Origin of the sequence: Microbacterium sp. MYb62, assembly GCF_002979475.1 — a bacterium.
Classification (GTDB): Bacteria; Actinomycetota; Actinomycetes; order Actinomycetales; family Microbacteriaceae; genus Microbacterium.
On sequence record NZ_PCOY01000003.1, the window covers coordinates 1 to 230,686 of the forward strand.

Annotated in this window: 201 protein-coding genes, 6 tRNA genes and 2 pseudogenes (1 of these 209 cut by a window edge); 67 read left to right on the top strand and 142 right to left on the bottom strand. The window is 68.5% G+C overall.

Translation table 11 applies throughout. The annotated features are described in order from the left end of the window. Nucleotides 1-238 precede the first annotated feature (238 nt). Nucleotides 239-2,794 (top strand): ATP-dependent helicase HrpB, encoded by a 2,556-nt coding sequence (hrpB, locus tag CQ042_RS04860; RefSeq protein WP_105669305.1) that lies wholly within the window; start codon nt 239-241, stop codon nt 2,792-2,794. Nucleotides 2,795-2,814: 20 nt separating this feature from the next. Here the strand turns inward: hrpB and CQ042_RS04865 are convergent, their stop codons facing one another. From CQ042_RS04865 to CQ042_RS04885, 5 genes are all read right to left on the bottom strand, one after another. Continuing rightward, the gene (locus CQ042_RS04865) at nt 2,815-3,549 is read right to left on the bottom strand and encodes an ABC transporter permease (RefSeq protein ID WP_105669307.1); all 735 of its coding nucleotides are present in this window, start codon (nt 3,547-3,549) and stop codon (nt 2,815-2,817) included. After that, nucleotides 3,546-4,331: an ABC transporter ATP-binding protein gene (locus CQ042_RS04870; protein WP_219844811.1), complete on the bottom strand. Its 786-nt coding sequence runs from the start codon at nt 4,329-4,331 to the stop codon at nt 3,546-3,548. The genes CQ042_RS04865 and CQ042_RS04870 overlap by 4 nt, the downstream gene beginning before the upstream one ends. A gap of 70 nt (nt 4,332-4,401) precedes the next feature. Next, nucleotides 4,402-4,998: a TetR family transcriptional regulator gene (locus CQ042_RS04875; RefSeq protein WP_105669309.1), complete on the bottom strand. Its 597-nt coding sequence runs from the start codon at nt 4,996-4,998 to the stop codon at nt 4,402-4,404. A 42-nt stretch (nt 4,999-5,040) separates the two neighbouring features. After that, nucleotides 5,041-5,796 carry an AAA family ATPase gene (locus tag CQ042_RS04880; protein ID WP_105669310.1) on the bottom strand — a complete coding sequence of 252 codons (756 nt, stop codon included), beginning with the start codon at nt 5,794-5,796 and terminating at the stop codon, nt 5,041-5,043. Between the two features lie 101 nt (nt 5,797-5,897). Next, nucleotides 5,898-7,394 carry an L-serine ammonia-lyase, iron-sulfur-dependent, subunit alpha gene (locus CQ042_RS04885; protein ID WP_105669312.1) on the bottom strand — a complete coding sequence of 499 codons (1,497 nt, stop codon included), beginning with the start codon at nt 7,392-7,394 and terminating at the stop codon, nt 5,898-5,900. 125 nt (nt 7,395-7,519) lie between these two features. Between CQ042_RS04885 and CQ042_RS04890 the strand changes: the two genes are divergently transcribed. After that, nucleotides 7,520-7,816: a hypothetical protein gene (locus CQ042_RS04890; protein ID WP_105669314.1), complete on the top strand. Its 297-nt coding sequence runs from the start codon at nt 7,520-7,522 to the stop codon at nt 7,814-7,816. 96 nt (nt 7,817-7,912) lie between these two features. On the opposite strand, the gene CQ042_RS04895 is transcribed toward CQ042_RS04890, so the two are convergent. Beyond that, the gene (locus tag CQ042_RS04895; protein ID WP_105669316.1) at nt 7,913-9,643 is read right to left on the bottom strand and encodes an L-aspartate oxidase; all 1,731 of its coding nucleotides are present in this window, start codon (nt 9,641-9,643) and stop codon (nt 7,913-7,915) included. A 71-nt stretch (nt 9,644-9,714) separates the two neighbouring features. Here CQ042_RS04895 and CQ042_RS04900 point away from each other — a divergent pair, with 71 nt between their 5' ends. Then, nucleotides 9,715-10,653: a LysR family transcriptional regulator gene (locus tag CQ042_RS04900; RefSeq protein ID WP_181157452.1), complete on the top strand. Its 939-nt coding sequence runs from the start codon at nt 9,715-9,717 to the stop codon at nt 10,651-10,653. A gap of 14 nt (nt 10,654-10,667) precedes the next feature. On the opposite strand, the gene CQ042_RS04905 is transcribed toward CQ042_RS04900, so the two are convergent. Beyond that, a complete protein-coding gene (locus CQ042_RS04905) occupies nt 10,668-11,705 on the bottom strand; it encodes a methionine synthase (protein ID WP_105669317.1) in 1,038 nt (345 codons plus the stop codon). A gap of 19 nt (nt 11,706-11,724) precedes the next feature. Beyond that, nucleotides 11,725-12,717 (bottom strand): DUF1852 domain-containing protein, encoded by a 993-nt coding sequence (locus tag CQ042_RS04910; protein WP_105669319.1) that lies wholly within the window; start codon nt 12,715-12,717, stop codon nt 11,725-11,727. Between the two features lie 127 nt (nt 12,718-12,844). On the opposite strand from CQ042_RS04910, the gene CQ042_RS04915 reads away from it, so the two are divergent. Beyond that, complete coding sequence (locus CQ042_RS04915; protein ID WP_105669321.1) at nt 12,845-13,786, top strand: LysR family transcriptional regulator; 942 nt, start codon at nt 12,845-12,847, stop codon at nt 13,784-13,786. Between the two features lie 83 nt (nt 13,787-13,869). Here CQ042_RS04915 and CQ042_RS04920 read toward each other — a convergent pair. After that, a tRNA-Arg gene (locus CQ042_RS04920) sits at nt 13,870-13,942 on the bottom strand. A gap of 64 nt (nt 13,943-14,006) precedes the next feature. Further along, a complete protein-coding gene (locus CQ042_RS04925) occupies nt 14,007-14,591 on the bottom strand; it encodes an asparagine synthase (protein WP_105669322.1) in 585 nt (194 codons plus the stop codon). Between the two features lie 130 nt (nt 14,592-14,721). Between CQ042_RS04925 and CQ042_RS04930 the strand changes: the two genes are divergently transcribed. Continuing rightward, complete coding sequence (locus CQ042_RS04930; RefSeq protein ID WP_105669324.1) at nt 14,722-15,561, top strand: SDR family oxidoreductase; 840 nt, start codon at nt 14,722-14,724, stop codon at nt 15,559-15,561. A 21-nt stretch (nt 15,562-15,582) separates the two neighbouring features. Here CQ042_RS04930 and CQ042_RS04935 read toward each other — a convergent pair whose 3' ends face one another. From CQ042_RS04935 to CQ042_RS04965, 7 genes and pseudogenes are all read right to left on the bottom strand, one after another. After that, complete coding sequence (locus tag CQ042_RS04935) at nt 15,583-16,443, bottom strand: hypothetical protein (protein ID WP_105669326.1); 861 nt, start codon at nt 16,441-16,443, stop codon at nt 15,583-15,585. Beyond that, complete coding sequence (locus CQ042_RS04940) at nt 16,443-16,688, bottom strand: hypothetical protein (RefSeq protein WP_105669328.1); 246 nt, start codon at nt 16,686-16,688, stop codon at nt 16,443-16,445. The genes CQ042_RS04935 and CQ042_RS04940 overlap by 1 nt, the downstream gene beginning before the upstream one ends. A 109-nt stretch (nt 16,689-16,797) precedes the next feature. Beyond that, on the bottom strand, nt 16,798-17,463 hold the full coding sequence (locus tag CQ042_RS04945) for a GntR family transcriptional regulator (RefSeq protein WP_105669329.1): 666 nt from the start codon (nt 17,461-17,463) through the stop codon (nt 16,798-16,800). 125 nt (nt 17,464-17,588) lie between these two features. Then, nucleotides 17,589-18,229 (bottom strand): annotated as a pseudogene (locus CQ042_RS04950) (NADPH-dependent F420 reductase). Between the two features lie 71 nt (nt 18,230-18,300). Next, complete coding sequence (gene sufU, locus CQ042_RS04955; protein ID WP_105669330.1) at nt 18,301-18,735, bottom strand: Fe-S cluster assembly sulfur transfer protein SufU; 435 nt, start codon at nt 18,733-18,735, stop codon at nt 18,301-18,303. Next, on the bottom strand, nt 18,732-20,039 hold the full coding sequence (locus tag CQ042_RS04960; protein WP_105669332.1) for an aminotransferase class V-fold PLP-dependent enzyme: 1,308 nt from the start codon (nt 20,037-20,039) through the stop codon (nt 18,732-18,734). The genes sufU and CQ042_RS04960 overlap by 4 nt, the downstream gene beginning before the upstream one ends. 44 nt (nt 20,040-20,083) lie before the next feature. Continuing rightward, nucleotides 20,084-20,464, bottom strand: a complete 381-nt coding sequence (locus tag CQ042_RS04965) for a helix-turn-helix domain-containing protein (RefSeq protein ID WP_105669333.1) — start codon at nt 20,462-20,464, stop codon at nt 20,084-20,086. 88 nt (nt 20,465-20,552) lie between these two features. Here CQ042_RS04965 and CQ042_RS04970 point away from each other — a divergent pair, with 88 nt between their 5' ends. Both CQ042_RS04970 and CQ042_RS04975 read left to right on the top strand, forming a co-directional pair. After that, nucleotides 20,553-20,945, top strand: coding sequence for a nuclear transport factor 2 family protein (locus CQ042_RS04970; protein WP_105669335.1), 393 nt, complete (start codon nt 20,553-20,555; stop codon nt 20,943-20,945). A gap of 61 nt (nt 20,946-21,006) precedes the next feature. Further along, nucleotides 21,007-21,654 (top strand): LysE family translocator, encoded by a 648-nt coding sequence (locus tag CQ042_RS04975; protein ID WP_105669337.1) that lies wholly within the window; start codon nt 21,007-21,009, stop codon nt 21,652-21,654. A gap of 19 nt (nt 21,655-21,673) precedes the next feature. Here the strand turns inward: CQ042_RS04975 and CQ042_RS04980 are convergent, their stop codons facing one another. The 6 genes from CQ042_RS04980 to CQ042_RS05005 form a co-directional block, all read right to left on the bottom strand. After that, the gene (locus CQ042_RS04980) at nt 21,674-22,474 is read right to left on the bottom strand and encodes a DUF1206 domain-containing protein (RefSeq protein WP_105669339.1); all 801 of its coding nucleotides are present in this window, start codon (nt 22,472-22,474) and stop codon (nt 21,674-21,676) included. A 62-nt stretch (nt 22,475-22,536) separates the two neighbouring features. After that, nucleotides 22,537-23,172, bottom strand: coding sequence for a GyrI-like domain-containing protein (locus CQ042_RS04985; protein ID WP_105669340.1), 636 nt, complete (start codon nt 23,170-23,172; stop codon nt 22,537-22,539). A 104-nt stretch (nt 23,173-23,276) separates the two neighbouring features. Next, nucleotides 23,277-24,143 (bottom strand): GyrI-like domain-containing protein, encoded by an 867-nt coding sequence (locus CQ042_RS04990; RefSeq protein ID WP_105669342.1) that lies wholly within the window; start codon nt 24,141-24,143, stop codon nt 23,277-23,279. A gap of 94 nt (nt 24,144-24,237) precedes the next feature. Further along, a complete protein-coding gene (locus CQ042_RS04995) occupies nt 24,238-24,372 on the bottom strand; it encodes a methionine/alanine import family NSS transporter small subunit (RefSeq protein ID WP_105669343.1) in 135 nt (44 codons plus the stop codon). Beyond that, a complete protein-coding gene (locus CQ042_RS05000) occupies nt 24,369-25,991 on the bottom strand; it encodes a sodium-dependent transporter (RefSeq protein WP_105669345.1) in 1,623 nt (540 codons plus the stop codon). Before CQ042_RS05000 ends, CQ042_RS04995 begins: the two co-directional genes overlap by 4 nt. Before the next feature lie 65 nt (nt 25,992-26,056). Then, nucleotides 26,057-26,407 carry a helix-turn-helix domain-containing protein gene (locus CQ042_RS05005; RefSeq protein ID WP_258132035.1) on the bottom strand — a complete coding sequence of 117 codons (351 nt, stop codon included), beginning with the start codon at nt 26,405-26,407 and terminating at the stop codon, nt 26,057-26,059. On the opposite strand from CQ042_RS05005, the gene CQ042_RS05010 reads away from it, so the two are divergent. Together CQ042_RS05010 and CQ042_RS05015 are read left to right on the top strand one after the other, a co-directional pair. Continuing rightward, nucleotides 26,390-27,187, top strand: a complete 798-nt coding sequence (locus CQ042_RS05010) for an NADPH-dependent F420 reductase (RefSeq protein ID WP_258132036.1) — start codon at nt 26,390-26,392, stop codon at nt 27,185-27,187. The genes CQ042_RS05005 and CQ042_RS05010 overlap by 18 nt on opposite strands. A gap of 25 nt (nt 27,188-27,212) precedes the next feature. After that, entirely contained in the window at nt 27,213-28,253 is a 1,041-nt protein-coding gene (locus CQ042_RS05015; RefSeq protein WP_105669350.1) for an LLM class flavin-dependent oxidoreductase, read from the top strand. A 53-nt stretch (nt 28,254-28,306) separates the two neighbouring features. On the opposite strand, the gene CQ042_RS05020 is transcribed toward CQ042_RS05015, so the two are convergent. The 6 genes from CQ042_RS05020 to CQ042_RS05045 are packed head-to-tail and all read right to left on the bottom strand — an operon-like array spanning nt 28,307 to nt 34,050. Further along, nucleotides 28,307-29,536 carry an alpha/beta fold hydrolase gene (locus CQ042_RS05020; RefSeq protein ID WP_105669351.1) on the bottom strand — a complete coding sequence of 410 codons (1,230 nt, stop codon included), beginning with the start codon at nt 29,534-29,536 and terminating at the stop codon, nt 28,307-28,309. Further along, entirely contained in the window at nt 29,533-30,342 is an 810-nt protein-coding gene (locus CQ042_RS05025; protein WP_105669353.1) for an N-acyl homoserine lactonase family protein, read from the bottom strand. Before CQ042_RS05025 ends, CQ042_RS05020 begins: the two co-directional genes overlap by 4 nt. Before the next feature lie 33 nt (nt 30,343-30,375). Then, on the bottom strand, nt 30,376-30,801 hold the full coding sequence (locus CQ042_RS05030) for a carboxymuconolactone decarboxylase family protein (RefSeq protein WP_258132037.1): 426 nt from the start codon (nt 30,799-30,801) through the stop codon (nt 30,376-30,378). Beyond that, nucleotides 30,798-31,700: an NAD(P)-dependent oxidoreductase gene (locus CQ042_RS05035; RefSeq protein WP_105669354.1), complete on the bottom strand. Its 903-nt coding sequence runs from the start codon at nt 31,698-31,700 to the stop codon at nt 30,798-30,800. The genes CQ042_RS05030 and CQ042_RS05035 overlap by 4 nt, the downstream gene beginning before the upstream one ends. Before the next feature lie 33 nt (nt 31,701-31,733). Then, entirely contained in the window at nt 31,734-32,663 is a 930-nt protein-coding gene (locus CQ042_RS05040) for a carbon-nitrogen hydrolase family protein (protein WP_258132038.1), read from the bottom strand. A gap of 43 nt (nt 32,664-32,706) precedes the next feature. Continuing rightward, nucleotides 32,707-34,050 (bottom strand): MFS transporter, encoded by a 1,344-nt coding sequence (locus tag CQ042_RS05045; protein ID WP_219844812.1) that lies wholly within the window; start codon nt 34,048-34,050, stop codon nt 32,707-32,709. A gap of 82 nt (nt 34,051-34,132) precedes the next feature. Between CQ042_RS05045 and CQ042_RS05050 the strand changes: the two genes are divergently transcribed. After that, on the top strand, nt 34,133-35,062 hold the full coding sequence (locus tag CQ042_RS05050) for a LysR family transcriptional regulator (RefSeq protein WP_181157453.1): 930 nt from the start codon (nt 34,133-34,135) through the stop codon (nt 35,060-35,062). 30 nt (nt 35,063-35,092) lie between these two features. On the opposite strand, the gene CQ042_RS05055 is transcribed toward CQ042_RS05050, so the two are convergent. Together CQ042_RS05055 and CQ042_RS05060 are read right to left on the bottom strand one after the other, a co-directional pair. Then, the gene (locus CQ042_RS05055) at nt 35,093-35,767 is read right to left on the bottom strand and encodes a haloacid dehalogenase type II (RefSeq protein WP_105669357.1); all 675 of its coding nucleotides are present in this window, start codon (nt 35,765-35,767) and stop codon (nt 35,093-35,095) included. Nucleotides 35,768-35,822: 55 nt separating this feature from the next. Then, nucleotides 35,823-35,911, bottom strand: a tRNA-Ser gene (locus CQ042_RS05060). Between the two features lie 189 nt (nt 35,912-36,100). On the opposite strand from CQ042_RS05060, the gene CQ042_RS05065 reads away from it, so the two are divergent. The 4 genes from CQ042_RS05065 (at nt 36,101) to CQ042_RS05075 (ending at nt 41,368) form a co-directional block, all read left to right on the top strand. After that, nucleotides 36,101-36,805: a potassium channel family protein gene (locus tag CQ042_RS05065; protein ID WP_258132039.1), complete on the top strand. Its 705-nt coding sequence runs from the start codon at nt 36,101-36,103 to the stop codon at nt 36,803-36,805. A 189-nt stretch (nt 36,806-36,994) separates the two neighbouring features. Next, nucleotides 36,995-37,135 (top strand): DUF2252 family protein, encoded by a 141-nt coding sequence (locus CQ042_RS20275; RefSeq protein ID WP_146115346.1) that lies wholly within the window; start codon nt 36,995-36,997, stop codon nt 37,133-37,135. Next, on the top strand, nt 37,132-38,748 hold the full coding sequence (locus CQ042_RS05070) for an MFS transporter (protein ID WP_105669359.1): 1,617 nt from the start codon (nt 37,132-37,134) through the stop codon (nt 38,746-38,748). The genes CQ042_RS20275 and CQ042_RS05070 overlap by 4 nt, the downstream gene beginning before the upstream one ends. Before the next feature lie 25 nt (nt 38,749-38,773). Next, nucleotides 38,774-41,368, top strand: coding sequence for an alpha-L-rhamnosidase (locus tag CQ042_RS05075; RefSeq protein ID WP_105669361.1), 2,595 nt, complete (start codon nt 38,774-38,776; stop codon nt 41,366-41,368). A 34-nt stretch (nt 41,369-41,402) separates the two neighbouring features. On the opposite strand, the gene CQ042_RS05080 is transcribed toward CQ042_RS05075, so the two are convergent. Then, nucleotides 41,403-42,410: a LacI family DNA-binding transcriptional regulator gene (locus CQ042_RS05080; RefSeq protein WP_105669364.1), complete on the bottom strand. Its 1,008-nt coding sequence runs from the start codon at nt 42,408-42,410 to the stop codon at nt 41,403-41,405. A gap of 187 nt (nt 42,411-42,597) precedes the next feature. Between CQ042_RS05080 and rhaI the strand changes: the two genes are divergently transcribed. Next, nucleotides 42,598-43,764: an L-rhamnose isomerase gene (gene rhaI / locus CQ042_RS05085; RefSeq protein WP_105669366.1), complete on the top strand. Its 1,167-nt coding sequence runs from the start codon at nt 42,598-42,600 to the stop codon at nt 43,762-43,764. A gap of 35 nt (nt 43,765-43,799) precedes the next feature. Here rhaI and CQ042_RS05090 read toward each other — a convergent pair whose 3' ends face one another. The 5 genes from CQ042_RS05090 to CQ042_RS05110 all read right to left on the bottom strand — a co-directional run bounded on the left by CQ042_RS05090 (nt 43,800) and on the right by CQ042_RS05110 (nt 50,061). Beyond that, entirely contained in the window at nt 43,800-45,200 is a 1,401-nt protein-coding gene (locus CQ042_RS05090) for a xylulokinase (protein ID WP_105669368.1), read from the bottom strand. A 71-nt stretch (nt 45,201-45,271) separates the two neighbouring features. Further along, nucleotides 45,272-46,288, bottom strand: coding sequence for a substrate-binding domain-containing protein (locus CQ042_RS05095; RefSeq protein ID WP_181157472.1), 1,017 nt, complete (start codon nt 46,286-46,288; stop codon nt 45,272-45,274). Between the two features lie 121 nt (nt 46,289-46,409). Beyond that, a complete protein-coding gene (locus CQ042_RS05100) occupies nt 46,410-47,417 on the bottom strand; it encodes an ABC transporter permease (protein WP_219844813.1) in 1,008 nt (335 codons plus the stop codon). Continuing rightward, nucleotides 47,414-49,018, bottom strand: a complete 1,605-nt coding sequence (locus CQ042_RS05105) for a sugar ABC transporter ATP-binding protein (RefSeq protein WP_105669371.1) — start codon at nt 49,016-49,018, stop codon at nt 47,414-47,416. The genes CQ042_RS05100 and CQ042_RS05105 overlap by 4 nt, the downstream gene beginning before the upstream one ends. Continuing rightward, entirely contained in the window at nt 49,015-50,061 is a 1,047-nt protein-coding gene (locus tag CQ042_RS05110) for an NAD(P)-dependent alcohol dehydrogenase (RefSeq protein ID WP_105669373.1), read from the bottom strand. Before CQ042_RS05110 ends, CQ042_RS05105 begins: the two co-directional genes overlap by 4 nt. A gap of 159 nt (nt 50,062-50,220) precedes the next feature. Here CQ042_RS05110 and CQ042_RS05115 point away from each other — a divergent pair, with 159 nt between their 5' ends. Continuing rightward, nucleotides 50,221-51,153 carry a sugar-binding transcriptional regulator gene (locus CQ042_RS05115; protein WP_105669375.1) on the top strand — a complete coding sequence of 311 codons (933 nt, stop codon included), beginning with the start codon at nt 50,221-50,223 and terminating at the stop codon, nt 51,151-51,153. A gap of 22 nt (nt 51,154-51,175) precedes the next feature. On the opposite strand, the gene CQ042_RS05120 is transcribed toward CQ042_RS05115, so the two are convergent. Both CQ042_RS05120 and CQ042_RS05125 read right to left on the bottom strand, forming a co-directional pair. Further along, nucleotides 51,176-52,624, bottom strand: a complete 1,449-nt coding sequence (locus CQ042_RS05120) for a rhamnulokinase family protein (protein WP_105669377.1) — start codon at nt 52,622-52,624, stop codon at nt 51,176-51,178. Nucleotides 52,625-52,653: 29 nt separating this feature from the next. After that, nucleotides 52,654-53,439: an SDR family NAD(P)-dependent oxidoreductase gene (locus CQ042_RS05125; protein WP_105669379.1), complete on the bottom strand. Its 786-nt coding sequence runs from the start codon at nt 53,437-53,439 to the stop codon at nt 52,654-52,656. Between the two features lie 154 nt (nt 53,440-53,593). Here CQ042_RS05125 and CQ042_RS05130 point away from each other — a divergent pair, with 154 nt between their 5' ends. Then, entirely contained in the window at nt 53,594-55,045 is a 1,452-nt protein-coding gene (locus CQ042_RS05130) for a hypothetical protein (RefSeq protein ID WP_146115347.1), read from the top strand. Between the two features lie 31 nt (nt 55,046-55,076). Here CQ042_RS05130 and CQ042_RS05135 read toward each other — a convergent pair whose 3' ends face one another. From CQ042_RS05135 to CQ042_RS05160, 6 genes are all read right to left on the bottom strand, one after another. Further along, on the bottom strand, nt 55,077-56,507 hold the full coding sequence (locus CQ042_RS05135; protein ID WP_181157454.1) for an FGGY-family carbohydrate kinase: 1,431 nt from the start codon (nt 56,505-56,507) through the stop codon (nt 55,077-55,079). 13 nt (nt 56,508-56,520) lie between these two features. Further along, nucleotides 56,521-57,576: a 2-hydroxyacid dehydrogenase gene (locus tag CQ042_RS05140; RefSeq protein ID WP_219844814.1), complete on the bottom strand. Its 1,056-nt coding sequence runs from the start codon at nt 57,574-57,576 to the stop codon at nt 56,521-56,523. A gap of 97 nt (nt 57,577-57,673) precedes the next feature. Further along, nucleotides 57,674-58,663, bottom strand: coding sequence for a sugar ABC transporter substrate-binding protein (locus CQ042_RS05145; protein ID WP_181157455.1), 990 nt, complete (start codon nt 58,661-58,663; stop codon nt 57,674-57,676). Nucleotides 58,664-58,708: 45 nt separating this feature from the next. Then, the gene (locus CQ042_RS05150; RefSeq protein ID WP_219844815.1) at nt 58,709-59,704 is read right to left on the bottom strand and encodes an ABC transporter permease; all 996 of its coding nucleotides are present in this window, start codon (nt 59,702-59,704) and stop codon (nt 58,709-58,711) included. Further along, nucleotides 59,701-61,227, bottom strand: a complete 1,527-nt coding sequence (locus CQ042_RS05155) for a sugar ABC transporter ATP-binding protein (protein WP_105669387.1) — start codon at nt 61,225-61,227, stop codon at nt 59,701-59,703. Before CQ042_RS05155 ends, CQ042_RS05150 begins: the two co-directional genes overlap by 4 nt. A 179-nt stretch (nt 61,228-61,406) precedes the next feature. Next, nucleotides 61,407-62,156, bottom strand: a complete 750-nt coding sequence (locus CQ042_RS05160) for a DeoR/GlpR family DNA-binding transcription regulator (RefSeq protein WP_181157456.1) — start codon at nt 62,154-62,156, stop codon at nt 61,407-61,409. A 104-nt stretch (nt 62,157-62,260) separates the two neighbouring features. Here CQ042_RS05160 and CQ042_RS05165 point away from each other — a divergent pair, with 104 nt between their 5' ends. From CQ042_RS05165 to CQ042_RS05175, 3 genes are all read left to right on the top strand, one after another. Beyond that, nucleotides 62,261-63,022 (top strand): DeoR/GlpR family DNA-binding transcription regulator, encoded by a 762-nt coding sequence (locus CQ042_RS05165; RefSeq protein ID WP_105669391.1) that lies wholly within the window; start codon nt 62,261-62,263, stop codon nt 63,020-63,022. Between the two features lie 105 nt (nt 63,023-63,127). After that, nucleotides 63,128-65,164 carry a bifunctional aldolase/short-chain dehydrogenase gene (locus CQ042_RS05170; protein ID WP_105669393.1) on the top strand — a complete coding sequence of 679 codons (2,037 nt, stop codon included), beginning with the start codon at nt 63,128-63,130 and terminating at the stop codon, nt 65,162-65,164. A 106-nt stretch (nt 65,165-65,270) separates the two neighbouring features. Beyond that, a complete protein-coding gene (locus CQ042_RS05175) occupies nt 65,271-66,671 on the top strand; it encodes a rhamnulokinase family protein (RefSeq protein WP_105669607.1) in 1,401 nt (466 codons plus the stop codon). Between the two features lie 80 nt (nt 66,672-66,751). Here CQ042_RS05175 and CQ042_RS05180 read toward each other — a convergent pair whose 3' ends face one another. Continuing rightward, nucleotides 66,752-69,037, bottom strand: coding sequence for a glycoside hydrolase family 3 C-terminal domain-containing protein (locus CQ042_RS05180; RefSeq protein ID WP_105669395.1), 2,286 nt, complete (start codon nt 69,035-69,037; stop codon nt 66,752-66,754). 94 nt (nt 69,038-69,131) lie between these two features. Between CQ042_RS05180 and CQ042_RS05185 the strand changes: the two genes are divergently transcribed. Next, complete coding sequence (locus CQ042_RS05185) at nt 69,132-69,710, top strand: TetR/AcrR family transcriptional regulator (RefSeq protein ID WP_105669398.1); 579 nt, start codon at nt 69,132-69,134, stop codon at nt 69,708-69,710. A gap of 15 nt (nt 69,711-69,725) precedes the next feature. Here CQ042_RS05185 and CQ042_RS05190 read toward each other — a convergent pair whose 3' ends face one another. The 9 genes from CQ042_RS05190 to serS form a co-directional block, all read right to left on the bottom strand. Beyond that, nucleotides 69,726-70,673, bottom strand: a complete 948-nt coding sequence (locus CQ042_RS05190) for a carbohydrate ABC transporter permease (RefSeq protein WP_105669400.1) — start codon at nt 70,671-70,673, stop codon at nt 69,726-69,728. Next, nucleotides 70,670-71,635: a carbohydrate ABC transporter permease gene (locus tag CQ042_RS05195; protein ID WP_181157457.1), complete on the bottom strand. Its 966-nt coding sequence runs from the start codon at nt 71,633-71,635 to the stop codon at nt 70,670-70,672. The genes CQ042_RS05190 and CQ042_RS05195 overlap by 4 nt, the downstream gene beginning before the upstream one ends. Nucleotides 71,636-71,641: 6 nt before the next feature. Beyond that, nucleotides 71,642-73,009 carry an ABC transporter substrate-binding protein gene (locus CQ042_RS05200; RefSeq protein ID WP_105669402.1) on the bottom strand — a complete coding sequence of 456 codons (1,368 nt, stop codon included), beginning with the start codon at nt 73,007-73,009 and terminating at the stop codon, nt 71,642-71,644. A gap of 40 nt (nt 73,010-73,049) precedes the next feature. Continuing rightward, the gene (locus CQ042_RS05205; RefSeq protein ID WP_105669609.1) at nt 73,050-74,693 is read right to left on the bottom strand and encodes a glycoside hydrolase family 13 protein; all 1,644 of its coding nucleotides are present in this window, start codon (nt 74,691-74,693) and stop codon (nt 73,050-73,052) included. A 184-nt stretch (nt 74,694-74,877) separates the two neighbouring features. Continuing rightward, nucleotides 74,878-75,882, bottom strand: a complete 1,005-nt coding sequence (locus CQ042_RS05210) for a LacI family DNA-binding transcriptional regulator (RefSeq protein WP_105669405.1) — start codon at nt 75,880-75,882, stop codon at nt 74,878-74,880. Between the two features lie 63 nt (nt 75,883-75,945). Then, nucleotides 75,946-77,202, bottom strand: coding sequence for an LCP family protein (locus CQ042_RS05215; protein WP_105669407.1), 1,257 nt, complete (start codon nt 77,200-77,202; stop codon nt 75,946-75,948). A gap of 50 nt (nt 77,203-77,252) precedes the next feature. Further along, nucleotides 77,253-77,337 (bottom strand) — tRNA-Ser (locus CQ042_RS05220). Nucleotides 77,338-77,379: 42 nt separating this feature from the next. Next, a complete protein-coding gene (locus CQ042_RS05225) occupies nt 77,380-78,201 on the bottom strand; it encodes an HAD family hydrolase (protein ID WP_105669409.1) in 822 nt (273 codons plus the stop codon). Continuing rightward, complete coding sequence (gene serS, locus CQ042_RS05230) at nt 78,198-79,514, bottom strand: serine--tRNA ligase (protein ID WP_105669411.1); 1,317 nt, start codon at nt 79,512-79,514, stop codon at nt 78,198-78,200. Before serS ends, CQ042_RS05225 begins: the two co-directional genes overlap by 4 nt. 87 nt (nt 79,515-79,601) lie before the next feature. Here serS and CQ042_RS05235 point away from each other — a divergent pair, with 87 nt between their 5' ends. Continuing rightward, the gene (locus tag CQ042_RS05235) at nt 79,602-80,600 is read left to right on the top strand and encodes a diacylglycerol kinase family protein (RefSeq protein ID WP_105669413.1); all 999 of its coding nucleotides are present in this window, start codon (nt 79,602-79,604) and stop codon (nt 80,598-80,600) included. A 21-nt stretch (nt 80,601-80,621) separates the two neighbouring features. Here CQ042_RS05235 and CQ042_RS05240 read toward each other — a convergent pair whose 3' ends face one another. The 3 genes from CQ042_RS05240 to CQ042_RS20380 all read right to left on the bottom strand — a co-directional run bounded on the left by CQ042_RS05240 (nt 80,622) and on the right by CQ042_RS20380 (nt 83,115). Further along, a complete protein-coding gene (locus tag CQ042_RS05240; protein ID WP_105669414.1) occupies nt 80,622-81,347 on the bottom strand; it encodes a hypothetical protein in 726 nt (241 codons plus the stop codon). A 47-nt stretch (nt 81,348-81,394) separates the two neighbouring features. Beyond that, the gene (gene cls / locus CQ042_RS05245) at nt 81,395-82,855 is read right to left on the bottom strand and encodes a cardiolipin synthase (protein ID WP_105669416.1); all 1,461 of its coding nucleotides are present in this window, start codon (nt 82,853-82,855) and stop codon (nt 81,395-81,397) included. An 86-nt stretch (nt 82,856-82,941) separates the two neighbouring features. Then, nucleotides 82,942-83,115, bottom strand: coding sequence for a hypothetical protein (locus tag CQ042_RS20380; protein WP_017831493.1), 174 nt, complete (start codon nt 83,113-83,115; stop codon nt 82,942-82,944). Nucleotides 83,116-83,227: 112 nt separating this feature from the next. Here CQ042_RS20380 and CQ042_RS05250 point away from each other — a divergent pair, with 112 nt between their 5' ends. Next, nucleotides 83,228-84,346, top strand: coding sequence for a DUF4192 family protein (locus CQ042_RS05250; protein ID WP_105669418.1), 1,119 nt, complete (start codon nt 83,228-83,230; stop codon nt 84,344-84,346). A gap of 17 nt (nt 84,347-84,363) precedes the next feature. On the opposite strand, the gene lysS is transcribed toward CQ042_RS05250, so the two are convergent. Next, nucleotides 84,364-85,896, bottom strand: a complete 1,533-nt coding sequence (gene lysS, locus CQ042_RS05255) for a lysine--tRNA ligase (protein ID WP_105669420.1) — start codon at nt 85,894-85,896, stop codon at nt 84,364-84,366. Between the two features lie 80 nt (nt 85,897-85,976). Between lysS and CQ042_RS05260 the strand changes: the two genes are divergently transcribed. Further along, nucleotides 85,977-87,854: a DUF2207 domain-containing protein gene (locus CQ042_RS05260; RefSeq protein WP_105669422.1), complete on the top strand. Its 1,878-nt coding sequence runs from the start codon at nt 85,977-85,979 to the stop codon at nt 87,852-87,854. 44 nt (nt 87,855-87,898) lie between these two features. Here CQ042_RS05260 and CQ042_RS05265 read toward each other — a convergent pair whose 3' ends face one another. The 10 genes from CQ042_RS05265 to hpt all read right to left on the bottom strand — a co-directional run bounded on the left by CQ042_RS05265 (nt 87,899) and on the right by hpt (nt 96,688). Next, nucleotides 87,899-88,591, bottom strand: a complete 693-nt coding sequence (locus CQ042_RS05265) for a DUF2520 domain-containing protein (RefSeq protein WP_105669423.1) — start codon at nt 88,589-88,591, stop codon at nt 87,899-87,901. Continuing rightward, nucleotides 88,581-90,641: a PH domain-containing protein gene (locus CQ042_RS05270; protein WP_105669424.1), complete on the bottom strand. Its 2,061-nt coding sequence runs from the start codon at nt 90,639-90,641 to the stop codon at nt 88,581-88,583. Before CQ042_RS05270 ends, CQ042_RS05265 begins: the two co-directional genes overlap by 11 nt. Next, nucleotides 90,638-91,219, bottom strand: coding sequence for a PH domain-containing protein (locus CQ042_RS05275; protein ID WP_105669425.1), 582 nt, complete (start codon nt 91,217-91,219; stop codon nt 90,638-90,640). Before CQ042_RS05275 ends, CQ042_RS05270 begins: the two co-directional genes overlap by 4 nt. Then, nucleotides 91,170-91,652 (bottom strand): DUF3180 domain-containing protein, encoded by a 483-nt coding sequence (locus tag CQ042_RS05280; protein ID WP_105669426.1) that lies wholly within the window; start codon nt 91,650-91,652, stop codon nt 91,170-91,172. The genes CQ042_RS05275 and CQ042_RS05280 overlap by 50 nt, the downstream gene beginning before the upstream one ends. Further along, the gene (gene folK, locus CQ042_RS05285) at nt 91,649-92,188 is read right to left on the bottom strand and encodes a 2-amino-4-hydroxy-6-hydroxymethyldihydropteridine diphosphokinase (protein ID WP_105669427.1); all 540 of its coding nucleotides are present in this window, start codon (nt 92,186-92,188) and stop codon (nt 91,649-91,651) included. The genes CQ042_RS05280 and folK overlap by 4 nt, the downstream gene beginning before the upstream one ends. Next, the gene (folB, locus tag CQ042_RS05290; RefSeq protein ID WP_105669428.1) at nt 92,185-92,580 is read right to left on the bottom strand and encodes a dihydroneopterin aldolase; all 396 of its coding nucleotides are present in this window, start codon (nt 92,578-92,580) and stop codon (nt 92,185-92,187) included. Before folB ends, folK begins: the two co-directional genes overlap by 4 nt. A 33-nt stretch (nt 92,581-92,613) precedes the next feature. Continuing rightward, a complete protein-coding gene (gene folP / locus CQ042_RS05295) occupies nt 92,614-93,417 on the bottom strand; it encodes a dihydropteroate synthase (RefSeq protein WP_105669429.1) in 804 nt (267 codons plus the stop codon). Continuing rightward, nucleotides 93,414-94,043, bottom strand: coding sequence for a GTP cyclohydrolase I (gene folE, locus CQ042_RS05300; RefSeq protein ID WP_105669430.1), 630 nt, complete (start codon nt 94,041-94,043; stop codon nt 93,414-93,416). The genes folP and folE overlap by 4 nt, the downstream gene beginning before the upstream one ends. A gap of 1 nt (nt 94,044) precedes the next feature. Beyond that, complete coding sequence (ftsH, locus tag CQ042_RS05305) at nt 94,045-96,045, bottom strand: ATP-dependent zinc metalloprotease FtsH (protein WP_105669431.1); 2,001 nt, start codon at nt 96,043-96,045, stop codon at nt 94,045-94,047. 91 nt (nt 96,046-96,136) lie between these two features. Continuing rightward, the gene (hpt, locus tag CQ042_RS05310; RefSeq protein ID WP_105669432.1) at nt 96,137-96,688 is read right to left on the bottom strand and encodes a hypoxanthine phosphoribosyltransferase; all 552 of its coding nucleotides are present in this window, start codon (nt 96,686-96,688) and stop codon (nt 96,137-96,139) included. A 133-nt stretch (nt 96,689-96,821) separates the two neighbouring features. On the opposite strand from hpt, the gene CQ042_RS05315 reads away from it, so the two are divergent. Continuing rightward, a complete protein-coding gene (locus CQ042_RS05315; protein WP_105669433.1) occupies nt 96,822-97,418 on the top strand; it encodes a DUF937 domain-containing protein in 597 nt (198 codons plus the stop codon). 70 nt (nt 97,419-97,488) lie between these two features. Here CQ042_RS05315 and tilS read toward each other — a convergent pair whose 3' ends face one another. Then, the gene (gene tilS / locus CQ042_RS05320; RefSeq protein WP_105669434.1) at nt 97,489-98,490 is read right to left on the bottom strand and encodes a tRNA lysidine(34) synthetase TilS; all 1,002 of its coding nucleotides are present in this window, start codon (nt 98,488-98,490) and stop codon (nt 97,489-97,491) included. An 80-nt stretch (nt 98,491-98,570) separates the two neighbouring features. On the opposite strand from tilS, the gene CQ042_RS05325 reads away from it, so the two are divergent. After that, the gene (locus CQ042_RS05325) at nt 98,571-99,236 is read left to right on the top strand and encodes a TMEM175 family protein (protein WP_105669435.1); all 666 of its coding nucleotides are present in this window, start codon (nt 98,571-98,573) and stop codon (nt 99,234-99,236) included. A 94-nt stretch (nt 99,237-99,330) separates the two neighbouring features. Continuing rightward, nucleotides 99,331-99,822 carry an inorganic diphosphatase gene (locus CQ042_RS05330; protein ID WP_105669436.1) on the top strand — a complete coding sequence of 164 codons (492 nt, stop codon included), beginning with the start codon at nt 99,331-99,333 and terminating at the stop codon, nt 99,820-99,822. A gap of 79 nt (nt 99,823-99,901) precedes the next feature. Here the strand turns inward: CQ042_RS05330 and CQ042_RS05335 are convergent, their stop codons facing one another. Further along, nucleotides 99,902-101,287, bottom strand: a complete 1,386-nt coding sequence (locus tag CQ042_RS05335; protein ID WP_105669437.1) for a M23 family metallopeptidase — start codon at nt 101,285-101,287, stop codon at nt 99,902-99,904. Nucleotides 101,288-101,497: 210 nt separating this feature from the next. Between CQ042_RS05335 and CQ042_RS05340 the strand changes: the two genes are divergently transcribed. The 5 genes from CQ042_RS05340 (at nt 101,498) to CQ042_RS05360 (ending at nt 103,342) form a co-directional block, all read left to right on the top strand. Continuing rightward, a tRNA-Glu gene (locus tag CQ042_RS05340) sits at nt 101,498-101,570 on the top strand. A gap of 29 nt (nt 101,571-101,599) precedes the next feature. Beyond that, a tRNA-Asp gene (locus CQ042_RS05345) sits at nt 101,600-101,673 on the top strand. A gap of 69 nt (nt 101,674-101,742) precedes the next feature. After that, nucleotides 101,743-101,815: transfer RNA gene (locus tag CQ042_RS05350), tRNA-Phe, on the top strand. Nucleotides 101,816-102,094: 279 nt separating this feature from the next. Then, complete coding sequence (locus tag CQ042_RS05355) at nt 102,095-102,889, top strand: alpha/beta hydrolase (protein ID WP_105669438.1); 795 nt, start codon at nt 102,095-102,097, stop codon at nt 102,887-102,889. Between the two features lie 135 nt (nt 102,890-103,024). Then, nucleotides 103,025-103,342 carry a hypothetical protein gene (locus tag CQ042_RS05360; protein ID WP_105669439.1) on the top strand — a complete coding sequence of 106 codons (318 nt, stop codon included), beginning with the start codon at nt 103,025-103,027 and terminating at the stop codon, nt 103,340-103,342. A 5-nt stretch (nt 103,343-103,347) separates the two neighbouring features. Here CQ042_RS05360 and CQ042_RS05365 read toward each other — a convergent pair whose 3' ends face one another. Then, nucleotides 103,348-104,193, bottom strand: a complete 846-nt coding sequence (locus CQ042_RS05365; protein ID WP_105669440.1) for a transposase — start codon at nt 104,191-104,193, stop codon at nt 103,348-103,350. 61 nt (nt 104,194-104,254) lie between these two features. Continuing rightward, the gene (locus tag CQ042_RS05370; protein WP_105669610.1) at nt 104,255-104,533 is read right to left on the bottom strand and encodes a hypothetical protein; all 279 of its coding nucleotides are present in this window, start codon (nt 104,531-104,533) and stop codon (nt 104,255-104,257) included. 128 nt (nt 104,534-104,661) lie between these two features. Here CQ042_RS05370 and CQ042_RS05375 point away from each other — a divergent pair, with 128 nt between their 5' ends. The 3 genes from CQ042_RS05375 (at nt 104,662) to CQ042_RS05385 (ending at nt 107,158) form a co-directional block, all read left to right on the top strand. Further along, a complete protein-coding gene (locus CQ042_RS05375; protein ID WP_105669441.1) occupies nt 104,662-104,967 on the top strand; it encodes a hypothetical protein in 306 nt (101 codons plus the stop codon). Nucleotides 104,968-105,019: 52 nt separating this feature from the next. Next, entirely contained in the window at nt 105,020-105,544 is a 525-nt protein-coding gene (locus tag CQ042_RS05380) for a hypothetical protein (protein WP_258132044.1), read from the top strand. Nucleotides 105,545-105,766: 222 nt separating this feature from the next. Further along, the gene (locus CQ042_RS05385) at nt 105,767-107,158 is read left to right on the top strand and encodes a cell division initiation protein (protein ID WP_105669443.1); all 1,392 of its coding nucleotides are present in this window, start codon (nt 105,767-105,769) and stop codon (nt 107,156-107,158) included. An 88-nt stretch (nt 107,159-107,246) separates the two neighbouring features. Here the strand turns inward: CQ042_RS05385 and CQ042_RS05390 are convergent, their stop codons facing one another. The 4 genes from CQ042_RS05390 to CQ042_RS05405 all read right to left on the bottom strand — a co-directional run bounded on the left by CQ042_RS05390 (nt 107,247) and on the right by CQ042_RS05405 (nt 111,248). Further along, complete coding sequence (locus CQ042_RS05390; protein WP_181157474.1) at nt 107,247-108,365, bottom strand: acyl-CoA desaturase; 1,119 nt, start codon at nt 108,363-108,365, stop codon at nt 107,247-107,249. Nucleotides 108,366-108,576: 211 nt separating this feature from the next. Continuing rightward, entirely contained in the window at nt 108,577-108,861 is a 285-nt protein-coding gene (locus CQ042_RS05395) for a hypothetical protein (RefSeq protein WP_105669444.1), read from the bottom strand. A gap of 203 nt (nt 108,862-109,064) precedes the next feature. Beyond that, on the bottom strand, nt 109,065-110,030 hold the full coding sequence (locus CQ042_RS05400) for an intradiol ring-cleavage dioxygenase (protein ID WP_105669445.1): 966 nt from the start codon (nt 110,028-110,030) through the stop codon (nt 109,065-109,067). 75 nt (nt 110,031-110,105) lie between these two features. Then, on the bottom strand, nt 110,106-111,248 hold the full coding sequence (locus tag CQ042_RS05405; RefSeq protein ID WP_105669612.1) for a low temperature requirement protein A: 1,143 nt from the start codon (nt 111,246-111,248) through the stop codon (nt 110,106-110,108). A gap of 351 nt (nt 111,249-111,599) precedes the next feature. On the opposite strand from CQ042_RS05405, the gene CQ042_RS05415 reads away from it, so the two are divergent. Further along, on the top strand, nt 111,600-113,126 hold the full coding sequence (locus CQ042_RS05415) for a sugar transferase (RefSeq protein ID WP_105669447.1): 1,527 nt from the start codon (nt 111,600-111,602) through the stop codon (nt 113,124-113,126). 4 nt (nt 113,127-113,130) lie between these two features. Beyond that, nucleotides 113,131-114,066 (top strand): glycosyltransferase family 2 protein, encoded by a 936-nt coding sequence (locus CQ042_RS05420; protein ID WP_105669448.1) that lies wholly within the window; start codon nt 113,131-113,133, stop codon nt 114,064-114,066. Between the two features lie 60 nt (nt 114,067-114,126). Here CQ042_RS05420 and CQ042_RS20790 read toward each other — a convergent pair whose 3' ends face one another. Both CQ042_RS20790 and CQ042_RS05430 read right to left on the bottom strand, forming a co-directional pair. Then, nucleotides 114,127-119,508: a PKD domain-containing protein gene (locus CQ042_RS20790; RefSeq protein ID WP_308736976.1), complete on the bottom strand. Its 5,382-nt coding sequence runs from the start codon at nt 119,506-119,508 to the stop codon at nt 114,127-114,129. 210 nt (nt 119,509-119,718) lie between these two features. Next, complete coding sequence (locus tag CQ042_RS05430; RefSeq protein WP_258132047.1) at nt 119,719-120,738, bottom strand: glycosyltransferase family 4 protein; 1,020 nt, start codon at nt 120,736-120,738, stop codon at nt 119,719-119,721. 52 nt (nt 120,739-120,790) lie between these two features. On the opposite strand from CQ042_RS05430, the gene CQ042_RS05435 reads away from it, so the two are divergent. After that, nucleotides 120,791-121,978 carry a DUF1972 domain-containing protein gene (locus CQ042_RS05435; RefSeq protein WP_105669450.1) on the top strand — a complete coding sequence of 396 codons (1,188 nt, stop codon included), beginning with the start codon at nt 120,791-120,793 and terminating at the stop codon, nt 121,976-121,978. On the opposite strand, the gene CQ042_RS05440 is transcribed toward CQ042_RS05435, so the two are convergent. Together CQ042_RS05440 and CQ042_RS05445 are read right to left on the bottom strand one after the other, a co-directional pair. Next, complete coding sequence (locus CQ042_RS05440) at nt 121,975-123,309, bottom strand: lipopolysaccharide biosynthesis protein (protein WP_105669451.1); 1,335 nt, start codon at nt 123,307-123,309, stop codon at nt 121,975-121,977. The two genes, CQ042_RS05435 and CQ042_RS05440, sit on opposite strands and share 4 nt — an antisense overlap. Before the next feature lie 8 nt (nt 123,310-123,317). Then, nucleotides 123,318-124,703, bottom strand: coding sequence for a polysaccharide biosynthesis tyrosine autokinase (locus CQ042_RS05445; protein ID WP_181157458.1), 1,386 nt, complete (start codon nt 124,701-124,703; stop codon nt 123,318-123,320). 117 nt (nt 124,704-124,820) lie between these two features. Between CQ042_RS05445 and CQ042_RS05450 the strand changes: the two genes are divergently transcribed. Continuing rightward, the gene (locus tag CQ042_RS05450) at nt 124,821-125,474 is read left to right on the top strand and encodes a hypothetical protein (RefSeq protein ID WP_105669453.1); all 654 of its coding nucleotides are present in this window, start codon (nt 124,821-124,823) and stop codon (nt 125,472-125,474) included. Nucleotides 125,475-125,483: 9 nt separating this feature from the next. Here the strand turns inward: CQ042_RS05450 and CQ042_RS05455 are convergent, their stop codons facing one another. From CQ042_RS05455 to CQ042_RS05475, 5 genes are all read right to left on the bottom strand, one after another. Continuing rightward, nucleotides 125,484-126,632 (bottom strand): glycosyltransferase, encoded by a 1,149-nt coding sequence (locus tag CQ042_RS05455; protein ID WP_105669454.1) that lies wholly within the window; start codon nt 126,630-126,632, stop codon nt 125,484-125,486. A 60-nt stretch (nt 126,633-126,692) separates the two neighbouring features. After that, nucleotides 126,693-129,164, bottom strand: coding sequence for a right-handed parallel beta-helix repeat-containing protein (locus CQ042_RS05460; RefSeq protein ID WP_105669455.1), 2,472 nt, complete (start codon nt 129,162-129,164; stop codon nt 126,693-126,695). A gap of 228 nt (nt 129,165-129,392) precedes the next feature. Next, complete coding sequence (locus CQ042_RS05465) at nt 129,393-130,739, bottom strand: phenylacetate--CoA ligase family protein (RefSeq protein ID WP_105669456.1); 1,347 nt, start codon at nt 130,737-130,739, stop codon at nt 129,393-129,395. Further along, nucleotides 130,736-131,794 (bottom strand): glycosyl transferase, encoded by a 1,059-nt coding sequence (locus tag CQ042_RS05470; protein WP_105669457.1) that lies wholly within the window; start codon nt 131,792-131,794, stop codon nt 130,736-130,738. The genes CQ042_RS05465 and CQ042_RS05470 overlap by 4 nt, the downstream gene beginning before the upstream one ends. Beyond that, nucleotides 131,787-132,530 (bottom strand): CDP-alcohol phosphatidyltransferase family protein, encoded by a 744-nt coding sequence (locus CQ042_RS05475; RefSeq protein WP_105669458.1) that lies wholly within the window; start codon nt 132,528-132,530, stop codon nt 131,787-131,789. The genes CQ042_RS05470 and CQ042_RS05475 overlap by 8 nt, the downstream gene beginning before the upstream one ends. A gap of 95 nt (nt 132,531-132,625) precedes the next feature. On the opposite strand from CQ042_RS05475, the gene CQ042_RS05480 reads away from it, so the two are divergent. Genes CQ042_RS05480 through CQ042_RS05490 form a run of 3 tightly spaced genes read left to right on the top strand, consistent with a single transcriptional unit; the run spans nt 132,626 to nt 135,555 of the window. After that, a complete protein-coding gene (locus tag CQ042_RS05480; RefSeq protein ID WP_105669459.1) occupies nt 132,626-133,555 on the top strand; it encodes a glycosyltransferase in 930 nt (309 codons plus the stop codon). 55 nt (nt 133,556-133,610) lie between these two features. Further along, nucleotides 133,611-134,255 (top strand): hypothetical protein, encoded by a 645-nt coding sequence (locus CQ042_RS05485; protein WP_105669460.1) that lies wholly within the window; start codon nt 133,611-133,613, stop codon nt 134,253-134,255. A 13-nt stretch (nt 134,256-134,268) separates the two neighbouring features. Then, complete coding sequence (locus CQ042_RS05490) at nt 134,269-135,555, top strand: hypothetical protein (RefSeq protein WP_105669461.1); 1,287 nt, start codon at nt 134,269-134,271, stop codon at nt 135,553-135,555. On the opposite strand, the gene CQ042_RS05495 is transcribed toward CQ042_RS05490, so the two are convergent. Beyond that, on the bottom strand, nt 135,552-136,772 hold the full coding sequence (locus tag CQ042_RS05495) for a glycosyltransferase (protein WP_105669462.1): 1,221 nt from the start codon (nt 136,770-136,772) through the stop codon (nt 135,552-135,554). The two genes, CQ042_RS05490 and CQ042_RS05495, sit on opposite strands and share 4 nt — an antisense overlap. Nucleotides 136,773-136,891: 119 nt before the next feature. On the opposite strand from CQ042_RS05495, the gene CQ042_RS05500 reads away from it, so the two are divergent. Continuing rightward, a complete protein-coding gene (locus CQ042_RS05500; RefSeq protein ID WP_105669463.1) occupies nt 136,892-137,347 on the top strand; it encodes an adenylyltransferase/cytidyltransferase family protein in 456 nt (151 codons plus the stop codon). Nucleotides 137,348-137,375: 28 nt separating this feature from the next. On the opposite strand, the gene CQ042_RS05505 is transcribed toward CQ042_RS05500, so the two are convergent. Together CQ042_RS05505 and CQ042_RS05510 are read right to left on the bottom strand one after the other, a co-directional pair. After that, on the bottom strand, nt 137,376-137,768 hold the full coding sequence (locus CQ042_RS05505; protein WP_105669464.1) for an SIP domain-containing protein: 393 nt from the start codon (nt 137,766-137,768) through the stop codon (nt 137,376-137,378). Nucleotides 137,769-137,829: 61 nt separating this feature from the next. Further along, nucleotides 137,830-138,801, bottom strand: a pseudogene (locus CQ042_RS05510) (IS481 family transposase). A gap of 567 nt (nt 138,802-139,368) precedes the next feature. Between CQ042_RS05510 and CQ042_RS05515 the strand changes: the two are divergent. Next, on the top strand, nt 139,369-139,716 hold the full coding sequence (locus CQ042_RS05515) for an Lsr2 family protein (protein ID WP_105669465.1): 348 nt from the start codon (nt 139,369-139,371) through the stop codon (nt 139,714-139,716). Nucleotides 139,717-139,966: 250 nt separating this feature from the next. After that, entirely contained in the window at nt 139,967-140,254 is a 288-nt protein-coding gene (locus CQ042_RS20815; RefSeq protein WP_146115348.1) for a hypothetical protein, read from the top strand. A gap of 88 nt (nt 140,255-140,342) precedes the next feature. On the opposite strand, the gene CQ042_RS05525 is transcribed toward CQ042_RS20815, so the two are convergent. The 4 genes from CQ042_RS05525 to CQ042_RS20280 form a co-directional block, all read right to left on the bottom strand. After that, nucleotides 140,343-142,196, bottom strand: coding sequence for an ATP-binding cassette domain-containing protein (locus tag CQ042_RS05525; protein WP_146115349.1), 1,854 nt, complete (start codon nt 142,194-142,196; stop codon nt 140,343-140,345). Nucleotides 142,197-142,225: 29 nt separating this feature from the next. Then, complete coding sequence (locus CQ042_RS05530; RefSeq protein WP_146115350.1) at nt 142,226-143,368, bottom strand: peptidoglycan-binding protein; 1,143 nt, start codon at nt 143,366-143,368, stop codon at nt 142,226-142,228. A 74-nt stretch (nt 143,369-143,442) separates the two neighbouring features. Continuing rightward, complete coding sequence (locus tag CQ042_RS05535; RefSeq protein WP_146115351.1) at nt 143,443-144,363, bottom strand: hypothetical protein; 921 nt, start codon at nt 144,361-144,363, stop codon at nt 143,443-143,445. 13 nt (nt 144,364-144,376) lie between these two features. Continuing rightward, a complete protein-coding gene (locus CQ042_RS20280) occupies nt 144,377-144,844 on the bottom strand; it encodes a peptidase inhibitor family I36 protein (RefSeq protein ID WP_181157459.1) in 468 nt (155 codons plus the stop codon). Nucleotides 144,845-145,453: 609 nt separating this feature from the next. Here CQ042_RS20280 and CQ042_RS05545 point away from each other — a divergent pair. The 4 genes from CQ042_RS05545 (at nt 145,454) to CQ042_RS05560 (ending at nt 150,471) form a co-directional block, all read left to right on the top strand. Next, nucleotides 145,454-147,778, top strand: a complete 2,325-nt coding sequence (locus tag CQ042_RS05545; RefSeq protein ID WP_181157460.1) for a glycoside hydrolase domain-containing protein — start codon at nt 145,454-145,456, stop codon at nt 147,776-147,778. A gap of 14 nt (nt 147,779-147,792) precedes the next feature. After that, complete coding sequence (locus CQ042_RS20390) at nt 147,793-148,344, top strand: hypothetical protein (RefSeq protein WP_181157461.1); 552 nt, start codon at nt 147,793-147,795, stop codon at nt 148,342-148,344. 217 nt (nt 148,345-148,561) lie between these two features. Further along, on the top strand, nt 148,562-149,413 hold the full coding sequence (locus CQ042_RS05555; RefSeq protein WP_181157462.1) for a hypothetical protein: 852 nt from the start codon (nt 148,562-148,564) through the stop codon (nt 149,411-149,413). A 590-nt stretch (nt 149,414-150,003) separates the two neighbouring features. Next, nucleotides 150,004-150,471 carry a hypothetical protein gene (locus CQ042_RS05560; RefSeq protein ID WP_105669474.1) on the top strand — a complete coding sequence of 156 codons (468 nt, stop codon included), beginning with the start codon at nt 150,004-150,006 and terminating at the stop codon, nt 150,469-150,471. A 129-nt stretch (nt 150,472-150,600) separates the two neighbouring features. Here CQ042_RS05560 and CQ042_RS05565 read toward each other — a convergent pair whose 3' ends face one another. Continuing rightward, nucleotides 150,601-151,299, bottom strand: coding sequence for a hypothetical protein (locus tag CQ042_RS05565; protein ID WP_181157463.1), 699 nt, complete (start codon nt 151,297-151,299; stop codon nt 150,601-150,603). A 303-nt stretch (nt 151,300-151,602) separates the two neighbouring features. Then, complete coding sequence (locus tag CQ042_RS05570; protein ID WP_258132048.1) at nt 151,603-152,010, bottom strand: helix-turn-helix domain-containing protein; 408 nt, start codon at nt 152,008-152,010, stop codon at nt 151,603-151,605. A 207-nt stretch (nt 152,011-152,217) separates the two neighbouring features. On the opposite strand from CQ042_RS05570, the gene CQ042_RS05575 reads away from it, so the two are divergent. The 5 genes from CQ042_RS05575 to CQ042_RS05595 are packed head-to-tail and all read left to right on the top strand — an operon-like array spanning nt 152,218 to nt 157,217. Beyond that, nucleotides 152,218-152,673: a transporter substrate-binding domain-containing protein gene (locus tag CQ042_RS05575; protein WP_258132049.1), complete on the top strand. Its 456-nt coding sequence runs from the start codon at nt 152,218-152,220 to the stop codon at nt 152,671-152,673. Continuing rightward, nucleotides 152,670-153,647, top strand: a complete 978-nt coding sequence (locus CQ042_RS05580) for a cation transporter (RefSeq protein ID WP_105669476.1) — start codon at nt 152,670-152,672, stop codon at nt 153,645-153,647. The genes CQ042_RS05575 and CQ042_RS05580 overlap by 4 nt, the downstream gene beginning before the upstream one ends. A gap of 55 nt (nt 153,648-153,702) precedes the next feature. Next, nucleotides 153,703-153,966 carry a glutaredoxin domain-containing protein gene (locus tag CQ042_RS05585; protein ID WP_045264281.1) on the top strand — a complete coding sequence of 88 codons (264 nt, stop codon included), beginning with the start codon at nt 153,703-153,705 and terminating at the stop codon, nt 153,964-153,966. A gap of 31 nt (nt 153,967-153,997) precedes the next feature. Then, nucleotides 153,998-155,392, top strand: a complete 1,395-nt coding sequence (locus tag CQ042_RS05590) for an MFS transporter (protein ID WP_258132050.1) — start codon at nt 153,998-154,000, stop codon at nt 155,390-155,392. A gap of 28 nt (nt 155,393-155,420) precedes the next feature. Then, on the top strand, nt 155,421-157,217 hold the full coding sequence (locus CQ042_RS05595) for an aldehyde dehydrogenase family protein (protein WP_181157464.1): 1,797 nt from the start codon (nt 155,421-155,423) through the stop codon (nt 157,215-157,217). Between the two features lie 3 nt (nt 157,218-157,220). Here the strand turns inward: CQ042_RS05595 and pip are convergent, their stop codons facing one another. Together pip and CQ042_RS05605 are read right to left on the bottom strand one after the other, a co-directional pair. Then, on the bottom strand, nt 157,221-158,198 hold the full coding sequence (gene pip, locus CQ042_RS05600; protein ID WP_105669477.1) for a prolyl aminopeptidase: 978 nt from the start codon (nt 158,196-158,198) through the stop codon (nt 157,221-157,223). Nucleotides 158,199-158,263: 65 nt separating this feature from the next. Further along, nucleotides 158,264-159,148 (bottom strand): neutral zinc metallopeptidase, encoded by an 885-nt coding sequence (locus CQ042_RS05605; protein WP_105669616.1) that lies wholly within the window; start codon nt 159,146-159,148, stop codon nt 158,264-158,266. Between the two features lie 52 nt (nt 159,149-159,200). On the opposite strand from CQ042_RS05605, the gene CQ042_RS05610 reads away from it, so the two are divergent. From CQ042_RS05610 to CQ042_RS05630, 5 genes are all read left to right on the top strand, one after another. After that, on the top strand, nt 159,201-160,190 hold the full coding sequence (locus CQ042_RS05610; RefSeq protein ID WP_105669478.1) for a malate dehydrogenase: 990 nt from the start codon (nt 159,201-159,203) through the stop codon (nt 160,188-160,190). A gap of 51 nt (nt 160,191-160,241) precedes the next feature. Then, the gene (locus tag CQ042_RS05615; protein WP_105669479.1) at nt 160,242-160,718 is read left to right on the top strand and encodes a recombinase family protein; all 477 of its coding nucleotides are present in this window, start codon (nt 160,242-160,244) and stop codon (nt 160,716-160,718) included. 86 nt (nt 160,719-160,804) lie between these two features. Continuing rightward, a complete protein-coding gene (locus CQ042_RS05620) occupies nt 160,805-161,167 on the top strand; it encodes a hypothetical protein (RefSeq protein ID WP_105669480.1) in 363 nt (120 codons plus the stop codon). Next, complete coding sequence (locus CQ042_RS05625) at nt 161,164-161,571, top strand: hypothetical protein (RefSeq protein ID WP_105669481.1); 408 nt, start codon at nt 161,164-161,166, stop codon at nt 161,569-161,571. The genes CQ042_RS05620 and CQ042_RS05625 overlap by 4 nt, the downstream gene beginning before the upstream one ends. A 7-nt stretch (nt 161,572-161,578) precedes the next feature. Continuing rightward, complete coding sequence (locus tag CQ042_RS05630) at nt 161,579-162,001, top strand: hypothetical protein (RefSeq protein WP_105669482.1); 423 nt, start codon at nt 161,579-161,581, stop codon at nt 161,999-162,001. 39 nt (nt 162,002-162,040) lie between these two features. On the opposite strand, the gene CQ042_RS05635 is transcribed toward CQ042_RS05630, so the two are convergent. The 20 genes from CQ042_RS05635 to CQ042_RS05730 form a co-directional block, all read right to left on the bottom strand. Then, entirely contained in the window at nt 162,041-162,808 is a 768-nt protein-coding gene (locus tag CQ042_RS05635) for a hypothetical protein (RefSeq protein ID WP_146115355.1), read from the bottom strand. Between the two features lie 25 nt (nt 162,809-162,833). Continuing rightward, the gene (gene eccCa / locus CQ042_RS05640; protein WP_105669484.1) at nt 162,834-166,808 is read right to left on the bottom strand and encodes a type VII secretion protein EccCa; all 3,975 of its coding nucleotides are present in this window, start codon (nt 166,806-166,808) and stop codon (nt 162,834-162,836) included. Next, complete coding sequence (locus tag CQ042_RS05645) at nt 166,805-168,001, bottom strand: FHA domain-containing protein (protein ID WP_181157465.1); 1,197 nt, start codon at nt 167,999-168,001, stop codon at nt 166,805-166,807. The genes eccCa and CQ042_RS05645 overlap by 4 nt, the downstream gene beginning before the upstream one ends. A gap of 50 nt (nt 168,002-168,051) precedes the next feature. After that, on the bottom strand, nt 168,052-169,416 hold the full coding sequence (locus CQ042_RS05650) for a hypothetical protein (RefSeq protein ID WP_105669486.1): 1,365 nt from the start codon (nt 169,414-169,416) through the stop codon (nt 168,052-168,054). A 64-nt stretch (nt 169,417-169,480) separates the two neighbouring features. Then, nucleotides 169,481-169,867, bottom strand: a complete 387-nt coding sequence (locus CQ042_RS05655; protein WP_105669487.1) for a hypothetical protein — start codon at nt 169,865-169,867, stop codon at nt 169,481-169,483. Nucleotides 169,868-169,959: 92 nt separating this feature from the next. After that, the gene (locus tag CQ042_RS05660; RefSeq protein ID WP_105669488.1) at nt 169,960-170,439 is read right to left on the bottom strand and encodes a hypothetical protein; all 480 of its coding nucleotides are present in this window, start codon (nt 170,437-170,439) and stop codon (nt 169,960-169,962) included. Continuing rightward, complete coding sequence (locus CQ042_RS05665; protein WP_258132051.1) at nt 170,439-170,849, bottom strand: hypothetical protein; 411 nt, start codon at nt 170,847-170,849, stop codon at nt 170,439-170,441. The genes CQ042_RS05660 and CQ042_RS05665 overlap by 1 nt, the downstream gene beginning before the upstream one ends. Nucleotides 170,850-170,914: 65 nt before the next feature. After that, nucleotides 170,915-172,486 (bottom strand): hypothetical protein, encoded by a 1,572-nt coding sequence (locus tag CQ042_RS05670; protein WP_105669490.1) that lies wholly within the window; start codon nt 172,484-172,486, stop codon nt 170,915-170,917. After that, nucleotides 172,483-172,812 carry a hypothetical protein gene (locus CQ042_RS05675; RefSeq protein WP_105669491.1) on the bottom strand — a complete coding sequence of 110 codons (330 nt, stop codon included), beginning with the start codon at nt 172,810-172,812 and terminating at the stop codon, nt 172,483-172,485. Before CQ042_RS05675 ends, CQ042_RS05670 begins: the two co-directional genes overlap by 4 nt. Nucleotides 172,813-172,840: 28 nt before the next feature. Beyond that, nucleotides 172,841-173,131, bottom strand: a complete 291-nt coding sequence (locus CQ042_RS05680; protein ID WP_105669492.1) for a WXG100 family type VII secretion target — start codon at nt 173,129-173,131, stop codon at nt 172,841-172,843. Further along, entirely contained in the window at nt 173,131-173,538 is a 408-nt protein-coding gene (locus CQ042_RS05685; protein ID WP_105669493.1) for a YbaB/EbfC family nucleoid-associated protein, read from the bottom strand. The genes CQ042_RS05680 and CQ042_RS05685 overlap by 1 nt, the downstream gene beginning before the upstream one ends. A 73-nt stretch (nt 173,539-173,611) precedes the next feature. Further along, nucleotides 173,612-175,006, bottom strand: coding sequence for a WXG100 family type VII secretion target (locus CQ042_RS20395; RefSeq protein ID WP_181157466.1), 1,395 nt, complete (start codon nt 175,004-175,006; stop codon nt 173,612-173,614). After that, nucleotides 174,996-176,228 carry a S8 family serine peptidase gene (locus CQ042_RS05695; protein ID WP_258132052.1) on the bottom strand — a complete coding sequence of 411 codons (1,233 nt, stop codon included), beginning with the start codon at nt 176,226-176,228 and terminating at the stop codon, nt 174,996-174,998. The genes CQ042_RS20395 and CQ042_RS05695 overlap by 11 nt, the downstream gene beginning before the upstream one ends. A 104-nt stretch (nt 176,229-176,332) precedes the next feature. Continuing rightward, nucleotides 176,333-176,758, bottom strand: a complete 426-nt coding sequence (locus tag CQ042_RS05700; RefSeq protein ID WP_105669496.1) for a hypothetical protein — start codon at nt 176,756-176,758, stop codon at nt 176,333-176,335. A gap of 125 nt (nt 176,759-176,883) precedes the next feature. Beyond that, nucleotides 176,884-177,177, bottom strand: coding sequence for a WXG100 family type VII secretion target (locus tag CQ042_RS05705; RefSeq protein ID WP_031206455.1), 294 nt, complete (start codon nt 177,175-177,177; stop codon nt 176,884-176,886). Nucleotides 177,178-177,206: 29 nt separating this feature from the next. Beyond that, entirely contained in the window at nt 177,207-177,521 is a 315-nt protein-coding gene (locus tag CQ042_RS05710) for a WXG100 family type VII secretion target (RefSeq protein WP_105669497.1), read from the bottom strand. Between the two features lie 262 nt (nt 177,522-177,783). Next, nucleotides 177,784-178,263, bottom strand: a complete 480-nt coding sequence (locus CQ042_RS05715; protein WP_105669498.1) for a hypothetical protein — start codon at nt 178,261-178,263, stop codon at nt 177,784-177,786. After that, nucleotides 178,260-179,621 carry a S8/S53 family peptidase gene (locus tag CQ042_RS05720; RefSeq protein WP_258132054.1) on the bottom strand — a complete coding sequence of 454 codons (1,362 nt, stop codon included), beginning with the start codon at nt 179,619-179,621 and terminating at the stop codon, nt 178,260-178,262. Before CQ042_RS05720 ends, CQ042_RS05715 begins: the two co-directional genes overlap by 4 nt. 232 nt (nt 179,622-179,853) lie before the next feature. After that, nucleotides 179,854-180,249, bottom strand: coding sequence for a hypothetical protein (locus CQ042_RS05725; protein ID WP_105669500.1), 396 nt, complete (start codon nt 180,247-180,249; stop codon nt 179,854-179,856). Then, on the bottom strand, nt 180,243-180,950 hold the full coding sequence (locus CQ042_RS05730; protein ID WP_146115357.1) for a hypothetical protein: 708 nt from the start codon (nt 180,948-180,950) through the stop codon (nt 180,243-180,245). Before CQ042_RS05730 ends, CQ042_RS05725 begins: the two co-directional genes overlap by 7 nt. Nucleotides 180,951-181,488: 538 nt before the next feature. Between CQ042_RS05730 and eccD the strand changes: the two genes are divergently transcribed. The 3 genes from eccD to CQ042_RS05745 are packed head-to-tail and all read left to right on the top strand — an operon-like array spanning nt 181,489 to nt 185,507. Beyond that, complete coding sequence (gene eccD, locus CQ042_RS05735; protein ID WP_105669502.1) at nt 181,489-182,823, top strand: type VII secretion integral membrane protein EccD; 1,335 nt, start codon at nt 181,489-181,491, stop codon at nt 182,821-182,823. A 3-nt stretch (nt 182,824-182,826) separates the two neighbouring features. Continuing rightward, nucleotides 182,827-184,179 carry a type VII secretion protein EccB gene (gene eccB, locus CQ042_RS05740; protein ID WP_105669503.1) on the top strand — a complete coding sequence of 451 codons (1,353 nt, stop codon included), beginning with the start codon at nt 182,827-182,829 and terminating at the stop codon, nt 184,177-184,179. Beyond that, nucleotides 184,179-185,507 carry a S8 family serine peptidase gene (locus tag CQ042_RS05745; protein WP_181157467.1) on the top strand — a complete coding sequence of 443 codons (1,329 nt, stop codon included), beginning with the start codon at nt 184,179-184,181 and terminating at the stop codon, nt 185,505-185,507. The genes eccB and CQ042_RS05745 overlap by 1 nt, the downstream gene beginning before the upstream one ends. A 12-nt stretch (nt 185,508-185,519) precedes the next feature. Here CQ042_RS05745 and CQ042_RS05750 read toward each other — a convergent pair whose 3' ends face one another. From CQ042_RS05750 to CQ042_RS05795, 10 genes are all read right to left on the bottom strand, one after another. After that, complete coding sequence (locus CQ042_RS05750; protein ID WP_146115358.1) at nt 185,520-185,936, bottom strand: hypothetical protein; 417 nt, start codon at nt 185,934-185,936, stop codon at nt 185,520-185,522. A gap of 243 nt (nt 185,937-186,179) precedes the next feature. Then, a complete protein-coding gene (locus tag CQ042_RS05755) occupies nt 186,180-186,995 on the bottom strand; it encodes a hypothetical protein (protein ID WP_105669505.1) in 816 nt (271 codons plus the stop codon). Next, nucleotides 186,992-187,819: a PP2C family serine/threonine-protein phosphatase gene (locus CQ042_RS05760; RefSeq protein WP_105669506.1), complete on the bottom strand. Its 828-nt coding sequence runs from the start codon at nt 187,817-187,819 to the stop codon at nt 186,992-186,994. Before CQ042_RS05760 ends, CQ042_RS05755 begins: the two co-directional genes overlap by 4 nt. Next, nucleotides 187,816-189,657: a DUF5684 domain-containing protein gene (locus CQ042_RS05765; RefSeq protein ID WP_105669507.1), complete on the bottom strand. Its 1,842-nt coding sequence runs from the start codon at nt 189,655-189,657 to the stop codon at nt 187,816-187,818. The genes CQ042_RS05760 and CQ042_RS05765 overlap by 4 nt, the downstream gene beginning before the upstream one ends. Further along, a complete protein-coding gene (locus tag CQ042_RS05770) occupies nt 189,654-192,209 on the bottom strand; it encodes a transglutaminase domain-containing protein (protein ID WP_105669508.1) in 2,556 nt (851 codons plus the stop codon). Before CQ042_RS05770 ends, CQ042_RS05765 begins: the two co-directional genes overlap by 4 nt. After that, nucleotides 192,206-193,576 carry a DUF58 domain-containing protein gene (locus tag CQ042_RS05775; protein WP_105669509.1) on the bottom strand — a complete coding sequence of 457 codons (1,371 nt, stop codon included), beginning with the start codon at nt 193,574-193,576 and terminating at the stop codon, nt 192,206-192,208. Before CQ042_RS05775 ends, CQ042_RS05770 begins: the two co-directional genes overlap by 4 nt. Next, the gene (locus tag CQ042_RS05780) at nt 193,573-194,538 is read right to left on the bottom strand and encodes a MoxR family ATPase (protein ID WP_105669618.1); all 966 of its coding nucleotides are present in this window, start codon (nt 194,536-194,538) and stop codon (nt 193,573-193,575) included. Before CQ042_RS05780 ends, CQ042_RS05775 begins: the two co-directional genes overlap by 4 nt. A gap of 70 nt (nt 194,539-194,608) precedes the next feature. Beyond that, nucleotides 194,609-200,530 (bottom strand): Ig-like domain-containing protein, encoded by a 5,922-nt coding sequence (locus CQ042_RS05785; protein ID WP_105669510.1) that lies wholly within the window; start codon nt 200,528-200,530, stop codon nt 194,609-194,611. Beyond that, nucleotides 200,530-201,663 (bottom strand): serine/threonine-protein kinase, encoded by a 1,134-nt coding sequence (locus CQ042_RS05790; protein ID WP_258132057.1) that lies wholly within the window; start codon nt 201,661-201,663, stop codon nt 200,530-200,532. The genes CQ042_RS05785 and CQ042_RS05790 overlap by 1 nt, the downstream gene beginning before the upstream one ends. A 134-nt stretch (nt 201,664-201,797) precedes the next feature. After that, nucleotides 201,798-202,367 carry a DNA-3-methyladenine glycosylase I gene (locus CQ042_RS05795; protein WP_105669512.1) on the bottom strand — a complete coding sequence of 190 codons (570 nt, stop codon included), beginning with the start codon at nt 202,365-202,367 and terminating at the stop codon, nt 201,798-201,800. A 129-nt stretch (nt 202,368-202,496) separates the two neighbouring features. Between CQ042_RS05795 and CQ042_RS05800 the strand changes: the two genes are divergently transcribed. Then, nucleotides 202,497-203,963: a sodium:alanine symporter family protein gene (locus CQ042_RS05800; RefSeq protein WP_105669513.1), complete on the top strand. Its 1,467-nt coding sequence runs from the start codon at nt 202,497-202,499 to the stop codon at nt 203,961-203,963. A 23-nt stretch (nt 203,964-203,986) separates the two neighbouring features. Here CQ042_RS05800 and CQ042_RS05805 read toward each other — a convergent pair whose 3' ends face one another. Next, on the bottom strand, nt 203,987-205,033 hold the full coding sequence (locus CQ042_RS05805) for an NAD(P)-dependent alcohol dehydrogenase (RefSeq protein ID WP_105669514.1): 1,047 nt from the start codon (nt 205,031-205,033) through the stop codon (nt 203,987-203,989). Between the two features lie 126 nt (nt 205,034-205,159). On the opposite strand from CQ042_RS05805, the gene CQ042_RS05810 reads away from it, so the two are divergent. Beyond that, on the top strand, nt 205,160-205,603 hold the full coding sequence (locus CQ042_RS05810) for a hypothetical protein (RefSeq protein WP_105669515.1): 444 nt from the start codon (nt 205,160-205,162) through the stop codon (nt 205,601-205,603). Between the two features lie 99 nt (nt 205,604-205,702). Here the strand turns inward: CQ042_RS05810 and CQ042_RS05815 are convergent, their stop codons facing one another. The 6 genes from CQ042_RS05815 to CQ042_RS05840 all read right to left on the bottom strand — a co-directional run bounded on the left by CQ042_RS05815 (nt 205,703) and on the right by CQ042_RS05840 (nt 218,564). Beyond that, nucleotides 205,703-207,769 carry an acyl-CoA dehydrogenase gene (locus CQ042_RS05815; RefSeq protein ID WP_105669516.1) on the bottom strand — a complete coding sequence of 689 codons (2,067 nt, stop codon included), beginning with the start codon at nt 207,767-207,769 and terminating at the stop codon, nt 205,703-205,705. A gap of 116 nt (nt 207,770-207,885) precedes the next feature. After that, nucleotides 207,886-209,163, bottom strand: a complete 1,278-nt coding sequence (locus CQ042_RS05820; protein ID WP_105669517.1) for an HTTM domain-containing protein — start codon at nt 209,161-209,163, stop codon at nt 207,886-207,888. Next, nucleotides 209,160-209,978, bottom strand: coding sequence for a DUF5819 family protein (locus tag CQ042_RS05825; RefSeq protein WP_105669518.1), 819 nt, complete (start codon nt 209,976-209,978; stop codon nt 209,160-209,162). Before CQ042_RS05825 ends, CQ042_RS05820 begins: the two co-directional genes overlap by 4 nt. A gap of 78 nt (nt 209,979-210,056) precedes the next feature. Next, complete coding sequence (locus tag CQ042_RS05830) at nt 210,057-215,246, bottom strand: choice-of-anchor G family protein (protein ID WP_105669519.1); 5,190 nt, start codon at nt 215,244-215,246, stop codon at nt 210,057-210,059. 280 nt (nt 215,247-215,526) lie between these two features. Further along, complete coding sequence (locus tag CQ042_RS05835; RefSeq protein WP_105669520.1) at nt 215,527-217,263, bottom strand: glycoside hydrolase family 3 protein; 1,737 nt, start codon at nt 217,261-217,263, stop codon at nt 215,527-215,529. Nucleotides 217,264-217,265: 2 nt separating this feature from the next. Beyond that, complete coding sequence (locus tag CQ042_RS05840) at nt 217,266-218,564, bottom strand: MFS transporter (RefSeq protein ID WP_105669521.1); 1,299 nt, start codon at nt 218,562-218,564, stop codon at nt 217,266-217,268. A gap of 134 nt (nt 218,565-218,698) precedes the next feature. Here CQ042_RS05840 and CQ042_RS05845 point away from each other — a divergent pair, with 134 nt between their 5' ends. Beyond that, complete coding sequence (locus CQ042_RS05845) at nt 218,699-219,979, top strand: TetR/AcrR family transcriptional regulator (RefSeq protein WP_105669619.1); 1,281 nt, start codon at nt 218,699-218,701, stop codon at nt 219,977-219,979. 13 nt (nt 219,980-219,992) lie between these two features. Here CQ042_RS05845 and recQ read toward each other — a convergent pair whose 3' ends face one another. Then, nucleotides 219,993-222,041: a DNA helicase RecQ gene (gene recQ, locus CQ042_RS05850; protein WP_105669522.1), complete on the bottom strand. Its 2,049-nt coding sequence runs from the start codon at nt 222,039-222,041 to the stop codon at nt 219,993-219,995. Between the two features lie 216 nt (nt 222,042-222,257). Here recQ and CQ042_RS05855 point away from each other — a divergent pair, with 216 nt between their 5' ends. Beyond that, complete coding sequence (locus tag CQ042_RS05855) at nt 222,258-222,602, top strand: GNAT family N-acetyltransferase (RefSeq protein ID WP_105669523.1); 345 nt, start codon at nt 222,258-222,260, stop codon at nt 222,600-222,602. Next, nucleotides 222,599-223,534: a pirin family protein gene (locus CQ042_RS05860; protein ID WP_105669524.1), complete on the top strand. Its 936-nt coding sequence runs from the start codon at nt 222,599-222,601 to the stop codon at nt 223,532-223,534. The genes CQ042_RS05855 and CQ042_RS05860 overlap by 4 nt, the downstream gene beginning before the upstream one ends. A gap of 70 nt (nt 223,535-223,604) precedes the next feature. Here CQ042_RS05860 and CQ042_RS05865 read toward each other — a convergent pair whose 3' ends face one another. The 7 genes from CQ042_RS05865 to CQ042_RS05895 all read right to left on the bottom strand — a co-directional run. Then, nucleotides 223,605-225,062: a cation acetate symporter gene (locus CQ042_RS05865; protein WP_105669525.1), complete on the bottom strand. Its 1,458-nt coding sequence runs from the start codon at nt 225,060-225,062 to the stop codon at nt 223,605-223,607. Beyond that, nucleotides 225,059-225,433, bottom strand: coding sequence for a heavy metal transporter (locus CQ042_RS05870; protein WP_105669526.1), 375 nt, complete (start codon nt 225,431-225,433; stop codon nt 225,059-225,061). The genes CQ042_RS05865 and CQ042_RS05870 overlap by 4 nt, the downstream gene beginning before the upstream one ends. Beyond that, the gene (locus tag CQ042_RS05875) at nt 225,430-226,167 is read right to left on the bottom strand and encodes a LytTR family DNA-binding domain-containing protein (RefSeq protein ID WP_105669527.1); all 738 of its coding nucleotides are present in this window, start codon (nt 226,165-226,167) and stop codon (nt 225,430-225,432) included. The genes CQ042_RS05870 and CQ042_RS05875 overlap by 4 nt, the downstream gene beginning before the upstream one ends. A gap of 5 nt (nt 226,168-226,172) precedes the next feature. Beyond that, complete coding sequence (locus CQ042_RS05880; protein ID WP_105669528.1) at nt 226,173-227,354, bottom strand: sensor histidine kinase; 1,182 nt, start codon at nt 227,352-227,354, stop codon at nt 226,173-226,175. 31 nt (nt 227,355-227,385) lie between these two features. After that, nucleotides 227,386-227,631 carry a YbdD/YjiX family protein gene (locus tag CQ042_RS05885; protein ID WP_105669529.1) on the bottom strand — a complete coding sequence of 82 codons (246 nt, stop codon included), beginning with the start codon at nt 227,629-227,631 and terminating at the stop codon, nt 227,386-227,388. A 1-nt stretch (nt 227,632) separates the two neighbouring features. Further along, nucleotides 227,633-229,918, bottom strand: a complete 2,286-nt coding sequence (locus tag CQ042_RS05890; RefSeq protein ID WP_105669530.1) for a carbon starvation CstA family protein — start codon at nt 229,916-229,918, stop codon at nt 227,633-227,635. A gap of 257 nt (nt 229,919-230,175) precedes the next feature. Then, nucleotides 230,176-230,686, bottom strand: the 3' portion of a protein-coding gene (locus tag CQ042_RS05895; protein WP_181157468.1) for a S8 family serine peptidase. Its footprint extends 2,687 nt past the window's final position; the window shows 511 of its 3,198 coding nt (coding positions 2,688-3,198); its start codon lies off the right edge, out of view — the gene reads right to left on this strand; its stop codon occupies nt 230,176-230,178.

Here is a 230,686-nt window from a genome sequence, read left to right on the forward strand (position 1 = left end):
TGCCCGGGGGCCCTGCCCGGGGGCCCTGCCCGGGGGCCCTGCCCGGGGGCCCTGCCCGGGGGCCCTGCCCGGGGGCCCTGCCCGGGGGCCCTGCCCGGGGGCCCTGCCCGGGGGCCCTGCCCGGGGGCCCTGCCCGGGGGCCGACACGCCACATGTCGGACGGTTCCGGGCCGAACGTCCGACATGTGGCGTGTCGGCCCCCGGAGTGTCCACGCGTCCGACCAGGCAGACTGGACGGATGATGCCCGCCGACTTCGACCTCGCCACCATCGGCGCGGGGCTCTCGTTCGCGGCCTCTCTCGACGAACTCTCGGCGGCGCTCGACACGAGCGGATCGGTGGTCGTGACCGCGCCACCGGGCACGGGCAAGACCACACTCGTGCCGCCGCTCATCGCCTCGCGGCGCACCGGTCGCGTGATCGTCACCCAGCCTCGCCGGGTCGCCGCCCGCGCAGCCGCCCGACGGCTGGCCCACCTCGACCGCTCCCCGCTCGGCTCCCGCGTCGGCTTCACGGTCCGCGGCGAGCGCACCGCCGGGCCAGAGACGCAGGTCGAGTTCGTCACGGCCGGAGTGCTCCTGCGACGGATGCTCGACGACCCGGGGCTCGACGGCGTGGACGCCGTCATCATCGATGAGGTGCACGAACGCGCGCTCGAGACCGACCTCCTGATCGGCCTGCTCTCCGAAGTGCGCGAGCTGCGTGACGACCTCATCGTCGTCGCGATGTCCGCCACCCTCGATGCCGCGCGCATCGCCACAGTCATCGGCACGGAGGAGTTCCCCGCCCCGATCGTCGCCCATGACGTCCCGGCCTTCCCGCTCACCGAGCACTGGGCCCCGAGTCCCGTGCCGCGCCTCGACGAGCGCGGAGTCACCTGGGGGTTCCTCGATCACGTGGCGGGTGTCACGACATCCGCGGCCCTCGACTTGATCCACGGAGATCCCGATGCCGATGTGCTGGTCTTCGCGCCGGGCGCCCGCGAGGTGTCGGAGATCGCCCGCCGCGTCCGCGAGGCGAGCGACGTGTTCGATGTGCGCGAGCTGCATGGCCGGATCCCCCCTGCCGAGCAGGATGCCGTGATCCGCGGCCGTGCGCCCCAGGACCTTCCCCGCATCATCGTCACGACGTCGCTCGCGGAGTCCTCGCTCACGGTGCCCGGGGTGCGTCTGGTCGTGGACAGCTGCCTGTCACGGCATCCGCGGCGCGACGCCGCCCGCGGCATGACGGGTCTGGTCACCACCTCCGCATCCCGCTCCTCGTGCGTGCAGCGCGCGGGACGCGCGACCCGTCAAGGCCCCGGTGCCGTGATCCGCTGCATCGACGAGCGCTCTTACGCGGCGGCTCCCGCCCGTCCGGTACCCGAGATCGCGGTGATCGATCTCGCGGATGCCGCCCTGCTGCTCGCCTGCTGGGGCGCCCCGGGTGGGGCCGACCTGCGGATGATCGATCCGCTGCCCGCCGACAACCTCGCGGATGCCGTCTCCGTGCTTCGCGGTCTCGGCGCGATCGACGAGGACGGCCGCGCCACCGCGGAAGGCCGTGTGCTGGCCCGCATCCCGACCGATCCGCGGCTCGCCCGGGCTCTCCGTGACGGCAGCCCGGTGGTCGGCTCGCGGCTCGCGGCCGAGGTCGTCGCGCTGCTGGGCGGCGACCTGCGGATCCCCGAGGCCGACCTCGCGCCGGTGCTCGTCACGCTGCGGGGCGGACGGACTCCGGATGCCCGCCGCTGGCGTGACGACGCGAACCGCCTGGAGCGCATGGTCCGCGCGACCCCGGGCGCCCGCTCGGATCTCGACGGAGTCGGCCTGGTGATCGCGCTGGCCTTCCCCGAGCGGATCGCGCACCGCGTCGAGCGCTCCGGCGTCGGTGCGACCTTCCTGCTGGCGTCCGGGACCCGTGCGGGAGTGAGTGGTCCGCTCGCCGCGGTCGAGTGGCTCGCCGTCGCCGACGTCGCGCGCGCCTCAGCCCGCGCTGCGGCCGGGTCCGGCGCGATCATCCGATCTGCAGCGCTGCTCACCGAAGGACAGATGGAGCACGCGGCGAGCCACCTGATGACCGACCGCGTGGAGGCGGAGTTCGTCGGAGGTCGCGTGCACGCCCGTCGCGAGCGCCGGATCGGCGCGATCCTGCGCTCATCGGCACCTGTGCGGGCCTCGGCCGAGGAAGGGCGGGATGCCGTGCGCCGAGCGCTCCGACGCGACGGGCTCGGCATCTTCAGCTGGTCCGACGCCGCAGATGCGCTGCGCCGCCGACTGGCGCTGTTGCGACGCGAGCTCGGCGCCCCGTGGCCCGACGTCTCGGATGCCGGCCTGCTCGAGAGCCTCGACGTGTGGCTGGCTCCGGAACTCGACGCCCTCGCCTCCGGAGCCCCTGCCGGACGGCTGGAGCTGTCGTCCCCCCTTCGCCGTCTGCTGCCCTGGCCGGAGGCCGTGCGACTCGACGAGCTCGTGCCGGAGCGCCTCGAAGTGCCCAGCGGCTCCCGTATCCGCATCACCTACCCCGAACCCGACGGAGACCCGGCGTCACGACCTGTCGTCGCCGTGAAGCTGCAGGAGTGCTTCGGATGGGCGGAGACTCCCCGACTGATCGACGGGCGGGTGCCGGTCCTGTTCCACCTGCTGTCGCCCGCGGGGCGTCCGCTCGCGGTGACCGACGACCTCGCCTCGTTCTGGTCCGGTCCGTACGGCCAGGTGCGCGCCGAGATGCGCGGGCGCTACCCAAGGCATCCCTGGCCGGAGGATCCTTGGGCTGCCACGCCGACCAAGCACACCAAGAACCGCGCCGCGCGCTGAGCCGGGGATCGGGCGACGACTCAGCGCGTGCGCCGCCGCAGGGTGAGGGAGGCGAGCACCAGAGCGCCGACCGCGAAGGCGACGACGATCAGCAGCGGACCGAACACGTCCCACCCCTCATCCCCCGCCGCCACCGCGTTGATCGTATCGATCGCGTAGCTGAGCGGGAGCCAGTCGGAGATGGCGTACAGCACGTCGGGCATCTGGTCGCGGGGCATGAACAGGCCGCCGAGGATGATCTGCGGGAACACCAGCAGCGGCATGAACTGCACCGCCTGGAACTCGGTCTGGGCGAACGCGCTCGCGAGCAGTCCCAGAGCGGTGCCGAGCAGAGCGTCGACGACGGCGACCAGTCCGAGCTGCCAGAGCGGCCCGTCGACGTCGAGTCCGCACACCCAGACGGCGAACGACACCGTGATCACCGCCTGCAGCACCGCCATCAGCCCGAATGCGAGCGCGTAGCCGAGGATGAAGTCGGCCTTGTCGAGCGGAGTCGTCATGAGCCGCTCGAGCGTGCCGGAACGACGCTCGCGCAGGGTCGTGATCGAGGTGATGAGGAACATCACGATGAACGGGAAGAGTGCCAGGATCGCGCCGCCGAACTGGTCGAAGACGCCCTCCTGATCGCTGAACAGCCAGGCGAACAGCCCCACGAGCAGACTCGGTGCGACGAGCATCAGGGCGATCGAGCGCGGATCGTGCCGTAGTTGCGTGAGCACTCTCCCGGCGGTGGCGAGCATCCGGCGCCCGTTCATTCTGCGCCCTCCTCGTGCTGCGCGCGAGCTTCGCGGCGGGATCGTCTCGTGTCCTCGACGCCGGCGGCCCTGTCCCGCTCGATCAGGGCGAGGAACGCGGACTCGGCGTCCGTCGCGCCGGTGTCGGCGAGGAGCGACGAGGGCGTGGTGTCCGCGATGATCCGCCCCTCCCGCATCAGGAGCAGCCGATCGCAGCGCACCGCCTCGTCCATCACATGGCTCGACACGATGAGCGTCACGCCCCGATCCGCCAGACCGCGGAACAGCGTCCACAGCTCCGCACGCAGCACGGGGTCGAGACCGACCGTCGGCTCATCGAGCACGACGAGTTCGGGCGCGCCGATCAACGCCACCGCGAGCGACACCCGCGTCGCCTGCCCGCCGCTCAGGGAATCGACGAGCTGACCCGCCTGCGGACCGAGACCGACCTCGTCGATGACCCGGTCGACATCGCCCTTCGGCGCTTTCAGCAGCGAGGCGAAGTAGGTGAGATTCTGGCGCACGCTGAGGTCGCCGTAGATCGAGGCACCCTGCGTGCCGTACGCCACCCGGTGCCGCAGTTGCCGTGAGCCAGCGGGCTCCCCCAGCACCGTCACGTCGCCCGACACGATCCTCTGCACGCCGACGATCGACCGCATGAGCGTGGTCTTCCCGCACCCCGAAGGTCCGAGCAGGCCGGTGATCTGCCCGCGCGGAATCGTGAGGTCGATCCCGTCGAACACGTGCACGGCCCCGCGGCGCACGCGCAGCTGCGAGATCGCGACCGCGGAGTTATTCATCATGCGATGAATTATCCGCCTGCGGATCGACCGCGTCAACGGCCCCGGAAGTCCGGATGTCGTGCCATCGGACTCAGTCGAAGAGGTAGCGCTGCACGGTGGGCCCGACTCGGGCCACCAACTCATCCACCGGTGCCGCAGCCAGCGCCGGAAGCCGCAGCACATAGCGGGCGATCAGCAGGCCGGCGATCTGCGAAGCGACCAACGAGGCTCGGAGGTCGGCATCGTCGACCTCGAGGCGCCGGGCGACGCGGGAGAGGAGTTCACGGGACAGGAAGCCCGCCAGCAACGGGGTCGTCAACCGGCTTCCGATCGCGGTGCGGAGCAGCATGACTCCGCGCCTGCGGACCTCCGGCTGTTCGAACGCCTCGAGCACGTACCGGATCAGCCGCTCGCCGATCTCCGCGCGCGGCCCCGCGAGGATCTCGGGCACGTCGATGTCCGGTCGCAGCGGAATTCCGACGGCCTCCGCGAAGAGGTCGGCCTTGGTGCCGAAGTAGTGATGCACGAGCGCCGAGTCCACTCCGGCGCGGGCGGCGATCGAGCGGATCGTCGCCGCGTCGTACCCCTTCTCACCGAAGTCGTCGACCGCGGCCGCGATGATGCGCGCTCGCGAGTCGGAGACGCCCCGGGGACGGCCACGCCGCCGGGTCGGCTTCTGCTCGGTCATGACCGTCAGCCTAGGACGCCGGCCGATGACACGGGGCGCCCGTCAGTCGAGAAGGTGGCGCAGATAGCGCGTCGGCTGGTCGAGGAACGAGCGCCAGTGATTCACGATCTCGAGATCGCTCCATTCGGCAGGGCGCACGCCCCACTCCCCCACCTCGAGGATCTTCGCTCCGGGCAGAGCCGCCAGCACCGGCGAATGCGTCGCGCACAGCACCTGACCGCCTTCCTCGGCGATGCGGCGGAGCACGACGATGAGGGCGAGCGTCGAGTTGAACGACAGGGCCGCCTCCGGCTCGTCGAGACAGTAGAAGCCGGGCTCGTCGAAGCGGCTCTCCAGCAACGCGAGAAAGGACTCCCCGTGACTCATCTCGTGGAACGGCACGTCAGGCCCGCTGGTCGACGGGTTGGCCTCGAGATACGTGTAGAACGAGTGCATCGTCTCGGCGCGAAGGAAGAAGCCCCAGCGGCTCGCCCCCACACCGCGCTGCAGCCGCAGCCACTCCGACAAGGGCGACTCGGTCGCACGCGTCGTGTGCCGCGCCTGCCGGGAACCGCCCTCCGGCGAGAGCCCGTAGGCGATCGCGATGCCCTCGACCAGAGTGGACTTGCCGCTGCCGTTCTCGCCCACGAGGAATGTGACCCCGGGATCGAGATCCATCCCGTCCTGCAGCACCTGAGCGACCGCGGGGATGTTCGTCGGCCACTCGGCGCCGGGTGTCGGGGCGTCGTCGTTCGGGCGCACCGCGACGACCGGCTGCTGGCGTCGACGACGAGAGGTCGGCTCCCAGAAGGCGTCCATCCGTCCCTCCCCGTGATCCGTGCGCGCGCGTGCGCTCCGAGGAGACTACCGGCCCCGTCCGACACGACATCGGGAGAGCATCCCCGCGGCGCCAGAGCGCGTCAGCACTCGATGACGTTGACCGCGAGACCGCCTTCGCTGGTCTCCTTGTACTTCGTCGACATGTCCGCACCCGTCTGCCGCATCGTCTCGACGACGGCATCCAGCGAGACGTAGTGGCTGCCGTCGCCGCGCAGCGCGAGACGCGCCGCGGTCACCGCCGTCGATGCGGCGATCGCGTTGCGCTCGATGCACGGGATCTGCACGAGGCCGCCGATCGGGTCGCACGTGAGACCGAGGTGGTGCTCCATCGCGATCTCGGCGGCGTTCTCGATCTGGCGGTTCGTGCCGCCCATCACTGCGGTGAGGCCACCGGCCGCCATGGCGCAGGCGGATCCGACCTCGGCCTGGCAGCCGCCCTCGGCTCCCGAGATCGAGGCGTTGGCCTTGAACAGTGATCCGAGGGCCGTCGCGGTCAGCAGGAAGCGGCGGATGCCGCGGCGGCGGTTGGCCTCGGCGGTCTGCTCCTCGTCGAGGTCGTCCCCGTCGCTCACCGCCCGCACGTCCGACTCGAACCCGAGGAGCGCACTGCCGACCAGCTCACCGTAGGGAGTGACCGCGTTACCCGCCCCGAGCCCCGAATCAGCGAGGAACCGCCACCAGTACATCGCCACCGCGGGCAGGATGCCGGCAGCGCCATTCGTGGGCGCGGTGACCACTCGTCCGCCCGCCGCGTTCTCCTCGTTGACCGCCAGAGCGAACGCACCGAGCCATTCGCCGGGCAGCTCGCGATGCCCGTCGGCCTCGACCTCTTCGAGCTGACCACGGATCACTCCGGCCCGTCGCTTGACCTTGAGGATCCCGGGGAGAGTGCCGTCGGCATGGAGGCCCGCATCGACACAGCTCGACATCGCATCCCAGATCGCGTCGAGCCCGGCGGCGACATCCTCCTCGCTGCGCAGCGAGGTCTCGTTGAGTCGCGCCACCTCGGCGATCGACAGTCCGTTCTCGTCGCAGACCGCGAGCAGCGAGGCGGCATCCGCATACGAATAAGGGAATCCGGCGGTCGCGAGCTTCGCCTCCTCGCCGTCCCTGCGGATGAACCCTCCACCCACGGAGTAGTAGGTCTCCTCGGCGACGACCTCGCCCGCGACATCCCACGCGGTGATGGTCATGGCGTTCGGGTGGCCGGGAAGCCGCGTGCGCGGAATGAAGACGATGTCGCCCTTGGCGAAGGGCACGTCGTGACTGCCGTCGAGGCGCAGGGATCCACCCTCGGGGAAGTCCGTCCAGGCCGACCGCACCTCGGCGGGGTCGCAGGTCTCGGGTGCAAGGCCGCGGAGACCGGCGACGACCGCATCCGGTGTTCCGTGTCCGATGCCGGTCGCTCCGAGTGAGCCGTACAGCGTGCTGCCGACGCGTGCCACGCGGCCGAGGGAACCGGCAGCGGTGAGGCGTCGCGCGAAGTCGAGGGCGGCCCGCATCGGTCCGACCGTATGGGAGCTCGAAGGCCCCACTCCGATGGAGAAGAGGTCGAAGGCCGAGACGTACGCTGTCACCCCTCCAGGCTACGCCGGATTCGACGCTTCGGTTCACCTCGATTAACTCGCCGCCGCGTCAAGCCCCTTCAACGGGAACCCCCGCCGAGGCATCCTGAGCGGAAGACATCACCGAAAGGGGCATCATGACCGACACCACTCCCGAACCGGAACCCACCGACGAGCTCTCACCCGAGGCGCAGACCCCCACGCCCACTCCGTCGTCGGACACGAGCGAGGGCGAGGTCACGACGCCGGCAGAGGCCGACTCCCCCGAAGACGCGGACCCGAGCGAGGTGCCGAGCACCGAGGAGCTCGAGGAGCCGACCACCGAGAAGGCCCCGGGCGAGGAGCCGAAGGCGCCGAAGCGCGATGAACCCGAGCCCGACCACGAGGCCGTCGGCATCGGCGTGACCGACGCGGAAGAGCCGCAGACCGACTGAGCCCCGCCCCTCCCCGTCCGCCATCCGGTCGCACTTCCTGCCGCCAAATCGATGATCGAGCGACAGGAAGTGCGACCGGAACAGACGTGGATGCCGCTACTCGACGAGCTTGCCCGCGGTGTCGACCTCGCGCATGAGCTCGACGATCTCGGGCGAGATCTCCGGGATCGCCTCGCGGGTCACGCCGGCGGTCGGCGACCACACCAGGTTCACCTGCAGGGTCGGGTCGCTGTCGGGGAAGTCGCTGCGGTTGTGGCATCCGCGCGTCTCCCGGCGCTCCAGCGCGGCCTCGAGCGTGGCACGGGCGGCGAGTGCCGAGGCCTTGAGGTCGAACGCGTGCGCGAGGTCTTGGAACCCGGCGATGTCGGGGTGGATGCCGATGTCCTCCATGCGCCCTTCGATCATGTCGAGGTCGGCGAGCCCGGCGAGCAGCCCTTCCTCCGAGCGCACCACACCCGCGTACTCGGTCATGAGGTTGCGGATCGCGCGCTGCAGGGCACGGACGTTCTCGCGGCCCTCCGCGGCGAGCAGGTCATCGATCTCGGCGCGTGCCTCGGCCACCGCGGTCGCCGATCGACGCTGTGCATCGAGTCCGGCCGCGTGGTCCATTGCGGCCTGACCCACGATGCGCCCGTAGACGAGCAGCTCGATGAGCGAGTTGCCGCCGAGCCGGTTCGCGCCGTGCAGTCCGCTCGAGGCTTCACCGATCGCGTAGAGCCCGTCGACGTCGGTCTGGTGGTCTTCCGGACGCACCCAGACACCGCCCATCGAGTAGTGCGCGGTCGGCGCGATCTCGATCGGATCGGTCGTGATGTCGAGCATCTGAAGCTCCATCATCGTCTGGTACACGCGCGGCAGACGGGTCATGATCGTCTCGCGAGGCAGGTGCGACACGTCGAGCCAGACGCCGCCGTTCTCGGTGCCACGCCCCTCCTGGATCTCGGTATACGCGGCGAGCGCGACACGGTCACGCGTCGAAAGCTCCATCCGCTCCGGGTCGTACTTCGCCATGAACCGCTCGCCGAGGGCATTGCGCAGGATGCCGCCCTCGCCGCGCGCGGCTTCGGAGATCAGGGTTCCCGCTGCGCTCTCGGGCTCGATGATCCCGGAGGGATGGAACTGCACGAGCTCCGGGTCACGCAGGCGCGCGCCGGCATCGACCGCGAGCCGGAACGAGTCGCCGGTGTTCTCGTCGCGACGGGACGAGGTGCGCCGCCAGATGCGGTTGTGGCCGCCGGCGGCGAGGATGACGGCATCGGCGTGGATCAGGTAGCGGGTGCCGTCGGCCTGGTCGAAGCCGTAGGCACCGAACACCACGTTGTCGCGGACGAGCAGGCGCGTGATGTACACGTGATCGAGGATCGGGACCTCGAGCTGCTCCGCCTTGCGCACGAGGGTGCGCTGGATCTCGAGGCCTGTGTAGTCGCCGGCGAAGGCGGTGCGGCGGAAGGTGTGGGCGCCGAAGAAGCGCTGCGAGATGCGGCCGTCGTCTTCGCGGGCGAAGTCCATGCCCCAGCGCTCCAGGTCGCGGATGCCGCGCTCGGCGCCCTGCGTGACGATCTCGACCGTGTGCGGATTGGCGAGCAGGTAGCTCTCCTTGATGGTGTCGGCCGCGTGCTGCTGCCAGCTGTCGTCGGAGTCCATCGTGCCCAGTGCCGCATTGATGCCACCGGCGGCGAGGGAGGTGTGCGCATCCTGCCGCGGTCGTTTACCCACGGCGAGCACGTCGACGCCGTGTTCGGCGATCTCGATCGCTGCCCGCAGGCCCGAGCCTCCGGTGCCGATGACGAGGACGGTGGTGGATATCTGACGTTCGCGCGTAGCCATGCGATCCACGCTAGTTAGGCCATCCTAATAACTCCAATGCATAGTTCGTGTGGAAACCATGCGGGTAGGCTATGGTCATGAACCTCGAGCAGCTCCGCGGGTTCGTCGAGGTCGCGCGTCTCGGACACTTCACCCGCGCCTCCGAGCACCTGCACCTGGCACAGCCGTCTCTGAGCCGGCAGATCTCCACTCTCGAGCGCGAGCTCGGTGCGGAACTGTTCCATCGGGCCCGTGGCCACATCGCTCTCACGGCCGCCGGCGAGACGCTCCTCCCGCGTGCGCAGCGCATGCTCGCCGAAGCCGACGCCATCCGCGACGAGATGGGCGAGCTGGCGGGACTCCGTCGCGGACGCGTGCGCCTCGGCGCGCCGCCGACCCTGTGCATCAGCCTCGTCGCCGAGGCGATCAGCTCGTTCCATGCCGCGCACCCGCACGTCGATCTGCACCTCACAGAAGGCGGCTCCCGCCTTCTGGTCGAGCAGCTGGCCGTCGGCGCGGTCGACATCGCACTCATCACCCGATCCGATGGACCCACCCCGGCCGGCGTGAGCCTCACACACATGCCGCTGCTCTCGGAGGAACTCGTGGTCGTGTCGTCGGCGGCCGCTCCCCCGGTCACCCACGGAACGTCGATCAGTCTGGCGCACCTCGCCACGCTGCCTCTGATCGCGTTCGACGAGAGCTACGAGCTGCGCGCGACCATGGATGCCGCCTTCCGCGACGCCGACCTCACCCCGACACTCGCGCTCGAGGGGGCCGAGATGGACGCGGTGCTCCGCTTCGTCGAGCGCGGCGTGGGCGTCGCGGTCGTGCCCGCCATGGTGCTCTTCGAGCGCCCGACCCTGCGGTCGGCACGCCTGTCCCACCCCTCCATGTCGCGCACGATCAGCCTGGCCCATCGCTCCGACGTCACGCCGGCCGCCGCCGTGGCGGCGATGAGGAAGGTGATCGTGTCAACCTCGGCCGAGGTGGCCCGTCGCGACCCCGCGATCACCTCGCTGATCGACTGATCTCGACCGAGAGATCAGTCCTTCGCGGCAGAGAGCTCCTCGCGGACGATCGCCGCGCCCGCGCTGAGCGCGCCCAGCTTGCCGCGAGCGACATCGCGGGGCAATGGGGCCATCCCGCAGTTCGTGCTCGGGATGAGCTTGTCGGCATCCACGAACGTGAGCGCCTTTCGAAGGGTCTCGGCGACCTGCTCCGGAGTCTCGACCGTCTCGTTCGCCACATCGATGGCCCCGAGCATGACCTTCTTGCCGCGGATGAGTTCGAGGAGATCCATCGGCACGTGCGAGTGCTGACTCTCCAGCGAGATGACGTCGATGGCGGACCGCTGGAGGAGCGGGAACGACTCCTCGTACTGGCGCCATTCCGATCCGAGAGTCGCCTTCCAATCGGTGTTCGCCTTGATGCCGTAGCCGTAGCAGATGTGCACGACGGTCTCGGCGCGCAGCCCTTCCGCCGCCCGCTCCAGTGCCGCCACCCCCCAGTCCTGCACCTCGTCGAAGAAGACGTTGAAGGAGGGCTCGTCGAACTGGATGATGTCGACCCCTGCAGCCTCGAGTTCCCGCGCCTCCTGGTTGAGGATCGTCGCGAACTCCCACGCCAGCTTCTCGCGACTCCTGTAGTGGCGATCGGCGAGGGTGTCGATCATCGTCATCGGACCGGGAAGCGCCCATTTGATCGGCTGGTCGGTCTGCTGACGAAGATACTTCGCGTCGTCGACGAACACCGGTTTCTGGCGGCTCACCTCGCCGACGACGGTCGGCACGCTCGCGTCGTAGCGATTGCGGATCCGCACGGTCTCGCGCCGATCGAAGTCGACGCCGTCGAGGTGCTCGATGAACGTCGTCACGAAATGCTGGCGGGTCTGCTCGCCGTCGCTGATGATGTCGATGCCGCGCTGGCGCTGCTCCTGAACGGCGATGCGCAGCGCATCCTGCTTGCCCTCGACCAGGGCATCACCCTCCAGCTTCCAGGGAGACCAGAGCGTTTCGGGCTGCGCGAGCCACGAGGGCTTCGGGAGGCTGCCGACGATCGAGGTGGGGAGAAGGGTGGTCATGATCGTGATGCTCCGCCGGTCACGCGACCGGAGTCGGGTAGTCGGCAGCCCAGCGCTCGAGCACGTCCTGATGCGGCTTCATGAAGTGCTCCTCGGTGTACTTCCCCTGCGCGCTCGCGAGCTGACTGCGCTCGACACGGTCGTACGCGATCTGCGTCGACGAGAAGTTCTGCTGGTCGAGGGTCGGCCGATAGATGCTCGCCGCCTCGGCGTTCGCGTTGTAGATCTCCGGACGGTAGATCTTCTGGAACGTCTCCATCGTGCTGATGGTGCCGATCAGCTGCAGGTTCGAGTAGTCGCCCAGCAGGTCGCCCTGGAAGTAGAACGCGAGCGGCGCCACGCTTCCGGGGGGCATGAAGTACCTCACCTTCAGCCCCATCCTCCCGAAATACTCATCGGTGAGGGAGTAATCGTTCTGCTGGTACTCGACGCCGAGGACCGGGTGGCGGTTCGCCGTGCGCTGGTATTCCTTGCTCGTCGACACGCTGATGCAGATCACGGGCGAGCTCGAGAATCGCTCCTGGTAGGCGGCCGACGCGAGGAAGTGCTGGAACAGCTTGCCGTGCAGGACGCCGAAGTCGTCGGGAACTGTGAACGTGCCGGCCGCCTCGGTGACCGCCGGCAGCAGCACGCTGAAGTCGAAGTCGCGGACGTACGACGAGAAGTTGTTGCCCACGATCCCGTGATGACGTGCGCCCGTGCGCCGGTCGACGATCTGGATGTCGAGGACCTCGAGCAGCGGGAACTCCTTGTCCTGTCCTCCCGCGGTGAACTCCAGCTCGACCGAGACGATCTCGAGCTCGACCCCGTAGCGATCCTGGGCGGGGTTGTCCCAGTGTGCGAGAGCGTTGAAGCGACGCTCGATCATCGTCAGGGCGTTGCGGAGGTTCTGCTGGCGGTGCTCGCCGCGGGCCAGGTTGGCGAAGTTCGTGGTGATTCGCGAGTTCTCGGAGGGCGCGTAGTCCTCGTCGAAGCGGGTGGTGGAGATGTTGAACGTGAAGTCGTTCGCCATGAGCGGCCCATCTGATAGCGGTGAGCGGCCGTCGATCGGCCGCGCGGAAGTCTGCACCCCCATCGTGCAGTCGATGGGGGGATATCGGGTAAGTCGTCACGGCTATGCATACATATAGGCTCTCCCTATGGCTCGCGGCTCCAACGGCATCACGCTCCAGCAGCTCGTCTACTTCATCGAGGTCGCAGCGGAGGGGTCGATCAGCGCGGCCGCCGACCTGCTCTATGTCGCTCAGCCGACCATGTCCGCGGCGATGAAAGATCTCGAAGCCCGGGTCGGCCGCACCCTCCTGCTCCGCTCTGCCCGCGGAGTGACGCTCACCGCCGATGGGGCGGAGTTCCTCGGATACGCGCGGCAGGTGACCGAGCAGGTGGCGCTTCTCGAACAGCGCTACCTCGGCCGACCGCCGTCGCGACGCCTGCTCGGCGTCTCCGCGCAGCACTATTCGTTCGTCGTCGACGCGTTCGTCCGAATGGTGAAGGGCAGCAACGCGGCCGAGTACGAGTTCTCCCTGCGCGAGACGCGCACCTGGGACATCATCGAGGACGTCCGCACACTCCGCAGCGAGCTCGGCATCCTCTACCGGAACGACTTCAACCGGAACGTGATCGACAAGCTCCTCCGGGACTCCGGGCTCGCGTTCCATCCGCTCTTCCTCGCCGATCCGCACATCTTCATCTCGCGGAAGAACCCGCTCGCCGCACGCGATCACGTCACGCTCGAAGATCTCGCTGATCTGCCGCGGCTCACCTTCGACCAAGGGGCGAACAACTCGTTCTACTTCGCCGAGGAGATCCTCTCCACCCTGTCGAGCACGCAGGAGATCCGGGTCGCCGACCGCGCGACCATCTTCAACCTCATGATCGGGCTCGACGGCTACACGATCTCGACAGGCATCATCAGCGACGACCTCGACCCGGAGATCGTCGCGATCCCGCTCGACATCGATGAGCGGATCGAGATCGGCTGGATCGACCATTCCGCGATCCCGCTCACCGAACAGGCGCAGCGCTACCTCGCGGAGCTGCGCGCCGTCGTCGCCGGCTTCGGGGTGGACCTGCTCGGGTAGCTCGGCCGCTCGGAGAGGAGCCGTCAACGCAGAAACGGCCCCCGCCGAAGTGGAAGCCGTTTCGTCACTGTCTCAACACAGTGTGCGCCCGAAGGGACTCGAACCCCTAACCTTCTGATCCGTAGTCAGATGCTCTATCCATTGAGCTACGGGCGCCCAGCCCGCTCAGCGGGCCGTGGAACAGCCTACAACAGTCCCGACGGGAAAGCGAAACGGGGCCTCAGTCGCTCGCTGCTGCGGCTTTCTGCTGCTTCTTCCGGCGCTTCGCCTTCGCTCTCTGCTCGGAGGAGAGCGCTTGCAGATCGACGAGCCGCAGCGCCTGCATCCGGGCTTCGCGCATGCGACCGTAGTCGGGGTCCTGGTCGGGGCGCATGCCCTCGACCCGTAGCCGTCGGTCGAGGTTGTGGCGCACATCGGCCCAGGCCGCATCTCTCGCCTCTTCGACGATTTCGGCGAGACGCTCACGGTCCTGCATGATCTCGCGCAGGCGCACGGCCACACCGGTGGACTGCTTGGCCCGTCGACGCAGATTGCGCACGTCGCGGTCGCGGTAGTCGTGCGTGCCCACCGGGTCGGAGTGCCGGCCCCTCGCGCGCTTGCGCAGGGCGGTCACCGTGGCAGCGGCCTCTTCCGACTCCTCGGCCATCGCCCGGAGCGCCTCTCGGGCGTCGTCGATGTACTTGTCCATGTCGAAGACCCCGTCTTCGGCGATGGTGCCGATGAGGATGTGATTCTTCACGGCGAGGCGCGCGGCAGCGGTCGCGATCGCGACGCCTTCGGCGATGGCATCCGCTGTTCGTCCCACCGGTACCTCCTCTCCTTGAGCGTAGCGGTATCACTGCGGCGCGGTGTCGGCCAGAATGGTTCCGGATCAGCTTGCCCCACCCATCCGACATCCGCCGGTACGCCCCCGGATCGGGCCCCGCAGGAGACTCATGAAGCATCTCGATCTCACCGGCAGCACCACCGTGATCACCGGCGCCGCGAACGGCATGGGCGCCGACATCGCGCGCCTGCTGGCCGCCCGCGGGACGCACCTCGCCCTCATCGACCACGACGCTGCGGCGCTCGCCATCCTCGCCGAGGAGCTGCAGGGCGCGCGAGTCACCACGCACGTCGTGGATCTCCGCGACGACGACGCCGTGTTCGCCACCGTCTCCGAGATCGGCGCGGTGCATCCGCAGATCAACGCCCTCATCACGTGCGCCGGCTCTTCGATGCTCGGCAACCTCGACCAGCTCACGATGGAGGAGATGCGCTGGCTCACCGACGTGAATCTGTGGGGAACCGTCTCGGTCACCAAGGCTCTCCTCCCCGCGCTCCGTGCCGCGCCGGCCGCTCACATCACGCATCTCGCCAGCGTCTACGCTCTCGCCGCCCCGGCCGGACGGATCCCCTACACGGTGAGCAAGTTCGCCGTGCGGGCCTTCTCCGAGGCACTGCGACACGAGCTCGAGGGCACCACGGTCAGCGTCGGCGCCGTCTACCCCGCCGGCGTGCGCACGGGGATCATCCTGCACGGCCGCTACGCCGCCGGTATCGACCCGGCCGTCGCGGCTCGGGCCGCCGCCGCCCAGGCGGCGATGTACCACACGGAGCCCGCGGATGCCGCGGCGCGCATCGTCCGGGCGACCGAGCGTCGTGCCGTGCGGACGATGGTCGGACGGGAGGCACGCCTGATCGACGTGCTCACCCGGGTCGCCCCGTCGTCGTACTGGCGTGTGATGCGACGCCCCCTGCGCGCGGCGATCGACACGACCACGCCCGTCGCCTGATTCCGGAGGATGTGCCGGCGCTCAGCGGACGGCGCCCACCCAGATGCCCGAGGCCCAGGCCTGCTGGTCGCCGTCGCAGCCGACGGACCCCGGGTAGCCGCGGACCACGGCCATGCAGTTGGCGAGGAACTCCGGGTCGCCGCCGAACATCGAGCGGTACGCCTCCGAGGAGGTGAGCGCTCCCCACACGCGGAACTGGAAGATGTGCGCGAGCTCGTGGGCCATGGCCCAGTTCAGCCGCCCCGCGCTCCAGTTCGCGATGTCGGCGCGGTACTTGATGTAGCCGTTGCTGTTCGCGCACGCCGGAGCGTTCCCACCGGCACACGAGGAGGACTCGTACAGGCCGACTCCCCCGCCGCCGACCAGGTCGAGTGCCGCACGCACCCGCGCATACCCGTCTGGTCCGCTCGACGCCCATGCCGGGCCGCCTGGCCCCGAACTCTGCGCCGCCTGCCAGGTCGCGACCTCGGTGCCGACCTTCTCGGTGATCGCATGCACGGTCGCCGCAGCGGCCGTCACCACGTCGGGGTTCTCCTTCTCGGCGAGCACCGTCTGCTGGGCGGAGAGGGCGGCCGCACGGTGCGCGGCGGTGTCGCCCCTCCCCTCCGCTCCCTTGAGGGCGATGGTCAGCGCTTCGAGCTCGGTGAGGAACGCCGGGCGAACGGCGAGCACCGAGTCGCGGCCGGCAGTCTCCTGCTCGGCCTGCGCCACGAGACCGTCCAAGTGGTCCGTTCGCTGCCCGGCTTCGTGGTATTGGTCGGTCAAGACCCCGAGCTCCGCCACCGCTGCGGCGCTCTCCTGGTCGAGCCCCTCCGACCGGGCGAGCATGCCGGCGGAGAGCAGGACGGTCGCCGCGACCGCGACGGCGAGAACCCGCCGCATCACTGCAGGAATCCCGTCGTGTCCGCGATCTTCGCGTCCTGCTCGGCGATCTGCGACCGAAGGGTCGTGAGCCGCTGTGCCAGGTCGAGATTCTCGCCGCGAGACTCTTCCAGGGCGTGCTCGACGCGTACGATCTCCGCCTTGACCGCGGCGATGGCGGCCAGACGCTCCTGATCGGCGATCACGACGACAGCGATCCCACCGAGAAGCAACAGGCATCCGACAGCGACAGCAAGATTCCGCATCTCGCTCCCCAGGACAGCGCGAACAGTTCCGGACCGACTCCGATCGCACCAATATACATCCGGAGGCGACGCAGATGTCCCCCGATCGCGCGCGCGGAGGCGGACCCGATCAGACCATCAGACCGCTGCCCTCGGCCAGCCGCCGTTCGGCTGCCGCCTGCCCACTGGCGAGGTGCGCGGGAACGATCCTGCGCAGCACGTCGATGTCACGCGCGGCCATCGCCTCGAGGATGATGCGGTGCTCGTCCGCCATCGCAAGAAGGTCGTCGTGCTGTCCGAACAGCCACCGCAGGCGCGTCAGGAACACCGCGATGAGCTCTCCGAGCATGTCGTTACCGGCGAGCTCGACGGCGATCTCATGGAACTCCGCGGCGGCGGTCCTCGCCGCCTCGGAATCATCGGCCTCGGCCGCTGCGAGCTCTCGCTCGTAGGCGTCGCGGATACGCGCGATGCCGGCGTCGTCGTGCCGCTCGGCGGCGAAGACGAAGATGAGCGTCTCGATGGCCTCGCGCACCTCGGCGAAGTCCTGGATATCGCGGTGGGTGAATTCCCGCACCACCGCCCACGTGCGTGGGCGCGCGACGACGACGCCCTCGGCGACGAGGGTGCGGATGGCCTCACGGACCGGAAGCCGGGACACGCTCAGCTCGGCCGCGATGTCGCGTTCGACCAGACGAGACCCCGGGGCTCGTCTCCCCAGGACGATGTCGTCGCGAAGTATCCGCGTGACCCGCACGGATTCGAGTTCGCCGCTGATCCCCATAGCCCCCGCCATCTGGGCATTCTCGCATCCCGGGCGAGGTTCCTCAACTTTTGGTATCCCAACACGCCCGGCGCGCAGGGAACCGCGCCCTCGGGCGAGCCGACGCGCCGACGCACACCGTCTCGCCCGAGCCTCGCTCAGGGCAGGCGGTTGGCGATGGCGAGGTTCGCCGTCAGCTCCTCCGTGTTCTGCCGGACCACGTAGGCCGGACGGTCGCGCTCGACCCGCCACGACTCGCTCAGCGGTCCGACGTTCACGGTGTCGAACCCGGCCTCGTCATAGAAGCGCGTCACGAATGCGACCGCTTCGGCATCGTCGCCGGCCGTGGCGAGCGCCCGCCGATCGGGATCTCCGCGGGCTTCGCGTCGGCGGTGATCTCCGAGGCGTAGATGTGGTTGAAGGCCTTCGCGACCTTCGCTCCCGGCAGACTGCGCTGCACCAGCTCCGACGTGGTGATCTCCCCCTTGTCGAGAGCCTCGATGCGGCCATCGCGCTCGAAGTAGTAGTTGTTCGTGTCGAGCACGATCTTGCCGGCGAGCGCGGCGGCGGGGAGCTTGTCGACCGCGTGCAGCGGCACGGTCACGACCGCGACGTCTGCCGCCGCGGCCGCATCCTCCGCCGTGGCCGCCTTCGCCCGCGGCCCGAGCTCCGCCACCAGATCTGCGAGTGTCTCCGGCCCGCGTGAGTTCGCGATCACCACGTCATAGCCGCTCGCCACCGCGACGCGCGCGACCTGGCTGCCGATGTGTCCTGCACCGATGATTCCGAGAGTTGTCATGTTCGACCCAACGTCGGATGGGCGCGACTATTCCCGTCGACGACGGCGCGCGACGACCATCCGTTCTGCTCTCAGCTGCGGGTGAGCGCGTCCTCCGCGGCGACCCAGGCGAGCATGGCGCACTTCACGCGGGCGACGTACTTCGAGACCCCGCCGAGAGCTGCCGCATCGCCGAGCAGTTCTTCGTCCGGCTCGATCTTTCCGCGGGAGCGCATCGCTTCGCGGAACGCCGCGATCCGGATCTCGAGGTCTTCGACGCTCAGCCCCTCGGCGAGCTCGGCGAGCAGCGAAGCCGACGCCTGCGAGATCGCACAGCCGTGCCCTTCCCACGCGATCGCCTCGACGCCGCCGTCGGCGTCGCGATGCACCTGCAGAGTGATCTCGTCGCCGCAGGTCGGGTTCAGCTGGTGCGACTGCGCCGCGATCTCCTCGCGCAGTCCGTAGCCGTGCGGGGTGCGCGAGTGGTCCAGGATCAGCTCCTGGTAAAGGTTCTGCAGGTCGCTCATGCGCCCCTCCGGAAGAAGTCGATGGCGCCGGCGACGCCGTCGATCACAGCATCCACCTCGGCGTCTGTCGTGTACAGGTAGGTGCTCGCCCTGGTCGACGAGGTCACGCCCAGGCGGCGGTGCAGCGGCTGGGCGCAGTGGTGGCCGACGCGCACGGCGATACCGAGATCGTCGAGGAACTGGCCGACATCGTGCGAGTGGATACCGTCGACGTCGAACGCCGCGAGGCCCACGCGAGGCAGGTCGATGCCGGCGCCGAGCACACGCACGCCGTCGATCGCGCTCAGCCCGTCGACGAGTCGGCGCCCGAAGGCGGCCTCGTGCGCGGCGATGCGCGGCATCCCCACCTCGGTCAGATAGCCGACGGCAGCGGCGAGCGCGATCGCCTGCGAGACACGCTGTGTGCCGGCCTCGAAGCGCTGCGGCGGCGGGAGGTACTCGGCCTCGGTCGTGGTGACCGTCGTGATCATCGAGCCGCCGGTCAGGAACGGGGGCATGGCGGCCAACACCTCGCGACGACCGTAGAGCGCGCCGATGCCGGTCGGACCGAGCATCTTGTGACCGGAGAACACGGCGAAGTCGACATCGAGGGCACGGACGTCGAGGGGCAGATGCGGCGCCGACTGGCAGGCGTCGAGCATCGTCAGCGCGCCGACTTCGCGCGCCAGCGCGACCAGCTGTTCGACGGGGTTGATGACGCCGAGCACGTTGGAGACGTGCGTGAACGCGACGAGCTTCGTGCGCGGGGTGATCAGCTCGGCGGCGACATCGAGTCGCAGGGCTCCGTCGTCGTCGAGCGGGATGACCTTCAGCGTCGCCCCGGTGCGCGCTGCCAGTTCCTGCCACGGGATGAGGTTCGCGTGGTGCTCCATCTCGGTCGTCACGACCTCGTCGCCCTCGCGGAGCCGGAAGCGCTCGGCGGCTGCTCCTCCACGCCCGAGCGACGCGTTCGACAGCGAATAGGCGACGAGGTTGATCGCCTCGGTCGCGTTCGACGTCCAGACGATCTCGTCGTCGGCGGCGCCCACGAATCGCGCGACGGCGGCGCGGGCGTCTTCGAACAGCTCGGTCGCTTCAGCGGCGAGCGTGTGCGCGCCGCGGTGCACAGCGGAGTTCATGGAGGTCGCGAAGTCCCGCTCGGCATCCATCACCGCGGTCGGGCGCTGCGACGTCGCGCCCGAGTCCAGGTACACGAGAGGATGCCCGTGCACCCGCGCACCCAGGATGGGGAAGTCCCCCCGGATGCGCCGCACCTCGGCCTCGTTCAAGGGGGCGATGACGTCGACACCGGCAAAAGCGCTCATCGTCCCAGTTTCCCACCTGCGGGCGAGGGGTGGGGCGCAGGGGGTCAGTGCCCCTCGAGCATCTTCGCGTCGGCGACCTCGTCGTAGCGGTCCTGCGCATCGCGGACATCCTCGACATGCGACTCCGCCCAGACCTGCAGCGCCTGGAGCGGCTCATGGAGGGTCCGTCCGAGCAGGGTGAGCAGGTAGCGGGAATGACCGTCGTCGCCGACGGCGCGCTCCAGCATCCCGTCGCGTTCGAGCGCACGCAGGGTGTCGACGAGCACCTTCTTCGTGATCCCGTCCATCCGGTGGTGCAGCTCGCCGAAACGCAGCGGTTCGTCGTGCAGGAGGACGACGATCATCGCGGTCCACTTGTTCGCTATGCGGGCGAGTGACGCGCGCGACGGGCACCGGGCGGAGAACACTGTCCATTCGCTCGACATGCGACGCTCCTCCGGTGACGTTGAAGTAACCGCGCCTCTGGCGAGACGCTGGATGCTCCAGAGTACCGACCCATCGAGAAGGAGCATCATGTCGGCTATCGACGTCGTAGGACAGTACGGTGCGGCCATGGCCGCAGGAGACATGGAGGCGCTGGCCGCGACCTTCCATCCGGATGCCGTCTGGCATCAGCCCGGAGCGAGTCAGGTCTCCGGCGACCATGTCGGCCCCGACGCGATCCTCGCGCACCTCGGCCGCTTCCTGCAGCTCAGCGCCGGCACGTTCGCCCTCGAGACCGACTCGGCGACCGAGAGCGGCGACCTCGTCGCGGCCACCGTGCGCTTCCGCGCGCAGCGTGAGGGGCACGACGACCTCGACCAGCACGGCGTCGACGTGTTCCGCGTCGCTGACGGCCGCATCGTCGAGGTCTGGCTGATGAGCGAAGACCAGGACGCAGAGGATCGGTTCTGGGGACAGGCCTGACGGGCCGGCGCCGGGCGCGCGGGTCTCGACCGCCCGGCGCCCGCACCTCTAGGCTCGTCCCATGATCGCCCCGGATGCGCTGCTCGCCTTCATCATCGCGGCGTTCGTCATGGTGGTGATCCCCGGACCGACCGTGCTGTTCACGATCGGCCGGGCCATGGCGCTCGGCCGGATGGGCGGATTCCTCAGCATCCTCGGCACGGCGATCGGCTCGATCGTCCTCGTCGTGGCCGTCGCGCTCGGCGTGGGAACCGTGATCGCCCAGTCGATCGTGCTGTTCACGATCGTCAAGGTGCTCGGTGCCGGCTACCTGATCTTCCTCGGCATCCAGGCCATCAGGCATCGAAAGGACGCCGCCAGGGCGATGGTGAGCCCGCAGACGAGTCGCTCCGGCTGGCGGCTGCTCACCGAGGGATTCGTGGTGGGCGTCACCAACCCGAAGTCGATCGCGTTCTTCCTCGCGATCCTGCCGCAGTTCGTGGATCTGCACGCCGGCTCCGTCCCCGCGCAGCTCTTCCTGCTCGGGGTGATCGTCGTGGTGATCGGGGTGGCCTGCGACACGGTGTGGGTGCTCCTCGCGAGCGCCGCCCGGAGCTGGTTCGGCCGCTCCCCTCGACGCATCGAGGCGATGGGCGCGACCGGTGGCGGACTGATGATCGCCCTCGGCGCGTTCCTGCTCGTGTGGAGTGAGAAGCCCGCGACCGCCTGAGTGCGCGGCGAGGTCGCGGTCACATGCGGGCGAAGCGGGCCCGCGCGATGCAGAAGACGCCGTAGACCGCGAAGCCCGCGCCGACTGCTCCCAGGAGGAGACCGCCGAGGGGCAGATCCAGCAGACTGTGCAGCGCGGCATCCAACCCCGCACCCTTCTCCGGGTCCTGGGTGGCGGCCGCCACGACGAAGAGCACTCCGGTCACGGCCACCGCGATCCCCTTGCCGACGTAGCCGATCACACCGAGTGTCACGATGCCGCGGCGCGCAGCACCCGACGGCAGATCGAGGAGCTTCTCGAAACCTCGTGTGAAGCCGCCGACGACGAAGCCCACGCCGACGCCGACCACGGAGAGGCCGACCACGACGAGGAGCGCGACCCCTCCCGGTGCGGACAGGAGAACCGCGCTCAGCGTCTTCGAGGCCGTCTCCGACTCGGCGTCGCCACCCACGGCGTAGATGAGCGCCATACCCGCGATCACGAGGTAGGTGAGGGCGATGCCGAAGAGTTTGACGCGCTGACCCCACTTCTTCGTCTCGGCGGGATCGGTCGCGAGAAAAGCGCTCGCGATCTGCCACACCGCCAGCGCGATCAGGCCGGAGGCGACGAGGACGAGCAGCAGCCCTCCGATCGGATTCTGTCGGATCTGCTCCATCGCGCCGTCCTGGTCGGCGTCGCCCGACGCACCGGCCGCGATGGAGATCGCGATCGATCCGATGATGACGTGGATGAGGCCGAGGACGACGAAACCGACGCGGGCGATCCGTCGGAACGCCGCCGACCTCTGGGCGACGCGCGCCGCGTGCTTGACCGTGCTCATCGTTGCAGCGTATCCGTCGCGCCGGAAGCCGCGGAGGGGCTTGATTTCGAGGCGTCCACCGCTCAGGCGCCCGATGCCACGGGCTGCCGGAGGATGGTGCGCAGCTTCGCCGGATCGGTGCGGCGCAGGTCGCTCAGATAGATCTCGTGATGCAGTCCCCGCATCTGCAATCCGTTCTCGGGGAAGAAGCGGTGGTGCAGGTCGTCGAGCACCGGGCCCTCGTCGTCGAAGGGGCCGACATGCAGCGTCTGCACGCAGGTGCCCTCGTCGAGCCTCTCGAGCCGCACGGAATGCAGCGCGGGGATGGGCTGCTCCTTCTTCGCGGCCTTCTGCGTCACGGTCTCCACGGCGGCGGCGAACATCGGCGCCGTGATGTGATCGCCGACCATGATCATCATCGTCCACATCCAGGCCGACTTGTCGCGCCGCGAGGTGAACGACTCCATGTCCGGCGCATGCCAGAGCCCTTCGAGCGGCATCACCACCGTGTCGACGCCGAGATCGTTCCGACTCGCGAACTTCAGCGCATACGCCACCGGGAACAGGGCCGAGACCGCGTCCCTGTAGGCGGGAGAGGTGTTCGGGTCGCCCGCGCCGTCGATCATCAGATACTGCATCGGAGGCACCTCGACGACGCGGAACTCGCCCCGCTTCGCGCGGTACGCGTCGAGTGTCTTCTTGGGGTCGATCGCCGTCATGACGTGCCTCCCTGGATCGTGCGCCCAGTGTCGCACGGGGGGCGGACACGGGCGAGGCCGAGCAGGCACCGCCCGCGCCGTGTTCACCCCGTGCGCTGTCGGACTCAGCCCTGTTCGACCGGGAGCCAGAGCTCGCACGAGGCGAAGTCGCCCGTGAACTCGAGATAGCGCACGATCGAGGGACCCGGTCGCAGCCGCCAGGGATTCGACGGGAACCACTCGGTGGCCGTCGCCGCCCAGAGGTTCTGCAGCGTCGTCGGGAACGGCCCGCGCGCGGCGAAGACCGCCCAGGACCCGCCTTCCAGCGGGAGCGCGTCGAGGTCATCCGGAACCGGTGTCGTCGCCTGCACGGCGACGCCGTGCAGGTAGGTGAGCAGGGCCCCCTCCGGGGCGTCCGGCTCGATGTCGGCGGTGACGGCCAGGATGCCCGAGGGCTCGGCATCGCCCAGCTCCTTGAGGCGGGCGTGCTCCTCCGGGGGGATCGCGGCGATGTGCGCCTGGATGTGCGGGTTGACGCCCTCGTGGATGAGCGGAACCTCGGCGGCGTGACCGACGAGGACGAGGGCGGGACTGTGGGCGATGGTGACGTCCATGGGGATGCTCCCTTCGACGCTCAGGCGGAACCGGAGCGTGGGTTGTGTGCGGAGAGGACCCCCGTCACGGCGCGCATCGGCCGGGCCGATCCCGTGCACCGCGCGGAACGCGCGCCCGAACGCCTCGACCGAGCCGTACCCGTGCCGCACGGCCACGTCGAGCAGATTCGGGGCACCGGCCGCGAGCTCCGCCCCGGCGTGCGTCATCCGACGACGGCGCACGTATTCCGAGAGCGGCATACCCGCGAGTGCCGAGAACATCCGGCGCAGGTGATACTCCGTCGTGCCGTGGTCGCCGGCGAAGGCCGCGACGTCGATCTCCTCATCCGTGCCGAGCGCTTCGACGAGGTCGACCAGGGCGTTGAGCGTGCCGATCATGAGGTCCTCCTTTCCCCACCATCGTCACAGCGCCCTCATCCCGCGCACCCGACTTCTCCGATCGGATGCGGTCGGCACGCCGTCAGCGCACGGGTCAGAGCTCGACGGGCGGAGCGGGTTCCGTCTCCGCCTCCTCCGGGTGACGTGCGAGGTTCACGATCCCGGCCACCAGGCCGCCCCACACCGTGACCATGGCGATGATCATCATGACGATCGCGATCGGAGTCATGCTCCTGCTCCCTTCGTCGTGGTGTCGATCATCGGGATCGACGACGTCTCCGCGTCCGGCTCGTACTTCTCTTCGACGAGGAACTCGTCATACTCGGGGTCGTCCTTCGCATGGGAGCGCCCGCTCCAGGGCAGCGCCGAGAGCACCAGCGCCAGCACGACCAGCGCGACCACCATCCCCCAGCCGAAGATGGCGAGGAACCAGGCGGGATAGCCGCTGTAGGGCTCGGAGATCTTCGTGATGAGCTCGGACACGAGGAGGTAGCCGAGGACGAGCGGCGCGAGCATCCCGACGAGCACCTTCCACAGGAGCCCGACGCGGAAGCTCGAGCGCCGGTTGAGGTGTTCCACCAGTACCGGCAGCTTGTGCAGCAGCCAGGCCACGATGATCACGGCCACGAGCGCGACCGCCATGATGCCGAAGGCATTGACGAAGGCGTCCGCCGTATCGAGGACCGACAGCGCCGTCGTCGTCGAGAACAGAGCCATCGAGACGATCGCGAGCGGAATGGCGACCGTGAGGGTCGTGCGCACGCGCGCCCAGCCGAGCTTGTCCTGCAGGGCGGCCACGATCACCTCGAGGATCGAGATCAATGAGGTGATGCCCGCGAACACCAGCGCTCCGAAGAACAGCACGCCGATGATCGACCCGCCGGTGGCCTGCGAGACGATCGTCGGGAAGGCGATGAAGGCGAGTCCGATGCCGGAGGAAGCGACTCCGGCGACCTCCGTTCCCTGCGCCTGCGCCATGAATCCGAGTGCGGCGAAGACGCCGATGCCGGCGAGGATCTCGAAGCCGGAGTTCGCGAACGCGACGACGAGACCGGATCCGGTCAGGTCGGTCTTGCGCTTCAGGTAAGAGGAGTAGGTGACCATGATGCCGAAGGCGACCGACAGGGAGAAGAAGATGTGCCCGTAGGCCGACGCCCAGACCCCGGGATCGGCCAGCGCTTCCCAGTTCGGGGTGAAGAAGGCGTTGAGCCCGTCCATCGCCCCGGGGAGGAACAGCGACTGCACCACCAGGATCGCGAACATCACGGTGAGGAGCGGCATCAGGATCATGTTCGCCCTGCCGATGCCGCGCTTCACGCCCAGCGCCATGATGACGATCACGATGAGCCAGACGACCACGAGGGGGATGCCGACCTGCGGCACGAACTCGGTGGAGACGCCGACCTCGGCGACGTCGGCCGAACGCAGGAAGTCGATGAAGAAGAAGTCGTTCTCGTTGCCCGCGCCCCACGTGAGCTGAGCCGAGAACCAGGTGTACATGGCGGCCCAGGCGATGATGACCGCGTAGTACACGGCGATCACGACGCAGATGAGCACCTGCCACCACCCCAGGGGCTCTGCCGCGCGGTGCATGCGCCGGAAGGCCAGCGGCGCCGACCCGCGGAATCGATGGCCGATCGCGTAGTCGAAGAAGAGCAGGGGGATGCCGGCGGTGAGCAGGGCGCACAGGTACGGAATCAAGAAGGCACCACCGCCGCCCTCATAGGCGACGTACGGGAACCGCCAGATGTTCCCGAGACCGACCGCGGAGCCGATCGCCGAGAGGATGAACACGTTCCGCGAGCCGAAGGCCTCGCGTTTGTGGGTCTGCGTCGTTGCGGTGGCCATGCGGGCGAGACTACCCGAGGGGCGCGCGGAACGCAGCGAACCTCGTCGGAGCGCGCGGAGTCCGACTAGCGGGAGACCCCCGCCGCCGCGCGCTCATCGTGGTGGCGGCTCCAGTTCACCAGCGGATGCAGCAACGAGATGAGCCGCCGCCCCGACTCGGTGAGCTCGTAGCTGATCGTGACCGGAGTGGTCGGCTGCACGTCGCGCACGACCAGTCCTTCCTGCTCGAGTTCCTTCAACCTCGCCGAGAGCAACCGGTCGGAGATTCCATCGATGAGCGCGTGATACTCCGAGAACCGACGGGCTCCGCGCACGCCTGCGAGCAGGATCGCCGCGTTCCATTTGCGCCCTGCGAGCTCGGCGGATGCCTGGAACCGACGGCACTCCTCCTCGTCGATGTGCACGATCTCCGCCACGACAATCCCCTAACTATTAGTAAGCAGCTTACCACCGGCTGGTGGGACGAGGGCGATGCTCCGAAGCTGGATCAAGACGCACGAGCGTCGAAGAGTCGAAAGGCGGAGTGCACGGTGAACAGGATCGGCATACTCGGAGCGGGACGGGTGGGGACGGCGATCGCACGCTCCGCGATCGCGGCAGGCTATGACGTGGCGATCGCGGCATCCGGACCCGCCGCGGACATCGAGCTGCTCGTCGACGTGATCGCCCCCGGCGCGCAGGCGATGTCGGCGGAAGACGCGGCCGCACACGGCGAGATCGTCGTCGTGGCCGTGCCGCTGCACAAGTTCCGGTCCATCCCCTCGACCCTCCTGGACGGAAAGGTCGTCGTCGACACGATGAACCACTGGGAGCCGACGGACGGGAGACTCGCGGACTTCGATGCCGCCCCGCACGGAAGCAGCACGATCGTGCAGGGACACTTCACGGGCGCACAGGTCGTGAAGACGCTGAACCACATTGGCTACCACTTCCTGGAGGTCGACGCCCGACCCGACGGGGATCCCGCGCGCCGCGCCCTCGGCATCGCGGGCGACGACGACGCCGCCGTCCGCGCCGTCGCCGAGATGATCGACCGGCTCGGATTCGATCCGGTCGTCACCGGCGCGCTCCGGACCGGGACGGCCTTCCAGCCCGGGACCCCGATCTTCGGCGGACACCACGCCGCCGCCGACCTCGCCGCCGAGGCCGAACAGCACCTCGGCACCTCATCCCTCACCGGCGCGACCCGCGCCTGACCATCCCCTCGACACAGGAGTTCCCATGCAGATCGGCGCCTACAGTTTCGGCGACACCCCCTTGAACGAAGACGGCACCCCGCGGTCGACAGCGGAAGCCATCCGGAACCTGCACGAGGCCATCGTGCATGCCGACAAGGTCGGCCTCGACTACTTCGCCGTCGGCGAGCACCACACCGTCAGCATGCCGGCGTCCTCCCCCGGCGCGGTCATCGCCGCCGCGGCAGCCGCGACGACGCAGATCATCCTGGGCAGCGGCGCGAGCATCATCGGCACGGACGACCCGGTGCGCGTCTTCCAGCAGTTCGCGATCGCCGATGCCGTCTCGGGCGGCGGGCGCGTCGAGATCACCGCAGGACGCGGATCGTCGGTCGAGACGTTCCCGCTGTTCGGGTACGACCTCCATGACTACGACGACCTCTACGCCCAGAAGCTCGACCTGCTGATGACCATCAACGAGAGCGCGACCGCGGATGTGACCTGGTCGGGCACGGTCCGCCCCGCTCTCGACGAACTGGCCGTGGTGCCGCGCCCCGTGCGCGGAACGCTGCCCATCTGGCTTGCGACCGGAGGCAACGCGGCATCCTCCGTCCGCGCCGGACGCCTGGGCCTGCCGATCGCCTACGGCATCATCGGCGGCGAGCCGCACCGTTTCGCCCCGCTCGCCGACCTCTACCGCCGCTCGGCTGCACAAGCCGGCCACACCGGCGACGACATCAAGGTGTCCGTGGGCGCGCTCGGGCTGATCGCCCCCACCAAGAAGGAGGCGATGGACCGCTTCTACCCCGGGTGGCACAATCTGAACGTCGAGATGGGCCGCCTCCGCGGCTGGGCACCGCCGCAGCGGAGCGCCTTCGAAGCACAAGCGCAGCCCGGTGGCGCTTTCTACGTCGGCGACCCCGACGAGATCGCGAGCCGCATCGTGCACCTCCAACAGCACATGGGGCACTCCCGGCACTTCATCCAGATGGACATCGGCGGCCTCCCGCAGGAGCATTTCCTCGAGTCGCTCACCCTTCTCGCGACCGAGGTCGCGCCGCGCGTCGAGCGGCTGCTCGCGAGCTAGGGGGGGACGGCGCGTCCACCACAGGGCGAGGGGCTGAACGCGTGACGGCGCGCTCAGCCCCTCGGCGTGCGCTGCGACGCCGCCGCCAGGCGCGCGAGTGCCGCTTCCAGGTGCACGGCGAAGCGCGCCGGATTCTCCGCATGGGGGAAGTGCCCGAGCTCGGGCATCTCGGCGAACGACGCGTTCGGGATGGCCGCGGCGAGCGCCCGCGAGTCCTCCGGCGTGACGCTCGTGTCGTAGCTGCCGCTGAGCACCGCGATATGCGGGCTGGCGGGCGTGAGGAGATCCGCGACGGCGTCGAAGTCCCATTGCAGGTAGGAGTCGATGTCGGCTGCGTAGAGCCCGTGCCCGCCCGAGGAGTAGCCCCACCAGACGCGCGTGCGGAAGGTCGCAGGCGAGGCCGGGTTCATCAGGCCGTACGTCCACTCCGGCACGAAGGTCGACGGATCGATGTCGGCAGCACGGAGCTCCGGTGCCATCCGGTTCTGGACCCGATGCCCGACCTGACATGCCACCGCCCCGGCGAAGCGACCTTGACGGGTGGCGATGGCGTGCACCACCGCGGCTCCCGCCATCGAGGCGCCGACGAGCGTCGGGCGGGCGAGCCCGAGGGTGTCCGCGACAGCGACGAGGAAGTCCGTGTAGTGCTCGGGCGTGAGCACCCAGGCGCCTGCGGGAGCGCCGAACGCGGGGCTCGACCTGCCGTGCCAGGGCAGATCGACCGTGATGAGCTCATGGCGATCCGTCAGATCGCTCTCGGTGATGAGTCCGTGCCACTGCGACGTGTCGCTGCCCGCCGTCGCGAGGGCGAGCAGCGGCGGGCCGGAGCCGCACCGCTCGACGTACACATCGGCGGTCCCGAGCGCCGAGCTGACGCGGTGGTACCCGCCGACTGCTGCGAGCGGACGTCGAGGCTCGGCATGGTCGCTCCGATCCGGGGACCGCGCACCTTCGATCACCGCGCGCACCACATGCAGGTGCCGCAGGTACTCCCGCTGGTCGCCGTCCACGAGGATGCTCCCCGTGCGGACGAGATGCACGACGCTCTGCCATCCCGGCGTCGGACGCTCCTGGAGGACGCGTTCCCACACCTCGTCCGTCGCGCGGAGGGAGAAGTTGACCGCGTCTCGCCCCGCCGCGCGCGCGTCCGCGTGCATGCGGCCTCCCCGGGCGGAGAGCACGACAGACCAGGTACGGCCCTCGATCGCGAAGACCGTCTCGACGCCCGGCAGGAGCGCATGCAGCTGTGGTGCGGAGGTGGCGCGCTCCCAGCGATCGCTCATCGTCGGATGCCGATCGTCGCGGCGAGTCCGTCCAGGGCGCCGCCCAGCGGGGTGTGCCGTGCCAGCTCGCCTGCGTCGTGGCCGCTGACCAGGTGGGCGACGGGGCGCGAGCGCAGCTCCTCCAGCACCTCGAACGACAACGGGAGATCCGCCATCGACTGGAAGAGCTTGTCCCCCTCCAGCTCCTCGTGGAAGTGCATCGCATCGCTCGCGAGGACCACCGCCCCCTCGCTGGTCTGCACCTCGACGATGGCCTGGCCGGGGGTGTGACCACCGACCGCCGTCACTCTCACGCCCGGTGCGACGTCCACGTGATCGGCGAACGCTTCGAGCCGACCCTCCTCGCGAGCACGCGCGAGCGCTTCGACCGTGGTCGGGTCGCCGAAGTGCGCGAACAGCGTCTTGTCGGCCATCCGTCCCGTCCAGAAGTCCAGCTCGGCGCGGGCGATGTGGATCGGCGAGTTGGCGAAGGCCGCGACGTTGCCGATGTGGTCGTAGTGGGCGTGGGTGATCACCACCGGATGCCCCGCGAGGGGATCGATACCGAGCGCGCGGACCGCCTCGATCGGGTCGACGAGCACATCGCGGCCCCGTCTGTCTCCTTCGGCTCCTGAGTACCCGGTGTCGACGATCACCACGTCGTCGCCGTCGCGGAGGACCCAGAAGAAGTAGTCGAGGCGGAACGGGCCGTCCGGCTCGTCGTAGAACGCATGGTTCATGAAGGCCTCGGAACGGGTCGTGCTCCGCGTTCCGTGTTTGACGATCACGACCTGCCATTCGGGTGCCGCGGTCCGTGCTTCCGACATCTGATCCCTCCGAGCCTCGACGATGTTCGCGGCCTATTCGCCGGACCCGCCCTGATGCACTGCGATGCTCGGTTCGATGCCGTCGGCGCCGACGACCTCGCGCCACGCCTCGAACCCGGTCTGGAAGGCGACGATCCCCGCCTCGGGAAGGGCGATCTCGATCGCCTCCAGGATCTCGGTCGGCGTCAGTCCGAGGTCGAGGGCGACGCGGATGTGCGATTGGATGTGTCCCTTCGACGCCCGCATGACGGTGAGCGAGACGATGAAGATGAGTTCCTTCGTCTTGCGGTCGAGCGTGCGCTGGTCCAGATACGCGGCGGACACGATGTGGTTGGCGGCCTGGAGAACGGGGAAATCCTGCTTCGCCATCACCTTGTGGTAATCGAGCACGTATCCGCGCTTCGCCGCCATGTCGTCGATGTAGGTCTGGGGGTCGGGGGATGCGGTGGTGTCGCTCACTTCGAGGTCTCCTTCTGGGTGGGGGGCTGCGAGGTCGCGCCGAGTCCATAGAGTCGGCCAATCTCGGTGTGGTCGGGCTTCTCGCCGAGACGGCCCCGAGACGAGCGCAGCTGCGCGAACACGGTGTCGACGACCGGGGTGTCCAGTCCGTCGGCGATGCCCATCGCGATCGTCATGTCTTTGAGCATGAGGTCGTAGGCGAAGCCGCTGTCGAACGACCCCGTGAGGATGTACCGGGGGAATTTCAGCTCCGTGGCCTGGCTGCGGCCGGTGGCCTCGTTGAGGACGGAGGTCATCGTGGCCGGGTCGATGCCGAAGCGGTCGGCGATCGAGAGAGCCTCGCTCGCGACGGCGATGTTGCTCGCGCTGACGAGGTTGTTCAGCGCTTTGGCCGCGTCGCCGGCGCCCGCCGGCCCGACATGCAGGATCGAGGAACCCAGAACCTTCAGATGCGGGAGGGCACGCTCGACGGCGGCGGGCGTGCCGCCGACCATGATCGCCAGTTCGCCCGAGTCGGCTTTGGGCACGCCCCCGGACACGGGCGCGTCGACGTAGTCGATGCCGTGCCTGGAGGCTTCGGTCGCCAGGGCGCGGGTGCTGTCCGGTTCGCTCGATCCCATGTCGATCACGAGCGAGCCGGACGGCAGCGCCTGCAGCAGACCCTGCGCGCCGAGGAGCGTGTGCTCGACATGCCTGCTGGTCGGCAGCATCAGGATGACCGTGTCGATGCCTTCCGGGAGGTGATCGAGGGCGTCGACCGCCGTGGCGCCCCCGGAGGCCACCACCTGCGCGACCGCGTCGGCGGACAGGTCGAAGACAGCGGTGCGGTGCTCCCGCGAGTGCCGGGTCGCCATGGGGGATCCCATGTGGCCGAGGCCGATGAACAGGGTCGTCGACATGTGTCGCCTTTCTCTCGTCACTGCGGGGCCCGCTCAGTCGAAGACGACGGAGCGCTGCGCCCGCGTGTTGATCCGGAGCTCGAACACGTCGGGGCGCGCATAGTGCCCGACGGCGTCGAAGTCGAGGTGGGACCGCGCCTTCCGGCCCTGGTCGATGTCGGCGTAGAGGATCGTCTCCTCGTCGAAGATCGGGCCGGCCAGGACCTCTCCCGAGGGGGCGACGATCATGCTGCCGCCGCGCATCACGGTCTCGCCATGCGGGAGGTCGGTGTCGAACGGATGGTCGGCCGGATAGGCGTCCTTGGTGATGAACTGGCACGCGGACAGCACATGGGTACGGCCCTCCATGGCGATGTGCGTCATGGTCGCCGCCCAGGTCGGCCGATCGTCGGCGGTGGGAGCGCAGTACAGCTCGACGCCCTTCGCGTACATCGCCTGCCGGAGGAGGGGCATGTAGTTCTCCCAGCAGATGACCGTGCCGATTCGTCCGGCGGGCGACTCGACCGTGTCGAGCGTCGATCCGTCGCCGAACCCCCAGATCAGCCGTTCCGCGCCGGTCGGCATGAGCTTGCGATGCAGTCCTGCGACGCCCACGCTCGGATCGATCATGACCGCCGTGCAGTACAGCGTGTTCCCGAGGCGCTCGATGACCCCGATGACCACGAACACCCCCTGAGCGCGGGCTGCTTCGGAGAGACGGGCCAGCTCGGCGCCATCGATCTCGACCGCGGCGTCGGCGTAACGTCGATACTCGTCCCTGCCCCGCTCGGTCCTGATCCCCACCGGCGACCCGAATGTACTCCCCTTGGGATAGCCGCCGATGAACGCCTCGGGGAAGACGACCACCGTCGCGCCGCCCTCGGCGGCCTCCGCGAGCAGATGGACCGCCTTGTCGGTCGACGCTTCCGCGTCGAACGGGATCGTCGCCGCCTGTACGACGGCGACCCTTCGCATCTCCGGCATCCTGTCCTCCTCTGTCCTGTCCGATTTCGGTGTGGTCGATCGCTCAGCCACGGGAGATGTCGATCCCCTTGGTCTCCTTCAACGTGGGCAGAAGGATGACGGTGGCGAGAGCGGCGACGGCGATCACGTAGAAGGCGGGCGAGATGAGGATCCCGGTGCCGGCGACCAGGGCTGCGGCGATGAGCGGTCCGGGACCCGCGAGCACGGCGTAGGCGACGTTGTAGCCGATCGCCGATCCTGTCGCGCGGATCGAGGCCGGGAACACCTCGACCAGCAGCACGTTGTTCACCACCGCGGTGCAGGCGACGAACAGTGCGAACGGCACCATCGCGATCCCCGCGAGCCACGGGTTCGCCGTGCTCATGAGCCAGAATGCGGGGACGCTCCAGACGACGAGACCGATCAGGCCGGTGAAGAGCACCGGTCGGCGCCCGATGCGGTCGACGACGAGGCCGACGAGCGGGTTGAAGGCGACGTAGATCGCCATCACGATCCCGCAGACGACGAGGGCATCGACGCGGGGCATGCCGACGGGGCCGGACAGGAAGTTGTTCATGTACGTGATCAGGTAATAGAGGCTCACGCCGAAGACACCGGAGAAGGCGAGCGTCATCACGAAGGCCTTCACCTTCGCCGACGTGGGAGTGTGCTCGATCGTGTTCGACGCGCGCTTGCGCTCCAGCTCTTCGAACACCGGGGTGTCGACGAGCTTCCGGCGGATGTAGATCGCGATGACGGCCATCAGTAGCGAGCCGATGAACGGGATGCGCCAGCCCCACGTGTTGAGGGCGTCCTCGGGGATCGCGACGGTGAGGGTCGCGGCGGTGACGGTGCCGACCAGGAAGGCGAGCCCGGCCGTGCCGGTGACGACGCTCGCGTAGATCGCGCGCTTCTTCGTCGGAGCACTCTCTCCGATGTACGCGGCGGCGCTCGTCCATTCGCTTCCCGCGAACCCGCCCTGCAGCAGACGCAGGATGACGATGATGATCGGCGCCGCGATCCCGATCGACGCGAACGACGGGGTCAAGCCGATCAGCGTGGTGACGATGCCCATACCGAGCACGGTGATGATGAGCACGCTCCTCCGACCGAGTCGGTCGCCGAGCGGTCCGAGGATGAGCGCGCCGAACGGTCGGGACACGAAGCCCACGGCGAAGACGGCGAGGGCCGAGAGCATCTCGGCCGTCGCGTTGCCCGAGGGGAAGAACTGCGCACCGATGATCGCGGCGAAGTAGCCGTAGATGGCGAAATCGAACCACTCCATGAAGTTGCCGATGCCGACGGCCACCATCCGGCGCGTGCGGTCGGATCTCGTCAGAGCGGTGGTCGCCGTCACCGGATGCGCGGCGGCGGCCGGGTCCGACCGGTCGGTCCTGGTGTCGTCCATGTGCGTGATCTCCTTTGGTCACAGATGAAGTCTCACCCCCAATGTGCGGCCCACCTCGACAACAGTCAAACCGATGTTTATCATGGCCAGTATCAACAGAATCGATTTACATCAGGTCGACCTCAACCTTCTCGTCGTGTTTCAGGCCCTCATGCAAGAGGGCAGCGTCACCCGAGCGGGCTACAAGCTGAGCCTTTCGCAGAGCGCCGTGAGCGCGGCGCTCGGCCGGTTGCGCAAGCTGTTCGACGACCCACTGTTCGAACGTTCGCGCTCAGGCATGACACCGACGCCCAAGGCACTTTCCCTGTCGCTGAGCATCGGACCGAGCCTCAGCACCATCGCGGCGGTCATCCTCGACGACGTCGAGTTCGAGCCGTGGCAGAGCTCGCGCACGTTCCATCTCGCGATGTCCGACGACATCGAGATGCTCTTCGGGCCGTGGGTCGCGCGACAGAAGCTCGATCACAACTGGAGTGTGAACTTCGCCATCCACCAGACGAATAGTCACCTGTGGCGGACGACACTCGACGACCCGCTGATCGACGTCGTGCTCACCACGACCCCCGCCCACATGGCTGCCGACTTCCGCGCCGAGCCGATGTTCTCCGGCGACTACCGGTGCGTGCACAACCCACGGCTCCTGAATCTGTCGAATCCACTCACCACGCGCGAGTACATCGAGACGCGTCATCTCCGCGTCTCGTTCGACCTTCAGCGCGGCTGGGTCGACGAGGTCCTCGCCGCGATGGGGCACCAGCGCAACACCCTGTGCACGATCAGCCACTTCAGCGGCATCGGGCCGATCCTGCTCGACCTCCCCGTGATCGCGACGATCCCCGAGCATGTCGCCGTGCGCGCGGGCGAGATGTACGGGCTGCGGGTCTCCCCCGTCCCCCTGCAGATGCCGCGCTTCACGATCTCGGCGCTCTGGCGCACCGAAGTCGACGGCCTCATCGAGAACCAGTGGATCCGTCAGCTCTGCAACACGTTCGTGCAGGTGCACGGGCTCTGAGTTCGCGTGCCGGATCCGCGCCGCTCCCCGTCAGGGAAGTGCGCCGGCCAGCTGCCGCAGATCGTCGAACGCCCCGTCGAACGCGTCGGTCGGCACGGGCGGATCCCCGACGGGTCGATGCACATACGCGGTCCGCATCCCCACCGCCTGCGCACCTCGCAGATCCCAGGCGTGGGCGGCGACCATGAGCACGCGCGAGGGATCACCACCCGCGGCATCGACAGCGAGCCCGTACACCTCGGGAGCCGGCTTGTAGGCACGGACGGTATCGGCCGAGAGCGCCTGGTGCCAGCGCAGATCGGCGTGCTCGCCGAGACGGTGCAACGACTCCTCGCTCGCGTTCGAGAGTCCGAGCACGCGGAAGCGCCGCGCGAGGTCTCTGATCCCTTCGGCCGAGTCTGCCCACGCCGGCAGCCGTCGAGCCGCCGTGGCGAGACGGGCGATGGCCGCGGGGTCGGTGATGCCTGCTGCGTCCGCCACCCGGGCCGCCGCCTCGCGGTCGAGAACCTCGGTGTCGGCATACGACCGGGAACCCCGCGCGATGCGTCGCTGCTCCCCCTCGATGTGCTCCTGCCAGACGCCGAGCAGTTCATCGGAGTCGCCCGCCGGGCCCACTGCTTCGTCGATCGCGGAGCGAAGCCCCCGAGGCTCGTCGACCAGGGTGCCGAGCACATCGAAGACGATGGTCGTGATGTCGCGGAACATGCTTCGAGTCTGCCGTGGATGGCGACGGCGAGGGCCGCGAGCGAGGAAGAAAGTGCGGAGACGAGGGGATTTGAACCCCTGGTCCCCGTGAGGGGACTCCACCTTAGCAGGGTGGTGCACTCGGCCGGACTATGCGACGTCTCCAGGCATCCGACCCGAAAGCACGGATGCACCTAGCCATCATAACGGGTCCGGCGAGTGGTGACGAACCGGAGCATCCCACTCCTCTTCTGGCCGACGCGCACCCACGCTGAGACGGGATGCGCACGCTCGCTGGGATACTTGCCGCACATCGTGGGCACGACGTGTCCCCCGCGCGGAAGAGGATCAGTCATGGCCCCGACAGACACGGCGAATGCCGAGCACGTCGACATCCCCTCGCTTCGCGGGCGCGAGGGCCAGTCCCTCGGCTACGCGGTCATCCTCGGGCTGCTCATCGTCTCGTACGGCCTGTGCGCGATACAGCCGAGCACCGATCCGAGTCCGTGGGCCTTCCTGGCCATGCTCGCGACGGTCGCCATGGTCTTCTACGTGACACGAGCCCGGCATCTCGTGCAGCGCGTCTCGTGGGTGGTGCTCTCGGTCGCCGGTGCGGCCGCCGTCGTCGCCACCCTCTTCGGCGTCGACGGACCGGTGCTCGCCATCCCGCTCTCAGCGGCGTCGATGGTCGCTCTGCTCGTCGCGCCGTGGGCGATCATCGCGCACCAGGTCAACCGGCGCGGCCTCGACCTGGAGGCGCTGTTGGCGGCGGTCACCGCCTACATCCTCGTCGGGATGTTCTTCGCCTTCGTCTACAACCTGATGTCCCAGATCTCCGCTGACCCCATCTTCGGCGAAGGGAGCCCGGACTCCCTCGGCAACCAGCTGTTCTTCTCCTTCACCGCGCTGACCACGACCGGCTACGGGAACCTGGTTCCGGAAGGCAGCACGGGACAGGGGATCGCCGTCGCGGAGGCGATCACCGGCCAGTTCTTCCTCATCACAGCCGTGGCCCGGATCATGCGGGGTGCGAGCGCGAAGCGCAGCACGCCCGTCTGAACACGAAAGGGTCGGACGCCCGTCGTCGGGCGCCGCCGGATGCATCGCCCGAAAGGGGTGAAGCGCGTCCGCTGTCCGCGTCGCACGGTGTCACGCTGAGCACAGCGACGCCGCCCGCACCCGACCGGAGGCCCTCCTCCTCCGGCCTTCCGGCTCCCGCGCCGTCGACACACGGGAGCGAGGTGCGACATGGCGGGAACCGGATTCGCCGACGAGGTCGGTGACGCGTATCTGACGGGCTTCGGTCTGTTCGGCACGCAGGAGCGCCCTCTGATCTTCGACATGAACGACGTCGACGAGACGTTCTCATCGTCGAAGGAGCGGTCATGAAGAGGTGGGGCGTCATCGCGGTCCTCGGCTCCGCGCAGTTCGTGATGGTGCTCGACGGCACCGTGATGAACGTGTCGATATCGACCGTGGTGTCCGACCTCGACACCACGGTCGCCGCGATGCAGGGCGCCATCACCTTCTACACCCTCACCATGGCCGCGTTCATGCTGCTGGGCGCCAAACTCGGCGACATATGGGGTCGACGCCGCGCGTTCGTCATCGGGTCCTGCGTGTACGCCGCCGGTTCGCTGATCACCGCGCTGAGTCCGAACGTGCAGTTCCTCTTCCTCGGATGGTCGATCGTCGAGGGACTCGGCGCCGTGCTCGTCATCCCGGCGATCGCGGCACTCGTCGCCGACAACTACCGCGGCCGAGAACGCATCACGGCCTTCGCGATCATCGGCGCGGTGTCCGGCGCAGCCGTCGCGGCGGGACCCCTCATCGGCGGATTCGTGACGACGTACTTCGACTGGCGCTATGTGTTCGTCGCCGAAGTCTTCATCATGGTCGCCGTGGTGCTGTGTGCACGGATCATCACCGATCCGACGCCGAGGCAGAGCGCACGCATCGACGTCCTCAGCGTCGCGCTGTCCTCCGTCGGACTCGTCTCCGTGGTGTTCGGGATGCTCCAGAGCAAGACGTGGGGATGGATCCTTCCGGTGCATCCGCCCGTGGTCGGCGGTGTCGAGATCGTCCCGCTCGGCATCTCCCCCGCCGCCTGGTTCATCGTTCTCGGTGTCGTGTTGCTCGCACTGTTCCTCTCCCGACAGCACCTTCTCGAAGGCGCCGGCCGAGCACCGCTCGTGCACGTGGGGATGTTCTCGATCTCGTCGCTCCGCAGCGGGCTGTCCGTGCTCGGGGCGCAGTACACCGTGACCGCCGGGTTGTTCTTCATGGTGCCGGTGTATCTGCAGATGACACTCGGTCTCGATGCGCTGGAGACCGGCATCCGCATCTTCCCGCTCTCGATCGCCCTCGTGTTGTTCTCCATCGTCGGCACCCGTCTCTCGCGCAGGCTCTCCCCTCGCACGGTCGTGCGGATCGGACAGGTGGTCCTCGTCTTCAGCGCGCTCATCCTGCTCGGCTCCGCCACCAGCGACCTGCGCAGCGGCTTCTTCGCCACCGGGATGTTCCTCGCGGGCGCCGCACTCGGGCTGCTCGCCTCACAGCTCGGGAACGTGAACATGTCGAGCGTGACGGAGAAGGAGACGAGTGAGGTTGGCGGCCTGCAGGGGGTGTTCCAGAACCTCGGTTCCTCTCTCGGGACAGCGCTCATCGGCTCCATCCTCATCGGCGCGCTGTCGGCCTCGTTCGCGTCGGGTGTCGCCGCGAGCGACCTGCCCGACCCCACGAAGGCGACCGTGGCCAGCGCCACGCAGCACGGCGTCACGATCGTGCCGGCCGCCGACGTGGCCGCCATCGCAGAGGATGCCGGGCTGAGTGACGTCGACGCGGACACACTCGCGACCGTCTATCGCGAATCGCAACTGTCATCGCTGCGTATCGCGTTCTTCGGGCTGATCCTCATCAGTCTCGTCTCGCTCTTGTTCTCGAAGGGGATACCGAGCGCCCATGACCTCCGACGGCGTCACAGCGAGGCGTCCACGACCTGACCCGGTGTCGGCGAGGATGAGGATCATGACGACCGTCTCCGCGCCGCGCATCGAACACCATCGGGAGCCGCTCGGCATCGGCGAGTCACGTCCTCGGCTGAGCTGGACGATCGCGGATGCTCCCGCCGACTGGCACCCGCAGCGATATGCCGTCACCGTGACGCGCGCCGACGGCGAGGAGACGATCGAGGTCGACTCCGCCGACCAGGTGCTGGTTCCGTGGCCGAGTCGTGCGCTCCGCTCGCGTGAGTGGGCCGCCGTGCGCGTCGCCGTGCAGGGCACGGACGGCTCGTGGTCGGCGGCGAGCCCAGCGACACGGGTGGAGGTCGGGCTGCTGCACGCAGCGGACTGGTCGGCGAGGCCGATCGGCGCCGACCTCGATGAGGACCCGGAGAGCGACGCACGGCGCGCGACGCTGGTGCGCACCGGCTTCCGCATCGACGGCCCCGTCGCCCGCGCGCGACTCTACGCCACCGCGCACGGACTGTACGAAGCCGAGATCAATGGAGTCCGCGTCGGCTCGGACACGCTGTCTCCCGGATGGACCGTCTATCGCGAACGCCTGCGGTACTACACCTACGACGTGACCGATCTGCTCGCCGAGGGAGAGAATGCGCTCGGTGCGTGGCTCGGCGACGGCTGGTACCGCGGTCGGCTCGGTTGGCGCGGCGGCTACCGCAACGTCTTCGGCAGCGACCTGTCGTTCCTCGGCCAGCTGGAGATCACCTACGTCGACGGGCGGCGCGAGACCGTCGGGACCGACGGCAACTGGAAGACGGCCCTCTCCCCCATCCTCCGCTCGGGCATCTACGACGGCGAGGACTACGACGCCCGCGAGGAGCTGCCCGGCTGGTCGACCGGATCGTTCGACGACTCCCGCTGGCTGCCGGTCGCCGTACGCGAACGCGACCCGCGCACTCTGGTCGCACCGACCGGCCCGCCGGTCCGGGTGACCGAAGAGGTGGCGCCGATCGCCGTGCTCACCTCGCCCAGTGGCGCGCGCATCCTCGACTTCGGACAGAACCTCGTCGGACGGGTCCGCATCCGCGTCACCGGGCCCCGCGGAGCGACCGTCGTCCTGCGCACCGCCGAGGTCCTCCAGGACGGCGAGATCTACACGCGTCCCCTGCGCAGCGCGCGCTCCAGCGATGCCTACACACTCGCCGGCCGGACCGATCCGGAGGAGTGGGAACCGCGCTTCACGTTCCACGGGTTCCGCTACGCCGAGGTCTCCGGATGGCCGGGAGACCTCGATGCGGATGCCGTCGCCGGTGCGCTCACCGCGCGGGTGCTGCACACCGACCTCGAGCGCACCGGATGGTTCAGGTGCACTGATCCGCTGGTCGAGCAGCTGCACCGCAACGTCGTGTGGGGCATGCGCGGCAACTTCGTCGACATCCCCACCGACTGCCCGCAGCGCGACGAGCGTGTGGGCTGGACGGGTGACATCCAGGTCTTCGGCCCGACCGCGGCGACGCTGTTCGACGTCTCGGGGATGCTGACCGGATGGCTTCGCGATGTGGAGGCCGATCAGCTGCCCGACGGCACGGTCCCCTGGTTCGTGCCGGTGATCCCCGCACACAAGACCTGGTCCCCGATCCGGCCGGGTGCCGCGTGGGGCGACGTCGCGACGCTGCTGCCGTGGACCCTGTATCAGCGCTTCGGGGACGAGGGCGTGCTGGCCGCCCAGTTCGAGAGCGCCCGCCGATGGGTCGACAAGGTCGACTCCACCGCCGGATCCGACCGCCTCTGGAACGAAGGCTTCCAGCTGGGCGACTGGCTCGACCCCGCCGCTCCCCCGCAGGACCCCGGCGATGCGCGCACGGACCGATACCTCGTCGCGACGGCATACTTCGCCCGGTCGGCGCGCGCCGTGGCCGATATGGCTCGGGTGCTCGGCCGCGCTGCCGAGGCGGAGCGCTACGGCATCCTCGCCGCCGAGGTCGCGGCCGCGTTCCGTGCGGCCTACGTGAAGCCCGACGGCACGATGACCTCGGATGCGCAGACCGCCTACGCTCTGGGCATCGTCTTCGATCTGTTCGCCGACGAGGCACAGCGTGCGGTCGCGGGGTCCCGTCTCGCCGAGCTCGTCCGCGCATCCGGCAACCGCATCGCGACCGGCTTCGTCGGCACGCCGCTCGTCAGCGATGCCCTCACCCTGACGGGGCACACCGACACCGCCTACGACCTGCTGCTCGAACAGGGCTGCCCGTCGTGGCTCTATCAGGTCGTGCAGGGCGCGACCACGATCTGGGAGCGATGGGATGCGCTGCTGCCGGACGGCACCGTCAACCCCGGGACGATGACCTCGTTCAACCATTACGCACTCGGTGCAGTGGCCGACTGGCTGCACCGCACCGTCGCGGGGATCGCCCCCGCAGAGCCCGGCTACCGTCGCATCCGCTTCGCCCCGCGGCCGGGCGGAGGGGTGACGCATGCCTCGGCGACGCAACGGACTCCGTATGGGGATGCCTCGATCGCGTGGCGTCTCGCAGACGACGAGCTCGTGGTCGACGTCCGTGTCCCCGTCGGTGCGAGCGCGGAACTCGATCTGCCCGGTGTCGCCACCGAGGAACTCGGGCACGGCGGGCATACGCGATCGGTGCGTCTATCGCGATGACCGCGACAGCATGAGGCCGGCCGAGGCCTGACCGTCAGCCGGAGGTCGACTCCCGCACGATCAGCTCGGGGCGGAACCGCACTCGACGGTCGTAGTCACCGTCAGGGTCGCTGATCGACCGCAGCAGGAGCTCGACCGCCGTGCGCCCGATCAGCTGGGCCGGCTGCCGGACCGAGGTCAGCGGCACGACCGTCGCCGCGGCGAAGTCGATGTCGTCGTAGCCGACGAGCGCGATGTCCTCCGGCACGCGAATCGTGCGGAACATCGTCAGCGCCTGCAGCAGCCCGACCGCGAGCAGGTCGTTCGCGGCGAAGACGGCATCCGGCCGATGCGCCACCGCACGCGTGGCGATCTCCTCACCGGCCGCCCGACCGTGCAGCACCGTGAGCCCTGGCATCGAGATCACTTCGAGTGTCGCACCCGGCACCTCGTCGACCGCGCGCCGAGCTCCTTCGAGGCGGTGCGCGACCTGCGCGATCGCTCCCGGCCCGCCGACGAAGGCGAGCCGTCGTCGACCGATCTGCAGGAGGTGCTGAGCTGCGAGGAAGCCGCCTTCGACGTCGTCGACCGACACCGAGCAGAATGCGGATCCCGGCACTTCGCGGTCCACCAGGACCACGGGGATGCCGGCAGCCTGCACCCGCAACAGCTTGTCGATGTCGTCGGATGCCGGGGTGATGAGCACACCGTTCACCCGCTGTTCGCGGAACAGATCGAGGTAGTTGTCCTCCCGCGACGGGTCTTCATCGCTGTTGCCGAGCAGCACGGCGAGCATGTCGTCGTCCGCGCGGGCTTCTGCCCCGCGGGCGACATCCGCGAAGAACGGGTTGCCCGCGTCGGGCACGACCAGCCCGATGCTTCGGCTGCGTCCGGCCCGCAGCTGTCGCGCGGCATCGTTGCGCACGAACCCGAGCTGGGCGATCACCGCCTGCACCCGCTCCACCGTCGTCGCCGAGACCTTCTCCGGCTGGTTCATGACGTTCGACACGGTGCCGACCGACACCCCCGCCGCCGCCGCGACGTCACGCACACTCACTGCCACTGCTGCTCCTCGCCGGTTCCGGATGCTGTCCGAGAGTGTACCGGCAGCCGCACGCGTGCGCCGGTCGGTCGACGGTCCCGTGGCTGCCTCCGTCTCGACGCTTGACGCGTGCGGGATGAGCGACCTAGCATGAGCGTTGAAACGATTCAGGGTTCGCGTCCCCCGATACCAACGAAGGCAGTGCATCGTGAGCATCCTCACCCCCGACCATCTCGCCGTCCTCGAGAAGCAGGGCATCGAGCTCCCCAGCTGGGCATTCGGCAACTCCGGCACCCGGTTCAAGGTGTTCGGCACTCCCGGAACTCCCCGCGATCCGTGGGAGAAGATCGCGGACGCGGCGCAGGTCAACGCCTACACCGCGCTCGCTCCCACCGTCGCGCTGCACATCCCGTGGGACCTGGTCGACTCGTTCGCCGACCTGCGCACGCACGCGGAAGACCTCGGCGTCACGCTCGGCACCGTCAACTCGAACACGTTCCAAGACGACGACTACAAGTTCGGCGCGCTCACACACGAAGACGCCGCCATCCGCCGGAAGGCCATCGACCACCACCTCGCGTGCATCGACGTCATGGATGCGACGGGAAGCCGCGACCTCAAGATCTGGCTGGCCGAGGGCTCCAACTACCCGGGTCAGGCCGACCTTCGCGGTCGGCAGGACCGCCTGCAGGACTCCCTGCAGAAGATCTACGCGCGTCTCGGCGACGACCAGCGGCTGGTGCTGGAGTACAAGTTCTTCGAGCCGGCTTTCTACCACACCGATGTTCCGGACTGGGGCACTTCGTACGCGCAGGTGACCTCGCTCGGCGACAAGGCGATGGTGTGCCTCGACACCGGCCACCACGCCCCCGGCACGAACATCGAGTTCATCGTGATGCAGCTGCTGCGCCTCGGAAAGCTCGGATCGTTCGACTTCAACTCGCGCTTCTACGCCGACGACGACCTGATCGTGGGGGCGGCCGACCCGTTCCAGTTGTTCCGCATCCTCTTCGAGGTCATCCGCGGCGGCGGACTGAACAACCCCGACGTGGCGTTCATGCTCGACCAGTGCCACAACGTCGAGGACAAGATCCCCGGCCAGATCCGCTCCGTGCTGAACGTGCAGGAGATGACCGCCCGCGCACTGCTGGTCGACCGCGACGCGCTCACCGCCGCGCAGAAGTCGGGCGACGTGCTCGCCGCGAATGCCGTCTTCATGGATGCCTTCTACACCGACGTGCGCCCGGCCCTCGCCGAGTGGCGCGAGTCGCGCGGCCTCGCTGGCGACCCGATGGCCGCCTACCTCGCCTCCGGCTACCAGGAGAAGATCGCCGCCGAGCGCGTGGGCGGCGTTCAGGCAGGCTGGGGCGCCTGAGCACCGATCCGAAGGGATCCGCACGCTGCCCGGGCTCAGGCTCGGGCGACGTACTGCTCGCGGATGATCGGGCGATGGTCGACTGCGAAGGAGCGCGCATCGCCGTCGGTCCAGGAGGGCAGCTCTCCGGTCAGAGCCCACCCCGCCTGCAGAGCCGCGCCCCGTGCGACGGCCTCGTCGATACCGGGGACGACGACAGGAACGTCGAAGACCTGCGCGGCGATCTGCGAGACCGCGGGATTGCGGGCGGCTCCGCCGATGAGCAGGATGCGCCCGGCCGGCACTCCGCACCGACGGATCGCGTCGAGACCGTCGGCGAGACCGCACAGAAGCCCTTCGACCGCGGCACGGGCCAGCGTCTCGCGGCGTGTCGAGGCCAGCGACATGCCGAACAGCGTGGCCGTCGCGTCCGGACGGTTCGGGGTGCGCTCCCCTTCGAAGTAGGGCTGCAGGACCAGCCCGTCCGCCCCGGGCGCCGCCGCCATCGCCAGGCGGGCGAGCTCGACGTGATCGACCCCGAGCAGTCCAGCCACCGAATCGAGCACGCGAGCCGCGTTGAGCGTGGCGACCAGGGGCAGGTAGTTCCCGGTGCCGTCGGCGAAGCCCGCGACCACCCCGGTCGGATCGCTGAGGGGGCGATCGGACACGGCGAACACGGTGCCGCTCGTGCCGATCGAGATCACGGCATCCCCCGGCGCGGCGCCGAGCCCGAGCGCACCGCCCGCGTTGTCGCCGAGACCTGCGCCGACGACGGACCCGCCGCGCGTGACCCCCATCCGCTCGGCGGGTCCGAGGACGCGGGGAAGGATCGGGACACGACCGAACGCGCGCTCGATCAGGTCGAGGTCGTACTCCCCCGACGATGCGCCCCAGTACGCGGTACCGCTGGCATCGGATCGATCGGTGGCCAGCTCGTCGAGATCGGGACCGAGCTCGCTCGCACCGACCGGCCCGTAACCGCGGAGCCGCCACGAGAGCCAGTCGTGCGGGAGCACGACGGCCGCGACTGCGTCCGCGTTGGCGGACTCGTGCTCGCGCAACCACCGCAACTTGGGCCCGGTGAACGAGGCGACAGGGACGACCCCGACCCGGCGGGAGTACTCCTCCGCGCCGATCTCAGCGGCCAGCGCCGCCGCGGCATCCGCACTGCGCACGTCGTTCCAGAGCAGGGCGTCGCGGACGGCCCGCCCCCGGCCGTCGAGTGCCACGAGCCCGTGCTGCTGCGCGGCGATCGAGATCGCGGCGACGTCGTCCACCCCGCCGGCATCGGCGATCGCCTGCTGCAGGGCCGACCACCAGGCCTCGGGGTCGACCTCGGTGCCGGACGGATGCGATGCCCGCCCTGTGCGCACGACCTCCCCGGTCGCGAGGTCGTGCACGGTCGCCTTGCAGCTCTGTGTGGATGAATCCACACCCGCAACGTAGGTCGACGGCATCTGCTTCTCCCTCATCCATGACACCCCGAGCCACGAGGATGCCGAAGCACCCTCGTGGCTCGGGTCGGCAGTCACTCGGTCTGGCCGGTGAGGCCCTCGTAAGCGATATTGCCGCTCTTGAGGTTCTTGTTGGTCATGTCGCTGAGGTTCTTCAGGAATTCGTCGCGCTCGGTGACGACGTGGCCGATCGCCTCGTCGACGTTGTCCTTCGTGATCGCGGGCATCAGGTAGATCGGGTTCTCCTTGACGTCCTCCCCGCGCACGATGGCTGCCGCGTATGCGACGCCGGCCGACAGCTCGACAGTGCCGTTCTGCAGCGAAGTGCCGATGAACTCGCCGCTCTTGACGGCTTCGAGGCCGTCGGCAATGCCGTCGATGCCCACGATCGGCACGTCGGTCATGCCTGCTTCCTTGAGGGCCTGCAGGGCGCCGAGGCCCATGTCATCGTTCTGGGCGATCACGCCGTCGATGTCGTCGCCGAAGGCCGAGATCCAGTTGCTGACCTTGTTGACGGCCTCGTCGCGCTTCCAGTTCGCGGTGTCCTTGGCGAGCACCTTCACGTCGGGGTTCTCGGCGAGCACGTTGTCGATGCCCTTGCCGCGGTTGATCTCGCCGGATCCGCCGAGGGGGCCCTGCAGGATGATGACATTGCCCGTGCCCCCGAGGGCATCCATCATCATCTGTGCTTCCTGCTCGCCCGCAGCCACGTCGTCCGGCTGCACCGAACCGGTGAGGTCTTCGCTGTTGAGCGACGCGTTCACGTCGAAGAAGGGGATGTCGGCAGCCTTCGCGGCGGCGATCTGCGGCTGCAGCGAGTCGGCCTGCACCGGGATGACCACGATGGCGTCGACGCCTGCCGTGACGTACTGGTCGACCTGGCTCGCCTGCGTGTTGACGTCGAGACCCGCAGAGTTCCACAGGATCTCGATGTTGTTCTCCTCGGCGTAGCGCTCGATGCCTTCCTTGCCCTCGGTGACGAACGACGACATGTCGTACACGCTGACGCCGATCGTGATGCGCTCCTGACCGCTGTCGTCGCCGGCGCCGGCGTTCGCGTTCGGGTCGCCGGCGCCGCACCCGGCGAGCATCAGCGCTGCGACGGAGGTGACGGCGAAAGCCGCGGCGATGCGGCTCTTCTTGGTGAACATGGGATTCCTCTCGTTGGGTGGTGCGATGAAGCAGGGTCTTCTTCGGGATCAGAGGTGAGGGTCAGCGGCTTCGTCGTCGGGTCGCCCACACGTCGACGGCGACCGCCGCCACGATGAGCACGCCCTTGATGACCTTCTGCCAGTAGGCGGGGACGGTCAGGATGTCGAGGCCGTTGTTCAGGGTCTGGATGAGGAGCAGGCCCAGGGCCGTGCCCCAGATGGAGCCGCGTCCACCGAGCAGGCTCGCTCCACCGATGACGACGGCCGCGATCGCGTCGAGCTCGTAACCGACTCCGAGGTTGGGCGCCCCGAGCGTGACGCGGCTGGCGAGCATGACACCGGAGATCCCGGCCAGCATGCCGGAGATGGCATACACGCTGAAGACGGTGCGACCGACGTTGATGCCGGCGATGCCGGCGGCGACGGGGTTGCCGCCGATCGCGTAGACGCGCATGCCCCAGGTGGTGCGGCGCATCACGATGGCAAGCCCCAGGATTCCGACGATCATCAGGATGACCGGCAGCGTGAGGCCGCCGAACTGGGCGTTGGCGATGCGGGAGAAGTCGGCCGGCAGTCCCGTGATGGGGGCGCCGTTGCCCGCGACGTACGCGATGCCGGACGCGAGCGTCAGCATGCCGAGCGTCGCGATGAAGGGCGGCACCTTGATTACCGACACCACGAAGCCGTTGATCGCACCGGCGATGAAGCCGACGACGACACCGGCGACGATCGCGAGCCAGATCTGATCGGGGAAGGCCTTGGCCGTGAGGCTGCCGAACACGGCGGCCGCGGCGATCACGCTGCCGACGGACAGGTCGATGCCCCCGGTGAGGATCACGAGCGTCTGACCGAGCGCGATGAGCGCGAACGGGGCGGCGGCGACGAGGATCGTCTGCAGGTTGTCGACCGTGCCGAAGCGCGCGCTGCGGTAGAGGAAGAACGCGATGATGAGCACCATCACGATCACCATCGCGTAGCGGATCGCGAGGTCCCCGAACCAGGTCGGGCTGAAGCGCTTCACGCCCGACTCGGGGACGAAGGCCTGCAAGTCGGTTCGGGTGTCGGTCATTGGTCGTCCTTTGCGGAAGGGGCTGTACCGGAAGGCGTGGCGCTCGAAGGCGCGTCGGAGTTGTCGAGTCCGCTCGCTAGTCGGAAGATGCGGTCCTGCACGTCGGCTTGCTGGAGGGCGGTGCGATCGAGCTCCGCCACCACGCCGCCGCCCTTGAGCACGAGAGCGCGGTGCGACAGGGCGAGGATCTCGGGCATGTCGCTCGAGGCCATCACCACGGCCATGCCGGAGGCTGCGAGGTCGGTGATGATGCGGTAGATCTCGCTGCGGGCGCCGATGTCGACGCCGCGGGTCGGCTCATCGAGAAGCAGTACCTTGACCTCGCCGGTGAGCCAGCGCGCGAGCACGACCTTCTGCTGGTTACCACCCGACAGCGTCTCCATGAGCTGCCCGAGGCCGCGACTGCGCAGTCGCACGGAGCTCATGACCTGGGAGACGGCATCGACGCGGCTGCGCCCCTTGAGCCAGCCGGCGACGGAGAACTGACTCATGCGCGGCAGCGTGGCGTTGGCGAGGATATCCATGCTGAGCACGGCGCCCGCGCCCTTGCGGTCTTCGGGCACGAGGGCCATGCCCGCGGTGATCGCGTCGGCGGGGCGACCGCGGCGCACGCGGCTGCCGCCGACCGTGATCTCGCCCGCCGTCGAGGGCCGAACGCCGAACAGCGCCTCGATGAGCTCGGTGCGTCCGGCGCCGACGAGACCGGCGAGACCGACGATCTCACCGCGACGCACCTGCAGGTCGAACGGCTGCGGAGCCGGGGTGTACTCGAGCCCGCGCACCGAGAGGGCGATGTCGTCGGAAGCCGGCGGGAGATCGGGGAACAGGTCCTCGAGCTCACGCCCGATCATCGCGGTGACGATGTCGTCGTCGCTGAGCTCCGAGAGCGGCTCATCGGCGACCAGGCCGCCGTCGCGGAGCACCACGACCCGGTCGGCGATCGCGCGGATCTCCTCCATCTTGTGCGTGGTGAAGAGGATCGCCACCCCTCGGTCGCGGAGCATCCGCATGTTCTCGATCAGACGGGCGACTTCCCGTTCGGCGATCGCGCTGGTGGGTTCGTCCAGCAGCAGCACCCGGGCACCGGTGCTGGTGGCCTTGACGATCTCGACGATCTGGCGCAGTCCCACCGGCAGCGAACCCATGCGGGCCTTGGGGTCGATGTCGACGCCGAACTCGGCGAGCATCTCCCTGGCCTCCCGAGCCATGCGACGCCGGTCGACGAAGCCGAATCGGCCCCGGAGTTCCCGTCCGACGAAGATGTTCTCGTACACCGTGGTGTCGAGGATCGATGCGAGTTCCTGCGGCACGATGGCGATCCCACGCTGGTGGGCGTCGCGCGCGGATCCAGCGGCCAGCTCCTCGCCCCGGACGAGCACGCTTCCGCCATCCGCCTTCATCTGACCGGAGGCGATCTTCATGAGCGTCGACTTTCCGGCACCGTTCTCTCCGGCGAGCGCGGTCACCGTTCCCGGCACGAGGTGCAGACCCACGCCTTTGAGTACGGGCACCCCACCGAACGCCTTGCGGATGTCGACGCAGGCGAGCATGTCCGGCTGCTCGTGGAGCGCGATGTGCCCCGTCTGCTCGAGGCCGGTCATGATTCCCTCGCATACTCGCGGTCGGGGCGCACGATGCTCTTCAGGGTCGACGGACGCGACGCGGAGTCGAGCGCCTCGCGCACTTCGGCCAACCCGAAGGCGCCGGTGACCAGTGCATCCAGGTCGACGGCCCCGGAGGCGACGAGGTCGATCGCGGTCGGCCACGTGTTCGCGTAGCGGAAGATGCCGGTCACGATCAGCTCGCGGTTCTGGATCGTGGAGACCGGGAGCGCGATCTCGTCCGCACCCATGCCGACCAGGACGGCGACGCCGCCGGACTTCAGAGCCGAGATGCCCTGCTTCACGGCGACGGGCGAGCCCGAGGCATCCACGAAGGCGTCATAGCCCGATCCGAGCGGACCCGCAGCCGGGTCGACGGCTTCGGTCGCACCGAACCGGAGGGCGACCTCGCGGCGCTCGGCCATCGGGTCGCTGATCACGATCTCGGTGGCGCCGAATGCCCGCGCGGTCTGTGCGGTGACGATGCCGATGGGACCGGCGCCCGTGATGAGCACCCGGCTGCCCGGGCGCACGTCGGCTTTCTGCACCGCGGCGATGGCGACGGAAAGCGGCTCCATGAGCGCTGCGGCGTCGTCGCTGACGGAGTCGGGTACCGCATAAGCGAAGTCGTCCTGGATCGCGACGTACTCCGCGAACGCGCCGTCGATCGGCGGGGTGGCGTAGAACTCGATGCGCGGGCAGAGGTTGTACCGGCCGCTTCGGCAGAACTCGCACACGCGGCACGGGCGCTGCGGCTCGATCGAGACGCGCTCGCCCAGGCGGGAGTCGTCGACGTCGGCTCCGACAGCGACGATCACCCCGCCGGCCTCGTGGCCGAGCACGAGAGGCTCCGCCACGACGAAGTCGCCGATGCGCCCTTCGTGGAAGTAGTGCACGTCGGAGCCGCAGATGCCGACCGCGTTCACCCGGACGATCACCTGATCGGTGGACGGGACCGGCACGGCGCGGGTCTCGACCGTGAGCTCGCCGGCTCGCACCAATACGCTCGCACGCATGGTCGTCGGCAGTTCAGTGCGCTTCATCGGGCTCCTCGTGGTGCGGCGGTGCAGTCGTGCAGTCGTGATTGCTCGACCGACATTAGCCATGCCCGACGGATGAGACAACTGTCCGCTCAGATGAGCGTGGATCGCAAAACCGGGATATGCTGAACCGACCCGACGGATACGAGACGAAGAGGCGATATGGGACCCGATGAGCTGGTGCGGATCTCGCACGTCGCACGACGGCACTATCTGGACGGGCTGACGAAGATCGAGATCGCCGATGAACTCGGCGTCTCCCGCTTCAAGATCGCCCGGATGCTGGAGGACGCCCTCGAGCAGGGACTGGTGAAGATCACGATCGAGGCCCCGGACTCCCTCGACCTCGACCTGTCGATGCAGCTGCGGGCCCGCTTCGGTCTGACCCGCGCTCTCGCGGTGATCACCCCCGGGACGACCCCCGACCTCATCCAGGACCGACTGGGGCGCGCGGCCGCAGACCTCCTCAGCGAGATCGTCACCGAGGGAGATGTCCTGGGGCTCACGGCCGGCCGCACGCTGACCGCGATGGCCGGGCATCTGCGCACCCTCGCGACGTGCGAGGTCGTGCAGCTCGCCGGCGTCGCCGCCCCCACTCCGGAAAACGGTGTCGAGGTGATTCGTCAGGTGAGTCGCATCTCGGGCGGCCGCTCCCGCGCGATCTTCGCGCCGCTGCTCGTCGAGACCGCGGCGACCGCCTCGGCGCTGCGGCGCGAACCCGGCATCATGGAGACCTTCCGCCGCTTCGATTCGGTGACCAAGGCCGTCGTCGCGATCGGCTCCTGGAGCCCGCCCGACTCCCAGCTCTACGACAACGCCGGTCGCGCGGGCGCGCTCGATGAGCTGCTGGCGGCCGGCGTGAAGGCCGAGATCTGCGCGACGCTCATCGATGAGAACGGTGCGGTCGTGGGGTCGGTGGCCGAGCGATCGCTCGCGGTGTCCACCGAGCAACTGCGCCACATCCCCGAGGTCATCGCGGTCGCGGGTGGCCCATCGAAGACGGGCGCAGTCGCCGCTGCCCTGCGCTCGGGGATCGTCGATTCCCTGGTCACCGACGCTGCGCTCGCCCGGCGACTTCTCGCGACGTCGGCCTGAGCCGTCGGCGCGACCCGACCGGTCAGCGGACGGCGGGTTCGTAACGCCGCAGCTCGGTGGAGGCGCGAACGATGCGGCGCAGGTCGCCGAGAGCGCCGCCTGCCGCCCCGTGAGCGCGGGCCTGCACCAGGATGTTGCCCATCGACGTGGCCTCAGACGGCCCGGCCATGACCGAACGTCCCGAGCAGTCGGCGACGGCCTGCGCGAGGATCGGCGACTCGGAGCCGCCGCCGACGAGATGGATCACCTGCACGTCGACCCCGGAGAGCGCCGCCGCCTCTTCGACCTGCCGCGCGACGAAGGCGCCGAGGCTCTCGAGGACGAGTCGGATGATCGCCGCACGGTCCTCGGGCATCCGCCCACCGGATTCGGCGACGAGCTCGGCGATGCGCGCGGTCATCTGTCCCGGACGCAGCAGGCGCGGATCTCCGGTGTCGACCAGCACCCCGGGAGTCGGGGCCGCTTCGGCACGCGCCAGCAGCTCCTGACGAGCCGCGGTGCTGCGCGCTCCCCAGCCGTCGAGTCCCCATTCCCGGATGCACTCGTTCACGATCCAGAGCCCTGCGGCGATCCGGAGGAAGCGCACGGTGCCGTCGAGACCGAGCTCATTCGTGAACCCGGCTTCACGCGCGCGATCGCTCGTGATGATGCGATCGACCTCGACACCGGTGAGGATCCACGTTCCGCACGAGACGAAGGCGAAGTTCTCGTCGTGAGCGGGCACGGCGATCACAGCGCTCGCGGTGTCGTGGGAGGCGACCGTGGTGACGTCGGTGACGTCGTCCGGAGCGAGAATCCCCTCGCGCACACGACCCGTCACCGTGCCGGGCGCCACCGTCTCGGGGAAGATCCGCGACGGAAGTTTCAGCGCATCGATCCGGTGCGCATCCCACCCGCGACCGTACGGCAGCGCGAGTCCGGTGCTGGAGACGTTCGTCGCCTCGGCGACTTCTTCCGCGCCGAGCCAGTGGGCCAGCAGGTCGGGCATCAGCAGCATCCGGCGCACGGTCTCGAGCCGCCCTGCCTCCTGATCTGCCATCAGCTGGTAGATCGTCATGATCGGGAGTGCGGTGACGCCGGTCTCCCGGAAGGCCTCGGCAGCGGGCAGGATCGCGTCGACGAGGGGGAAGCTGCGGTCGGTGCGCGAGTCGCGCTGATGGAACGGCGCGTCGAGGAGGCCGTCGTAGGCGAGCAGCCCGTAGTCGCCCGACCAGGCGTCCACTCCGACACTGGCGAAGGCGGGGCCGTCGGCGCGCAGTGATCGCAGTCCGGCGACCGCATCGCGATACAGTCGCTGGGCGTCCCACCGCAGTCCGAGTTCATCCGTGAACGCACGGTTGCGGAACCGATGCACTCCGTCGATCCGCAGTCTCTCCCCATCGACCGTCGCGCTCACGACACGACCGCTGGACCCGCCGAGGTCGACGGCGGCAGCTCGGAAGGTCGCCGAGCCGAGGGGCAGTTCGGGCATGCCTCTCAGCCTATGTTCCCGGCGGCCCCTTACACGCTGGTGTAACCGCCGTCGATGAGGATGCTCTGTCCGACGACGTAGCTCGACCGCTCGCTCGCGAGATACACCAGAAGATCACCGAGTTCTTCGGGCTCACCCATCCGCCCTGCGGGGATGCGCCGCACCCATTCGTCGGCCATCTCGGGGTTCTCCGCCACGAAGTCCCTCGTCATGTCACTGGCGAAGTATCCCGGGGCGATCGCGTTGACCCGGATGCCGTGCGGCCACCACTCGATCGCCGCGCTCTTGGTGAACATGGATACCGCAGCCTTCGAAGTGTTGTAGGCCGCTTGAGTCTGCGGAATGTTCACAGCAAAAGCCGACATCGACGACACGTTGATGAGGCTCGCCGGCTTCCCTCGCGCGGCATCGATGTGCCGACGAGCGAACTCGCGGCTCGGGACGAAAGTGCCCGTGATGTTGACGTCGAGCACTCGTCGCCAGTCCGCAGGTTCGGTATCGAGCAGCGGTGTCCCCAGCGTGATGCCCGCACTGTTGACGAGCACGTCCGCCACCCCGAGATGGTCGGCCACCGTGTGGAAAGCCGCGGCGACGGATGCTTCAGAGGTCACATCCACGCTGACGCCGATGCATCTGCGACCTGACCCGGACTGCAGCGCGTCGGCGGCATCGCCGACCGAATCGAGGCGATCGAGGAGCGCGACGTCAGCTCCGGCGGCCGCGAGGGCTTCGGCCATGGCGTATCCGAGGCCCCTCGCCCCGCCCGTGACGACGGCGACACGGCCGAGAAGAGGTTCAATGGTGGTTCCAGACATGAGGTGAGCCTACCGGTGACGCTCACTTTAGGATATCGACCGCTCATATGAGCGCGCTTGTCCGTGCTCGTCTTTCGGTTCGCTGCGTGCGGAAAACCCTCTCTTCGCCTCAACTCCCCTCGACACCCAGGACACCGAGGCGTACCTTCGGAGCATGTCGGCCCTTCGCCGGTCAACCGTGCGCCGATCGATCTCCGTCGTAGGAGCGACCGCGACGATCGTCGTGGTCGTCATCGTCGGTGCCTCCCCTGCGTCGGCCGCACCAGGGACTCCCGGCGTCATGGGGTCTCCCGCTGTGGTGCTGTACGAGGGTTTCGATGCGCCGACTCCACCCGCGACAGCAGACTTCGTGCAGACGATCGCCGACTACGACGACGGCGTCGCCGCCCCCGTTCCGGGATACGTCGGTCGCAACGGCCAGCAGTACCGGGCGGATCCCGCCTGGAACGGACAGTTCTGCAACGGGCTCATCGTCTCGAGGGATGACGTCGACACCGTTCCCGTGGCGTCACAGGCGGTGGCCTGCCAGCAGAGCGGCTGGAATCAGTCGCGAGACCTGGCCGAGACGCTCGGCCTGTGGGCGGCGGATCCGGACTATCCGTATCCGGCCGTGCCGCGCCCCGCCCCCACGGCGAACCGAGCGGTGAGCTCATACACCCAGGGAGACTCACCTGCCGGCGTGATGGCCGCCACCACTGTGCCGGTGATCGTCGGGCACTACTACACCGCGACGGTCGACGTGGCGCAGGCGAACTGCTGGGCGACGAACCCGGTCGATCTGTCGCTGCAGCTCGACGACGGCGTCTCCCCGCCGGTCGTCCCCTTCCCTGGACCGATCTCCGCGTGCGCACTGCCCGTCCATCAGATCAACGGCGACAACGTGGGAACCTTCAGCGGCGTCACGTCTCTGCTCGCCCGCTCGGCGACCCTCGAACTGTCGCTGCGCAACAATCTGGGTGGGGGCGGCGGCGATGACAACGCCTTCGACAACCTCGCCCTCATCGACACCACTCCGCAGCTCGATGCGGTGATCGCGCCTCCGCCCGACGGCGCGTCCTACGCTGCCGGTCAGACTGCGCGTCTCGTGTTCACGGTCACGAACACGCACTTCGCCGGTGCCCCCACCGTCCCCAGCGGGCCGAAGCCCGGGTGGAACTTCGCTCTCCCCCTCCCCCCGGGCCTGCGGGCCGCCGAACGTCCGAACGTCGAGACGGACTGCCTCGGGGGGACTATCGGCGCGACGGCCTCCGTCGTCGCGGGAAGCGGAAACCTCGATGGCGACGACGCCTCGTGCTCGCTCGCTCTGGACCTCGCCTCCTCAGGAGGTGAGTACACGCTCGATCCAGCCGCATATGCGCTCACCGGCCTCTTGACGCCCGCACCGACCACTGTCAGCTTCGCCGCCATCCCGACACCATTCGCGCCACCCACACCGGCGTCGACGCCGACGCCGACGGGCGGAGGTTCCTTGGCCGCCAGCGGCGCGGAACCACTCCCGTGGATGCTGGCAGGCGCACTGTCACTGGCCCTCGGCGCGGCGCTCATACTGTCGTCGCTCGACGGAGGCCGATACCGCTCCGCGAAGCGACGCCGCACAGAGCCCTGACACCGACGACCGGCCCGGGCCGGAACACGGATCAGGACCGACGGGCCTCGTTGATCGCGACCAGCGACTCGAAGCGTCCGCGTGAGGCGCGGTACGCATCGTGCCGTCGGGGGTCGGGGGTGAACTCGGCCTCGATCTCACCGGAAGCGTGACGCAGGTCGTCGATCGAGGCGATGAGCCCGCAGGCGAGACCGGCGAGCATCGCCGCCCCCTGCGCCGCGCCGTGGCCGCTCGCCGGCCTGATCACGGGGATGCCGAGCACATCCGCCTTGATCTGCAGCCAGGCGTCCGAAGACGCCCCGCCGCCCGTGCTGATGACGTGATCGACCGCGAATCCGACGCGGTGGAGAACCTCGACGTCGCGGGCGAGCGCGAGCGCGTTGCCCTCCATCGCGGCGAGCATCAGATCGGTGCCGTCGGTCGCCAGATCGATGCCCTCGATGATGCCGCGCGCAGCAGGGTTCCACGACGGCGTCCGCTCCCCCGCGAGGCTCGGAACCATCACGAGCCGACCCGGGCGCCTGCGCGCCAGGATCGCGTCGGCCGAGCGGAGGTCGGTGCCGGAATCGAGGCTGTTCACCCAGTCGATGGTCGCGCCGGCGGTGACCTGGGCGGTGATCAGGAGATCGGTGTCCACCGTGCAGTGCCGAGAGTGGATGAATCCCGGCACCGCGGTTCCGCGTGGCACGGCGAGCATCGTCACGCTGGAGAAACCGGTCATGTCGACGAACGGGTCGCCCGCCACGAACGCGCCGGCTTCCAGAGCCGAACCGATCGCGTCGATGCCACCGGCGATGACGGGGGTACCTGCAGGGAGTCCGGTTTCAGCGGCAGCAGCCGCGCTGACCTCGCCGACGATGCTCTGCGCCGTGACGATCGATGGGAGCTTCGCGAGAGCCGGGATGGCCGCGCGCAGCCGGGCGGGGAAGTCGCCGAGGTCTTCGTCGAATCCCTGCATGAGAGAGGCCGTGGTGTCATCCAGCACGGTCTCCCCGGTCAGCATCCGCACCAGGAAGCCGTTGGCGGACAGGACCGCGACCGCCCGCTCCAGCTCTTGCGGCCGGTGCGCGGCGAGCCAGGCGAGCTTGGCCGTGCCGAAGAAGGGATCGGCTCCGTTCCTCGACTCGGGCACGAGCCCGCCGATCATCCGAGCCTCTGCGACGGCGCGACGGTCGAGCCAGGTCAGCGCGGCGCCTGTGGGCCGTCCCCGCTCGTCGACCGGCACGAACGTCGGCGCCTGCGAGGTGACGGCGACCGCCCGCACCTGGAGGCCCGGGAGCACCACCTGGAGCGCGGCGCCGAGGGCGTGCCACCAGTCGAGCGCGTCCTGCTCCGCGCCGGCGCCGTCGGTGTGCGTCGGATAGGGCACGGAGCGATCCGCGAGCCGCCGGCCGGCGAGGTCGGTCGCGACGACCTTGACCGAGCTCGTCCCTGCGTCGATGCCGAGCAGAGCCTCGGTCACTGCCGCGCATCCTTCACAGCAGCGCCGTTCGGGGGCCGTCGACGAGCGGGTGCTTCGCCTGCTCTCCGCGAAGGAAGCGGCGCACCTCTTCGGCGACACCACTCGCCGCACGCACGGCGGTCTCCTGGCTGGCGCCGGCGATGTGCGGGGTGACCACCACGTCCTTGCCCTCGTGAGCGAGGCGGAACAGGGCGTGGTCGAAGTCGACGGGCTCCTCCGGATACACGTCGAAAGCCGCACCACCGAGATGGCCGCCCTCCAGCGAGGCCGCGACGGCGTCGTAGTCGACCAGGCCGCCGCGGGCAGCGTTCACGAGCAGCGCACCCGGCTTCATACGGCCGAGCGTATCCGCATTGACCATATGCGCGGTCTCCGGAGTCAGCCGCGCATGCACCGACACCAGGTCGCTCCGCGTGAAGACCTCGTCGACCGTCTCGACCCGTTCGACACCTTCGCCGAGCGCGCTGTCGGGCAGGTACGGGTCGAACACGATGACCCGGGCGCCCATCGCCGCGAAGGAGTGCGCGACGTGCGAACCGACGGCTCCGGCGCCCAGCAGGCCGATGACGGAGCCGGAGACCTCGCGGCCGACCTCTTCCGAGCGGTAGAGATCGCCGCGCCAGGTGCGGGACATCATGCTCTCGTGCGCCGCGGGAATCCGGCGCATCAGCGCCAGCGCGAGCCCGATCGTCATCTCCGCCGTCGCCACGCCGTTGCGGCCGGGGACGTTCGCCACCTGGATGCCGCGTTCCCTGGCTGCTTCGATGTTCACGTTGGTGGGCCCGCCGCGCGAAACCGCGATGAACCGCAGCTCCGGGAGCGCATCCATCACCCGAGCCGTCATCGGGGCGAGCTGCGTGACGATGGCCGTCGATCCCTGAAGCGCCGCGATCAGCTCCGCCTCGGTTCCCGCGGCCTCATCGACCTCGGCGACCTTCCCGAACGGCACATCCGGCCAGGCGAACTCGATCTCGGGAATCTCGAGAACGCCGGGCAGCGCCCGGTCGAGCTCGGCCCGCAGGAGCGAGGCACGGATGAAGCGGTCGCCCGCGGCGAGCACTCGGATCATGATGGTTGTGGGTCCTTCCGTCCGCGGGTGGACCGCGGTGTGGGTGGCGACGGGATGACCGCCGCCCGCAGCGCGAGGCGCGGGCGGCGGTGGAGGCTCAGCCTCCGAACACCTCGTCGTAGTACTCCTGGGCGTTCGAGCTGTCGATCACGGTGATCGGCATGTACTGGTCCTTCTCGATGTCCTCGCCCGCGAAGAGGTCGAGCGTGATGTCGATCAGCGTCCGGCCATGGGCCTTGCCGCCGCCGAGGCTGACCGTCGACTTCTCGGGGTCGCCGTCGATGATGTTCTGGATCTCGTTCTCGGTCGCGTCGATGCCGAAGAGACCGAACGACGCGTAGTCCGAGATGCCGGAGGACTTGACGCCCTCGTTGCCGCCGACCGCGCCGCCGCCGCCGATGGTGGCGATGACCTTGAGGTTCGGGTTGGCCTGGAGGAAGTTCTCGGCGTTCGCGACGCCGTCCTCCGCGGTGAGCGCCGGCGCGGTCGCGACGAGCTCGGCGTTGGGGGCGAGCTCCGCAATGGCATCCTTGATGCCGTCCGCACGTTCGATGATCTCGGGGAAGCGCGGCAGGTCCATGAGTCCCCACTCGACGGTCTCACCCTCGTCGAAGTTCGCGTTGATCCAGGTGGCCGCAGCCTCGCCGTTGGCGTAGCCGGTGTTGTACGCGTCGACGAGGTACTGGGCGTCGTAGTTCTCGAGCACCTGCGTGTACCCGACCACCTTGATGCCGGCCTCCTGGGCGCGCTTGGTCACGTCGACCAGGGCGTTCGAGTCGACGGCGCAGATGATGATCGTGCTCACACCCTGCTGGATGAAGTTCTCGATCTGCGTCACCTGCTGCGCGGCATCGTTGCGCGCGTCGACGAAGTTCACGGAGAGCCCCTTCTCGGCGCCGTAGTCCTGCGCCTCCTGCACGAGCTCGGCCCAGACCGGGTTGCTGAGGTCCGAGAAGGTGATGCCGACGGAGTCCCCGCCGGCAGCCGGGGCGTCGGAGGACCCACCCGACTCCGGGATGGTGGTGCAGCCGGTGAGCAGCAACGCCACCGTTGCTGCCGCCGCGGCGAGCTTGACGAGCTTCTTCACGATCTGTCCTTTCGTAGTGCTGATGGGATGGTGCAGAGAGGGTGGTCAGGCAGGGACGGCCACGGGCGCCAGCGGCACGCCGCCGATCTGCTTCCGCCGACCGCGGGACTTCTTCGACATCGCGTCGTAGATCACGGCGGCGAGCAGGATGCAGCCCTTGATGACGAGCTGGACGTACTCGCTGACGTTGAGGAGCACGAGGCCGTTGTCGAGCACGCCGACGATCATCACGCCGACGAAGGCGCCGAAGAGACTGCCTCGTCCGCCCATGACGCTGATGCCGCCGAGGACGCAGGCCGTCAGCACGCTGAACTCGAAGCCGGCCCCGGTCGCCGACTGCGCCGAGTTGAGCCGTGAGAGCAACAGCACCGCGCCGATGGAGGTGAAGAATCCGCACAGTGCGTACACGAGGATGATGGTCCTGCGTGTGTTCACGCCTGAGAGTCGCGCCGCCTCGACGTTGTTGCCGATCGCGTAGAAGTAGCGCCCGATGTAGGTCTTGTTCAGGATGAACAGGCCGATGATCCAGACCGCGATGAGGACGTAGACCGAGACGGGGATGCCCAGGATCGCGCCCTGCCCCAGCATCGAGAACTCCGCGGGGAACCCGAAGATCGGCAGGCCCTTGGAGATCAGATAGCTGAGCCCGTTGAGGATCATCATCATCGACAGCGTCACGATCAGCGGGGCGACCCCGGTGAACGTGATGATGATCCCGTTCACGAGACCGACGAGCGTGCCGAGGACCAGAGCGAGCAGGACCGCGAGGAACCACGGGACCCCGAACTGCGCCATGAGCATTCCGGTGACGACGACGTTGAGGGAGATCTGGTAGCCGACCGACAGGTCGATACCGCCCGTGATCAGCACGAAGGAGAATCCGACGGCGACGATCCCGAGGGTGGCGATCTGCCTGGCGATGTTGAGGATGTTCGTGGGGTCGAGGAAGTTCGGCGACATCACGCTGAAGGCGATCACCAGCACGATGAGCACCGCGACGATGCCGAGCTCCTTCACCCGGGGCATGAGTGCAGACTTCATTCGTTCTCTCCTTGCGCAGCCAGGGCCAGGACGGCCTCCTGGGTGATGTCGTGCGATTCGAGGGTTCCCGCCTGAATGCCCTCTCGAAGGACGATCACGCGATCGGACATGCCGATCAGCTCCTCCATGTCGGATGAGATCATGAGGATCGTCTTGCCCGCCTCGGCGAGGCGGTTCATGATCAGGTAGATCTCGGCGCGGGCGCCGACGTCGATCCCGCGGGTGGGCTCGTCGAAGATCAGCACCTCCGGATCCGTCGCGAGCCACTTCGCCAGCACGACCTTCTGCTGGTTGCCGCCGCTGAGGTTCCCGACGATCTCGGCGCCGCTCGGCGCCTTGATGCGCAGGTCGGTCATGTACTCGGCCGCGAGATCGCGCTCCGCTTTGGGCGACACGACGGTTCCGCGCGAGAGGGACTTCTTCAGAAGCGGCAGCGTGATGTTCTGCTGGATCGAGAAGGGGAGGACGAGGCCATGGCGCTTACGGTCCTCCGGGACCAGGGCGATGCGGTTCCTGATCGCCTGGATCGGCGACCGCGAGACCACGGAGCGCCCGTGGAGGGTCACCTCGCCCTCGTCGATGGGTTTCGCACCGAAGAGCACCTCCATCAGCTCCGTCCTTCCGGCGCCGATCAGTCCGGCGAACCCGAGGATCTCGCCGGTGCGCGCCTCGAAGGAGATGTCGCTGACACCGTTGCCGGAGACCCGGGAGACCTTCAACGACACCTCGCCGGGCGCGGTGGTGCGCTCGGGGTAGCCCTCCGCCAGTTCGCGACCGACCATGAGACTGATCAGCTCGCGGCGGGTGGTCTCCGAGGTGACGCGGGTCGCGATGTACTTGCCGTCGCGGAGGACCGACACGCGGTCGGCGAGGCGGAAGATCTCCTCCATGCGATGCGAGATGTAGACGATCGTCATGCCCTCGGCACGCAGCGCGTCGACGACGCGGTACATGGCCTCGACCTCGCTCGCGGTGAGCGGCGCAGACGGCTCGTCCATGATGAGCAACCGGGCATTGCGCGAGAGCGCCTTGGCGATCTCGACGATCTGCTGGTACCCCGTGGTCAGCGTCTCGACGAGGGCACGCGGGTCGATCCGCACGCCGAGCCGGGCGAACAGCTGGGCGGCCTGGGCATTCATCCGCTTGCGATCGAGGACCGGGCCGCGGCAGATGTAGTGACCGAGGAACACGTTCTCGGCGGCGTTGAGCGTCGGCACCAGTGTGAATTCCTGGTAGATCACCGCGATCCCGAGATCCTGCGCCAGCGCGGGGGTGAGCTTGTCGTAGGTCTCGCCGTCGACGGTGATCGTGCCGCTCGTGGCCTCCACCGCCCCGGAGAGCACCTTGATGAGCGTCGACTTCCCTGCGCCGTTCTCGCCGACGATCGCGTGGACCTCGCCGGGCCGCAGATCGAGGGACACTCCTGCGAGCGCCTGTACGCCCGGGTACTGCTTCGTGATCTCCGACACCGTCACGTCGATGCGGGTGGCGGGAGCCGACGTCGTCTCGGCGGCGGAGCTCATCGGCGTCTCGCGCTGAGTGCGAGCGCTGTCGCTGTGGTGGGGCGCCTGATCATCAGGAACACACTCCTTCGTGGCTGTTCGTTCGATCAGAATGTCAGAACGTGTTAGATCCTGTCAACTCATGTTCGTAAAAGTGGGTGCGCAGACAGGCCCCACCGCCAAGGCGCCTGGACGGCGCTTCAGAGAACGGTCGGCAGGTGACGCGCGTAAGCGGCGAGCTCGGCAGCCTCTGGCGCGAGCTCGGTCGCCAGAACGGCGACGCGATCCACAGGAACCGACGCGGCCGTGGCCGTGGCATCGAGCTTCTCGACGTGGACGCCGATCACGACGTGCGCGGATGACCGCGCGAACGCCCTCTTGAGCTCGGCCTCCTCGAGGGTGTCCTCATAGCAGGAACGCTCATCCACCGCCGCAGCCGAGGCGAAGAAGCTCGAGAACCGCATGCTCTCCAGGAACGCCGTCGCCACCGGTCCGACGAGGGAATCCGACCGCCTGTCCGCCGCACCACCGGTGAGGATGGCCGTCACGCCAGGCCGGTCCTGCAGCACGTGGAAAGTGGACAGACCGTTGGTCACGACCGTGAGGTCATCACTCGCGAGGATCATCTGCGCCAAGCGGTTCATCGTGGTCGACGAGTCCATCGCGATCACCCCACTCGACGGGACCAGCGGAAGCAGCTTCGTGGCGATCAGCGCCTTCTCCTCGGCGTGCGACCGCTCGCGCCCCTGAAAGCTCACCGGGCCGCTGTACACGGCGCCACCCCGCACGCGCCGGGCGATCCCCCGCTCCTCCATCGCCGTGAAATCGCGGCGGACGGTCATCTCGCTCACGCCGAGGGATTGCGCGGCATCACTGAGCGAGATCGCCTTGGATTCCTTGAGGCGGGCGATCAGCCAGTTCCAGCGCTCTTCAGCGGCGAGAGAGTTCACGTCACCCATCCTAGGAAGAACGCACACGTTCTGACAGATTCGATCATGCGCGACGGCACCACCGACCGCCTGCCCGGCCCACGAGCACGGGATAGATTCCTCCCATGGCACTTTCCGGCAATCTCGAGGCGCAACGGCGTCGAGACGAACTCGTCGAACTCGCGAACGGCCCGCAGGGCGTCATGATCGAGGCGGCGGCCGAACTCTTCTCCGTGTCGTCCATGACGATCCGACGCGACCTGCTCGAACTGGAGGCCGAAGGCCGGGTGCGACGCGTTCGAGGCGGAGCGGCGGCCGCGCCGCGGGCACGCCCGTTCGACGCACGCCGGGCGATCCGGGCGAGCGCGAAGCGCGCGATCGCCGAGAAGGCGCTGCGACTCGTGCCCGATCGGGGGAGCATCGCGCTCGACGCCTCCTCCACCGTCAACATGCTCGCCTCGACGATCGGGCCGCGCGCCGGGCTCGCGGCCTACACCAACTCCTTCGAGTCGTTCCAACTGCTGCATCCACTCGACGGCGTGACGGCGGTGATCTCCGGCGGAACCGCCGAGCCCACGACGGGGAGCCTCGTCGGCCCGATCGCCCGCCGGAGCATGCGATCGGTGTATTTCGACATCTTCTTCTCCTCGGCCGATGCCCTCGACAGCGCCGACGGCACCTCCGAGGTGTCGGTGGAGGAGGCAGAGCTGAAGCAGGCGATGGCCGGCAACGCGGGCACGACAGTCGTGTGTGTCGACTCCAGCAAGCTCGAGCGCCGATCCGTCGCCCGCGCGCTCGAACGCGACGAGATCTCGGTGTTGATCACGGAACTCGATCCCGCCGACGAGCGGCTGGACGCCTTCCGGGAGACCACCGACATCCTCTGACTCCTTCCCGCGACCTTCCCCGCGACGTCGGTTCATGTTATCTTTCACATGAAGTAACAGCACTAGTGCACACGGTCGTGTGCGCCGCCCCTGTCTTGGAGAGTCATGACCAACGCCACCGCCGCCGCCCTCATCGCCCGGTCGAACCGCCTCGGCGCCGACCCGAAGAACACCAACTACGCCGGCGGGAACACCTCCGCCAAGGGCACGGAGACCGATCCCGTGACAGGTCAACCCGTCGAGCTGATGTGGGTCAAGGGCTCGGGCGGCGACCTGGGCACCCTCCAGGAGGGCGGCCTGGCCGTGCTGCGCCTCGACCGCATGCGCGCGCTCGTCGACGTCTACCCCGGCCTCGACCGTGAAGACGAGATGGTCGCGGCCTTCGATTACTGCCTGCACGGCAAGGGCGGCGCCGCCCCCTCGATCGACACTGCGATGCACGGCCTCGTCGACGCCGCGCACGTCGACCACCTGCACCCCGACTCCGGCATCGCGATCGCCACCGCCGCCGACGGTGAAGCGCTGACCACGAAGATCTTCGGCGAGAAGGTCGTCTGGGTGCCGTGGCGTCGTCCCGGATTCCAGCTCGGACTCGACATCGCCGAGATCAAGAAGCAGAACCCGCAGGCGATCGGCTGCATCCTCGGCGGGCACGGCATCACGGCCTGGGCGGACACCTCCGAGGAAGCCGAGGCGAACTCCCTCTGGATCATCGACACCGCGGCCGCGTACATCGCCGAGCATGGCAAGGCCGATCCGTTCGGTGGCGTCCGCTCCGGCTTCGAAGCCCTCCCCACGGCAGAGCGCCGTGAGCGCGCAGCAGCCCTCGCCGGCACCATCCGCGGCATCGCCTCGACCGACAAGCCGATGGTCGGACACTTCACCGATGCCGACGTGGTCCTCGACTTCCTGGCATCCGAGCAGGCTCCAGCCCTGGCAGCGCTCGGCACCAGCTGCCCGGATCACTTCCTGCGCACCAAGGTCAAGCCGCTCATCCTCGACCTGCCCGCCACGGCCTCCCTCGACGAGCAGATCGCGCGTCTGCACGAGCTGCACGAGCAGTACCGCGCCGACTACCAGGCCTACTACGACGCGCACGCGACGGCCGACTCCCCCGCGATCCGCGGCGCCGACCCGCTCATCGTGCTGGTCCCCGGTGTGGGCATGTTCTCCTACGGCGCCAACAAGCAGACCGCCCGCGTCGCCGGCGAGTTCTACGTGAACGCGATCAACGTGATGCATGGCGCCGAAGCGCTCTCGACCTATTCGCCGATCTCGGATGCCGAGAAGTTCCGCATCGAGTACTGGGCGCTGGAGGAGGCCAAGCTGCAGCGCATGCCGAAGCCGAAGTCGCACCAGGGCCGCATCGCCTTCGTCACGGGCGCCGCCTCGGGCATCGGCAAGGCCATCGCCACCCGCCTCGCCGCCGAGGGCGCCTGCGTCGTGATCGCCGATCTCGACCTCGAGAAGGCGCAGGCCGCAGCTGCCGAGCTCGGCAACACCGATGTCGCGATCGGGATCGCCGCCAACGTGGCCGATGCCGATGCCGTCCAGGCCGCACTGAACGAGGCCGTGCTCGCCTTCGGCGGCGTCGACCTGGTCGTCAACAACGCCGGCCTCTCGCTCTCGAAGCCGCTGCTGGAGACCACCGAGAAGGACTGGGATCTGCAGCACGACGTGATGGCCAAGGGCTCGTTCCTCGTGTCGAAGGCCGCCGCCCGCGTGCTCATCGACCAGAAGCTCGGCGGCGACATCATCTACATCTCGTCGAAGAACTCGGTCTTCGCCGGCCCCAACAACATTGCCTACTCCGCCACCAAGGCCGACCAGGCCCACCAGGTGCGGCTGCTCGCGGTCGAGCTCGGCGAGTACGGTATCCGTGTGAACGGCATCAACCCCGACGGCGTGGTCCGCGGCTCCGGCATCTTCGCGTCGGGCTGGGGTGCGAACCGTGCCGCGACCTACGGCGTCGCCGAAGAGGACCTCGGCCAGTACTACGCGAATCGCACGATCCTCAAGCGCGAGGTCGTCCCCGAGAACGTGGCGGACGCGGTGTACGTGCTGACCGGTCCTGAGCTCAGCCGCACCACGGGTCTGCACATCCCGGTCGACTCCGGCGTCGCCGCGGCGTTCCTGCGATGAGCGCGGTCCGCCGAGTGCACGGCTCCCTGTCGAACGCACGGCTTGTTCACGTCACGAAGCCGTGCACTCGGGCGGATGGCGTGCACTCGGCGTGTGGCGGCGACCGGTGACCATCCGGGCGGTCGCGGCCGTCGATCTCGGCGCGACCAGCGGCCGTGTGATGATCGGGCGAATCGGCGAAGGACGACTCGACCTCGAACTCGTGTCGCGCTTCCCGAACGGTCCCGTCGAACGCGAGGACGGCCTGCACTGGGACTTCACGGCTCTGTACGAGCATGTCCTCGATGGGCTTTCCGAAGCCGTGCGCCGCGAACCGGGCATCGAGAGCATCGGCGTCGACTCCTGGGCTGTCGACTACGGCCTCCTGAAGGACGGCGGGCTTCTCGCCGAGCCGTTCCACTACCGCGACGAGCGCACGACGCGGGGCGTCGACGAGGTGCACGCGATCATCCCGTTCGCTGAGCTCTATCGGCGCAACGGCCTGCAGTTCCTGCCCTTCAACACGCTGTACCAGTACCGCGTCGACGAACGTCTCGACCATGCCGACACCGCGCTCCTCATCCCCGACCTCATCGCCTTCCTGCTCACCGGATCCGCCGTGGCCGAGCGCACGAACGCCTCCACCACCGGTCTGCTCGGTGTCACGGACGGCGACTGGGACACGCGGCTGGCAGACCGGCTGGGCATCCCGTCGAGAATCCTGCCGCCGCTGGTCGATCCGGGAACGACCATCGGCATCCTGCGCCCGGAACTGGTCGCACGGGTCGGCAAGATCCTGCCGGTGATCGCGGTCGGCTCGCACGACACGGCCTCCGCCGTCGTCGCAGCACCCCTCTCGACCCCGCACTCCGCGTACATCTCGTGCGGCACCTGGGGCCTGGTCGGGGTGGAGCTGACCGAGCCGGTGCTGTCGGATGCCGCGCGCGAGGCGAACTTCACGCACGAGCTCGGAGTCGACGGCCGCTACCGGTTCCTGCACAACGTCACGGGACTCTGGCTGCTCAGCGAGACCGTGCGGGCGTGGGAGTCCGACGACGGGGAGAGCATCGATCTGCCGGCGCTGCTGTCCGCAGCATCCGAGGTCACCGGTGAGGTGCCGATCTTCGACGCCGACGATCCGACACTCAGCGCGCCGGGGAACATGCCGTCGCGGATCGCCGCGCTCGTCGGCGGCACGGCACCGACCGCGAGGCCCGCGTTCGCGCGGACCATCGTCGAGTCGATCGCCGCGGCCTTCGCCCGCGCGGTCCAGACGGCTGCCGACCTGTCGGGGCGCGAGCTCGACAGCATCCATCTCGTCGGAGGCGGGTCGCTCAACCGCCTGCTCTGCCAGGCCACGGCCGACCGTACCGGCCTTCCGGTGCTCGCCGGCCCGGTCGAGGCGACCGCGCTGGGCAACGTCCTCGTCCAGGCTCGTGCGCTCGGCGCTGCTCCGTCGACACTGGAAGGCCTCCGCACGCTCGTGGCTGAGATGCACGCGCCAACGCGTTTCGATCCCCGCGGCTGACCGCGCCTCCCGACGAAGCCCCCTCTCCGTCTGCAGCGGGGAGGGGGATTCGTCGGTCCGAGGCGACCGGGCGTTCGCGCTCAGTCTGCTGAGGGACCGCCCGCGTTCGCTGCGGCGATCAACTGCTCGATCTGCTCGAAGGAGACCGGGAGTCCGGGGAATCCGGCGAGCCGACCGATCGGGAAGGAGGCCATCATCTTCTGCATCGCCTCGTCGTTGGGCATCATCGAGGCGGCAGCAGCGTCGCCGTCGAGCCCGCCCATCAGGCCGCCGAGCGCCTGCTGCACGATGGGGCCGGCGATCGGGTGCGCGATCAGGTCGCCGATCGAGGAGTTCATCGTCAGCTCCTGGTGCACCTCATCCCCCGAGACCTCCACCGAGACGGTCGACCGGATGTCACGGCTGGAAGCGGCGACGTCGACCGTGTAAGACCCACCCTCGACCACCCAGCGGTCGACGCGGATGTCCCAGTAGGCGAGGTCCTCACGCCGCACGACGAGCTCGACCGCGCGGGTCTCTCCCGCGGCGAGCGCGACCGAGGCGAACGCCTTGAGTTCGCGGGGTGCGCGCTGCACGATCGACGTCGTCGGGGCGACGTAGACCTGCACGACCTCGCGGCCGTCACGGTCACCGGTGTTGGTGACGTCGACTCGCACGACGATGTCGCCGTCTGCTCCGACCGCTGCCGTCGCGGTGCCGTACTCGAACGTCGTGTACGAGAGTCCGTGACCGAACGGGAAGGTCACGTCGAGATCCTTCGCGTCGTACCAGCGGTAGCCGACCAGCAGGCCCTCGCCGTAGCGCACATGGCCGAACTCGCCGGGGAAGTTGCCGAAGGAGGGGTTGTCCTCGAGTCGCACCGGCACGGTCTCGGTGAGCTTGCCCGAGGGGTTCACTGCGCCGTAGAGCACGTCGGCGACAGCACTGCCTCCGGCCTGGCCCAGCAGCCAGCTCTCGACGATCGCGGGCACGCGGTCGGCGAAGGGCAGGGCGACGACACCGCCGTTGGACAGGACGACCACCACGCGAGGGTTCACCTCGAGCACGGCATCGAGCACGACCAGCTGCTCGGCCGGGAGGTCGATGTGGTCGCGGTCGAAACCCTCAGACTCCTCCGCGGCCGGAAGGCCAAGGAACAGCACGGCCACGTCCGCCGCACCTGCGACGCCGACGGCTTCCGCCCGCAGGTCAGAGGCGGTGCGACCGGAGGTCGCGATGGTGCCGCCTTCGACCCCGAAGCCTGCCGCGTAGGAGACGTTGTCGCCGCCGACTGCCCGTAGTTCATCGAGGGCCTTGTCGACACGCGTGGGGTTGATCAGCGACGAGCCTGCACCCTGGAACCGCGGTTCGGTCGCAAAGGCACCGATCACGGCGACCTTCTGGTCGGCGGCGAGCGGCAGCAGTGCGCCCTCGTTCTTCAGCAGCACGATCGAGCGACCGGCCGCCTCACGGGCAAGTGCGTGGTGCGCCTCGACGTCGAGCGGGCCTGCCACAGCAGGACGCTCACCGGCCTTGCGCACGAGGTCGAGGGCGCGGGCTGCCGCGGTGTCGAGCACACTCTCCGCGAGCTCCCCCGCCCGCACGGCTGCGACGAGCTGGGCATCCGTCCGCCCACCCGATGCGGGCATCTCCAGGTCGAGTCCGGCAGCGACTCCGACGACACGGTCGTTCACCGCGCCCCAGTCCGACACGACGAGGCCGTCGAAGCCCCAGTCGTCGCGCAGCACGCTGGTCAGCAGCCACGGGTCTTCCGAGGTCCAGACGCCGTTGAGCTTGTTGTACGAGCACATGACGGTCCACGGCGCCGCGTCCTTCACGACGCGCTCGAATCCGCGCAGGTAGATCTCGCGCAGCGGGCGCGGGTCCAGGTCCGAGCTCGCACGCATGCGGTCGAACTCCTGGTTGTTGGCGGCGAAGTGCTTGAGCGAGGTGCCGACGCCCTTCGACTGGATGCCACGGACCGAGGCGGCTCCGAGGATGCCGGACACGATCGGGTCTTCCGAGAAGTACTCGAAGTTGCGTCCGCACAGCGGCGAGCGCTTGATGTTGATGCCGGGGCCGAGCACGACGGCGACGTCCTCGATCGCGGCCTCGACCCCGATCGCGGCACCCACGCGCTCGATGAGCTCCGGGTCGAAGGAGGAGCCGATGCCGACCGCGGGCGGGAAGCAGGTGGCGGGGACGCTGCTGGCGAGACCGAGGTGGTCGGTGGCTCCGGACTGCTTGCGCAGGCCGTGCGGGCCGTCGGTCATCATCATCGATGGGATGCCCACGCGATCGATGGCCTTGGTGGTCCAGAAGTCCGCACCGCTGGTGAGCGACGCCTTCTCCTCGAGAGTGAGGTCGGAAGCCGAGTTCTCGGGCATTGTTTTCCTTTCGCGGGCGACGTCGATGTCCTTGCGAAAACCATATGCCCTTCAGTATTAGATTTCAAACGGCATTCAGGATTAGGGTCGAAGCATGGCAACACGAGGTTCGTATGCGAAGGGCGTGGCGCGACGCGAGGAGATCCTCGAGAGCGCCCTCGACGTGATCGGACGCAAGGGATATCAGAACGCCTCGCTCAAGGAGATCGCCGAAGTCGTCGGCGTCACCCCTGCCGCCCTCCTGCACTACTTCGGCTCGAAGGAGGAGCTCTTCACGGAGGTGCTCCGCAAACGCGATGAGCACGACGGTCTCGACCCGGCCCGGCTCAGCGCCGACGAGGCGAGGACGGCATTCCTCGATGTCATCCGCCACAACACCGAGGTCCCGGGACTCGTCACCCTGTTCTCGCGACTCTCGGTGGATGCCGCCGACCCGGAGCATCCGGCCCATTCGTACTTCCTGGACCGCAGCGCGCGTCTGCGCGAGTCCATCGTCGACAACTTCGGCGCCGAGGACCGTCGCTCCACGCTCGACCCCGACACCCTCGCCCGCGTGATCCAGGCCACGTCGGACGGGCTCCAGCTGCAGTGGATGATCGACCCGACCGTCGACATGCCCGGCATCATGGCGGCTCTCATCGACGCCCTGCATCCGCCGACATCACCGGCCTGAGTTCGCCGAGGCGAACTACCCCTTCACCGCACCCCCGAGCCCGGCCGAGCGCAGGAACACCGACTGGAAGATCAGGAACATCGCGATCGGGATCAGGGTCGCGATCGCGAGAGCTGCGAGGAACACGTCGAGCTCGGTCTGCGACTGCACGGCGGGGAGCCGTACCGACAGCGGCTGCACCGCGGGATCGGGCAGCACCAGCATCGGCCACAGGTAGTCCTTCCACGCCGCGATGATCGCGAACACCGAGACCACGCCGAGGATCGGCTTCGACATCGGCAGCACGATCGACCAGAACAGTCGGAAGGGACCAGCTCCATCGGTGCGCGCCGCCTCGAAGACCTCACGGGGCAGGCTGTCGAAGAACCGCTTGACCAGCAGGATGTTGAAGGCGTTCGCTCCCATCGGCAACCAGACGGCGAGGTAGTTGTTGAGCAGGCTCACGTCTCCGAGCAGGGGCGGATGCACGATCGTGAGATACAGCGGCACCAGCAGCACGATCCCGGGGATGAACAGCGTCGCCAGCACCAGGGCGTTCAGGATCGGCGCGTACGTCGGACGCAGCACCGAGAGCGCGTAGCCCGCGGTCGTGGCGATGAACAGCTGCACGAACCAGGCACCGAGCGCGATGATCACCGTGTTGAAGAAGTACTGGTCGATGTGGATGTCGTTCCACGCGGTCGACAGGTTCTCCCAGTCGATCCCGTTCGGCCACAGCGCGAACGGCTGCTGCAGGGTGTCCTGCGTGGGTGTGATCGCCGACTTCGCCAGCCACAGGATCGGACCGAGACCGGCGACGACCAGCCCGACGGCGAGGAACACATGGGTGACCGACATCCCGACGCGGATTCCGGGGCGCCGGCGTTCGGAGTCGGAGATGACGGTGCGATCCCCCACGCGGTCGGCGGCCTTCTCCGCCGCCTTCTCCGCGGCGCGAGTCGAGAGGCGGGTCGTGAGGCTCACGTCGTGCTCCAACGGTCGGTCAGCTTGAAGTACAGCCAGGAGAGGACGGCGAGGACGATCGCGAGCAGCACCGAGACCGCCGTCGCCTCGCCGTAGTCGCCGCCCAGGCTGTTCCGGAAGGCCTTGTCGTAGATGTACAGCAGCACGGTCTTGGTCGCCCCGGCAGGCCCGCCGCCGGTGAACAGGAACGGTTCGAGGAACACCTGCGCGGTCGCGATCACCTGCAGGATCAGCATGATGAAGAGGATGCCGCGCAGCTGCGGCAGCGTGACGTGCCAGATCTTCTTCCAGATTCCGGCGCCGTCGACCTCCGCGGCGTCGTACAGTTCGGGCGGCACCCCGAGGAGCGCGGCGAGGTAGATGATGATCGACCCGCCGGCTCCTGCCCAGGTGGCTTCGAGCACGAGCGAGGGCATCGCCTGCACGGCGTCCTGGATCCAGGGCTGCGGGGGGATGCCCACGAACCCGAGCACGGTGTTGAACACACCGGAAGGATCGGCGCTGTAGAAGAACTTCCACAGCAGCACCGCCACGACGGGCGGGATCACGACGGGGAGATACGCGAGCGCCGAATAGATGCCCTTGCCCCGCCGGACCTCGCTCATCAGCACGGCCATCAGCAGCGGCAGCGGGAACCCGAAGAGCAGGGCGAGCACGGCGAACCACAGCGTGTTGATCACGGCACGGCCGAGCTCGGGGTCGCCGATCACGGCGAGGTAGTTGTCGAATCCGACCCACTCGGAGACGATCAGGTTGGTCTTCTGCAGGCTCATGATCACGGACTGCACGATCGGCGACCAGGAGAAGAACACGAAGACGAACAGCATCGGAAGCACGAACAGGAGGTTCGCGAGCCCGCCGCCGCGGAACCAGGTGAGTGGTGAGCGGCGGCGGGAACGGCGCACAGCGGGCGGCGGAGAGTCCTCCACCGCCGCCCGCTGCTCGGAGAGCGTCATCGTCATGAAGCGTTACTCGTCGAGCTTCGCCTGCGCATCGGTCTGCACCTGAGCGAGCAGAGCGTCGATGTCGGCGTTCTGGTCGGTCAGCACGGTCTGCACCACGGTGTCGAGAAGGGCGTAGACCTCCTGCGTCTTCACCTTCGGCTCCCCCACCGGCGTCTGGTCCCAGATGCGGTCGCTGAACGGTGCCATCTGATCGACGGGCACGTTGATGTAGTCGGCGATCCACTCCTGCGACTCGTCGTAGATCTCGCGGCTGAGCACCGGCAGCAGCGGGGTGCCCACGGCCTGACCCGACTCGTCGAGGGTCTTGGCGTCGAGCACCGCCGCGTCCTTGTCCATCAGCTTCTGCATGTAGTACCAGTCGATCCAGGTGACGGCAGCAGCCTTGGTGGTCTCGTCTACCGTGGGACTGATCACCGCGATGTCACCGCCGCCGAGCGTGCCGGGGTCGTTGCCCTCCATCGGCACGACCGTCATGCCGTAGATCTCCGAGTCCATGCCGAAGTCGCGCACGAGTGCCGTGTAGATGTCGGAGCCCGAGGTGTACATGCCGATGTTGCCGGCGGCGAACTCCTGGTTGATCGTTCCCCAGTCGAGATCGACCTTCGACCCGAAGGCGTTGTCCTCCCACTTCACGTCGTGCAGGAACTGCAGCGCCGCCTTGGTGGCGTCGTTGTCGATCGTCGACTCCGCCGAGCCGTCGCCGGCATCGGTCTGTGTGCGGCCGCCGCGAGCGACGGTCTGCGAGGTGAGCTGCCACCCGCCGGTGTTGTTGATCGCCATCTGCGCGTAGCCGGCCTTGCCCGTGGCATCCGTGATCGCCTTCGCGGCCTCGCGGATCTCGTCCCACGTCTCCGGCGGGTTGTCCGGGTCGAGCCCGGCCTGTTCGAAGAGATCGCGGTTGTAGTGCAGGGCAGCGGCGTACGCCTGACGCGGGAATCCGTAGATCTTGCCGTCGGCGCCGGTGACGCCGTCGAGGATGATGGGATTGAACTTGTCGGTGTAGCCGAGCTTCTCGATCGCCTCCGTCACGTCGGTCAGCTGCCCGTTTTCAAGCAGGGTCTTCGAGTCGGTGAAGGGCACCGTGAACACGTCGGGCAGGCTGCCGCCGGCGAGCTGCACGGCGAAGGTGGGGCCTTCCCATTCGTACTCGACGCCGATGATGTCGATGTCGGGATGCTCTTTCTCGAACTGCTTCTCCTGTGCGGCGAACGCGTCGTATGCCGCGGCATCGGCGCCCGGCGGGAACGTCGCGACGCGGAGCTCGGTCTTGCCGTCGGCGCTGTCACCGCCGCTCGACGTGCAGCCGGCGAGCGCGCCGACCGTCGCGAGCACGGCGACGCCGGCGAGCAGGACTTTCGTTGGTGACTTCATTGTCTGTCCTTCCATGTGGTGCTGATCGGGTGGTGCAGGGCTACTTCGGCGCCGGGTGCGAGCGCGGAAGGACGGCTCGGAGGGCGAGCCAGGCTGTGGAGTCCGGAGGCAGTACACCGTCGAGCGGCGCACTGGCGAGAAGCACCTCGTGGTGCGCCGGCAGCGGCACGGGCACGGCCCCGAGGTTGGAGACGCTGAGGGTGCCGTCGCCTCGGCGGAAAGCGAGGACGTCCGCACCGAGCTCGAGCCACTCCAGGTCGCTGCCGACGAGGTCGCCGATGCGACGGCGCAGCGCGATCGCCGCGCGGTACAGGTTGAGGGTCGAATCGGGGTCTGCGTCCTGTGCCTCGACCGTGAGCGCCCCCCAGTCCTCGGGCTGCGGAAGCCAGGGGGCGCCGCCGAAGCCGTACGGGGCCGCCTCGCCCTTCCAGGGCAGCGGCACACGACATCCGTCCCGCCCGGGATCGATCCCCCCGGAGCGGAAGTGCATGGGGTCCTCGATCGCATCCAGGGGCAACTCCACCTCCGGAAGACCGAGCTCGTCGCCCTGGTAGATGTAGAGGCTGCCCGGCAGTGCCGCCACGAGCAGCGCCGCGGCGCGAGCACGGCGGGCTCCACGTGCCGCATCCGTCGCCGTGCCGAACCGCTTGCGCTCGAAGGCGAACGAGGAATCCGCCTGGCCGTATCGGGTGACCGGGCGGGTGATGTCGTGGTTCGAGAGCACCCACGTCGCGGGCGCTCCCACCGGTGCGTGCTCGGCGAGCGTGCGGGTGATCGAATCGCGCATGGCCTGTGCGCTCCACGGCTGCGTCATGAACCCGAAGTTGAACGCGGTGTGCATCTCCCCGGGACGCAGGTACCGGGCGAAACGCTCGGCGTCGTCGAGCCACACCTCGCCGACGAGAACCCGCTCACCGTCGTACTCGTCCGCGACGGCGCGCCAGCCGCGGTAGATGTCGTGCAACTCGTCGCGGTCGATGTGCGGGTGGTCGACTGCGGGAGCAGTTCCCGGCGGGAGGTCGGGAAGCGCCGGGTCCTTGACCGGGAGCGCGGCGGAGTCGATGCGCACACCCGCGACCCCACGATCGAACCAGAACCGCAGGACGTCTTCGTGCTCGCGGCGCACGTCGGGGTGGTTCCAGTTCAAGTCGGGCTGCTCCGGGGTGAACAGGTGCAGATACCACTCGCCGTCGGTGCCGTCGGGGTTCCGCGTGCGCGACCACGTCTCACCCTGAAAGCTCGAGACCCAGTTGGTCGGGATGCCGGCACCGTGCTCGCCCCGGCCACGATGGAACCAGAAGCGCTCGCGCTCGGGGCTACCCGGTCCTGCCGCCAGCGCCTGCTGGAACCACTCGTGCTGATCCGAGATGTGATTGGGGACGATGTCGACGATCGTGCGGATGCCGAGCGCGAGGGCCTCGGCGATCAGCAGTTCCGCCTCCTCGAGCGTGCCGAAGCGCGGATCGATCTGCCGGTAGTCCTGCACGTCGTAGCCGCCGTCGGCCAGCGGACTCCGGTACCACGGCGTGAACCAGAGCGCGTCGACGCCGAGGCTCTTCAGGTAGGGGAGGCGGGAGCGCACGCCGGTCAGGTCCCCGACCCCGTCACCATTGCCGTCCGCGAAGCTGCGCACGTACACCTGGTAGATGACGGCCGTGCGCCACCATCCCTCGCCCGCCGGCATCGTCAGGGGATCGGCGGGCGCAGTGCCCGGCAGAACTTCGGTGTCCACAGAACTCCTCGTCGTCGGTGGCGATGAGTTGAATGTAGCTTTTCCCGGCGTATCGCGCAAGAACTAAACAGAAGGTTGTAATTTTACGATAGCGTGCGGCCGCGCGAGAGCGACCCGATCGCGGAGGAACTCCGCGTCAGGCCAGCGGGCCCGTGGATGCCCGGAGCACCAGCTCGGGTTCGAACAGCAGCTCGTCGCTCGGTTGGGCCGTCCCGGCGATCTGCGCGAGCAGGAGGGCGATCACCGCCCGTCCCATCGACTCGATCGGCTGGCGGACCGTCGTCAGCGGAGGCTCGGTACAGCTCATCAGCGCCGAGTCGTCGAATCCGACGATGCTGACGTCTCCCGGCACCGACAGCCCGGCGCGTCGCGCCGCCCGCACCGCTCCGAGCGCCATCGGATCGCTGGCGCACACGATCGCCGTCGCTCCGGCCGCGAAGAGCCGCGCCGCCCCCGCCTGGCCGGACTCGAGCGAGTACATGCCGCGCACGACGAGCTCGTCCGAGAGCGGGTCTCCGAGAGTCTCGAGCAGACGGCGGGCCGACTCCAGCTTGCGTCGGGAGGGAACGTGATCCTCCGGCCCGAGAAGAAGCCCGATGCGGCGATGCCCGAGCTGATGCACGTGCAGCACCGCCTGCTCCGCCGCGGCGGTGTCATCGGTCGACACCGTGGCGAAATGCAGCTCGGGCACACGGGCGTTGACGAGGACAGTCGGCAGGTTCACCTGCCGCAACCGCTCGTAGTGCTGGTGCGCGGCATCCGCCTGCGTGTAGTTGCCGCCCAGGAAGATGACCCCGGAGACCTGCTGCGCGAGGAGCAGATCGACATAGTCCGACTCCGTCACGCCGCCCGCGTTCTGCGTGCAGAGCAGCGGCGTATAGCCGTTCTGCGTGAGTGCGCCTCCGACGATCTCGGCGAAGGCGGGGAAGATCGGGTTCTGCAGCTCGGGCAGCACGAGCCCCACCAGGCGGGCACGTTCGCCGCGCAGTTTCGTCGGCCGCTCGTAGCCGAGGACGTCGAGCGCGGTGAGCACCGCCTGCCGCGTGGCGTCGGAGACGCCGGGCTTCTCATTGAGGACGCGGCTCACCGTGGCCTCGCTCACACCGACCTTGCGGGCCACCTCTGCCAGTCGCTTCGACATGCAGTCAGTGTACGCAAACTCTTGCAAGAACACGCAAGCAGTTTGCGTTCGTGCGGCGCGAGCTCAGCGGACGTTGCCGTTGGAACAGGTCTGCTGCGCGGCGGAATTGCCCTTGATCGAGTCGGGGAGAGCCACGACGTTCTCGGGAACCGCTCCGGGGTCAGGCGTGGCCGAAGGGTCGGTCGCCGCGGGCGCCTCGACGGGCGCCGTCGGCTCCTGCACGACCACACCGTCGTTCTTGTTGTTCTCGTGCGTGATCTGCAATTGGGCGTTGGCCTCGATCGCGTCCCACAGCGCCGTCGCGGCGGTGTGGTTGGGAACGACCTTGTTGGGGTCGGACGAATCCGCCCCGTTCGGGTACTGCACGAAGACAATGTCCTCGAACGGCACCGACTTGACCGCGAGGGCGATCTGGACGAGCGTCATCGGGTTCGTGAGGGACTCGCTCGGCTCGAGGTTCTGGATGGCGGTGTTCGCGAGCTTCAGCATCACGGGGACGTTGCCGAGCACCTCGCCGCTGATCATCTTGCGCGCGAGGCTCGACATGTACTGCTGCTGGTTCCCGATGCGGCCGAGGTCGCTGCCGTCGCCGACTCCGTGTCGCGTGCGCAGGAACTGGAGCGCCTGGAGCCCCTCGACCGTGTGCGTGCCCGCGGGCATGTCGAGACCCGTGTAACGGTCCTTGATCGGATTGGCGAGGCAGACGTCGACGCCGCCGATCGCATTGGTGATCTCGATCACGCCGCCGAAGGTGACGCCGGCCGCGAACTGGATCTCCTGGTCGGTGAGTTCGGAGATGGTCTTCACGACGCAGTTCAGGCCGCCGTCCGTGTAGGCCGTGTTGAGCGGCTGCTTGCTCATCGCGGAGGTGGCGTTACCGTTCTTGTCGGTGCAGGCGGGGATCGGGACCATGAGGTCGCGCGGGAAGCTGACGACCGTGATGCGGCGCGGCTCCTGCGAGACGTGCACGAGCAGGTTCACGTCGTTGAGCGTGCCCTCGGAATCCGCGCCGGTGCATCGAGCGCCGAAGAGGTCCTTGTACTTCTCTTCACACGTGTCCACGCCCGTGAGGACGAGGTTGAATCCGCCCTGGTACTCACCGATGTCCGGCGGCACCGGATCCTGGCCCTCGAGCTCGACGGCGTTCGCAGACACCGTGGTCGAGAGGTCGTAGAAGACGTAGGCGCCGACGCCGAAGCCGCTGACGAGCACCACTGCCAGTCCGATCGCGATGAACTTCAGCAGTTGGCCGACCGCACCAGGAGTGCCCAGCTGACCGTGGCGCGCGATCGTGTGACGGCGTCGGGTGTTCCGGCTCACTCGTGTCCTTTCGGATTCAGCACGAATGCGAGGACACTGTGCTCAAAATGCGGAGGGTGTGGGATTCGAACCCACGAGACATCTCTGCCCACTGGTTTTCAAGACCAGCTCCATCGGCCGCTCGGACAACCCTCCCGACAGATGCTTCTGTCGACCAGGCGTGAGTCTAGCCGAGTTCTATTCTCCTGCGCTGACCTGGGCGGGGGCTGGAAGCGTGTCGAGCGCCCGTGCCAAGCCGCCGTCGGCGACGTCTGCGGTGACCTCTCCTGCAGCCTCCTTCACCACGTCCGGGGCCTGCCCCATCGCCACGGCCCTGCCTCCGAGCGATCGGGCCCATCCGAACATGCCGATGTCGTTGCGCCCGTCTCCGGCCACGAGGATGCGCCCCTCGTCGAGACCGAGCTCGGTGCGCACCTGCTCCAGTGCCGTGCCCTTGTCGACGCCCTGCGGGGCGATGTCGAGCCACGCCGTCCAGCCGATCGCGTAGGACACCTCGTTGAGGCCGGCGTCCGCCACCAGACGGTGGAAGTCGTCCTCGTCATGGCCCGGGGAGACGACGACGATGCGCGAGACGGGCAGCGCACCGAGTTCATCGAAGTCGACCTGCCGACCGCCGTCGAGCGTCCAGTCGTCGAGCTGCTCCGTGTAGAGGCGCTGACCCGAGGCGAGCTCGACCATATACCTGGCGTCGGGCAGGCGGTCGCGCAGCAGCCCCAGCACCGGCGTCGGGTCGAACGTCTCGACGTTCCAGCGCTCCCAGTCGTCGCCCGCACGGCGCATCGTCACGGCACCGTTGGAGCACACCACGTAGTCGGCGGTCAGGCCGAGCTCCTCCACATAGCGTCGCGTGGCCATCCAGCTGCGTCCGGTCGCGATCGTGACCACGTGCCCGGCGTCGCGCACCCGCGCGATGGCCTCGGGCACACCGGGACTCATGCTCTCATCCTGGAGGATGATCGTGCCGTCGACGTCGAGACCGACCAGCCAGGGCATCGTCACCGTGCGGCCCGCCCTTCCGCGAGGGGCCGGATCACTTCGAGGCCGCCGAGGTACGGGCGCAGGACCTCGGGCACGCGCACCGAGCCGTCGGCCTGCTGGTGCGTCTCGAGCAGCGCGACGATCCAGCGCGTGGTCGCCAGCGTGCCGTTCAGCGTCGCGACGTGCTGGGTCTTCGGCGCGCCCTGCGCGGCCGCATCCTCGGTGTCGACGACCGGGCGGTGCCGCACGTCGAGCCGGCGAGCCTGGTAGGTCGTGCAATTCGAGGTCGAGGTGAGCTCGCGGAACGCGCCCTGCGTCGGCACCCAGGCTTCGATGTCGTACTTCCGCGCGGCGCTCGAGCCGAGGTCTCCGGCGGCGACGTCGATCACACGGTAGGCGAGACCGAGCGATGTCAGCATCTCCTCCTGCAGCGCGACGAGGCGCAGGTGCTCGGCCTCCGCATCCTCCGCCGTGGTGTAGACGAACATCTCCAGCTTGTTGAACTGGTGCACCCGGATGATGCCGCGGGTGTCCTTGCCGTGCGAGCCGGCTTCCCGGCGGTAGCAGGTCGACCAGCCGGCGTAGCGCAGCGCGCCATCCGCCAGGTCGACGATCTCGTCCTTGTGGTACCCGGCGAGGGCGACCTCGCTGGTGCCGACCAGATAGAGGTCGTCGTCCTTGTCGAGGTGGTAGACCTCGTCGGCGTGCTCACCGAGGAATCCGGTGCCCTGCATGATCTCCGGGCGCACCAGCGTCGGCGTGATCAACGGCACGAAGTCGTTCTGCAGCGCTTTGTCGAGTGCGAGGTTCATCAACGCGATCTCGAGGCGTGCCCCGATACCGCGCAGGAAGTAGAAGCGCGCACCCGAGACCTTGGCCCCGCGCTCCATGTCGATCGCGCCGAGGAGCTCGCCGAGTTCCAGGTGGTCGCGCGGCTCGAAGTCGAAGGCCGGCACCTCGCCGACGCGGCGCAGCTCGAGGAAGTCCGCCTCGCCGCCGGCGGGAACACCGTCGATCACGACGTTCTCGATACGCGCGAGCGCGATGGATGCCGCCTCCGCGGCCTCATTCGCCGCATGCTGGGCCTGCTTGACGCGGTCCGCGAGGTCTTTCGCCTGCGCCACGAGCGCAGCCTTCTCCTCCTTGGGCGCCTTCGCGACCTGCTTGCCGAAGGCGTTCTGCTCGGCGCGCAGCTCCTCGAAGGCGGAGAGCGCGGCTCTGCGCGATCGATCGGCCTCGAGTGCGGCGTCGACGGTGCTCTGGTCGTTTCCACGAGCAGCCTGCGAGCGGCGGACGATCTCCGGATTGTCGCGGAGGAATGCGAGGTCGATCATCCACCAAGTCTACGGTGAACGCCTTGCGGTGCCGGAGTCGGCCCCGATGTGAGGCGACCCGAGCGCGTCCCGGTTTAGAGTAGCGCCATGACCACCAGCGCCCCCGTCCCGCGACAGGCAGCGCTCGTCTACAACCCGACCAAGGTCGATGGCAAGCTTCTGCGAGCCACCGTGCGGGATCTCTCCCGCGAGGCCGGGTGGGAGCATCCGGCCTTCTACCCGACGACGATCGAGGATGCCGGACAGGGTGCGACAGCGCAGGCGCTCGCGCGCGACGTCGACGTCGTGCTGGTCGCGGGTGGCGACGGCACCGTGCGCGCGGTGTCGGAAGCGATCGCGAACACCGGAGTCCCGCTGGCGATCCTGCCCAGCGGCACCGGGAACCTGCTCGCGCGCAATCTCGGGCTTCCGCTCGGCGACCCCGCGGAGATGATCAGGGCCGCCCTCGGGGACTTCCGGCATCCGATCGACATCGGCTGGGCACGCCTGACCCGCGAAGACGGCACGGAGGTCGAGCACGCGTTCGTGGTGCTCGCCGGCATGGGCCTGGATGCCGACATGATCGCGAACACCCGCTCGGATCTGAAGAAGTCGGTCGGCTGGATCGCGTATGTCGACGGTGCCGCGCGCTCCCTACCCCGCGCGAAGCCGTTCCGCGCGGTGTATCAGGTCGACGAAGGGCGTCTGCACTCGCACCGCGCCTACAGCCTCCTCTTCGCGAACTGCGGCACGCTTCCGGCGGGCATCGCGCTGATCCCCGACGCCTCGATCACCGATGCGGCGCTCGACATCGCCGTCATCCAACCCACCGGCATGCTCGGGTGGTTCGCCGTGTGGCGCAAGATCTGGTGGGACAACTCCGTGCTGAGACGCTTCCGCGCCGGTCGACGTGTCCTCGAGCGCCGCGGCAAGAACGCCTCGGTGCACTACTTCCACGGAGCGGCCGCAGAAGCCGCAGCACCCGACCCGATTCCGATCGAACTCGACGGCGACGAGTTCGGCGAAGCCGTGCGCATCACCTGCCGGGCCGACCCCGGAGCCCTGCTGCTGGCGTTGCCGCACGGCCACCCGGTGCACATGCTCTGAGCGGCGGATGCTCCTACGGCGTCAGCGCACCTCGACCGTGCCGTCGAGTCCGCCGCCGACGAGAGTCAGCGTGAAGGTGCCGTCGTCTTCGACCGCGTCATCGCCGAAGGCGAGCATGGTCGCGCGCGGTGCCATGTCCATCGTGCAGACCTGGGTGTCGTCGGTCACGAACGTCGCCGTTCCCGCGTTGCCGGAGCCTTCGAGCGACTCGACGAGGGGCGGGCAGGACGATGATCCCCAGGTGAGCAGCACGAGACCGCCATCGTCGTACCACCCGGCCGAGGGCAGGTACTCGGTCGAGGAACCCGGCGTCCCCCCTGCCGCGGGGTCGCCATCGAGATCGACGTCATCCACGATGTCGCCGTAGGTCACGTTCAGGGTGATGTCCGTCTTCGGATCCACGCCTTCCGGCAGTGCGCCGAGGCTCGCCCGCGGTGCGAGATCGGCCGTGCAGGCCTTGTCGGTGCCGTCCGGGTCGACGAGCGTCACCGTCACGGTCTGGCCCTGGGCCTCGACCTGGTCGACCTGCGGCACGCACGTCGACGACCCCCAGGTCACGACGGCGAACATGCGTCCGTCGTCGAGCAGTGCGCCCTCCACGTCGTTCTGGTCATCGATGGCACCCGCGCTCGGCACCGGCGAGCTGGTCGGCGTCTCCGAGCCCGGCCCCGCGGTGCACCCGGCGACGAGGAGCGCGGCAGCGACGAGTCCGACGACGGAAGCGAGAGGGCGAAGAGCAGAGGTCATGCTCACAGGTTAGCCCTCGCGAAGTTCGCCGGGATAGCCCGCATCGTCTACTGCAGGGCGGAGGTGAGGCGTGCGAGGTTGTCGAGCACGGTCGAACGCAGGGGCTGCTGCATCCACTCCTCCAGCGTCAGCTCCCTGCTGAGCGAACGGTACTTGTCTTCGACCTCGCGCATCTCGGAGACGAACTCCTCGCCGCGCACCAGCATCGAGACCTCGAGGTTCAGACCGAAGGAGCGCATGTCCATGTTGCTCGATCCGACCACGGCGACCTCGTCGTCGATGGTCAGCGTCTTGGTGTGCAGGATGTACGGCTTGCGGTACATCCAGATGCGGACCCCGGCCTTGAGCAGCACCTCGTAGTAGCTGCGCTGGGCGTGGTAGACCATCGCCTGGTCGCCCTCTTCCGAGACGAACAGCTCGACGTGGACGCCGCGATCGACGGCAGCCGTGACCGCGAGCAGAAGAGCCTCATCGGGGACGAAATAGGGGCTGACGATCATGATCTTCCTCTTCGCCGCGTAGAGCAGCGCGAGGAAGAGGCGAAGGTTGTTCTCGACCTCGAAACCGGGTCCCGACGGCACGACCTGGCAGTCGAGGTCGCCGGAGCCGATGTTCGCGTGAGCGATGTCGATGCCTTCGAGCACGGTGTCGGTCTCGCTGTACCAATCGGCCACGAAGATCGCGTTCACGCTCAGCACGACGGGACCGTCGAGGCGGACCATGAGATCCACCCAGTGCAGGCCGCGCTTGATGTTCTTCGGCAGGTTGTATGTCGAGTCGGTGATGTTCTGCGACCCGAGGAAGGCGATGTTGCCGTCGACGACGAGGAGCTTGCGGTGATTGCGCAGATCGGGGCGCTGCATCTTGCCCTTGAGCGGCTGCACCGGGAGCATCAGGTGCCAGTCGGCGCCCATCGCGTTGAGCCGCGCGATGGTCTGCTTGTAGCGCGGCTTGCCGCGGTTCGCCCAGTGGTCGAGCAGCACGCGCACCTCGACACCGCGCGCGCAGACCTCTTCGAGCGCACGGAAGAAGTTGTCGGTCGCGGTGTCCGACTGGAGGATGTAGAACTCGACGTGCACGTAGTCCTGCGCGGTGCGGATGGCCTCGGCCATCTCGTCGAGCGACTCCTGGTAGTCCGAGATCAGGTGGGCGCCGTTGTCACCGGAGAGCGGAAGGGCGCCGAGTTTCTGGTTCATCTGCACGATCGGACCGAACCACGCCGGGGCGTTCGGGCGCAGCGTGCCGAAGTGCAGGTGCTCGCTGGTCTCGGCGATGTACTCGTTGATCTGGTCCTGCTTGCGGCGACGCGCGCGGGGAAGCCGCGGATTGCCGATGAGGAGGAACAGGAAGACGCCGACGAACGGGATGAAGAACACGGCGAGCAGCCATGCCATCGCCGCCGTGGGACGCCTGTTGCGGGGGATGACGATGATCGCCGTGACACGGATGATGAGGTCGAGCACCAGAATGAAGGTGGCGACCCACCATCCCCAGGTCTCCGCACTCATCGTGCCCCCTCGCCACCGCAGTGACCGTCACAGCTCACGCGCACCGAAGCCGGTGCGCTGGCTTCACAGTAGCGGATGGGTCGGACTCAGGCGCGCGGCGGGAGGCCCCGCGCGGCGCGCTCTTCGGCCTCGATCTGCGCGTGGACCTTGCGCTCCGTCCGATCGAAGCGGAGGATGCCGCGGACCACGAAGAAGAACACGATGCTCACTCCGACGGTCGGCAGAAGCGACCATGCAGCGGCGAGCCAGAAGTTGTCCATCCCTCCATGGTACGCGAGCGACTCTTCGTCCACATTCCCGCCCTCGCAGGATCTGCGTCCACAAGGCGCCTTTTCGCGCCCGCCGCATCGCCCTCTCGACGACACTCGCGGCATGACAACAGTTCTCCGCGCCACCGATTCGGCCGCATTCCTCGGCATCGTCCCCCGCCTCGCCGGCTTCACGCCTCGGAGGAGCATCGTGCTCCTCCCGTTCCGGGGCGCGCGCACCGAAGGAGCGATGCGGCTCGACCTTCCCCAGGACGCGACCGACCTCGGGCTCTATGCCGATGCGGCGGTCGGGCTGGTGTCCCGGGTCGCCGGGACCGATGCCGTCGCGGTGGTCGTGTACACCGACGAGGAGTCCCATCCCACGCGGGACGGCCTCATCCTGCCGCATGCGGTCGCCGTCGACGAGCTGCTGGGCTGTGCGGAGGATGCGGGGCTCCGCGTGGTCGACGCGCTGTGTGTGACGCCCTCCGGGTGGTCGAGCTACATCGAGGAAGAGCCGGAGCTCGGCGCGCTGGCGCAGATCTGCAGCCCGGCAGACCTTCCGGCGATGGGCGATGTCTCCGGCGACCAATCCGCCGGGACCGAGCTCCCGGTGGTCGATCTCGTGGAGAAGGAACGTGTGGGCAGGGCGGTGACCGAGCTCGCAGATCTCCTCGACGCGCAGGGGAACGGTCGGCTGACGGGTCGGGAGAATCCGCAGCTGATCGCCGCCCTGGTGCTGCTCGAAGACATCCCGACGTTCTTCGAATCGGTGCTGGCGGCGCCCGAAGGGCTTCCGCCCTTCGCGACGGCGACGCTTCTGTGGTGCCTGGATCAGCCGGTGCTGCGCGATGTCGCGATCGCGCAGTGGGCGACCGACCTGACGGGTGGGATCCGCACGCTCGATGCGCAGACCGCCTTCGTCGAGTCCGGCGCGAGAGTCCCCGACGATCTGGGCCGGGTGTTCCTCGGTCGGGGTCCTGCACCGGACACGGGTCGACTGCGAAGTGCGCTCTCGGTCGTCCGCGAAGCGGCCTCGCGAGCGCCGCGAAGCACGCGGCGGGCCCCGCTCACCGCCGCGGCATGGCTCTCCTGGGCGCTGGGACGCGCCACACATGCCGCTCACTACCTCGAGAGGGTGCGGGAGATCGACCCCGAGTACTCCCTCGCCGCGCTCCTGGAGACCATGATCGGCGGAGCGATGCTGCCGGAGTGGGCATTCCGGCGGGGCCTGACGGAATGACCGCCGGGCGGCACCCGCTACTTGACCAGCGGGAAGAGGATGGTCTCGCGGATGCCCAGACCGGTGATCGCCATCAGCAGTCGGTCGATCCCCATGCCCATTCCGCCGGACGGCGGCATCCCGTGCTCGAGCGCCCGCAGGAACTCGTCATCCACAGGCATCGCCTCGACGTCGCCCCGTGCCGCGAGACTCGCCTGCTCGACGAAACGCTCGCGCTGGATCACAGGATCGACGAGCTCCGAGTATCCGGTCGCCAACTCGAATCCGCGGATGTACAGATCCCACTTCTCGACCACACCGGCGATCGAACGGTGCTCGCGCACCAGAGGCGAGGTGTCGACGGGGAAGTCCATCACGAACGTCGGACGGACCAGGTCACCCTTCACGAAGTGCTCCCAGAGCTCTTCGACGAGCTTGCCGTGCGTGGCCTGCGGAGGCAGATCGACATTATTCGCCTCGGCGAAGACGATCAGGTCGTCCACCGAGTCCTGCGGGGTGACGGTGCGCCCGGAGGCTGCCGAGAGCGACTCGTACATCGAGATGCGGTCCCACTCGCCCCCCAGGTCGTAGTCGGTGCCGTCGGCCCAGGTGACGGTCGTGGAACCCGAGACGGCGATCGCGGCCTTCTGCACGAGCTCCTGCGTGAGGGCGGCCATCTGGTTGTAGTCGCCGTACGCCTGGTAGGCCTCGAGCATCGCGAACTCGGGGCTGTGCGTGGAGTCGGCGCCCTCGTTGCGGAAGTTGCGGTTGATCTCGTAGACGCGCTCGATCCCGCCGACGACGGCCCGCTTGAGATACAGCTCCGGCGCGATGCGCAGGTACAGCTCGGTGTCGAACGCGTTCGAGTGCGTGACGAACGGGCGAGCGGATGCTCCGCCGTGCTGCACCTGCAGCATCGGGGTCTCCACCTCGAGGTAGTCGTGGCTCGCGAACGTCGAACGCAGGCTCGCGTTGACCGCGGCGCGCGCACGAACCGTGGCCCGTGCCTGCTCGCGGACGATCAGGTCGAGGTAGCGGCTGCGCACGCGCCCTTCCTCGCTGAGCTCGGAGTAGGCGTTGGGGAGCGGCAGGATCGCCTTCGCGGCGATCATCCAGTCGTCCGCCATGATCGAAAGCTCACCCCGACGGCTGGAGATCACCTCGCCGTGCACGAAGACGTGGTCGCCCAGGTCGACGTACTCCTTCCAGTCCGCCAACGACTCCTCGCCGACGTTCGCGAGCGAGATCATCGCCTGGATGCGCGAGCCGTCTCCGGCCTGCAGGGTGGCGAAGCAGAGCTTCCCGGTGTTCCGGCTGAAGACCACGCGGCCGGCGACGCCGACGACGACACCGGTCTCGGCGCCCGCCTCGAGTTCGCCGTACTCGGCGCGCAGCGCGGGGATGGTGTGCGTGACCGGCACGGCGACCGGGAACGCCCCTCCTCCCGCGTCCTTCCGCTTCTCGATCAGACGCTCGCGCTTGGCGAGTCGCACAGCCTTCTGCTCGTGGACGTCCTCTTCGAGGGAAGGGTCGGTCGAGGCCGATTCGGGCGCGGCGGACGCGTCAGTCATGTGCGGGGCTCCTTGGAAGTCCCTCCCAGTTTACCGAGGCGGCGCGCCCCCCTCGGGCGCACCCTGGGTAGCCTCGGAGAATGGCCCACACACGGATCCTCCGCGCGTTCGCTGTCGTCTGCCTCACTACCGCGGCCGCCGGGGTTCCTGCCGCGGCGTTCGCGACGTCGGAGGGATCCGCCCCTGCCGTCTCCGCACATCTGCGACCGGCCGCGGTGGCGACCGACGTCGACGACTTCTCCTACAGCTCGTGGGACGCCGTCTACGAGATCGGACTCGACGATGACGGCCGTGCGCGGATGCGCGTGACCGAGACCCTCACGGCCCGGTTCCCCGAATCCGACCAGAGCCGTGGCATCGTCCGCGGCCTGGTGACCTCATACAGCGGAGCGAGCACCGAGACGACCGTCCTCTCGGTCACCGACGAGGACGGCGCGGAGGTGCCCTATGAGACCGAGGAAGACGACGGAGTGCTCTACCTCAGCACCGGCGACGACGACTTCGTGCAGGGTCTCACGACATATGTGATCGAGTACGAGATGCGCGACGTGATCCTGGCGACCGAGCCGGATGCCGGGTCGAAGAACCCCCCGGTGGACGAGTTCTACTGGGATCTACTCCCCCTCGACAGCACGCAGCCCATCGAGCGTTTCCGCGCCGACATCATCTTCGACAGCGAGATGAGCGCCGCACTCACCGGAGCCACACGCTGCTACACCGGTCTCGAGAACTCGACGGCGGGCTGCGACGTGGAAGGACCGCTCACCGACGACGGCACGGCGCGGTTCCACGTCGAGTCCGGAGCACGACCGGCCGGCGACGGAGTGACCGTCGCCATCGGCTTCGAAGAGGGCACAGTCACGCAGCCCCTCGCCCGCACACCGGATCCGGTCGCCGACATCGCGCCGGCGGTCGCCGCCGTCGGCGCGCTCGGCATCTCCGCCGCCAGCTGGGTGGCCGTCTCGGCCTTCACCCGCAGAAGACGCACCGCCACCGGCGTCATCGTCGCGCAGTACGACGTACCGGACGCGCTCCCCCCGCTGCTCGCCGGGGCCGTCATCCCGGGAGCCGAAGATGTGATCCCCGCCGAGATCGTGCATCTCGCGGTGCGGGGAACCCTGCGCATCGAGGAGGGAGCCGAAGCCGAGGAGCCGCGGCTGCGCCGCATCCCCGACACGCGTGTCCCCGATCAGCTCGACGTCGACGCACTCGACGCGCTCTTCACCGACGCGAATGCCGACGGTGTCGTCGACCTTCCTGCGGCCAGCGAGACCTTCTCCGCACGCATGGTCGCCCTGACACAGACGGGAACGACCGCGGCGAGATCCCGCGGCCTCACCCAGAAAGCCCGCAGCCGCGGTGCCGTCGTCCTGCAGTGGTGCGCGATCGGCATCACCGCCGTCGGTCTGGCGCTCGGGATCTGGGGAGCCACCAGCGGCCGACTCTCTGCGATCCCCGCGCTCGTCGCGATCTCGTTCGGCGCGTTCCTCGTGCTCCTGTCGAGCCTGTACGCGTTCTCGAAGCACACGGTCCTCACGGCTGAGGGGGCGCGGACCTACGAGTATCTGCAGGGTGTGAAGGAGTTCATCCGTGTCGCGGAGGCCGACCGCCTGCGCATGCTGCAGTCGTACACCGGCGCCGAGCGTCGACAGGACGGCACCGCCGACGTCATCCACGTCTACGAGAGGCTCCTCCCCTACGCGATCCTGTTCGGCATGGAAGACGAATGGGGCGACGTGCTCGAGCGCGCCTACACGCACGAACAGCGCGGTGCGACCTGGATCGGCGACCCCACATCGGTCGCGCTCCGCGTGCAGCTCGCCTCGTTCATGGCGTCCTCCCACTCGGCCGCCAGCTACACGGCCCCCTCGACGGGTACCTCGTCGAGCACCGGCGGATCCTTCGGCGGCGGCTTCTCCGGAGGCGGCGGAGGTGGCGGCTTCTCGGGAGGACGCTGACGCCCCGACGGGTCAGGCCGGACGACGGCACACGTCGGCGGCGCTCAGATCAGTGGCGGTGCATCGGATGCTTCACGCAGTGCCCGTTCCACCGTCGACTGCACCAGCGCCGACAGATATCCGCCGGGGTTCTCGACCCCGATCTCACGCAGCCGCGCGGTCGACTGGCCGATGATCGATCGTGAGAACTCGGTGGCCGTCGCGATGGCATCGGCATAGGCGGGCCGGTCCGATTCGGCGATCACGACCGGCTCGCATCCCATCTCCACGGCGAGCGCCTGCGCGATCGGCAGCACGGCTGCCGGCGCGGTGACGGCAGCGAAACCGGCCTGCAGCTGTCGGAGGTCGATCGACGTGCCGGTGAACGTGATCGCCGGATGCACGGCGAGGGGAATCGCCCCGCGCTCGGCAGCCGGCCGCAGCACCTCGATGCCGTATGCCGGATCGGTGTGCAGCACGAGCTGACCGATCTGCCAGCCGCCCACCTCGGCGATGCCGGCGACCAGGGAGGGCAGCTGCTCGGAGGGAACCGCGATGATCACGAGCTCGGCTCGGCGCACGACCTCCAGGGCATCGAGCACCGGCACATCCGGCAGCACGGCGGAAGCGCGTTCGTCATCGGACCCACTGGTGATCCCGATCACGGCATGGCCTGCACCGCCGAGCGCTGCACCGACGACGGGCCCGACGCGCCCTGCGCCGATGATGCCGACGCCGAGGCGACCGTCACGCGCCATCGTCGCTCCGCCTACGCCGGAGCTGCGGGGCCGCGGGAGGAGTCGTCGGAGGAGCAGGAGGGACGACCGGGGGCGCCGGAGGAGTCACCGGAGCGCTCGCGGAAGGCGCCGGAGGCGGAGCAACCGGCGGCTCGGCCGGGGGCGCGGGTGGCGTCGACGGCGATACAGGCGGCGCGACCGGAGCACTCGACGGCACGACCGGAGGCGCGGGCGGGGCGGGCGGAAGCACCGGCGGGGCAGGCGGAAGCACCGGTGCGGCAGGCGGGGCGGGCGGAAGCACCGGTGCGGCAGGCGGCGCCGCGTGCCCCGGGGCAGGGAAGACCGGCGGGGGTCCGGTGTACGCGGGCGGCGCGGGAGTCGCTTCCGGTGCCGGGACGGCATGCTCGCTCCACCGATGGGTCGTGTCGCGGGATGCCGCTTCCGCGGCTGCCCGGCTCACGTCGTCGAGCAGCGACAGCGCGTCTGCGCGCTCGATCCCGGACAGGTTGCCCGTGATCGGTCCGGGAACGGTGTGCACCTGCGCAGCGGAGACCCGCTGCGCACGGTCGATGGGTCCCTGACTGAGTGAGACGCCCTGCAGCCGGGCCAGCGGGAACACGGCGAGCTTGCGCCACACGTTCCCCCGGCGCAGCAGCAGGCCGAAGTCGGCGACCAGGTAGCCGTGACGCTTCCACGAGAACGGGCGCCGCCATCGAGCGCGGCGAGGAATGGTGCGATACGGGTCGTCCTCGGCCGGGCCCACGATTCCGTTGTCCCAGAGTGCCGGGATATCAGAGGCAGGCACGTCGGGGAGCACCAGACCGAGCACGCGCTCGACATCGGCGCGCTTGCCGACCGGCAGCACCACGTTGAACTGCTGCCCGCTTCCCGAGGACTGCTGGGCGGCACTCTTGCCGCTCATCCGGTTGATCCTGATCGTCCACCAGCCGAAGGGGCGCCACAGCAGCGACTGCGACACCTCCACCGCGAAGATGCGCCCGGGCGGGAGCGTCTCGGTCACGGTCGTGAGCAGACCGTAGGTGATGCGCACACCATCGGGCGTGGGCGCGATCGAGTAGCGCAGAGACTTCGAGATCTGCGCCCACGTGATACCGACGACCGCGATCACGATCGGGACTCCCATGCCGAGGCCCAGTCCGAGGAGAACGATGCCCCCGTCCGAGTCGCCGTCGACGAACATGCCGATCATCGCACTGCCCATCGCGATCGCGAAGATCGCCCCGAAGAACACGAACCACAGCAGACCTGAGATCAGCTGCGAGCCGACCAGCCGGCCGGTCGGGATCTTCACGACGCTCTCGGGGACCACGTCGGCGAGGTCGACGCCGCTGATGAGCCCGTTGACCCCGGCGTTCATCGACCCGACGAGTTGCGCCCGAGCGGTCGCCGGCGCGCTCGGTGACGTGGCATCCGCCCCCGCGGCTTGAGGGTTCAGTGCGGCGTTGCGCGCCGCGCGCGCCCCCGAAGCCAGGCGCAGGATGTCAGACCGGACGGACTCGGCGCGGGGCGTGGCCAGGTACTCGAGCTCGACGTTGGCGTCGTTGCCGGCTCCCACGACCTCGAGCTTCGCGAGACCGATGATGCGAGCGGGGAACGGGCGCGTCAGGTTGACGCCCTGCACCCGGTCGAGGGGTGCGCGGCGATGCGAGCGGAAGATGATGCCCTTGCGGACCTCCACGTGATCGCCGGTGATCCGGAACTGCTGGAAGCGCCAGACGAACCAGAAGATCAGCACCAGAACGATGACCAGCCCCAGCACGCTGAGCAGCGCGACGAGGATCAGGTTGTTCGAGAGGACCCAGTCGACCGGGTCGCCGGGATAGCTCCCGTAATGCGCCTCCTCGGGGGTGAAGAGCGCGACCGCCCAGGCGATGAGGCGATCCCGCATGTTCGCGATCACGATGCCGGCGATGATGATGAGAGCCAGCCCGCCCTTGAAGAGGGGCGTGAGCGGATGCATCCGGTGCCACTCGCCGTTCGCGAGGGTCGCCGTCGAGGCGCTGTCGACGACCTGTGCGCTCGGCGAGGGAGGGAGCTGCGGCTCGCTCACAGGCCGGTCCGACGGGTCTCGGCGACATGGATGAGGGTGTCGCGCAGCGCCTCCGCGGCCTCCTGGGTCAGCCCGGGGATCTGCACGCCGGTCGTGGCGGCGGCCGTCACCATCTTGAGCTGGGCGATTCCGAAGGCGCGGTCGAGCGGCCCCTGGGTGATGTCCACGAGCTGCATGCGGCCGTAGGGGACCGCGATCATGCGCTGCCACAGAATGCCCTTGCGGAACACGATGTCGTCGGCGCGCAGCATGTATCCGATCGCCTTCGCCTGACGGGGAAGGATGATGAGCGCGAACAGCGTGATGAGAAGGACGATCCCGGCGGGGATCCACACCCACTGCTGGTCGAGCACGAAGTTCAGCACCAGGGCGGCGGCCGCGACGAGCACGATCAGGATCACTTCCTGCACGATCTGCGAGACGACGTAGCGTGGCGAGATCTGATGCCACGTGCCGTCGAGCTCCAGCCGGGCCTCGTTCCGTGCGGTGCGCAGCTGCGTGTACGTGCCCTGATCGAGCGCGTCGAGGTCAGTGCCCTCCGCCGGGTTCAGGGGCGCGGTCTCTGGGTTCTGAGTCATCAGGATCCTTCGGCAGGGTGCAGAACTGTTCGGCGACGAGTGCAGCGATCACGAGGACGATCGCGCTGCCGATCAGGGCCAGCATGGCCACAGTCGACCCTACCTGTGGAACGACGGGACGCGACAGGAGGAACACCAGCAGTCCCGCACCGAAGCCCGCCATGAGGGCGCCGAGCAGACTCGAGGCACGTGCGAGCGTCGCCGCTCGGAGAGCGCGGAAGGGATCGATGCGCACACCGGAGCGCACGCTGCGCCGCACCGGCCAGGCGACCCCCAGAGATGCGGCGGCGATCAGCAGGAGCAGCACGGGCAGCAGCAGCGAGGGCGTGAACGTGACGCGCCCTGACGCGGTCAGCAGGTGGTCGAGAAGGAACCCGCCGCCGCCCGCGAGGAGCGCGAGCACGACGAGGAGGCCGACGGAGGTGCGTCTCATCCCTCGCCCCGGGCGTGCAGCTCGGCGACGAGGTCGGCCACCCGTCCGCTGCCGGGCAACTCGGCATCCGGATCGACGTCCAGCCAGGGGCCGAGGACGAAGAGCCGTTCCGCGGCGCGGGGATGCGGCAGCTGCAGACGCGGCTCGTCCGAGACGACGTCCGCGTAGGCGATCAGGTCGAGGTCGAGGGTGCGATCGCCCCAGCGCTCGCGGCGTTCCCGACCGTTCTCGTCCTCGATGGCGTGCAGCATCCCGAGGAGGATCTCGGGGGCGAGGCGCGTGGTGACCAGCGCGACGGCGTTGACGTAGCCCGGGGCGTCGGGATCCGGCCCGTCGAGGCGGACGGCGACGGTCTCGAAAAGACGTGACAGACGCACGTCGCTGACCAGCGGCAGTCGAGCGATCCGCTCGGCGGCCGCACGGATGGTCTCGTGCCGGTCTCCGAGGTTCGCACCGAGGGCGACGACGGCGACGGTCTCCGGGCGCCGGGGGCGGGGACCCGGCAGATCAGGCGGGTTCGCGAGGTTGCGATTCATGCGGTGATGCCTTCCAGCGAATCGGGTGTGCGACGGCGGTGCACGGTGACCGCCACGTCGGCGAAGTCCAAGGGGATCGGGGCGTGCGGTTTGTGCACGGTCACGATCACGTTCTGCACCCGCGCATCGTCCAGAGCCACGGCGGCGATCCGCTCGGCGAGCGTCTCGATCAGATTCACCGGTTCGCCCGCCACGACGGCTGCGACCTTCTCGGCCAGCTCGCCGTAGTGCACCGTCTCCCCCACGTCGTCCGAGGCCGCCGCCTGCGCGAGCGACAGCCGCAGGCGGAGGTCGATCGTGAACTCCTGGCCGTCTTCGCGCTCGTGCTCGTACACGCCGTGACGACCGAAGACGGTCAGACCGGTGAGGACGATCTCGTCGAGGAGCTCCATGCCTCTAGCGTACGGGGGTCGCCCCGCCGCCCCTCAGCCTTCCCAGGCGTGCGCGATCGCGAGCGCGTCGCGCGTCGCGGCCACATCGTGCACCCGCACCGCCCAGACGCCGGCCCTGGCGGCGAGAGCGCTGGTCACCGCGGTCGCGAGGTCGCGCCGAGCCTCGGAGACCTCGATGTCGGATTCCTGGCGCAGTCGCTCCGCCAGGAATCGTTTGCGCGAGGTGCCGACGAGCACCCGTGGACCGAGCGCGACGATCTCGTCGAGTCCGCGCAGCACGTCCCAGTTCTGCGTACCGGTCTTCGCGAAGCCGATGCCCGGATCGACGATCAGCCGTGACGGGGCGATTCCGGAGGAGGCCGCCTCGCTGATGCGCTCCTGCAGCTCTCCCGCGACTTCCCGCGCCACGCGACGGTACTCGGCGTTCGCATACATGTCGTCGGAGAAGCCGCGCCAGTGGCCGATCGCGAAATCCGCACCGGACTCCGCGACAGCCGCGCGCATCTCCGGATCGGCGAGGCCTCCGGAGACGTCGTTCACGATCCTGGCGCCCGCACGCACGGCCGCGACCGCCGTCTCGGCGCTGAGCGTGTCGATGCTGACGGGCACGCCTGCCGCCGTGAGCTGTTCGATCACGGGGATCACCCGCTGCTGCTCGACGTCAGCACCGACGCGCTCCGCGCCGGGCCGGGTCGACTCGCCGCCGACGTCGAGCACCGCTGCACCTTCCGCTCGCAGCCGCAGACCGTGGGCGACCGCCCTGTCGACGTCGAGGTAGCGTCCGCCGTCGCTGAACGAATCGGGGGTGACGTTGACGATCCCCCAGATGCCGGTCATCGGCGCGCCGTCCCCGAGTCCATGCCGGAGGCAGCCGGACTCGCTGAGGCGCCGATCAAGGTGATGAGCTCCGTCCTGGCGACGGCGTCGGTGTACTCCCCGCGCGCCGCGATCGTGAGTGTCGAGGCCTCGGGCTGCCGCCCGCCGCGCATCGTGACGCAGCCGTGGCTCGCGTCGAGCACGACGAGCACCCCTCGGGTGTCGAGATGCTCCGCGATCGTGTCGGCGATCTGCTCACCGAGGCGCTCCTGCACCTGCGGGCGCGCGGCGAGGATCTCGACGACGCGCACCAGCGCCCCGAGCCCGACGACCTGCTCCCCCGGGAGATAGGCGATGTGGGCATGACCCGCGAACGGGAGCAGATGATGCTCGCACACGGAGCGGAAGCGGATGTCACGCAACAGCACCGCACCCGAGGGCAGGGTGTCCGGAGCCGGTCCCCGCGACACGCTGATGGTGCGGGCGAGCGGTTCCGCGGCATCCTCGCCGACTCCGGAGAAGAACTCGGAGTACAGCTCGGCCATACGCGCCGGGGTCTGCTTCAGTCCCGGTCGATCCGGATCCTCGCCGATCGCCTCGAGCAGCTCCCGATTGAGTCGCTCGACACGCTGCCTGTCGACGGTCACGTCACGCCGTCGCGGGTCGCGGGTTCCCGGCTCCCGCCGATCCCTGCTGGGTGCGCGCCGCAGTGGTCGGAGCCTCGACGGATGCCGCCAGCGAGACGTCCTTCTTCGGCACCTCGATCGGAGGCCGCTCCGACACCGGACGGTCTTCGCTCGACAGCCACAGCGGGCGCTCCGGAAGCTTCTTCACCTCGGTGAAGATCTCCGCGATCTGGTTGTGGTCGAGGGTCTCCTCCTCGAGCAGCGCCAGAGCCAGCTTGTCGAGGATGTCGCGGTTCGCGCTGATGACCTCGTACGCCTCGTTGTGCGCCTGCTCGATGAGCGCCCGCACTTCGGCGTCGACGCGCTCGGCGACCCGCTCGGAGTACTCGCGGCCACGGCCCATGTCGCGGCCGGCGAACGGCTCGCCGCCCTCGCTGCCGAGCTTGACCGGTCCGACCTGTGTGGTCATGCCGTATTCGAGCACCATCTTGCGGGCGATCGAGGTCGCCTTCTCGATGTCGTTCGAGGCCCCGGTGGTCGGGTCGTGGAAGATGATCTCCTCGGCGACACGGCCGCCCATGGCGTAGGTCAGCTGGTCCTGGAGTTCGTTGCGGGTGACCGAGTACTTGTCGTCCAGCGGCAGGACCATCGTGTAACCGAGTGCCTTGCCGCGCGGCAGGATCGTGATCTTGGTGACCGGGTCGGTGTAGTTCATCGCCGCCGCCGCGAGCGCGTGTCCGCCCTCGTGGTACGCCGTGATGAGCTTCTCCTTGTCGCGCATCACGCGGGTGCGGCGCTGCGGACCGGCGATCACGCGGTCGATGGCCTCGTCGAGGGCGCGGTTGTCGACCAGCTGCGCGTTCGACCGCGCGGTGAGGAGAGCGGCCTCGTTGAGCACGTTCGCCAGATCGGCACCGGTGAAACCGGGGGTCTTGCGGGCGACGACCTCGAGGTCGACGCTCTTCGCGAGCGGCTTGCCCTTGCTGTGCACCTCGAGGATCTTCTGGCGGCCCTTGAGGTCGGGGGCGTCGACGCCGATCTGACGGTCGAAACGACCGGGGCGCAGGAGCGCGGGGTCGAGGATGTCGGGGCGGTTGGTCGCCGCGATCACGATCACGTTCGCGTTCGGGTCGAAGCCGTCCATCTCGACCAGCATCTGGTTGAGGGTCTGCTCGCGCTCGTCGTTTCCGCCGCCCATGCCGGCACCGCGGTGGCGTCCGACGGCGTCGATCTCGTCGATGAAGATGATGGCCGGTGCGTTCTCCTTGGCCTGGCCGAAGAGGTCGCGCACGCGGGAGGCACCGACACCGACGAACATCTCGACGAAGTCGGATCCGGAGATCGAGTAGAAGGGGGCACCGGCCTCGCCGGCGACCGCACGGGCGAGGAGCGTCTTTCCGGTCCCGGGAGGGCCGTACAGGAGCACGCCCTTCGGGATGCGGGCGCCGATCGCCTGGAACTTCGCGGGGTCCTGCAGGAACTCCTTGATCTCGTGGAGTTCTTCGATGGCCTCATCGGCACCCGCGACATCGGCGAAGGTGACGGTCGGTGTCTCCTTGCTGACGAGCTTGGCCTTGGACTTGCCGAACTGCATGACCTTGCCGCCGCCGCCCTGCATGGACGACAGGAGCCACCAGAACAGCAGGCCCAGCAGCACGAGCGGGAGGAGGAGCGAGAGGAAGCCGTCGAACCACGTCGCACGCGGGACGGCGTCGTTGAAGCCGTCCTTGGGAGCGGCCTCGTTGATCGCGCTGACCACCTCGTCGGCGCGGGCGTCGACGTAGTAGAACTGCACGTTCTCCGAGCCCTCGAACGGCTTCGAGAGCGTCATGTCGACGCGCTGATCGCCGTCGGTGTTCACGACCTCGGTGACCGTCTCGCCGGAGAGGAGCTTCAGCCCCTCCTGAGTCGTGATCTGCTTGGGCGCACCCAGATTCGAGATCAGCAGGAAACCGCCGAAGAGCAGCACGCCGATCAGCGCGACGTAGATCAGCGGATTCCGGGTGAGCTTCTTCACATCCATGATCGGATCAGCGTATCGCGCGCGCCCTAGGGGGTCGCTGTGCGTTCACCCACGGCGTACCGCTCGACGGGCTCAGGGCCGCCGACGAGCGTCAGGAGTAGACGTGCGGGGCGAGCACAGCGACGTCGCGCAGGTTGCGGTAGCGCTCGTCGTAGTCGAGGCCGTATCCGACGACGAAGTCGGTGGGGATGTCGAAGCCGACGTACTTGCAGTCGATCACGACCTTCGCGGCTTCCGGCTTGCGCAACAGCGCCAGCACCTCGATCGACTCCGCTCCCCTCGATCCGAAGTTCTCGAGCAGCCAGCTGAGGGTCAGGCCCGAGTCGATGATGTCCTCGACGATCAGCACGTGCTTGCCGTTGAGGTCGGTGTCGAGGTCTTTGCGGATCTGCACGACACCGCTCGACTTCGTGCTCGCGCCGTAGCTCGACACGGCCATCCAGTCCATCGGAGCGTGGAACGGCAGGGCGCGCGCGAAGTCGGCCATGACCATGACGGCCCCCTTGAGGACGCCGACGAGGACCAGATCCTTACCGGCGTAGTCGTCGGCGACCTGCGCCGCGAGCTGGTCGAGCTTGGCGAGGATCTCCTCCTCTGTGACGAGGATCTGTGCAAGGTCGTCCTGGATCTCCGCGGCGCGCATGGATCGATTTTAGGTGACGTGATCGGATGGTCGGTCACAAGTTCGTCGATCGGGAAGGCATCTCCCCAACCCGAGGCTTCCGCACTACTGTGAGCGGTGACACGGGCGGACGCCCCGGACGGAAGGATTCACCATGGCTCTTGACGACATCCTCGCGCAGGTTCCGATCGACGACATCGCCGAGAAGCTCGGCGTCTCCCGGGACGAGGCCAGAGTCGCTGTCGAGCAGGGCGGCGCCGTGCTGCTGGGCGGCCTCGCGAAGAATGCCGAGACCGACGAGGGCTCCGCGGCGATCCAGAACGCGCTGAAGAAGCACGAGGGCGCGTCCGGCGCGGCGAAGGTCGACGACATCGATCAGGCCGACGGCGACAAGATCGTCGCGCACATCCTCGGCTCGAAGAAGACGGAGGTCACGAAGGAGCTCACGGAGTCGAAGGCGACCCCGGGCATCGACTTCGGCAAGCTCCTCCCGATCCTCGCTCCCATCGTGATGGGTCTGATCGCGAACGCGAACAAGGACAAGACCGCGAAGACGGATGCCGGCGCGGAGAGCTCCGGCGGCATCGGCGACCTCATCGGGGGCCTCCTCGGCGGGGGGAGCGGCAGCGGGTCCGGCGGCGGCATCGGAGATGTGATCGGCGGACTGCTCGGCGGCGGCAAGACTGGCGGATCCGGCGGCGGTATCGACCTCGGAGGCATCCTCGGCGGCCTCTTCGGCGGGAAGAAGTAAGAGGGCCGAGCACCTGGCCGGCATCCGGTCGTCGAGCGAGGACGCCGGAGGCGACCGAGGTGAAACGCTCTCAGCGACCGGATGCCGAGAAGACGATGCGGCCGCCCGCGCGCGCGGCCGAGCATTCGGGCAGATCGATCGGCCCCTGACCACGCCAATCGGTGACCAGGCGGGCGACCTCCGTCGTCTGCGTCCGCGTGAGACTCACGCCGAACTCGCTGTCGACGACGAGACGGATGATCCGGTTGCGCAGCGCCGCGGGGTTCGCGGCGAGCGCGGCGACGCTGACGGAGATCCCGGCCTCCGCGTGCTCGACGATGTCCTCGATCGTCTCGTGGATCATCTCGTCGAAGGCCTCGGCATCCTCGCGGAGCTGCTCGGCGGTGCGGACGAGGGCCTCGGCGATCCCGGGCCCGAGTTCCGCCTCGAGAACCGGAAGCACTCGCTCGCGCACCCGAACCCTGGCGAAGCGGCCGTCGAGGTTGTGCGGGTCGTTCCACGGCGTCAGGTCGGAGGCGGCGCAGAACGCGCGCGTCGTCTCCCGGCGCACCCCGAGCAGCGGGCGGATCCATCGGAGTCCGTCCTCGTCTTCCCGCGACGGAGCCATGCCCTGCAGGCTGGTCGCGCCGGAACCCCGGGCGAGACCCAACAACACGGTCTCGGCCTGATCGTCGAGGGTGTGACCGAGGAACACGGCAGATGCTCGCTCCCCCCGCGCGATACCCGCGAGGGCGGTGTAGCGGGCGTCACGAGCAGCTGCCTCGGTCCCGGTGCCGGATGCTCTGTCGACCTCGACGCGGGTCTGCAGTGCGTCATCGACACCGAGTCCCTCTGCCGCGACCGCCGCCGTGCTCGCGACGTGAGCCGACCCGTCCTGCAGCCCGTGGTCGACGGTCGCGCTGAGCACCCGGATGCTGCGGCTGCGCGCTTCGAAGGTCGTGGCGGCGGTCAGCGCGAGCGAGTCCGCGCCCCCGGAGAGCGCGACGATCACCGTCGATCCCTCGGGGAGGTCGGCGAGCGCGGTGCGCACGGCGAGGCGGATCTCGGCGATGGCGGGAGACAGGGAGGGCACGGTTCCACGGTAGGGCACGGCCTTGCTCCCCGCGCCCCGAGACCTTCAGCTGACGCGCATGCAGGGTCTATCCTGACGCCGTGACCGATGCTCCGCGCGCGACGCCGTTTCGGACCGAACGCTTCAAGGCGTTCGTCGACGCGGTCGTCGCGATCGCCATGACGCTGCTCATCCTGCCGCTGATGGAGTCCGTCTCCGAGGCGGCATCGGGACACATGAGCACGGCCGAGTTCCTGGATGAGCATTCGGGTCAGTTGCTCAGCTTCGGCCTGAGCTTCCTCCTCATCGCGACGTTCTGGATGGGGCACCATCGCCAGTACCGCGACGTGGAGTTCGTCACCGGACCCCTGCTGTGGATCAACATCGCGTGGATGGCGACGATCGTCTGGCTGCCTGTTCCCACCGCCATGATCGGGCAGATGGACACCGACCCGCTGCAGGCGGTCGTCTACATCGGCACGCTGATCATGACCCAGGTCACCACCCTCGCCGGCTGGCTCTATCTCGCGCGGCATCGCGAACTCGGCACGGTGTCGACCGAGACCATCCGCCTGGGGGCGATCGGTGACCTCGCCGCGATCATCCTGTTCTCCGCGGCGCTGGCGATCGCGGTCGCCGCCTCTCCGGACGGATATGCCGGACTCTTCCTGTTGCTCCTGAGCGACCCGACGAGCCGCCTGCTGAATCGCCTCTTCCGCCGGCATCACGACGCAGCGCCTGCGCCGGAGGTGGAGACCGGCACGTGAGCAGGCGGACGCGGACGGGCGCGGACGGGCGCACGAGAGCCGCGGGTAGGCTAGTCCGCGGCATCCAACCGAACTTTTCCTGAGGAGCACACGCATGGGCGCACACGACGCCGTCATCGAGATCCCGCGCGGCAGCCGCGTGAAGTACGAGGTCGACCACGAGACCGGGCGAGTGCACCTCGACCGTGTTCTCTACACGACCTTCGGCTACCCGGCCGACTACGGCTACTTCGACAACACGCTCGGCGAGGACGGCGACCCGCTCGACGTGCTCGTGCTGCTGGACCACGCCATCTACCCGGGCGTCGTCGTCGAGGTCCGTCCCGTCGCCGTGCTGAAGATGAGCGATGAGGCCGGCGGCGACGACAAGCTCGTCGCCGTGCTGTCGAAGGACCCGCGCTGGGCGCACATCCAGGACATCGAAGACATCGCGGAGTACACGAAGAAGGAGATCTCGCACTTCTTCGAGCACTACAAGGACCTCGAGCCCAACAAATGGGTCAAGGTCGACGAGTGGGGCAACGCCGCCGAGGCGCAGCGCATCCTCGACGAAGCCATCGTCCGCTTCGGCGAGCAGGGGCACTGACCTCGGGCTCACCGACACGAACGACGAAAGACCCCCGGTACCGCTCAGCGGCCGGGGGTCTTTCGTCGAGGATGAGGGATCAGGCGGAGACGCCGCGCTGCCCGAGGAAGACCACGGGGTTGACGGCCCCTCCGTTGACGTAGACCTCGAAGTGCAGGTGGCAGCCGAACGAACGTCCCGTGTTGCCCGCGTACGCGATGACCTGACCCGAGTTGACCCACTGGCCGGAGCGCACGAGGACTCCGCCGTCGCGGATGTGTGCGTATCCGGTTCCGATGCCGCCGCCGTGCTGGATGCGGATGTAGTTGCCGTAGCCGCCGTTGTACCCGGCGTAGTCGACCGTGCCCGACTGCGCCGCATAGATCGCGGATCCACAGCCGTTCGCGAAGTCGGTGCCGTAATGGAAGCTCGACGAGCAGCCCTGCGGTCCGCACTGCTGCGAACGCGGGCCGTAGCCGGAGCTCTTGCCACCGCCGTGAGGACGGCACCACCCGCCGGTACCCTGGCTTCCACCGCCGCCTCCACCGCCACCGCCTCCTCCGCCACCACCGGCAGCGGCAGCGGCAGCAGCTGCTGCCCGTTCGGCGGCTTCGCGTTCGCGACGGGCTTTCGCCTCGGCTTCGACGCCGGCCTGGTAACCGGCGACGGTCTGGGTCGTCGCGTCCTTGAGGGCAGCCAGCTGCGCCTGCATCGTGGCGAGGTTGGCGGACTGCTCGTCCAGCGCCGCTTGAGCGGCGTCCGCCGCCTGCTGTGCCGCGACCATCTTCTCTTCGGCGATCTTCTGCAGGCGATCGCGCTCGTCACGAGCGACGACCGCCTGGTCGCTGAGGGACTGCGCGGAGTTGCGGGCGGCGACGGCGTTGTCGTAGACCGACTGGTTGTACTCGAGCAGCTTGTCCATCGTGCCGAGGCGCGCGAGCAGCTCATCGGCGTTGTTGGCGGAGCCGGCGAAGAACAACTCGAGCGAGGTGTCGTCGCCGCCGTTGCGATAGAGCTGAGCGGCCACCTGGCCGGCCTTGCGTGCGGAGGCGTCGGCGACCGCCGCCTGCTCGTCGGCTTTCGCCTGCAGGGTGTCCGCTTCCGTGGCCGCGGCGAAGTACTGCTGCTGGGCCTCGTAGAACTCGTCTGCTGCCACCTTGGCCGCAGCCTGGGTCTCGGCGACCTTCTGGGTGAGGGACTGGATGAGTCCCTCGATGCGCGTGACCTCGGCGGCCTTGGCGGCCTCGTTGTTCTTCGCCCGCTGCACGTCGTCCCAGCTCGGGTACGACGCGGCGTAAGCGGCGGAGACGCCATTGGAGATGCCGAAGGCGCTGAGCGCGACGACACTCAGAACACCGATGCCGAGCGCACCGCGTCGACTGACGTTCATCTTGCCGAATGCGCGGCGTTCGGTCGGAGTGGGCGCGCAGCCGCAGTCCTCGGATGCTGCCTCAACAGCAGCATCCAGCGTGATCTTGTCGTTCACACGGCCCCTTCCGCCGGTTTCACAGTTGCCACACTAACAACAACTTTCACATCCGCACCAGAGGGATCCCGTGGTCGTCGCCGCACAGCCAACCCCTCCATGGTCCTCCGGAAACACGCCCGGGGAACGGCGCCGCGCCCTCGATTCGCGATTTGCCCGAATCATCCCTTATGCTTGAGCGTCGGCAAGGAAGTCCCCCGGGACTGACTCGGCCCCATCGTTTAGCGGCCTAGGACGCCGCCCTTTCACGGCGGTAGCACGGGTTCGAATCCCGTTGGGGTCACACCTTCCGATACAATTGAAAACAAGTATGGCCCTGTAGCGCAGTTGGTTAGCGTGCCGCCCTGTCACGGCGGAGGTCGCGGGTTCAAGTCCCGTCAGGGTCGCTCCGTGCGATGAGCTCTTTCTTCGGAGAGGGCTCTTCGTCTAGGACGCGACAGGTTCGCCGGTCGCGCGGCTCTGTAGCTCAGTTGGTAGAGCGTTCGACTGAAAATCGAAAGGTCACCGGATCGATGCCGGTCGGAGCCACACGAGTGATCGTTACAATCACTCCAGAAACCCTCGCCTAGCTTCTACATGGCGGGGGTTTTGCTTTGCCCTGGCGAGATCGCCTGGTCGCCGAGAGATACGCCGGAACGGACGTGGGAATCCTTCCGCACCCGGATCGCGTCGCTCGCACCCTCCTGGCGGCAGAACGGCATCGCCTTCCACCCCAGCCCCGAGATACCGTGGGCGGAGCTCTGACGACCGTGACGTCGTCCATCCGGAAGACCGGGCCACGCCCGTCACCATCTCGAAAGGCTCCCCATGCGCAGTGAGATCGTCACCCTCGACGCCGAGAGAGGCGTCACCCTCACGACATTCATCCAGCCCGTGGACGGAGAGTTCGACGGCGTCACCGCACGCCCGGCCGTCCTCATCCTGCCGGGTGGTGGCTACCACTACTGCAGCGACCGCGAGGCGGATCCCGTCGCGTTCCCGTACCTCGCCGCCGGATACCAGGCGTTCGTGCTCCGCTACTCCGTCGGTGATCACAGCGCCTGGCCACGCCCCCTGGACGACTACGAGCAGGCCATGAGCCTCATCGCCGCGAACGCCGACAGCTGGCACCTCGATCCGGAGAAGGTCGCGGTCATCGGGTTCTCGGCGGGTGGACACCTCGCCGCCGTCGCCGCCACGATGTCAGCGCATCGCCCGGCGGCGGCCGTGCTCGGTTATCCCGTGATCCTTCCGTCCGACGCCGACGCGTGCCAGCTCGGCATGCCCTACCCGGCTGAGCACGTCGGAGAGGGGACGCCCCCGTGCTTCCTGTTCCATGCGCGCGACGACACCACCACCGTGGTGCAGAACACGCTCACCTTCGCCACCGCGCTGGGGGATGCGGGCGTCCCGTTCGAGGCGCACGTGTACGCCTACGGATCGCACGGATTCGCCACCGGCGCCGCGCATCTCAACGCGCGCCTTCTGCCCGCCCGGGCCCGCAACTGGGTGCAGGACAGCATCGCCTGGCTCGACGACATGCTCGGTCCGCTCACCGCCTCCGGTGTCGGCGAACCTCTCTCCGCGCCGAGTCGAGTCGCTCTCGGCGCGACGAGACGATAGCCCGCACGTCTCACGACACGGCCGCGCCCGTAGAGGACGAAGCGCGGAATTCCTCCGGCGACGGATCCTGTGACGGGCCTTCGGGCCCTTCGGAAGGTCTCCCCGCCTCGGCGCGGCCGTTAGGCTTCGAGCATCATGGACGACGAGCATCAGCCCACGCGCCGGATCGAACTCACGATGCACAGGCCGCGGCTCGCGCTCTACGTGGGGATCAAGCCGACACTCGTCATCGGCGGACGCGGGCAACCGACGCAATGGGGCCCGGGCACGTGGCAGGTTCCATCCGACCGGACGGCGACCATCGGCGTGTATCTGTTCACTCGCGTGTGGCGCTTCGGACAGGCCGAGATCGCCCTCGCACCGGAGGATGACGGTGTTCTGGAGTACCGAGCGCCGACGCTGCCGTTCCTCCGCGGCCGCCTCGTCCACCGCTCAGCCGCGAGTGGCGCCTGACGTCGTCACAGCGCCTCCAACGCCTTCCGCGCCAGGTCCACGGCCTTCGCCGCGCCATCCGCACGCGTGACCGCCGCAGCCCGGCTCTGCTCCGCACCGGGGAGGTCCTGCTCCACCCCGGACGCGTCGGCGCGGACCCGTGTGAGCTGGGCCTCGAGCTCTGCCGCCCGCTCGGCCAGCTCCTTCGCACGGGTGCGCAGCGTCTGCAGCGCCGCATCACGCGCCGTGAGGTCGCGCTCGGCCGATGCCTGCTCCTTCTCGGCAGCCGCGACCTCGCGCTCGGCGTCACGACGCGCCCGGCGCGCCTTCAACTCATCCGGCGGCCGCGGCGACTCGGGTTCCAGCGCCGGGATGTCGCCGGCCACGGCGTCGCGGATGTCGCTCGTCGTGGCCGAGGGGGCGAGCGCCCGCGACAGCCGACCCGAGGCCACGGCTCCCGCCGCGGCCGGGTCGTAGAAGGCCGCGGAAATGCTCTGCTCGACGGCGTCGAGCGTCGCCGGGGTGACGCGTTCACCGCGCGAGCCGGCCAGCTCCGCGGCGGTCTCGGCGAGTCGACGGGTGAGGGCCCGACGCTCCCGGCCGAGCTTCGCCAGTGCGGGAGCATCCAGATCGTCCTGCGCCTCCCGCAGTTCGCGTGCCAACTGCAGCGCCTCGCCCAGCTGTGCCGCGCGCTCCGACGCGAAGACGTTCACCACCCACGCGGCGATCGACGGTTTTCGCAGACCGAGGATGCGGGACGCGAGGTCGGCGTCGCCCGCATCCTCCGCGCGGGCTTTGCGCGACGACACGAACGCCTCGGGAGGCCCGGCGTACAGTGCGGCCGCGATCTCCTCGAACGTGGGGTCGGCCATGCGCCAACGATACGCCGCCGCCGCGCTGTACGAAGCGGCGGTTCGGCGCACGAGCGAGCGATCACACCAAGTCGAAATCACCGCCGTAGTGGGCGGCATCATGACCGGTGCCGCCCACGCCCACGTCGACGTCGACGCTCTCGAGTGAGATCACGACGTGGGTGGACGCGGAGACGAGAATGCTCACCGAGTCGTCGCCCACCACGTCGAACTCGACGAACGCGCCGCCGGCACGCAATGCCTCCACGATCCGATGCTTGAGGTCTGCGACATCCTGCCCCGGAGCCAGGAAGAACCCGACTTCATCGACCACCATCCGGGTGCGTGCGATCGTCTGCATCTCGCCCTCCAATCGTCCTCGTGCACGGCCGCGATCCAGCGACGGTAACGCCGGGCCGGGGTTGCACAGAAGGGGATTGCGTGAGCGCCCGAGAAGAGGCAGAGGTACGGCACGGTGTACCGTGCAGTATGGGCAGACTGCGCTACGACGGGACCTCGGATCCCATCCTCATCGAAGACGTGACGCTGGCGCACCTGAAGATCGTGATCGCGACGAAGCTGCGACGCCAGGAGAGCTTCATGATGACGTGGCGGCCCGTCAACAGCGGTGAGGATCAGCGCGCGACCGTCTGGATCCACCCCGCCATCCCGCTCCAGTTCGGGTTCGACAGCGCCGAGAATCCGCCGGTCGACGCCCGGGTGATCGCCGAGATGATGCAGGCACTCAATGCATCGGGCGAGCTGATCCTGGACCACCTGATCACGCTGCGCTGACGCCGCCCGCCGAACGTCCGGCGCCGGCACCGGATCCCACTACGCTGTGGCCGTGGACATCCTCCTCTATATCCTCCTCGGCCTGCTGATCCTCGCACTCATCATCGGCGGCCCCGTGCTCAAGAGCCGCCTGAACCGGGGAGCCTCCCGCGCCGGCGACGAGGCCGGAAAGAAGTTCGTCGCGGGGCAGCTGGTCAAGACGCTCGGGGAGTTCGGCACCACGCTGGTCATCCACGCCCCGGAGCCCCTCGCCCGCGAGATCGCCGCCGCGGCGATGGCGAACAAGCGGAAGGAGTACGTCATCCGCAGCGACGGCGGCTACGGCATCCGATTCCTCGAGCCGGATGACACGATCGTGCGACTCGTCGCCGATCCGGACGGGACGCGGATGCAGGTGGAGACGTTCCGCGAATACATGGGCGTTCCGCAGACGGCGCCGCTGTGGAAGGAGCTGCGTTCTCGGGTGGCATCGGCCGCGGAAGCCCGCGACGTCCCGGTCGCGGAGGGCGCACCCGCCGAGTATCTCCGCGGCGCGCTCGTCGACGACAGGAACGCCCGGTGGGAGCGGGACGCCTGAGCGTCGACGCGGCTCCTGGCGCGCGGCGCACGCAGCCTGGGAGAACCGGGCGCGCAACATCCGGCAGACGCAACTAGGCTGGGACCCGCGCCCTGCCCGCCGGGCCTCCGCCGGGTCACGGTGGTGGCGTGCGCCCTGACGACCTCCTCCGGTCCACACGGTCCCGCCAGTCGGGATGGAGCCGCCGCTCCCGGTGTGGCCACGCCAGAAAGGCAAGAACCCATGAGCGAATCCCCCGGAACCGCCGACCGCGACGCCGAGCGCTCGCCGGACTTCTTCGACCAGCTGATCGAGACCACCCCGCGCGACCAGCAGGGCGCGTTCACGATCGGCTTCCGCGGCTACGACAAGGGCGAGGTCGACGCGGCACTCACGACCCTCCGCAACCAGCTGAAGCAGGCCGCCGCCGACGTCGCCGAGGCACAGGCCCGCGAAGAGGACGCCGTCGAAGCGGTGCGGGAAGAGGAGCGCAAGGCCCGCGAGGCCCTGGAGAGCGAGCTCACGGCCGCGAACGCCAAGGCATCCGATGCCGAGCAGCAGGTCGCGACCCTGACCTCCGAGCTCGTCGACGCTCCGCAGCCGGAGGGCGAAGAGGCCCCGTCCCGCCAGCAGTTCGAGGCGATCCTGCGGGTCGCGGAAGAGCAGGCGAACGTCCTGATCCAGAACGCGGCCGTGCAGGCCGACCGCCTGATGACCTCCGCCCGCGAGGAGGTGACCGCGCAGCGCGCCGAGGCCGACGCCGACGCCGAGCGGATCACCGCCCAGGCGCAGCGCGATGCCGACCAGGTGCGCTTGAAGATGGACACCGAGTACACCGCGCACGAGGCCCGCATCGAGCGCGAAGCCGCACATGCCGCCGAGAAGGTGAACCAGGCCGCGCAGGAGGCGACGGCGATCCGCACCGAGGCCGAGAAGGGCGCGGCCGCGCTGCGTTCCCTCGTCACCCGCGAGACGACCCAGCTGCGTGCCGACGCCGAGCGTGACGTGCGTGACATGAACGCCCGCGTGCTGGAGTTCGAGGAGACCCTCACCCGCCGCCAGGACGATGCGCAGCAGGAGTTCCTCGTGCTGCACAACCAGGCCGTGGCGCACGCCGAGCGCATCACCAACGACGCCAACGAGCAGGTCACCGCATCCCTCGAGCACGCCCAGCGGATCTCGGCGCGCGCCGAGGACTACGAGCGACTGACTCGCTCGCAGGCTCAGGCGATCGAAGCCGAAGCCCAGGTCCGTGCACGCGAGACGCTCGAGCGCGCTCGCGCGAAGGCGCAGAAGATCGTCGATTCGGTCACCGGCCACACCACTGCGGTGCTGCACGACGCGGAGGACCGCACCCGTCAGCTGCGCTGGCAGCAGCAGCAGCTGTCGAGCTTCATGGCCGAGGTGCGCGAGCTGATCCGCCCCGACGGCATCTTCTCCGACGACTCGCTGCCGTCGGAGATCACCGCAGCGGATGCGACCGCCGCCCCGGCCGCTGTCGAGGTCGCCGCGGACGAGACGCCGGAGGAGACCTTCCTCGGCGACGAGGTCCTCGAGGATGAGCTCGACGACGACCGCCCGCTCGAGAAGATCACGATCGACGTGGTGGAGACCAAGAAGAAGTCCTCCAAGTAGACACGCCGACGACAGAGGCGCGAGCAGGAATTCCTGCTCGCGCCTCTGTCGTTCCCGGACTGATCGGGCCCGGTGATGTCTGCGGGGGCTAGGCCCGACCGAACTGCGCGACTGCCGGGCAGTCGAAGGGGTCGGCGCCGGCGGAGAGTCCGACGCGGTTCAGGTACTCGATCACGATCATGTACGAGCGGCCCAGGCTGGTCTCCGTGTACGGCACGTCGTTCGCCGCGCAGTAGTCGCGCACGATCTCTCGCGCCTTCGCGAGGTGCGGTCGCGGCATGCTCGGGAAGAGGTGGTGCTCCACCTGGTAGTTGAGTCCGCCCATGAGCCAGGTCGTCCACCATCCACCGCTGATGTTGCGGGAGGTGCGGACCTGCTTGGTGAAGAAGTCGAGGCGGGCGCCCGGCTCGATGATCGGCATGCCCTTGTGGTTCGGTGCGAACGCGGCCCCCATGTAGACGCCGAACACCGCGAACTGCACGCCCATGAAGGCGAAGGCCATGCCGAGCGGCAGCATCATGAAGACGGGCACGAGGATGAGGACGAACCGCAGCGCGATGATGCCGAGCTCGGTCCAGCGTCCCTTGACGTTCTTCGTCGTCATGAGGTACTTCAGGCCGAGGTAGTGGAGGTTCAGCCCCTCGAGGGTGAGCAGCGGGAAGAAGAGCCAGCCCTGCTTGCGGGTGATCAGCTTGATCAGGCCCTTCGCCTTCGCGGCATCCTCTTCGAGGAACGAGACAGTGTCGACCTCGATGTCCGGGTCCTTGCCGACCTGGTTCGGGTTCCCGTGGTGCTTGGTGTGCTTCGAATCCCACCAGGAGTAGCTCATGCCGATGCTGGCGATCACGATGCGGGCGAGCTTGAAGTTCGCCGGGCCCGTGGTGAGGATCTGACGGTGCGCGGCTTCGTGCCCGAGGAAGGCGATCTGCGTCAGGACGATGCCGAGGCCCGCGGCGATGAGCAGCTGGAACCAGCTGTCGCCGAGCAGGATGAAGCCGGTGATGAGGCCACCGAGCGCGACCGCGATACCGGCGGTCACGAAGATGTAGAACCACTGGGTCCTCTGCAGCAGCCCGGTCTCCTTGACCACCTGCGAGACCTGCTTGTACGCCTTGGCCATGGGCGGGAAGTCCGCGTTGCCGGAATACGTCTGACGAATCGGACCCAGCGTTGCCGCGGTCGGTACGATCTGTGTGCTGGAGATGATCTTCTCCTGACGATCGGAGCCCTTGAGCTGTGAAAGCCCAAGGCAGCTGCCCAACGCTTACCTCACAGTAGCCCTAGCTCCATGCGCGTCAGGGAATACATCGGAACCTCTCGACGAGCCCCCAGATCCATGCGCGGCGGGCACACGCCCGGCAGGCCACGGCCGCCCGTGCTGTGCGACGATCCGTGCAGGAGCCGACGGGCGCCGCGGCTCAGGCGCGGGCGCGGCGGGTCCTGCGGCGCCAGGCGCGCGGAAGCATCGGGGCGAAGACGGACCCGCGCCCGGCCGGCTCGTGCGCGTCCTCGAGCGCGTGGAAGGCGTCGTCGAGGGAGTCGAACGAGCCGAGCTCGGTGCCGTGGTTGTCGCGCACGAGGTGCGCGGTGCCGTCGAACTCGACGAAGCCGGCGAACTCGCCGGCGCGCGTCGCGACGTGCACATCGTCGTCGGCCTGCTTCCAGGTCAACGGATCGGACGGGGGAAAGGTGGTGGTGCTCATGGTGGTGCTCATTGCTGTGTGGCGGACACGCATCGGCGCTCCGCAAGATGTCAGATCGAGGGCGGATTCCGCACGCATCGATGTGCGCGGTCCGTAATGGCCCTGATCAGTGGCGACGTGGCGGCCGAGAGGGGCGATGCACACACGTTGCATGATCAGCATAGCAGACGGTCGCGCCGCCCTCGAATCGCGCTGTCTCACCCTCAGCTCGAGGGCGGCCGCCCACCACCCTGTCCAGCCTGCCCACCGCCGGGCGCGGAGCCGGAGGCCGGCGCCGTCGTCGTGTCCACGCCCACGACCAGAGAGGCCGTGTACCCCGCCGCGACGCTTCCGGCGACGGTCGCGAGCTGCAGAGACCCGGAGTCGTCGCCGAACACGTTGTCGCTCGCGAGTGTGATCCGGGACAGGTTGCTCGCCGAACCGTCATACGCCGACTGGGCGTAGACGGCCGCACACGCGGTCTCCGGCAGCGCCAACTGCGACGTGGCGATGGCCGCGGTCGAGTCGGTGATCGATTCGACGTCGGGATAGACCTCGAAGTGGATATGCGGCCAGCGGCCCGAATAGCACCCGGGGAAGATCGAGGTGAACGACACCCTGCCGTCGTCGTCCGCCACCTGCACCCCGCGCAGGTAGGTGACGTCTTCCAGGCCCGAGGAGTACATGGAGTACTCGCCCTGCGCCGTGCAATGCCAGGCGTACACCGCGACGCCCGCGAACGGCACTCCCCCGTTCGCGAGGTCCAGGATCTGCAACTCGAACGTGAGTGGCACCCCTTCGGCGGTCGCCCCGCCGTCGATGGACGAGCGGATGTCCCGGCGCACGATGCCCGAGTCTTCGAGCACGTCCGGGCCGTTCGAGCCGTCGCCCGGATACGGTCCGGCCGTCTCATCGGGGATCTCCGTCGCATCCGCGGAATCCGTGGAGGCCGCTGACGTCTCGGCGGGCGTCGGGGAGCTCGACGAGCCGCCCGACGCGGACGGCGCGCAGGCCGCGAGCACCACGGCCCCGAGGCCGACGCCGGCGAGTCCGAGCACACCACGCCGACTCATCAGCGTGCGGATGTCGAAGGCGACTCCCTGATCGACGACCTCCTCATCGGCGCGGTCGAGCAACCGCCCCTCGTAGGCGGGGCCGTCAGGCGTCTGGGTGGGTTCCGGAATGCTCATGGTCTGGCTCCTTCTCGTCGAGCGGGGTGAGGGAACCAGGTTCCCAGAGCATCCGATCAGCAGTCTTTGCGGGTCCTATGCCTTCTCGATGTCTGCGGGTGCCACCGGGGGACGGATCACCAGCACCACGACGATCCCGACGAGGATCAGGGCGGTGAGCGTGACGGGGATGGGCAGGATCGGGTCGAGGAGTACGAGCAGCGCTCCGAGCGGCACGACGGTGTTCACGACGCGGTCGGCGCTCTCACGGATCGCGATCCACCAGATGCCGACCAGGAAGATCGCGATCGGGACGGTCACGGTGAACGATGCCGTGATGTTCGACAGGTGGCTCACGCCGGTCAGCACGTCGAGCTCCACCTCGATACCCGCCGAGAACGCCGCGGCGGCCGCGAAGACGAAGTAGTGCGTGTACCCGTAGCGCAGCGAGCGGCCGAAGCTCGTGATGGCGCGATGGTGCGGCGGCCAGAAGTAGATCCACCACAGCGACGCCGTGACCACGAGCGTGAGCAGCGAGATCGCGATCAGCGGCCCCAGGCTCTCCACCTCGTCGAGCGCGTCGATGATGGCGTTGGCCGACGCCAGGAGGCTCTCGCCGAGCACGATCAGGGTGAACAGCCCGTAGCGCTCCGTGATGTGGTGCGGATGCCACGGTGTCTGCTTGCGGTGTTCGGCGAACACCGGGATGGCGACCTCGATCAGCGCGAAGATCACGAAGGCGACGAGCTGCATCGGGCCCGTCGGGATCAGCAGGAAGAGGATCCACAGCACCTGCACCGCCGCGATGCCGAAGGCATACCGGCGCGTGGCCGAGCGCAGCGGTCCCGCCGACCGGGAGGCCCGCAGCCATTGCGCGACCATCGCCACCCGCATGACCACGTAGCCGAGGACGGGGATCGTGAAGTCGCCCTCGTTGAACGCCTGGGGGATGCCGGCGGCGAAGACGAGCACGCCGCCCATCTGGACGAAGGTCGTGACGCGATAGAGCCAGTCGTCGGTGTCGAACGACGTGGCGAACCAGGTGAAGTTCATCCAGGCCCACCAGATCGCGAAGAACAGCATCGCGTAGGAGGTGATGCCGTGCAGGAACTCCCCCTCCCCGAGGGCATGGTGCAACTGCGCGGAGGCGATACTCACGGCCACGACGAAGACGAGGTCGAAGAACAACTCGAGCACGCTCGCGGTGCGATGAGGTTGCGACGGATCGCGCGGCAGCATCGTGCGGAGCTGGTAACGGGGTGCGGTGGAGTTCGCTGTCACCGCGACAGGATAGCCCCCGGACACGCCCTCCTGACGAGATTGATTCATCCATTCGTCAGAAATACCTTCCCGTGGCAGTGATGTTCCGCTACAGTGATGAAGGTCTGCAGTGCCTGCTGTCAGCGATCGCCGTGTGGGACGGCGAAAACGCACTCCGCGATGTGGGAATCGTGAAGAAGTGTCAGCAGGACCCGAGGGGTCGGGACGCAGACGAAGCCGTGAACGTGGGGTTCATGGTCTGGGGAATCTGGGGAATCAAATGACGCACTGGGGATATCTGCGTACATTCATGGCTCAAGGGGCCTCGGCATGACTTCCGTCGAGGATGCCCTGAGCATCACTCGTACGGCATTCGTGCCGGTGGCGGCTCCGCGAGCCACCAAGTCGGTGACGCGCACGGTTGTCACGCCGCGCGCATCGGCGACCTTGGAGAGGCGCCGGCAGTGGGAGCGCCGCTATCGGATGCGGCTGCGGATCACGGATGCGGCTGTCATCCTGTTCGCCGTCGGTCTGACGGCAGCGATCCAGCTGGTCACCGGTGTCTCCGGGCTCGAGGTCCTGCGCGACGGCATCCCCCTCGCCGCGCTCTGGTACCTCATGCTCAGCGCGCTGCACACGCGGGACGCCGCGTTGTTCCGCGCGAGCGCCACCGAGTACCGCGGCGTGGTCCACGCCAGCGGGCTCGCTTTCGGGGTCATCGCCATCGTGGCGGTGCTGCTCGCATGGGAGTCGATGCAACTGGTGCTGCTGCTGGGGCTGCCACTCGGTGTGCTGACGCTGCTCGTGACGAGGTGGCTGTGGCGCCATTGGCTGCAGAAGCAGCGCTCACAAGGGAGGTTCGCCTCCCGCACTCTCGTCGTCGGCAATCGGGACGACGTGGAGTATGTGGTGCGCACGCTGCACCCGATCGGTGCGTCCGGCTACCAGGTGGTCGGCGCGACGCTGCTCGACGGCAACGCGCGCGACATCGAGATCGGCGACACGAGGTTCCCAGTTCTGGGGAACGTGAACTCCGTGTCGTCGATCGCGGCCGAGGTCGGCGCCGACACGATCATCGTGGCGAGCCGTCCCGAGGGAGAGCCGGAGTTCGTGAAGCAGTTGAGCTGGCAGCTCGAGGGAACCGCTGCCGAGCTCGTGCTCTCCAGCCGTCTCACCGATGTCGCCGGCCCCCGCATCTCCTTCGCCCCCGTCGAGGGCCTGCCGCTCATCCAGGTGCAGATCCCGACCTATGAAGGCGGACAGCACCTGCTCAAGCGCGCGCTCGATATCGCGGTCGCCACGCTGGCGTTGATCCCGATCGCCTTGCTGGCACCGGCGCTGGCGCTGCTCATCAAGCTCGACTCGCGCGGGCCGGTCTTCTTCTTCCAGGAGCGTGTCGGCCGCGACGGCCGACGCTTCAAGATGGTCAAGTTCCGCTCGATGAAGACGGATGCCGAGCAGCAGCTCGCCGCGCTAAAGGCACAGAACGAGGGCGCCGGCCTCCTCTTCAAGATGAAGGACGACCCGCGGGTGACCCGCATCGGCCGAGTGCTGCGCAAGCTCTCGCTCGATGAGCTGCCGCAGTTCTGGAACGTCCTGATCGGCGACATGAGCGTCGTCGGCCCGCGCCCGCCGCTGCCCAGCGAAGTCACCGCATACGACGGCACAGTCTTCCGCCGCCTCTACATCAAGCCCGGTATCACGGGCCTGTGGCAGGTCTCCGGACGCAGTGATCTCTCCTGGGACGAGAGCGTGCGCCTCGACCTGCGGTACGTCGAGAACTGGTCAGTGATGAACGATCTGCAGATCATGTGGCGCACCGCCAAGGTCATGGTGCAGCCCAGCGGGGCATACTGAATCCATGACCACAGCGTCGCCTCGCGACGAGGACCGATCCGTCCTCGTCGCCGTCACGACCTTCCGCCGCACTGAGCTCCTCTCTCCGCTCGTCGCAGCCATCCGCGCGCACGCCGGCGACAGCGGCAGAAACATGCGCATCGCGCTGGTCGACAACGACCCGATGCGATCCGCAGAGCAGACGGCCACCTCGCTGGGCGTCGACTACGTCTCGGAGCCGACCCCGGGGATCGCAGCGGCTCGTCAAGCCGCCCTCGACGCGGCAACACCGGGCGAGCTCGTGGCGATGGTCGATGACGACGTGCTGCCCCAGGAGGGCTGGCTGGACGCCCTCCTGTCCATCTGGGCTGCGTCGGACCATCCGGCGGTCGTCATGGGCTACGTGGAGTATGTCTGGCCTGAAGGCACCGATCCCTGGATCGTCGCCGGCGGGTTCATGCGGCGACGACGCCGACGCACCGGCCAGCAGCTCGATGCCCTGGCCACAGGCAACGTCCTCATCGATGCGACTCAGGTCGATGGACTCGGTGTGCGCTTCGACACCCGCCTCGGCCTTGCCGGCGGTGAGGACATGCTCTTCGGGCGTTCCCTTCTCGCTGCGGGTGCCTCCATCGTGGCTTCCGCAGATTCCGTCGTACGCGATGAGATCCCGGTGGAGCGAACCTCCCGGGAGTTCGTGCGTCGACGCACCATCTCGCAGGGCCAGATGCGCACACGGCTGCTCACACGCGACGGTTCCCCCGTTCGACGATTCGCTCTCCGCGTCGCGCACCTCGCAGGCGGTCTGCTCCGCCTCGTCGTCTTCTCTTCACGGGGGCTCCTGGCCCGCTGGCGCGGTGACATGACGGCGGAGGCGGTGCTGCGTCGACGCACCTGGTTCGCTCAGGGCCGCATCCTGGGAGCCGTCGGTCGTATCACGCCCGAGTACGCGCGGAACTGACCCACGGCACGAGAAAGGGGGCGGGGGCCGTGTGCCCCCGCCCCTTCCTCGGGTACATCTCTACTGAGGAACCACCACGGCGAAGCGCTCGAACGACAACTTCGTCGCGGCGTTCGTCGATGCCGAACTGATCGACGTCTTGATGCCGACGCCACCTGCGGCCTGCATCGCGGCCGTCGCGTCAGTGCCCTGGAGCTGCCAGTCGGCGGGCTCTGCCTGCCCCTCGACCCACACCTTGGCGGCGACGGTCGTCGGGTTGGTCCCGGTGACTGCCAGACGAGCGTGGAGCACCTGGCCCGGCGCGTAGGTCGTCGGCACGACGTAGCTGTTCCCGATGGCTGTCTCATCGCGGAGGATGTAGAGACGGATCACGCCGGCCGGCTCCAACCGCACCCGAGCAGAGTACGTCGACGTTCCGACCGTCCGACCGTTGAGCGTGATGCTTGCGGTGCCACCGGCCGAAGCGACATCCGACGAGAACGTCGCGTCGAGGATGGTACTCGTGCCCGACACCGCCAGTCGCGCCTCACGGGTCTGCGACGGTGCGAGCGTCACGACGCCCTTCCCTGCTGCAGTGCTGAACGCGGCATTGCCGCCGGACAGCGTCCATGCTCCGCCGAGATCAGCTGTGCCCCATCCACCGGTCGTCGCACGGTCGAACTCATCCGTCGCGAGCGGGACCGGGCCCGTGGGATCCGGCGGGTCGACCACCGGAGCGGTGACCGTCACCGGGTTCGTCACGGCGTGCGTCGCCCCGTCGTCATCGGTCACTGTCAGAGTGACGTTGTACGTCCCGGACGCCGCGTAGGCGTGCGATGCCGTCGCGCCCGACGCTGTCGCCCCGTCGCCGAAGTTCCACGCGTACGACGCGATCGTTCCGTCCGCGTCCGTGGAGCCGCCCGCGTCGACGTTCGCCGTGAGTCCGTTCGTCGTGGAGGCGAACGCGGCCGTCGGCGCCTGGTTCTGCGGTGGCGCCACCACGGCACCGGTGACGACCTTGTAGTCGTCCACGGAGATGACCGACGACACCGTCGACACCGAGCTGATCGCCATCTTGAGACCGACGGAGCCGGCGGCCTGCAACGCGGCCGTGGAATCGGTCGCCTGCAACTGCGGGTTGGCCGGTTCCGTGGTCCCCGCGCGCCAGACCTTGAGCGAAAGCGTCGTCGGCGAGGTGCCGCGGACCGACAGGACGACCGAGAGCTTCTCGCCCGCGACATAGTTACCGGGGATCACGACGCTGTTGCCGAGCGCTGTCTCGTTGCGCAGCAGGTAGAGCCGGATCGCGCCGTTGGCCTCGATCTTGACGCGACCGGAGTAGACGTCGCTGCCGATCTGACGGCCGTTGACCGTCAGGTTGAAGGCTCCGCCGCTGGTGGCGTTGCTCGAGCCGATCGTCATCGATGTGATCGTCTCCGAGCTCGAGACGCCCGCGAGACGGGCTTCACGAGTCGCGGCAGGGGCGAGTGCGAACTTGCCCACACCGTCGCCGACCGAGAAGGCCGCAGCGCCCCCGGACGTCGTCCACGCCCCACCCACATCTGCGGTTCCCCAGGAAGAGGAAGCCGTCCGCTCGAAGGCGTCCCGGGCGATCACGTCTTCGGTGGCTGCCGGCGCGACGGCGACCGAAGCCGTCGTCTGGTGCGTCGCACCATCGTCGTCGGTGACCGTCAGCGTGACGGTGTAGGTCCCCGCTGTCGCATAGGTGTGAGTCGCTGTCGCACCGGTGGCGGTGGCGCCGTCACCGAAGTTCCAGGCGTGCGCCGTCACCGTGCCGTCACTGTCCGTCGATCCGCTGCCGTCCACCGAGATGGACATGCCGTCGGCGCCGCGCACGACGTTGGCCACGGCCTTGGGCGGCGCGTTCTGCGCCTCCACCGTGATCGCCTTCGTCGTGGTGGCGGATCCGCCGCGATCGTCGGTCACCGTCAGCGAGACCTCGTAGATGCCCGAGGCCGCGTAGGCGTGTTCGGCCGTGGCGCCGGTGGCTGCGCCGCCGTCGCCGAAGTTCCACGAGTACCCGGCGATCGTGCCGTCGCTGTCGGTGCTGGTGGATCCGTCGAACGCCACCGAGAGGAATTGCACCGCCTCGGTGAAGGCCGCCGTCGGCAGCACGTTCGGGTTGCGGGCGATCACGTCATGAGTGACCGTCGACGTGAGCCCGCCCGCGTCCTGCACCGTGAGCGTCACCGTGTAGGTGCCCGCGGAGGCGTAGGCATGCGTCGGAGCGACTCCGGTGGCGGTCTGACCGTCGCCGAAGTTCCACGAGTACTGCGCGATCGGACCCTCGGGATCGCTCGACGTCGATGCGTCGAAAGCGACCGAGAGATCGGTCGGCGTCGCGGTGAACTGCGCCGTCGGGAGCTGGTTCAGCTGCCCCGTCTTGCCCAGCTGGAAGTGCTGCAGCACCTGGCTCGAGGTGAGCGGTGCCGTGTAGACGGCCGCCTCATCGATCGTGCCGACCCAGAACGGGTCGCCCTCCCAGGTCGTGTCCCCACCCACACGCCAGTATCCGGCGTAGTCGTCGGATGCCGCCTGCGTGTTCGATGCCACCTGGACGCCGTCGACGAACAGCTGCATGCCGCTGGCCGACTGCTGTCCCACGACATGGTGCCATTGGCCGTCGCGGTAGGTACCCGGCGCGGTGAGAACGTAGGAACCACCGCTGTAGACGCCGAACTTGAGCTGGCCGGACGGATCCATGTAGATGTGCCGGTCGTAGTTCGCGCTCGCATTGGCGGTGTTGGCGTTGCTGTTGCCGAAGCCGATCAGCTTTCCGCCTCCGCTCGAGGTGGTCTTGAACCATGTCTCGATCGAATAGACGTCGGGCGACGGGTACTGCCGCGCGCTGACGACGGTCTGACGGTTGTTCCAGCTCGAGAAGAGCTTCGACGACGTGAACCGGATGGCTGGGTTGCTCACTCCGGACAGCGCGCCGGACTGGTTGCGTTGGATCGCCGCGGATCCCGCCGTCTGGTACGTGCCGTTGCTGCCATCGCGTCCGGAGTCCCTGGCGACCGTTCCGCTCGTCTCCCCGAGTCGCCAGTACAGCGTGGGGTCGAGCTCGTAGACCGACTTGCCGTAGGCGTCGGCCGGAGCCGCGGGCAGGGACGAGGTCCGCCCGGAGGAGACCCAGTGCGCGTCGACCGCGTCACGGGTGAGAGCGGTGCTGTAGACAGCCACGTCCGCGATCCGTGCGTTGAGGTAGTTGGACGTTCCCGCCGACGGCCATCCGCTCTGGGAGTCGCCGCCGATCCGCCAATATCCCGAGTAGCTCTGGCCTGCGGTGGTGTCGGTGCGCGAGCCGATGCGCACGCCGTCGACATAGAGCACCATCCCCGACGCGCTCATCGTGCCAACCACATGGTGCCAGTTGCCGTCGTTGAGGCCTGCACTGCTGGTGATCGTGCGCGCCGAGCCCGGGTACACGCCGAACGTGACCTGTCCGGTGTTGCTCATGTAGAGATGCCGGTCGTAGTTGCCGGAGAGTCCCGTGGCGGTGTTGCCGAAGCCGACGATCTTGCCGCCGCGCGTGCTCGTCGTCTGGAACCAGGCCTCGACCGAGAACTCGTTCGGGGCGGCTTCGGAGACGGAGCTGGACGACGTGCCGTTGGTGCCGTTGAAGGCGGTGGAGGACGAGGTCTGGCCGACGGCCTGACCCGCTTGACCCCGCGTGGTGCCACCGGCCAGAGTCAGGTCGTTGCCCGCGACCCAGTCGGTCGCAGACGTGCCGGACGGCTCGTTCAGCGGCCAGTAGTATTTCGGCTCGGACGCGAGGATCGCCTCGTTGTAGGCGTTCGACGTGCCGGCGGCAGCGATCGTGACCGGCGTCCAGTCAGACGTCGTGGAGTTGCCGTTCGGGTCGGTGACCTTCACGCGATACTCATAGCTCTGACCCGCCGTCACCGCCGTGTCCGAGAAGGTGAGCCGCGGACGCACCCAATAGGTGGAATCGGCGGTGGTCGTGTGGATCGGCTGCGCGAGATCACGACGGAAGACCTCGTAGGTCAGTCGTGCGTTGTCTGCGTCGTAGTTGGCCGACCAGGCGACGCGCGCCTGCCCCGCACGGAACGACTGCGCGCTGATCTGGTAGGCGCCACCCTTGATGGTCGGACCGACCTTGTTCGGCGCGGTGCCCGGCTTCGCGAAGCGCACGAGCCCTTGCTGGGCCGAGCCGCTCACCGCGGTGAACTCCCCGCCGTAGACGAGGTAGTCGCCGCCGCCGGTGACGGACCACGCCGCCTGGCTCATGCCGGAGACCGTCCCCGGCTGCCACGTGGGGTACCAGTGCAGCAGTCGCGCCGCCGGATTTCCCGTGAAGCTGCGGTAGCCGTAGATGTCCGGCGTGATGGTGCGGTCCGACGGGTTCTTGTCGAAGGCGAGCGAGAAGTTGAAGTTCCACGGGTCGAGCTGCGGGAACTCCCCGATGTTCCCGCAGTAGTGCGAGTGCGCCGCGGTGTAGAGCACGCCGCCGGTCGGATACACCGAGTAGGTGTCGCCGTGGCAGTCTTCCATCCACACCATCGAGCCGTCGCTCCAGTTCGCGCGGAACGAGCCCTCGAAGTCGTCCTCCGTCTTCGAGCCGCCGAAGTCGTAGCCGCTGCCGTAGACGCTGTCGCCGTCGGATGCGAGCGAGTAGATGGAGGCGCCCGTGCCTCCGTTGCGGATGACGCTGTTGATCGCCCACGGCAGGCTCGCGCCGGTGCCGGCGTCGAGCGCAGCCATGCCGCGCCCGGGGTTCGTGGAACCGTTGGTCGACGTGAACGACCCCGCGATGACGACCTTCGATGCGTCGGGGGACACGACGACCGAGCGGACGCCGTAGCCGCCCGCGAGCACCGGGTTGAAGTCGAGCACGGCACCGGTCGACGCGCTCAGGGCGGCGACTCCGGTGCGGGCGGTGTTGTTGACGTTCGAGAACTCACCGGTGACGTACACGGTGGTGTCGGTGGCGACGATGCCCTGCACGATCGTGTTGGTTCCGGGGGTCCAGTTCGCGATCAGCTGCCCCGTTGCGGTGTTGAAGGCCGCGAGCCGATACCGGTTCTGCCCGTCGACCGACGTGAAACCGCCGCCGATGTAGAGTCGCGAGCCGTCCGGCGAGACGGCGGCCGCGAGCACGCGACCGTTGACCTGCGGGTTGAAGGAGGCGTCGAGCACACCTGTGGCGATGTCGTAGGCCAGCAGGTTCGACCGCGGCGTCTCGTTGGTCCCGGCTGCAGCGCCCGCCGGGCGCGCGCTCGTGAACTGGCCGCCGGCGTAGACCTTGCTGCCCCCGACCGCCTGAGCCCAGACGATGCCGTTGATCTGCGTGGTCGGAAGTGGATCCGCGCTCACCGTCGCCGGCGACGCCGGATCGGTCGGCGCGGTGTCCGCCTGCGCTGCTGGTGCCGTGATGGCCGCTCCCAGGAGCGTGGCCACCAGAACGGCGACGACTCCCATGGCGATGCGACGGTACGGACGTGCGCGCGACTCTTCGTCGCGTGCGATTGCATCGAGTCGTTGGACTCGCATGGCGCCTCCCCATAGGCACATGCCGATATATCGGCGAATGATGGTTTCCCTCGCGTCCCCCAAAGACGCAACCGCGCTCAGACTAGCGCACGACACCCGCGTGGCGCTACCCGTACTCCCCGATCTGCGATAAAGGGGTCAGCGATCCGGGAGGAGGATCTCTGCGAGGTGCGCGCACATGATCGCCGTCGTGAACGACGTCACCACCGCCGCACGTCCGGCGGCGCCCATCGCGGCCGCACGATCGGGATCGTCGACGAGCGTCACGAGTCGACCCGCCAGCGCCTCGGCATCGCCGACGGGAACGAGATGGCCGGTCTCGCCCTCGACGACATATTGCGACATTCCCGGCGTATCCGTGTTGACCACCGGCCGCCCCGTCGCCGACGCCTCGAGCGTCACCGTCATCCCTGACACGTGGAGGTTCGGCCGGGTCGCGGTCGCCACGACGCTCGCCGTCGCGTACAGATCGCGCAGCTCGCGGTGACTCATCCGCTCCATGACCCGGACGCCTTCCGGAGCACCGGCGGCCGACGTCTGCACGACGATCTCGACCTCAGGGCGCTGGACCCGCACCAGCTCGAGCGCCCGGAACAGCGTCTGGGGGTCCCGATCCCGGTCATTGCCGATGCTCACGATCCGCGGCCGATCAGGGAACGTCCGCGGCGCGAAGAACTCGGCATCGACGCCGAAGGGCACCGCGGTGATGCGCGGGCCGTGCTCACCGAACAGCTCCTGCAGGGGTTCGACCTGTCCGCGGCTGAGCACCCACAGGTCCTCGGCGCCTCGAAGCACCTCGATCAGGCGCTCGGGAACGTGCCCGCGCGCGACCATGTCCGTCAGCCAGATCACGCCGGAGGCGAACCGCTGACGCGGAAGCGCCACCTGCATCCGGAACGCGGCGTTCTCGTCCCACGTGAAGCCCATGCCCTCGGCCCGCCGCGGGCCGAGTCCGGCGCGGGCTCGGAGACGCGACAGCCGTCCGGGAACAGGAAGGTCGAGCACGTCGACGCCGGCGAACTCGCGGAGCCCGTCGAGGCCGTACTGCCACGCGCTGGGGACTTCGCCGGCGGCGTGCCGCTGCTCCCAGGCATCCACCGACTGCTCGGCAGGGAAACCCCACACGAGGGAGCGTTCGGGACCGGGGGCTGACGACACCGCCCCAGACTAGCGCCAGGACCACGTCGACCTGCTCGGGCATACTGTTGCGATGCGCTCTCCACAGTCGCCCTCCTCGCCCTCGCTCCGCATCGCGCTGATCGGGACGCGCGGCATCCCGGCCGCATACGGCGGGTTCGAGACCGCCGTCGAAGAGGTCGGGCGCCGGCTCGTCGAACGCGGCCATCGCGTGCTCGTGTACGGCCGCGACGCGGGCACCAGCGGGGACGAGTACCTGGGCATGCGCCGGGTCACGCTCCCCGCCGTGCGACAGAAGGCGCTCGAGACCCTGAGCCACACCGCACTCTCGACGGCTCATGCCGTGACCAAGGCCAGACCGGACGCCGCGTTCGTGTTCAACGCCGCCAACTCGCCGTTCCTCCCCGTGCTCCGGGCTCGTCGGATCCCGGTCGCGCTGCACATGGACGGCCTCGAGTGGCGACGCTCGAAATGGGGCGGACGCGGCAAGGCGTACTACCGCTGGGCGGAGGAGTTCGGCGTTCGCACGGCCGACGCGATCATCGCCGACGCCCCCGGCATCTCCGACTACTACCGTCACCAGTTCGACGTCCCGAGCGAGCTGATCCGCTACGGAGCTCCGCTCCTCGACCAGGCTCCGGCCGACGGCATCCGCGCACTGGGCCTCGAGCCGGGCGGATACCATCTCGTCGTCGCGCGGTTCGAACCCGAGAACCATGTCCGTGAGATCGTCGAGGGATATGCGGCGTCGTCAGCCACCAAACCGCTCGTGGTCGTCGGGTCCGCGCCTTATGCGGCGGAGTACACCGCCGCGATCGATGCGCTCGCCACCGCGGACGAGCGCATCCGGCTTCTCGGCGGAGTGTACGACCAGGACCTGCTCGACGCGCTCTACCATCACGCTTTCACCTATCTGCACGGCCACTCGGTCGGCGGGACGAATCCCTCGCTGCTGCGGGCGATGGGCGCCGGCACGGCGGTGATCGCGTTCGACGTGACCTTCAACCGGGAGGTCCTCGACGAGCAGGGCTGGTACTTCGCCGATCCTGCCCTGGTGACGTCGGCGCTCGAAGCGACCGAATCCGACCCCCACGCCGTGGACGCGGTGGCTCGGACCCTCCGCTCCCGGGCGGCCGAGGCCTTCTCGTGGAACGACGTCGCGGACGCGTACGAGCAGTTGGCCCGTCGGATCGCGCAGGGGGAATCGATCCATGCCTCGGCACGCCGCTCGCGTCGGCTCGCGGAAGAGTGGCCGGGCTAGCTCGACTCGACGACCGAGGCCGGATCCTCCGCGCGCTCGGGTGCGAGAAGACGCTCGCGGTGCCGGTGGATGTAGATCACGTAGGGGATCACCTGGCACACGATCAGCGCGAATGCGACACCGAGCAGCGGCCCCACGATGCCGAGGATCGGCGTGAGGACGATCGACAGCACGATGCTGACTCCGGCCATCGCCAGCGTCGGGATCACCTGGAAGCGGATACCCGGCTTGTCCATGATGAACATGCCGAGCGGATAGACCGCGGCAGTGAACATGATCATGCAGCCGAAGGAGAGGATCGTCGAGGTCCGCACCTCGAGTTCGCCCCGCGTGATGAACTCGAACAGCCAGGGCCCGATCAACCAGACGAAGAGCGTCGCCGCGGCGACCGCGCCTCCGAAGAGCAGCGAGAGCAGGTAGGGGCCGCGGCGGAGCTCACCCCGGTGCCGCCGTCGGGCGAACTGCGGCCACAGCGCCACACCGGCCGCCATGACCAGCCCGTTGAGGGCGAAGAAGACCTGCCCGGCCACCCCGTACTCGGCGACATCGGTCGGAGTCCCGTACTGCGCGAGCACGTAGCGCTGCGACCCGACCGCGATGGGATAGGTCACCATCTGCGCGAGCATCGGCCAGCCGACGTCCATGACCCGGACCCCGGGCACGCTGCGCCACCGGAGAAGCACCCGGAGGGCGTCCGGGATGAGCGGTGCGGTGGAGCGCGTCACGAGGAGGAATCCGATGACCGCCGTCAGCAGCGACGCGCCGTAGGAGGCGACCGCCAGGTAGGAATCGAAGTCGCGCCCGCCGAAGGTCAGCATGAGCCATACGCCGCCCATCGTCACGGGCGAGATGAGGCCCTGCACGAGGATCACGAGATGATTGCGTCGTTGGCCGAGCAGGATCCGGAACCACACGCCGAGCGTCACGGTCAGGCTGAACAGGGTGATGCACAGGAAGGCCGCGAGGGGGGCCCCCGGGATCGCCCCGGCGTCGCCGAACAGCGCACGCCATCCGCCTGTGATCAGCAGCACGGTGTTGATCAGCATGAGGCCCGAGGCGAACAGGAGCAGGATGCGACCGACGGAGGTGACCTGCAGCCGCAGCTTCTTGTCGGTGCGCACGTCGTCGCTGGTCGCGACGGCGTTGACGAGCACCGCTCCGCTGCCGAGGTCCGTGAACGTCAGCAGCGACGGGATCGTGATGAGCAGGGTGTAGAGCGCATAGTGCTCGATGTCGGTCTCACCGAGGATCATCCGCGTCGTGATCACACCGCAGACGAGGGAGATCACCATCGTCACGCCTCGCGCGCCGAGCGCCAGCAGAGAGTTCATGAGAATGCCTAGCCGCGGACGTTCCGGCGCCCGAGACGCGGACGCAGCCCCTTGGAGCGCTCGTCCGTGTAATACGGGCTCTTCGCCGCACCGCGGACCCCGTTCAGCACGATGCCGAGCACGGGCGTCCTCGTGGATTCGAGCGACGACAGCGCACGGGCGAGGTCGGACCCCTTCGTGCGGTTGGACCTCACCACGAAGAGCGTGCCGTCCGCCATGGTCGAGAGCCACAGGGCGTCGCTCACCGACAACACGGGCGCGGTGTCGATGATGACGTAGTCGTAGTTGTCGCGCGCTTCGTCCACCACCTTGTGGAGCTCGCCGCTGGAGAGCAGCTGCCCGGGGTTGGGCGGCTGCGCACCCGCGGTGAGGATGTCCAGTCCCGGACGCCCCCACTGCTGCACGGCGCCCGCCAGCTCGATGTCACCGATCAGCACGGTCGTGAGACCGACCGACCCCTCGAGTTGGGTGTACCGGGCGGTGCTGGGTCGCCGCAGATCCGCCTCGATGAAGAGGACGGAACGGCCGCCCTCGGCGAGCGTCAGAGCGAGTCCGAGCCCGACGGAGGACTTCCCCTCCTGCGCGGAACACGAGGTGACGAGTATCACCCGACGACTCTTGTCCACGTCGACGAACTTGAGGCTGGCCGACACCTGGCGCATCGCCTCGGCGACGCGACCGTCCGGCTGCGAGCGGATGACACGGGCGAGCGTCTGGTTGTCCGCGGCCTCCGGGATCTCGCCGAGCAGAGCGATGTCGGTGATCTCCCCGAGCGCGCTCGCGCTGGCGATGCGCGTGGCGAATCGCCGACGCAACACCGCGAAGACGACACCGGCGACGAGTCCCGCCGCAACACCGAGCGCGACGTTGTTCCGGGTGTTCGGGGCGATCGGCACTGTGGGTGTCCGCGCCGGCGAGATCGTCTCGATGCGCACCGCCGGCTCCCCGTCCGCACCGATCGGCGAGACGTTGCCGACGGCGACGGCGAGTTCGCTGGCGATCGCGTTCGCCGTCTTCTGCGCGCTCTCCCCGTTCGTGTCCGTGACGCCGATCTCGATCACGACGGTGTTCAACGGAACGTTCACATCGACCCGTCGCGCGAGTCGGTTCGCCGTCTCGTCGAGACCGACCTCCTCGATGACGGGATCGAGGACGGTGGGCGAGACGACGAGAAGCGTGTAGGTCTGCACGAGGCTCTGCACGTAGTTCGACCCCTGCAGCAGCTCGGTCGTGCTCTCGCCGCGAGTCGGGATCACCATGACCTGCGCCTCTGCGCGGTACTCCGGGTCGACGAACTGGGAGTAGCCGTACGCGGCTCCACCGCCGAGGAGCATGAGCACGATGATGACGACCCAGTTGCTCCTGAGCGACTGGAAGTAGTCCTGCAGTGTCATGGTTCCCCGTCCCCCTCGGCGCGACCGCGCGATGTCTCGCGGTGCCTCGCGGCTCACCATTATCGCCTATGTTGGAAGAGAGAGTCGGTGCTGCCGACTCCGCATCGAGGGGAACACGTGACGCACAGGCTCATCTTCGCCTGCGAGGCGAACATCTGCCGGTCGCCGCTGATGGAGCAGGTGCTGCGCTCGCGCGTCGAGGCCGACCTGTGGGAGATCACGAGCGTCGGCACGCGTGTCGGGCCCGGCGACCGGCCCATGTGCACGGTCTCCGCCGACGTCGCCCTCGCTGTCGGGCCCGGGGACAGCACCGTCGAGCATCGCTCCACGGCGGTCGATGTCGAGGCGCTGCACGCGGCCGAGTTGGTCCTCACCGCGAGCCGTGCCGAGCGCTCAGCCATCGCGCAGCTCCTGCCCGAAGCCCGGTCGAAGACGTTCACGCTCCGCGAGGCCATCCACCTCGGCGCCGCGCCGCTCCGCTCCGAGGAGCTCACGGCCATCGCCGATCTCATCGACGACGCCCCCACGGAAGGGCTCGGCGCCTACGCCGCCGCCCTCCATCGCCGGCGCGGGTTCGTGGCGCCGCCCACCGCCGGACGCACCCTGTGGGGGAAACGGCGACCGAACGCCCTGGACATCCCCGATGCGCACCACGGTGGATCGAGAGAGCATCGTTCGATGCTCGAGGGGACCGCACGCGACGTCGTCGAGCTGCACCGACAGCTCGACGCGTTCCTCACCGCGCCGGTCACGGATCCCGCCGTCCGCTGAGCGCACGCCTCAGGAACGGGTGCGAGATCCCAGGAATGCGGCGACGGTCCGACGGTAGGCATCAGGTGCGAACCGTCCGAGCGCAGCATCCCGATCGGTGATGGCGACCGCTCGGCGCGTCTCCCAGTCGTCGCGCACCGTGCGGAGCGCTCGAGCGAGGTCCTCCGCGTCGCCCGGCACCACGAACGTCGCACTCTCGTAGGGGTCGATCGCCTCTCGAAGCCCGGCGATGTCGCTCGCGATCACGGGCCGCGCGGCCAGGATCCCCTCGACGGCGGTGTTGCCGAAGGACTCGTCCTGGCGCGACGGCACGACGAGGACATCGACCTCGGCGAGCAGCGGCCAGATGTCCTGCTGGAATCCGAGGTACGCGACGCGGTCGTCGACGCCGAGTGCGGAGACTCGATCCCGCAGTCGTCGGTCGAACTCCTCATTGCCGGAGAAGACATCGCCGACCAGATGGAGCTCGGCGTCGACGCCGTCGTCCGCCAGCCGCGCGAGCGCTTCGACAGCGACGTCCGGCCCCTTGCGGTGCGAGAGGCGTCCGACATATCCGACACGGAGCCGGTCGATGTGGGCTCGGGGCGGGGCGACCTCCTCGGGCGAGGCGACGCCGTTGGGGATGACCGTCGCGCGCCGACCGAGCGCCGGGATCACCGCACTCACGGTCTGCAGCGTGAACCGGCTGTTGGCGATGATGCGGTGCGCGGCGAGATGCGGGGCGTACAGCACGAAGTTCACGAGCCGGGAGGCCGAGGCCTCGGCCTCGTGCACATGGGTGACGGTGGGCACACCGGCCAGACGTCCGATGAGCGGCCACGACGGCAGGACGATCGTGCTGACGTAGATCGTGCGGGGGCGGAGGCGGCGGACGATCGCGACGGACGCCGCGATGCCACGGATCGCGTCCCTCAGCGAGCGGAGCCAGTTGCGCGGGTGCAGAGAGGACTTCCGCAGCACGAACATCGGCGGGATAAGGACCTCGACCCCGGCCGACTGCAGCTTCTCGACGAGCGGTCCGCGTTCCGGAAGGGCGGCGACGACGCGCTCGCCCTTTTCGCGCAGGCCCCGCGCGGTCTCCAGAAGCATGCGGTCTGAACCGAACAGCTCCCATCCCGGATGCACGAGCAGATACGGGGCACGGTTGTCGTCGGTCACGATCCCATTGTGCCTGCCGTGCAGGGAATCCGGTCCGCCTCGCGGCGGACCGGATTCCTCTCAGCGTCCGCTGCCGAGCAGCACGGTCCCTGCCGCGACGCCGAGCAGGGAGCTGATCGCCGCCGGAAGCGGCCGCGCGATCGCCGTGTTCGCGGCGATGTCATCCCTCATCGCCGCGAACGGCTCCGCCGCTGCGGTCTGGGCATTGCGCCATCCCTGGTTCTTCGCGGCGGCGAGCTGGGCCGGTGTCTTGAACGTCTCATAGACGTTGCCGGAGCCACCCCAGGTGACCATGGACGGGCCGCCGGTGGAGCTGCTGAACAGGTTGCCGTCGATCGTCACGTTCCACGTGTTCACGGCGCGGCCCGTCGCCGTGTCGTGTGCGAAGATCGCCCGCGGCCCGCCGGCGCCGAACACGTTGTTGCGGATCGTGATGTTCCGGGTGATCCAGGTGACGGTGGGATCGGCCCCGGAGACGCGGGGGTCCCTGCCCACCTTGTGGGTCGCCTGACGACGCTCGTCCTGCATGAGGTTGATGTCGTGCCGCGAGTTGTTCCCGAGGTCGTTGTTCGTGATGAGCACGTTCTCGGAATCGAAGACGCGGATGCCCTCACGGTTGTTGAACGTCTGGCTGCGGGCGATGGTGACCTGCGAGGAGAGCTCGACATGGATGCCGATCTCGGTGTTGTCGTTCGAGGTCACGTCGACGATCTTCACGTCGTAGCACGACTCGTCGAACCAGGTGCCGCTGCCGATGTTGCGACTGGTGTCGACGTTGCTCATGACGATGCCGCGGGTGCGGGTCACCTTCACCCCGCCGGCGACGGGCGAGCCGTTGAAGTGCTCGACGTTGTTGTCGGTCACCAGCGAGTCCGAGAACGTGGTGCCGTACGCCGTGGTGATCGACATGCCGAGCAGGCCGTTGCGCCGCACCGTGAGGTTGTCGATCGTCGCGCGGTCGTTGCCCACGAACAGGCCGATCGTGGCGTTGTCCTCGATGACCATGTCACGCAGCGCCACTCCCACGTTGTGCATGCGCACCGTGCCGAGCACGTCGTACGAGGTGGCGTAGCGTCGGACGCCGAAGCCCTGGAGCACCGAGTTCGCCGAGCGCACGTTGAGCGCCTGTCCGAGATCGCTCGCCCGCACGTCCTTGCCGGTCGGATCGCTGCCGAGGATGAGTCTGTCGGTCGCGTAGTCGACGGCGAACGTGCCGGGCACGACCTCTGCCGCCGACGCCACCTGGCGCAGGGAGGCACCGTTCACGAACAGCTGATCGGGGTGATTGGCCATCGGATGATTCGGATCGACGAACCACGACGCGTTGCCGTTGAGCATGTCGTCGTCGAACTCGGCCTTCCATCCGGAGCTGACCCAGGTGGAGCCCGACTTCGACCAGTTCGACACCTTGGACGACCCGTCGAACCACACGGCCTCGCCCGGGTAGGCCTGAATCGTCATGGTCTTGTTGAACGGGACCTCGACCGATTCGTGGTACTCCCCGGCGCGGACGACGATCGTCGATCCTGCGGGCGAGGCGTTCACGGCGGCCTGCACGGTACGGAACGGAGCCGTGGCGGAGCCCGTGGGCGATCCTCCGGCGCTCTTCACGTCGACGAACACGGCGCTCGCCGGCACGTCGTACCGCGCGGTGCCGACCACTGCCGCGCCGCGTGAAGCCACCCCTGTCCCCGGTTCGGGCTGCGGTTCCGGCTGAGGCTCGGGCTGGGGCTCGGGCTGAGGTTCGGGCTGAGGTTCGGGCTGGGGCTCCGGCTGGGGTTCGGGCTGCGGCTCCGGTGCGGGGGTCTCCGAACTCAGCGGACCCGCTGCGACGGCTGCCTCGATCGAGTCGATCTGGAGGTCGGCCGCCGCGGTGGCGCTGCTCGACGCGTATCCCCAGATGGCGAAGCCGCCAGCGCTGGAGAGGCGCTCACGCGACGAATCCGTCACGGACAGCTGCGGTGCGCCGGGTTCGGTGCCCGCCGGGGTGAGGCGGGCCTCGAAGGCCACGGCGTCCGTTCCGGTGACCGTGGCGTCGAAGGTGTACCAGCCGTCACCGAGGATGCTGAGGGGCACGGCGACGGACTTCAGCTCGGCCTCCACGCCTCCTCTGCTGCGGATCACGGAGAGCTGGACGCGCCCTTCGGCGTCGGTCACGAGCCGGACCCGATATGCGGAGCCATCGCTCTGCACGCGAGTCGTGTAGGCGTAGTACCCGCGGCCGCCGCTCTGATCGAGGCGGAGGTCGGCCGAGATGCGCACATCCTGCGCCTGGATGGACCGTGGCGTGAGGTAGGCGGACTCGCCCGGATTCAGCGTGATAGCGCCCGCGCCGTCGGCGACGCTCGCCACCGCGGCACGCGATGACCACGAGGAGTAGTCCAGGCCGTTGTCCGATGTGCCCCACCCGGTCGGTGCGGTGCGGTCGAAGTCATCGGACAGCAGCACATCGGGAGAAGCGGTGTCCTCGGCGGCCGCGGGGGCGGCTCCGATGAGGCCGACCATCAGGGTCGCAGCCGTGACCGCCGCCATGACGATGGCCGGGGTTCGAGTAGGGGAGGGATGGGAAGGGGTCGTGCGAAGTCGCGAACGCAACAGGGTCTCCTTGGGGTTTCAGCCCGCGTACACCGCGCCCCTCCAACCAGCCCCCTCCGGGCGTGATGGTGTGCAGTTTCGGTACGCACCGCCTACCCGGGAGGGGCGACGGCCAGGGGTCATTCTATACACGAAGCGCCACGGATCGTTGCCGAACCGAGATATTCACGAAGGATCCGCAGGCTCCCGGACCACGACCATGCTGCGGATGAAGCGCATCTTCCCGCCCACCTGCGGAATGTTGTCGACCCGCTCGACGCTCACCGGGACGAGCCCCTTCGTCGCGTGACGGAGCTTGGCCATCGCCGCGTCGATCCCCGCCTGGGCGTCGTGCGCATCGCTCGGGATGCACCGGAGGGTGACGGCGTAGTCGGCGTCCTGGACGATCTCGAACTGGCGGATCGAGAGCGGTGCGTCGTCGAAGATGTGCCCGAGAGCACCCGCGATCGTCGTGCCATCCGGTAGCCGGACCGCGTCGGAGGACCGTCCCGAGATCGCACCGAGGCGGGGCAGGCCGCGCCCGCAGGAACAGTGGCCAGGGCGATAGCTGCTGATGTCGCCGAGACGGTACCGCACGATCGGGAAGACCCGGTTCGTCAGATCCGTGACGATGACCTCGCCCTCGACGCCCTCCGGAACGAGGCGATCAGCGTCGTCGACGATCTCGATGCGGCGTACGTCGGCGAAGACGTGCAACCCGCTCTGCGCCGCGCACTCCCCCGCCATCCAAGGGATCTCCGCCGAGCGGTAGTGGTCGAAGCACGGCGCCCCGAAGGCCTCCTCGATCTCGGCGCGGGTACCCGGCGAGAGAGGAGCGGCCGTCACGGCAACCGCTGCCGGAGGAGTCACGGAGAGCCCCATCCGCCGCATCCGCCGCACGGTGTCGAGCACACCCCCGCCGTAGCCGATGAGGAACCTCGGGTTGACCTTGTTCCAGCGCTGCGCGAACTCCCGCACGGCATCGTCGGTGATCTGGAACGCGTCCAGCTGCACCCGCCGCGACGGCAGCCATCCGAGGTCGTGCCGGATGCGCGCGGCACCGGTCATCACATTCCTGGTCACGATCCCGCGATCATCCCAGGGCTTGACCCCCCACCACTCGAACAGGCGCCACTCGAGGGCCCGTGCGGGGAACCGCAGGTCACGCAGCAGGTGGAGGGGCAGACCGGTGCTGCCACCGGTCTTCGACACGACACTCGTGCGCGCGTCGGCCTCGTCGGTGCGGATGCCCGCGAAGTTCTCGCGCAGCATCCCCTTGTCGACGATCGGGAGGGAGGAGAACGCGGCGGGGTCGCGCAGATCGTCGTCCGTGAACCCGTGCGACGAGTAGAGGTCGCGGTAGAAGGCGCTGTGCCCGAACGCGAAGCGTGCGTGGGCGGCCGACCTCTCGGCGCTCACCTCCGCGACACCTTCCGGTGACAGCGCGTCCATCGCGAGGAACTCCCGGTACGCGGCCGTGCTGCTGCGTCCGCCCACCGCGGTCTTGAGACGGAACGCCGCTTCGCGCATCATGACCCGACCACCGTCCGTCCGCGAGGGCGGACTCCCGCCAGGCGTGCACTGAGAGCCGCACGATATGCCGATGCGTGGGCGGCGCCGGCATCGTCCCACTCGCGCCGGGACAGATCCGGACGATCCGCGACGATCTCTCGCACCGCCGCAAGAGCATCCACCAGGCCGGCGCCGTCGAGATCGCCGTCGTACATCTGCACCCACTCCGCGCCCACCTCTGCGGCGAGCGCCTCGTTGGGCGCGTTGCGCGGGACGAGCACCGGACGATCGAGGGAGAGGGCGGCGAGCACGCTGCCGGAGTTGTGCATGAAGCGATAGGCGAGCACCACGAGCTCGGAGCCGGTCACGAGCTCCACGAGCTCCGCATCGCTCAGGAACTCCAGCTGCAGGGTGACGTTCGGCAGATCGGCGACGCGGGAGCGCAGATCCTCGGCGAGCTCGATGCTCGAGGCCTTGCCGCCGATGACCATGCTGATCCCGGGATCGACCGCGAGCGCGTCGGCGTAGGCATCCACGAATCCGGAGACGCCCTTGTACCGGCGCACTCCGCCGAACGTGCCCAGGCGTCCGCGTACCCGGTCGGCGCGGGGCTGCACGCCGTACCAGTCCCGATAGTGCCCGTGCAGGATGAGCGTCTGCGCCGTTCCCGGAGGGAGCGGCGTGGTCTCGTTCAGCACGATGCGGTGGTCGGCCTCCCGGTCGATGCGACGCAGCAGCCAGAGCCTCGCTGCGTTGTCATCGGGGAGATCGAGGTTGTGCACGGTGCGCACGACGGCGATCCGGCGGGAGAGGCCGTGACGCAACGCCAGCAGCGCGGTGAGCGCGTACTTCCCCACCGAGGAGACGGCGCTCGCGCCGTGGAGCTTGACCTCCGGCCAGTGCCAGTGGAAGACGTCGTACCGACCGAGCAGCGCCTCACGCCAGGAGAACCGCACGTGCTCGACGCCGTCGGTGGCGGCGAGGGCCTCGTCGAGCATGGTGATGTACGGATTGGTCGTGACGCGCGGAGCGCCGAACGACTGCATCACCCGGAGGGGCCGCTGCGGATCAGACATCGGCGGCCAGCCCGCGGATCGAACGGTACCAGCGCAGTGCCGCGAGCAGGAGCATCAGCGCGTTGATCACGGCGAGCGCCGTGTAGATGCCGACGAACACGGGCTGCCACCACAGGAGCGCGAACACCAGGCAGAGGAAGCCGTAGTCGGTCGGGATGACGGCGAGCGAGTAGAGTCCTCCGGATCGCCAGGCCTCCCGTGGCGCCTCCGCGGATCGCTCCGGGTGCTGCAGACGGTGGACGCGGCGGAGGAAGTCTGCGGCGATGATGCCGAAGAAGAAGACGTTGGCCGTGGCGGCGAAGGCCAGCGGAACGAACAACCAGACGTCGGGCAGCTCATAGAAGCGGAACCAGCAGACGAGCACCGCGAGGTGGATGGTCGCGAGCTTGATCGAGTCGAAGAAGTGGTCGAGCCACTCCCCGGCGAGCGAGCCGGTGCCCGTGAGCCGCGCGAGCTGGCCGTCGGCGGAGTCGAGGGCGTAGCCGAGCACGAGCAGCACCGACACGAGGATCGACGACCAGACGGCGGGCGGCAGGAGCGCGATCAGCGCGACACCGGTGAGCGTGAACACGGCGCTCACGATCGTGACCTGGGTGGGCGTCATCCGCAGCACGTAGGCCGTCGCCGCCATCGGCCGACCGAGTGGCCGGTTGATGTAGCGCGAGTAGGCCGCCGCCCCCTTGGACGACTTCTGCGCCTCTTTCAAGCGACTCATCGCCGCACGGATCTCTGACACGACATCTCCCCCCAGGCGGCGTCGAATGTAGCCTTCACTATATCGACAGGTTCGCGCGCGACTCACGGAGATGTGCGACCGGGGAAGGAACAGGGATGAGCGAGCGCGCTCTTGCCGTCGTCGTCGTCAACTACGGTGCGACGGCCCTGCTGGAGGTCAACCTCGTCGCGACGGCGGAGGCGCTCCCGGACGCGCGCATCGTCGTCGTCGACAACCTGTCCTCCCTCGAGGAGCGCGAGCGGGTCGAGCGTCTCTGCTCGCAGCACGGCTGGGACCTCGTCCCGATGTCGACGAACGCCGGATTCGGCGGCGGAGTGAACGCGGGAGCCGCGCACGCCTTCCGCGTCGGCGGTGCCACGGATCTCCTCCTGCTCAATCCGGATGCCCGCATCGACGCGCTTTCGACGAGTGCATTGCTCGACGCGACCTCTGACGGCACGACGCTGGCGTCCCCGCGGGTGGAGGACGCCGGCGGCAAGACCTGGTTCGCCGGGATGGACGTCTATCTGGATGACGGGTCCATGGGCGGTCCGCGGCGACGCCGGGAACAGCCGTCCGCCCGCCGGCTGCCGTGGATCAGCGGCGCGTGCATGCTGGTGCCGCACGCGGTGTGGGACCTCGTCGGAGGCTTCGACGAGGACTACTTCCTCTACTGGGAGGATGTCGACATCTCGGTCCGCGCGGCACGGCTCGGCGCCAGACTGCTCGTGGTCGACAGCGCGCTCGCGGTTCATGATGAGGGCGGGACCCATCGGTCGCAGGATCAGCGGCCGGAAGCGAAGTCGGAGCTGTACTACTACTACAACATCCGCAACCGGCTCCTCTTCGCGTCGTCGCAGCTCGACGCGAAGGATGCGGCGGCCTGGGAGCGCACGGCGTGGAGGAATGCCAGGGAGGTGCTCCTCCGCGGCGGACGTCGGCAGTTCCTCCGTCCGCTCCCCCCGCTGCGCGCCGCGTGGCGGGGAGTGCGCGACGGGAGACGTCTGATGGCACGCGCTCGGTCACGCCAGGGCGCTGAGGTCTAAACTCGGATGACCGTCGCTCGCGCACCGCGAGGACGCGGGGCGAGGTGGGGATCACATGGTGGACGCGCACGACGAAGAGAAGCCGGGCCGCCGACGCGCCTGGATCATCCTGCCGATCCTCGTCGCGGTGATCGCGCTCGCGGTCGCCGCCGCCTTCATCGTCCCGCCGCTGCTCTCGCCGGCGGCGCAGCCTGACCCGACCTCGACGCCGACCGTGCCGCCGCGCGACATCGTCGACCCGGATTCGCCCCGCCCGACGGAGACGCCCTCTCCGGCCCCGTCGGCGAGCGACTCCCCGTTCGCCGAGCTCTCTCCCGTCGCTCCCGACGCGACCATCGTGACCTCCGACGAGATCGACATCTCGCTGTCACGCCTCGAAGCCGTGCAGGGCGAGGCCACTCTCGCCGGCGAGACCTCCGGACCGGCCGTCCGGGTCACGGTGCGACTGGTCAACGCGGGCTCCGAGCCGATCGATCTCGAGTACGTGACCGTGAACGCATACTCCGGCAAGGATCGCAGCCCCGCCGGCACCGTCACGCAACCGGGAGGGGTGCCGTTCGAGGGGTCTCTCGCCCCCGGCGACTCCGCAGAGGGCGTGTACCTGTTCACCATCGCGGAGGCGGACCGCGAAGACGTGACGATCACGGTCGACTACCTCTTCGGCGCCCAGGTCGCCGTGTTCCGCGGCGACCTCCGCTGAGACAGGCGCACCGATGCGCGGCGCGGGCTCCTACACGACCACCTCGATCATCGCGGCGGTCGCATCGGCGGCCTCCGCGGTGCGCTACAACTTCGGTCCCGGCATCAGCATCTCCCTCGTGATCGCCGCGGTGCTGATTCCCGTGTGGTGGCCCGCGCTGCGCCGATACCGCTTCGCGAGGCCGTTGATGCTGCTGGCCGCCCTGGCCACGGTTTCAGGGGCGGTGCTGACGGCTTTCGAGACGATGCGCCCCACATCGACGAGCCTCCTGCTCGAGCAGTCGTTCACCCTGCTCTCCCTCGCCGGGAGCATCGGCGTGCTGCTGTGGGCGCGCACGGAGCTCGGTCTCGGCGGCACCGCCGTCGCATTCGGCATGGGGGCGCTCGCCAACGTCGCCCTGACAGGCGGAAACCCGGCCAACCTGTGGAAGTACTCGCTGGCCGTCCCGGTCATCATCATCGTGCTGGGCTTCACGTCCACCACCAGACGGCGCTCCCTCGACCTGCTCGCGCTCGCCGCTCTCGCCGTCGTCTGCCTCTTCTCGGACTCGCGGTCCATGACGTCCTTCCTGCTGCTGGCTGCCGTCATCGTGCTCTGGCAGATGTTCCTCCCACCGGGCGCACGGCGTCCCCGCCCCGCCCAGACGCTCATCCTGCTCGGCGCGCTGAGCCTGGCGGCGTTCAGCCTGCTGCAGGCCCTCATCCTCGAAGGCGTGCTCGGCGACGCCGCCCAGCAGCGCACCCAGGCGCAGATCGACACCTCCGGATCCCTCATCGCGGGCGGCCGACCCGAGCTCGGCGCGGCGACCGCGCTGATCGGTGCGCGACCGCAGGGGTTCGGCAGCGGGGTGCTGCCGACATCGCAGGACGTCTGGATCGCGAAGACGGGCATGAGCGAGCTGAACTACGACCCCGACAACGGCTATGTCGAGGGATACATGTTCGGCGGTCAGTTCGAGGTGCATTCGGTGCTCGGCGATCTGTGGCTGCGCTTCGGACCCCTCGGAGCGGCCTTCGCCGTCGCTCTCCTCTGCGGAGCGATCTACGCGGTGGCCAGGGCCGTCTCGCTCAAGGCGGCATCCGGTCTCGTGGTGTGGCTGACGCTCCTCGGAGCCTGGGACACGTTCTTCAGCCCGCTGCTCACCTCATCGCGCACGCTGGCGCTGCTGTTCGCTCTCACGGCCATCCCCGTGGCGGAGGTCGTCCGACGGCGAAGCCCCCGACAGAAGCGCATCGACCGCCTGCTGCCGCAGGCCGACGGAGACCAGACGCAGTTCCTCCCGCGGAATGCGGAGAGCTAGAGCTCGCCCGGCTTCATCACCTCGACGTCGATCGCCCGGATCACACGCTGCGCCGCCGTGTCGGTCGGCGGCTCGGCGCCCAGGGCGTCGCCCTTGCGCCGCCGCTGGGGCGCGTAGACGACGAGCGAGTGGAACAGGAACCGGGCGAAGAACGCCACGATGAGCGAGAGCCCGGTCGCGAGCACGCTCGAGATGTGCCACGACTCGACCATCAGGGCCATCACCGGGATGCGCAACGCCGCCTCGACGTTGTTGAACGCGAACGAGCTGGCGAATCGGATGCCGAGCCCGCGGGCGTCGGTCTTCATGTCGGCGAAGACGAAGCGCTCCTGGAGGAGGAAGTTCCCGATGATCGTGACCTCGGCGCCGATCACGGCGGCCCAGATGTACGGCACTCCGGCGGCGGTCAGTGCCCACATGATCCCGAGGTTGGCGGCGGCGCCGATCGCACCGATCAGCGCGAACAGCGACATCTTGCCGAAACGCAGTCGGGCGAGGTGGGCGATGAACGTCGCGCCCTGACGCAGGCTCGCCTTCGACGTGCCGTGCCGGCGTTCGGCGAACTCCATCGGCACCTCGGCGATGCGCAGATCGTTGCGGGCGAGGATCTCGAGGAGGATCTTGAAGCCTCGAGGCTGAAGGCCGGCGAGGTCGAGACGGCGACGATCGACCAGGAAGAAGCCGGTCATCGGGTCGGTGCTGCGGGCGAGACGGATCGGGAACATCGCCCTGGTCAGCCAGGTCGCCGTGCGCGAGACGCCGAAGCGCACGGCCGTGCCGAGACCGCTCGTGTCTCCGCCGCCGATGTAGCGAGACGCCGCGACCACGTCGGCGTCGCCGACGGCGTGCCGGGCGAGCAGGGCGGGGAGGAGCTCCGGCGGATGCTGCAGGTCGCCGTCCATCACGATGCAGACGTCTGACGCCGCGGACTCGAGTCCGACGACCACGGCGCCGCCCAGGCCGCCGGTGTTCTCGGCGCGGTGGATGACCCGCACGGGGATCGGGGCGTCGGTGGCCACGCGCTCGACCTCGGCCGCGGTGTCGTCGGAGCTGTCGTCGACGAACAGGATCTCGGCGTCCCCGTCGGCGAGCACGGCAGCGGTGCGTGCGACGAGCTCGGCGACGTTGTCGCGCTCGTTGAACGTCGGCACGATGACCGTGACCGGTGTCCCCACGTCCGCCCCCTGTTCCGCACGCGCATCGCCTGCGGCCTCCATCGTTCCACGGGATCCTATGCAGAACGAAACCCGCACTGCTAGACTTTCGAACCGCGGCTGTGGGAGTCGCGAAGCGGGTGGGGATCCGCTTACTGGGGAATCACTGATCTGGGGAGATCATGGGGACGCGTATCGGCTATGCCGTTGGTGCTTTCGACCTGTTTCACGTCGGGCATCTGAATCTACTTCGTCACGCCAAGCAGCACTGCGACATTCTGGTCGCGGGCGTCGTCAGCGACGAGATGCTGCGCCAGGTGAAGGGCATCGAGCCCGTCATCCCGACAGCGGAGCGTGCGGAGATCGTGAAGCACATCTCGTTCGTCGACGACGTCTACGTCGAGACGACGCCGTCGAAGATGGACTCGTGGCGCGACGTGCGGTTCACGCACTTCTTCAAGGGCGACGACTGGCGAGGCACCGACAAGGGCCTGCTCCTGGAGCGCGAGTTCGCCGAGGTCGGCGTGGAGGTCGTGTACTTCCCGTACACGGCGCATACGTCGAGTTCGTCGCTGCGGCGCGCTCTCGATGCCATCACTGCAGGAGCGGGTGCGCCCGCGGTGGCTGCGAGCCGCTGAACGACCGACGACCGCTTTTCGCGATCGTTCAGTTCGCGACGCCCAGCAGGCTGCGCGCCATCCGCGCCACGTGCGGCGGCGTGTGCGGCCCGAGCCAGACGGTCCACTGCGATGGCGGGTCGGTGCACGTCCACTCGACGCACCAGGCGAGTACGGCGTTCGCCAGGCGCTCGCCCCGCGTGTGCGCCCTGGTGCCATCTCCCCGGACGAGCCAGCGCACCGAGACCCCCTCGGGGACGTCGATGTGACGGAACTGGATGCGCGCCGCCGCCTCGAGGATGACGACGCCCTGGGCGTCCCAGGGGAGACGCGCGGCGATGCTCGCGATGAAGCCCGCATCGGCCGCATCTCCTGCGATGAGCACGGCGCCTTCGATGTTGTCCCAGTCGGGATCCTCCAAGTGCTCGCATGCGCTGCTCATGGAACTCAGTATAAGTAAGGGTACCCTTACCCACCAGGGTCGATGCTCTGCCGGCCTCCGCCTAGCTGTAGTGACCTCGACCGTTGTTGATTCGGTCGATGGGGGTTTTGCCGTCGATGCCGAGGTGGGCTCTGTCCAGGTTGTAGTAGTCGAGCCATGCGGGCAAGGCTGCTGCGCGTTCCGTGTTCGAGGCGTTGGCGCGGGCATAGGCCCATTCGGTGGCGAAGGTGCGGGTGAGGCGTTCGACTTTCCCGTTGGTCCAGGGGCAGTGCGGGCGGATGAACTTCTACGTGATGCCGTGGGTGTCAAGAACGGCGCGGAACGCGGCCGAGTTCCGGTAGGCGAACGCGTTGTCGCTGATCACCCGTTCAACGGTGACGCCGAGGCGGGCATGGAACGCGATCGCGCGTTCGAGGACTCCGGCCGCGGTAGTCCCCTTCTCATCGTTGTGGATCTCCGCGTAGGCGAGGCGGGAGTGGTCATCGATCACGGTGTGGACATAGTCGTAGCCGATCCCACGGCTGCGGACTTTCTCGCTGCGTCCGTGCGCCCGCCACCCACCGCCGTCAGGGATGCGTCCGAGCTTCTTCACGTCGATATGGATGAGGGAGCCGGGGTGGTCGTGCTCGTAACGGTTCGCGGACCGGCGGGTCGCGCGGATCACGGTCCCCGTCACAGGGTCGGTCTCGCGCAGCAGCGGCGCGTGGTGGCGACGCAGCACCCGACCGACAGTCGAGGCCTGCATGCCGAGCTTGCCGGCGATGAAGACCGGACCGCGGCGGGTCAGATGCCGCATGATCCGCACTCGGGTCTCCAGGCACGGCCCGGTCCGAGAAGGATGCGAGTTGGCGATACTGGACCGATCGATCAGACCCGCCGGACCCTCCTCCCGGAACCTGCGCCACCACCGCCAGGCGGTCGTGCGAGAGATCCCCATCTCCGCCGCGACGTGCGCGACCGCACGACCCGACTGGACGCGCTGAACCATGATCAACCTGCCGGCCGGAGCCAGCCGGGCATTAGCGTGGGACACGAGAAGCCTCGGTGTGTTCGAGCTGAAGAACTAGACAGCTCCAACTCGACACCGGAGGCTTCTCCTACGTCAACAACGATCCGGGTCAGTACACCTAGCGCCGCAGGGTATGTGCCAACGACCTCTGGAGAGCCCTGCATTACCGAACTATCGAATCCTGCGTCTGCGCCCTGCCTGCGTGGGGCGAGCGCCCACACTTCTCCGGAGATAGTGAGCAGATCAACGCTCTCATTCACGCTGCTTCCGGAATCAAGGCTGTCGTCAGCGATGCTCGAGAACTCGACAGGGATGCGCTGATGCTGGCACTACGTGACCTTCTTGCGGAGGCTGGCTCTCGTCGGGTACTGGGTTCGTTCTTGACCGGCGCACCTGAATCGGCGCTGTCTGGATCTTCCTCGCTCTCCACCAGAGTTGTGGTCTCGCGTTCTCAACATTCCTTTCCGGCGTCGGAGGGTCTTGGCCGTGCGCGAGCTAGGAAATCTTCTTGGCTGTCAAATCTCTGGGGCGTAACATGCCGGTGGAACCCAAAGCACCCGAGCTGAGGGGATCAACGATTGGACCCTACCCATGGCGCAGCGCCACATCGTCGAGTTGATTGACGACCTAGACCAGACCCCTATCGATGGTGCTGGCGGCAGCCATACCTTTGCCCTGGATGGCCGCGAATACGAGATTGACCTCTCGGAAGCGAATGCTGATCGACTTCGGGGCGCGTTGGCGCCATTCATTGGAGCGGGTCGACGCGTCGGTAGCTCGAAGATTGCGAGCGCATCGGCCCCAACCCGTGGCCGCGCACGGTCCAGGAATGAAACAGACGCCATCCGCGTCTGGGCACGACGAAACGGCTATGAAGTTAGTGATCGCGGGCGGATTGCCGAATCGGTCCTTAACGCATATCGGAGTCAGGCCACATAGATACGGCTTCGGAGTCGGTGAGTTCGCAGCTGAGACTGGGGGCGTTCCAAGAACGCCCCCAGTCTCAGCTGCTTCGCCAGAAACGAGCGCTTACGACGACGAGAGCCTAAGTCCCATTGATCAGGGAAGCAGCGAGTGCTCCACCTCCCGCGATGTGCCGAGAAACTGCGCAAGGCGCTCCGCACGGGAAGGGCACGTCGGAAAACCCACAAGCAGTCGCAGACCCCGCCAGCCGCGCTACCGCGACCCGATGGTGATGATCAGCGACCGCCTCGCCGAAGTCGACGACGGCTCCGCAATCGCGACGCTCGTCGAGCGCACCAGTCGCTTCACAACGCTTGTTCACCTGCCCGACGACCACGGCACCATCATTCTCGGCGACGCACTGGCCCGCACGCTCCAGCGCCTCCCCGCACACCTGCGCCGCTCGCTCACCTGGGTGTGGGGTCAGCACTCGATCGCCCTTCGAAGCCGTCGAAGCGGCGGCACTGAGAACCGGCCGCCCGTGGTGACTGCATCTGCGCGTGAAGGGCTCTGACGGGGCGCCTTGGGCCTTCAGACGGCTCTTACGCCAGCCGCTCAGAGGCCGTCGCCGTAGCACGCCGCGCTGGACGAGCTTGGCTGCTCTATTGCAAGGGACGAAGGGCGCTGTTCGGCTGGATGCGGATCGCGCGGATTGCTCCGGCCAGGGAACCAAACACGCTCACAATGACACCGACGATGATGGCAAGGCCCGCAAGGCGAATGTCGAAGATGGGGGTCCATCGATTCGCCAGAGTTACGGCGAGCACCGCCACGAGGCCACCGGCCAGTCCGAGGATTGCACCGACAACACCAGTGAGAGCCGACTCGACCGCGAGCATGGAGGCGATGTGCCTGGATTTGGCACCCAGCGCGCGCCGAAGCCCGAACTCGACCCGACGCTCCGCCGCAGATGCCAGCGACGCGAGCGCCACGCTGAGGATGGTTCCGACCAGAGCCACGATGGTCACCACCAGCATCGAGCTGGCGACGCTTGCTTCAATACTGTTACGCATGCCTGAGGGGTCAGGTGGAGACGCCACCTTTACGCTTTCTGGTGCGAACGGGTTCATCACCAGCGGCGCTTCGCGCGCGACTTGCTGGGCGGCACCTACCCGAGTCGTGATCAGCGTGTCATCCACCCCAGTAGTCAGAGGCGGTAGCGGCTCGGGGGCCGTGAGGACAGCGCCGATCCACTCAGCTTGGCGGGGCGATTTCGAGAACACCCCGACCACGACATGCGGCACACCATTGACAACGATGGTCGGTGACGCGCCGACAGCGGCGATGTTCAGGCGCTCGGCAAGCGCCTCACCTACTAGCACCTCGTCGGGTCCAAGCTCACCCGACCACGAACTTCCTGCAACGAGCGTAAGCCTTCCAGCCTCGACAACCTCTCCTCGCGCGTGAATCCAAGGCGTCTGTACGGCTTCCCGCCCATCCCCGCTCTGCACGAGCGCGACGTACTCAACTGCATCAGCCACCGCCTCCACGCCGTTCAGGCCCCTGAGACGGTCGAGTGTTTGGGCGGTAGGAGGCAAGGTTTCCTCGTCGATAGCTTGAGTGATCGTGACCTCCTTGCTCGCGACGGCGTCGAACAACGTGGAGACCTGACTTGAGGCCGCGTACGAAAGCCCCAGCGTGGCAACCACGAGGCCGACCGCTACAGCAACTGCCGCCAGAAAACCGACTAGACGGCTCGGGCGGGAAAGAAGGTTCTCCAGAATGTCGCGGGCAGCTGCGGAGGGCCGTACCTGGCTGGCGTGACCCGGCGGAGTTCGAAGTGCGCTCCGACCGACCCCCTCCGGGCTCACCATTGGGGTATCGTCCGTGATCTTGCCATCCGAGACACGGACCCGACGGTGAGCTCGAGACGCAACGTCCGCGGAATGAGTCACGAGCACGATGGTCGTGCCCGACGCGTTGACTTCCTCAAGCGCCTGGACCACGTTCTCAGTATTGGCGCTGTCGAGGTTCCCGGTCGGTTCGTCCGCAACCAGGATCGGAGCTTTCGACGCTAGCGCTCGCGCGATCGCTACTCGTTGCCGCTGCCCACCTGAGAGTACGTTCCCCTGGGTGTTGGCGAACGATTCCATGTCCACGCGTTGGAGCGCGTCAGCTGCGCGAGCGCGGGCCTCTTCTGGGCTGAGGCCTCGATATAGCAGCGGCAAAGCCACGTTATCGAGGACTGTCCGGCGTTCCAGGAGATGAAATCCCTGGAAGATGTAAGAAAAATTGTCGGATCGAAGTGCCGAAAGGCCACTCGATGGAACCGAGTCCGCTGCGCGCCCGCGGAGACGGTACGTACCGGATGTGGGCTTTTCCAGAAGCCCGATCAGGCTGAGCAGCGTAGACTTTCCGCTGCCCGATTCGCCCTCAATGGCTACGAACTCTCCAGCCTCGATCTTCAGATCTGCGCCGTCCAGCGCGACGACGTTACCGTCGCGCCCATAGGTCATGCGCAGCGACTCGAGTTCTAGCTCCGCCACTACTTCAGGACCACTTCGTCGCCGATCTTCAAGGCCTCCGCTTTAACTGGCTTCACCGCGCTCCGCCCCAATGAGTCGGCAACTTCGATGACTGCCACTTCTGTGAGGTCGTCATGGTCGCCCTGGACACGGACGTAAAAGTCGTCACCTCGAACAATGACAGCACGTGTCGGCACGATCAGCGACTCTTCAATGCCCGCATCAAGTCGCACATCTGCGACAAGGTCAGTTCCCACCGACGTGTCGGGAAATGCGGTAGCCGTAGCAGTGAAGATGGCATCGACCGTTCCATCCTCGCGCGCCGTCGTGGTCACATTCTGGAGCGAGATGGCAACCTGGTCTGTTGCCCCTTCCACCACGATGCTCCCCGACATTCCCACCTCCATCTGCGCAGCCGTTGCTGTCGTCACCGGTGCGACGAACTGCAGCGTCCCAGAAGCGAATGAGACGACTGCGCCTTCGTCCGGCACTTGGCCCACGGCAGGGACAGCCGTGACAACCGCCGGTAGAGTGGGCGCCACGGCAGCGGCGCTCATCGGGAAGAGCGCGACGCCGGCGGCAGGGTCAGCCTCTGTCTTGGTCGCATCGGCCGAGGGCGCTGTACTGTCGGGCTCAGCTGTTCCTTGGGACGGCTGCTGCACTTGCCTTCGCGCCTGCTGCTGCGGCGACTCATAGCCTGCGGACGTATACAGCCAGGCAATGCCTGCTTGCGTCCCCGCCCCGAGAACGCCGTCGACGCTGAGGCCGTATCCTGCTGCGCTCAGGGCGTTCTGAAGGGCCCTGACATCCGGGCCGCGATCCCCTGCTCGCAGGTCCCGGTAGAACGGGAACGAACCCGGAAGCGCGAAAACCGGCTGGCCATTCAATTCCGCAACGACCGAGCCCGCGGAGACACGAGCCCCACTGACCACTGGTGCTTTCGTCACCACTTTTGAGCCAGTATCAGTGAGAGTGACGTTCGTGACGTTCGAATAGCTCACAGTTCCGCGCACGGAAATGGATCTCTCTAGGGTTCCAAGCTCAACCGTCGCGGTGATGACAGACGCGGCCGGCGCACGGGAATCCGCCGCCACCTGTTCCGGGGAACGGAACGATCCGGCCAGCACCCAACCGGCGCCAATGGCAACGCTGAGGGCGACCACAGCGCCGGCTCCCACGACCGCGCCTCGTGGGAGCCGGCGTCGTGCGCTAGACAACTCTCGTTTCTCAGATCGCATCAAGACGACGAAACGAGAGTTGCTACGCGCTCAATCATCTCAGCGTCCGTCGCGGAGATCTCCTTGCGCAAGTCCTCCAGCGCCGCTGCGTTTGACTGAAGTAAGTCGACCTGACGGGACCACTCAGCCTGATAAAGCGCGGCGCTGTAGCCAGAGCTTTCGCGGCACCGAGCGTCGGCAACGGCGTCGCTGATTTCGGCAGACGTGAGCGGCGGCGAGCTGTCCACCTCTGAGAAGTTTGCCCAGCCATAGCGGGCTTTCATCGACTCCGAAGGCATGCTCGCCGGCGTCGAGGGAAGATCTGAAACTCCAAGCGGAGCCATGCATGCTGCCCACTCCTTTGCGGAATCTGCAACCGTCGGATCCTCACGGGCACCGAGTATCGCCGCCTGCGCAATCCCCGGAGAGTAATCCAACGTCCTCGGACCCCACTTCGGAACATCTTCGTCCGCCATCAAGTCACGCACGCACCCGTCTAGGGCGGCGAGCTCGGTGTCGGACATGGGGCGCCGCGTATACGCGAACCACACATCGTCGGCCGGACTCGACTCCGCCGGGAGATGGTACCCAAACTTAGCAGCCACACCCTCGTCGAATCGATTTCGCACGCTCGACTCGGTGCCGTCGTCCGTCAAATCTGGCGAGGGCACGGTCTGCTCGAATCCTTGCCCTGTGAGGCACTCCTGGGAAATGAGCGCGTGAAGGTACGCTTCTCGCTTGATTTGAACCTGACTCACCATGTACTGGTCCAGGGGCATAACCCAAAGGGCCTGATTCTGCTCGGGCAGTGACACCTCGACACCAGCTACGGTCTCTGATCCACGCTTGTCCTCCGCGTTCGGCTCTCCCGCGCAGCCAACGAATCCAACACACAACACCGCAACACCGATCAGAGCGACGGTCTTTGGTCTAGCTTTCATGAATCCCCCGGGCTCAGTTGCGGCAGTTCGTTGATACCGAGTTGAACCTACCCGAATCGACAGCCCAGCGGTTCTGAACGTAGCCCGAGTCGTTCGTGGTGTTTCCGTCACCGCGCTTCTTTTCGAGCGAGAAGGTCCAGAGACTAGCGGTGGGGCCGCTCACCCGGTAGTAGTCAGCCCGGTACATCGTGACCGTTTCGTAGTTTCCGTTGTTGTAGACGGAGATCGGTTCGGTCGCCTTCTTGTTCGTGTTGCGGTAGTTGAGAACGTTGTAGTCGGACACGCACTGCTGGAACCAGACCAGGTTCGCTTCGCTGCCGCCCGTCTTGTATGTGTGGTCCTGCCACACGCACGTTGCACCGCTCGGGCAATACGTCTCAGGAGCGGCCTGAGCTGCGGGCGCCATCCCGGCCCCGACACCCAGTGCCACCAATGTTGCCGCAAGGGTCGCAATCAACTTGCGGGAGCTTACCTTCTTCATTGCGCTATCTCCGGGTCTCATCGAGGTGCAATAACGACGCGACCAACGGTCACGTCGGAAGCGGAGCGCACGCGGAAATAGGTTTCCGAAATCGTAGGATGCCTGCGTCATTGATCTTGATGGCAGGTGACCCGGAATGATCCCGAGGAGAGCGAAGAGCCCCAGCGTGTCACAGCTCGGGAACGTTGATGCTCTCGAACGAACACCGATGCGAGCTTCACATCAACAATGGCGGGCGCCGCATGGGATGTCAATCTGATTCTTCAGGGTCCCACAACCGCGCCGCTTGAGAGCGGGAAAACCTTTGATCCGCTCGTCGCCACCGCCGGGTCGCGGGCGTGCAACGTTTCATGCAGTGGCTTTGTCCACCGAAAGTTCTGTCCCCCTTTCGGTGGACAGAAGCTCAATACGAGCCTGTCTCAGGCGCCTCTTCGGCCGCTTGACACCCGTCGATTTCGAGGCCACTATGACCAAGGACCTGGCGGTCGCGGCCGAACCGAAACTGTGACCTGCTCGTGCTCCCTATGGCCGTGGCTCCACCATTGGGTCAGCGACAGGTATGCAGAACTTAGGAATACTCCCCGGCCCCAAGAGAATGGCTTCAACTACATGACATCTGATCCCAAGGTCCGGGCCACCCAAGAATGGCTGAACGCGACATACGGTACGGCGGTATTGGGTCGCAAACTGGACGAGGATGGCCAGATCGGCTGGAAGACAATCTTCGGCATGATTCGAGGGCTCCAGAAAGAACTTGGCATCACGTCGTTCTCCGACAGCTTCGGCGACGGGACGATGGCCGCGTTGACCGCGCAGCACCCAGTGATCAGCTCCGCGACAAGCAAGTATGAGGTCAGGCGTTTGGCGCAGAGTGCTCTATGGTGCCATGGCTATCTGGGCGGTCATGAATGGGGGACACTAGACGCGGTGACCAACAACGGCATCAAGGGATTCCTTGTTAGCTGCGGTCTCGCTTCGGCTGCTGAGAGTGTTCCGACCCAGGTCACACCGAAGATGCTGAAGGCATTGATGACGCTGGACGCCTATTCGCTGGTTGGGTCCGGAACTGCGTCCATACGCGAAGCGCAGCAATGGATCAATGGGAAGTACCGCAACCGCAAGCTGCCCATCCTTCCCTGCGACGGCATCTTTACTCGAAGTACCCAGCAGGGGTTGATGACGGCAATCCAGTACGAATTGCTGTTGACGGACTCACAAGCGAACGGCAACTTCGGTCCATCCACCAAGAGCGGCCTTGCAGCGCAAGGCAACGTCTCTTCCGGATCGGTCGACGGTACGCGGAACTGGGTACGACTGTTCCAGTGCGCACTCCGCTTCAACGGCTATGACTCACCGCTCACGGGAACGTTCAACGCGGCGACCGTATCGACCACAAACGCGTTCCAGAGCTACGCGGAGCTGGGAGCAACTGGCGCTGCGAACTTCAAGACCTGGGCGTCGCTTCTGATCAGTACAGGTGACGAGACCCGCGCCGGGACGGCATCCGACATGGCCTCCCAGCTGACCGCATCATGGTGCAACAGTCTGTACACGAATGGCTATCGTACGGTGGGGCGATACCTGAGCGTACTGGGAAAGAGGTATGCACCCGGAGAGCTTGAGAACATCTTCAACGCCGGTCTCAAGACGTTCCCGATTATGCAGGAGTCAAACACCGGCCCAAACGACTTCAGCTATGAGAAGGGGTTGGACCACGGTTTCCAAGCGTTGAGGCGACTCCGTCAGCTCGGATTCAAAGATGGCACTACCGTATTCTTCGCGGTCGATTTCGACGCTCTCGACGACACCATCACGTCGCTGGTGAAACCGTACTTCGAGGGCATCAACCAGCGCTTCAACGTCTCACTGTCGAACTATCGCATCGGTATCTACGGCACGCGGAACGTTTGCGCGCGCATCATCAATGACGGGCTCGCTCAGGAAGCGTTCATCGCTTCGATGTCGTGGGGCTGGGGTGGGAATCTTGGCTTCCCCCTGCCGCCCTCGTGGTCCTACGACCAGATCTGGAATGGCGTACTTTCCGGCACGACTCTGGAGATCGACAAGAACATCCAGTCCTCACGAGCGAAGCCAGCGGCCCGGGCCGACGTGGCTCGAACCCCCCTGACCTACGCGACGAGCGGCCCTGGCGGCCCTCCAACGACCCTGTCGTTCGACGAAGACTATTTCTGGTACATCTCGGAGCTCACAACTCGCGCTGAGATTCAGGCGCAGTCGAAAGAATCTGCCTGGAAGATCGCGCTGTTTTATCTCCAGAACTTGGACTACACGAGCGCAGCCTGGCAAGCGGTCGCGCCCGCTGACCTTGGTTCCCTGGACTTCCTGCTGTACCAGAACGTGCGAGATGAGATGCCACTGCCGCCGGTAAGCACCCGATCTCGAATGACGCACTGGGCGGCTTCGACGCGCGTGTACCAAAAGTACTGGATCCTCGGTGAGCCGGCAGGAAGCACTGCAACTGTGAGTGACCTCGGCGCATGGGGACTCGACCTCGCACAGGCCTGGGGTGACTACCTGAACGCGTCGACATCAGAACCGATCCGCTCATGGATTGCGAGCCGCGTCGGGAGCACTGCGCCAGGTTTTGATCACGATGACATGCTCGGCGACATCGACGCGCTACTGGTCACGCGAATGCTCCGCGATAACCCCAATCGTTCTCTCGACGACACAGTTCGAGAGATCGAGGTCAACGCCGTAGACGACCCACTGTGGCGCTATCGCCGCTTCATGAACGTACGATTTGGGAACAGCTACACGGCAGCAGCAGAGGCGGGAAGATCAGTGTTCACGACTCTGTGGGGGCAATTGGCCAGCTGGGCCATCGTGAAAGTCGCGAAGCCGACCACTCCAGAAGCCCACCAGGTCGGCCTCGGCTTCTCGGATGCGCTGAGACGATTGGCAGACCAGTGACAGAAAGGGCGCTGATGACGGACAACCCGCCGCGGGACAACTCTCACAGAAGCGGTGCGCGCGCCTCTGAATTGGCGACGACCGCAGCGCTCGTGGGTTGCATCCTCACGTCCGTGTACCTCGTTTTCGGCGGCACATCGTCCCTCGCGCTATCCGGGGTGAATCCGCTGGCGGCATGGCCGTACATTCTCGGGTTCGCCCTCGCCGCTCTGGGCATCTTGCTCCACGCGTCCCAGCCGCGCACTTCGAAGGACCATGTCACCATCACCGTCGCCGCAGGCGTGCTGGGATCTCTGACCCTGCCCATCGCATGGTTGTATTTCGGGTTCGCCGGAATTGGTGTGGACACCGACGAGCAGGTGACAGGGCTTATGGCTGCCTTCATCGCCGCGGTGGTACCGGTCGTGATGGTCTTCGTGAGTGGTGTCATCTCGTGGCGAACCTCAGAGTGGACCCGCAAACATCGACTGCGAGTGACGACGGTGCTCGTGCTTGCCGCTGCTGCGGTCAGCATAGGGTGCATCATCTTCGCGCGCTTCTCCTTCCCCGACACGGGAACCACCTGATGGTGACGGGTACGAAGGCGCCCATCCGCCGTGGCACGGCAACACACGAACAAAGGACTCGTACATGGTAGACATCGGCCGCCTCGCCATGTCCCGCCGCGCTATCTTCCAGGGGGCGCTTTTTGCGGGGGCGTTCATCGCATCGGTGACTCCGAGTCCGACTCCGAGTCCGACTCCGAGCCCTACCCCGACCGAAACTCCGACGCCGACTCCCACCGTGAGCCCTGCCGCTCCTCCCACGCTCGCGCCGTCCGAATGGGTTACCTCGAAATGCTTCGACGAGGCATGGTCAACCGAGGCAATCGCGTCCTTCCCGCAGTTCGTGGCCGTCACGAATGTCACTGAGGCGTTTGATTGCCGAGTCATCTGGGACAGTCGCATTTTCGAGGTCGCTCCAGCGGTGCTCGCAGTGACGAGCGACGTACGAGAAGTCGACCACGAGCTTCTCGAAAGCGGGGCGCTGCTCCTGCACGTGCCGGCGGGGACAACAGCTCTGCTATTCAACGTCGCGGGGGTGAACCTCTACCCGAACGAGAACATCGGCACACCCAAGGACACTCTTTTTGAGATCGTCGACGGCGCGAATGTTCTGACCTCGGTGCCGGTTCCCGCGACCACCGCCGCTTGCTCCCCGTGGGCACTCGAGATCGAAGCGGAGTGGACGACGCTGGACGGCGTCATAGTTCCGCTCGCCGTTCGCATGATCTCCAAGGGGCCAAACCCGGTTCCGGCGAACTCCGTCGTTGATGTGATCACGGCGGCTTCGATCGACCCGGCTTTCGCGGTGCCATCGGCGGGTATTGCCGTAAGCAGCGACGTCGGTGGCGGTCAGATCAGTCTGCATGCGCAAGCGGTGCGGGGAATCGAGATGGACTCAATCGAAACGTTGGTCTTCCCGTTCGGTGCTGCCGTCTCCACCCCCGAACGGAGCCCTTCCACCATCAGTAGCGTTCTTCATCACTTCCCGGGCGACACCACAGGCATGCGGATCACGAACAAGGCAGCCGCGTACCCGGTGACAGAATCAGGGCTGCCCGTGAGTTCCTTCGAGCCGGAACCTACAGCCTGAGCAGTGGAGGCGGCACGTTGCCTCAATCTCCGCTACCAGGCCGTTCACCTCTTGACCAGACGTTGTAAGTGGTCTGGCAACTGCTCCGCGCGGAAGCACGGTCAACAAGACCTTAGAACCGTGGCTCGTCGGCGCGATGAGTAACCGCCGGTTCGTTGAACACCTCGACGTACGCGTCGAACCGGAAGCCCTGTTCTACGAACTGGCAGTCGTGGAAGAGTCCGTGTCCGCCCCAGGTATATGTGAAGCTCCACTGGCTCGAGTCTTCATCGATCCCGGCGTCTAGACGGCGACCGACGTGCGCGGCCCATACCCGCTCATGTCGATCTGGCGGATCGACATGGAGCCGAACACGGCCCTGACGAACCCGTGGAATCTCGAACTTCGGGCGCTGAAGTTGCTCGGCGGTAACGCGCAGATATCGGACGCGACCGACGTCGTTCGGATCGTGAACACGAGGATCGACGAACTGCAGGGACCCCTTGGTGAGCGGTCTGGCTTCCTACCCAGCAACTACGGGACCTCGGGCGCGACACTTGAGATGACTCTCAACCCGAACTTTTGCGTTCTGGGAGCCCGGGATAGGGGACATGACGACCGCCACACACGCCGAGGTGTACTTCACCATCTCGTCCGTCCTTCACCGAGCGCGGCATTCGAAGGACGCGAAGTTCTCGCTGTTCGAACAGCCCGGGTTCGGGCACGTCCTGTCGCCGGCGAACGTCGACCGGTTCAACGACCCCGTCATCCAGGCCGCGATCCTCCGCGCCGCACGAGGCACCGAATTGCACTTCGACAACCTGGAGCAGCAGAGCAGGCACATGGCCGCAGCCATCGAGACGGCGGTACGGTCCTGGTCCGATGAAGAGCGCGGGGCGTCCGCCCTCGAATACGTTCTGTCGCTCGTGCGCGGTGTCGAGAAGATCGGTGCCGGAGCGCTCCGACTGCACACCGACGACATCCCGACCATCGAGCGAGCCGCGAAAGCTGTGGACGCTGAAAAGGCACCGCTCCTGCACGCGGCACTCTCGCACTACCTCGCGCACAGCGGAACATGAGTCTTTCTCGTTCTGCGGCGACGCATCTTCGACACCAAAGGTGCAGCGAGTCGCGCGCGGTGGCTTCTGGGGCGCTGGACCACCGGTACGCAAGTCGTCATCGTGTTCTGCGCATTGGTCATCCTGGCGTCAGAGCATGTCGGAGCACTCGGGTAGGGCGGCGTACGCCGACTCGATGGCAGTGGTGGGCTCTGCGGGCGTTTCGACATCGTGAAGCTCGCGGGTCACACCGTCACTGGTGAGCACGATGAGCGGCCAACCTGAGACACCTCCAGGTGAGAAGACCCGGACTGCGATTGCTTGCCCGACGTTGAGCTCGACACCGACGTCGACGCCGGATGTTGAACTGTCCTCGATGCGTGCCCAGGAAAAGTGGTCGCCGTCGTTATCGCCGTTCCACACGTTGACGATAGTGATGGGCAAGCGTCCGGTGTTCGTAATCACGATGTCCACGACATTGCCTGTCGCGGCGATCTGCATACCTTCGCCCATCGTCACGCACGCAGCCATCGGAGCGATGAACGTGCCGGCGAGATGGTCGCGGGTGCTGGTGTCGATGGCGACGGCGAGTGACGCAGCCGCGACAACCACCGCAGCAGCGGAGAGCACGAGAGTGACGGCGTTCAAGACCCGCCGCCCGATGATGCCGCTCTTCTTCTGATCCGCGACAACCGAGCGCACCGCGACAGACTCACGCTCGACGGCACGCAGGAGTGGAATCAAAGCGGACGCGAATGCGCGGCGCACAGCCTCCTCGGTCAGTGGCGCCCCGACGCTCACGGATTTCTGCGGTTCCCGTGCCTGACCTCGACGACCCCGCTTGCCCATCTAAGAACCCACCCGCATAGGAGCTACATGGATGTAGAGAGACGAGACCTTCGCCGGCAGATGCTGCGTCATCTTGTGACGCGTCTGTTGCTGGTGACCGTCGCGGCGTTGGCGATCTGGTGCGCGGCGCATTGCTTCTCCTCGTGGATAGAGATGGTGCCATCGGAACCGTCGCGCCTCTCGACAGCGTTGCAGGGTTCCCTCTGGGCAGGACTCAGCACCCCCGCCGTGATCCTCGGGCTTGTCCTGACGTGGTCCGGCGTGGAGGACGTCCTTAACTATCGACGCGAAGGCCGAAAGGCGTTACCGAACGGGATGGGATGCCGTGAGCTCGCGGATCACGGTCCCCGTCACAGGGTCGGTCTCGCGCAGCAGCGGCGCGTGGTGGCGACGCAGCACCCGACCGACAGTCGAGGCCTGCATGCCGAGCTTGCCGGCGATGAAGACCGGACCGCGGCGGGTCAGATGCCGCATGATCCGCACTCGGGTCTCCAGGCACGGCCCGGTCTGAGAAGGATGCGACTTGGCGATACTGGACCGATCGATCAGACCCGCCGGACCCTCCTCCCGGAACCTGCGCCACCACCGCCAGGCGGTCGTGCGAGAGATCCCCATCTCCGCCGCGACCTTCGCGACCGCACGACCCGACTGGACGCGCTGAACCATGATCAACCTGCCGGCCGGAGCCAGCCGGGCATTAGCGTGGGACACGAGAAGCCTCCGTGTGTTCGAGCTGAAGAACTAGACAGCTCCAACTCGACACCGGAGGCTTCTCCTACGTCAACAACGATCCGGGTCAGTACACCTAGCGCCTGGTGGAGGCTCTCGTCAACGCCATTCACCGCCGGGCGCGATCGGCGCATGCTCTGGGGGGTGAAGAGATCTCTGTGTCGGCAGGGGCGGAGCAGCCCCCGGGCTGTGCAGATCGCACTCGGAATCATGCTCGCCGCCTCGCTCGCCGGGTGCGGACTCACCGTCCCCACCGACCCCGAGGGCACCTTGGCTTCGGTCACCGGCGGCGAGCTGCGCGTCGGCACATCGCCGGACGGCGATCTCGTGGAGGTCACCCGCGACGGACCGACCGGGAGCATCGTCGACCTCGTCGACCGCTTCGCCGACAGCGTCGATGCCGAAACCGAATGGACCGTCGCCTCGGAGGAGACCCTGGTGACGATGCTCGAGGCGGGCGAGCTCGACCTCATCGCCGGCGGCATCACCGCCGACACGCCCTGGGTGGACAAGGCGGGGGTGACCCGGGGCTACCGCACCATCGACGGGGCCGACGGCCGCGAGATCGTGATGCTCGTGCCGCTCGGCGAGAACGCGTTCCTGTCGTCCCTCGAGCGCTTCCTCGACGAGGAGGTCGGCGGATGACCGAGACGGGGCAGTTCGGCCGCACGACCCTGCCGCCCGAGCAGCAGCGCGCGATCCGCCGCGCGGTGCGGTGGGAGATCTTCACGATCGTCTACACCTCGATCACCATCGCCGTGATCGCCCTGGTGGTCGGCGAGTCCCAGGCGATGCGCACGGCCTGGATCGAGGACATGCTGTCCCTGATCCCGCAGTTCGCGTTCCTGACGGCGCTCCTCTTCGTTCGCCGCCGGCCCACCAGGAAGCACCCCTACGGCCTGCACAGGGCGATGGGCATCGGACACCTCGTCGCGGGGGTGGCGCTGCTCGCCGTCGGTCTGAACCTGGCGGTCGAAGCCGTCACCGGACTGATCGCCGCCGAGCACCCGACGATCGGCACCGTGCAGCTCTTCGGGCAGACCATCTGGCTCGGATGGCTCATGGTGGCCGTCATGGCCGTCGTGATCGTCGGACCCGTGTTCTTCTACGGCCCGGCGAAGTCGAAGCTCGCGCCCGTGCTGCACAACAAGCTCCTCTACGCCGACGCCGACATGGCGAAGGCCGACTGGCAGACGACCGTCGCCTCGATCGTCGGCGTGCTCGGCGTGGGCATCGGCCTGTGGTGGCTCGACGGCGCGGCGGCGCTGTTCATCTCTCTCGGCATCATCGGGGACGGCTTCCGCAACACCCGCACCGCGGTGGTCGATCTCATGGATCAGCGCGCCCGCACCTACGACAGCGCGCACCCGCATCCGCTGGCCGCCGACGTCGTGTCGTACCTGCGGAGCCGTCCCTGGGTCGCGCAGGCCGGCGTGCGGATGCGCGACCAGGGACAGGTGTTCCACATCGAGGCCTTCGTCGTTCCGCACCGCCGGAAAGTCGCCGTGACCGACCTCACCGCGGCGGCCGAGGGGATCACCGACATCGACTGGAAGATGCAGGACGTGGTCGTGGTCCCCGTCGAACGCCTGCCCGACGAGGCCGACACCGGGCGCTGAATGCGCACAGCCGGCACTCAGCGCCACCTCATCCGGACGGCCCTAGGCTGGATGCATGACTTCTGCTGCCTCCGACACCATCACGATGTTCGGCGCCGACTGGTGCCGCGACTGCATCCGCACCAAGAAGCAGCTCGACGCGCTCGGGGTCGAGTACACCTACGTCGACCTGGTCGCGGAGCCCGCCGCGGCGGACGTCGCCAAGGAGATCTCGGGTCGCACGAACATCCCCGTCGTCGTGTACCCCGACGCCTCGCACCACGTCGAGCCGTCGAACGCCGACGTCGAGTCGAAGCTGCGCGAGCTCTCCCTGATCTGATCCGGCGGCATCGCGCCGCTACACTGGCGCGATGAGCACCGAGGCTCGGCCCGAACGAGCATCCGTCCGTCTTTCTCCGCGCACGATCGTGCTGTACGCGATCGGGTCTCTCGGGACCGGCGGCTATGCAACGCTGCCCGGATTGGTGCTGACCTACTTCCTCACCGACAACCTGGGTGTGGCCGCCCTGGCGGCAGGGCTCATCGTCACGGCGGCGAAGATCTGGGACGTCCTGATCGACCCGCTGATCGGCGCCGCCTCCGACCGCCAGCTCGCCCGCACGGGCTCCCGCCGCGGCTTCATGGTCACGGGGGCACTCGCGCTGCCGCTGTTCTTCGCACTCACCTTCGCCGTGCCGCCGTCCTGGGGCCCGGTCGCCGGCGCGATCAGCGTGCTGCTGGCGTTCCTCGCGACGGCGACCGCGTTCAGCCTGTTCCAGGTGCCGTACGTCGCCCTGCCCGCAGAACTGACCGGCAGCTACGACGAGCGCACCCGACTGCTGGGCTGGCGGGTGGTCGTGCTCACGGCGGCGATCCTGCTGTTCGGCGCCGGCGGACCTGCGCTGCGCAACGCCGGCGACGACCCCGTCATGGGCTACCTGCTGATGGGCATCGCGTCCGGTCTCGTGATCGGCATCGGGATGCTGATCGCCTCTCGCACGGCGGATGTCGCAGCGCGCCGCACCGCATCCGCCCCCACCACCCCCGCGGCCGCATCCACGTGGCGCGACCAGTACATGTCGGGCTTCCGCGCACTCGGACGCAGCCAGCCGTTCCGCGCGCTGCTGGGCACTTTCGTGCTGCAGGCGCTCGCGACGGGGACGATGCTCGCCGGCGCACAGTATGTCGCGACCTGGGTGCTGCGCTCGGAAGACGCCGTCACGTTCGTCTTCGTCGCCCTCGTGGGGCCGGCACTGCTCGCGACCCCCGGCTGGACCGTCATCGCGCGACGGGTCGGCAAGGAGCGCGCCTTCCGGATGGCCAGTGTGCTGTTCACGCTGGCGGCGGCATCCCTCATCGTCGCGGTGTGGGCGCCCGGCGCCTGGATCTACGCGTCCGTGGCCGTCGCCGGCATCGCCTATGCGGGACTCCAATCGCTGCCGATGGCCATGCTGCCCGATGTGATCTCGCACGACGAGCGCACCAGCGGACCGGGGCAGGCCGGCACGTTCACCGGTATCTGGACCGCGGGCGAGACGGTCGGCTTCGCCCTCGGCGCCACGGCCGTCTCGCTGACGCTCGCGGCGACCGGCTACGTCTCGACCGTCGCCGGCGCGACGGTCGAGCAGCCGGACGCGGCGGTCACCGGCATCGTGCTCAGCTTCAGCATCCTGCCTGCCGTGCTGATGGCCGCCAGCCTGCTGACCCTCGGCCGCTACCGTCTGCGGCGAGCGGATATCGACGCCGTCACAGGCCCCGACGCCTAAGCTGGGATCCCGTCCGAAGGAGACGTCGATGACTTCTGCGAGCACAGCCGCCACCCCCGCCGCGACCTCGAAGCGAGCGCCGAAAGCCGAAGCCCCCGCACTGGGCGAAGGCGAGCGAGAACGGCTCGACACGGCGGTGGACGCCCTTCAGACCGGGGCTCGTACGTGGTCGGCGCTCACCCTCGCCCAGAGGGCGACGCTGCTGCGTGCGGTGCGCACGAGCGTCGCGGCCACCGCAGAGGATTGGGCGAACACGGCCGCGGCATCGAAGGGCCTCGACGGCAGGCATCCGCTGCGGGGCGAGGAATGGCTCAGCGGGCCGTACAGCGTTCTCGGCGCGCTGGACGCCTACATCGAGACGCTCACCCGCCTGGCCAACGGCGCCAATCCGCTCGACGGGATCGCGATCGACCGCGCCCCGGGCGGACGCACCCGGGTGCACGCCTTCCCCCTGACCGGCATCGACAAGTTCCTGCTGTCCGGCTTCACGGGCGAGGTCTGGCTCCAGCCCGGTGTCACGCCCGGCGCCGCACGCGCGGCCGCAGGTCTCGCGCAGCGCACGCCCTCCGAACCGGGTGGGGCCGGGCTCGTGCTCGGCGCGGGGAACGTCACCTCGATCCCGGTGCTCGATGTGCTCTACGAGCTGCTCGCCCACAACCGCACCGCTCTGCTGAAGGTGAACCCCACGCAGGATGCCCTGGTGCCGGTGTACAAGCGCGCGCTCGCGCCGTTGATCGAACCGGGATTCCTGCGCATCGTCCGCGGCGGGCCGGCGGTCGGCGCGTACCTCACCGGCCACCCTGACCTCGTGCATGTGCACATCACGGGTTCGGCAGCGACCTTCGACACCATCGTCTGGGGCCCGTCGAAGGGCGAAGGCGCGGCGGCGACGAAACGGCGGCGGCGTGAGAACCGCCCGCAGCTCAAGAAGCCGATCACGGCCGAGCTCGGCGGAGTCTCCCCCATCATCATCGTTCCCGGGGCTTGGACCGACGCCGACATCACCTACCAGGCCGAGCACGTCGCGACCATGCGCCTGCAGAACTGCGGCCACAACTGCATCGCGGGTCAGGTCGTCATCATGTCGTCGGACTGGGACCAGGCCGACGCCTTCCGCGCCGCGCTGCGCCGCGCTTACGCCAACGCTCCCGAGCGCCCGATCTGGTACCCGGGCTCCCCCTCGCGGATGGAGCTCGCGACCGAGGCCTACCCCGACGCGCTCGTGCTCGGCGACCGACTTCTCGTCGAGATCGACGCCGACGACGACCCGACCGCGCTGGAGACCACCGAGTACTTCGCGCCGGTTCTCGGCGTGGTCACCGTTCCCGGCACCGGACAGGAATTCCTGGATGCCGCCGTGGCGCACGCGAACGACAAGCTCCAGGGCACCCTCGGCGCGAACCTGCTGATCGATCCCGCGACCGAGAAGTCGCTCGGGGCCGGATTCGACCGGGCGATCACGGCACTCCACTACGGGTCGATCGCGATCAACGGCTGGACCGCCTTCGGGTTCATCACCCCGACCCTCACCTGGGGCGCGTTCCCCGGCGGCACGATCGAGGATGTGGGCAGCGGCATCGGCGTCGTGCACAACGCGCTGCTGCTCGACAAGGTCGAGCGCTCCGTGCTCCGCGGGCCGTTCCGCCCGTTCCCGCGTTCCCTGCCGGTCGCGAACGGTGGCGGGCGACTCACGATCCTCCCGAAGCCGCCGTGGTTCGTCTCCGCCCGCACGGGCGCGGCGGTGAGCGAGGGACTGACCCGCTACCGCGTCGACGGCAGCATCGTCGGCCTCGTGAAGACGCTGACGAAGGCCCTGCAGGCCTGAGGTTCAGCGTCTCGCGCGGGCGAACCGGTCGGTCGCGGCCCGGAGCGCCTTCTGCGTCCCCGGCTCGGTGGCCGCGTGACCGGCGTCGTCGACCACGACGAACTCGGCCTCGGGCCAGGCACGGTGAAGATCCCACGCCGTCATCATCGGCGTCGCCACGTCATGCCGCCCCTGCACGATGACGGTCGGGATGTGGCGGATGCCGGGCACGCCCGCGATCAGCTGGCCCTCGTCCCACCAGCCGCGGTTGACGAAGAAGTGGTTCTCGATGCGGGCGAAGGCGGTCGCCGCCCGCGCATCGGACATCGCGGCGATCTGCGCGGCGTTCGGTACGAGCGTCACGGTCGACGCCTCCCACGTCGACCAGGCCACCGCAGCCGGGACGTGCACGGCCGGATCGGGATCGAACAGCCGGCGGTGGTACGCCTCGATCATGTGCGAGCGCTCCAGCACCGGGATCGGCGCCACGAAACCCTCCCAGAGGTCGGGGAACAGCGCCGCCGCGCCGCCCTCGTAGAACCACTCGAGCTCGACGCGTCGCAGCGTGAAGATCCCCCGGAGCACCAGCTCGGTCACGGCGTCGGGATGCGCCTGGGCATAGGCGAGCGCGAGGGCACTTCCCCACGATCCTCCGAACACCTGCCACTTCTCGATCCCGAGGTTCCTGCGGAGCAGATCGATGTCCGCGATCAGGTGCGCGGTGGTGATGTGACGGAAGTCGGCGTCCGGCGCGCTCGCGTGCGGGGTGCTGCGCCCGCAGCCACGCTGATCGAGCAGCACGATGCGGTAGACCTTCGGGTCGAAGAACTGCCGCTGCCACGGCGATGTCCCGCTACCGGGCCCGCCGTGCAGGAAGACCACCGGCTTGCCCTCGGGGTTGCCGCTGACCTCCCAGTAGATCCGGTGGCCGTCGCCGACGAGCAGCTCCCCGGTCTCGTGCGGTTCGATCGGTGGATACAGTGCATCCGTCTTCTTCATCATCGGCCCCCCAGCCGGTCGTGCTGACTACTTCGTCAACGGTAGCGGACGTTCCCCGTCCGCCGTGATCACGGATCCAGCTGGCCCGCGGGAAGCGTCAGCGCCTGCTCGCAGACGCCCCGCCCGTTCTGGTACCCCTCGGCGAACCAGCGCTGACGCTGCGCGCTCGAGCCGTGCGTCCAGCTCTCCGGGTTCACGAACCCGGACTGCTCCTGGATGTTGTCGTCACCGACCGTCGACGCCGCGTTCAGTGCGTCTTCGATCTGCTGCTCCGTGGGCTTGAGGAGGTACGGATCGCCGTCGGCATCCGTCTGCTCGGTCATCCGGCCGAGCCAGGCCCCCGCGTAGCAGTCGGCCTGCAGCTCGATGCGCACACCGTTGCTGCCGGGTCCCGTCCCGTTGTTCGGGTACTTGTCCATGTCGCCGGTGATGCTCTGGATGTGGTGGCCCCACTCGTGACCGACGATGTAGAGCTGCGCGAGGTCGCCGGCGGATGCACCGAACTGCTGCTGCATGAGCTGGAAGAACGTGGGGTCGACGTAGACCGCTTCCTCGGGCGGGCAGTAGAACGGTCCGACGGCGTTGGATGCCGTGCCGCACTGCGTGGGCGTCGATCCGTCGACCACGACCATCTGCGGCGGACGGTAGCCGTCGACGTTGTCGGCCCAGAACTCGTCGAGCGCGAGTTGGGCGCCCGCCATCCGGCAGTCCACATCGGCGTTCGCATCCGCGCCTGTGTCGCAGTTCTCGATGATCACTCCTCCGGCGGGCTCGCTTCCTCCGCTCGGAGCCCCGCCGCCCAGCAGACCGGTGAGATCGATACCGAGGAGGGGCCCGGCGATGAGGGCGATGATCCCGAGCACGCCCACGCCGGCGACGCCTCCGATGGCCGCGTTGCGCCCGCGTCGGCGCGTGGTGTTGCCCGAGATGTCGGCTTCGGGATTGAAGGTCATGCGTCGAGGGTACTCCGCGCGGAGGTCCTCCGAACGGACGTAGGCTCGGAGCATGACGACCACGATCACCCTCACCGGCGCCGGCGGACAGATCGGCTATGCACTGCTGTTCCGGATCGCGGCGGGCGACCTGCTCGGTCCCGACGAGAAGGTGCGGTTGCGGCTGCTGGAGATCCCGCAGGGGCTCGGTGCCGCGGAGGGTGCGGCGCTCGAGCTGCAGGATGGTGCGTTCGATCTGCTCGAGCACGTGGAGGTGACCGACGATGCGGCCGTGGGCTTCGACGGCTGCGACCTCGCCCTGCTCGTCGGCGCCCGTCCGCGTGGTCCCGGAATGGAGCGGGCCGACCTGCTCGCGGCCAACGCCGGCATCTTCGGCCCTCAGGGCGCAGCGATCGCCGCGAATGCCGCCTCCGGAGTGCGCGTCACCGTCGTCGGCAACCCCGCGAACACGAACGCCCTGATCGCCGCGGCTTCGGCGGACGGTGTGCCTGCCGAGCGCTTCACGGCCCTGACCCGGTTGGACGAGAACCGCGCGCGGGCGCAGCTGTCACTGACGCTCGGCGTGCCCGTGCACACCGTGCACCGCGTGCCCATCTGGGGCAACCACTCGGCCACGCAGTTCCCCGACATCTCGCACGCGACCGTGGGCGGCGAGCCGGTGAGCGAGGCGCTCGAGCAGATCGTCGGAGATGTGCCCGCCTGGCTCGAGAGCACCTTCATCCCGCGGGTCGCGAAGCGCGGAGCGGAGATCATCGAGGTGCGCGGCTCGTCCTCCGTGGCATCCGCGGCGAGCGCGACCATCGATCACGTGCGCGACTGGGTGCAGGGCACCGAAGACTGGACCTCAGCCGGTGTCGTCTCGCGCGGCGAGTACGGCGTGCCGGAGGGGATCATCTCCTCGTTCCCGGTGCGCTCGGTCGACGGGGAGTGGCAGATCGTCGAGGGCTTGGAGCTCAGCGAGTGGGCGCGTGCCAGGGTCGATGCGTCTGTGGCCGAGCTGCTGCAGGAGCGTGAGACGGTGCGGTCGCTCGGTCTCCTGTGAAGGGTCGCCGATCCAGAGCCCGACAGGGCACAATGGAGTCGGAGGTGCGCGATGAGCGAGACGATTGATCCGACGAAGACGGCTGCGACTGTCGAGGAGGCTCTCACGAGCCCGCTGCATCTGCCGCACGATGCCGCGGCCTGCCCGAAGTGCTTCACCGAGCTGCAGCAGAACCGCAACTTCTGGACCGCGCGGCCCGACGACTCCCGTCTGGTCGGCCTGGTCGTCGCCCGTGAGGGAATGCCCTCGGTCGTCGAGCAGCGTGACGACCTCACCCGCTTCGGCGTGCCGATCGAAGGCTTCCGCCACCCGGCCCCCGACATCCTGGAGAGCTGGAACGACCGTCTCGCTCGCCTCATCTCGACCCTGAAGCACGGAGATGTGCTGGTCGTCGTGAACATCAAGGCTCTGGGCCGCGACTCGGAAGAGGGCGCACGCACGGTCTCCGAGCTGCGCCGCCACGGCATCATCGTGAAGGTGCTCAACCACAACGCGCGCCACCTCGCCGACGCCGCAGCCGCCCGCTGATCTCCCGGCATACAGCGTCCGGTTCCCTTCTCCCCCACCTCCTCCCGCGTTAGCGTGGAACCGGGGCGGGGATATCTGGGGGAACAATGTGCACAGGCATTCACGTCGATATCATCGGCCTGCGCGGAGTGGTGCAGTCATTGCAGGAGATCTCGAGCGACAGCGGTGGTACCGGCGGCGAGTTCGATTTGTCCGGGGCGTTCAGCGACCTGGTCACGTCCGGCACGAAGATGTTCACCGCTGTGTGGTCTGACGCTCATCGCATTCTTGAGTTCACGAGCAGCAGCCTGGCGGGAGGAGTGGACGACACAGCCCGGGATTTCCTCGCCGCAGAACGGGGCGCGCACCTGCCCTTCATCAACGCTGCCGCGACTTCGGCCTACGCCGAACGCGGCGACTTCGCGCCCCAGCACCAGACCATCGTCTGGACCGAAACGGTGTACCCATGACATTCGGCTTCCGCCCCCACCGTTCAGCGGTGGCCGCCGCGGTGGCACTGGTCGCGATGCTGGGTTTTGCCAGCTGCGCCCCCGCCGTCACCTCTCCCATCGGCGTCTGGGAAGCGGTCGGCGATGACAACGGCACCCTCACCATCAAGAACGACGGCACATTCACGATGACCGACGCCTCCTTCAACCCCCTCCAGTACAGGGCCACGCAAGACGACTTCCGCGGCTCCGGTGTCTGGGAGATCTTCTCCGACGATCCCCCACTCGTCCTCCGATTCGACGAGGCCACCAACGGCGACTTTCCTGTCGAGCCCGCGGCACTACAAGTCGACTTCACCTCCGGCACGATCCGGTTCGAAGACCCGGAACTGACCGCGAGCATCGAATTCCGCATCACGGACTAACACCCTCATGACACACCTCCGAGACTCGACCCCGAACACGCCCTTGGCAGGCGTACTCGTCCTCGCCACGATGCTCGGCCTCACCGGCTGTGCCCCCGCGCCCGAGATCACGTCCCCCATCGGCGTCTGGGAAGCGGTCGGCGACGACAACGGTACCCTCACCATCAACGACGACGGCACATTCACAATGAGCGACGCCTCCTTCAACCCCCTCCAGTACAGGGACACACAAGACAACTTCCGCGGATCCGGAGATTGGCGCCTCACCAGCGACGGCGACGAGGTCATCCTGCGCTTCCTCGAAGCAACAAACGACGGCTTCGTCGTGGAACCCAGTGCACGTCGTCCGAACTTCACGTCCGGCACGATCCGGTTCGAAGATCCGGAACAGACCGCGAGCATCGAGTTCCGCCTCACGGACGAGCCATGATGTCCACGGACGTTGTCGTATGGAGCACTCGGAGCTGACTCAGACGCCGGGGAAGTCTCCGCGGCGCAGACGGGCGAGTGTCGTCGGCCCGATCTCCGCGCGCGCCTGCGGGTTGCTCGCGTAGAACGTCACGAGTTCGGCGAGGATGACGGGGTCGCTGGCGAGATCAGTCGCCGCCCACGAGGAGGGGCGAGCGGTCGCCGTCCGCAGCATGACGCGATTGCCTTGCAGCGAGGCACCAGAAATGTCCTCCCACGACAAGGACGCGTGATTGCGCGGGATCCGCAGCTCCAATCCGTCCGGGCGAAGCGTCAGCCGATGCGCGGTCGGAGGACGGAACCAGAATCGGACTCCGGCGATCAACAAGGTCAGGCCGATCACGAGGACGCCCAGAAGCATGCGCATCCTGACTGCATCCGCGGGAACGGTGAAGACGCTCCATGCGCAGCCCGCCAAGATGACCGCGCCCACGAACGCGAAGGCACGTAGCGGCCGGATGATCCCCGGAACACCAGCGAAGACGACCTCTCGTCCGTCGACGGCGGCCCTCGCGATCCGCGAGCGAGGTACCCGGATGTGAGCCGCCAACAGCCAGACGCCCACCGCGACGGCGGCGATGACCCCCACCCCCAGGAGCTTCAGCGCGGGTGCCGGATCGGCGAACAGGAGCATGCTGAAAAGAACGGCCACGAGGCTGAAGACGGCGGCGAACACCACCAGTCCCGTCGTCGCCCGCTGCTGACCCTGCCAGCCGGCGTGGCCGCGGACCCAGATCGTCCCCATGGACGCCATCTCCTGCTGTGTCACCCGAAAGACCCTTCGACGCCAGCACTCACTCGTAACTCGGCGGGACCCACAGCAGCTGCGCGGCGACCAGGCCGCGGTCACGGCTGACGATCTGCGCGCGGCCGGGGATGGCCGGGACGGCCTTGACCTTGCCGATCAGCTGGCCCTCCTCCGGGCTGCCCGAGAGCAGGATGCCGGTGGCGCCGAGGTCGGTCATGCGCTGGATGATCGGGTCGTAGGCGGCACGGCTCGCCCCACCCGTGCGACGGGTGAGGATCACGTGGAGACCGAGGTCGGCCGCCTGGGCGAGCAGCGGGGCGAGCACGGCGACGGGGTTGCCCTGCGACGTCGACACGAGGTCGTAGTCGTCGATGAGGACGAAGCCCTCCGCGCCCTTCCACCACGACCGGCTGCGCAGCTGATCGGGTGTGACATCGGCACCGGGGATGCGGCTCTGGAAGAACTGCGCCAGCTCGCTCATCCCGCCCTCGGTCATCTCGTGCGACGTGAGGTAGGCACCGAGGTACTCCTGCGGGATCTCCCCCAGCAGCGCACGGCGGTAGTCGACCACGAAGATCTTCGCCTCGGTCGGCCCGTAGAGGCGAGTGATCTCGTGCACGACGCCGCGCAGCATCGAGGACTTGCCGGAGTCGGCATCGCCGTAGAGATACAGCAGCGATTCGGCGCGGGGGTCGATCGAGAAGGGGGCGAGGTTCGCCTCGTCGATGCCGAGGAGGATCTCGCGGGGCTCCGAGCCGTCGGACGAACCGGCGGCCGCGACTGCGCGCAGGTCCGCGTGGCTGATACGCGAAGGGAGCAGACGCAGCTTGGGCCCGGCGGGTCCGTGCCAGGCGCCGGCGACGCGCGCGACCAGGTCGTCGATGCCGTCGGCGAGCGAGGAGGCGTCGTCGACACCGTCGACGCGCGGCAGCGCCGTGAGCATCTGCAGGCCGCGGTCGTTCAGACCCCGGCCGGGGATGGCCGTGACGTTCTCCGCCGCCTTGCGGTTGACCTCGGAGTCGGTCGGGTCGCCGAGCCGCAGCTCGACACGGGTACCGATGAGGTCCTTGATGTTGGCGCGGATCTCCATCCAGCGCGCCGCGGTGATCACGACGTGCACGCCATAGGTCAGACCGCGCGCGGCGATCGCCTGGATCTGCGGCTCGAGCATCTCGAACTCGGCACGCAGGGTGCCCCACCCGTCGACCATGAGGAAGATGTCACCGTAGCCGTCATCGGCGAGGCCCTGTGCGCGGCGCTGACGGTACGCGTCGATCGAGTCGATCCCGTTCTGACGGAAGTACACCTCGCGGGCGTTGAGGAGGCTCGTGACCTCCGCGACCGTGCGCCGGACCACGTCGGGCTCGGATCGGGTCGCGACACCGCTCACGTGCGTGAACTTCTGCAGGCCGGTGAAGCTGCCACCGCCGAAGTCGATGACGAAGAACTGCACCTCCTGCGGGGTGTGCGTGAGCGCCAGGGCGACCATGGTGGTGCGCGCGAGGGTGCTCTTGCCGCTGAGGGGCGCACCGATGATCGCCATGTGTCCGGCTGCACCGCCGAGCGAGACGGCGAGGTTCTCACGACGCTGCTCGAGGGGCACATCGACGATTCCGAGCGGCACGGTGAGCGCGCCGGCACCGCGCCAACGCGGGGAGATCAGGCCCAGCGACGGGTCTTCGACCAGGTCGCCGAAGAGCTGGTCGAGCGTGGCCGGCGTCTCCAGCGGCGGCAGCCACACCTGGTGCGCCGCGGGACCGCGTCCGCTCATCATCTCGACGGCGATCTCGAAGGTGTTCCGCTTCTCCTCCGGCTCCGCGTCGACGACGACCTCCGGCTCATCCACCGGCGTCTCGGCGCGCCAGACCGGCGCGGCGGTGAACAGCTCGACGGCGGTGGACCCGGAGCTCTGCCCCGATCCCGATGCGGCACGACGACGGCGACGGGGCGGCGGGCCCGACACGTACGCGGCACGGAACTGCGTCATCGTCTCGGTGTCGGACTTCAGGATGCCGGCGCCCGGCTGCGTGGGCAGGTGGTAGGCGTCGGGGACGCCGAGGACGGTGCGCGATTCCGCGGCCGAGAAGGTGCGCAGACCGACGCGGTAGGACAGGTGCGTGTCGAGGCCGCGCAGCTTGCCCTCCTCCAGGCGCTGCGACGACAGCAGCAGGTGCACCTGGAGCGATCGACCCAGGCGACCGATGTTGACGAACGTGTCGACGAACTCGGGCTTGGCCGACAGCAGCTCGGAGAACTCGTCGGCGACGATGAGCAGAGCAGGAAGGGGCGCGAGGTCGGTGCGTCCTCCGCGGCGGGCCTTCTCGTAGTCGGCCACGTTGGCGAAGGGCCCGGTGGCGCGAAGCAGCTCTTGACGACGGACCATCTCGCCCTGCAGCGCATCCTGCATGCGGTCGACGAGCGAGATCTCCTCGCCGAGGTTCGTGATGATCGCCGAGACGTGGGGCATGTCGGCCATGCCGGCGAACGTCGCGCCACCCTTGAAGTCGACGAGCACGAAGTTGAGCTGCTCCGGGGAGTGGGTCATCGCGAGCGCCAGCACGAGCGTGCGGAGCACCTCCGACTTGCCCGATCCGGTCGCACCGATGATGAGACCGTGCGGCCCCATGCCCTGCTGGGCCGATTCCTTGATGTCGAGGATCAGGGGGCTGCCGTCTTCGGTCTGGCCGATGGGCACCCGCAGGCGGTCGCGCTCGAGACGCGGCGACCATGCGGCATCGAGGTCGAGGTCGCGCACGTCGGGGAGGCCGAGCAGCTCCACGAGCTCGGCCTGATCGGTCGCGCTCTTCTTCTTGGTGATCGTCGTTCCACCCGAGTACAGCGCGATCAGCCGCCGCGCGGTCGCCTCGGCCTCGACGATGCTGATCGCGTCGGCTTCGAAGGAACGCGCCGGAACCTGCAGGCTCACGAGCTCGGCACGCGCACCCTTGCCGCCCGCTTCGAAGGCGATGCGGAGGGCGTTCGGGTCGTCGAGGTCGCCCCAGCGCGCCGGGAGATCGATCACCGTCACGCCCTGCACACCGTCGCCGCTCACGAGCATGTCGTTGAACGAGGTGGTCGCCCCATCGGTGACGATCACGATGTGCGGCGACTTCGCGCCGGAGCCGTCACGGGCGAAGCGCGAGCGCTCCCGCACCTCGGCCGGCAGCATGTCCTCGAGCTCCGACAGCTGCGATCCGATCATGCGCGCGGCGCCGAGCCCGTCTCTGACGGTGCGTGAATGCGTGTGCGGCAGCCATTTGGCCCACTCCCACTGCGGCAGCACATCGGGGCCGGCGGCGATGACGATCTGGACGACGTCGGGGTCGTGCATCGTCGCCACGTGCAGCAGCATCGCCCGCGCGAGCGCCCGCGTCTCGTCTTCGTCACCGGTGATCTCGATGCGGGCGTAGTCGCGCAGCGTCACGCCGAGGGAGAGGTTCTTCTGCACCTCGTGCGTCAGCATGAAGCGGTGGGCGGCGGATGCTGCGACCGGGTCGAGCTGGGCGAGAGGCGGTAGCTCCGGCGCTTCGAGCGAGATGCACAGCGGCTGGTCGTTCGTACCGACGCGCACCGAGAGGAAGTCGGGGTCGTTGACTCCGCGCTCCCACACACGAGTGCGCTCCTCGGCGATGTACGGGAGTGTCTCGGGTGCGGGAAGGTGCCAGTTGGCGGCTCGCCGCTGCTGCCGCGCCGCGACGCGGACGGTCTGTCGCAGCTCGGTCAGGTAGGCCAGGTATTCGCGGCGAGCGCTGAGCGTGGCGGCCTGCCGCTGCGAACGCTGACGCCAGCCGTTGACGGCGACGAATCCGAGCGAGGACAGCAGGAACATGCCGCCGGTGAGCAGACCGGTGACCGACTGGTTCGACATGGTGACCATGACGATCGCGCCCACACTGCCGAGCATGGGCAGCAGCGAGCCGAGGATGCCCATGCCGCCGTCGTTCGGCTGCAGCTCCGGCGGCGCCTGGACGGGGAGCTTCCCGGAGGGGACGCGGGGCGGGGCGAGACGGGGTCCTGTCATGCTCTCTCTCCGGCGCTGCTGTCGGTGGCCAGCAGGAGGCTGATGGTGAAGCTGCGGTTTCCGATGCGGACACGGTCGGCGTCGTCGAGGAGCACGCGCTCCCCGGCGACGAGCTCGGTCGTCTGTCCGTCATCAGCGCGGATGTCGGAGCCGTTGGTCGATCCGAAGTCGGTGACCCAGGTGCGGCCGCGCGAATGCTCGATGCGCAGGTGCGTCTTCGAGACGGATGCATCCGGGTCGGTGACGATGATGAGCCGGTCGTCGTGGGCGCTGGCGACGGGAGCGCGACCGAGGTTCGCGGCGAGCGGGAGGGCGAGCTGCACGCGCTGTCCTGTGTCGAAGATCAGCAGCAGCGCTCCGGTCTCGGATGCCGGGGCTGCGGCCTCGGTTCCGGCCTGCGGCGCGGGCGCTGGTGCGACGGTGAACAGCGGCTTGTCCGTGCCCGGAGCAGTCGGTTCCGGGGTCTCGGTGCGGTGCGACGCGGCGCGGGCATCGGTGGGTTCGGAGTCTTCGTCGACGACGGAGGAATGCGCACCCAGCGGCACGACCTGGGGCGGGGCCAGCGACTCGACAGCATCGACGACAGGGGTCTGCGGCGGCGTCTCTGCCGCGGCGCGGGCGGGAACGGAGACGACGACCGTGCCGGCCACCCGATCGGCCCAGGACTGCCGTCGACCACCACGATCCCACGCGCTGGAAGCGACGACGACCCAGCTGCCGACCGCCACAAGGAAACCCGCGCCGGTGATGATGCCGCGCACGAGCTGACGCCCGACGCCGGGCGAGTAAGGACGGTCGGCGCGGGAGCTGCGAAGGCGCAGCACCGCGTTCCCGAGCGTGATCCCGGTGCGAGCTTCGAGAACCCAGAGGAAGATCGCGAGCTCGAGCACGGCGAGACCGGCGAGCAGCATGCTCTGGGAGAGGACGAGGACGATGGCGGCCCCGAGGATCACGGCTGCGGCGTCGAGCGTGAAGGCGGCGATGCGCAGGCCGGTTCCTGCCGGCGCGCCCGCGAACGCCGGACCGAGGCCGTCGTCGGGTCGCCGCGCCGCTGTGCGCCGGGATGGGATCGGGGTCGGAGCCGGCGGTGCCTGCCCCTGCCGCAACGGCGCTCCGTCGACGCCTGGAGGCGCCGCGATGAGCGCAGGCGGTAGCGCCGGGATCTCCCCCGGCTGGCCAGCACCGGGTTGCATCGGAGGGATCGGGCCACTGCCCGGCCAGGGCTGTGGTTCGCCGTTCCCGCTCATCCCGCCATCATTCCACGAACGAGCGCGAGCGCATTCGCGTAGAGAAGGGCGGCTGGCAGCGCCAGCGCGACCGCGAGCCACTCGAACGCGTCGCCGAACCTCGACCAGATGAGCGAGCTCGCTCCGCGCGAGATGGGGATGACGACGGCGACGGATGCCAGTCCGACCGCGAACAGCACGGCGGCCCCGAGCAGGTGGAATCCCGTCCCGAGAGCGACGGCTGCCTGGATGCCGGCGACCAGGAAGACGATCGCGGCGGCTGCGCGCGGGAACCAGCGGAGAATCCGGGAGGTGGTGTGCCGCGGGGTGAGCAGCAGCGCGAGGCCCACGCAGCAGAACAGCGCGATGCCGCCGGACACCACGAAGGGATCGTCGGGCCACGGTCGCACGAACGCGATCGGTGCCATCAGTGCGGCGACGATGCTCAGCACGGCGGTCCCGGCGATGAGCCGCGCGGACGAATCGTCGACGACCGCGGTGATGCGCTCCGGTCGCAGCAGTCCGACCGACTCGGGGATCGCTCCGCGCACGGTCCACCGGCTGGTCATGAAGTGCTTGTAGTCGATGAAGTAGCCCTCGGGAAGGTTGACGAGGCTGCTGGGCAGCGCACGTAGGCCCAGGGGGATGATTCCGAGCGAGATCGCCGCGGCCTCCGCCGGCCCCCAGCGCAGCAGCAGGGCGAGGCCCCAGACCGCGGCGAGCGCGACGAGCAGCACTGTCGCGGTGCCGGCTGCGGCCCGCATCGGGCGTGCCTTGGCGGTGACGGCGATGATCGCGGTGGTGGTCCCCGCCGCGAGGAAGCCGGCTGCGGCCGAGAGATGCGCACTCGCTTCGAGGTCGGCTGGGATCAGGAGCGCTCCGGCCGCGAACGAGAGGAGTACCGGGGCGAGCACGCCGAGGATGCCGCGCACCCCCGCCGCGGAGTCGCGACGGGCCCAGGCCACCGCCCCGCTGATCGCACCGGCGGCCACCAGGAGCGCGATCAGGAGCCGGAGCAGCGGATCACCCGCACCCTGCGCGAAGACGGCGACGAGCAGCAGTCCGGCGACCGCCAGCATCCACCATCGTGCGCCGTGGTCGGCACGGGTGGAGCCGGTCGTCGTGCCTGCGGGACGAGCCTGCGGGGCCAGCGCCGTGCGGTCGATCAGGGCGTAGAGGCCGCCGTCGACGAGGTCTTCGCACTCGGTGTCGCCCGGAATCTCGAACCCACCGGGGCCGATGGTGATGAAGCGATCTGCCGTCGACAGCCCGCTCAGGATCAACGCGTCTTCGAGGGTCTCGTCCAGCGGGAGCGAGAGATCGAAACGGCGATCCTCGCTCTGGAGCACGATCCGACGCCGCTCTACGATCTCGACTGACACACCTGCACCCTATCCACTGTGCGGGACACGCGTCGTGCGGCGACGCTGCGCAATGCTCCCGGCGTCACGACTGCTCCGTGTTCACGGTGTCGATGATGTCGCGCGCACCGTCGGTCGTGATCCACACGATCGACGATGACGAGACCTCGACGACGCCCGGGACGAGGCGCTCCATCATCGACTCCACATCGATGCTGCCGCCCTCGACATCATTGACGCCGAACTTGATGCTGTCCGTCGGAAGGTCGTTCTCGTCCACGACGATCTGCAGAATCGAGGCGAGCTCCTCGTCTGTCAGTTCGGCATCGTCGAGATCCACGCCGACCCAGAGGTCGAAGGAGAGTCCGTTCGTCGCTTTTACTGCGAAAGCTTCGGTGACGCCGATGTCAGACGCCAGCAGCGCGGCTGGGATCTCCTCGACCTCGTCATCCGCCAAATCCCCCGCGATCAACGAGCATCCAGTGAGTGGCACCAGTAAAACGACGCCGAGCAACACCGCGGCGAGGGCGTGGCCACGACGCGCATTTCGCGAACTACCGGCGCTCATTGCTCCCGCCCGACAGCGTCGATGATCTGCCGCGCCTGCTCGGTCGTGACGACGAGTCGGCTGTCGGAGTATCCCGTGTCGATGTCGGGGGCGACACTCGCCACCAAGTCATCGAGATCGACGAATTCTCCGTTGACGTTCTGAACCGTGACGCGCATCTCATCGGTGGGGAGATCGTTGCCGTCGATGACGATCTGCAGCATCTCCGCCAGGGCGTCGTCGGAAAGCTGCGTCTGGTCGATGTCGATGCCGACACCCAGGTAAAAGGTGAACCCATCGATCCCCTTCGCCGCGAAGGCCTCCGTGACGCCGAGATCGGATTCGCGCAGAGCCGCCGGGATCGTCTCGGCGTAGTCGCCGTCGGAGAACTCCTTGGCGAAGACACCGCACCCAGTGAGTGGGAGCAACAAGGTGAGGCCGAGCAACGCTGTTACAAGACGGATGCGATACCCGCCGATGCGCGATCCATAATCCATCAACTATCCGATCCCACGGCGTCGATGATGTCGCGCGCACCGTCCATCGTGATCCGCACTTCTCCATACAGAGAGGTGACGACGACGCCCGGGACGAGGCGCTCCATCGTCGACTCCACGTCGATGTCTTCACCATCGGCGCCCTCGACCCCAAGTTCGATGTCATCGGTCGGCAGGTCGTTCTCGTCGACGATGATCTGCAGAATCGACGCAAGCTCGGAGTCTGTGAGCTCGTCGTGGTCGAGATCCACTCCTACTGCCAGATAATAGGTGAACCCAGTCACAGCTTTCTCCGCATAGGCGTCCGTGATCCCGATGTCCGAGGCAAGCAGCGCCGTAGGAATCTCCTCGACCTCATCGTCAGCAAGATCGCCTGCGATAAACGAGCATCCGGTGAGCGACGCCAGCAACGTGACTCCTAGCAACGCCGCGGCAAAGTTTCGACGGGGGCCGTGCGGGCGCGAGGGCAAGCGCATCAGTGCTCCACTCCGGAGTACACCTGATGATCGATGACCTGTCCGCCGAGTCCCGCTAGGTTCCACGGGTCTTCACCGTCGTTGCTCTCTCGGTACTGCTCTTCCCATGCGGCGACGGACCCGGCGTAGGCATCGTTATCATGTGCCGCGAAGAAGTGCTTCCCGGGAGGATCGGGCAGCGTGATCTGGTGCATGTTCGACGGCAAGACGGTGATCAGCGAATTCGGCACGTCGATCGGTGCGACGCCGGGGAGACCCGGCAGCGCGATCGCGCTCCCGTCGGTCATCGGCACGACGTCGGACGCGTGCTGGAACGCGTAGACGGGGATGTGCGACGGCACCGCGAAGTTGTCGACGGGCGAGCCGTTGGTCACGACGCCGATCGGCTTGTAGGGGAAGGTCGGATCGGCAGCGAGATTGACCGCCATGATGCCACCCTGGCTGAAGCCCGTGAGCACGACGTCCGCCCCCGCGGGTATTCCCGCTTCCTTCATCGCCTGCAGGACAGCACGCTCGTATTGTCCCCGGAAGATCGGGTTGTCCATCATCAGTGCGAGGTTGCTGTCGCGGTCGTTCATCGCACCGTGCGGCCCATCGAACTCCCACGGCTGCGTCGAGGGCAACGACACCACCCAATGGGTCGAGCCATCAGGAGCGAGAACCTGTTTGATGTCAACGACTGTCGCATCCTGCCGGCCCATGGCGTCCGTCGTCGTGTTCACCTTTACAAGATCCGACAGCGAGTTGAGCGAGGTGACCTCCTGCGCGTCGTCCCACGCCTCTCGCTTCTTCCCGGAGATGTCATCGGGGTCGATCTCCCGCATGTCGACATCCGTATCGAGGAAGTCGTCCAGCACGTTCCCGCCGAGCACTCCGAGCGGGCCGCCGAAAAGCACTCCGACGATCGGCATCATGTCGGCGATCACACCACGCAACTGCTGAAGCGCGTCGCCGATGAGCGGAGCGAGCTTGTACAACAACTGCGCGAGCGACACGACGGCGCTGATCAGGCTCTTCACGAGCGCCCCACCGACCGTGATGAACTCAGCGGCGGAGTTCGCGAATCGCTCGATGTCCTGCAGCTTCGACAGCGGGTTCAACGACCATCCGAAGAGGTCGTCGGCGAAGCGGCTGAGGCGTCCCAGGAAGTCACAGATCAGCACCCGGGTCGACTCGATGATCTGCGAGACCATGCGGACGGCGCTCGCGGTCGCGCCCGTCCACTGCACCCCGTCTTCGGCGACCGAGATGAGGTCGGCGAAGCGCTCCCGCAGGGCTCGGATCATGCGACCATCGAAATCGACGAGCGTGCGCTCCGCTCCCCGCAGCACCGTCAGCACAGAGCCGAGCGCTCGTTCGGAGTCCTCCCAGCGTGAGGCGAAGGCACCGACCGTTCCCGGGTCGCCGAGCAGGTCGTCGAACCATTCCCGGAGCGGGGCGATGTACTGGATGAGAAGCCCCGCGATTCCGGGGATGCTCGCGCAGTCCGCCTGGGCGGAGGTGTATCCCGCAGCGCCGGCGGCCCAGGTGCCGGATCGCACCTGACCGCTGACGGCGGCGACCGCCGTCACAGGGCCAATCCCTCGATGGCGCGGAACGTCGTCACTGCGGACTCTTCGATCTCGCTGAACTGACCGGCAGTGGCCTGCAGAGCTGCAGACGTCATGGCGGACAGCGCACTCGCGGTGACGAGCGTCGAACGCGAGGAATCGGCGAGCGCCGACACCGCGGGACCGAGCAACGGTCCGCACATGGCGCCGAACGCCTCGACTCCCACGCCGCTGCCGGCGTTGGCCGCGGCAGCACGAAGCGTGTCTGCCGCGTCCGCGAGCGCGCGCACGTGCCGCTGGAGAACTTCGGGATCGATGATGATCTGCTGATTCGCTGCCGCTGTCATGGCTGTCTTCTCTGCCGGGTCGAGGGTCTCAGCCGCCGAGGGCGCGCTGGCCCGCGAGGTCGGCTTCCGAATACGACGTTCCGAGGTCGGCAAGTGTCGTCGCGATGGCGTCGACGAGCTCCGCGCGCTCCCGCATCGACAGATCGAAGCGACCGTGTGCGGAGTCGAACGCAGATTGGGCGTCGCCGGACCAGGAGTCCCGAAGCACACCGGCGACGGCCAGCAGCTGCTCCAGGGCAGCATTGATGTTGGCCGACGCATCCCCGATCGACCGCGCGGCCGCCGCGAGACGCGAAGGATTGACCTCGAGCGTCGCCATCAGCGGTATCCCAGAGAGCTGTCGCCGGGTACCGGGAACGCGGCGTCGACGTCGCGTCGGACCGCATCGACCAGGCCGGAGTCAGCGCCGAGCGTCTGCGCCATCGATTCCAGCACGATGTCGGCCGCGGCACGCTGCGCCTTGGCGATGGTCGCCGTGATCACCGCTCCGAGCGCCACGGCGTCGTCGGCCGCCGCGCTCGAGAGCCGCACCCCGGTGATTCCACCGGTCGGCTGCGCCACCACGGTGACCCTCCCGTCCGGCGATGTCACCGTCGCGGTCACCTGAGTCGCCTCGGCGGCTACGCGCGCAGCATCGTCCGCTCGCACCTGCGACTGCGCGATCTGCGCATCGATCTTCGCGTTCAATGCCTCCATCGACGCCAGAAGGTCATCGTCCCCCGACATTGCGTTCCTCTCTCCGGTCGGCTCGAATGAGCCCTGCTTCCTTCACACACGGCCCCCCGACCGCGTCAATGAGTCAAGTGGCGGGCTCGTCGCGGGATCCAGCCCTCGCGCCCTTGGCGCGGGGACCGACCTCTTCGTCATCTTCGAGCTTCGGAGCGATGGGACCGCCGAGGCCCGACCGCTTGGCCTTCTCCTCCTCGTCGGCGCCGCCGGCGCCGCCCATCATGCCCATGCCAGGACGGCCACCCGCACCGGCTGCGCCCGAGGAACCGGTGCCTGCTGCACCCGCACCACCGACACCGCCCGCGCCTCCGACGCCGCCTGCACCAGTGGTGCCGCCGACACCGCCGACACCGCCCGCGCCGCCGAATGCCGAGTTGCCGAGCAGCCCGCCGCCCGCCTTCAGACCCGCACCGGATGCCGCACCGAGACCCGAGCCGCCGAGGCCGCCCATGCTGCCGAAGCCCGCGATCTTCGAGCTCGCAGCGATCGCTGCCGCACCCGCGCCGCCGCCGACGATACCGCCGAGGCCCCCACCGCCCGTGTTACCGCCGGGAAGCAGTCCGCCACCAGGGCCGGCGGGGTAACCGCCACCGGTTCCCGCGCCGCCACCGGGGCCACCGGGAAGCCCGGGCAGCACGCCGCCACCGGGAGAGTCGACCGAAGGATCCTTGCCGCCGGGGAGAACGGGGCCATCGCCGCCCGGATCCACCGGATGCCACCCGCCAGTCCCCGGTCCGCCGGGAAGAGTCGGTGCCGTGGGGGACGTCGGGACCGGCGGCTGGTACTCACCGACGCCACCGGTGGGCGGCTGATATCCGCCGACACCAGGTGTGTAGCCCGAGGGACCACCGCCGACACCCGGCGACCCGATCCTCGGGGCAGCGATCTGGGGACCACCGATGGGCCCGTCGTCGATGATCTCCTCGTTGGAGGATGAGAAAAGGCCGGCTCTCGTGAGTTCTTTGGATGCCGTGTTCAACTCCCTCGTGGGGCCGACCAACGACTTCTCAACGTCCTCGACGATCTTCCGCGCCGCCTCCTCACGTTGGTTTCCCAGGAAGTCGCCGATCGCATCCAGCGCGCTGTCGGCAGCAAGCGGCCCGAGGACAGGGTGAATCACGAACGACGCTCCCTTCGCGGCATTCGCCCAGAAGGGGTCGATCGAAGCCGAGGGAAGCTCCGCCGAAGACGCGGTCCGCCGTGCTTCGTTGCCCGCGCCGACGGCCGAATCAATAGTGCTCACGATGTCGCGGAGGTCAGTGAACTTCGTCCGAATCTCGTCGATGTCGGCAGTGGCACGCTCCGCCGCGCTGCCTTTCCATGAGTCCGATAGCCGGACCTTGGCGAGGGCACTATCCAAAGATTCCAGCGCGTTGAAGAGCGCCGACGTCTTCGGGATGATCGAATCCGAAAGCGCACGAATGCGGTTCAGCTCTGCCTCGTATCCGCCCTGCTTACCGGCCATGGTTCCCCCCCTGTTCGGTGGTCTTTCGTCGTGAGGATCGCGTGAGGACGATCGCGAGGATGATGCCGCCGATGATCAGCAGCGCAAGCACGACCCCGCCGCCGATGAGCCACGGGACCATCGCGGAAGCACCGGTCGGCGGCTCGGCCGCACCGGGCTCGGTGGTTGGGCTCGCCGTCGAGTCGCCATCGCCGAGCGCTGCCTTGGCCTCATCGACCGTCCGTTGAGACGGCGAGGCGTTGGGATCGTCGGCGTCGAAGATCGGATTGACATCGGGATACTTCGTCGGGTCGACAGCCAGCATGCCAGTGAGGGATGCCGCCCCGTACCCGGTACCCGGGTTCCATTCCGGTTCGTGCTCGCCCTTGGTGCCCGTGTTGTGGATCAGGCTCTGGATCAGCTGGCCTGCGGTCGCCTCCGGGTACTTCTGCTTCACCACGGCGAGCATTCCCGCCACGATCGGCGTCGCAAACGATGTCCCCGACCCGAGCTCCTGCGCATCCCACGAATCCGACGTGCCCTGCAACAGCAGTCGAACCCCCGGTCCCGCCGTCACCACGTAGTCACTCTCGTTCGGCTTCCCGTACTGCCCGTTCTGGATCTTGCCGTCCTCGCCGAAGGCCTGCACAGCCACGACACCGTTCAATGCGGCCGGCAACACGTCGATTCCATCGTCGTTCCCCATACCGGCGACCACCACCACGTCGTTGGCGTACGCTTCCGCGAGGCTTTTCGATGCGTCGGTACCGCCGGAGGAGATGGAGATGATGTCCGCCCCATCGGCTATCGCATCCGAGATCGCGTGGTCCAGCCCTTCCCGACCGTCCTCTGCGAAAGAGGTGCCGTTCTCCTGCAAGCATTCGGCATCGTCGCCGTCTTCATCAACGACACCGTCCAGCACGGGAGCGGTGTAGAACAGCAGTTCCACCCCAGGGGCGACCCCCTTCACCGGAGCGCCCCCTGGGGGGGCCTCACCCGTTCCCACGATCATCGACACGACATTTGTCGCATGCGACGCGGCCACATAGTCGGTCGACACCGTCGGATACGGAGAGCCAGAAGCATCAAAGCAATACGACGGCTCACGCACCGTCACATCGGCCCCACGGAGACCGATCACATCAGGATTGATCTGACTGTCGATCACCGCCACCTTCACCCCCGACCCATCGAAACCCGCATCATGCGCAGCCTGGATATTGCCCCGGTCGAACCACCACAAGCCCGACTCCGCCGTCCCGGCGGCGGCAGCTGACGGCACTATGACGGCAACGGCGAGCCCTGCTACGGCAGCAATCGCTGGGAGACCTCGACGCGGACGTCTCATCAGAAGTCGGCGTCCTCAGCCTGGTCGGAAGTGTTCGCGGAATTGGCCCGAGCGCCGTTCTCCGCTCCGCCACTCGTCCCCATGGTCGTGCCTGCCGTCGCGGGCGAGGCTGCCTGCTCGACAGCCGAATCCAGCAACGACACGATCAGCTTCGTCTCGTCGGCCAGCGCGGCATCCTGCTCCGCGATCTGCAGGACCGCCGCTCGAATCGTGTCGTGGGTGTTCTGCAGCTTCTCAAGGGCACGTTCGGTCGCGGAACCCATCTCGCGGGCGGCGCGAGACACAGCCTCGTGGAACTCGCGCGTCGTATTCGACACGTCACCCTCGGCGACACCCACCTCAGCCGGACTCGGGAACTCCTGCAGTTCGCGCAGAAGTCGCTTCAGCTCGGCGAACACTCCATCGAAGTCGACTGCGATAGCCATCGACGCCCCTCCTTGTTTACAACGGCGAATCCCGTGACACCTGCTGTACCGTCCGGTCACTCACCGAAAAGCACAGCAGACGGCGCGGGTCCGACGCATCCCTGCGACGGACCCGCGCCACGGGGTCAGGCCCCGAACCGCCCGGCAGCCGACTTATCGGTCTGCACGTACTGGCCCGAGATCTCCTCGGTCTTGCCCGCGATCTGCGTGAGCAACTGCTGCATCTCACTCAGCGAACGGTTCCACTTGGCCTGCGCCTGGTCGTACGCCTGCTGCGCGGCACCATCCCACGAAGCCCGCAGCTTGCCGACCTCGGACTCGAGACGGTCCAGCTCGGAACGAATACCCTGCGACCCGCTGCGGATCTGCGCTGCCAGAGCGTTGACCTGCTCCGGGCGAACCGACATTGACTGCATCATGTTCTCCTTGAAATCTCTGTGGTCTACGCTCAGGAACCCATCATCGAGCCGAGGCCCGAGATGGTCTGCTGGTGCGCTTCTTCGGTCGCGGCCTGGTCGCGCTCGGTGCCGGCGAGGGCATCTTCGAGCGTCACGAGAACCTCGTTGAGCTGACGAGCCTGCTCGTCCCAACGCGACATCAGCGTGGTGAACGACACGGCAGCCGCACCCGTCCAGAATCCACGCAGCTGCTCGATCTCACCGCGGACCTTCTTGGTCTGCTGGTCGATCCCGGACTTGGTCTCCCGCACCGCCTGGGCTCCGCGACGCAGAGCCCCTTCTTCTGCGGAGATGACATCAGCCATTACTCACTCCCTCCGGTCCACTAAGGACACACGTGCGGGGGAGCGCATCCCTGATCTGGGACGACTTCGAAACAACCCCCCACGAATCTGTTTCAGGAGACAGGCTAGAACAGATCGGAGCGAATCACCACAATCGAAGACGCATCCGCATGGAGATTTGTGCCTTCGATGGAGAAATCGGGGCGATCGAACGCTGTGGTGTGTGCGGTGTCTCTGCAGGAGCACCCCCCGCGCTCGATGCCGCGCCCGCCGAGCACAACATTCAGGGCTCGGGAGTGGGCACGGTGATGGCACCTTCACAGGTGATCGAGCCCGACAGTGTCGCCGGATACCGCTCGGCGTCATCGGCCGTGACGTTCACATCGTCACCAGGCGCCCATCCCTCGACGACGGACACCTCACCCTCGGACTCTCCGACGGTGAGCACGGCGTCAGATGCCGAGAGATCGAGTTCGGCCGCTTCGAAGAGCACCAGACCCTCATCGCTTCCGGCACCGACGGAGCCGCGATGGTCGCCGTCGAGCCGGATAGAGAATCGCCCTTGCGGATCATTCGAGATCGCCAGCCCGTGCACACTGTCCGCATCGCAGGTGATCTGGTCGGGCGTGAGCGTCAGTGTCCGCTCTTCGCCGTCCACCGCATAAGTCACGGTGAGTGCCGTCGCAGCTCCGGGAGCGCACCCGGCAAGCATCAGGACCATCAGCGCTGTGGCGAGGAAGACCGCCGTCGTCCGCCGCGTCACCGTAGTGAACGCCGCGGCAGGACGATCGCGAGGATGATGCCGCCGATGATCAGCAGCACGAGAACGATCCCGCCGCCGATGAGCCACGGCACCATCGCGGAAGCCCCGGTCGGCGGCTCGGCCGCACCGGGTTCGGCGGTCGGGCTCGCCGTCGCGTCGCCCTCACCGAGCGCCGCCTTGGCCTCATCCACCATCCACTGAGACGGCGAGGCGTTGGGATCGTCGGCATCGAAGATCGGATTGACATCGGGATACTTGGTCGGGTCGACAGCCAGCATGCCCGTGAGAGACGCCGCCCCATACCCGGCAGCGTCATCCCACGTCGGTTCGTGCTCGCCTTTCGTGCCCGTGTTGTGGATCAGGCTCTGGATCAGCTGCCCCGCCGTCGCCTCCGGGTACTTCTGCTTCACCACAGCGAGCATCCCCGCCACGATCGGCGTCGCAAACGACGTCCCCGACCCGAGCTCCTGCGCATCCCACGAATCCGACGTGCCCTGCAACAACAAGCGAATCCCCGGTCCCGCCGTCACCACGTAGTCGCTCACGTTCGGCTTCCCGTACTGCCCGTTCTGGATCTTGCCGTCCTCGCCGAAGGCCTGCACAGCCACTACACCGTTCAATGCGGCCGGCAGCACCTCGATCCCATCGTCGTTCGCCATGCCGGCGACCACCACCACGTCATTCGCGTACGCCTCCGCAACGCCCTTGGACACGTCGGTGCCTCCAGCGCTGGAAATGGAGATGATGTCCGCGCCATCCGCCACGGCATCCGAGATCGCGTGGTCGAGGCCGAACCGACCATCCTCGGCGAGCTTGGTGCCGTCCTCCTGCAAGCACTCGGCATCCACGCCCTCATCATCGACGACCCCGTCCAGCACGCCACCGGAGTTGTAGAACAGCAGCTCCACGCCGGGGGCCACCCCCTTCACCGGAGCGCCCCCGGGCGGAGCCTCGCCCGTGCCCACGATCATCGACACGACATTCGTGGCATGGGACGCCGCCACATAGTCGGTCGACACCGTCGGATACGGAGAGCCAGAAGCATCGAAGCAATACGACGGCTCCCGCACCGTCACATCGGCCCCACGGAGACCGATCACATCAGGATTGATCTGACTGTCGATCACCGCCACTTTCACGCCCGACCCGTCGAAACCCGCATCATGCGCAGCCTGGATGTTGCCCCGGTCGAACCACCACAGCCCAGACTCCGCTGTGCCGGCAACAGCCGCCGACGGCACAACAGCAACCACCGCCACCACCACGGCCCCCAGCGACGCCGCGAACAGACTCGACCCGCGCGCCATCAGCTCTCGCCCCGTGAGGAGGCCACGCCCCGAAGGGCCTCGATCCGCCATCCCGGCACCTCGACCATCATCCGCTCCCTCCGGTCCGCATGCGGACGCACGTGCAGGGAGCAAATCCCGGAACGGGATGACTTCGAAACAACCCCCCACGAATCTGTTTCAGCATGCAGGCTAAGCCAGATCGGGGCGAATCGCCAGAATGCTGTCACCGGCACCTCAGTCGAGTTCGACGAGCCGCAATCGTCGACCGCTCAAAAATGGCGCGCCTACGGGCAGGGGGTACTCAGAAGCCGTGCTCGCCGACAAAGTCCGCGAAACCCCCATCGGGAGAATCGCCCCCAGAGAACATCGGCACTTCGAGAACGAAACTGTCCGTGAATCCATCGCTGCCGGGTACCGTGACATCGATCGGATACCTGCCCCCGAAAGCGAGCACGCGCGGTGTCCCACCTGTCGCGGAGGGGTCGTCTACGGCAGCACGAATCGCCGCACTCACGTCCACGCCATTGATGCGATAGACCGTGTCCTCAGGCAGCAGTTCGGCACCGGCGATGTCGGCCCCAACCGTCTCCGGGGAAAGCCGAATGAGCCAGTGCTCGGGAACAGTCCCCTGTTTCGGAAGGCGGACGAGCTCGATGGTCTCTTCACGCGTGGCCTCACCAACGAGATAGCTCACCACCAGCTGAAGCTGACGGTGTAGTCGGCTACTGCACGCAGCCCGTCAGCCTTGGCGAGAGCGATCGGGCCGGCCCGCTCCCACACGACGGACGCCGCATCGAGCGCCGTGGGTGCATCCCGTTTCGCGACCTGATCAGGCATCACCGACGGGCATCCATCACCGAACAGACCGCTGCACGAGGCGATCAGTTCATCGAATCGGGCCTGCACCTCGACAGCGACGTCCGTGAGGAAAACGGGATTGAAACGCATTGTCCCCATGGACATCTCCGCGCCGGCGGGCGCCACGATGCTCTCCGGCGCGACGACCGGGAACTCCAGTTCGAAGAGCTCCGCCTCGCCTCCGCTGGGGTCGATCGTTATGATTCGCTGCTCGTCCGTGTACTCGATGTCGTAGATGCCCGGGAGCAGGACGAGACGCTCGTCCTGCTCCAGATCGACCGGGTTCCCGGCTTCGATGACCAGGCCGCCGGGGTAGCCCTGCCGGCTGAACGCGAGACCGGAATTCGTCCAGACGATCTTCGCCTCGCCATCGAACGTCTTCGTCCTCAACCTGATCTCACGCGGAGCGGATTCACCGGCGAGGCGATACTCGACATCGACCACTGCTTCCGAGTCCGATCCCCCCACGGAGGTGATACGAGCCTCGACAGGACGCACGGCTTCCGAATACACGTCGTTGTCGAGCGCGGCCGGGCTCACGTCCTCACGATCGCTGAGAAGCACCCCCGCACCGGCCGCATCTCCCTCGATGAGGCGGTCGAAGAATTCCGTGACGACACGCTCCCCAGAGTTGTCATCCGCCGCCCCGAACGAACAGCTCGCAACCGAGAGCGTCAGAAGGACGGCACCTACAGCTGCTCCCCACTGTGCAGGGCGCCGACGTGATGACCGGGGCAGACGACTCCTCACGAGAGACGCGCCACGGGCCAACGGCCGACGTCCGTTGTGTCGCGCACCTGGGCGATCAGCTGGTCCATCCCGGCCTGCGTGACCATGATCCGCTCTGACATGCGAGATCCCCCCTCAAAGACACTCGACAACGCTTGGCCGGTTAGATCAGATCCGCGCGAATCTCAGGAAGGTCGGAGGCCTCGTCGTGCAATCTTCCGTTCGATGGAGAAATCGATCCTCTCCGCGGCTACGTGCTGTCGTGCACCTCAACTAGGGTGAAAGGCGGAATGCGCAGCCACCGGGTCTCCTCCGGTCCGGCTGCACACCATGGAGGGGGCATCGTTCCATGACTCAGAGCAGCGCAGCGGCAGGTACCGTGCTGCGGCTTTCCGTCGTCAGCGACGACCGACGGCTCGACGTCGGCGTACCGTCGCAGGTTCCGCTCGTCGAGATCATCCCGGGATTCGCCCGCAGTCTCGGCGTGCTCGACCCGACTCTCACCCACGGCGGATACGCGCTGCAGCGTGCCGACGGCACTCCGCTCGACCCGGCGCGCGGCGCCGCGGCCCAGGGTGTGCACGACGGCGAGCTGCTGACACTGGTGCGCGGCGGACTCATGCACGAGCCCCGCATCTACGACGACGTCGTCGAAGCCGTCATCGATGCCACGGCCGAGCAGCACAGCTCGTGGACGGCCGCCGACAGCTCGCGCACCGCACTCTTCGTCAGCCTCACGTTCCTCTCCCTCTGTGCGCTGCTCCTCGTGGCCACGCCCCCGACGTCCCTCCTCCCCGCGATCATCGCCGGTGCCGGGGCGGTCGTGCTCAGCGTCGCCGCCGCCGTTCTCATGCGGTTGCGACAGCCCGAGGCCGGACACGCGCTCGGACTCGCCGCCGCGGCCTACGGCGGACTCGCCGGCTACCTCGCGGTGCCCCCGCAGAGCATCTGGGGATGGCCCCTCGCCGCCCTGGGACTCGGACTCGTCATCGTCGGCGGCCTCGGCCTCGCCGTCACGCAGGACAAGCCCGAGATCCACCTCGTCCCCATCGCGCTCGGCGCGTCGATCGGGATCACGGCCACGGCCGCCGCCGTCTTCGGCAACCCGCTCGCGCCCTACGCCATCATGCTCGCGACCACGGCCCTGCTCGCGAACGGCATCCCGTGGCTCGCCCTCAGCTCCACGCGCATCCGCGTGATCTCCCCGCAGAGCGATGCCGAGATGTTCTCCGCGCCCGTGCCGATCGACGCCGACGAGGTCAAGCGCCGCGCCGCCGCCGGCACCCGCACCCTGATCGCGCTGCGCGCCGCGCTGGGACTCGCCGCGCTGATCGCCACACCGCTGGTCGCCTCGAGCGGCGTCTTCGGCGCGGTGCTGTGCGTGCTCGCGTTCATCGGCATGATGTTCCAGTCTCGGCAGATCCACGCCCGCCTCGGCGTGCTGGTGCTGATGGCGATCGGGGCGATCGGCCTGGCCGCGACCGGCGTGACCGTCGCCCTGGCCCTGCCGGATGTGCGCACCTGGATGCTGCTCATCCTGGTCGTCGCGACCGTCATCCTCGTGGGGCTCACACTGTTGACGCCCAAGGCGCGCCTGCGGCTCACGCGGCTCGGCGACACGGTCGAGATCGTCGCCCTCGCACTGCTGCTGCCACTCGGCGTCATCACGGCGGGGCTCGTCTGACCGATGGCGACCAAGAAAGATCTCATCGAGGCCCAGGGCTTCAGCAGACGCCGGCTTCTCTCGGCGTTCACCGGCGGAGCCCCCGGCGGCAAGGAGCTCGACCCGGCGAAGCCGCTGCGCGCCGTGGTCGCCGGCGTCGCCCTCACCGTCGGCGTCATCCTCGTCGGAGTGTTCTGGGGCATCATGCAGCCCGGCCTTCCCGGCGACTGGCAGAACAACCGACTGATCATCGCCACCGACACCGGAGCGCGCTACGTCTCCGTCGAGGGCACCCTGTACCCCGTCATCAACACGGCCAGCGCCCGCCTGCTGATCCCGGCCGGCGAATTCAAGGTCGTGCGCACCGACCAGTCCGCACTCGACGGCATCCCCGTCGGAGCTTCGATCGGCATCCTGGGCGCCCCCGACGATCTGCCGGCGCCGAGCGCGCTCATCAACTCGTCGTGGACCGCCTGCATCGACGATTCCTCCGGCACCGCCGTGTCGCTCTCGAACACCCCGATGGCCGATGCCTCGAACGGCGCCGGCACCGTGGTGCAGCGCGGCGACGATCTGTTCGTGATCGCCGACGGCCTCCGTCACGCCGTGCCCGCCGACGACGCGAACGCGGTGCTGCGCGCGGTCGGTCTCGGCACCAGCGACGTGTACGAAGTCGACGGACGCTGGCTCAACCTCTTCGCGTCGGGTGCGGATCTCGAACCGATCCGACTCAACGCCGTCGGAGCGTCAGTGCCCGGCACCGACCTGACGGCGGGCACGATCGTTCACGTGCAGGGCAGCCCGGCCGACGAGCGGTACGTGGCCCTGGCCACGGGCGAGCTCGCGCGACTCAGCCCGCTCGCCTACCAGCTGTACCTGCTCGGCAGCGGTCAGGAAGCCGGTGCCGAAGAAGAGGTCTCGCCGGCCGAGGTCGCCAACGTGCCGACCGTGCCCAACGCGGGCGGCGACGACTGGCCCACGCTTCCCCTCACGCCGCTCGCCGCCGGCCAGACACCCTGCGCCGTCGTGACCGACGACGCTCGCACGGTGCTCGGCGCGACCACCACCGAACTGCCGGAAGAGCGCGCCCGCGTCGATGTCGCCGTCGGCGGCGGCGCCCTCGTGCAGGTACGCGGCCCCTCGGACGACGCGGTCGGCATGGCCGTGCTCATCGACGAATCCGGCACGGCGTATGCGATCCCCGGCGCCATCGTCGAAGAGGGAGCAGCGGATGCGCCGAGCGACGCCATCGCCCAGCTCGGCTACACCCCCGCCGACGTCGGACGCGTGTCGAACGCATGGATCGAGTTCTTCGCCGCAGGACCGGCCCTGACCGCCGAGGCCGCGAGAGAGTCGCCCGGCTCCGGGACGAACTGATGCGTCGCCGCGCCGCGCTCGCGACCCTCGTACTGGGCGCTGCCGTCTTCGGCGCACCTGCGTCCGCCCTGGCATCGACGTCGGCGCCCGCGTCCATCGTCTCGGCGGCTACCGGTGCGTGCGAGCCCGGCAACGTCGTGTTCACGCCGGAGGCTCCTGCCGCACTCGCTGCACTCGGCGCCGAAGACGCGAACCGCCTCGCCACGGGTGTCGGCGTCGTCGTCGCCGTCGTCGACTCGGGCATCGACGCGGGCAATCCGCACCTCGCCGGCGTCGTGATCGGCGGGGTCAACCTCGTGGGCGACGGAGAGCGCGGCGACGGCATGAGCGACACGACCGGTCACGGCACGGCCATCGCCGGCCAGATCGCCGCGCAGCCGGTCGCCGGCTCCGGCGTGGTCGGCCTCGCCCCCGATGCGCGCCTGCTGTCGGTGCGGGTGTTCCGCAGCGATTCGCCGCAGGATATCGACAAGGGCTTCGGCCCCACGTCGCAGCGCATCGCCGACGGCATCCACTGGGCTGCGGACAACGGCGCCGACATCATCAACGTCTCGATGTCGCAGGCCTCGAACTCCGACGATCTGCGCGCCGCCGTGGAGCATGCCGCTGCCGTCGGTGCGCTGGTGGTCGCGAGCGGCGGCAACAGAGCATCCGATGCCGAGGCCGAAGACGGACCCCGCTATCCGGCCGCCTACGAGCAGGTACTCGGAGTCAGTGCCGCCGACGCGAACGGTCTCGCCACCGACACCTCGATCCACGGACCTCAGGTCGGCGTGACGGCCCCTGGCAGCAACGTGCTCACGGCAGCGACCGGCGGGGGCGACTGCCTCTTCGCGTCCGACGCCCCGGCGTCGAGCTTCGCGACCGGCTATGTGAGCGCGGCAGCCGCCCTGGTCGCCGAGGCACATCCGGAGGATCCCCCCGCGGGCTGGGCATATCGGCTCACGGCGACGGCTCTGCGGGCCGACGCCGACAACCGCGACGACGTGAACGGGTGGGGCTTCATCCAGCCGTTCGCCGCCATCCAGCTCCTTCCGGACGAGACCACGCGCGGTCCTGTGAGCCCCTTCTTCGACACCGCCGAGAGCGCGGTGCGACCCCCCGCGGCGACCGTCGATCCCGACCACGGCGCGTCACCGTTCCTGGTCACTCGCGAAGCCGCGCTGTTCGCGGCGATCACGGGAGCCAGCCTGCTCGGCGTGCTCGGTATCCTCATCGTGCTGCGACGCCGGAAGGACTCGTCTACCGAGGGCACCGACGACGGCGAACGCGCAGGCGGACTCCTCAACAGACCCGAGCCCGGAGAAGCCTCCGCGCAGTTCGACTGACCGTCGGGAAGCTCAGTCGCCAGCGGCCGGGGCCTTGGTCCTGACCACGTGGGCGCGCAGCACACGAGCGCTGGCGATCGACACGACGAACGTGACCAGCAGGAGGATGACCGCCACGACTGATCCCTGGCTGCCGAGCGACACGCTGACGAAGAACATCACCAGGGCGCCCAGCACGCAGAGCAATGATCCCATCATGACGAGCCAGGTCAGCAAGACCGTCGACGGAGCCTGCTCCGAGGCGATCCGGGAGAATCGGTGACCGTAGCCGGCGAACACGAACGCGTAGACCGCGATGATCGCCGCGAGCACTCCGCAGCCGAGCAGCGGGCCGTCTTCGGCTGCATTGGCGAGTGAGGCGACTGCCACGATCGCCGCGATGGCGCCGAAGACGATCAGGAGAACCGTGGCGACCCGGGGCCGCGCCACGGTGTCTCCCACGGGCGTCGCCGCATTCATCGCGACACCGCGATCGACGACGAGGAGACACCACTGCGGGACTCGGTGCAGTCACCCGGGCCAGCGCCCTCCTCACACCGCTCGGAGAATCGCTCCACGTCGTCCTTCATCGATGTTCCCCCCTCAAGGCCATCCCCTCACCCTACGTGACGGTGGCGCCGCGAGTTGAGCACGTCGTGGCGGCGGGAGCGGTCGACGCGGAGCGGGCGCCGATCAGCCGAAGACGACGAACCCGAGCGCCACGAGACCGGCTGCCGAGACGACGCACGCCCCCGCAGCGGCGACGAGCGTGATCAGGCTCCACCGCTGCCCCTGCTTCGCGACGGAAGGAAGCCCCGGGTCCTCGACCCGCGTGGGCGCCGCGGCACCCATCACGACGGGCGGCGCGACAGGCGCGAGCGGTGCCGGGCGAGGCTTGTAGATCGCCGGAGTCGGACCATCGGTCGGCGCCGCGAACGATTCGACGCGCCGGACGTTCCCGGTGTCTTCCGGACCCGATTCCTCGGCGCCCGCCGCGTCGGCGCGCTTCCGTCGCAGGCGACGCGCCGGTCGGGAGACGACGACGGTGGCCTCGTCGGGGGCGTCGGCCTTCGGTGCTGCGGCGCGGTCGACGACGACCGTCGCCTCGTCGAGAGACTCCGCGGCTTCGAGAGACGCCACCTCCTCCGGGGCTTCTCCCGTGTCGGAGGCGCCCAGCACGTCGAACGCCTCCGGCTCACCAGGTGCATCCCGCTCTTCGGGCAGCGACGCGGGTTCGTCCTGTTCGTCCGGGTTGCCAGGATCGTCGAGGTCGTTCCCCGATTCCGCCTCGTCGGATGCGGCGGTCTCGTCGGCCGGCAGAGCGGGCTCGACGTCCTGCACGGCTTTCGCGCGTTTCACCACGATGGTCGCCTCGTCCGCATCCGCGTCCGCGTCCGCGTCCGCGTCCACGAGCGGCTGCGCCTCCGCAGCGTCGGTTCCCGAAGAAACAGCGCGCCGCCGGTCGCGGCGGGTGAGGATGATCGTCTCCTCGGTCTCGTCGTCGGTCATCTCGCCCGTACCGGGATCGTCGTGCCCTCGAGCATCGAATCGGTGAGCGCAGACGCCGCGATCCGACCGGCGGTTCCCTCTTCGGTGCGTGTGCGCGCCCCACCCGAGACGACATCGATCACGACGACCGAGACGTTGTCGCGTCCGCCGGCCTGGAGCGCCCTGCGGACCAGCGCCGTGGCGGCGGTCTCGGGGCGTCCGTTCATCGTCAGCGTCGCCCGGATGGCCTCGTCGCTGACCTCCCCGCTCAGACCGTCGGAGCACAGCAGCAGACGCTCGCCGTCGACGACCGGGAGCAGCCAACTGTCCGCGGTGCTGTCGGGCGCGCCGATGGCGCGCGTGATCACGTTGCGCTGCGAGAACGAGGCGAGGTCCTCTGCCCGGAGCTCACCCGCATCGACGAGCTCCTGTCCCAGTGAGTGATCGATCGTCAGCTGCACGAGCTCGTTGCCGTGGTGGCGGTAGACACGGGAATCGCCGACGTTGAAGACGAGCCAGTGCGGCGAGCCCTCGTGTTCCACGAGCGCGACACCGGTGACCGTGCTGCCCGCTCCGCGCTTGTGTGCGGCAGCGATACCCTCGACGACGTCCGCCGCGCGGCTCAGGGCGTCGCGCACGTCGTCCACTTCCACCGCCCGCCCTCGCAACGGCTCGAACGCCGCCACGACGGCCGCGCTGGCTCGGTCGCCCGCCTCGTGCCCGCCCATCCCATCGGCCACGAGGAACACCGGCGACGCATTCAGCACCGAGTCCTCGTTCGCCGTGCGCTTGAGTCCGGTGTCGGTCAGCGACGCGACATTGAGGACGACCGACGCGACCGTCACGAATCGCGCTCCGCGACGACATGCATGCCGACCTCGCCCAAGATGAACCGTCCGGTGCCGATGACGCTCTCGCCGGGATCGAGGAGCATCTCGGCTCCGTCATCCGCGACGACCACGACGCCGTTCGTGGCGTGCAGGTCGGTCAGACGCCACTCGTCCTCCTGCACGACGAGACGGGCGTGCGTCTTCGAGAGCGTGCGCGTGGTATCGGAAATCGCCAGCCGCTGCTCACCCGGGTCGCCGACCGGGTTGCGCCCGATCACGACACTCGCCCCCGACAGGGCGAACCGCCGACCGTCGTCCAGCACGAGGACGCGACGCACGCCGCGCTTGCGAGCGACGACGACCGTGGCGTCGAGGTCGTCATCCGTCGGACGCGGGGTCACCACGGTGGCGTCGACCTCGGGGGTCAGCCCACCCTGCGGGGCCGCCGGCGGCGCCACAGGGGCGAGGGGCTGTGCCGCAGGGGCAGGAGGCGCGACCTGCGGGGCGGGAGGCGTGACCTGCGGGGTGGGAACGACGGGCTGTGCGGGCGCCGGGGCGGACGCGTTCGCCTCGCCGTCGACGGGTTCGCCGAGGGACAGGTCCGGAGCAGGGCGGATCGTCGGCATCTGCGGTTCAGCGTCGTGAATCCCGTCATCCCGGAACGACGGCGGCACCGAGCGCACGGCGCGCTGCGGTTCGTCGACGGACGCGGCGAGCTCGGAATCCGCGGTCGGCGGCGCCGGACGCGGAACCGGTTCGAACACCGACGTCGACGGGTGCGCGGACGGGACCTCGACGAAAAGAGGGGGTGCCGGCGGCTCGGGAGCCTGAGGCTCAGGAGCGAGCGGCTGCGGAGCCTGAGGCTCAGGAGCGAGCGGCTGCTCGACCGCTCCCGCCGGCGGTATGGCGACGGCGCCGGTCATGGCGGCCATGATCCCGGTCGGCGGGTACGCCTCCCCCGGCGCGGGCGGCACCGGCGCCGCGGCCGGGGGAACGAACGGCGCCCCGGGGGCGGGCGACTCCTGCGGCGCGGCCACGACGGGCTGCGGGGGCGCGACAGGCTGGGGCGCAGGCGGCGGCACGGCGGACGGCTGCGGTGCCGGAGGCGGGGGCGCCGGAAGCTGCGGCGCGGGAAGCTGCGGCGCGGGAGGCTGCGGCGCGGGAAGCTGCGGCGCGGGAATCTGCGCTGCCGGGGGCGCGAAAGACCGGGCGGGCGCATCCACCGGCGGCTGCCCCGCGACCGGCTGGGGCGGCACACCCCAGGCGGAGGGCGCGGGAGGTGCCACGGCCGCTTCCGGTTCGCTCGCCCGGGGCGGAGCGTAATCGGGGAAGACGAGCGCCGGGGACTCGGCCGGCGCCGTGCCGGAAGGCGACAGCGAGGGGATCGTGTAGCCCGAGGCGTCCCGTGCGGGAGCCGCCGCCGGCGACGCCGAGCGACGCGGACCGGGCTGGAGTGCGGCGAGACGTTCCCCCTCCGGATACGGGGCCGCGCCCCACGCGAGGACCGTCGCCCAGACCGGCGGCAACAGGATGGCGAGCACGGTCATGCCGGCACCATGGCCGAACCGCTTGTTGATGCGGTGAGTGGCGACGACCTTCAGATACAGACCGTAGATCTGCACCAGGGGGATGAAGTAGAACACCACCGACCACGCGGGGACCCCACCGCGCGCCAGGATCTCCGCCTCGTTGAGAACCGGGACCCAACCCTTCCACCCTTCACCGTCGATGCGCGGGAACAGGCGCGACAGCGCGAACGCGTACCAGACGTAGATGGCGATGCCGATGAGCAGTCCGAGACCGCCGACGATGAACAGCATCGTGGCCAGACCGGTGTCCGCGGGCGCGGTCATGAGTCCCCCTTCTTCCGGCCGCCGAGCGAACCGGTCAATCCGAGCGTACCGAGAGCGGGCCCGGCACCGAGCAAGCGCATGCCTCCCGCCGGCTTCGCCCTGACGATGAACGATGTCGGCCGCACGCGCATGAGCAGTCGGTGCCACCATGTGCCGGTGTGCGAGAGCTCGGTCCGCTCCGCGTCGACGATCTTCCAGGCCGCGGTCGCGTCGTCGCTCGTGGGCGGGTGCTCCGCGAAGACGGCACGATCGACGAGCACGGCCAAGCGCTCAGCGGCATCCCGCTCCGTCGACTCCGCGCGCTGCGCCCGCGTCCCCTGCACATCCATGACCACACCGTGGTCGGCGTACACGTCGACCAGCTCCTCCCAGGCCCCGGCGAGACGCACCTCGGGATCCTCGGCGGTGCGACGCACCCGAGCGCGCTGCCTCTTGGCGAGCAGGAGCACGAGGAACGGCAGCGCCAGCAGCACGAGCGCGAGGAGACTGAGACCGACGGCGGACAGGATCGGCAGCAGGATCGCCAGAACCTCGGACTGCGGCTCCTCGAGCGGAGGAGCCTCGTTGTTGGAGTCGCTCTGCGCCTGAGGCGGGTCCAGTGCCTCGGAGCGCGGCTGCTCCGGGACGGTGGGGTGCTCCGGCAGCTGCTCGCCCTCGGTGATGGCGCTGGGCAGCATCGCGTACTGGGGCGTCGTGTCGACGGGGATCCACTCGCCGCCGGTGGCGCGCACCTCCACCCAGGCGCTCATGTTCGCACCGGTGCAGGCCTCGGAGCACGCGGGGATTCCCGGCACCTCTTCCGCGCCGGCGAGCCGCGCCCCGATCACGATGCGGGACTCGAGCCCCCAGTGCTCGGCGAGGAGCGCGGCGGCCACCGAGAACTGCTCGTCGTCACCGACCGCCGCGACGAGCATCTCCGGCGCGGCGTCCGCCCCCGCCCGTCGCTCCTGCTCGACCAGGTCGGCGAAGAGCTCTTCGATGCGGGCGGCGGAGTGACCGGCGTAGCTCGGAGCGAACGCATAGCCCTCGGCCCCCTTGAGCGATGAGATCCAGCCCGCGGCGGCCTCGTCGTCGAGCAGCGCGTGGCTGAGGTAGCCGCGCTCGCGGAGGCGGTCGATGACCTCGAGGTAGCCGGCTCCCGTGCGGGGCTGCTCCTGCATCTCGGCCCATTCGGCGAGCACCGGGTACAGGTCGGTGTCGAGCGTCGACGCACCGCCCTGCAACGCGGTGACGTCACCCTGCTCGCCCGGGGCATCGATCAGCACCGTGTAGCGATCGCCCGGCACGAGTCCCTCTCCGCCGCCCGGAGCCTCGGCGACCGTGATCGCGGTATCGCCGCCGGCGTTCACGTGGAAGCCGTCCGCGAGATCGTCGGCACGGGAACCGGTGAACGCCGGAGCCTCGGCGAGCCCGGCCGGCGACGGGACCCAGATGCCTCGATAGGCCTCGCCGATCGTCATGTCGAGCGACACCCGACCCGGCGCCGGGAGCGCCGTGCGAGGCAGACGACTGAAGCGGTCGTCCGGATCGATGTGGAAATCCTCGCCGTCGTACGAGTCGAGCGTGACGAGCCGGATGCGGTCGACGGCACCGGGGTCGCCCTGCACCTGCACGACCGTCGCGTCGAGCGTGTCGCCCGCGAACCAGGACCGGTAGGCGCTGAGCGGACTGGGCTGCTGCTGCACCACGATCATGGGCTCGATCTCGTCGCGCAGCACCGAGCGATCCGACCACCCCGCTGCGGCCGGAGCGATCGCGAATCCGGCGATGAGTGCGACGACGGCGAGTGCCGCCGAGAGGAGGTGGCGTCGCACGCTCAGCCACACCGGAGTGGCCTGGCGGGAGATGTTGGCCGCCGCGACGATGCGCAGCGCTTCGGCACGCTGCAGTCGCGCCCGACCGACGAGCCAGACCAGAGAGGAGACGAAGAACGCGACCCCGATCAGCCATTCCCGCGGAGCAGGGAGGGTCATGCCGAGCACCGTGACCGGAGCCGTCGTGCCACTCACCCCGAAGGCGATGCCGAAGACGCTCATCGCGACCACGACCGGCACGGCGATCGTGGCGCGGCGCCCCGTCTCCAGCACGAGGAGCGCGGCGAGGAACGATCCGAACAGCATCACGACGAGGAAGGGGATGAGAACGGCCTGGTACTCGCCCAGCGGCGGGTTCAGCGTCAGCATCTGCTTCCACCCGAGGACGACCCCGAGCACCGCATCGCGGAGACCGCCGAGGAACGCCGGGACGGAGGAGAGCGCCGAGGGGATCGCGAGCGGCACCGCGACCACCACGTAGACACCAGCTGCCGCGAGCACGGCGATGAGCGTTCCCCAGCGCAGCGCCCGCGCCACGACGGCGACGGTGATGCCGAGGATGCCGCCGACGAGACCCACCACGAGGGCACGAGGGGATTCGTACACGGGCCACGCGGCGGCGGTCGCGAGGAGCACACCGACCAGCACATAGCCGAGAGACCAGAAGGTCAGAGCCGACACGGCGAAGGTGCGGCGTGATCGCGCCACCCTGCCGCGCTTCGGACCGGCGGCGCTCACCGGAGAGCTCCCCGCGCGAGCATCTGCGGAAGGTCGCCGAGCGCGCCGAGAGTCATCACCGCGAGCTCACGCGCCGTGCGCATCGTGGGCTGCTCGCCGAGTTCGCTGCGCACTGCGACCGCCTCGACGGCCGCCGGAAGCTTCACCGCCGCGTGACGCAGTCGCTCCAGGGGCATCCGAGAGCCGGTGAGCAGGAAGCCGATGGAGAGGTCGGGATACGACTGCGCGGTGAGCGCGGCGACGGCCTCGAGGCGCATGACGCGCTCGGCCGGATCGATCGTCGAGGTGGCGTCGAGGAGAGCCTTGGGCGTGACCGTCGGCAAGGTGCGGATCGACAGCACCTCGGCGCGACTCTGCTCGGGGATCTCGTTGCTCACGGAGAAGAGCACGTCTCGGCCGTCGCGCACACCCTGCAGAGCGAGGGACGCCGCGGCGCTGACCGTGTTCTCGAACTCGTCGTCGCTCTCGTACGACTCGGTGTCGAGGTCGAGGATGATGGCGATGCGGGCGTGCCGGGACTCCTCGTACTGGCGCACCATGAGCTTGCCGGTCTTCGCGGTCGACTTCCAGTGCACGTGCCGCTGGGAGTCGCCGACGACGTACTCGCGCACGGCGTGGAAGGACAGGTCGGCGTCGACCAGCGTCGTGCTCGGTGTGCCTTCGAGGTCGCGGATCAGCCCGGCGCTGGTGCTCGGGAGGCGCACCGTCACCGGATGCACGTGGATGCGCTGCACGTCGGGCCAGCGCAGCTCGCGACGGAGGATGCCGATCGGGTCACCCCGGGTGATCGTCATCGGCCCGACATCGATGACGCCGCGGCGGTGTGCGGCGATCGTGAGCTGTTCGCGGTGGTGCGCTCCCGGTCGCAGGAGCGGCACATGCGCCTCGACGAGGCCCTCCCCCACGGGCACGTCGACGATGCCGGGCAGGGAGAGCCGGGTGCCGTTGTTGCGCACGTCGAGCGTGGCACCGATCTCGGCGCCGGCGACGACGCGGTCGCGATCGAGAGCGAGGTCGATCCGGTAGTCATGTGCACCGAGGATGAACGGGACGCAGGCCAGCAGCAGCACCAGTGCGATCGCGGCCACCGCCCACGCCTCGACCCAGCCGAAGAGCAGCCCCGCGGTGATCCCGAGCACGCAGGCCACCGCCACCAGCATCCCCGCCGCCGTGACGGTCTCGCGCACCCAGCCGACGACGGCCCTCGCCGCACGCCCGGTGTTGCGAGCCGCCCGACGTACACCGAACACCGCACCGCGGACAGGTCCGCGGTGCGTCCGGTCGTACCGCGTCACGGTGGTCGTGCGGGTCGACGTGCTCGTGCCTGCCGCGGTGCGCGTCAGGCGGGATTCGGTGCTGAAGCTCACGCAGTGCCGTTCTCGCGCGGAGGCTCCACATCGAGGAGGATCTGTCCGATCACGGCAACGGCCGTCACGCCGTCGAACTCGGCCTCGGGCTCGAGCACCAGTCGGTGCGCGAGTGCGACGACGGCGAGTTCGCGCACATCGTCGGGGGTCGCGAACGTGCGGCCGTTCTTGGCGGCCCACGTCATCACCATCCGGGACAGGGCGAGTGCCCCTCGGACGCTCGCGCCCAGACGCACCTCGGATGCGCGACGCGTCGCATCGACGATGCGCATGATGTAGTCCGAGACGAGCGGGTTCACATACACGCCGCGCGACATCTCGGCCATCGTGAGGATCGTGTCCGTGCCCACGATGCCGTCGAGCACGACCTTCTGCCGGCCCGCGCCCTGGAGGATGCGCATGGTGGCCGCCTCGTCGGGGTAGCCGATCGAGGTCTTGATCATGAAGCGGTCCAGCTGCGCCTCGGGCAGACGGTACGTGCCGCCCTGCTCGATGGGGTTCTGCGTCGCCATCACGAGGAAGGGCGACCCGACCGGCCGTGTCACGCCGTCGACGGTGACCGTGCCCTCTTCCATGACCTCGAGCAGCGCCGACTGCGTCTTCGGGCTCGCACGGTTGATCTCATCCGCGAGCACGATGTTCGCGAAGACGGGACCCGCGTGGAACTCGAAGGCTCCCTCCTTCTGGTCGTAGACGGTGATGCCCGTCACGTCGCCGGGGAGGAGGTCGGGGGTGAACTGGATGCGCGTGCTCGTGCCGTTCACGGTCTGGGCGACCGCACGGGCGAGAGCCGTCTTCCCGGTTCCGGGGAAGTCCTCGAGCAGCACGTGGCCCCCGCTGACGGCGGCGGCGAGCACCAGCTCGATCACGTGCAGCTTGCCGAGGATCGCCTGCTCGATGTTGCCGGTGAGGATCGAGAACGTCTCGGCGAACCAGGATGCCTGTTCGGGAGCGATGGTCACGGGTGCGGCTGAGGTGGCTGGCATAACAGCAAGAGTATTCGTCCGCGGGGCGCGCGACGCGCGACCCGCGTCACTCACAGGTACCCGCGACACGATGGGTGATGGTCTTCAACGCACCGAACGCGTCTATCCAGTCGATGGTCACGTCGAAGGCGCCGGGGGTGTCCACCACCGCAGTCGAAGTGAGGGCATACGCACCCCGCGCGGCGCGCGACACCGTCACGACGTCTTTCTCCACGGCCGGCATACAGGCCTGGAAGGTCACGTCCACGGTGGTCGGCGCCGTCCTGGCGGTGACGGGCACCTCACCGGAGCAGTACCCGGTGAAGACGGCATGGCATGCCTGCGCCCGCACCTGTCCCGGAGACGCGTCGGAGGTGAGCGAGAACTCGGACTTCTTCTCCCCGTACATGTAGTACTTGGGCACGAACCCGTCCTGGACGTGGATGCTCGGTGCGGAGGCCAGTCCGTAGGTGTAACGGTCGCCCTCGCGCGTGGGAGTGTCCGCCACCGTGTAGCTGGCGTCTCCACCGGGGCCGTCGACGAAGGTGAAGGTGAACACCTGCGCCGTCGACGACTCCGCGACGCCGTACCCGTTCGACGCGCACGCCTTGACGTTGTACGTCTGGTACTGCTGCAGGCCCTGCAGGGACGGCGAAGCGGACTGCACCTCGGCTCCCGCGACCGAGAGTCGGCCGTTCCCGTCGGCGGTGCAGCTGGCCGTGCCCGAGCGCCAGGCCAGATAGACGACGTCGACGCCCAGTGCGCTGCCGTTGGCCTGCGGCGCGACGCCCGAGACGCTCACGGAGGTGTTCGTCACGGCATCGGCCTGCGTCCAGGAGGGGTCGAAGTACACCGTGCCCGCGGCCGTCACCGAGGTGCGGAAGGCGCCGCCCTCGTTCCCACCCTCGCCGGTCGGGGGCTGGAACTGGCTGATCGGGACGAGCGTGAGGGTCTGCGCTCCGGGCGACAGCGCGATGTCGGCCGATGTGGTCGCCCCGGTGCGGGGGATGACCTGCCCGTTCTCCTCGATCCGGAAGGCCTGCGCGTCGTCGGAAGCGCTGATCGACAGTGCGACCACGCCCTGCCCGCGCTCCGTCACACCCGGTCGGTAGACGGGCGCGGCCGATGCGTTCGAGACGACCGGCGCGGCGTAGGCCCAGCTGGTGTGCGGCGACGTGGCCGCCGATGTGCCGACCGCGTTGACGGCGGATGCGGTGAAGACGTGCGGTGCGCCGTTGACCAGCCCGTTCACCGTGCAGCGATACACGGCGCCGGCCGGACTGCACGAGGCGTTCGCGGGAGAGCCGTCCTGCAGGATGGTCACTCCGGAGACGCCGGGGTGGGCGCGGCCGGCTTCACCGAGCGGAACCTCGAGCACCACGCTCGACCGGCTGAAGCCGACGGTGGTGACGCTCGCCGGAGCCTGCGGGAAGCCCTGGAGGTCGAGGGTGAGGGTTCCCGTGCCCGTACGGCCCTGGGCATCCGACACCACGAACGGGATGACGCACTGTCCGCCGGGCGCCTGTCCGCCTCCGGGCCAGGTCGCGGTGATGGCCTTGCTGCCGGAGGTCGCGACGGAGGCGACATCGCATCGTGCGCCCGCGCCGAGCGACATCAGTCGCAGGCCGGAGCCGGGCTTCCCGACGAACGGGTCGTACTCGCCCGCGACGTCGACGACATCGATCGTGCAGCTCGCACTCGTGACGATGCACTGCTTCGTGAACGTCGCTCCGCGCGGGGCATCGGGCGGCGCAGCGCCCACGACCAGGCGCACCGATGCCGACGGCTGACCGTACTGCGGCACCGTGACGCTGACGTTCTCGGTGTTGCCCGGTCGCGCATCGGCGCGGGCCTCGATCGTCAGCGTCGAGCCGCTCTGGGTGACGATGAACGCCGATCCGGAGTGCACGATCCGATACTCGAGCGAGCCGACGTTGCCCTCGCGCCCGCCTTCCCAGGCCGCCATGTTGGCGTAGAGGTCGACGGTCTCGGTCGCTCCGGGAGCGATCGTGTGCGCGATCGACGAGAGCAGCAGCTGCGGCTCGGCGGGACGGATGCTGACCGGCACATCGATGTACGACCAGCGCTCCTGTCCTTGCAGGCGCACCGGGATCAGGCAGGTGTCGGACCACGGCGCCTCGCGGCCGGCACGGTACACGGCTCCGCCCGAGCCCTCCGCGGCGCACGACGCCGCAGCGCGCTGCGCGGTGAACTGGCCCGAACCGACTTCCACGGCATCCGACGACGCCAGATCGACGTAGTCGCCCACCGCGAACGAGGCGGACGCATCCTCGTCGACCACGACCGGGGTCGCTCCCGGCTTGAGCTGCACCTGCATGTCGTCGAAGGCCGGGATCCGCAGGAACCCGTAGGCGACGACGCCGCGGCCGCCCGCCGCCGTCCCCGACAGCTGGAACGGCACCAGCGCGCCTTCCTGCGGCGCCGCCCCCACGATGCGGTTGCCCTGCACCGTGTACCCGGGCTGCTCGCCCCACAGGCTCAGCTTCAGCGACGAGGCATCACCGGACGGCCAGCTCACACGGTCGGTCACGACGTCGACCCCGCGATCGGCGAGGTCGTCACGATCACGGGCGGTGAGGACGGTGTCGGCGACGCTCGGCTGATCGGCGACGGTGCCGTCGGTCACGGTGACCACGATGAGCCCCTGCGCGGTGCTCCCCGTCCGCTTCGACTTCACGGTGTAGAAGTACGAGTTCGTGCCTGCCGTGTCGCCGGCGCGGAGCACGACGCGGCCATCCTTCAGCGCGGTGTCCGAGTCGATCAGCGCGTTCAGTCGCTCATACAGCGGGTTGCCCTTGACCGGAGGCGCATTGGGCACGAGCTCCGTGATCTCGAGTTCGCTCTGCGCGGGGTCGAGGTCGTTCGAACGCGGGTCCAGCACGATGGGGGTCTTCGACCCCGCCTCGACGCGGACATAGTCGCTGAAGGTCACCGGGGCGGCATCGTCGACGTCGGCATCCAGCACGCCGATACGGACGGCTCCGCTCCCCTCCTCGCCCTGCGGATCGCGCACGGTGTAGCGGAACGAGACCTGCCCGCCGTCGACACCGCCGGCAGGAGCCCGATACACGATGGCCTCGCCGTTCGCCGAGATCGTCGCCGTGCCCGCCCCCTTCTCCGGCTGCTCGATGCCGGCGAGCACGACCCGGTCGCCATCGCTGTCCATCCCGGTCGCGGGAACGGGGAGCGAGACGGTCTGACCGCTCAGGACGCGACCGGTGAGCGTCGTCGGAGTGGGCGCGCGGTTCGTCCCCGGCGGCAGGACCGTGACGGTCACGATGCCGTTGTCGTACAGCGACGGGTTGCGTTCGAGGGAGACGGCGTACGTGAGCCGATAGGTGCCAGGAGTCGTGGGCGCCAGGTAGCGCAGCGCGTTGCGATCGGCGAACACGAGTTCATCCGGCTCACCGGACCCGGTCACCTCCGGAAGCACCACCAGCGGTTCACCGCGGGGCGCCACGTCGTTCGCGGTGACGTTGATGCGGGTGAGAGAGCCGGCGCGCACGGTGATCGCATCGGGGAACACGATCGGCCGCGTGACCGTCGACGGCGGCGTGAGGAAGACGGTGACCGTCCCCTCCACGGCCGCGCCCGACCCGTCGGCGACGGTCACCGTGGCCTTGCCGATCACGCCCGGATCACCGCTCTCGGTCGTGCCGTTGACGCGGATGCTCTCGTTGCCGACCACCCGCACGTTGAGCTGCGGGGTCGAGCTCACGGCGCCGGACAGCATCAGCACCCGGCCGCTGGTGTTCTGCACGGCCCGGAGGACGTCGACGGTCGTGTCCTCGCCCTCGCGCACGAACGCGGTGAGGGGCGCCATCGCGAGTCCCGAGGAGCCGTCGACGGCGGTGATGCGGATGACCGCCGACTGCTCGGCCTGCGTCGACGCGTCCTGCGCCGTGTAGGTGACCACGTACTGACCGGGTTCGGCGACCGTCAGCTCGACCGTGCCCGAAGCCGGATTCGGCGTCACCTCGAGCCCCTGCGCGGTGGCCGCGGTCTGCACCGCGTCGACGAGTCGGTACGATCCCGAGCCTCCGGAGAGGTGATCGGAGATGCGCACGGACTGGCGCTCGCCGACCCGGGCGGTCAGTGCCACCGGCGAGGCGATCAGTGCCGGGCTTCCGGTGACCTGCACGTCGAGGGTCTTCTCGGCGGTCGCTCCGTGGACGTCCTGGACGACGACGGTGACGGAGATCACCGCATCCGCCGCGTTCTGATCGGTGTGCCGGATCGCCACGCGCCCGTCGGCCATCGGCACCACCATCACGGGAGCCGAGGAGTCGGTCTCGTAGGCGTCGCTGAGGATGAAGGGGTCGCCTTCGGGGTCGACCCAACCCGAGAGCGCGGAGACGACCGTGCTGCCCCCGGGAAGAAGCTGTGGCGCCGGCCACTCCTGTTGACAGGCGTCGACGCCGCACCAGACGGGCGCCGAGTTCACCCCGGGATCGACCACGGTCAGCGTCACCGTCGCGGGAGAAGACACCGCAGCGCCGTCGGTGACGGCATAGGTGAAGGATGTCTGCCCCGAGCCCGCCTTCACGTTCACGACCAGCGACTGCCCGTTGGCGACGAGCGTCAGATCACCGAACGCGGAGTCGGAGAGTCCTCCCGACACCGAATCGGGATCGATCGTCAGGACGTCCTTCTTGTTCGGATCGTGATCGTTGAGCAGAACGGGCAGGATCACCTGCTCCCCGGCGCGCACGCCGAACGCATCGTCGACCGCGACGGGCGGAAGCTGCTCCGCCACGTCCTCGACGATGATCGTGCCCTCCTGCTGCTCGGTGTCGTCTTCGATCTTCCACTGCTCGAGCGGGATGAGCACGCCGTCCGGCGCGGTCCAGATGAGGCCGGTCCCGGTCTCGCTCAACACGGCGCGATCGCCGTTCTCCTGGAAGACCGGCGCGATCGTGGCGGAGTCGAGCGTCTCATCGGGAACCCGCAGCGGCACCGTCTCGCCGTCTGTCCACAGCGTTCCCGCCCCGGTGTCGAGCCAGGCGGCATAGGTCTTCCCCCCGACCACGACCGGTGCCGCAGGGACCCCGGTCGCGTCCGCCACCCGCTCGGATTCGCCCGAAGCCGGGTCGACCGACACGAGCCCGTCCGAGTCGGCGACGACGAGGGCATCACCGGAAGCGGATCCGCCCTGCAGGCGCGCATCCTCCACGACGTCGAGCTCGACCGGCTGGTCGCGGCCGGAGATCCACAGGGCGCCGGAGCCCGCCTGCAGCATCGCCCAGCGATCGCCGACGACGGTGAGCGCCAGACCGTCGCCGGCCTCCGGCGCCTCGGGCACGGAAGCCGCATCGCCGAGGAACCTGTGCTCATCGATGTCGAATCGCCGAACCGCTCCCTCATCCGCGGAGTAGAGGACCAGGAGACCGTCGGGCGACAGGCCGATCGCATCCGCCGTGTAGGTGGGAGGGTCCTCGCCCTCTTCGACCTCGACCCCCGCGAAGGGATCGACGAGCGCCGTCCCCGCCCCGGCCGCGACGGTGGAGACGGAGACCTGGCCGGTGTCGGTGCGATACGCCACGTACGGACCGGCGGAGAGGATCTCCCTGGTACCGGCGGGGGTGGGCTCCGAAGCGAGCGGAGTCCCCTCTTCGGAGGAATCGGAGAGGAGGTCGGCGGGGCTTGCCGGGTCGAGGTCCCAGCGCTGCCTGTTGCCCTGGGCGTAGAGCACCGCGGCGGAGCCGTTCTGCCAGACCGCCTCGGGGTCGTCGACGTTGCGCACGGTGTCGATCTCGGCGAGCTCGGTGTTCACGCGGGCGTACTGACCGCTGTCGCGCATGACCCAGACCGAGGCGTCGAGGCGTGGAACCTCCTGCGACTGATACCCCTGCGCCGTCACCGCGAGGGTGAGCACGACGGCCAGCGCGGCGATCCCCGAGATCGTCGCGATCAGTCGACCGCGGGGCCGCCTGATCGCTTCTGTGCTCTTCCGGTCGCCGATCGCCATCAGAGGATCCCGGTGACGAAGAGGACGACCGTGCCGATCGCGGCGAGCGCGGTCGCGCCGATCAGGGCGCCGATGATCCCGGCGACAAGGGGCGAGCGCGTGCGGCGCCGGGGGGTCGACGGGAGGTCATCGCGCTCGCGCGGCGCGGCCTGAGGGCGTGCGGCGCGCACGGCGCGTCGCGAGTCCGGGGCGACGGTGGTGATGACGGGTCCGCGGACGGTGGAATCCGAGAAGCTCACCGGCGCGGCGGCGGCCCATTCCGCCGACGCCGCCTCGAACGCGGTCGGGGCGATCCCGAGCTCGTACTGCGCCCAGCGCAGCCGCTCCGCGAATTCCGCCATGCTCGCGGGGCGCTTGCCGGGGTCCCGGTGCATCGCGGTCGCGAAGATGTCGTCGATGATCGGGGGGATGCCACCGACCGGCACCGCCGTGTAGCGCGCCTTGATGATCCGTTCGGTGAGCTGATCGCGCGAGTTCGAGCCGCGATCGGCCCGCTCGAAAGGACTGCGGCCGGCGAGCAGGGTGTACAGCGTCGCTCCGAGGCTCCAGACCTCGCTGGGCACCGACCCGGACACCCGCTCCTGCAGCACCTCGGGTGAGCTCCACGGCACGGACATCGCGATGGTCTCGCCGTCACCCTCGTCGATGACGGCCGCCGCGATCCCGAAGTCGGCCAGCACCGGGGCGCCGAGGGAGTTGATGAGCACGTTCGACGGCTTGATGTCGCGATGGAGCAGACCAGCCCTGTGCACGGTCTCGAGCGCGCCGGCGATGCGCACCCCGATGTCGAGTACCTCGGCGAGCGGGAGCGGAGCCTTCTTGTAGCGGGCGCTCATCGTGTCGGGGCAGTACTCCATCGCGAAGTACGGTCGACCGTCGGCGGAGATCGACGCCTGATAGATGGTGACGATCGACGGATGCGCGCTCAGCCGTGCGGAGATGTCGGCCTCCACGTTGAAGGTGCGCAGAACCTCGGGGTTCACGGCATCCGCCAGCAGCACCTTCACCGCGGCGACACGACGCGGCATGTCCTGTTCGTAGAGGAACACGTCGGCGAAACCACCGGAACCGAGCGGGCGCACGTAGCTGTAGCCGGCCAGCGTCGGCGGTGTCGCTGCCATGCGCGTTGCCACTCATGCTCCTCACGGTCGGAAAGGGAGACCGCGCCCTGCATGACCCCGACGCACCGCGTCGGGAGATCCCCCCGGTCACCGATTATATCGAGGGCCTGGACGATCCCGACGACGCATCCTCCGCGGTCGGCCCGTCAGGCGCGCCAGCACCCCGCGATGTGATCGTCGACCATCCCGGCCGACTGCATCAGGGCGTACATGGTGGTCGGTCCGACGAAGCGGAATCCGCGCCGCCGCAGCTCTTTGCTCAGCGCCGTCGATTCCGGCGTGACCGCCGGCACGTCGGCGAAGGCTGCGGGACGGGTGTCGGACACCGCAGGCGTGAACGACCACATGAGCTCGTCGAGCTCCCCCTCGGCCATTCCCCGCACGAGGCGGGCGTTGCCGATGGTCGCCTCGATCTTGGCGCGGTTGCGGACGATTCCGGCGTCGCCCATCAGCCGCTCGACGTCGGACTCGTCGAATTCGGCGACGACCTCGGGCTCGAAGCCCGCGAACGCCTCCCGGAACCGCGGCCGTTTGCGCAGGATGGTGATCCACGAGAGCCCGGCCTGGAACCCCTCCAGCGCCATCTTCTCGAACAGCGCGCGGTCGCCGTGCAGGGGCGTGCCCCACTCCTCATCGTGATAGCGACGGTACTCGTCGTCGTCGCCCACCCAGGCGCAGCGGTCGCGGGCATCGGGGCCCGTGAGGAGAGAGATCATGCCTCCAACGTATCGGCGGTCGCCGACATGGCGAGCACCGCTCATCGACCACCCGCCCGATCCGGGATCATCCGGGAGTGCAGCACCAGAATGCTGGTCTGGCGGCGGCCTATCCACCAGACTGTGCGGATGGATGCTGTGAATGAATGGCTGCTGACCTGGGGCGACAACCTGTGGACCTGGATCGTCCTCCCCGTCGTCGTCCTCCTCGGGCTGTACTTCACGGTCCGCTCCGGCGTCGTGCAGTTCCGGCTGATCCCGGAGATGTTCCGCACGCTGACGGACAGGACCCCGCGCACCGAGAGCGGTGAACCGCAGTCGGTCTCGGCGTTCCAGGCGTTCACGATCTCCGCGGCCTCGCGCGTCGGCGTCGGCAACATCGCCGGCGTGGGCACCGCGATCGCGATCGGCGGCCCCGGTGCCATCTTCTGGATGTGGCTGATGGCGTTCATCGGCGGCGCGTCGTCGTTCATCGAGTCCTCACTCGCGCAGCTCTACAAGACGCGTGACAAGGACGGCTTCCTCGGCGGTCCGGCCTACTACATGCAGCGCGGGCTCGGCGCGCGCTGGATGGGCATCCTCTTCGCCATCATCCTCATCATCTGCTTCCCCATCGCCTTCAGCTCCCTGCAGGCCAACACCATCCAGGCCACCATCGCCGGGAGCCTCGACGGCGAGGCCGCGGCCTGGCTGCCCTGGGCGATCGGCGCGGCCCTCGCGATCCTCATGGGTCTGGTGATCTTCGGCGGTGTGCGCCGGATCGCCTCGGTCACCCAGACGCTCGTGCCGATCATGGCGCTGCTGTACCTGCTTCTCGGGCTGGTGATCGTCGCGATGCACATCGAGCGTCTCCCCGAGGTGTTCGCCCTCATCTTCACTCAGGCTTTCGGCCCGAACGAGATCGTGGGCGCGGCCCTCGGCTACATCATCCTCACCGGCGTCAAGCGAGGCATGTTCTCGAACGAGGCGGGGCTCGGTTCCGCGCCCAACGCCGGCGCCAGCGCCGCCGTCACGCACCCCGTGAAGCAGGGCCTCGTCCAGACGCTCGGGGTGTACTTCGACACGTTCCTGGTGTGCTCGATCACCGCGTTCATCATCCTCGTCTCGGTCCCCGACCTCGCGAACGCGGAGCGCGGCATCGGGTTGACGCAGGGGGCCGTGGTCGGCGCGCTCGGCAGTTGGTCGAACATCCTCCTGATCGTGATCATCTTCCTGCTCGCGTTCAGCTCGATCCTCGGCAACTACTACTACGGCCAGACCAACATCGAGTTCATCACGTCGAAGCCGGCCGTCCTTCTCGGCTACCGGCTCTTCGCCATCGCCGCGGTCTTCGTCGGCTCGATCGTGTCGGCGGACGTGGTGTGGAACTTCGCCGACGGCGCGATGGGCTTCATGGCGATCGTGAACCTCGTGGCCATCGCCCTTCTGTCCGGCGTCGCGTTCAAGCTCCTCAAGGACTACACGCAGCAGCGGCGCGAGGGACTCGATCCGGTGTTCACGAAGGCGAGACTCCCCGAGGTCCGCGGAATCGAGGTCTGGGAGGACGAGCTCTCGGTCACCGGTCCGATCGATCTGCCGACGGCTCGACGCCGCTAACTCCCGGCGGGCCCGCGCCGACGTCAGTCGGCGAAGGTGGCGGCGTCGATCACGAACCGGTACCGCACGTCCGAGGCGAGCACGCGTTCGTATGCGACGTTGATGTCCGATGCCGGAATCACCTCGATCTCGGCGGCGATGCCGTGCTCGGCGCAGAAGTCGAGCATCTCCTGCGTCTCGCGGATGCCGCCGATGTTGCTGCCTGCGAGTGAACGCCGCCCGCCGATCAGCGACATCACCCCGACGGAGAGCGGCTCGGCGGGTGCGCCGACGCAGACGAGGGCCCCACCGACGTCGAGCAGGCTCAGGTACGAGCGCAGATCGATCACGGCGCTCACGGTGTTGAGGATGACGTCGAACGACGAGCGCAGCTCCCGGAACGTCTGCCGGTCGCTCGTCGCGCGGTAGTGATCGGCGCCGAGTCGCAGACCGTCGTCCTTCTTGCTCAGGGTCTGCGAGAGCACGGTGACGTCGGCGCCGAGTGCGTGCGCGATCTGCACGCCCATGTGCCCGAGTCCGCCGAGACCGACGACGGCGACACGAGTGCCCGGTCCGACGTTCCAGTGCCGCAGGGGCGAGTAGGTCGTGATGCCGGCGCACAGCAGCGGCGCGGCCGCATCCAGAGGCAGCGCGTCGGGGATGCGCAGGACGAAGGCCTCGGTCACGACGACCTGCTCGGAGTAGCCGCCCTGGGTCACGGTGCCGTCTCTGTCCATGCTGCCGTAGGTGAGCACCGCGCCTTCGGTGCAGAACTGCTCCTCGCCGCGGAGGCAGTTGCGGCACTCGCCGCACGAGTTCACCAGGCACCCGACGCCGACGCGGTCACCCACCGCATGCCGGGTGACGGCCTCGCCGACCGCGGCGACCGTGCCGGTGATCTCATGCCCCGGGGCGAGCGGGTACTGCTGCGGCCCCCAGTCCCCGCGCACCGTGTGGATGTCGGAGTGGCAGATGCCGGCGAACGCGATGTCGATGAGCACATCGTGCGGTCCGAGATCACGTCGCTCGACGACGGTCTTCTCCAGCGGGGCGGCCTCACGGGGTGCGGCATAGGCGTTCACGGCAGGCATCTCGGACTCCTCGGATCGGGTACCTGCCGAGACTACCCAGGGCGGCGGGGAAAACGATCGTGTGGAGCGACTCGGCGGTTGTCAAGGGTGGGGGCGTTCTCCTTCTGACGCGTCTAGGCTCGCGGGATGACCGCCTCCGACGACCGGATCTCCGACTACCTCACCCGCTACGCCGACAGCCTGACGGCGTTCGATGCCGAGACCGCCGCCGGCCTGTGGTCGGCGCCGGGGATGATCGTGAACGACCGCACCTCGGGGGTGCTGGATTCCCGCGACGCGATGGTCGACGGTCTGCGGCAGTCGTATCCGATCTACCAGCGGCTCGGACTGGCCTCCGTCGGATTCGAGCTCCTCGAGCGGCGCGACCTCTCCGACCGGCTCGCGCTGGTGCGCGTGCGATGGCTGTTCTTCGACGCCGGCGGCGCCCAGCTGACCGACACGGACAGCTACTACCTGCTGCGCGACGAAGCGGAGGGACTGCAGGCGTGCGTGTGCGTCGAGACCGATGCCGCACAGAAGCTCCAGGCGTTGGCCGCTGAGCGCGGCGTGGATCTCACCTCGCTCTCCTGACCGCGTTCGCGATTCAGGAAGGACGACTCCCGGACGCAGGGATCCCGCCGCGGATGCGAAGACCGGGGCGGGATCCCTGCGTGGCGATCTGCAGGCGGGTCAGCGCTGCTTCTTCTTCAGCGCCTTCTCCTGGATCGGGGCCTTGCCGGTCGCGGCGAGGTCGGCGTAGTACGCCCGGGCCTCGTCCTGACGCTGCTTCTCCAGGCCGCTCGCGATGGGCGCGCGCACGTGCTCGGGCTCGTAGCCGAACGCGTTCACCAGGTCGAGGGCGTACGGGCGCAGACGAGCGCACAGCCGGTCGATGTAGCTCGACACGGCCGCGGCACGCTGGGTCGACAGGCGTCCGTTGATCAGGTGCCAGGCGAGGTGCTTCTCGATCAGCTGCAGGCCGAACAGGTCACGCAGCCAGGTGAGCACCTTCTTGGTGTCGGGGTCGTCGATCTGGTGCACGGCGTCGGTGAACGCCTCCCACTGCAGCAGCTCTCCGTGCGCGCGCGCGGCTTCGATGAGCTCGGCCTGATTCTCGTTGAACAGCCGAGCGCCCAGCGCCTTGTCCTTCGCGCCGGGGCGCAGACGGGAGGCGATGTCGGCCACCATCTGCTGCACGCGACCGGCGAGCAGGTCGTGCTGCTGCTCCTCGCGCAACCCGCGCTCGACCGAGCGGCTGACCTGACCGAAGTCCGAGACGGCCTGGCCGAGCTGGCGGAGTCCGGCTCCGTGGAACACCTTGCCCGCGGTCATGCCCACCGCGAACTTGGCGAGCGCCGCGGCGTCCTTGCCCTGGAACTGCTTGGCGTAGTCGGTGAGCAGACGCTTGCCGACGAGCTGCAGCAGGACGTTGTTGTCGCCCTCGAAGGTGACGTAGATGTCGAGGTCCTGGCGGAGTCCGACCAGACGGTTCTCGAACATGAACCCGGCACCGCCGGTGGCCTCGCGGGCCTCCTGCAGCGTGTCGAGCGCGTGCCACGTCGACAGCGGCTTGAGGGCGGCGGCGAGGGTCTCGAGGTCTTCACGGTCGGCCGGGGTGTCGGTGCGACCGGAGAAGACGCCGTCGAACTTCTGCAGGAACTCGTCGTGCGCGAAGATCTGCGCGTAGGTGGTCGCCAGGCGCGGGAGCAGACGACGCTGGTGCTTGCCGTAGTCCATGAGCACGACCTCCTGCCCGTCCGCACCGTCGAACTGGCGGCGCTGGGTGGCGTAGGTGATCGCGATGTGCAGGCCGAGCGCCGAGGCCCAGGATGCCGCACCGTCGAGGGACACGCGTCCCTGCACGAGCGTTCCGAGCATCGTGAAGAAGCGTCGGCCGGGGCTGTCGATCGCACTGGAGTAGGTGCCGTCGACCGCGACGTCTCCGTAGCGGTTGAGCAGGTTGGTGCGGGGAACACGCACGTGGTCGAACGAGAGGCGCCCGTTGTCGATGCCGTTGAGTCCACCCTTGAGTCCGTCGTCCTCGCGGCCGATGCCGGGAAGGTCGACGCCGTCCTCACCCCGCAGCGGCACATAGAAGCAGTGCACGCCGTGGTTGACGCCGTTGGTGATCAGCTGCGCGAACACGGTCGCCGCGATGCCGTGCAGGGCCGCGTTGCCGAGGTACTCCTTCGTCGCCCCGCGGAACGGGGTGTTGATGACGAACTCCTCCGTCTCCGGGTCGTATGTCGCGGTCGTGCCGACGGCGGCGACGTCGGAGCCGTGGCCGATCTCGGTCATCGCGAAGGCTCCGGGGATGGAGAGGTCCATCACGCCGGGAAGCCACTTCTCGTGGTGCTCCTTCGTGCCCAGCTGCAGGATCGCCGAGCCGAAGAGACCCCACTGCACGCCGGACTTGATCTGCAGGCTGGGGTCGGCCACCACGAGCTCCTCGAAGCCCGCGATGTTGGCACCGTTGTTCTCCTCGCCGCCGAGCGACTTGGGGAACGCGCGGTGCACGGCCTTGTTCTCGACCAGCAGGTGCAGCTGGCTGAGCACGCGCTCCCGGTGCTCGTCCTTGCCCAGCTCGTCCTTGCGCCAGAACGCGGAGTCCTTGATCATCTCGCGCGCCTGGCGGCGGACGTCGCCCCAGGTGCCCATCAGGGCGTCGTTGACGCGGGCGACATCGATCCGCGCTGCGACGGCGCTCTCGTGCGATTCATCGGGTGTCGTCGTAGGACGGACGGCAGCGTCGACCATGGCTTTCCTCCAGGAGAGTTGGGATGCTCCCATGGTAGGTCTGCCACAACCAGGAGCGAACTGCACTGTCTGGACCCTCCAACACCCGACGGGCACATGTCCCCGCCGGATTGTCGTCAGACCACAGTCGGGCCCACCGGAGCCCTCTCCGCGTCGACGGGCACCGCGGGTGGCGACGCCGACTTGGCCTCCTGCCATCGCCGCTTCGTCCCGGCGCTGAGCCGCCCCCACGTGCGGTCGCGGATGAAGATCGAGTCGATCGCGATCATGGTGAGCGAGAACCACGGCAGCCCCATGAGCACGGCGATGCCGATGTGGAAGGAGAGGATGCCGAGCAGACCGATCAAGCGCGTCGGACGCGTCAACAGCATCAGCGGGAACGCGACCTGCAGGATGATCGACCCCCAACTCGCTACCGTGACCATCGGCCCCCATGTCGTCACGAGATCGCTCAGCACCGGCCAGGTGCCGAACCGCGCCGTCTGCAGCGGGTTGTAGACCGCGTACCCCTCCTCCCACGGCGCGCCGCCGGCCTTGTACAGCGCGCCGGAGGCGTACACGAAGCACACCTGCGCCGTGAGCGCCACGAGAGTGAGATTGTGGAACATCGTCCCCAGCAACACCGGTTGGCTGTTCGGGGCGAACCACTCCCCCGACCTCGCCCGTCGCCTCGCGTCCAGCGACCACCGCGCCGCCGGGTCTGCGAAGAACAGGAGAAACAGGGCGATGCGGAACATGTTGTCGCCCTGGTCGCCCACCATGTCGTTGGCCTCGATGAAGCCCACCCAGAGGCAGAAGAAGACCGGCAGCACGATGCGGAATCGCCAGCCGAGGACGAACAGCACCGCGAGCACTCCGAGGAGCAGATAGAGGGCGGTGTAGACGACGTCGTTCCCCATGGCGGCGTGGAAGGCGCTGAACACCCAGATCTTCGGGAACTCGCTCACGGGCTCGGCGAGCTCGCCGTTCCAGGCCGAGCCCGATCCGAAGGTGTAGAGACGGGTGGTGAAGTTGGAGGCGAGCAGACCGATCGCGGTGACGCCGAAGAGGATGCGCGTGACCGCGAGTCCGTAGAGTGCCTTCTTGCCGTTGAAGAGCCAGTCGCCGACGAACGCCGAGATGCGGTCGACGGCCGAGAGCACCATCGCCCAGAGGCCGCCGATCATCGACGAGACGAAGGTCAGCAGCCGGGTGACGAATGAACGCGGAGGCACAGTGCTCGCCGGGGCCGGGACGGGTTCGCGAGGAGGAGCGGGAGGTGTGACAACCGGGGAGGTCGCCGACGTCGTCGTGCTCCGCGGCGCAGCATCCTTCCTCTTCTTCGTCTCCGCCTTCTTCGTCTCCGCCTTCTTCGTCTCCGCCTTCGGTGCCGCGGTCTTGATCGGGGCACTCACGGCTGGTTCCTCTCGAACTGCCCGCGGAAGGTGTCCGCGAAGTTCTCGCGGCTCTGGCCTTCCTCTTCTATGGGGAGGCGCCATCCGGTGGTCGAGAACGTGGGGTCGGGACGCTGTGCGCTCGGATCGTTGCGGTCAGCGTAGGGGACGACGTTCTGACGACTCACGCGGTACTGCACCTTGACCACGGCATCGGCTCCCCAGATCGCGTAGGCCACCTGGGTCGCGTAGGCGGTGGAGAGGTGCTCCTCGGCCATGTACTTCTCGGTCGACGGGTTGTCGCCCTCGAGCTCGTCGAAGGAGCGGACCATCCACTCCTCCCACCCGTCCTCGGCGAAATCAAGGCCGATGACGGCCTGCTGGTCGGCGTTCAACTTGTTGTAGGCGTTCATCTGTCCGCTCGCCACTTCGCTCGACTGGATGCCGGCGCGCGGCGGGAACAGGTTGTAGCGGATCATCGAGAGTTCGACATCGGTGGCACTCACCCAACCGGTCTCGACCTGCTCGCCGTCCTTCTCGATGACGGCGCGGACGTTGAAGTGGTAGTCGCCGTTGATGGGCTCCGGCGCGAAGACGCTCCACGACTGACCGAACATCGGCAGCATGTAGCCGGACAGCACCTCCTGCGTCGGAATCTCGCGCAGTGCCGAATACGGCGCGATCCACAGGAACGACGCCCCGATATGCCAGAGGGTGAGCAGACAGGCGGCGAAGGCGATGAGCTTCACCCACCAGGTCGGACGCGGACGCACGGCGGCCGCTGCCTTCGATGCAGACACATCGAGCTCCGGTGAGGACTCGGGTTTCGTGCTCATTCACTTCCCTCCGTACCGCCGAGGGTCGGGACCGCCGTGGGGAAACGGTCCCGACCACTCAGCGTTCCTGCATCGCGATCACTCCGTCTGAACCAGTCGTCGTCGGGATCTCGCGAGTCTCATCGTCCCCAGGCCGAGTACCAGGAGCAGTGCGGCCAGAGCGATCCATCCGCTCTGGATCTGTCCGCCGGTCGTGGCCAGGCCCGATGCCACCACCTGGAACGAGGCCGACACGCTGCCGGAGCTCGCACCGGTCAGCGTCACGGCGTGCGTTCCGAGATCGGTGGCGGACGGGACGGTCCAGGTGAAGGTGACCGTGCCCTGCGCGTTCGCGACCTGGCTGCCCAGCGCGATCGGGTCGGAGGCCATCACGCCGGTGACCCTCTCCCCGGGCTGGAAGCCCGTGCCGACCGCGGTCTGCTGCTTGCCCCGCTCCAGCACCGGGGACTTGAGCGCGATGGCGATGTTCCCGGTCGGATCGGCCGCTGCGTCGGCAGATGCCGATGCCGTGGCCGAAGCGGATGCCGCAGCCGTCGCCTCTGCCGAGGCATCAGCGGCCGCCGATGCGGAGGCCGTGGCCGACGACGAGGCGTTGGCCGCCGCAGCCGCCGAGGCGTTCGGGTCCGCGTCGGCCGAAGCCGAGGCGTCCGCCGCACTCGTGGAGGTCGCGTCGTTCTGCGCCGCAGCCTGCGCCGCCGCAGCGGCCGAGGCGTTCGCTGCCGTGGTGGCCGTGGTGGAGGCGTCCGTGGAGGCATCCGTGGTTGCGGCCGCCTGAGCCGCGGCGCTGGCGGATACGTCTGCGGCTGCCGAGGCCTGACTGGTCGCGTCAGCGAGTGCCGCAGCCACTGCCGCTGCCTCCGCCGAGGCGTTGCTGTCGTCGTCTGCCTGTGCCGAGGCCGCTGCCGACGCCGAGGCGTTGGTGTTGATCTCCGCTGAGGCATCCGCCGAGGCGACCGCGTCCGAGGAGGCATCGGTCGAGGCGTTCGCGATCGCCGCCGCGCTCGCATTCGATGCCGCACTCGTACTGGCGTCCGACGTCGCCGAAGCCTCGGCTGCGGTGTTCGTCGTCGCGTCGGCCAGGGCCGCGGCCTGGGCGGCTATGGCCGCACCGGCATTGGCCTCGGAGGTCGCATCGGCTGTCGCCGACGTGGACGACGTGGCTGTCGCCGCCGCCTCCGACGCCGCGTCGGCCGCCGGATCGGCGGCTGCCGACCCTTCAGCCGTCGCATCGGCGAATGCCGCGGCCTGTGCGGATGCTTCGGCGACGGCAGCGGTGGTGGCATCGGCGTTCGCCGAGGCGGATGCCGATGCTGCCGCGTTCGTGTTCGCCGCAGCCTCCGACGAGGCGTCCGTGGACGAATCCGTGGTCGCCGCCGACTCCGACGAGGCTGCGGAGTTCGACTCCGCCGCCGTCGACGCCGAGGCGTTCGCGTCATCCGAGGCATCCGCCTGCGCCGCCGCCTGAGCGGCGACCGCCGCGGAGGCATTCGCCGTCGACGTCGCATCGGTGGAGGCGGTCGTCGATGCCGTGGTCGTGGCCGCGGATTCGGCGGCCGACGTGGCATCGGCTGTCGCTGCGGCGGATGCCACGGACGTCGCGTCGGCGAGAGCGGCGGCTTCCGCGGCTGCCTGCGCTGACGGGTCGCCGTCTGCGGTCGCATCGGCCGAGGCCGAAGCCGAGGCGGCCGCGTTCGTGTTGACGTCGCCCGGGTCGCCGACCGTCACCTCGGTCGTGTCCGAACCGGTGACCGCGCCCGATGTCGCCGTGAGCGTGTATCCCGTGCCCGGTGTGGTGCCGATCGGCACCGGATAGTTCGCCGTGAACGCACCGGCCGCGTCCGTGGTCGCCGTCACCGGGCCACCGACGTTCGCGCCCCCGCCCGGAGCCGTCAGCTGGAGCGACACCGGGGAGCTCACGGGCCAGCCGGAGCCGGTGACGGCCAGGTTGGTGCCCGCAGGAACCGTGGGGGCCACATCGACCACGACGGGAGCGGCAGTGACCTCGGTCGTATCGGTCGCCGTCTGAGCCCCGACCGATGCCGTCACCGTGTAGCCGGTGCCGGCCGGGGTGCCGGCCGGTACCGGGTAGTCGAGCGAGAATCCGCCGAGCCCGCCCGTCGTCACCGTCTGGGGTGTGCCGATGTTCGCGCCGCCGGGGGCCGTGAGCTGAACCGAGACCACGGTGTCCGCCGGCCAGTTCGTCCCTGCGACGGGCAGATCGCTACCCGCCTGCACGGTCGCCGCCGCATCGACGGTCGCCGCCGCGGTCACTGCCGTCGTGTCGGTCGCGGTCTGCGCGCCGACGTTCGCGGTCACCGTGTAGCCGGTTCCGGGCGTGGCTGATGCAGGCACCGGGTAGTCGAGCGTGAACCCACCGGATGCGTCGGTCGTGACGGTCTCCGGTCCGCCGACGTTCCCGCCGCCGGGAGCCGTCAGCTGCACCGACACTTCGGTGGTCGCCGGCCAGTTCGTGCCCGTGACCGGAAGGTTTGCACCCGCCTGGACCGTCGCCGCCGCATCGATCGCCGCCGCGGCCGTGACCTCGGTCGTGTCCGTGGCGATCTGAGTGCCCACGGCCGCCGTCACGGTGTAACCCGTGCCCGGTGTCGCGGATACGGGAACCGGATAGTCGACGGTGAAACCGCCGGAGGCGTCCGTCGTGGCCGTCACCGGGCCACCGATGTTCCCACCGCCGGGAGCCGTCAGCTGCACCGAAACCTGCGTCGTCGCCGGCCAGTTCGTGCCCGTCACCGGCAAGCTCGTCCCCGCCTGCACGGTTGCCGCCGCATCGACGGCCGCAGCGGCCGTCACCTCGGTGGTGTCGATCGCCGTGATCACACCGGCCGTGCCCGTGACCGTGTAGGCGGTGCCGGGCGCAGCGGATGCCGGAACCGGGTAGTCGAGCGTGAACGCACCGGATGCGTTCGTCGTCACGGTCTCCGGACCGCCGATGTTCGCGCCGCCGCCGGGTGCGGTCAGCTGCACCGACACCGCGGTGTTGGCCGGCCAGTTCGCGCCTGTGACCGGGAGACTCGTGCCCGCCTGAACTGTCGCTGCCGCGTCGATCGCCGCGACCGGCGCATCCGTCACCTCGGTGGTGTCGGTGGCCGTCTGGGTGCCGACCGTCGCTTCGACCTCGTAGCCGGTGGCCGCGGGGGTTCCTGCCGGCACCGGGTACGCGAGGGTGAACGTGCCGGACGCGTCGGTGGTCACGAGCTCAGGGCCGCCGATGTTCGCGCCTCCGCCGGGCGCCTGCAGCTGCACCGACACCTGAGTGTTCGCGGGCCAGTTCGTCCCTGAGACCGCGAGATCAGTGCCCGCCTGCACGGCGGGGGCCGCATCGATCGCTGCCGCAGCCGTGACCTCGGTCGTGTCCGTCGCCGTGCTCGTGCCGTCGGTCGCCGTGGCCGTGTAGCCCGTGCCCGGTACCGCCGATGCGGGAACCGGGTAGGAGAGCGTCAGCCCACCGGACGCATCCGTGGTCGCCGTCACCGGGTCGCCGACCGCTGCGCCCCCCGGCGCCGTCAGCTGCACCGTGACGTCGGTGTTCGCGGGCCAGCCGGATCCGGTGACGGGAAGACCGGTTCCCGCCTGCACCGTGGCGGCGGCATCGATCGCGGCGACCGCGGTGGCCGCTGCCTTCACCGTCGAAGACCCGAGGTCGAGAGAGACTCCGCCGCCGACGGCAGGGAGCAGATTCACTCCGAGGGCCCGCACGGTGAAGCTGCCGCCGGGGATGTCCCCCGTGGCCGGCTGTTCGTTGATCGTGATGGTCGCGACCCCCGCCAGCACTCCCTGGAGCACGGGGTCGAGCGTCGTGAGCACGGGACCCGTCAGAGCGGCGAGCGCCGGCTGCACGAGCGGGATCACGCTGTTCAACGCGGTGTTCACGAGCGGACCGGTCGTGGTGGCGACCGCATTCGTGACCGCGGCGACCACGGGGTTGAGGAGCAGCCCGATGTTGAGGCCAGCGAGGGTGATGTCGGTCGTGACCACGGGGACCGGAGTGGCGGTGCCCGCGAACTGCGCGAGCGAGCCCTTGACGGTCACGTCGCCTGAGACGAGTGGAGTTCCGGTGAGCGGAACCGTGAGGTCGACCCCCACGGTCAGCGTCACCTGGAGCGCATCGAGCGTCGACTTCAGGATCGTGGAGACCTTGCCGTTGAGGCTGTTCGGGTGCGTCCCCGTCAGCGCGGAGGTGATCCCCTGCTGGATGGCGGAGATCGTGGTGGCCGAGAGGACCGGGGTGTTCGCGGGCAGGGTGTTGAGGTCCGCACCCGCTCCGGTCTCGACGAGGATCTTGGCGAGGTCGACGGAGACCGTCCCCGTGCTCAGGTCGACGAACACCGAACCCGTCGTGTTCTCGAGCGGCGACTGCAGTACCTGCGTGGTCACGGTCTGTCCGACGGTGTCGAGTCCGGCGATGGCGACCGTTCCCCCGGTCGCGGTGAAGGCCGCGACGAGCGGGACATCCGGAATCGCGTTGATCGTGTTCACGAGGGTCGTGACCAGCGCGGTCAGCGCTCCCCCGGGGCCGGCGAGGTCACTCACCGGGGTCACGGTGCTCTGGATCGCCGAGGCGAGGGTCGTCGAGAGTCCGGCGACCAGGTTGCTGTGCAGGTCGAGGTCCAGGTCCGCGATGCGGTACTCGGACGTGACGGTGCCGGCGTTCGACTCGGCGCGCGATGCGAGCGCGCCGATGCCGACCGATGCCTGATCGAGGACCGCGTCGGTGAGGCCGGCCACGTTGAGCTGGTCGAAGAGATCGGTGAGTTCGAGGGTGCCGGGGTTCACGCTGCCGTCGATGGCGCCGGTGTCGATCGCTCCACCCGAGGTGATGGTTCCCGAGGATGCGATCGACTGGGTCTGCGTCGGCGACGAGCTGAAGCTCTGCGTGGCACCCAGGTCTCCGAGCCGCAGCAGACCGGGCGTCGTGCCGTCGGTCAGCAGCGGGATGTTGAGCGTGCCGACGTCGATGTTGAGCGCGTCGAGCAGCCCCACGACCAGACCGCCGAGCTCCGAGCCCGGGGCGGCGGGATTGCTGGTCACGGTGTGACCGAGCGCCGCGATGTCGAGGCCGCCCAGCAGCGCAGCGGGCAGCTGGATGATCTGCCCCTGTGCGACCGAGGGATCATTCGGATTCGCCGCATCCAGCGCGTTCGCCGCTGTCGGCGTCAGGGCACTTGCGAGGATCACCGCGCCGACGGTGGCGCCGGCGATGCCTCCTCCGATTGCTCTGCGGCGTCGCAGAGTCGTACTGTCCAACATTGACATTCGCTACTCCCGTGTGATGCAGATCTTCCGCGTCACATGGCCCCCCCACGGGTCGACATCTGTCGGCCGAGCGATGTTGCAGCCAGTATTCCGGGATAACGGGCGTTAAGTCCAGGAAATATCCAGAGATCCTTCGCACGTCTCGCTGGCCCGAGACATTTCGCGCGGCGGACGACGCACGAGGACTCCGGAGGAACCCACGGACGCCGGCCGAAACACGGAACCGCCCCGCAGGCCGAAGCATGCGGGGCGATTCTGGCCGGCGGATCAGCGGCTACAGCGAGAGCCCATGATCGGCGGTGTCGAACGGGACGTCGGGGCGCGAGGCCTCGACCGCGGCCATCGACCGCGGCAGGTCGAACGGGAGCCTGCCCTGCGCCCGCACCGCACCGCTGAGCACGTCGAGCAGGGCCGCACCCGACGAGCCCCAGTTCACGGTCACCGCGGCGGCGACCTCCACGATCGGGGTCAGGATCGCCGGGCGATCGGCGAGCACGTCGACGACGGTCGGCACGACGGCGGCGATCTCGCGGACGTGAGCGACGGCCTCGTCCGAGAAGGCGAGCGAGCCCGCGTGGAAGAAGTTCTCGAACATCGTCGCGCGCTCCTCGAACGGAGCCTGCAGGCGGATGATGGCGAGATCGGCCTCCCCCGGCGTCTCGACGATCACTCCGAACGATGCAGCCACCTCGGCGTCGATGCCTTCGACGTAGAGCTTCCGTCCTCGGGCGAACGGCAGTACGCCGTCGTTCGCGAGCACCGTGATCGAGGCGCGCTGGGCATCCTCCCCGGCGGCTCGGAACTCGGCGCGACCCACGATCTCGTCGGCCGCGTCTTCGTCGACGTACGGGTTCTCGAACAGTCCGAGCTCGAACTTCTCGCGCAGGATGCGTCGCGCCGAGACGTCGAGACGGGCCTCGGTCACCTCCCCGTCGGCGATGAGCTCGAGCAACAGCTCCGGATTCGCCTCGCCGCCGAACTGATCAGCACCGGCATCCAGCACCTTCTTCATCCGCTCGCGCGGCGTGAGGTCTTCGACGCCCCAGGCACGTGCCGGGAAGGGGTGGCCGAAGATCTCGGAGTCGCTGATCAGACCCCAGTCGGTGCACACGAGACCATCGAAGCCGTAGCGCTCGCGCAGCAGACCGGTGATCACGGACTTGTTGAAGCCGAAGCCCACCTCCTCGTACTCGGTGCCGACAGGCATCCCGTAGTACGGCATCATCTGCCGGGTGCCCGCTGCGAGCGCATCTTCGAACGGCTTCAGGTGAAGCTCGAACTCGCCGCCAGGATAGACCTGCTCGCGACCGTAGGGGAAGTGCGGATCCTCACCGTCCTTCTGCGGACCACCACCGGGGAAGTGCTTCGTCATGGTCGACACCGAGCCGGGTCCGAACGACGCGCCCTGGAATCCACGGATGTAGGCCGCACCGAGTTTGCCGGAGAGCTCTGCATCTTCACCGAACGTCGCCGTCTGCCGCGCCCAGCGGGGTTCGGTCGCGAGGTCGACCTGCGGGTGCAGCGCCACGCGCAGGCCGACCGCGGTGTACTCCTGGCGAGCGATGTCGGCGAAGCGCTCGACGAGCTCCTCGTCACGGATCGCGGCGAGACCGAGGGTCTCCGGCCACTGCGAGAACGGGCCCGCGAGGATCGAGGCACCGGGGTTCTCGCTGAACGAGTGCCGCGGATCGGTCGACAGGGTGACGGGGATGCCGAGGCGGGTGGATGCCGCGAGCCGCTGCAGGGCGTTCTGCCACGCGGCGATCTCCCGACCGGTGGGCGCGGCGCCGAGCAGGTTGAAGTGCGTCATCTGCTTGGTCTCGAGGAACTCCCTCGCGGAGGGCGTCGCGAAGATCGGGTTGGGCTCTTCGAGGTCGCCGATCGCGATCATGGTGTGGAAGAAGAGTCCGGCCTTCTCCTCGATCGTCATGGCGTCGAGCAGCAGCTGCACCCGCTCGTCGACGGGAAGGTCGGTGTCGAGCCAGGGGCGCGCGACGGTCGTTTCGGTCATGGTCACTGGACTCCCTTGATGCGGTAGACGAGAACGGCGCCGGCCAGCGCCACGAGCGCGCCGAACAGGTACCAGGTGGTGTAGCCGCCGAGCGGCGTCGCAGCGCCGATCGCGATGATGGCGGGGGCGATCACGGGGGCGATCGACTGCGGCAGAGCGTTCGCGATGTTCAGGACACCGAGGTCCTTCGCGACGTCGTCGGGGTTGGGCAGCACTTCGGTGGCGAGGGCGAGATCGACCGAGAGGAACGAGCCGGCGCCGAGCCCGATGATCGCCTGGGCGATGATGACGGTCGTGACGTCGGGGGCGACGGCGAGGATCACCAGTCCGACCACCATGATCACGCCGGCGATGGCGACGAACGGTCGACGCTTGCCGATCTTGTCGGAGAGGAATCCGCCGAGGGGCGAGGAGATCGCCATCGCCGCCATCGACGCGAGGTTGGCGAGGAGGATCGTGCCCACCGCGCCCTGCTCGTCGAGGCCGAACTTCGTGACCAGGTACAGCGGAAGGAAGGTGGCGATACCGGCGTAGCCGAACATCACGAAGAACTTCGTCAGCCAGGTCCAGCCGAAGTCGGGGTGCTTGCGCGGGTTGAAGACGAAGGACCCGAAGAACATGCGGACCGTGAACTTCTCGGCGGGTTTCTCCGTGAGGCGGCGGTCCTTGAGGACGAGGACGAAGACGATCACGAGCACGAGGGCGATGACACCGGGGACGACGAAGCGCTCGAAGTCGCCGGGGAGGAAGTTCACGATGAAGCTGCCGGCGAGGATTCCGATGGGGGTCGTGATCCCGATGATGCCGGAGACCTTGCCGCGGCTGGACACCGGCACCTGGTCGGGCAGGGTCGCGTTAGCTGCCGCGAGGACCGCATTCATCGCCGTCTGCACGAGGCACCACGCCAGCAGCACCATCCACACCGAGGAGGCGACGCCGATGAGCATGAATCCGCCGAGACCGACGATCGCGCCGCCGAGGATCCAGGGGCGGCGCATGCCCCAGCGCGAGGTCGTGCGGTCGGAGAGCCTGCCCACGAGGGGATTGGCGATGAGGGCGAAGGCCGCCCCGACGCCCATCACGAGCCCGAGGCTGACCTCGGTGTTGACAGGGTCGATGTGCTGGATCTTGAACGCCATCGACACCATCACCGGCGTGAGCAGCGCGAGGAACACGCCGAAGTTGACGACGGCGAGGCCCGGCGTGTAGCCGCGCGGAGTCTTCGGGGGCGTGGTTCCGGGGGCTTTGAACCCGGTGGTGCCGACCGCAGCCACAGAAGCGGCGGATGACAACTCTGTCATGACAGTCCTTTCGATTCACCGCACGTCTTCGGGCGACGCGGTTCTGGCATGACGATACACGAATCCCGACCGAATGGTAAGTGAAAGTAGACCAGTTGGTAATGAGCGAGGATAGGAGGATGAAGGAGGATGCGATGACGACCACCACGCCGACCGGCTCGCGACACGAGCGCGCCACCGCGACACGGCAGCGCATCCTCTCCGCCGCACACGATCTGTTCGTCGAACGCGGCTACCGTTCCACGTCTCTGCGCGACATCGCCGCCGCGGCATCCGTCAGCCACCCGGGTCTCCTCGGCCACTTCGCGTCGAAGGACGAGCTGCTCGCCGACGTCGTCGCCGCACTCGAGGCCGACAACGAGACGGTGTTCAGCGCGGTCGCGGCAGCATCCGAGCCCGGCGAGCTGATCTTCGCCGGCATCGCCGAGCGCAACGCCCGCACCGAGGGCTACCTCGAGCTGTTCGCCGCACTCACCGGAGAGGCGTCCGCACCCGGCCACCCCGCGCACGAACGGATGCGCGAGCGATACTGCCGGTTGCGGGCCCTGAGCAACGATGTCCTGGAGGATGCGAAGTACCACGGCGTGATCGCCGCCGACCGCGACGTCGACGGAGAGACCGTTCGGCACATGGCGGGATGGGACGGCCTGCAGCTGCTCTCGCAGTACCTTCCGGATCAGGTCGACGTGGTGGAGATGCTCGAGGAACGCGAGAACCTGTGGGCGTCACCCCTCGGTTGGCGGGACCCCGACGACGAGGACGCATCCGACGCCACGGCTCCGGCCGGCCCCCTGCCCGATCTGCGAACGACAGCGGTGCCCGACACCGATCCCGGATATGCGGTCGGCCGCCGCCGCCGCGCGCAGATCCTCGCGGATGCGACACGCCTGTTCTCGCGCGACGGCTACGGCGACACCAGCCTGCAGGACATCGCCACGGCGGTCGGAGTGTCGAAGTCGACCCTCCTGCACCACTACGCCTCGAAAGAGCTGCTGCTGCGCGCCGTCCTCACCGAACGCGACAGCGCCGTCAACGGGAACCAGGGATACAGGGGAGCCGCGTCGGCCGGCGAGATGCTCCGCAGCATCCCGGACGGCGCCGCCCTCAGCGCCCGGGACGAGCCGGGCCTGATCGAGGTCTACGCGGTCCTCTCGTGCGAAGCGGTGCCCGCCGCGCATCCCGGCCACGACTACTTCGCGACCCGGTTCGCGAACGCCCGCGAGTATTTCACGGAGCTGTTCCGGCTCGCCCAGGCCGACGGCGATCTGCCGGCGCATCGCGACCCCACCCACGAGGCCACCTGGCTCATCGCGATGTGGGACGGCCTGCAATATCAGTGGCTGTACGACCGGAGCAGGGTAGACATCGCCGCGCACCTGCGCGCGCACCTCGAAGACGTGCTGCCCCCACGCTGAGTCGGCCGCGAGATCAGGCGCCCGCGATGACCGCCAGCACGCCCTCGCCGTAGGCCTCGCGCTTCTTCGCACCGATGCCGGTGATGCCGTCGAGGTCGGCCAGGGAAGCAGGGCGATGCTCCGCGAGCGCACGCAGCGTGGCATCGCCGAACACGATGTACGCGGGCACACCCTGCTCGCGCGCGGTCTCCGCCCGCCAGGCGCGCAGCGCCTCGAACAGGCCGCGGTCGCCGGCATCCAGAGCGTCGGCGGCACTGGCCTTGCGGGCGCGCCCCGACGAGGCCGGACGCCCGATCGTGTCCTTGCGCAGCGGCACGGCAGTCTCTCCCCGCAGCACTCCGGCGGCCTGCTCGCCGGGGGCGAGGGTGCCGTAGTCCCCCTGCGCGATCAGGATGCCGCGGGCGAGGAGCTGGCGCACCACGCTGCGCCAGTCCTGGTCGGAGAGGTCGTTGCCGATGCCGTAGGTCGCGAGCTTGTCGTGCCCCTGCTGCCGGATGCGCTCGGTCGAGGCGCCGCGGAGGATGTCGATCAGATGACCCGCACCGAACGCCTGATTGCGCTCGCGCTTGAGTCGCACGATCGTCGAGAGCAGCTTCTGCGCGGGCACGAGGCCGTCGAAGGTCTCGGTGTCGTCGAGACACGTGTCGCAGTTGCCGCACGGCTGCGACTCCTGGCCGAAATACCCGAGCAGGTTCTGGCGGCGGCACTCCACGGTCTCGCACAGCGCGAGCATCGCGTCGAGGTGCTGCCCCATCCGCATCTTGAAGGTGCGGTCGCCGGGGCTCTGGTCGATCAGGCGGCGCTGTTGCACGACGTCACCGAGGCCGTACGCCATCCAGGCCACCGAGGGCTCGCCGTCACGGCCCGCACGACCGGTCTCCTGGTAGTACCCCTCGACCGACTTCGGCAGGTCGATGTGCGCGACGAAGCGCACATCGGGCTTGTCGATGCCCATGCCGAACGCGATCGTCGCGACCATGACCACGCCGTCTTCGCGGAGGAAGCGCGCCTGGTTGGCCGCACGCACCTCGGCGGGGAGACCCGCGTGATACGGCAGCGCGTCGAGTCCCTGAGCGGCGAGATAGGTCGCCGTCTGCTCGACCGACTTGCGGCTGAGCGCGTACACGATGCCCGCCGGCTGGGTGCCGTCGTCGGCCACCGTGGTCTGCGACTTGATGAACGCGACCAGCTGCTTGCGCGGGTCGACCTTGGGCACGATCCGGTACTGGATGTTCGGGCGGTCGAAGCTCGCGACGAAGTGCGCAGCGCCGTCGAGGCGCAGCCGCTCGGTGATCTCCTTGTGCGTCGCGGCGGTCGCGGTGGCCGTGAGCGCCATGCGCGGCACCCCGGGGAACCGCTCGCCGAGGTCGCCGAGAGCGAGGTAGTCGGGGCGGAAGTCGTGGCCCCACTGCGACACGCAATGCGCCTCGTCGATCGCGATCACACTGAGGGTTCCGCGTTGCAGCAGCGCCGTGGTCTGCGCACTCGACAGGCGCTCCGGCGCGACGTAGATGAGATCGAGCTCGCCGGCGATGTACGCCCGCTCGACCTCGCGGCGCTCGTCGATGGCCTGCGTGGAGTTGAGATACGCGGCGTTGACGCCGTTGGCGCGCAGCGCATCGACCTGATCGTGCATGAGCGCGATGAGCGGGCTGATCACCAGCCCCGTGCCCTCGCGCACGAGCGCAGGCACCTGGTACGTGATGCTCTTTCCGCCACCGGTCGGCATCAGCACGACGGCGTCTCCGCCCGCGATGACCTGTTCGACGATGTCGGCCTGATCGCCGCGGAATTCCTCGTACCCGAAGACCGTATGCAGCGCCTCACGCGCGTTCGGATAGCGGCTCGGAGTCGCCCGGCGCACCGCAGGTGCGGGGGCCGCGGCGGGTGACGGAGCCACCGGGGTCACCGGCCCCTGCCCCCAGTCGAGAGGCGGCTCGAAGCCCGCGCCCTGCGGCTCCCAGTCCATCGGCTCGGGCGGGAGGGACGACTCCCAGCCGTCGTCGTAAGGCTCGTCGGCGTACGGCAGATCCGCGTACGGGTCACGGGGAATCTGCGGCATCCCTCCAGCGTAACGACCCCCGCCGACGCGAGCGGCGCGTCATCCACAGGCGGGGCGCGTCCTGCCCGGCTCTCGATGCGCGAGAACCCGGACCGTCGTGCACCCCGACGGCGCGCCGCCCCGCGCCGTGCCTGAACCGGACGGTCTGGGTTTTCGCCCGCCCCACCCCTCGCACGCGGGCGTAGGTTGGAGGCATCCCGTTCGAAGGAGCATCCGATGACCGACATCACCGTGACCCGCAACGACCAAGAGTCGCGCTACGAGATCCGCGCCGACGACGTGCTCGCGGGCTTCGCGGCGTACGATCTGCGGCCCGGCTCCATCCGCTTCATCCACACCGAGATCGACCCTGCCTTCCAGGGTCAGGGGCTGGCCGGGAAACTGGCATCGGCGGCGCTGGCGGATGCTGCGGGTCGCGGTGACGCGATCGTTCCGCTGTGCCCGTACATCGCGAAGTACCTCGGAACGCACGAGGTGCCGGGTGCCGAGATCCGCTGGCCGAAGGACCCGTCGGGCACCGCCGGCTCCGCGGACGAGGACCCGACGGGCCGAGCCGAATGATCGGGCAGCACCGCCTCATCCTCGAGCCGCGCGAGGTTCCGCTCGGCGGAGTGCGCGGCATGAACGTGCTGCGTGCCCTGCCGCACCGCAACCTGCCGACGATCGGTGCCTGGTGCTTCCTCGACCGGTTCGGTCCTGCCGACACGAAGATGCGGGTCGAGCCGCACCCGCACATCGGACTGCAGACCGTGACCTGGCCGCTCGTCGGCGAGATCCGCCACCGCGACTCGCTCGGCAGCGATGCCGACCTGCGCCGCGGACAGCTGAATCTGATGACCGCCGGCAACGGCATCTCGCACTCGGAGTACTCGATCGGCGAGGGCCCCGTGCCCCTCGACGCCCTGCAGTTCTGGGTCGTGCTGCCGGACTCCGCGCGCCACGGCGCGGCTGGATTCGAACGGCACACCGAGCTTCCCGCGTTCGCGCTCCCGGCCGACGAGGGCGCGGATGCCGAAGCCACCGTCGTCCTCGGCGACTACGCGGGCGTGCGCTCGCCCGCCACGGTGCACACCCCGATCGTCGGAGCCGAGATCGTGCTCGCCCCCGGCTCGCGGGTGCGCCTGCCGCTGCGCTCCGACTGGGAGCACGCGCTGATGCTCGTCGAGGGCGATGCCGTGGTGGCCGCGCATCCGCTCGATCGCAACGGTCTGCTCTACCTCGGCGACTCCCGCGACGAGGTGGAGGTGTCGAGCGACGAGGGCGCCCTGCTGTTCCTGCTCGGCGGCGAGCCCTTCGAGGCCGACATCGTGATGTGGTGGAACTTCGCCGGCCGCACGCACGACGAGATCGTGGCGGCGCGCGAGGAGTGGGAGGCGGAGTCTTCGACGGGCGCGGCGCCCACGCGCTTCGGCACGGTCGAGGGACACGACGTGCGCATCCCCGCCCCTCCCCTGCCACCCGTGCGGCTCATGCCGCGCAGCCGGAAGCTCTGACGCGCGGTCCCGCTCCATTCCGCGTGGGTGACGGGCGGGACGGGGACGGACGGGCGCAGGTACGGGGAGCTCAGCCGCGCTCGGGGGTGTGCACGCGCGCGAGAAACCGCGCGGTGCGCGGCGACGGCCCGCGCGGATCGAGGAGCGAGACGACCACCGTCACCGCCGTGGCGAGGGGGATCGTCCACGCGGCGGGCTGGGCCAGATACGGCGCGGCGACCCCGACGCCGCCGACCGCCGCGTGCACGAGCAGTGCGAGACCCGCGGCGATCCCGCCCGACAGCATCCCGGCGACCGCCCCGCGGGCGGTGAGCCCTCGCCACCAGACCCCGAGCAGCACGACCGGCGACAGCGTCGACGCCGCCACCACGAACACCACACCGACACTCGAACCGAGTCCCGCCGGCGCGGTCAGCAGGGCGACGGCGAGGGGCACCAGCGCGCAGAGCACGGCCGACAGCCGGAACGAGCGCACCGACCCGGAGAACACGTCCTGGCTGATGACGCCCGCGAGCGACACGACGAGGCCGGCCGACGTCGCCAGGAACGCCGCGAACGCTCCGGCGACGATCAGCGCGGTCAGGAGTTCGCCGAGAACGCCGGGGAAGACCCGCGACGGCAGCAGCAGCACCACCGTGTCGGCGACGCCCGGCACCGCGAGATCGGGGGCGGCGATGCGCGCCAGCAGTCCCATCGTGCTCGACACCGCATAGAACGCGCTGACCATGCCGATCACGATCACGGTCGTGCGCCGTGCCGAGACCCCGGTCGGACTCGTGTAGAACCGCACCAGCACGTGCGGCAGGCCCATGGTGCCCAGCAGCAGCGCGAGCAGGAGGGATGCCGTCTCGTACGCGTCGAATCCCGAGGGGCCGGCCTCGACCGGGAACACCAGCGCGGGATCGAAGTCGTACGGCCCGCCGCTGAGCGCGAAGGCGATGAACACCACCGGCACGAGAAGCGCGGTGAGCTTGAGCCAGTACTGGAATGCCTGCACGTAGGTGATGGCGCGCATGCCACCCGCGGCCACCGCAGCGGCCACCAGCACCGCGACGGTCACGGCCCCCACCCATTCCGGAAGGCCGGCGACGACGAACAGCGTGATCCCGGCGCCGTGCAGCTGCGGCACGATGTAGAGCCAGCCGATCACCAGCACCGCGATGCTGGTCACACGCCGCGCCGACGTCGACTCCAGTCGCGCCTCGATGAAGTCGGGGATCGTGTACGCCCCGCTGCGACGAAGCGGCGCTGCCACGAACGCGAGGACCAGGAGGTAGCCGGCCGCGTATCCGATCGGGAACCAGAAACCGCGGGCGCCGTCGAGCAGCACGAGGCCCGACAACCCGAGGAAGGTGCCGGCCGAGAGGTACTCTCCGCTGATCGCCGACGCGTTCCACACCGGGCGAACGGTGCGCGAGGCCACGAAGAAGTCGCCGGTCGTCCGCGAGATGCGCAGACCGTAGACACCGATGAGCAGCGTCGCGATGATCACGAGCGCGACCCCGATGAGATCGAGGACCGCGTTCATTCGCGATCCCGGAGCGCCCGATACCGACGTTCGTTGCGGGCGGCCGTGCGCACGTAGAGCACCGCGAACACGAGGATGATCGGATAGAACGCGTAGGCCTGCAGCAGCCAGGACAGCGGCAGACCCCACACCACGACGCGCCCGATCTCGGGGATGAGCGCGATGGCCAGGGTCAACGCGATCACGACGACCACGAACCCCGCCACCGTCCCGAGCGCGAGTCGGAGTTGACTGCGCATCAGTGCCCGCGCATAGACGGCATCCGCTTCGTCCACCGGGGAGCCGGGCAGCGCGATGCCGCGGGTGAAGGTCGCCGGCCGCCGATCGGGCAGATCGGCCGTCACCCGCACGCGCTTCGGCTTCTCGGTCATCCTGCGCCCTCGCCGCGCAGCAGCGTCTCGCGCACCGCGGGCACCAGGCGCCGGCTGACCGGCAGGGCGACCGCGCCGATCGAGACCGCGGGCTCCGCCCCCGAGAGCCGCGCCTCCGTCACCGCGGACATGCGCACGAGCGAGGAGCGATGGATGCGCAGGAATCCGGCGTCGGCCCACCGCGCCTCGAGCTCGGAGATCGGGATGCGCACCAGGTGTCCCGTCCCGTCGCCCGTGTGCAGCCGCGAATAGTCACCCTGCGCCTGCACCCAGCGCACGTCGCTGCGGCGCACGAACCGCACCACGGATCCGACCGTGACCGGGAGCATCTCGTCGTCTCCGGCGGCCGCGGTCTCTCCGAGTTCGACCACCCGGTCGACGGCCTGACGCAGCCGTTCGGCGCGCACGGGTTTGAGCAGATAGTCGGCAGCCCGCAGCTCGAACGCTTCCACGGCCCTGGCCTCGTCGGCCGTGACGAACACGACGGCGGGCGGTTCGGCGAGAGTGGACAGGGCGCGAGCGAGCTCCATGCCGCTGAGTCCCGGCATGTGGATGTCGAGGAATGCGATCCGCACCGCCCGCTCCGACAGCAGCCGCAACGCCTCCGCGCCGGACGACGCCGTGACGATCCCGCCGATGCGGGGATCGGTGCGCAGCAGGTGGACCAGCTCGTCCAGAGCGGGTCGCTCGTCATCCGCGACGAGCACGTCGATCTGCTGTGCACTGTTCGTCATGGTCGTCAGTCGTTGTCGGGGTCGTGCTGCGGTTGGGATTTCGGCACCCGCATGCGCACCAGGGTACCCGCGCCCGTGTTCGTCTCGACCACCAGGCCGCCGTCGGCACCGTAGAGCTGGCGGAGTCGGGTGTCGACGTTGCGGAGCCCGACGTGCACGCCGTCATCGCCGGCGGTGAGCGTGGCCCTCAGTCCCTCGGGATCCATGCCCACGCCGTCGTCTTCGACCGTGATCTCGGTGTGGGTGCCGTCGTCGCGCGAGGCGATGCGGATCTCCCCTCCTCCTTCGCCCGGTTCGAGGCCGTGACGTACGGCGTTCTCGACCAGCGGCTGCACCGAGAGGAACGGGATGACGGTCGCCAGCGTCTCCGGTGCGATCTGCAGCACCACCCGCAACCGGTCGCCGAAGCGCGCGCGTTCCAGTTCGAGGTAGGAGTGGATGCTGCCCAGCTCCTCCGCGAGCGTCGTGAACTCCCCCTGGCGCCGGAACGAGTACCGGGTGAAGTCGGCGAACTCGAGCACCAGCTCCCGTGCTCGGGCCGGATCGGTGAGGACGAACGACGCGATCGCGGTGAGGGCGTTGTAGATGAAGTGCGGCGAGATCTGCGCCCGCAGCGACCGCAGCTCCGCCTCGGCGAGCTGGGTCCTCGATGCATCGAGTCCGCCGAGTTCGACCTGCGCCGCACACCAGTCGGCGACCTCTTCCGCTGCGCGCACGAGCGCGGCCCGCACGGGAGCGGCGAATGCGACCACCACGCCGACCGTCCTGCCGTCGATGAGGATCGGTGCGCCGACGGCTTCGAGCTCGTCGGCCTCCCCCGACGCCGGGAAGACCTGTCGACGTCCGGTCGCCCTGACACGTTCGGCGATGCGTCTCGCGCTCGGCTCGAGTCCGTCGGAGGCACCGTCGAAGGAGACCACATCGTCGGCGCTCACGATCGCGACCGCGGCACTGCCGAGGAGCACCCGCAGATGCCGTGCGGCCTTGATCACATCGGGTGCCGCGAGCCCTTCCCGAAGATGCGGCGCCGCCAGGCTCGCCTGGTGCAGCGCGGTGAGAGCTGCCTGTTCGGCGTCGCTTCCGAGGTCGGCGGCACCGCGCGCCAGTCGACGTGCGAGCAGGAGGAGCACCGAGAGGACGATGCCGCCGAGCACGCCGAGGATCGCTGCGAGAACGACGTCGGTCATGCCTTCAGCCTAGGCACTGGCATTGCCGCGCTCAGCAGCAGCGGGCACCGGGGTTGCGATCCTGATCGTCCATCCGCTGCCGCCAGAACTGTCGTTCGGTCAACGGCTCCTCATCCGGATGCCGGCGACGATGATGGGCGACGTAGGTCGCATAGGCGGTGTCGCCCATCAGCGTCGTCATGTACCAGCGGATGCCGCGGCCGACCCGCCCCACGGCGCCGATGAGCGTCCGCAGGAGGGTGGTCGCGGCATCCGTCCGACTCATGGTGTCGGCCATCTCAGTGCGTCGACGCCTTGCGCTCGTCGGCGAGGATCGGCTCCCACTGCTTCTCGAGCTCGCGCTCCTCGGCGCTCGGCAGGAAGCCCGCCGGGGCGAAGCGGCGCGAGGCCACGGGGGCGTCCTCGGTGTTCTCGCCGCCACCGTTGCGGATGGCCTTGATCGTGACGATCACGGCCATGACCATCACGATGATCGCGAGGGTGACGAAGATGATCGACAGCGTGCCCTGCACGGCGGTGTTGCGGATGACCGCGTCGAGCACCTCCGGGCCACCGAGCGAGGTGTCTCCGCTGTCGCGGGCGGCGACGTACTTGAAGTGGTTCGCCCAGTAGCCGATCGCGGGCACCGGGGAGAGGATCTTGTAGAGCGACGCCGTGATGGTCACGACCGCGGTGAACGCGAGCGGCAGCGCGATGATCCACAGCCACTTGAAGTAGCTCCGGCCGCGCTTGGCGACGATCGCCAGCACCACGGCGAGCGCGATCGCGGCGAGCAGCTGGTTGGCGATGCCGAACAGCGGGAAGAAGGTGTTGATGCCGCCGAGCGGGTCGGTCACACCGAGGATGAGGATCGCTCCCCAGCCGGCCACCATGATCGCGGTGCAGATCCAGACGCCGGGACGCCACGACACGTCGCGGAACTTGGGGAACCAGGCGCCGATCGAGTCCTGCAGCATGAAGCGGGCGACACGCGTGCCGGCATCCACCGCGGTGAGGATGAACAGCGCCTCGAACATGATCGCGAAGTGGTACCAGAACGCCATGAGGGCCTGCCCGCCGAGGGCCTGCTGCATGATGTGCGCGAGGCCGAGCGCGAGGGTCGGTGCTCCACCGGTGCGCGAGACGATCGATTCCTCGCCGACCGCGGCTGCCGTGCCCGTGAGCATCTCGGGCGTGAGGTTCACCCCCGTCAGCCCCAGCGAGTTGACGAAGGCCACGGCCCCTTCGACCGTGCCCCCTGTCGCGGCCGCCGGCGCGTTCATCGCGAAGTAGATGCCCTGATCGATCGAGATCGCGGCGACGAGCGCCATGATCGCGACGAACGACTCCATGAGCATGCCGCCGTAGCCGATGAAGCGCGTCTGGCGCTCCTTCTCGATGAGCTTCGGTGTCGTCCCGGAGGCGATCAGCGCATGGAACCCGGAGAGGGCACCGCACGCGATCGTGACGAACAGGAACGGGAAGAGCGGACCGGCGAACACCGGGCCCATGCCGTTCTCGCCGAAGATGCTCACCGCGGGGACGGTGATCTCCGGACGCACCAGCACGATGGCGCCGGCGAGCATCACGATCACGCCGATCTTCATGAAGGTCGACAGGTAGTCGCGCGGGGCGAGGAGCAGCCAGACCGGGAGCACGGCGGCGATGAAGCCGTAGATGATGATGCCCCAGGCGATCGTGGTGCGGTCGAGGTGGAAGATCGCCTGGCCCCAGTCGGTGCCGGCGACCCAGCCGCCGCCGATGATCGCCGCCATCAGCAGCACGAAGCCGATGATCGACACCTCCGTGACCTTGCCGGGGCGGAGGTAGCGCAGGTAGACGCCCATGAAGAGCGCGATCGGGATGGTCATGGCGACCGAGAACACACCCCAGGGGCTCTCGCCGAGTGCGTTGACCACGACGAGCGCGAGGATCGCGACGATGATCAGCATGATCAGCAGCGAGGCGATGATCGCGGCGGTGCCACCGATCTTGCCGAGTTCCTGACGGGCCATCTGGCCGATCGTGCGTCCGCCGCGGCGCATCGAGAAGAACAGGACGGTGTAGTCCTGTACGGCACCGGCGAGCACGACGCCCACGATGATCCAGATCGTGCCGGGGAGGTAGCCCATCTGCGCGGCGAGCACTGGTCCGACGAGCGGTCCGGCTCCGGCGATGGCGGCGAAGTGGTGACCGTAGAGGACGCGGCGGTCGGTGGGGACGTAGTCCTTGCCGTCCTGCTTGACCTCAGCCGGGGTGGCCCGGCGGTCGTCGGGGCGGGTGATGTACTTCTCGATCACCTTCGAGTAGAACCGGTAGCCGATCAGATACGTGCACACCGCGGCGAACACGAACCAGATCGCGTTGACCGTCTCTCCGCGGACGATCGCGAGCATGGTCCAGGCGACGGCGCCGAGAAGGGCGATCGCGGCCCACAGGATGATCTTCGGCAGGGTCCAGCGGTTCGCCTTCTCGTGATGCTCATCGGTGAGGGCGACGGAGGGGAGTTTCGGATCGGTGACGATCACGGGCTCGTCATCGACGAGTCCTGCGCCGTCGCGGCGGCGCGACGAAGGTGCGGTCATGGGGGTCTCCTCGGGATACGCGACGTTGCGTTCCCCCACGTTAGGAAGGCGAGGCCGAGGGAGGAGGACCGAGGAGCGGATGCTGCGACGAGCGGCGCGGATCACGCGATGAACGGGCGTCTCGTCTCCTCACCGCGCGCGCCCGATGGTCGGGACTCCGCTCGCGCGATGGCCGCCAGGGAAGAGCTTCGCTCGCCCAACGGCCGGGAAGGGAGACCCGGACGTTGAGCGAGCGAAGTGTGAGGAGACGCTCAGGCCTACTCCGGCTTCTCCGTCTCCGGTGCCGGCGTCTCCGGTGCCGGCGTCTCCGGTGCCACGGTCGGCGGAGCGCTCGTCTCGGGTGCCGGCGTCTCGGGTGCCGGGGCCTCCGGCGCCGGGGTCTCCGGTGCCGGGGTCTCCTGCACCGGCTCCTTCGCCTTCTCCGCCTCCGGCACATCGACCGAGACCACCGTGCGGACCGCGGAGTCGCCGTACTGCACGAGCCCGAGGTAGCGGGTGCCGGCGGTCAGGCCGGTCCAGCGGAGTTCATACGCCGTCTTCTCGCCGCGGACCGCCGCAAGGGGGTTCGGCGTCGCGGTGAACGAGCCCTCTCCGGCCGGCAGCACGTTGGCGTAGGTCATGTCCCACGTCATCGGGCCCGTGGTCGCGTACACGTTCGCCACCACGAGGTACGTACCTGCGGTCGGCGCGGGGATTGTGACCTGCTCGTCCGCCGAACCGGTCGCCGACTGCCACCGCTGGTAGTACTGCAGATCGTCCGGACTCACC

Excerpts from the sequence above, each read along its gene's own strand:
- hrpB (WP_105669305.1), top strand. The coding sequence starts at position 239 with ATGATGCCCGCCGACTTCGACCTCGCCACCATCGGCGCGGGGCTCTCG.
- CQ042_RS04865 (WP_105669307.1), bottom strand. The coding sequence starts at position 3,549 with ATGAACGGGCGCCGGATGCTCGCCACCGCCGGGAGAGTGCTCACGCAA.
- CQ042_RS04870 (WP_219844811.1), bottom strand. The coding sequence starts at position 4,331 with ATGATGAATAACTCCGCGGTCGCGATCTCGCAGCTGCGCGTGCGCCGC.
- CQ042_RS04875 (WP_105669309.1), bottom strand. The coding sequence starts at position 4,998 with ATGACCGAGCAGAAGCCGACCCGGCGGCGTGGCCGTCCCCGGGGCGTC.
- CQ042_RS04880 (WP_105669310.1), bottom strand. The coding sequence starts at position 5,796 with ATGGACGCCTTCTGGGAGCCGACCTCTCGTCGTCGACGCCAGCAGCCG.
- CQ042_RS04890 (WP_105669314.1), top strand. The coding sequence starts at position 7,520 with ATGACCGACACCACTCCCGAACCGGAACCCACCGACGAGCTCTCACCC.
- CQ042_RS04895 (WP_105669316.1), bottom strand. The coding sequence starts at position 9,643 with ATGGCTACGCGCGAACGTCAGATATCCACCACCGTCCTCGTCATCGGC.
- CQ042_RS04900 (WP_181157452.1), top strand. The coding sequence starts at position 9,715 with ATGGTCATGAACCTCGAGCAGCTCCGCGGGTTCGTCGAGGTCGCGCGT.
- CQ042_RS04905 (WP_105669317.1), bottom strand. The coding sequence starts at position 11,705 with ATGACCACCCTTCTCCCCACCTCGATCGTCGGCAGCCTCCCGAAGCCC.
- CQ042_RS04910 (WP_105669319.1), bottom strand. The coding sequence starts at position 12,717 with ATGGCGAACGACTTCACGTTCAACATCTCCACCACCCGCTTCGACGAG.
- CQ042_RS04915 (WP_105669321.1), top strand. The coding sequence starts at position 12,845 with ATGGCTCGCGGCTCCAACGGCATCACGCTCCAGCAGCTCGTCTACTTC.
- CQ042_RS04930 (WP_105669324.1), top strand. The coding sequence starts at position 14,722 with ATGAAGCATCTCGATCTCACCGGCAGCACCACCGTGATCACCGGCGCC.
- CQ042_RS04935 (WP_105669326.1), bottom strand. The coding sequence starts at position 16,443 with ATGCGGCGGGTTCTCGCCGTCGCGGTCGCGGCGACCGTCCTGCTCTCC.
- CQ042_RS04940 (WP_105669328.1), bottom strand. The coding sequence starts at position 16,688 with ATGCGGAATCTTGCTGTCGCTGTCGGATGCCTGTTGCTTCTCGGTGGG.
- CQ042_RS04945 (WP_105669329.1), bottom strand. The coding sequence starts at position 17,463 with ATGGCGGGGGCTATGGGGATCAGCGGCGAACTCGAATCCGTGCGGGTC.
- sufU (WP_105669330.1), bottom strand. The coding sequence starts at position 18,735 with ATGAGCGACCTGCAGAACCTTTACCAGGAGCTGATCCTGGACCACTCG.
- CQ042_RS04960 (WP_105669332.1), bottom strand. The coding sequence starts at position 20,039 with ATGAGCGCTTTTGCCGGTGTCGACGTCATCGCCCCCTTGAACGAGGCC.
- CQ042_RS04965 (WP_105669333.1), bottom strand. The coding sequence starts at position 20,464 with ATGTCGAGCGAATGGACAGTGTTCTCCGCCCGGTGCCCGTCGCGCGCG.
- CQ042_RS04970 (WP_105669335.1), top strand. The coding sequence starts at position 20,553 with ATGTCGGCTATCGACGTCGTAGGACAGTACGGTGCGGCCATGGCCGCA.
- CQ042_RS04975 (WP_105669337.1), top strand. The coding sequence starts at position 21,007 with ATGATCGCCCCGGATGCGCTGCTCGCCTTCATCATCGCGGCGTTCGTC.
- CQ042_RS04980 (WP_105669339.1), bottom strand. The coding sequence starts at position 22,474 with ATGAGCACGGTCAAGCACGCGGCGCGCGTCGCCCAGAGGTCGGCGGCG.
- CQ042_RS04985 (WP_105669340.1), bottom strand. The coding sequence starts at position 23,172 with ATGACGGCGATCGACCCCAAGAAGACACTCGACGCGTACCGCGCGAAG.
- CQ042_RS04990 (WP_105669342.1), bottom strand. The coding sequence starts at position 24,143 with ATGATCGGCACGCTCAACGCCCTGGTCGACCTCGTCGAAGCGCTCGGC.
- CQ042_RS04995 (WP_105669343.1), bottom strand. The coding sequence starts at position 24,372 with ATGACTCCGATCGCGATCGTCATGATGATCATCGCCATGGTCACGGTG.
- CQ042_RS05000 (WP_105669345.1), bottom strand. The coding sequence starts at position 25,991 with ATGGCCACCGCAACGACGCAGACCCACAAACGCGAGGCCTTCGGCTCG.
- CQ042_RS05015 (WP_105669350.1), top strand. The coding sequence starts at position 27,213 with ATGCAGATCGGCGCCTACAGTTTCGGCGACACCCCCTTGAACGAAGAC.
- CQ042_RS05020 (WP_105669351.1), bottom strand. The coding sequence starts at position 29,536 with ATGAGCGATCGCTGGGAGCGCGCCACCTCCGCACCACAGCTGCATGCG.
- CQ042_RS05025 (WP_105669353.1), bottom strand. The coding sequence starts at position 30,342 with ATGTCGGAAGCACGGACCGCGGCACCCGAATGGCAGGTCGTGATCGTC.
- CQ042_RS05035 (WP_105669354.1), bottom strand. The coding sequence starts at position 31,700 with ATGTCGACGACCCTGTTCATCGGCCTCGGCCACATGGGATCCCCCATG.
- CQ042_RS05040 (WP_258132038.1), bottom strand. The coding sequence starts at position 32,663 with ATGCCGGAGATGCGAAGGGTCGCCGTCGTACAGGCGGCGACGATCCCG.
- CQ042_RS05045 (WP_219844812.1), bottom strand. The coding sequence starts at position 34,050 with ATGGACGACACCAGGACCGACCGGTCGGACCCGGCCGCCGCCGCGCAT.
- CQ042_RS05050 (WP_181157453.1), top strand. The coding sequence starts at position 34,133 with ATGGCCAGTATCAACAGAATCGATTTACATCAGGTCGACCTCAACCTT.
- CQ042_RS05055 (WP_105669357.1), bottom strand. The coding sequence starts at position 35,767 with ATGTTCCGCGACATCACGACCATCGTCTTCGATGTGCTCGGCACCCTG.
- CQ042_RS05065 (WP_258132039.1), top strand. The coding sequence starts at position 36,101 with ATGGCCCCGACAGACACGGCGAATGCCGAGCACGTCGACATCCCCTCG.
- CQ042_RS20275 (WP_146115346.1), top strand. The coding sequence starts at position 36,995 with ATGGCGGGAACCGGATTCGCCGACGAGGTCGGTGACGCGTATCTGACG.
- CQ042_RS05070 (WP_105669359.1), top strand. The coding sequence starts at position 37,132 with ATGAAGAGGTGGGGCGTCATCGCGGTCCTCGGCTCCGCGCAGTTCGTG.
- CQ042_RS05075 (WP_105669361.1), top strand. The coding sequence starts at position 38,774 with ATGACGACCGTCTCCGCGCCGCGCATCGAACACCATCGGGAGCCGCTC.
- CQ042_RS05090 (WP_105669368.1), bottom strand. The coding sequence starts at position 45,200 with ATGCCGTCGACCTACGTTGCGGGTGTGGATTCATCCACACAGAGCTGC.
- CQ042_RS05095 (WP_181157472.1), bottom strand. The coding sequence starts at position 46,288 with ATGCTCGCCGGGTGCGGCGCCGGCGACCCGAACGCGAACGCCGGCGCC.
- CQ042_RS05100 (WP_219844813.1), bottom strand. The coding sequence starts at position 47,417 with ATGACCGACACCCGAACCGACTTGCAGGCCTTCGTCCCCGAGTCGGGC.
- CQ042_RS05105 (WP_105669371.1), bottom strand. The coding sequence starts at position 49,018 with ATGACCGGCCTCGAGCAGACGGGGCACATCGCGCTCCACGAGCAGCCG.
- CQ042_RS05110 (WP_105669373.1), bottom strand. The coding sequence starts at position 50,061 with ATGAAGCGCACTGAACTGCCGACGACCATGCGTGCGAGCGTATTGGTG.
- CQ042_RS05115 (WP_105669375.1), top strand. The coding sequence starts at position 50,221 with ATGGGACCCGATGAGCTGGTGCGGATCTCGCACGTCGCACGACGGCAC.
- CQ042_RS05120 (WP_105669377.1), bottom strand. The coding sequence starts at position 52,624 with ATGCCCGAACTGCCCCTCGGCTCGGCGACCTTCCGAGCTGCCGCCGTC.
- CQ042_RS05125 (WP_105669379.1), bottom strand. The coding sequence starts at position 53,439 with ATGTCTGGAACCACCATTGAACCTCTTCTCGGCCGTGTCGCCGTCGTC.
- CQ042_RS05130 (WP_146115347.1), top strand. The coding sequence starts at position 53,594 with ATGTCGGCCCTTCGCCGGTCAACCGTGCGCCGATCGATCTCCGTCGTA.
- CQ042_RS05140 (WP_219844814.1), bottom strand. The coding sequence starts at position 57,576 with ATGATCCGAGTGCTCGCCGCGGGCGACCGCTTCATCCGTGCCTCGCTC.
- CQ042_RS05150 (WP_219844815.1), bottom strand. The coding sequence starts at position 59,704 with ATGAAGTCTGCACTCATGCCCCGGGTGAAGGAGCTCGGCATCGTCGCG.
- CQ042_RS05155 (WP_105669387.1), bottom strand. The coding sequence starts at position 61,227 with ATGAGCTCCGCCGCCGAGACGACGTCGGCTCCCGCCACCCGCATCGAC.
- CQ042_RS05165 (WP_105669391.1), top strand. The coding sequence starts at position 62,261 with ATGGCACTTTCCGGCAATCTCGAGGCGCAACGGCGTCGAGACGAACTC.
- CQ042_RS05170 (WP_105669393.1), top strand. The coding sequence starts at position 63,128 with ATGACCAACGCCACCGCCGCCGCCCTCATCGCCCGGTCGAACCGCCTC.
- CQ042_RS05180 (WP_105669395.1), bottom strand. The coding sequence starts at position 69,037 with ATGCCCGAGAACTCGGCTTCCGACCTCACTCTCGAGGAGAAGGCGTCG.
- CQ042_RS05185 (WP_105669398.1), top strand. The coding sequence starts at position 69,132 with ATGGCAACACGAGGTTCGTATGCGAAGGGCGTGGCGCGACGCGAGGAG.
- CQ042_RS05195 (WP_181157457.1), bottom strand. The coding sequence starts at position 71,635 with ATGACGATGACGCTCTCCGAGCAGCGGGCGGCGGTGGAGGACTCTCCG.
- CQ042_RS05200 (WP_105669402.1), bottom strand. The coding sequence starts at position 73,009 with ATGAAGTCACCAACGAAAGTCCTGCTCGCCGGCGTCGCCGTGCTCGCG.
- CQ042_RS05205 (WP_105669609.1), bottom strand. The coding sequence starts at position 74,693 with ATGCCGGCGGGCGAGGGATGGTGGCGCACGGCCGTCATCTACCAGGTG.
- CQ042_RS05210 (WP_105669405.1), bottom strand. The coding sequence starts at position 75,882 with ATGTCGAAGCGACTGGCAGAGGTGGCCCGCAAGGTCGGTGTGAGCGAG.
- serS (WP_105669411.1), bottom strand. The coding sequence starts at position 79,514 with ATGATCGACCTCGCATTCCTCCGCGACAATCCGGAGATCGTCCGCCGC.
- CQ042_RS05235 (WP_105669413.1), top strand. The coding sequence starts at position 79,602 with ATGACCACCAGCGCCCCCGTCCCGCGACAGGCAGCGCTCGTCTACAAC.
- CQ042_RS05240 (WP_105669414.1), bottom strand. The coding sequence starts at position 81,347 with ATGACCTCTGCTCTTCGCCCTCTCGCTTCCGTCGTCGGACTCGTCGCT.
- cls (WP_105669416.1), bottom strand. The coding sequence starts at position 82,855 with ATGAGTGCGGAGACCTGGGGATGGTGGGTCGCCACCTTCATTCTGGTG.
- CQ042_RS20380 (WP_017831493.1), bottom strand. The coding sequence starts at position 83,115 with ATGGACAACTTCTGGCTCGCCGCTGCATGGTCGCTTCTGCCGACCGTC.
- CQ042_RS05250 (WP_105669418.1), top strand. The coding sequence starts at position 83,228 with ATGACAACAGTTCTCCGCGCCACCGATTCGGCCGCATTCCTCGGCATC.
- lysS (WP_105669420.1), bottom strand. The coding sequence starts at position 85,896 with ATGACTGACGCGTCCGCCGCGCCCGAATCGGCCTCGACCGACCCTTCC.
- CQ042_RS05260 (WP_105669422.1), top strand. The coding sequence starts at position 85,977 with ATGGCCCACACACGGATCCTCCGCGCGTTCGCTGTCGTCTGCCTCACT.
- CQ042_RS05265 (WP_105669423.1), bottom strand. The coding sequence starts at position 88,591 with ATGGCGCGTGACGGTCGCCTCGGCGTCGGCATCATCGGCGCAGGGCGC.
- CQ042_RS05275 (WP_105669425.1), bottom strand. The coding sequence starts at position 91,219 with ATGACTCAGAACCCAGAGACCGCGCCCCTGAACCCGGCGGAGGGCACT.
- CQ042_RS05280 (WP_105669426.1), bottom strand. The coding sequence starts at position 91,652 with ATGAGACGCACCTCCGTCGGCCTCCTCGTCGTGCTCGCGCTCCTCGCG.
- folK (WP_105669427.1), bottom strand. The coding sequence starts at position 92,188 with ATGAATCGCAACCTCGCGAACCCGCCTGATCTGCCGGGTCCCCGCCCC.
- folB (WP_105669428.1), bottom strand. The coding sequence starts at position 92,580 with ATGGAGCTCCTCGACGAGATCGTCCTCACCGGTCTGACCGTCTTCGGT.
- folP (WP_105669429.1), bottom strand. The coding sequence starts at position 93,417 with ATGACCGGCATCTGGGGGATCGTCAACGTCACCCCCGATTCGTTCAGC.
- ftsH (WP_105669431.1), bottom strand. The coding sequence starts at position 96,045 with ATGGATGTGAAGAAGCTCACCCGGAATCCGCTGATCTACGTCGCGCTG.
- hpt (WP_105669432.1), bottom strand. The coding sequence starts at position 96,688 with ATGCGCGCCGCGGAGATCCAGGACGACCTTGCACAGATCCTCGTCACA.
- CQ042_RS05315 (WP_105669433.1), top strand. The coding sequence starts at position 96,822 with ATGGCTCTTGACGACATCCTCGCGCAGGTTCCGATCGACGACATCGCC.
- CQ042_RS05330 (WP_105669436.1), top strand. The coding sequence starts at position 99,331 with ATGGGCGCACACGACGCCGTCATCGAGATCCCGCGCGGCAGCCGCGTG.
- CQ042_RS05355 (WP_105669438.1), top strand. The coding sequence starts at position 102,095 with ATGCGCAGTGAGATCGTCACCCTCGACGCCGAGAGAGGCGTCACCCTC.
- CQ042_RS05360 (WP_105669439.1), top strand. The coding sequence starts at position 103,025 with ATGGACGACGAGCATCAGCCCACGCGCCGGATCGAACTCACGATGCAC.
- CQ042_RS05365 (WP_105669440.1), bottom strand. The coding sequence starts at position 104,193 with ATGGCCGACCCCACGTTCGAGGAGATCGCGGCCGCACTGTACGCCGGG.
- CQ042_RS05370 (WP_105669610.1), bottom strand. The coding sequence starts at position 104,533 with ATGCAGACGATCGCACGCACCCGGATGGTGGTCGATGAAGTCGGGTTC.
- CQ042_RS05375 (WP_105669441.1), top strand. The coding sequence starts at position 104,662 with ATGGGCAGACTGCGCTACGACGGGACCTCGGATCCCATCCTCATCGAA.
- CQ042_RS05385 (WP_105669443.1), top strand. The coding sequence starts at position 105,767 with ATGAGCGAATCCCCCGGAACCGCCGACCGCGACGCCGAGCGCTCGCCG.
- CQ042_RS05395 (WP_105669444.1), bottom strand. The coding sequence starts at position 108,861 with ATGAGCACCACCACCTTTCCCCCGTCCGATCCGTTGACCTGGAAGCAG.
- CQ042_RS05400 (WP_105669445.1), bottom strand. The coding sequence starts at position 110,030 with ATGAGCATTCCGGAACCCACCCAGACGCCTGACGGCCCCGCCTACGAG.
- CQ042_RS05405 (WP_105669612.1), bottom strand. The coding sequence starts at position 111,248 with ATGCTGCCGCGCGATCCGTCGCAACCTCATCGCACCGCGAGCGTGCTC.
- CQ042_RS05415 (WP_105669447.1), top strand. The coding sequence starts at position 111,600 with ATGACTTCCGTCGAGGATGCCCTGAGCATCACTCGTACGGCATTCGTG.
- CQ042_RS05420 (WP_105669448.1), top strand. The coding sequence starts at position 113,131 with ATGACCACAGCGTCGCCTCGCGACGAGGACCGATCCGTCCTCGTCGCC.
- CQ042_RS20790 (WP_308736976.1), bottom strand. The coding sequence starts at position 119,508 with ATGGGAGTCGTCGCCGTTCTGGTGGCCACGCTCCTGGGAGCGGCCATC.
- CQ042_RS05435 (WP_105669450.1), top strand. The coding sequence starts at position 120,791 with ATGCGCTCTCCACAGTCGCCCTCCTCGCCCTCGCTCCGCATCGCGCTG.
- CQ042_RS05440 (WP_105669451.1), bottom strand. The coding sequence starts at position 123,309 with ATGAACTCTCTGCTGGCGCTCGGCGCGCGAGGCGTGACGATGGTGATC.
- CQ042_RS05445 (WP_181157458.1), bottom strand. The coding sequence starts at position 124,703 with ATGACACTGCAGGACTACTTCCAGTCGCTCAGGAGCAACTGGGTCGTC.
- CQ042_RS05460 (WP_105669455.1), bottom strand. The coding sequence starts at position 129,164 with ATGGCGGCGGTCACGGCTGCGACCCTGATGGTCGGCCTCATCGGAGCC.
- CQ042_RS05465 (WP_105669456.1), bottom strand. The coding sequence starts at position 130,739 with ATGATGCGCGAAGCGGCGTTCCGTCTCAAGACCGCGGTGGGCGGACGC.
- CQ042_RS05470 (WP_105669457.1), bottom strand. The coding sequence starts at position 131,794 with ATGTCTGATCCGCAGCGGCCCCTCCGGGTGATGCAGTCGTTCGGCGCT.
- CQ042_RS05480 (WP_105669459.1), top strand. The coding sequence starts at position 132,626 with ATGAGCGAGCGCGCTCTTGCCGTCGTCGTCGTCAACTACGGTGCGACG.
- CQ042_RS05485 (WP_105669460.1), top strand. The coding sequence starts at position 133,611 with ATGGTGGACGCGCACGACGAAGAGAAGCCGGGCCGCCGACGCGCCTGG.
- CQ042_RS05490 (WP_105669461.1), top strand. The coding sequence starts at position 134,269 with ATGCGCGGCGCGGGCTCCTACACGACCACCTCGATCATCGCGGCGGTC.
- CQ042_RS05495 (WP_105669462.1), bottom strand. The coding sequence starts at position 136,772 with ATGGAGGCCGCAGGCGATGCGCGTGCGGAACAGGGGGCGGACGTGGGG.
- CQ042_RS05500 (WP_105669463.1), top strand. The coding sequence starts at position 136,892 with ATGGGGACGCGTATCGGCTATGCCGTTGGTGCTTTCGACCTGTTTCAC.
- CQ042_RS05505 (WP_105669464.1), bottom strand. The coding sequence starts at position 137,768 with ATGAGCAGCGCATGCGAGCACTTGGAGGATCCCGACTGGGACAACATC.
- CQ042_RS05515 (WP_105669465.1), top strand. The coding sequence starts at position 139,369 with ATGGCGCAGCGCCACATCGTCGAGTTGATTGACGACCTAGACCAGACC.
- CQ042_RS20815 (WP_146115348.1), top strand. The coding sequence starts at position 139,967 with ATGGTGATGATCAGCGACCGCCTCGCCGAAGTCGACGACGGCTCCGCA.
- CQ042_RS05525 (WP_146115349.1), bottom strand. The coding sequence starts at position 142,196 with ATGACCTATGGGCGCGACGGTAACGTCGTCGCGCTGGACGGCGCAGAT.
- CQ042_RS05535 (WP_146115351.1), bottom strand. The coding sequence starts at position 144,363 with ATGAAAGCTAGACCAAAGACCGTCGCTCTGATCGGTGTTGCGGTGTTG.
- CQ042_RS20280 (WP_181157459.1), bottom strand. The coding sequence starts at position 144,844 with ATGAAGAAGGTAAGCTCCCGCAAGTTGATTGCGACCCTTGCGGCAACA.
- CQ042_RS05545 (WP_181157460.1), top strand. The coding sequence starts at position 145,454 with ATGACATCTGATCCCAAGGTCCGGGCCACCCAAGAATGGCTGAACGCG.
- CQ042_RS20390 (WP_181157461.1), top strand. The coding sequence starts at position 147,793 with ATGACGGACAACCCGCCGCGGGACAACTCTCACAGAAGCGGTGCGCGC.
- CQ042_RS05560 (WP_105669474.1), top strand. The coding sequence starts at position 150,004 with ATGACGACCGCCACACACGCCGAGGTGTACTTCACCATCTCGTCCGTC.
- CQ042_RS05565 (WP_181157463.1), bottom strand. The coding sequence starts at position 151,299 with ATGGGCAAGCGGGGTCGTCGAGGTCAGGCACGGGAACCGCAGAAATCC.
- CQ042_RS05580 (WP_105669476.1), top strand. The coding sequence starts at position 152,670 with ATGACCGAGACGGGGCAGTTCGGCCGCACGACCCTGCCGCCCGAGCAG.
- CQ042_RS05585 (WP_045264281.1), top strand. The coding sequence starts at position 153,703 with ATGACTTCTGCTGCCTCCGACACCATCACGATGTTCGGCGCCGACTGG.
- CQ042_RS05590 (WP_258132050.1), top strand. The coding sequence starts at position 153,998 with ATGAGCACCGAGGCTCGGCCCGAACGAGCATCCGTCCGTCTTTCTCCG.
- CQ042_RS05595 (WP_181157464.1), top strand. The coding sequence starts at position 155,421 with ATGACTTCTGCGAGCACAGCCGCCACCCCCGCCGCGACCTCGAAGCGA.
- pip (WP_105669477.1), bottom strand. The coding sequence starts at position 158,198 with ATGATGAAGAAGACGGATGCACTGTATCCACCGATCGAACCGCACGAG.
- CQ042_RS05605 (WP_105669616.1), bottom strand. The coding sequence starts at position 159,148 with ATGACCTTCAATCCCGAAGCCGACATCTCGGGCAACACCACGCGCCGA.
- CQ042_RS05610 (WP_105669478.1), top strand. The coding sequence starts at position 159,201 with ATGACGACCACGATCACCCTCACCGGCGCCGGCGGACAGATCGGCTAT.
- CQ042_RS05615 (WP_105669479.1), top strand. The coding sequence starts at position 160,242 with ATGAGCGAGACGATTGATCCGACGAAGACGGCTGCGACTGTCGAGGAG.
- CQ042_RS05620 (WP_105669480.1), top strand. The coding sequence starts at position 160,805 with ATGTGCACAGGCATTCACGTCGATATCATCGGCCTGCGCGGAGTGGTG.
- CQ042_RS05625 (WP_105669481.1), top strand. The coding sequence starts at position 161,164 with ATGACATTCGGCTTCCGCCCCCACCGTTCAGCGGTGGCCGCCGCGGTG.
- CQ042_RS05630 (WP_105669482.1), top strand. The coding sequence starts at position 161,579 with ATGACACACCTCCGAGACTCGACCCCGAACACGCCCTTGGCAGGCGTA.
- eccCa (WP_105669484.1), bottom strand. The coding sequence starts at position 166,808 with ATGACAGGACCCCGTCTCGCCCCGCCCCGCGTCCCCTCCGGGAAGCTC.
- CQ042_RS05645 (WP_181157465.1), bottom strand. The coding sequence starts at position 168,001 with ATGCAACCCGGTGCTGGCCAGCCGGGGGAGATCCCGGCGCTACCGCCT.
- CQ042_RS05660 (WP_105669488.1), bottom strand. The coding sequence starts at position 170,439 with ATGGATTATGGATCGCGCATCGGCGGGTATCGCATCCGTCTTGTAACA.
- CQ042_RS05675 (WP_105669491.1), bottom strand. The coding sequence starts at position 172,812 with ATGACAGCGGCAGCGAATCAGCAGATCATCATCGATCCCGAAGTTCTC.
- CQ042_RS05680 (WP_105669492.1), bottom strand. The coding sequence starts at position 173,131 with ATGGCGACGCTCGAGGTCAATCCTTCGCGTCTCGCGGCGGCCGCGCGG.
- CQ042_RS05685 (WP_105669493.1), bottom strand. The coding sequence starts at position 173,538 with ATGTCGGGGGACGATGACCTTCTGGCGTCGATGGAGGCATTGAACGCG.
- CQ042_RS20395 (WP_181157466.1), bottom strand. The coding sequence starts at position 175,006 with ATGGCCGGTAAGCAGGGCGGATACGAGGCAGAGCTGAACCGCATTCGT.
- CQ042_RS05700 (WP_105669496.1), bottom strand. The coding sequence starts at position 176,758 with ATGGCTATCGCAGTCGACTTCGATGGAGTGTTCGCCGAGCTGAAGCGA.
- CQ042_RS05705 (WP_031206455.1), bottom strand. The coding sequence starts at position 177,177 with ATGATGCAGTCAATGTCGGTTCGCCCGGAGCAGGTCAACGCTCTGGCA.
- CQ042_RS05710 (WP_105669497.1), bottom strand. The coding sequence starts at position 177,521 with ATGGCTGATGTCATCTCCGCAGAAGAAGGGGCTCTGCGTCGCGGAGCC.
- CQ042_RS05720 (WP_258132054.1), bottom strand. The coding sequence starts at position 179,621 with ATGGCGGATCGAGGCCCTTCGGGGCGTGGCCTCCTCACGGGGCGAGAG.
- eccD (WP_105669502.1), top strand. The coding sequence starts at position 181,489 with ATGACTCAGAGCAGCGCAGCGGCAGGTACCGTGCTGCGGCTTTCCGTC.
- eccB (WP_105669503.1), top strand. The coding sequence starts at position 182,827 with ATGGCGACCAAGAAAGATCTCATCGAGGCCCAGGGCTTCAGCAGACGC.
- CQ042_RS05745 (WP_181157467.1), top strand. The coding sequence starts at position 184,179 with ATGCGTCGCCGCGCCGCGCTCGCGACCCTCGTACTGGGCGCTGCCGTC.
- CQ042_RS05755 (WP_105669505.1), bottom strand. The coding sequence starts at position 186,995 with ATGACCGACGACGAGACCGAGGAGACGATCATCCTCACCCGCCGCGAC.
- CQ042_RS05765 (WP_105669507.1), bottom strand. The coding sequence starts at position 189,657 with ATGACCGCGCCCGCGGACACCGGTCTGGCCACGATGCTGTTCATCGTC.
- CQ042_RS05785 (WP_105669510.1), bottom strand. The coding sequence starts at position 200,530 with ATGGCGATCGGCGACCGGAAGAGCACAGAAGCGATCAGGCGGCCCCGC.
- CQ042_RS05795 (WP_105669512.1), bottom strand. The coding sequence starts at position 202,367 with ATGATCTCTCTCCTCACGGGCCCCGATGCCCGCGACCGCTGCGCCTGG.
- CQ042_RS05800 (WP_105669513.1), top strand. The coding sequence starts at position 202,497 with ATGGATGCTGTGAATGAATGGCTGCTGACCTGGGGCGACAACCTGTGG.
- CQ042_RS05805 (WP_105669514.1), bottom strand. The coding sequence starts at position 205,033 with ATGCCTGCCGTGAACGCCTATGCCGCACCCCGTGAGGCCGCCCCGCTG.
- CQ042_RS05810 (WP_105669515.1), top strand. The coding sequence starts at position 205,160 with ATGACCGCCTCCGACGACCGGATCTCCGACTACCTCACCCGCTACGCC.
- CQ042_RS05815 (WP_105669516.1), bottom strand. The coding sequence starts at position 207,769 with ATGGTCGACGCTGCCGTCCGTCCTACGACGACACCCGATGAATCGCAC.
- CQ042_RS05825 (WP_105669518.1), bottom strand. The coding sequence starts at position 209,978 with ATGAGCACGAAACCCGAGTCCTCACCGGAGCTCGATGTGTCTGCATCG.
- CQ042_RS05830 (WP_105669519.1), bottom strand. The coding sequence starts at position 215,246 with ATGTTGGACAGTACGACTCTGCGACGCCGCAGAGCAATCGGAGGAGGC.
- CQ042_RS05835 (WP_105669520.1), bottom strand. The coding sequence starts at position 217,263 with ATGACCGAAACGACCGTCGCGCGCCCCTGGCTCGACACCGACCTTCCC.
- CQ042_RS05840 (WP_105669521.1), bottom strand. The coding sequence starts at position 218,564 with ATGACAGAGTTGTCATCCGCCGCTTCTGTGGCTGCGGTCGGCACCACC.
- CQ042_RS05845 (WP_105669619.1), top strand. The coding sequence starts at position 218,699 with ATGACGACCACCACGCCGACCGGCTCGCGACACGAGCGCGCCACCGCG.
- recQ (WP_105669522.1), bottom strand. The coding sequence starts at position 222,041 with ATGCCGCAGATTCCCCGTGACCCGTACGCGGATCTGCCGTACGCCGAC.
- CQ042_RS05855 (WP_105669523.1), top strand. The coding sequence starts at position 222,258 with ATGACCGACATCACCGTGACCCGCAACGACCAAGAGTCGCGCTACGAG.
- CQ042_RS05860 (WP_105669524.1), top strand. The coding sequence starts at position 222,599 with ATGATCGGGCAGCACCGCCTCATCCTCGAGCCGCGCGAGGTTCCGCTC.
- CQ042_RS05865 (WP_105669525.1), bottom strand. The coding sequence starts at position 225,062 with ATGAACGCGGTCCTCGATCTCATCGGGGTCGCGCTCGTGATCATCGCG.
- CQ042_RS05870 (WP_105669526.1), bottom strand. The coding sequence starts at position 225,433 with ATGACCGAGAAGCCGAAGCGCGTGCGGGTGACGGCCGATCTGCCCGAT.
- CQ042_RS05875 (WP_105669527.1), bottom strand. The coding sequence starts at position 226,167 with ATGACGAACAGTGCACAGCAGATCGACGTGCTCGTCGCGGATGACGAG.
- CQ042_RS05880 (WP_105669528.1), bottom strand. The coding sequence starts at position 227,354 with ATGACCGACGTCGTTCTCGCAGCGATCCTCGGCGTGCTCGGCGGCATC.
- CQ042_RS05885 (WP_105669529.1), bottom strand. The coding sequence starts at position 227,631 with ATGGCCGACACCATGAGTCGGACGGATGCCGCGACCACCCTCCTGCGG.
- CQ042_RS05890 (WP_105669530.1), bottom strand. The coding sequence starts at position 229,918 with ATGACCGCACCTTCGTCGCGCCGCCGCGACGGCGCAGGACTCGTCGAT.